The 230,686-nt window shown below is 53.8% G+C and carries 198 protein-coding genes, 8 tRNA genes, 3 rRNA genes, 5 pseudogenes and 1 riboswitch (2 of these 215 cut by a window edge); of the genes and pseudogenes, 85 read left to right on the top strand and 129 right to left on the bottom strand.

Features of this window, described 5'->3' with window-relative positions; genetic code table 11:
* The 3 genes in view from trkH to pepQ are tightly spaced (at most 38 nt apart) and all read right to left on the bottom strand, a layout consistent with a single transcriptional unit that may run on beyond the window.
* On the bottom strand, nt 1–1,067 hold the 5' portion of the coding sequence (gene trkH / locus P0H77_RS21660) for a Trk system potassium transporter TrkH (protein ID WP_276159202.1). The gene continues 385 nt to the left of window position 1, outside the view; only the first 1,067 of its 1,452 coding nucleotides appear in the window; the start codon lies at nt 1,065–1,067; its stop codon lies beyond the left edge, outside the window.
* 38 nt (nt 1,068–1,105) lie between these two features.
* Entirely contained in the window at nt 1,106–1,720 is a 615-nt protein-coding gene (locus P0H77_RS21665) for an IMPACT family protein (RefSeq protein ID WP_276159203.1), read from the bottom strand.
* Nucleotides 1,720–3,051, bottom strand: coding sequence for a Xaa-Pro dipeptidase (pepQ, locus tag P0H77_RS21670; protein WP_276159204.1), 1,332 nt, complete (start codon nt 3,049–3,051; stop codon nt 1,720–1,722). Before pepQ ends, P0H77_RS21665 begins: the two co-directional genes overlap by 1 nt.
* Before the next feature lie 188 nt (nt 3,052–3,239).
* On the opposite strand from pepQ, the gene fadB reads away from it, so the two are divergent.
* Both fadB and fadA read left to right on the top strand, forming a co-directional pair.
* Nucleotides 3,240–5,429: a fatty acid oxidation complex subunit alpha FadB gene (fadB, locus tag P0H77_RS21675; protein WP_276159205.1), complete on the top strand. Its 2,190-nt coding sequence runs from the start codon at nt 3,240–3,242 to the stop codon at nt 5,427–5,429.
* Nucleotides 5,430–5,438: 9 nt separating this feature from the next.
* Nucleotides 5,439–6,602, top strand: a complete 1,164-nt coding sequence (gene fadA, locus P0H77_RS21680; protein ID WP_194208611.1) for an acetyl-CoA C-acyltransferase FadA — start codon at nt 5,439–5,441, stop codon at nt 6,600–6,602.
* A gap of 97 nt (nt 6,603–6,699) precedes the next feature.
* Here fadA and P0H77_RS21685 read toward each other — a convergent pair.
* The 5 genes and pseudogenes from P0H77_RS21685 to ubiD form a co-directional block, all read right to left on the bottom strand.
* Nucleotides 6,700–7,215 (bottom strand): annotated as a pseudogene (locus tag P0H77_RS21685) (DUF1287 domain-containing protein); the annotation flags it as partial.
* 148 nt (nt 7,216–7,363) lie between these two features.
* Nucleotides 7,364–8,353: a LacI family DNA-binding transcriptional regulator gene (locus tag P0H77_RS21690; RefSeq protein ID WP_276159206.1), complete on the bottom strand. Its 990-nt coding sequence runs from the start codon at nt 8,351–8,353 to the stop codon at nt 7,364–7,366.
* A complete protein-coding gene (locus P0H77_RS21695; RefSeq protein ID WP_276159207.1) occupies nt 8,350–9,279 on the bottom strand; it encodes an ROK family protein in 930 nt (309 codons plus the stop codon). The genes P0H77_RS21690 and P0H77_RS21695 overlap by 4 nt, the downstream gene beginning before the upstream one ends.
* A gap of 214 nt (nt 9,280–9,493) precedes the next feature.
* Nucleotides 9,494–10,195 carry an NAD(P)H-flavin reductase gene (gene fre, locus P0H77_RS21700; RefSeq protein ID WP_276159208.1) on the bottom strand — a complete coding sequence of 234 codons (702 nt, stop codon included), beginning with the start codon at nt 10,193–10,195 and terminating at the stop codon, nt 9,494–9,496.
* Between the two features lie 83 nt (nt 10,196–10,278).
* On the bottom strand, nt 10,279–11,760 hold the full coding sequence (ubiD, locus tag P0H77_RS21705) for a 4-hydroxy-3-polyprenylbenzoate decarboxylase (RefSeq protein WP_276159209.1): 1,482 nt from the start codon (nt 11,758–11,760) through the stop codon (nt 10,279–10,281).
* A gap of 176 nt (nt 11,761–11,936) precedes the next feature.
* On the opposite strand from ubiD, the gene rfaH reads away from it, so the two are divergent.
* Nucleotides 11,937–12,425: a transcription/translation regulatory transformer protein RfaH gene (rfaH, locus tag P0H77_RS21710; protein WP_276159210.1), complete on the top strand. Its 489-nt coding sequence runs from the start codon at nt 11,937–11,939 to the stop codon at nt 12,423–12,425.
* Between the two features lie 3 nt (nt 12,426–12,428).
* On the opposite strand, the gene tatD is transcribed toward rfaH, so the two are convergent.
* From tatD to udp, 9 genes are all read right to left on the bottom strand, one after another.
* Nucleotides 12,429–13,211, bottom strand: a complete 783-nt coding sequence (tatD, locus tag P0H77_RS21715) for a 3'-5' ssDNA/RNA exonuclease TatD (RefSeq protein ID WP_276159211.1) — start codon at nt 13,209–13,211, stop codon at nt 12,429–12,431.
* A 237-nt stretch (nt 13,212–13,448) separates the two neighbouring features.
* The gene (gene tatC / locus P0H77_RS21720; RefSeq protein WP_276159212.1) at nt 13,449–14,216 is read right to left on the bottom strand and encodes a Sec-independent protein translocase subunit TatC; all 768 of its coding nucleotides are present in this window, start codon (nt 14,214–14,216) and stop codon (nt 13,449–13,451) included.
* A gap of 2 nt (nt 14,217–14,218) precedes the next feature.
* Nucleotides 14,219–14,749 (bottom strand): Sec-independent protein translocase protein TatB, encoded by a 531-nt coding sequence (tatB, locus tag P0H77_RS21725; RefSeq protein WP_276159213.1) that lies wholly within the window; start codon nt 14,747–14,749, stop codon nt 14,219–14,221.
* Nucleotides 14,750–14,752: 3 nt separating this feature from the next.
* Nucleotides 14,753–15,007: a Sec-independent protein translocase subunit TatA gene (gene tatA, locus P0H77_RS21730; RefSeq protein ID WP_276159214.1), complete on the bottom strand. Its 255-nt coding sequence runs from the start codon at nt 15,005–15,007 to the stop codon at nt 14,753–14,755.
* A 95-nt stretch (nt 15,008–15,102) separates the two neighbouring features.
* Nucleotides 15,103–16,743 carry a ubiquinone biosynthesis regulatory protein kinase UbiB gene (ubiB, locus tag P0H77_RS21735; RefSeq protein ID WP_276159215.1) on the bottom strand — a complete coding sequence of 547 codons (1,641 nt, stop codon included), beginning with the start codon at nt 16,741–16,743 and terminating at the stop codon, nt 15,103–15,105.
* Nucleotides 16,740–17,345: an SCP2 domain-containing protein gene (locus P0H77_RS21740; RefSeq protein WP_276159216.1), complete on the bottom strand. Its 606-nt coding sequence runs from the start codon at nt 17,343–17,345 to the stop codon at nt 16,740–16,742. Before P0H77_RS21740 ends, ubiB begins: the two co-directional genes overlap by 4 nt.
* Before the next feature lie 12 nt (nt 17,346–17,357).
* Nucleotides 17,358–18,113 (bottom strand): bifunctional demethylmenaquinone methyltransferase/2-methoxy-6-polyprenyl-1,4-benzoquinol methylase UbiE, encoded by a 756-nt coding sequence (gene ubiE, locus P0H77_RS21745; protein ID WP_276159217.1) that lies wholly within the window; start codon nt 18,111–18,113, stop codon nt 17,358–17,360.
* Between the two features lie 94 nt (nt 18,114–18,207).
* The gene (rmuC, locus tag P0H77_RS21750) at nt 18,208–19,614 is read right to left on the bottom strand and encodes a DNA recombination protein RmuC (RefSeq protein ID WP_276159218.1); all 1,407 of its coding nucleotides are present in this window, start codon (nt 19,612–19,614) and stop codon (nt 18,208–18,210) included.
* A 219-nt stretch (nt 19,615–19,833) separates the two neighbouring features.
* Nucleotides 19,834–20,595 (bottom strand): uridine phosphorylase, encoded by a 762-nt coding sequence (gene udp / locus P0H77_RS21755; RefSeq protein WP_176917609.1) that lies wholly within the window; start codon nt 20,593–20,595, stop codon nt 19,834–19,836.
* 255 nt (nt 20,596–20,850) lie between these two features.
* Between udp and P0H77_RS21760 the strand changes: the two genes are divergently transcribed.
* Nucleotides 20,851–21,666: a dienelactone hydrolase family protein gene (locus tag P0H77_RS21760; RefSeq protein WP_276159219.1), complete on the top strand. Its 816-nt coding sequence runs from the start codon at nt 20,851–20,853 to the stop codon at nt 21,664–21,666.
* A gap of 95 nt (nt 21,667–21,761) precedes the next feature.
* Here P0H77_RS21760 and P0H77_RS21765 read toward each other — a convergent pair whose 3' ends face one another.
* Both P0H77_RS21765 and metE read right to left on the bottom strand, forming a co-directional pair.
* Nucleotides 21,762–23,060 (bottom strand): anaerobic sulfatase maturase, encoded by a 1,299-nt coding sequence (locus P0H77_RS21765; protein ID WP_276159220.1) that lies wholly within the window; start codon nt 23,058–23,060, stop codon nt 21,762–21,764.
* A 135-nt stretch (nt 23,061–23,195) separates the two neighbouring features.
* Nucleotides 23,196–25,457: a 5-methyltetrahydropteroyltriglutamate--homocysteine S-methyltransferase gene (gene metE, locus P0H77_RS21770; RefSeq protein ID WP_276159221.1), complete on the bottom strand. Its 2,262-nt coding sequence runs from the start codon at nt 25,455–25,457 to the stop codon at nt 23,196–23,198.
* A 115-nt stretch (nt 25,458–25,572) separates the two neighbouring features.
* Between metE and metR the strand changes: the two genes are divergently transcribed.
* Nucleotides 25,573–26,526 (top strand): HTH-type transcriptional regulator MetR, encoded by a 954-nt coding sequence (metR, locus tag P0H77_RS21775; protein WP_276159222.1) that lies wholly within the window; start codon nt 25,573–25,575, stop codon nt 26,524–26,526.
* Here the strand turns inward: metR and P0H77_RS21780 are convergent.
* The 3 genes from P0H77_RS21780 to pldB all read right to left on the bottom strand — a co-directional run bounded on the left by P0H77_RS21780 (nt 26,414) and on the right by pldB (nt 29,212).
* Nucleotides 26,414–27,313, bottom strand: coding sequence for a carboxylate/amino acid/amine transporter (locus P0H77_RS21780; protein WP_276159223.1), 900 nt, complete (start codon nt 27,311–27,313; stop codon nt 26,414–26,416). The genes metR and P0H77_RS21780 overlap by 113 nt on opposite strands.
* Before the next feature lie 71 nt (nt 27,314–27,384).
* Complete coding sequence (yigL, locus tag P0H77_RS21785; protein ID WP_276159224.1) at nt 27,385–28,185, bottom strand: sugar/pyridoxal phosphate phosphatase YigL; 801 nt, start codon at nt 28,183–28,185, stop codon at nt 27,385–27,387.
* 34 nt (nt 28,186–28,219) lie between these two features.
* On the bottom strand, nt 28,220–29,212 hold the full coding sequence (pldB, locus tag P0H77_RS21790) for a lysophospholipase L2 (RefSeq protein WP_276159225.1): 993 nt from the start codon (nt 29,210–29,212) through the stop codon (nt 28,220–28,222).
* A gap of 109 nt (nt 29,213–29,321) precedes the next feature.
* On the opposite strand from pldB, the gene rhtB reads away from it, so the two are divergent.
* Together rhtB and P0H77_RS21800 are read left to right on the top strand one after the other, a co-directional pair.
* Nucleotides 29,322–29,942, top strand: a complete 621-nt coding sequence (gene rhtB, locus P0H77_RS21795; RefSeq protein WP_276159226.1) for a homoserine/homoserine lactone efflux protein — start codon at nt 29,322–29,324, stop codon at nt 29,940–29,942.
* A gap of 152 nt (nt 29,943–30,094) precedes the next feature.
* A pseudogene (locus P0H77_RS21800) lies at nt 30,095–30,472 on the top strand (Rpn family recombination-promoting nuclease/putative transposase); the annotation flags it as partial.
* A gap of 37 nt (nt 30,473–30,509) precedes the next feature.
* On the opposite strand, the gene rhtC reads toward P0H77_RS21800, so the two are convergent.
* The 3 genes from rhtC to pldA form a co-directional block, all read right to left on the bottom strand.
* Nucleotides 30,510–31,130, bottom strand: coding sequence for a threonine export protein RhtC (gene rhtC / locus P0H77_RS21805; RefSeq protein WP_276159227.1), 621 nt, complete (start codon nt 31,128–31,130; stop codon nt 30,510–30,512).
* A 61-nt stretch (nt 31,131–31,191) separates the two neighbouring features.
* Nucleotides 31,192–33,018, bottom strand: coding sequence for an ATP-dependent DNA helicase RecQ (gene recQ / locus P0H77_RS21810; RefSeq protein WP_276159228.1), 1,827 nt, complete (start codon nt 33,016–33,018; stop codon nt 31,192–31,194).
* A gap of 153 nt (nt 33,019–33,171) precedes the next feature.
* Nucleotides 33,172–34,032: a phospholipase A gene (gene pldA, locus P0H77_RS21815; RefSeq protein ID WP_276165198.1), complete on the bottom strand. Its 861-nt coding sequence runs from the start codon at nt 34,030–34,032 to the stop codon at nt 33,172–33,174.
* A gap of 177 nt (nt 34,033–34,209) precedes the next feature.
* Here pldA and yigI point away from each other — a divergent pair, with 177 nt between their 5' ends.
* Nucleotides 34,210–34,677 (top strand): acyl-CoA thioesterase YigI, encoded by a 468-nt coding sequence (gene yigI / locus P0H77_RS21820; protein ID WP_276159229.1) that lies wholly within the window; start codon nt 34,210–34,212, stop codon nt 34,675–34,677.
* 51 nt (nt 34,678–34,728) lie between these two features.
* Nucleotides 34,729–35,622: an EamA family transporter RarD gene (gene rarD / locus P0H77_RS21825; protein ID WP_276159230.1), complete on the top strand. Its 894-nt coding sequence runs from the start codon at nt 34,729–34,731 to the stop codon at nt 35,620–35,622.
* Nucleotides 35,623–35,665: 43 nt separating this feature from the next.
* Here the strand turns inward: rarD and corA are convergent, their stop codons facing one another.
* The 8 genes from corA to P0H77_RS21865 all read right to left on the bottom strand — a co-directional run bounded on the left by corA (nt 35,666) and on the right by P0H77_RS21865 (nt 42,620).
* Nucleotides 35,666–36,616, bottom strand: a complete 951-nt coding sequence (corA, locus tag P0H77_RS21830) for a magnesium/cobalt transporter CorA (protein WP_176917594.1) — start codon at nt 36,614–36,616, stop codon at nt 35,666–35,668.
* Between the two features lie 151 nt (nt 36,617–36,767).
* Nucleotides 36,768–36,824 (bottom strand): YsgD/CorL family protein, encoded by a 57-nt coding sequence (gene ysgD / locus P0H77_RS21835; protein ID WP_212723238.1) that lies wholly within the window; start codon nt 36,822–36,824, stop codon nt 36,768–36,770.
* A gap of 148 nt (nt 36,825–36,972) precedes the next feature.
* Nucleotides 36,973–39,135, bottom strand: a complete 2,163-nt coding sequence (uvrD, locus tag P0H77_RS21840; protein ID WP_276159231.1) for a DNA helicase II — start codon at nt 39,133–39,135, stop codon at nt 36,973–36,975.
* 101 nt (nt 39,136–39,236) lie between these two features.
* Nucleotides 39,237–39,953, bottom strand: coding sequence for a 5-amino-6-(5-phospho-D-ribitylamino)uracil phosphatase YigB (yigB, locus tag P0H77_RS21845; RefSeq protein WP_276159232.1), 717 nt, complete (start codon nt 39,951–39,953; stop codon nt 39,237–39,239).
* Nucleotides 39,953–40,855: a tyrosine recombinase XerC gene (gene xerC / locus P0H77_RS21850; RefSeq protein ID WP_276159233.1), complete on the bottom strand. Its 903-nt coding sequence runs from the start codon at nt 40,853–40,855 to the stop codon at nt 39,953–39,955. The genes yigB and xerC overlap by 1 nt, the downstream gene beginning before the upstream one ends.
* On the bottom strand, nt 40,852–41,559 hold the full coding sequence (locus P0H77_RS21855; protein WP_276159234.1) for a DUF484 domain-containing protein: 708 nt from the start codon (nt 41,557–41,559) through the stop codon (nt 40,852–40,854). Before P0H77_RS21855 ends, xerC begins: the two co-directional genes overlap by 4 nt.
* On the bottom strand, nt 41,556–42,380 hold the full coding sequence (gene dapF, locus P0H77_RS21860; protein ID WP_276159235.1) for a diaminopimelate epimerase: 825 nt from the start codon (nt 42,378–42,380) through the stop codon (nt 41,556–41,558). Before dapF ends, P0H77_RS21855 begins: the two co-directional genes overlap by 4 nt.
* Before the next feature lie 36 nt (nt 42,381–42,416).
* Entirely contained in the window at nt 42,417–42,620 is a 204-nt protein-coding gene (locus P0H77_RS21865) for a lipoprotein (protein WP_276159236.1), read from the bottom strand.
* A gap of 241 nt (nt 42,621–42,861) precedes the next feature.
* Here P0H77_RS21865 and cyaY point away from each other — a divergent pair, with 241 nt between their 5' ends.
* Nucleotides 42,862–43,182: an iron donor protein CyaY gene (gene cyaY, locus P0H77_RS21870; protein ID WP_276159237.1), complete on the top strand. Its 321-nt coding sequence runs from the start codon at nt 42,862–42,864 to the stop codon at nt 43,180–43,182.
* A gap of 185 nt (nt 43,183–43,367) precedes the next feature.
* On the opposite strand, the gene cyaA is transcribed toward cyaY, so the two are convergent.
* On the bottom strand, nt 43,368–45,911 hold the full coding sequence (gene cyaA, locus P0H77_RS21875) for a class I adenylate cyclase (protein WP_276159238.1): 2,544 nt from the start codon (nt 45,909–45,911) through the stop codon (nt 43,368–43,370).
* Between the two features lie 317 nt (nt 45,912–46,228).
* Here cyaA and hemC point away from each other — a divergent pair, with 317 nt between their 5' ends.
* The 4 genes from hemC to hemY are packed head-to-tail and all read left to right on the top strand — an operon-like array spanning nt 46,229 to nt 50,294.
* Complete coding sequence (gene hemC, locus P0H77_RS21880; RefSeq protein WP_276159239.1) at nt 46,229–47,170, top strand: hydroxymethylbilane synthase; 942 nt, start codon at nt 46,229–46,231, stop codon at nt 47,168–47,170.
* Entirely contained in the window at nt 47,167–47,907 is a 741-nt protein-coding gene (hemD, locus tag P0H77_RS21885) for a uroporphyrinogen-III synthase (protein WP_276159240.1), read from the top strand. Before hemC ends, hemD begins: the two co-directional genes overlap by 4 nt.
* Before the next feature lie 21 nt (nt 47,908–47,928).
* A complete protein-coding gene (gene hemX / locus P0H77_RS21890) occupies nt 47,929–49,095 on the top strand; it encodes a uroporphyrinogen-III C-methyltransferase (protein ID WP_276159241.1) in 1,167 nt (388 codons plus the stop codon).
* 2 nt (nt 49,096–49,097) lie between these two features.
* Nucleotides 49,098–50,294: a protoheme IX biogenesis protein HemY gene (gene hemY / locus P0H77_RS21895; protein ID WP_276165199.1), complete on the top strand. Its 1,197-nt coding sequence runs from the start codon at nt 49,098–49,100 to the stop codon at nt 50,292–50,294.
* A 439-nt stretch (nt 50,295–50,733) separates the two neighbouring features.
* Here hemY and P0H77_RS21900 read toward each other — a convergent pair.
* From P0H77_RS21900 to trxA, 18 genes and pseudogenes are all read right to left on the bottom strand, one after another.
* Nucleotides 50,734–50,810, bottom strand: a tRNA-Pro gene (locus P0H77_RS21900).
* Nucleotides 50,811–50,848: 38 nt separating this feature from the next.
* A tRNA-Leu gene (locus tag P0H77_RS21905) sits at nt 50,849–50,935 on the bottom strand.
* Nucleotides 50,936–50,959: 24 nt separating this feature from the next.
* Nucleotides 50,960–51,035: transfer RNA gene (locus tag P0H77_RS21910), tRNA-His, on the bottom strand.
* Nucleotides 51,036–51,090: 55 nt separating this feature from the next.
* Nucleotides 51,091–51,167 (bottom strand) — tRNA-Arg (locus P0H77_RS21915).
* 105 nt (nt 51,168–51,272) lie between these two features.
* Nucleotides 51,273–52,655, bottom strand: coding sequence for an amino acid permease (locus P0H77_RS21920; RefSeq protein ID WP_276159242.1), 1,383 nt, complete (start codon nt 52,653–52,655; stop codon nt 51,273–51,275).
* A gap of 325 nt (nt 52,656–52,980) precedes the next feature.
* The gene (gene wecG, locus P0H77_RS21925) at nt 52,981–53,721 is read right to left on the bottom strand and encodes a lipopolysaccharide N-acetylmannosaminouronosyltransferase (RefSeq protein WP_276159243.1); all 741 of its coding nucleotides are present in this window, start codon (nt 53,719–53,721) and stop codon (nt 52,981–52,983) included.
* An 11-nt stretch (nt 53,722–53,732) separates the two neighbouring features.
* A complete protein-coding gene (gene wzyE / locus P0H77_RS21930; protein ID WP_276159244.1) occupies nt 53,733–55,079 on the bottom strand; it encodes an ECA oligosaccharide polymerase in 1,347 nt (448 codons plus the stop codon).
* The gene (locus P0H77_RS21935) at nt 55,076–56,143 is read right to left on the bottom strand and encodes a TDP-N-acetylfucosamine:lipid II N-acetylfucosaminyltransferase (protein WP_276159245.1); all 1,068 of its coding nucleotides are present in this window, start codon (nt 56,141–56,143) and stop codon (nt 55,076–55,078) included. Before P0H77_RS21935 ends, wzyE begins: the two co-directional genes overlap by 4 nt.
* Nucleotides 56,140–57,390 (bottom strand): lipid III flippase WzxE, encoded by a 1,251-nt coding sequence (wzxE, locus tag P0H77_RS21940; protein WP_276159246.1) that lies wholly within the window; start codon nt 57,388–57,390, stop codon nt 56,140–56,142. The genes P0H77_RS21935 and wzxE overlap by 4 nt, the downstream gene beginning before the upstream one ends.
* Before the next feature lies 1 nt (nt 57,391).
* Nucleotides 57,392–58,522 carry a dTDP-4-amino-4,6-dideoxygalactose transaminase gene (gene rffA, locus P0H77_RS21945; RefSeq protein WP_276159247.1) on the bottom strand — a complete coding sequence of 377 codons (1,131 nt, stop codon included), beginning with the start codon at nt 58,520–58,522 and terminating at the stop codon, nt 57,392–57,394.
* Between the two features lie 4 nt (nt 58,523–58,526).
* The gene (gene rffC / locus P0H77_RS21950) at nt 58,527–59,201 is read right to left on the bottom strand and encodes a dTDP-4-amino-4,6-dideoxy-D-galactose acyltransferase (protein ID WP_276165200.1); all 675 of its coding nucleotides are present in this window, start codon (nt 59,199–59,201) and stop codon (nt 58,527–58,529) included.
* Nucleotides 59,198–60,460, bottom strand: a complete 1,263-nt coding sequence (gene wecC / locus P0H77_RS21955) for a UDP-N-acetyl-D-mannosamine dehydrogenase (protein ID WP_276159248.1) — start codon at nt 60,458–60,460, stop codon at nt 59,198–59,200. The genes rffC and wecC overlap by 4 nt, the downstream gene beginning before the upstream one ends.
* Entirely contained in the window at nt 60,457–61,587 is a 1,131-nt protein-coding gene (wecB, locus tag P0H77_RS21960; RefSeq protein ID WP_276159249.1) for a UDP-N-acetylglucosamine 2-epimerase (non-hydrolyzing), read from the bottom strand. The genes wecC and wecB overlap by 4 nt, the downstream gene beginning before the upstream one ends.
* A 57-nt stretch (nt 61,588–61,644) precedes the next feature.
* Nucleotides 61,645–62,691 carry an ECA polysaccharide chain length modulation protein gene (gene wzzE, locus P0H77_RS21965; protein ID WP_276159250.1) on the bottom strand — a complete coding sequence of 349 codons (1,047 nt, stop codon included), beginning with the start codon at nt 62,689–62,691 and terminating at the stop codon, nt 61,645–61,647.
* Between the two features lie 13 nt (nt 62,692–62,704).
* Nucleotides 62,705–63,808: a UDP-N-acetylglucosamine--undecaprenyl-phosphate N-acetylglucosaminephosphotransferase gene (gene wecA, locus P0H77_RS21970; protein ID WP_276159251.1), complete on the bottom strand. Its 1,104-nt coding sequence runs from the start codon at nt 63,806–63,808 to the stop codon at nt 62,705–62,707.
* A gap of 218 nt (nt 63,809–64,026) precedes the next feature.
* Nucleotides 64,027–65,286 (bottom strand): transcription termination factor Rho, encoded by a 1,260-nt coding sequence (rho, locus tag P0H77_RS21975; protein WP_049839510.1) that lies wholly within the window; start codon nt 65,284–65,286, stop codon nt 64,027–64,029.
* An 86-nt stretch (nt 65,287–65,372) separates the two neighbouring features.
* Nucleotides 65,373–65,471: pseudogene (locus P0H77_RS21980) on the bottom strand (hypothetical protein); the annotation flags it as partial.
* Between the two features lie 123 nt (nt 65,472–65,594).
* A complete protein-coding gene (gene trxA / locus P0H77_RS21985; protein WP_049839509.1) occupies nt 65,595–65,924 on the bottom strand; it encodes a thioredoxin TrxA in 330 nt (109 codons plus the stop codon).
* Nucleotides 65,925–66,067: 143 nt separating this feature from the next.
* Between trxA and rhlB the strand changes: the two genes are divergently transcribed.
* Nucleotides 66,068–67,333, top strand: coding sequence for an ATP-dependent RNA helicase RhlB (gene rhlB, locus P0H77_RS21990; RefSeq protein WP_276159252.1), 1,266 nt, complete (start codon nt 66,068–66,070; stop codon nt 67,331–67,333).
* A gap of 5 nt (nt 67,334–67,338) precedes the next feature.
* Nucleotides 67,339–68,835 carry a guanosine-5'-triphosphate,3'-diphosphate diphosphatase gene (gene gppA / locus P0H77_RS21995; RefSeq protein WP_276159253.1) on the top strand — a complete coding sequence of 499 codons (1,497 nt, stop codon included), beginning with the start codon at nt 67,339–67,341 and terminating at the stop codon, nt 68,833–68,835.
* On the opposite strand, the gene P0H77_RS22000 is transcribed toward gppA, so the two are convergent.
* Nucleotides 68,824–69,780 carry a hypothetical protein gene (locus P0H77_RS22000; RefSeq protein WP_276159254.1) on the bottom strand — a complete coding sequence of 319 codons (957 nt, stop codon included), beginning with the start codon at nt 69,778–69,780 and terminating at the stop codon, nt 68,824–68,826. The two genes, gppA and P0H77_RS22000, sit on opposite strands and share 12 nt — an antisense overlap.
* 27 nt (nt 69,781–69,807) lie before the next feature.
* Nucleotides 69,808–71,826 carry a DNA helicase Rep gene (gene rep, locus P0H77_RS22005; RefSeq protein ID WP_276159255.1) on the bottom strand — a complete coding sequence of 673 codons (2,019 nt, stop codon included), beginning with the start codon at nt 71,824–71,826 and terminating at the stop codon, nt 69,808–69,810.
* An 83-nt stretch (nt 71,827–71,909) separates the two neighbouring features.
* Between rep and ppiC the strand changes: the two genes are divergently transcribed.
* Nucleotides 71,910–72,191: a peptidylprolyl isomerase PpiC gene (ppiC, locus tag P0H77_RS22010; protein ID WP_024555327.1), complete on the top strand. Its 282-nt coding sequence runs from the start codon at nt 71,910–71,912 to the stop codon at nt 72,189–72,191.
* Between the two features lie 15 nt (nt 72,192–72,206).
* Here ppiC and P0H77_RS22015 read toward each other — a convergent pair whose 3' ends face one another.
* Nucleotides 72,207–72,647 (bottom strand): Rrf2 family transcriptional regulator, encoded by a 441-nt coding sequence (locus P0H77_RS22015; RefSeq protein WP_276159256.1) that lies wholly within the window; start codon nt 72,645–72,647, stop codon nt 72,207–72,209.
* Between the two features lie 123 nt (nt 72,648–72,770).
* On the opposite strand from P0H77_RS22015, the gene P0H77_RS22020 reads away from it, so the two are divergent.
* The gene (locus P0H77_RS22020; RefSeq protein ID WP_276159257.1) at nt 72,771–73,397 is read left to right on the top strand and encodes a class I SAM-dependent methyltransferase; all 627 of its coding nucleotides are present in this window, start codon (nt 72,771–72,773) and stop codon (nt 73,395–73,397) included.
* A 161-nt stretch (nt 73,398–73,558) separates the two neighbouring features.
* On the opposite strand, the gene P0H77_RS22025 is transcribed toward P0H77_RS22020, so the two are convergent.
* From P0H77_RS22025 to P0H77_RS22035, 3 genes are read right to left on the bottom strand one after another with little or no spacing between them, the layout of a single operon-like run.
* Nucleotides 73,559–74,344, bottom strand: coding sequence for a DeoR/GlpR family DNA-binding transcription regulator (locus P0H77_RS22025; protein ID WP_176920230.1), 786 nt, complete (start codon nt 74,342–74,344; stop codon nt 73,559–73,561).
* Between the two features lie 32 nt (nt 74,345–74,376).
* Nucleotides 74,377–75,414, bottom strand: a complete 1,038-nt coding sequence (locus P0H77_RS22030) for an alcohol dehydrogenase catalytic domain-containing protein (RefSeq protein WP_276159258.1) — start codon at nt 75,412–75,414, stop codon at nt 74,377–74,379.
* Nucleotides 75,415–75,424: 10 nt separating this feature from the next.
* Entirely contained in the window at nt 75,425–76,456 is a 1,032-nt protein-coding gene (locus tag P0H77_RS22035; RefSeq protein ID WP_276159259.1) for a Gfo/Idh/MocA family oxidoreductase, read from the bottom strand.
* Between the two features lie 186 nt (nt 76,457–76,642).
* On the opposite strand from P0H77_RS22035, the gene P0H77_RS22040 reads away from it, so the two are divergent.
* The 4 genes from P0H77_RS22040 to P0H77_RS22055 all read left to right on the top strand — a co-directional run bounded on the left by P0H77_RS22040 (nt 76,643) and on the right by P0H77_RS22055 (nt 80,308).
* Nucleotides 76,643–77,098 carry a PTS sugar transporter subunit IIA gene (locus P0H77_RS22040; RefSeq protein WP_276159260.1) on the top strand — a complete coding sequence of 152 codons (456 nt, stop codon included), beginning with the start codon at nt 76,643–76,645 and terminating at the stop codon, nt 77,096–77,098.
* Nucleotides 77,099–77,316: 218 nt separating this feature from the next.
* Nucleotides 77,317–78,762 (top strand): PTS fructose transporter subunit IIBC, encoded by a 1,446-nt coding sequence (locus P0H77_RS22045; RefSeq protein WP_276159261.1) that lies wholly within the window; start codon nt 77,317–77,319, stop codon nt 78,760–78,762.
* 44 nt (nt 78,763–78,806) lie between these two features.
* Complete coding sequence (locus P0H77_RS22050) at nt 78,807–79,070, top strand: HPr family phosphocarrier protein (RefSeq protein WP_276159262.1); 264 nt, start codon at nt 78,807–78,809, stop codon at nt 79,068–79,070.
* A gap of 29 nt (nt 79,071–79,099) precedes the next feature.
* On the top strand, nt 79,100–80,308 hold the full coding sequence (locus P0H77_RS22055) for an aldose 1-epimerase family protein (protein WP_276159263.1): 1,209 nt from the start codon (nt 79,100–79,102) through the stop codon (nt 80,306–80,308).
* A gap of 130 nt (nt 80,309–80,438) precedes the next feature.
* Here the strand turns inward: P0H77_RS22055 and deoC are convergent, their stop codons facing one another.
* Both deoC and ilvC read right to left on the bottom strand, forming a co-directional pair.
* Complete coding sequence (deoC, locus tag P0H77_RS22060; protein WP_276159264.1) at nt 80,439–81,110, bottom strand: deoxyribose-phosphate aldolase; 672 nt, start codon at nt 81,108–81,110, stop codon at nt 80,439–80,441.
* A gap of 220 nt (nt 81,111–81,330) precedes the next feature.
* Nucleotides 81,331–82,806, bottom strand: coding sequence for a ketol-acid reductoisomerase (ilvC, locus tag P0H77_RS22065; protein ID WP_276159265.1), 1,476 nt, complete (start codon nt 82,804–82,806; stop codon nt 81,331–81,333).
* Between the two features lie 155 nt (nt 82,807–82,961).
* Between ilvC and ilvY the strand changes: the two genes are divergently transcribed.
* Nucleotides 82,962–83,849: an HTH-type transcriptional activator IlvY gene (ilvY, locus tag P0H77_RS22070; RefSeq protein ID WP_176920238.1), complete on the top strand. Its 888-nt coding sequence runs from the start codon at nt 82,962–82,964 to the stop codon at nt 83,847–83,849.
* A gap of 12 nt (nt 83,850–83,861) precedes the next feature.
* Nucleotides 83,862–84,248, top strand: a complete 387-nt coding sequence (locus P0H77_RS22075) for a hypothetical protein (RefSeq protein WP_276159266.1) — start codon at nt 83,862–83,864, stop codon at nt 84,246–84,248.
* A gap of 30 nt (nt 84,249–84,278) precedes the next feature.
* On the opposite strand, the gene P0H77_RS22080 is transcribed toward P0H77_RS22075, so the two are convergent.
* From P0H77_RS22080 to ilvL, 7 genes are all read right to left on the bottom strand, one after another.
* Nucleotides 84,279–84,980 (bottom strand): DUF2461 domain-containing protein, encoded by a 702-nt coding sequence (locus P0H77_RS22080; RefSeq protein WP_276159267.1) that lies wholly within the window; start codon nt 84,978–84,980, stop codon nt 84,279–84,281.
* 119 nt (nt 84,981–85,099) lie between these two features.
* Nucleotides 85,100–86,644, bottom strand: coding sequence for a threonine ammonia-lyase, biosynthetic (ilvA, locus tag P0H77_RS22085; RefSeq protein ID WP_276165201.1), 1,545 nt, complete (start codon nt 86,642–86,644; stop codon nt 85,100–85,102).
* A 2-nt stretch (nt 86,645–86,646) separates the two neighbouring features.
* Nucleotides 86,647–88,497: a dihydroxy-acid dehydratase gene (gene ilvD, locus P0H77_RS22090; protein ID WP_276159268.1), complete on the bottom strand. Its 1,851-nt coding sequence runs from the start codon at nt 88,495–88,497 to the stop codon at nt 86,647–86,649.
* 63 nt (nt 88,498–88,560) lie between these two features.
* Nucleotides 88,561–89,490, bottom strand: coding sequence for a branched-chain amino acid transaminase (locus tag P0H77_RS22095; protein ID WP_176920244.1), 930 nt, complete (start codon nt 89,488–89,490; stop codon nt 88,561–88,563).
* Nucleotides 89,491–89,508: 18 nt separating this feature from the next.
* Nucleotides 89,509–89,772, bottom strand: coding sequence for an acetolactate synthase 2 small subunit (gene ilvM / locus P0H77_RS22100; RefSeq protein ID WP_276159269.1), 264 nt, complete (start codon nt 89,770–89,772; stop codon nt 89,509–89,511).
* The gene (ilvG, locus tag P0H77_RS22105; protein ID WP_276159270.1) at nt 89,769–91,415 is read right to left on the bottom strand and encodes an acetolactate synthase 2 catalytic subunit; all 1,647 of its coding nucleotides are present in this window, start codon (nt 91,413–91,415) and stop codon (nt 89,769–89,771) included. The genes ilvM and ilvG overlap by 4 nt, the downstream gene beginning before the upstream one ends.
* A gap of 139 nt (nt 91,416–91,554) precedes the next feature.
* Nucleotides 91,555–91,653 (bottom strand): ilv operon leader peptide, encoded by a 99-nt coding sequence (ilvL, locus tag P0H77_RS22110; RefSeq protein ID WP_001311244.1) that lies wholly within the window; start codon nt 91,651–91,653, stop codon nt 91,555–91,557.
* A gap of 338 nt (nt 91,654–91,991) precedes the next feature.
* Between ilvL and P0H77_RS22115 the strand changes: the two genes are divergently transcribed.
* Nucleotides 91,992–93,512 carry a YifB family Mg chelatase-like AAA ATPase gene (locus P0H77_RS22115; protein ID WP_276159588.1) on the top strand — a complete coding sequence of 507 codons (1,521 nt, stop codon included), beginning with the start codon at nt 91,992–91,994 and terminating at the stop codon, nt 93,510–93,512.
* A 27-nt stretch (nt 93,513–93,539) separates the two neighbouring features.
* Here the strand turns inward: P0H77_RS22115 and P0H77_RS22120 are convergent, their stop codons facing one another.
* Nucleotides 93,540–93,878: a DUF413 domain-containing protein gene (locus tag P0H77_RS22120; protein WP_103677628.1), complete on the bottom strand. Its 339-nt coding sequence runs from the start codon at nt 93,876–93,878 to the stop codon at nt 93,540–93,542.
* Between the two features lie 119 nt (nt 93,879–93,997).
* Between P0H77_RS22120 and hdfR the strand changes: the two genes are divergently transcribed.
* Nucleotides 93,998–94,819, top strand: coding sequence for an HTH-type transcriptional regulator HdfR (gene hdfR, locus P0H77_RS22125; protein WP_276159599.1), 822 nt, complete (start codon nt 93,998–94,000; stop codon nt 94,817–94,819).
* 90 nt (nt 94,820–94,909) lie between these two features.
* Here the strand turns inward: hdfR and P0H77_RS22130 are convergent.
* The 9 genes from P0H77_RS22130 to btuB all read right to left on the bottom strand — a co-directional run bounded on the left by P0H77_RS22130 (nt 94,910) and on the right by btuB (nt 103,310).
* Nucleotides 94,910–94,985 (bottom strand) — tRNA-Trp (locus tag P0H77_RS22130).
* An 8-nt stretch (nt 94,986–94,993) separates the two neighbouring features.
* A tRNA-Asp gene (locus P0H77_RS22135) sits at nt 94,994–95,070 on the bottom strand.
* A gap of 54 nt (nt 95,071–95,124) precedes the next feature.
* Nucleotides 95,125–95,240, bottom strand: a 5S ribosomal RNA gene (gene rrf / locus P0H77_RS22140).
* A gap of 93 nt (nt 95,241–95,333) precedes the next feature.
* Nucleotides 95,334–98,239, bottom strand: a 23S ribosomal RNA gene (locus tag P0H77_RS22145).
* 175 nt (nt 98,240–98,414) lie between these two features.
* A tRNA-Ala gene (locus P0H77_RS22150) sits at nt 98,415–98,490 on the bottom strand.
* A gap of 103 nt (nt 98,491–98,593) precedes the next feature.
* Nucleotides 98,594–98,670 (bottom strand) — tRNA-Ile (locus P0H77_RS22155).
* Nucleotides 98,671–98,740: 70 nt separating this feature from the next.
* Nucleotides 98,741–100,282: ribosomal RNA gene (locus P0H77_RS22160) — 16S ribosomal RNA — on the bottom strand.
* Together the 16S, 23S and 5S rRNA genes with 4 tRNA genes alongside form the textbook arrangement of a ribosomal RNA operon.
* Nucleotides 100,283–100,663: 381 nt before the next feature.
* A complete protein-coding gene (gene murI, locus P0H77_RS22165; protein WP_276159601.1) occupies nt 100,664–101,515 on the bottom strand; it encodes a glutamate racemase in 852 nt (283 codons plus the stop codon).
* Complete coding sequence (gene btuB, locus P0H77_RS22170; RefSeq protein ID WP_276159603.1) at nt 101,460–103,310, bottom strand: TonB-dependent vitamin B12 receptor BtuB; 1,851 nt, start codon at nt 103,308–103,310, stop codon at nt 101,460–101,462. The genes murI and btuB overlap by 56 nt, the downstream gene beginning before the upstream one ends.
* A gap of 65 nt (nt 103,311–103,375) precedes the next feature.
* Nucleotides 103,376–103,555: riboswitch (cobalamin riboswitch) on the bottom strand.
* Between the two features lie 104 nt (nt 103,556–103,659).
* Here btuB and trmA point away from each other — a divergent pair.
* The gene (gene trmA, locus P0H77_RS22175; protein WP_276159610.1) at nt 103,660–104,760 is read left to right on the top strand and encodes a tRNA (uridine(54)-C5)-methyltransferase TrmA; all 1,101 of its coding nucleotides are present in this window, start codon (nt 103,660–103,662) and stop codon (nt 104,758–104,760) included.
* 107 nt (nt 104,761–104,867) lie between these two features.
* On the opposite strand, the gene P0H77_RS22180 is transcribed toward trmA, so the two are convergent.
* Together P0H77_RS22180 and fabR are read right to left on the bottom strand one after the other, a co-directional pair.
* Nucleotides 104,868–105,227, bottom strand: a complete 360-nt coding sequence (locus P0H77_RS22180; RefSeq protein ID WP_176919672.1) for a YijD family membrane protein — start codon at nt 105,225–105,227, stop codon at nt 104,868–104,870.
* Nucleotides 105,224–105,874: an HTH-type transcriptional repressor FabR gene (gene fabR / locus P0H77_RS22185; protein ID WP_276159617.1), complete on the bottom strand. Its 651-nt coding sequence runs from the start codon at nt 105,872–105,874 to the stop codon at nt 105,224–105,226. Before fabR ends, P0H77_RS22180 begins: the two co-directional genes overlap by 4 nt.
* A 196-nt stretch (nt 105,875–106,070) precedes the next feature.
* Here fabR and sthA point away from each other — a divergent pair, with 196 nt between their 5' ends.
* Complete coding sequence (gene sthA / locus P0H77_RS22190; protein ID WP_194208595.1) at nt 106,071–107,471, top strand: Si-specific NAD(P)(+) transhydrogenase; 1,401 nt, start codon at nt 106,071–106,073, stop codon at nt 107,469–107,471.
* On the opposite strand, the gene oxyR is transcribed toward sthA, so the two are convergent.
* From oxyR to argC, 4 genes are all read right to left on the bottom strand, one after another.
* Nucleotides 107,454–108,371 (bottom strand): DNA-binding transcriptional regulator OxyR, encoded by a 918-nt coding sequence (gene oxyR, locus P0H77_RS22195; protein WP_276159625.1) that lies wholly within the window; start codon nt 108,369–108,371, stop codon nt 107,454–107,456. The two genes, sthA and oxyR, sit on opposite strands and share 18 nt — an antisense overlap.
* A gap of 249 nt (nt 108,372–108,620) precedes the next feature.
* Nucleotides 108,621–109,994, bottom strand: coding sequence for an argininosuccinate lyase (argH, locus tag P0H77_RS22200; RefSeq protein WP_276159631.1), 1,374 nt, complete (start codon nt 109,992–109,994; stop codon nt 108,621–108,623).
* A 125-nt stretch (nt 109,995–110,119) separates the two neighbouring features.
* Nucleotides 110,120–110,893, bottom strand: a complete 774-nt coding sequence (gene argB, locus P0H77_RS22205) for an acetylglutamate kinase (RefSeq protein ID WP_276159637.1) — start codon at nt 110,891–110,893, stop codon at nt 110,120–110,122.
* Between the two features lie 10 nt (nt 110,894–110,903).
* Nucleotides 110,904–111,908, bottom strand: coding sequence for an N-acetyl-gamma-glutamyl-phosphate reductase (gene argC / locus P0H77_RS22210; RefSeq protein WP_276159641.1), 1,005 nt, complete (start codon nt 111,906–111,908; stop codon nt 110,904–110,906).
* 177 nt (nt 111,909–112,085) lie between these two features.
* On the opposite strand from argC, the gene argE reads away from it, so the two are divergent.
* From argE to P0H77_RS22230, 4 genes are all read left to right on the top strand, one after another.
* Entirely contained in the window at nt 112,086–113,237 is a 1,152-nt protein-coding gene (argE, locus tag P0H77_RS22215) for an acetylornithine deacetylase (RefSeq protein WP_276159647.1), read from the top strand.
* Nucleotides 113,238–113,593: 356 nt separating this feature from the next.
* The gene (gene ppc, locus P0H77_RS22220) at nt 113,594–116,245 is read left to right on the top strand and encodes a phosphoenolpyruvate carboxylase (protein WP_276159654.1); all 2,652 of its coding nucleotides are present in this window, start codon (nt 113,594–113,596) and stop codon (nt 116,243–116,245) included.
* Nucleotides 116,246–116,400: 155 nt separating this feature from the next.
* A complete protein-coding gene (locus P0H77_RS22225) occupies nt 116,401–118,134 on the top strand; it encodes a phosphoethanolamine transferase CptA (protein WP_276159661.1) in 1,734 nt (577 codons plus the stop codon).
* Nucleotides 118,135–118,422: 288 nt separating this feature from the next.
* Nucleotides 118,423–119,283, top strand: a complete 861-nt coding sequence (locus tag P0H77_RS22230; RefSeq protein WP_276159664.1) for an AraC family transcriptional regulator — start codon at nt 118,423–118,425, stop codon at nt 119,281–119,283.
* On the opposite strand, the gene P0H77_RS22235 is transcribed toward P0H77_RS22230, so the two are convergent.
* The 5 genes from P0H77_RS22235 to P0H77_RS22255 all read right to left on the bottom strand — a co-directional run bounded on the left by P0H77_RS22235 (nt 119,270) and on the right by P0H77_RS22255 (nt 124,293).
* The gene (locus tag P0H77_RS22235) at nt 119,270–119,626 is read right to left on the bottom strand and encodes a PTS fructose-like transporter subunit IIB (protein WP_276159668.1); all 357 of its coding nucleotides are present in this window, start codon (nt 119,624–119,626) and stop codon (nt 119,270–119,272) included. The two genes, P0H77_RS22230 and P0H77_RS22235, sit on opposite strands and share 14 nt — an antisense overlap.
* Before the next feature lies 1 nt (nt 119,627).
* The gene (locus tag P0H77_RS22240; protein ID WP_276159673.1) at nt 119,628–120,506 is read right to left on the bottom strand and encodes a [formate-C-acetyltransferase]-activating enzyme; all 879 of its coding nucleotides are present in this window, start codon (nt 120,504–120,506) and stop codon (nt 119,628–119,630) included.
* Nucleotides 120,472–122,769: a formate C-acetyltransferase gene (locus tag P0H77_RS22245; RefSeq protein ID WP_276159679.1), complete on the bottom strand. Its 2,298-nt coding sequence runs from the start codon at nt 122,767–122,769 to the stop codon at nt 120,472–120,474. Before P0H77_RS22245 ends, P0H77_RS22240 begins: the two co-directional genes overlap by 35 nt.
* A gap of 109 nt (nt 122,770–122,878) precedes the next feature.
* Nucleotides 122,879–123,199: a PTS fructose-like transporter subunit IIB gene (locus P0H77_RS22250; protein WP_276159686.1), complete on the bottom strand. Its 321-nt coding sequence runs from the start codon at nt 123,197–123,199 to the stop codon at nt 122,879–122,881.
* A gap of 14 nt (nt 123,200–123,213) precedes the next feature.
* Nucleotides 123,214–124,293 (bottom strand): PTS fructose transporter subunit EIIC, encoded by a 1,080-nt coding sequence (locus P0H77_RS22255; RefSeq protein ID WP_276159692.1) that lies wholly within the window; start codon nt 124,291–124,293, stop codon nt 123,214–123,216.
* Between the two features lie 310 nt (nt 124,294–124,603).
* On the opposite strand from P0H77_RS22255, the gene ptsP (P0H77_RS22260) reads away from it, so the two are divergent.
* The 4 genes from ptsP (P0H77_RS22260) (at nt 124,604) to P0H77_RS22275 (ending at nt 130,730) form a co-directional block, all read left to right on the top strand.
* Complete coding sequence (gene ptsP / locus P0H77_RS22260) at nt 124,604–127,105, top strand: phosphoenolpyruvate--protein phosphotransferase (RefSeq protein WP_276159695.1); 2,502 nt, start codon at nt 124,604–124,606, stop codon at nt 127,103–127,105.
* A 10-nt stretch (nt 127,106–127,115) separates the two neighbouring features.
* Nucleotides 127,116–127,778, top strand: a complete 663-nt coding sequence (gene fsa, locus P0H77_RS22265; RefSeq protein WP_276159700.1) for a fructose-6-phosphate aldolase — start codon at nt 127,116–127,118, stop codon at nt 127,776–127,778.
* 286 nt (nt 127,779–128,064) lie between these two features.
* A complete protein-coding gene (locus tag P0H77_RS22270; protein WP_276159707.1) occupies nt 128,065–129,396 on the top strand; it encodes a hypothetical protein in 1,332 nt (443 codons plus the stop codon).
* Nucleotides 129,397–129,419: 23 nt separating this feature from the next.
* Entirely contained in the window at nt 129,420–130,730 is a 1,311-nt protein-coding gene (locus P0H77_RS22275) for a serine dehydratase subunit alpha family protein (protein ID WP_276159713.1), read from the top strand.
* 34 nt (nt 130,731–130,764) lie between these two features.
* Here P0H77_RS22275 and metF read toward each other — a convergent pair whose 3' ends face one another.
* From metF to metB, 3 genes are all read right to left on the bottom strand, one after another.
* On the bottom strand, nt 130,765–131,655 hold the full coding sequence (gene metF / locus P0H77_RS22280; protein ID WP_276159718.1) for a methylenetetrahydrofolate reductase: 891 nt from the start codon (nt 131,653–131,655) through the stop codon (nt 130,765–130,767).
* 211 nt (nt 131,656–131,866) lie between these two features.
* The gene (gene metL, locus P0H77_RS22285; protein WP_276159720.1) at nt 131,867–134,299 is read right to left on the bottom strand and encodes a bifunctional aspartate kinase/homoserine dehydrogenase II; all 2,433 of its coding nucleotides are present in this window, start codon (nt 134,297–134,299) and stop codon (nt 131,867–131,869) included.
* Nucleotides 134,300–134,301: 2 nt separating this feature from the next.
* Complete coding sequence (gene metB / locus P0H77_RS22290) at nt 134,302–135,462, bottom strand: cystathionine gamma-synthase (RefSeq protein WP_276159721.1); 1,161 nt, start codon at nt 135,460–135,462, stop codon at nt 134,302–134,304.
* Nucleotides 135,463–135,724: 262 nt separating this feature from the next.
* On the opposite strand from metB, the gene metJ reads away from it, so the two are divergent.
* Together metJ and P0H77_RS22300 are read left to right on the top strand one after the other, a co-directional pair.
* On the top strand, nt 135,725–136,042 hold the full coding sequence (metJ, locus tag P0H77_RS22295; protein WP_008457553.1) for a met regulon transcriptional regulator MetJ: 318 nt from the start codon (nt 135,725–135,727) through the stop codon (nt 136,040–136,042).
* 57 nt (nt 136,043–136,099) lie between these two features.
* A pseudogene (locus tag P0H77_RS22300) lies at nt 136,100–136,201 on the top strand (hypothetical protein); the annotation flags it as partial.
* A gap of 200 nt (nt 136,202–136,401) precedes the next feature.
* Here the strand turns inward: P0H77_RS22300 and P0H77_RS22305 are convergent.
* The 3 genes from P0H77_RS22305 to rpmE form a co-directional block, all read right to left on the bottom strand.
* On the bottom strand, nt 136,402–137,943 hold the full coding sequence (locus tag P0H77_RS22305; protein ID WP_276159722.1) for an MFS transporter: 1,542 nt from the start codon (nt 137,941–137,943) through the stop codon (nt 136,402–136,404).
* 83 nt (nt 137,944–138,026) lie between these two features.
* The gene (locus tag P0H77_RS22310) at nt 138,027–138,707 is read right to left on the bottom strand and encodes an oligogalacturonate-specific porin KdgM family protein (RefSeq protein WP_276159723.1); all 681 of its coding nucleotides are present in this window, start codon (nt 138,705–138,707) and stop codon (nt 138,027–138,029) included.
* Between the two features lie 369 nt (nt 138,708–139,076).
* Nucleotides 139,077–139,289 carry a 50S ribosomal protein L31 gene (gene rpmE / locus P0H77_RS22315; protein ID WP_276159724.1) on the bottom strand — a complete coding sequence of 71 codons (213 nt, stop codon included), beginning with the start codon at nt 139,287–139,289 and terminating at the stop codon, nt 139,077–139,079.
* Nucleotides 139,290–139,493: 204 nt separating this feature from the next.
* Between rpmE and priA the strand changes: the two genes are divergently transcribed.
* The 7 genes from priA to rraA all read left to right on the top strand — a co-directional run bounded on the left by priA (nt 139,494) and on the right by rraA (nt 147,588).
* Entirely contained in the window at nt 139,494–141,692 is a 2,199-nt protein-coding gene (gene priA, locus P0H77_RS22320; protein WP_276159725.1) for a primosomal protein N', read from the top strand.
* 156 nt (nt 141,693–141,848) lie between these two features.
* Complete coding sequence (gene cytR, locus P0H77_RS22325) at nt 141,849–142,877, top strand: DNA-binding transcriptional regulator CytR (RefSeq protein ID WP_276159726.1); 1,029 nt, start codon at nt 141,849–141,851, stop codon at nt 142,875–142,877.
* 93 nt (nt 142,878–142,970) lie between these two features.
* The gene (ftsN, locus tag P0H77_RS22330) at nt 142,971–143,930 is read left to right on the top strand and encodes a cell division protein FtsN (protein WP_276159727.1); all 960 of its coding nucleotides are present in this window, start codon (nt 142,971–142,973) and stop codon (nt 143,928–143,930) included.
* Between the two features lie 90 nt (nt 143,931–144,020).
* Nucleotides 144,021–144,551, top strand: a complete 531-nt coding sequence (gene hslV, locus P0H77_RS22335; protein ID WP_049839591.1) for an ATP-dependent protease subunit HslV — start codon at nt 144,021–144,023, stop codon at nt 144,549–144,551.
* A 9-nt stretch (nt 144,552–144,560) separates the two neighbouring features.
* On the top strand, nt 144,561–145,892 hold the full coding sequence (gene hslU / locus P0H77_RS22340) for an HslU--HslV peptidase ATPase subunit (RefSeq protein ID WP_276159732.1): 1,332 nt from the start codon (nt 144,561–144,563) through the stop codon (nt 145,890–145,892).
* Nucleotides 145,893–146,083: 191 nt separating this feature from the next.
* A complete protein-coding gene (menA, locus tag P0H77_RS22345) occupies nt 146,084–147,010 on the top strand; it encodes a 1,4-dihydroxy-2-naphthoate polyprenyltransferase (RefSeq protein WP_276159736.1) in 927 nt (308 codons plus the stop codon).
* Nucleotides 147,011–147,102: 92 nt separating this feature from the next.
* Nucleotides 147,103–147,588 (top strand): ribonuclease E activity regulator RraA, encoded by a 486-nt coding sequence (gene rraA / locus P0H77_RS22350; protein ID WP_176919644.1) that lies wholly within the window; start codon nt 147,103–147,105, stop codon nt 147,586–147,588.
* Between the two features lie 181 nt (nt 147,589–147,769).
* Here the strand turns inward: rraA and pfkA are convergent, their stop codons facing one another.
* The 4 genes from pfkA to cpxP form a co-directional block, all read right to left on the bottom strand.
* The gene (gene pfkA / locus P0H77_RS22355; RefSeq protein ID WP_276159752.1) at nt 147,770–148,732 is read right to left on the bottom strand and encodes a 6-phosphofructokinase; all 963 of its coding nucleotides are present in this window, start codon (nt 148,730–148,732) and stop codon (nt 147,770–147,772) included.
* 194 nt (nt 148,733–148,926) lie between these two features.
* Complete coding sequence (gene fieF, locus P0H77_RS22360) at nt 148,927–149,820, bottom strand: CDF family cation-efflux transporter FieF (RefSeq protein ID WP_276159765.1); 894 nt, start codon at nt 149,818–149,820, stop codon at nt 148,927–148,929.
* 86 nt (nt 149,821–149,906) lie between these two features.
* Nucleotides 149,907–150,203, bottom strand: coding sequence for a TM2 domain-containing protein (locus tag P0H77_RS22365; protein WP_276159767.1), 297 nt, complete (start codon nt 150,201–150,203; stop codon nt 149,907–149,909).
* 197 nt (nt 150,204–150,400) lie between these two features.
* A complete protein-coding gene (gene cpxP / locus P0H77_RS22370; protein ID WP_276159768.1) occupies nt 150,401–150,892 on the bottom strand; it encodes a cell-envelope stress modulator CpxP in 492 nt (163 codons plus the stop codon).
* 149 nt (nt 150,893–151,041) lie between these two features.
* On the opposite strand from cpxP, the gene cpxR reads away from it, so the two are divergent.
* Both cpxR and cpxA read left to right on the top strand, forming a co-directional pair.
* On the top strand, nt 151,042–151,740 hold the full coding sequence (cpxR, locus tag P0H77_RS22375) for an envelope stress response regulator transcription factor CpxR (protein ID WP_103676845.1): 699 nt from the start codon (nt 151,042–151,044) through the stop codon (nt 151,738–151,740).
* Nucleotides 151,737–153,110, top strand: coding sequence for an envelope stress sensor histidine kinase CpxA (gene cpxA / locus P0H77_RS22380; RefSeq protein WP_276159769.1), 1,374 nt, complete (start codon nt 151,737–151,739; stop codon nt 153,108–153,110). Before cpxR ends, cpxA begins: the two co-directional genes overlap by 4 nt.
* A 26-nt stretch (nt 153,111–153,136) precedes the next feature.
* Here the strand turns inward: cpxA and dsdC are convergent, their stop codons facing one another.
* A complete protein-coding gene (gene dsdC / locus P0H77_RS22385) occupies nt 153,137–154,075 on the bottom strand; it encodes a DNA-binding transcriptional regulator DsdC (protein ID WP_276159770.1) in 939 nt (312 codons plus the stop codon).
* Between the two features lie 227 nt (nt 154,076–154,302).
* On the opposite strand from dsdC, the gene dsdX reads away from it, so the two are divergent.
* Together dsdX and dsdA are read left to right on the top strand one after the other, a co-directional pair.
* Entirely contained in the window at nt 154,303–155,640 is a 1,338-nt protein-coding gene (gene dsdX, locus P0H77_RS22390) for a D-serine transporter DsdX (RefSeq protein ID WP_276159771.1), read from the top strand.
* A 17-nt stretch (nt 155,641–155,657) separates the two neighbouring features.
* The gene (gene dsdA / locus P0H77_RS22395; protein ID WP_276159772.1) at nt 155,658–156,980 is read left to right on the top strand and encodes a D-serine ammonia-lyase; all 1,323 of its coding nucleotides are present in this window, start codon (nt 155,658–155,660) and stop codon (nt 156,978–156,980) included.
* Nucleotides 156,981–157,085: 105 nt separating this feature from the next.
* Here dsdA and yiiM read toward each other — a convergent pair whose 3' ends face one another.
* Nucleotides 157,086–157,760 (bottom strand): 6-hydroxyaminopurine reductase, encoded by a 675-nt coding sequence (yiiM, locus tag P0H77_RS22400; protein WP_276159773.1) that lies wholly within the window; start codon nt 157,758–157,760, stop codon nt 157,086–157,088.
* A gap of 149 nt (nt 157,761–157,909) precedes the next feature.
* Between yiiM and P0H77_RS22405 the strand changes: the two genes are divergently transcribed.
* On the top strand, nt 157,910–158,806 hold the full coding sequence (locus P0H77_RS22405; protein WP_276159774.1) for a dihydrodipicolinate synthase family protein: 897 nt from the start codon (nt 157,910–157,912) through the stop codon (nt 158,804–158,806).
* Between the two features lie 52 nt (nt 158,807–158,858).
* Here the strand turns inward: P0H77_RS22405 and kdgT are convergent, their stop codons facing one another.
* Both kdgT and sodA read right to left on the bottom strand, forming a co-directional pair.
* Nucleotides 158,859–159,857: a 2-keto-3-deoxygluconate transporter gene (gene kdgT, locus P0H77_RS22410; RefSeq protein ID WP_276159776.1), complete on the bottom strand. Its 999-nt coding sequence runs from the start codon at nt 159,855–159,857 to the stop codon at nt 158,859–158,861.
* Between the two features lie 283 nt (nt 159,858–160,140).
* The gene (gene sodA, locus P0H77_RS22415; protein ID WP_176919637.1) at nt 160,141–160,761 is read right to left on the bottom strand and encodes a superoxide dismutase [Mn]; all 621 of its coding nucleotides are present in this window, start codon (nt 160,759–160,761) and stop codon (nt 160,141–160,143) included.
* A gap of 288 nt (nt 160,762–161,049) precedes the next feature.
* On the opposite strand from sodA, the gene rhaT reads away from it, so the two are divergent.
* Entirely contained in the window at nt 161,050–162,084 is a 1,035-nt protein-coding gene (gene rhaT, locus P0H77_RS22420; RefSeq protein ID WP_276159779.1) for an L-rhamnose/proton symporter RhaT, read from the top strand.
* 36 nt (nt 162,085–162,120) lie between these two features.
* Here rhaT and P0H77_RS22425 read toward each other — a convergent pair whose 3' ends face one another.
* The 8 genes from P0H77_RS22425 to rhaS all read right to left on the bottom strand — a co-directional run bounded on the left by P0H77_RS22425 (nt 162,121) and on the right by rhaS (nt 172,316).
* Entirely contained in the window at nt 162,121–163,299 is a 1,179-nt protein-coding gene (locus P0H77_RS22425) for an MFS transporter (protein WP_276159785.1), read from the bottom strand.
* 51 nt (nt 163,300–163,350) lie between these two features.
* Nucleotides 163,351–165,822, bottom strand: a complete 2,472-nt coding sequence (gene ptsP, locus P0H77_RS22430; RefSeq protein ID WP_276159793.1) for a phosphoenolpyruvate--protein phosphotransferase — start codon at nt 165,820–165,822, stop codon at nt 163,351–163,353.
* The gene (locus P0H77_RS22435) at nt 165,815–168,424 is read right to left on the bottom strand and encodes a glycoside hydrolase family 38 C-terminal domain-containing protein (protein ID WP_276159795.1); all 2,610 of its coding nucleotides are present in this window, start codon (nt 168,422–168,424) and stop codon (nt 165,815–165,817) included. Before P0H77_RS22435 ends, ptsP (P0H77_RS22430) begins: the two co-directional genes overlap by 8 nt.
* Before the next feature lie 97 nt (nt 168,425–168,521).
* Complete coding sequence (locus P0H77_RS22440) at nt 168,522–169,640, bottom strand: PTS fructose transporter subunit IIC (protein WP_276159802.1); 1,119 nt, start codon at nt 169,638–169,640, stop codon at nt 168,522–168,524.
* Nucleotides 169,633–169,947 carry a PTS fructose transporter subunit IIB gene (locus P0H77_RS22445; protein ID WP_276165202.1) on the bottom strand — a complete coding sequence of 105 codons (315 nt, stop codon included), beginning with the start codon at nt 169,945–169,947 and terminating at the stop codon, nt 169,633–169,635. Before P0H77_RS22445 ends, P0H77_RS22440 begins: the two co-directional genes overlap by 8 nt.
* Nucleotides 169,948–169,958: 11 nt before the next feature.
* A complete protein-coding gene (locus P0H77_RS22450; RefSeq protein WP_276159805.1) occupies nt 169,959–170,411 on the bottom strand; it encodes a hypothetical protein in 453 nt (150 codons plus the stop codon).
* Between the two features lie 120 nt (nt 170,412–170,531).
* Nucleotides 170,532–171,404: an HTH-type transcriptional activator RhaR gene (gene rhaR, locus P0H77_RS22455; protein ID WP_276159811.1), complete on the bottom strand. Its 873-nt coding sequence runs from the start codon at nt 171,402–171,404 to the stop codon at nt 170,532–170,534.
* A gap of 75 nt (nt 171,405–171,479) precedes the next feature.
* The gene (gene rhaS / locus P0H77_RS22460; protein ID WP_276159818.1) at nt 171,480–172,316 is read right to left on the bottom strand and encodes an HTH-type transcriptional activator RhaS; all 837 of its coding nucleotides are present in this window, start codon (nt 172,314–172,316) and stop codon (nt 171,480–171,482) included.
* A gap of 290 nt (nt 172,317–172,606) precedes the next feature.
* Here rhaS and rhaB point away from each other — a divergent pair, with 290 nt between their 5' ends.
* From rhaB to rhaM, 5 genes are all read left to right on the top strand, one after another.
* Nucleotides 172,607–174,076 carry a rhamnulokinase gene (rhaB, locus tag P0H77_RS22465; RefSeq protein ID WP_276159824.1) on the top strand — a complete coding sequence of 490 codons (1,470 nt, stop codon included), beginning with the start codon at nt 172,607–172,609 and terminating at the stop codon, nt 174,074–174,076.
* Entirely contained in the window at nt 174,073–175,332 is a 1,260-nt protein-coding gene (locus tag P0H77_RS22470) for an L-rhamnose isomerase (RefSeq protein ID WP_276159831.1), read from the top strand. The genes rhaB and P0H77_RS22470 overlap by 4 nt, the downstream gene beginning before the upstream one ends.
* Nucleotides 175,333–175,510: 178 nt before the next feature.
* Nucleotides 175,511–176,341: a rhamnulose-1-phosphate aldolase gene (gene rhaD, locus P0H77_RS22475; RefSeq protein ID WP_276159837.1), complete on the top strand. Its 831-nt coding sequence runs from the start codon at nt 175,511–175,513 to the stop codon at nt 176,339–176,341.
* Nucleotides 176,342–176,471: 130 nt separating this feature from the next.
* On the top strand, nt 176,472–177,620 hold the full coding sequence (fucO, locus tag P0H77_RS22480) for a lactaldehyde reductase (protein ID WP_276159844.1): 1,149 nt from the start codon (nt 176,472–176,474) through the stop codon (nt 177,618–177,620).
* Nucleotides 177,617–177,931: an L-rhamnose mutarotase gene (rhaM, locus tag P0H77_RS22485; RefSeq protein WP_276159862.1), complete on the top strand. Its 315-nt coding sequence runs from the start codon at nt 177,617–177,619 to the stop codon at nt 177,929–177,931. The genes fucO and rhaM overlap by 4 nt, the downstream gene beginning before the upstream one ends.
* 190 nt (nt 177,932–178,121) lie before the next feature.
* On the opposite strand, the gene P0H77_RS22490 is transcribed toward rhaM, so the two are convergent.
* Nucleotides 178,122–179,522, bottom strand: a complete 1,401-nt coding sequence (locus tag P0H77_RS22490; protein ID WP_276159867.1) for a carbohydrate porin — start codon at nt 179,520–179,522, stop codon at nt 178,122–178,124.
* A gap of 449 nt (nt 179,523–179,971) precedes the next feature.
* On the opposite strand from P0H77_RS22490, the gene P0H77_RS22495 reads away from it, so the two are divergent.
* The 3 genes from P0H77_RS22495 to P0H77_RS22505 all read left to right on the top strand — a co-directional run bounded on the left by P0H77_RS22495 (nt 179,972) and on the right by P0H77_RS22505 (nt 183,465).
* Nucleotides 179,972–181,282, top strand: coding sequence for a 6-phospho-beta-glucosidase (locus tag P0H77_RS22495; RefSeq protein WP_276159874.1), 1,311 nt, complete (start codon nt 179,972–179,974; stop codon nt 181,280–181,282).
* 37 nt (nt 181,283–181,319) lie between these two features.
* Nucleotides 181,320–182,573, top strand: a complete 1,254-nt coding sequence (locus P0H77_RS22500; protein WP_276159881.1) for a PTS transporter subunit EIIC — start codon at nt 181,320–181,322, stop codon at nt 182,571–182,573.
* A gap of 163 nt (nt 182,574–182,736) precedes the next feature.
* Complete coding sequence (locus P0H77_RS22505) at nt 182,737–183,465, top strand: GntR family transcriptional regulator (RefSeq protein WP_276159886.1); 729 nt, start codon at nt 182,737–182,739, stop codon at nt 183,463–183,465.
* Between the two features lie 6 nt (nt 183,466–183,471).
* Here P0H77_RS22505 and P0H77_RS22510 read toward each other — a convergent pair whose 3' ends face one another.
* From P0H77_RS22510 to P0H77_RS22525, 4 genes are all read right to left on the bottom strand, one after another.
* Nucleotides 183,472–184,734 (bottom strand): MFS transporter, encoded by a 1,263-nt coding sequence (locus P0H77_RS22510; protein ID WP_276159890.1) that lies wholly within the window; start codon nt 184,732–184,734, stop codon nt 183,472–183,474.
* 42 nt (nt 184,735–184,776) lie between these two features.
* Complete coding sequence (locus tag P0H77_RS22515; protein WP_276159896.1) at nt 184,777–186,900, bottom strand: alpha-galactosidase; 2,124 nt, start codon at nt 186,898–186,900, stop codon at nt 184,777–184,779.
* A gap of 113 nt (nt 186,901–187,013) precedes the next feature.
* A complete protein-coding gene (locus P0H77_RS22520) occupies nt 187,014–188,009 on the bottom strand; it encodes a substrate-binding domain-containing protein (protein ID WP_276159902.1) in 996 nt (331 codons plus the stop codon).
* A 51-nt stretch (nt 188,010–188,060) separates the two neighbouring features.
* Nucleotides 188,061–188,609, bottom strand: a complete 549-nt coding sequence (locus P0H77_RS22525) for an XRE family transcriptional regulator (RefSeq protein WP_276159908.1) — start codon at nt 188,607–188,609, stop codon at nt 188,061–188,063.
* 103 nt (nt 188,610–188,712) lie between these two features.
* On the opposite strand from P0H77_RS22525, the gene P0H77_RS22530 reads away from it, so the two are divergent.
* The 6 genes from P0H77_RS22530 (at nt 188,713) to P0H77_RS22555 (ending at nt 194,539) form a co-directional block, all read left to right on the top strand.
* Nucleotides 188,713–189,375, top strand: a complete 663-nt coding sequence (locus P0H77_RS22530) for an AzlC family ABC transporter permease (protein WP_276159915.1) — start codon at nt 188,713–188,715, stop codon at nt 189,373–189,375.
* Nucleotides 189,375–189,698: an AzlD domain-containing protein gene (locus tag P0H77_RS22535; RefSeq protein ID WP_276165203.1), complete on the top strand. Its 324-nt coding sequence runs from the start codon at nt 189,375–189,377 to the stop codon at nt 189,696–189,698. The genes P0H77_RS22530 and P0H77_RS22535 overlap by 1 nt, the downstream gene beginning before the upstream one ends.
* Nucleotides 189,699–189,833: 135 nt before the next feature.
* Nucleotides 189,834–190,280, top strand: a complete 447-nt coding sequence (locus tag P0H77_RS22540) for a PTS fructose transporter subunit IIA (protein WP_276159927.1) — start codon at nt 189,834–189,836, stop codon at nt 190,278–190,280.
* A 10-nt stretch (nt 190,281–190,290) separates the two neighbouring features.
* On the top strand, nt 190,291–191,733 hold the full coding sequence (locus tag P0H77_RS22545) for a PTS fructose-like transporter subunit IIBC (RefSeq protein ID WP_276159930.1): 1,443 nt from the start codon (nt 190,291–190,293) through the stop codon (nt 191,731–191,733).
* On the top strand, nt 191,723–192,784 hold the full coding sequence (locus P0H77_RS22550) for an aminopeptidase (protein ID WP_276159936.1): 1,062 nt from the start codon (nt 191,723–191,725) through the stop codon (nt 192,782–192,784). The genes P0H77_RS22545 and P0H77_RS22550 overlap by 11 nt, the downstream gene beginning before the upstream one ends.
* A gap of 9 nt (nt 192,785–192,793) precedes the next feature.
* Nucleotides 192,794–194,539, top strand: coding sequence for a putative frv operon regulatory protein (locus P0H77_RS22555; protein WP_276159942.1), 1,746 nt, complete (start codon nt 192,794–192,796; stop codon nt 194,537–194,539).
* A 3-nt stretch (nt 194,540–194,542) separates the two neighbouring features.
* Here P0H77_RS22555 and P0H77_RS22560 read toward each other — a convergent pair whose 3' ends face one another.
* The 4 genes from P0H77_RS22560 to P0H77_RS22575 all read right to left on the bottom strand — a co-directional run bounded on the left by P0H77_RS22560 (nt 194,543) and on the right by P0H77_RS22575 (nt 199,704).
* Nucleotides 194,543–195,724 carry a PatB family C-S lyase gene (locus P0H77_RS22560; RefSeq protein WP_276159956.1) on the bottom strand — a complete coding sequence of 394 codons (1,182 nt, stop codon included), beginning with the start codon at nt 195,722–195,724 and terminating at the stop codon, nt 194,543–194,545.
* A gap of 98 nt (nt 195,725–195,822) precedes the next feature.
* Nucleotides 195,823–197,202 carry a Na+/H+ antiporter NhaC gene (gene nhaC, locus P0H77_RS22565; RefSeq protein ID WP_276159962.1) on the bottom strand — a complete coding sequence of 460 codons (1,380 nt, stop codon included), beginning with the start codon at nt 197,200–197,202 and terminating at the stop codon, nt 195,823–195,825.
* A gap of 250 nt (nt 197,203–197,452) precedes the next feature.
* Nucleotides 197,453–198,379 (bottom strand): transcriptional regulator MelR, encoded by a 927-nt coding sequence (gene melR, locus P0H77_RS22570; RefSeq protein WP_276159968.1) that lies wholly within the window; start codon nt 198,377–198,379, stop codon nt 197,453–197,455.
* A 284-nt stretch (nt 198,380–198,663) separates the two neighbouring features.
* Entirely contained in the window at nt 198,664–199,704 is a 1,041-nt protein-coding gene (locus P0H77_RS22575; protein ID WP_276159975.1) for a YiiG family protein, read from the bottom strand.
* Between the two features lie 427 nt (nt 199,705–200,131).
* Between P0H77_RS22575 and P0H77_RS22580 the strand changes: the two genes are divergently transcribed.
* From P0H77_RS22580 to P0H77_RS22615, 8 genes are all read left to right on the top strand, one after another.
* The gene (locus P0H77_RS22580; RefSeq protein WP_276159990.1) at nt 200,132–202,735 is read left to right on the top strand and encodes a sigma 54-interacting transcriptional regulator; all 2,604 of its coding nucleotides are present in this window, start codon (nt 200,132–200,134) and stop codon (nt 202,733–202,735) included.
* Between the two features lie 179 nt (nt 202,736–202,914).
* Nucleotides 202,915–203,397 (top strand): PTS fructose transporter subunit IIA, encoded by a 483-nt coding sequence (locus P0H77_RS22585; protein ID WP_276159999.1) that lies wholly within the window; start codon nt 202,915–202,917, stop codon nt 203,395–203,397.
* A complete protein-coding gene (locus tag P0H77_RS22590; RefSeq protein WP_276160007.1) occupies nt 203,394–204,572 on the top strand; it encodes a glycoside hydrolase family 88 protein in 1,179 nt (392 codons plus the stop codon). Before P0H77_RS22585 ends, P0H77_RS22590 begins: the two co-directional genes overlap by 4 nt.
* Nucleotides 204,573–204,585: 13 nt before the next feature.
* Complete coding sequence (locus tag P0H77_RS22595; protein ID WP_276160014.1) at nt 204,586–205,083, top strand: PTS sugar transporter subunit IIB; 498 nt, start codon at nt 204,586–204,588, stop codon at nt 205,081–205,083.
* A gap of 11 nt (nt 205,084–205,094) precedes the next feature.
* On the top strand, nt 205,095–205,898 hold the full coding sequence (locus P0H77_RS22600; protein WP_276160021.1) for a PTS sugar transporter subunit IIC: 804 nt from the start codon (nt 205,095–205,097) through the stop codon (nt 205,896–205,898).
* Nucleotides 205,891–206,733 carry a PTS system mannose/fructose/sorbose family transporter subunit IID gene (locus P0H77_RS22605; RefSeq protein WP_276160028.1) on the top strand — a complete coding sequence of 281 codons (843 nt, stop codon included), beginning with the start codon at nt 205,891–205,893 and terminating at the stop codon, nt 206,731–206,733. Before P0H77_RS22600 ends, P0H77_RS22605 begins: the two co-directional genes overlap by 8 nt.
* A gap of 47 nt (nt 206,734–206,780) precedes the next feature.
* On the top strand, nt 206,781–207,746 hold the full coding sequence (locus P0H77_RS22610) for a hydroxyacid dehydrogenase (protein ID WP_276160036.1): 966 nt from the start codon (nt 206,781–206,783) through the stop codon (nt 207,744–207,746).
* 212 nt (nt 207,747–207,958) lie between these two features.
* Nucleotides 207,959–208,657, top strand: a complete 699-nt coding sequence (locus tag P0H77_RS22615) for an oligogalacturonate-specific porin KdgM family protein (RefSeq protein ID WP_346429454.1) — start codon at nt 207,959–207,961, stop codon at nt 208,655–208,657.
* A 37-nt stretch (nt 208,658–208,694) separates the two neighbouring features.
* Here the strand turns inward: P0H77_RS22615 and P0H77_RS22620 are convergent, their stop codons facing one another.
* Both P0H77_RS22620 and fdhD read right to left on the bottom strand, forming a co-directional pair.
* Nucleotides 208,695–210,206, bottom strand: a complete 1,512-nt coding sequence (locus tag P0H77_RS22620) for a glycoside hydrolase 43 family protein (protein WP_276160058.1) — start codon at nt 210,204–210,206, stop codon at nt 208,695–208,697.
* Nucleotides 210,207–210,399: 193 nt separating this feature from the next.
* Nucleotides 210,400–211,236, bottom strand: coding sequence for a formate dehydrogenase accessory sulfurtransferase FdhD (gene fdhD / locus P0H77_RS22625; RefSeq protein ID WP_276160072.1), 837 nt, complete (start codon nt 211,234–211,236; stop codon nt 210,400–210,402).
* A gap of 189 nt (nt 211,237–211,425) precedes the next feature.
* Between fdhD and fdnG the strand changes: the two genes are divergently transcribed.
* From fdnG to fdhE, 4 genes are read left to right on the top strand one after another with little or no spacing between them, the layout of a single operon-like run.
* Nucleotides 211,426–214,476, top strand: coding sequence for a formate dehydrogenase-N subunit alpha (gene fdnG / locus P0H77_RS22630; RefSeq protein WP_276160085.1), 3,051 nt, complete (start codon nt 211,426–211,428; stop codon nt 214,474–214,476).
* 12 nt (nt 214,477–214,488) lie between these two features.
* Nucleotides 214,489–215,391, top strand: coding sequence for a formate dehydrogenase subunit beta (fdxH, locus tag P0H77_RS22635; RefSeq protein ID WP_176919603.1), 903 nt, complete (start codon nt 214,489–214,491; stop codon nt 215,389–215,391).
* Nucleotides 215,388–216,023 (top strand): formate dehydrogenase cytochrome b556 subunit, encoded by a 636-nt coding sequence (gene fdoI / locus P0H77_RS22640; protein WP_276160093.1) that lies wholly within the window; start codon nt 215,388–215,390, stop codon nt 216,021–216,023. The genes fdxH and fdoI overlap by 4 nt, the downstream gene beginning before the upstream one ends.
* The gene (gene fdhE, locus P0H77_RS22645) at nt 216,020–216,949 is read left to right on the top strand and encodes a formate dehydrogenase accessory protein FdhE (RefSeq protein WP_276160096.1); all 930 of its coding nucleotides are present in this window, start codon (nt 216,020–216,022) and stop codon (nt 216,947–216,949) included. The genes fdoI and fdhE overlap by 4 nt, the downstream gene beginning before the upstream one ends.
* Nucleotides 216,950–216,992: 43 nt before the next feature.
* On the opposite strand, the gene P0H77_RS22650 is transcribed toward fdhE, so the two are convergent.
* The 3 genes from P0H77_RS22650 to P0H77_RS22660 all read right to left on the bottom strand — a co-directional run bounded on the left by P0H77_RS22650 (nt 216,993) and on the right by P0H77_RS22660 (nt 218,824).
* Entirely contained in the window at nt 216,993–217,364 is a 372-nt protein-coding gene (locus P0H77_RS22650) for a type II toxin-antitoxin system VapC family toxin (protein ID WP_276160102.1), read from the bottom strand.
* Nucleotides 217,361–217,615: a CopG family transcriptional regulator gene (locus tag P0H77_RS22655; protein ID WP_276160106.1), complete on the bottom strand. Its 255-nt coding sequence runs from the start codon at nt 217,613–217,615 to the stop codon at nt 217,361–217,363. Before P0H77_RS22655 ends, P0H77_RS22650 begins: the two co-directional genes overlap by 4 nt.
* 666 nt (nt 217,616–218,281) lie before the next feature.
* Nucleotides 218,282–218,824, bottom strand: coding sequence for a shikimate kinase (locus P0H77_RS22660; RefSeq protein ID WP_276160108.1), 543 nt, complete (start codon nt 218,822–218,824; stop codon nt 218,282–218,284).
* A 189-nt stretch (nt 218,825–219,013) separates the two neighbouring features.
* Here P0H77_RS22660 and P0H77_RS22665 point away from each other — a divergent pair, with 189 nt between their 5' ends.
* From P0H77_RS22665 to phoC, 5 genes are all read left to right on the top strand, one after another.
* Entirely contained in the window at nt 219,014–219,178 is a 165-nt protein-coding gene (locus P0H77_RS22665) for a hypothetical protein (protein ID WP_276160109.1), read from the top strand.
* Nucleotides 219,179–220,429: 1,251 nt separating this feature from the next.
* A complete protein-coding gene (locus P0H77_RS22670) occupies nt 220,430–221,791 on the top strand; it encodes a glycosyltransferase family 2 protein (RefSeq protein ID WP_276160110.1) in 1,362 nt (453 codons plus the stop codon).
* A complete protein-coding gene (locus tag P0H77_RS22675; RefSeq protein WP_276160116.1) occupies nt 221,784–222,767 on the top strand; it encodes a glycosyltransferase family A protein in 984 nt (327 codons plus the stop codon). Before P0H77_RS22670 ends, P0H77_RS22675 begins: the two co-directional genes overlap by 8 nt.
* Nucleotides 222,768–222,771: 4 nt before the next feature.
* Entirely contained in the window at nt 222,772–224,535 is a 1,764-nt protein-coding gene (locus P0H77_RS22680) for an ABC transporter ATP-binding protein (protein ID WP_276160123.1), read from the top strand.
* Between the two features lie 81 nt (nt 224,536–224,616).
* Entirely contained in the window at nt 224,617–225,363 is a 747-nt protein-coding gene (phoC, locus tag P0H77_RS22685; RefSeq protein ID WP_276160129.1) for an acid phosphatase PhoC, read from the top strand.
* A 453-nt stretch (nt 225,364–225,816) separates the two neighbouring features.
* On the opposite strand, the pseudogene P0H77_RS22690 reads toward phoC, so the two are convergent.
* Nucleotides 225,817–226,107 (bottom strand): annotated as a pseudogene (locus tag P0H77_RS22690) (helix-turn-helix domain-containing protein).
* Between the two features lie 255 nt (nt 226,108–226,362).
* Here P0H77_RS22690 and P0H77_RS22695 point away from each other — a divergent pair.
* The 3 genes from P0H77_RS22695 (at nt 226,363) to P0H77_RS22705 (ending at nt 228,124) form a co-directional block, all read left to right on the top strand.
* Complete coding sequence (locus P0H77_RS22695) at nt 226,363–227,271, top strand: alpha/beta hydrolase (protein WP_276160136.1); 909 nt, start codon at nt 226,363–226,365, stop codon at nt 227,269–227,271.
* Between the two features lie 92 nt (nt 227,272–227,363).
* Nucleotides 227,364–227,675, top strand: a complete 312-nt coding sequence (locus P0H77_RS22700; RefSeq protein WP_276160144.1) for a type II toxin-antitoxin system HigB family toxin — start codon at nt 227,364–227,366, stop codon at nt 227,673–227,675.
* Between the two features lie 20 nt (nt 227,676–227,695).
* Entirely contained in the window at nt 227,696–228,124 is a 429-nt protein-coding gene (locus P0H77_RS22705) for a helix-turn-helix domain-containing protein (RefSeq protein ID WP_276160149.1), read from the top strand.
* A 10-nt stretch (nt 228,125–228,134) separates the two neighbouring features.
* Here the strand turns inward: P0H77_RS22705 and fabY are convergent, their stop codons facing one another.
* The 4 genes in view from fabY to yihX are tightly spaced (at most 44 nt apart) and all read right to left on the bottom strand, a layout consistent with a single transcriptional unit that may run on beyond the window.
* Nucleotides 228,135–229,076, bottom strand: a complete 942-nt coding sequence (gene fabY / locus P0H77_RS22710) for a fatty acid biosynthesis protein FabY (RefSeq protein ID WP_276165204.1) — start codon at nt 229,074–229,076, stop codon at nt 228,135–228,137.
* 44 nt (nt 229,077–229,120) lie between these two features.
* Nucleotides 229,121–229,558 carry a D-aminoacyl-tRNA deacylase gene (gene dtd, locus P0H77_RS22715; RefSeq protein ID WP_276160162.1) on the bottom strand — a complete coding sequence of 146 codons (438 nt, stop codon included), beginning with the start codon at nt 229,556–229,558 and terminating at the stop codon, nt 229,121–229,123.
* On the bottom strand, nt 229,555–230,415 hold the full coding sequence (locus P0H77_RS22720; protein WP_276160163.1) for a virulence factor BrkB family protein: 861 nt from the start codon (nt 230,413–230,415) through the stop codon (nt 229,555–229,557). Before P0H77_RS22720 ends, dtd begins: the two co-directional genes overlap by 4 nt.
* Nucleotides 230,412–230,686, bottom strand: the 3' portion of a protein-coding gene (yihX, locus tag P0H77_RS22725) for a glucose-1-phosphatase (protein ID WP_276160164.1). The gene runs 322 nt beyond the window's last position; only the last 275 of its 597 coding nucleotides appear in the window; its start codon lies beyond the right edge, outside the window; its stop codon occupies nt 230,412–230,414. Before yihX ends, P0H77_RS22720 begins: the two co-directional genes overlap by 4 nt.

The raw sequence follows: 230,686 nt of genomic DNA on the forward strand, positions 1-230,686 counted from the left end.
ACTTTCAGGCCGCCGCCGGTAGAGCCCGCGCAGCCACCAATAAAAGCCGAGCACAGCAACAGCACTGGCAGAAACAGCGGCCAGCGGGCAATACTGTCTGTCGTGAAACCTGCCGTCGTTGCCATTGACACGACCTGGAAAAAAGCCTGGTTCAGCGTGGTCACCGCCGCGTTATATACATCGTGAAACCACAGCACCAGGGTACAAATCACCACCAGCGTCAGCTGGACGCCAATAAACATGCGAAATTCCGGATCGCGCCAGTAAACCTTCAAATTCCGCCCGCTTAGCAGGGAAAAGTGCAGACCGTAGTTACAGCCGGAGATCAGCAGGAAGATAGCAATAATGGTATTGATGGTGGGACTGTCAAAGTACCCTACGCTGGCATCATGGGTGGAGAAACCGCCGATGGCGATGGTAGAGAAGCTGTGTCCAATGGCGTCGAAAGCAGGCATCCCGGCAAACCACAGCGCCAGCGCGCACGCCACCGTCAGTAAAACGTAAATCAGCCATAGCGTTTTCGCCGTTTCAGCAATACGCGGGCGCATCTTATTGTCTTTTAGCGGTCCGGGCATTTCCGCGCGATAGAGCTGCATTCCCCCGACCCCAAGGATCGGCAGGATAGCCACCGCCAGCACGATGATCCCCATCCCGCCGAACCATTGCAGCATTTGCCGATAGAAAAGGATACCGTGAGGTAAGGAATCCAGTCCAACCAGCGTGGTTGCCCCCGTCGTGGTAAGGCCGGAGAAAGATTCAAAGAACGCATCGGTAACGGTCAGATTGGGCCGTTCCGAGAAGATAAAAGGCAAGGCACCGACGCTGCCCAGCACCGTCCAGAAAAGCACGACGATCAAAAACCCTTCCCGCGACTTTAGCTCGCCTTTTTGCCGACGGTTGGGCCACCACAGCAAGGAGCCGATGGCCAGCGCGACAAAAAAGGTCTGGGTAAATGCCCGACCGGCCCCATCGCGATAAATCAGCGCTACCAGTCCGGGGAGGATCATTGTCCCCGAAAACAAGATAACCAGTAGTCCAACGATTCGGGTAATGGCGCGAAAATGCATCTCTGCCGCTTCCTGTGATAGTAAAAATAAGGTGGGGATTATTCTTCAATCGCTAACAATTGCAATGAACCACGGCTAAAATCCGCCAGCCTTGCTGAAAATGCATCCACTTTCGCATAAGGAAGCGCCACTCGCAGCACCACAACGGCCTGATACTCGCTGCTGACGATGTTACCGGCAAATTGCCCTAACAAGGTTTCTATGCCGGCTAACTGACTATATTCACACTGCAAAGTATATTCGGTTAATGGCGTCTTGCGCTGCGTCGTTAACTGCCGCAATGCCTGGCTCACGCCGCCGCCATAGGCTTTTACCAGCCCACCCGTTCCGAGAAGAACGCCGCCATAGTAGCGCACCACCACGGCAGTAATCTCTCCAACGCCGCAGCCCATCAATTGCGCGAGCATCGGTTTCCCCGCCGTTCCCGCTGGTTCACCGTCGTCTGAAAAGCCAAGCTGCTGTGAATCATCCGGCGCACCGGCCACCCACGCTACGCAATGATGACGCGCATCCGGATGCGCGGCCCGCACGGACTCAACGAACGCTTTCGCCGCCTCAACGCCGTCCGTATGCGCGAGCAGGGTAATGAAGCGGCTTTTTTTGATCTCTTCAACGACGCTAACCGGTGCCGCCGGGATTAACCAACTGTCCATTACGCCAGTTTTAAATCCCGCGTCATATTTTCAACATGGTTTTCATGGATCACCACGTTGTCTTCGATACGAATGCCGCCGAACGGTTTAAGCGCTTCGATTTTCTGCCAGTTGAAATGCTTACTGAACTGCCCTTCACGCCACGGCGCTAACAGCGATTCGATGAAGTAAATCCCCGGCTCAATCGTCAGCACCATGCCTGGTTGCAGCACGCGTGTGCAGCGCAGATATGGATATTTCGACGGCGCAGCGAGATGGGTACCGGCATCATCCTGCATAAAACCGGCGACATCATGCACCTGCAACCCCAGCGGATGTCCAATCCCGTGCGGCATAAACGGTCCGGTCAGATCGTTTTCCACCAGCGCCTCTTCACTCATATCCACAAGGATTTGGTGTTTACGCAGAATTTTGGCGATGCGTTGGTGGAACTGAAGATGATAATCCACGTAGCTAACGCCCGCTTTCATGGTGGCAATCAGCGCCAGTTGTTCATCATTTACATCTTTAATCATCTGCGCGTAGTCGTTATCACTATTCGCCGCCCAGGTACGCGTAAGGTCAGCCGCATAACCGTTATATTCCGCGCCCGCATCCAGCAAGAAACTGCGCATTTCAGAGGGCGCATGGTGATCGAGTTTAGTGTAATGCAGCACGGACGCATGCTCATTTAACGCGACGATGTTGCTGTAAGGCACGTCAATATCGCGATGGCCCGTCGCCGTCAGATAGGCAATATTGATATCAAATTCGCTCATGCCCGAGCGGAAAGCCTCTTCCGCCGCGCGATGCCCGTTAACCGCCGTTTTTTGCGCTTCGCGCATACAGGCAAGTTCATAGTCGGTCTTATACGCGCGATGGTAATGCAGATAATCGATTACTCCTTTCGGGTTGATATTGCTGGCAGCAATATCCAACCCTAGCGCGCGTTCTGGAACCGGGCCGATATAACCCAGATTACCGCGCGCGGCAGGCAGCTGGCTGCCAATGCCGTCCGCTTTCGGGAGCGCAATAACGTCTATTTCTTCTGTCCAGAATGACGTCGGCAGCGGCTCCACGTTGTGCCAGTAATCGACCGGCAGGTAAAACCACAGCTTCGGTTTATTGACGCCATCCACCAGTAGCCAGCAGTTTGGCACCTGCGTGACCGGCACCCATGCTTTGAATTGCGGGTTGACCTTGAACGGATACGGGTGATCGTCAAGGAAGACATTAAACAGTTCACCGGAATGAATAAGTAGCGCATCAAGCTTAAAGCGTGCCAGCACGTCGCGAGTACGCTCCTGCAATGTAACGATATGATTTTTATAAAGTGTAGCCAGTGAATCCATCTCGTTATCCTTCAAAATTTAGCCCCTGATCTTTGCATCTTAACACACCTCACAAAGGCTGGGCGATTTCGCATGAGCGTGATCGCGCCAGCAATTTTTTAATGATTAATTTGCATTTTTTTAACATAAAATCCACACTCCGCTTCATCTGGTATGACCAGATCCCTTCGCGGATTCAGGAGACTGACATGCTTTACAAAGGCGACACCCTGTACCTTGACTGGCTGGAAGACGGCATCGCTGAACTGGTATTCGATGCGCCCGGCTCGGTAAACAAACTCGACACTGCGACCGTTGCCAGCCTTGGCAAGGCGCTGGACGTGCTGGAGCAACAAAAAGATTTAAAAGGGCTGCTGCTCAGTTCAAATAAAGCGGCTTTTATCGTGGGTGCTGATATCACCGAATTTCTCTCGCTGTTCCTCGTCCCGCAGGAGCAGTTAAGCCAGTGGCTACGTTTTGCGAACAGCGTCTTTTGCCGTCTGGAAGATCTCCCGGTTCCCACCCTTTCCGCCGTCAACGGTTATGCATTAGGCGGCGGCTGCGAATGTGTGCTGGCAACCGATTATCGCCTCGCCACGCCAGATCTGCGCATCGGCCTGCCGGAAACCAAACTGGGTATCATGCCAGGCTTTGGTGGTTCCGTACGTCTGCCTCGCCTGCTGGGAGCGGATAGCGCACTGGAAATTATCGCCGCCGGAAAAGATGTCAGCGCCGATCAGGCGCTTAAACTCGGGCTGGTCGACGGCGTAGTGAAAACCGAAAAACTGCGTGAGGGCGCCATTGCCATTCTGCGTCAGGCGATCAACGGCGATCTGGACTGGAAAGCCAAACGCCAGCCGAAGCTGGAGCCGCTGCATTTAAGTAAAATTGAAGCCACCATGAGCTTCACCATCGCCAAAGGCATGGTGATGCAGACGGCAGGGAAACATTATCCGGCTCCTATCACCGCCGTAAAAACGATCGAAGCGGCTTCCCGCCATGGTCGGGATGAAGCGCTGGAACTGGAGAACCAAAGCTTTGTCCCACTGGCCCACTCCACCGAGGCACGCGCGCTGGTCGGCATTTTCCTCAACGATCAATATGTGAAAGGTAAAGCGAAAAAGCTGACCAAAGATGTCGAGACGCCGAAGCAGGCAGCCGTGCTGGGCGCGGGCATCATGGGCGGCGGTATCGCATATCAGTCGGCCTGGAAAGGCGTGCCGGTCATCATGAAGGATATTAACGAGAAGTCGTTGACCCTTGGGATGAATGAAGCTGGCAAACTGCTGAACAAGCAGCTTGAGCGCGGCAAAATCAACGGCCTGAAGCTGGCCGGGATTATTTCCACTATCCAGCCAACGTTAAATTACGCCGATTTTGAACGTGCTGATGTCATCGTCGAAGCGGTGGTTGAAAATCCAAAAGTGAAAAAAGCGGTGCTGGCGGAAACGGAAGAGAAGGTTCTTCCGGATACCGTCCTGGCCTCTAACACCTCGACCATTCCGATTAGCGAACTGGCCAGCGTACTGAAGCGCCCGGAAAACTTCTGCGGTATGCACTTCTTTAACCCGGTGCACCGGATGCCGCTGGTCGAAGTGATTCGCGGTGAAAAAACCTCTGACCAGACGATTGCCAAAGTGGTCGCCTGGGCCAGCAAAATGGGTAAAACACCGATTGTGGTCAACGACTGCCCCGGCTTCTTTGTTAACCGCGTCCTGTTCCCCTACTTCGCCGGATTCAGCCAGCTGCTGCGCGACGGCGCGGACTTCCGCAAGGTTGATAAAGTGATGGAGAAACAGTTCGGCTGGCCGATGGGCCCGGCCTATCTGCTGGACGTGGTCGGCATTGATACTGCGCATCATGCCCAGGCTGTTATGGCCGCGGGTTTCCCGCAGCGGATGCAGAAAGATTACCGCGATGCCATCGACGCGCTGTTTGACGCTAATCGTTACGGGCAGAAAAACGGCCTCGGTTTCTGGCGTTATAAAGAAGACAGCAAAGGTAAACCGAAGAAAGAAGAAGATGACGCCGTCGATAGTCTGCTGGTCGACGTCAGCAAAGCGAAGCACGATTTTAGCGATGACGAGATTATTGCCCGCATGATGATCCCGATGGTCAACGAAGTGGTGCGCTGTCTGGAAGAAGGCATCATTGCCAGCCCGGCGGAAGCCGATATGGCGCTGGTTTACGGTCTCGGCTTCCCGCCGTTCCACGGCGGCGCATTCCGCTGGCTGGATACGCTTGGCAGCGCAAAATACCTTGATATGGCCCAGCAATATCAGCACCTCGGTTCGCTGTATGCCGTGCCTGAAGGTCTGCAACAGAAAGCGCGCCAGAACGAACCGTACTATCCCCCGGTTGAGCCTGCCCGTCCGGTTGGCGAGCTGAAAACGGCTTAAGGAGTCACAATGGAACAGGTTGTTATTGTAGATGCAATTCGTACCCCGATGGGGCGTTCCAAAGGGGGCGCGTTCCGCCACGTGCGTGCGGAAGATCTCTCGGCGCATTTAATGCGTAGCCTGCTGGCGCGCAATCCGGCTTTAGAGGCCAGCGCCTTAGATGATATTTACTGGGGCTGCGTGCAGCAAACGCTGGAGCAGGGTTTCAACATCGCCCGCAACGCCGCGCTGTTAGCGGAAATCCCCCATTCCGTTCCGGCGGTGACCGTTAACCGTCTGTGCGGCTCGTCGATGCAGGCATTACACGACGCGGCGCGAATGATTATGACTGGCGACGCGCAGGCCTGCCTGGTGGGTGGCGTGGAACATATGGGCCACGTGCCGATGAGCCACGGCGTCGATTTCCACCCGGGCTTAAGCCGCAACGTCGCTAAAGCGGCGGGAATGATGGGGCTGACGGCAGAGATGCTCTCCCGCATGCACGGCATCAGTCGTGAAATGCAGGACCAGTTCGCCGCGCGTTCCCATGCCCGCGCCTGGGCCGCCACGCAGTCTGGCGCGTTCAAAAAGGAAATCATCCCCACCGGCGGTCACGATGCCGATGGCGTGCTGAAGCAGTTCAACTACGACGAAGTGATCCGTCCGGAAACCACGGTTGATGCCCTTTCGGCGCTGAAACCGGCATTCGATCCGGTCAGCGGCACGGTCACCGCAGGCACTTCTTCTGCCCTTTCCGACGGTGCAGCGGCCATGCTGGTCATGAGCGAAAGCCGCGCTCGTGAGCTGGGCCTTACGCCTCGCGCCCGCATTCGCTCCATGGCGGTCGTCGGCTGCGATCCCTCTATCATGGGCTACGGCCCGGTTCCGGCCTCAAGGCTGGCGCTGAAAAAAGCGGGGCTCTCGACCAGCGATATCGGTCTGTTTGAGATGAACGAAGCCTTCGCGGCGCAGATCCTGCCATGCATTAAAGATCTGGGATTGATGGAGCAGATCGACGAGAAGATCAACCTCAACGGCGGCGCAATTGCCCTGGGCCATCCACTCGGCTGCTCCGGAGCACGTATCAGCACCACGCTGTTGAACCTGATGGAACGCCAGGACGTGCAGTTTGGTCTGGCAACGATGTGCATCGGGCTGGGTCAGGGGATCGCAACGGTGTTTGAGCGGGTTTAACGTCTGTTTCTGGCCGGATAATGACGCTTAAACGTCTTATCCGGCATAAAAGTTTAGTTGCCGTTTTTCCCGCCTGTCAGGGGCGGGCTTTTTCACGTTAAAAGTAGCGATAATGTCCCACAATGCGCCAGCTAAACAGCACATTCTCCAGCTGTGCACCTGACCCAATATTGTGAACCACCAGCGGCGTCCCGTCCCGCGCCCGTTCATCAGCAACGATACCAATATGGGCGAGGCCGTTATCAAGCCGCCATGAAACGATATCGCCGGGAAGATAATCCGCCAGGCTGTCGCTTACCGGCTGAGATTTATGATGCCGGGCAAACCAGGTTTCCAGATTGAATACTCGCCGATGGTCAATATTGGTATCGGGACGGGTCAGCTTCCACTTTTGCGGATAGGCAGAGAAGTGCGCCTTCATATCGTCATGTACCAACTGCTGTAAATCGACCTGCTGACTCCGCAAGGCGCGGATCACCACATCGGCACAAACGCCGCGCTCCAGCGGCACATCACCACCAGGATAGCTGATTCGGCTGTAAGCAGGATCGTAAAACAGCGTCTTTCCCACCTGCTGTCTGGCGCTGCTGGCAACCGCCACATTAGCGGATGATACCGACGACAACGCCACCGGGACACCCTCTACCTTTGGCGAGAGCAGTGTCTGGCTTGCCAGACCACCAACCAGAATTATCGCGACGATAAACACTTTATGCATCGTACTCCTCCCTGAACAATCTGCGTAATACTAACCCTGTACGTCAGAGTCCCGTTTTTTCTGTGCTGCCGCGCATCACCAGGCTGACGGGAAGCAGTTGATTATCTTCCAGTGTTCCTTCCAGCAGAAGCCGAACCGCTTCGCGCCCCAGTTGTTGTTTATCGACGGCGATAGTAGTTAACGGTGGCGACGCCCACGCGGCGGAATCAATGTCATCAAAACCGACCAGCGCTATATCTTCAGGAATACGTAATCCGCGTTCGGCACAGAGCTGCATCACCATCAGCGCCGCCGCGTCGTTATAGGCGAAAATCGCATCCGGCGGTTCAGGGAGATCGAGAAGCTCATTCACTGCCTGAATAAGCGACTGCCCGGTATCCAGCAGCGGCGGCGCGATGGCTTCATAGTCAGGTGGCATCAGCATTTGCGCATCGTACAACGCTTTCCGATAGCCTTTTTCGCGCTGGCGAATACTGTAGTGCGACAATGTGCTCGCCAGAAACGCAATACGCCGTCTTCCCTGCGCAATAAGATGGCGGGTGGCTAATTCACCTCCCAGCATATTATCGGGATTAACACACGGTAATCCCGGAGCCCATGAATCCGCCAGCACCAGCGGCAGCTTCATTTGCTGTAACAAGGCCAGAAGTTCCGGTTCGAAGAAGCCCGCGCAAATCAGCGCATCGGGCTGGTGCAGCATTACCTGTTCACTCATGGCATCGCCAGGGCCGATCGCCAGAAAGCTCAGGGCAATGCCTTTGTCGCGACAGCGATCTTCAATGCCCAGCAATAGCTGCGAATAGAACGGCAGCGCGCGGCTGATGTTATGCTGGCGGTGAAGTAAAAACAGGATGCGTTTTATTTTTTCGCTGCGCAGGCGGGAAAAATCATAGCCTTGCTGCTCCGCCACCGAAATAATGCGCTGGCGCGTCTCTTCACGTAAACCAGATTGTCCCTTCAGGGCGCGAGAAACCGCGCCCACCGACACCCCGCAGGCTTCCGCAATATCTCTGATCCGTACCGGCTTAGTCATTCATTACTCATTGTTGAGATTCTCGACGATGCCGCACCAAGCCAGGCCGCGCCGCGCACGCCGCTACTGTCGCCGTGGCTGGCACGTAAAATTGGCGTATTACACTGGCGGCCAAAAACGTACTTCGCCACCCGCTGCTGCAGCTCCCCGTAGAGCATATCAATGTTTGACACGCCGCCGCCCAGAACAATCACGTCAGGGTCAATCATATTGATGATGCTGGCCAGGGCACGGGCAAGCTGATCGCCATAGCGCTGCCATAAGCCGATTGCCTGGTCGTCACCTGCGCTAATCTGCTTCATGATCTCAGGTACCGCCGCGTGTTTATTAAACACGTTGTGGTACTGACGCTCCAGTCCGCTGCCGGAAATAAAGCTCTCAATGCAATTGTGATGGCCACAATAGCAGAGCGCCGATTCACCATCCGTTTGAGCATCATAGCGGGGAAGCGCGTTATGCCCCCACTCTCCCGCGCAGGCATTCGGCCCCGTAATTAAACGCTGATCCACACAAAGCCCGCCACCGCAGCCAGTACCAAGAATAACGCCGAATACCACGCCGTACCCTTGTCCACTTCCGTCCATCGCCTCCGACAACGTAAAGCAGTTGGCGTCGTTGGTAATGGTCACGGGGATCGCCAGGGTTTGTTCGAGATCGCTGGCGAAAGGTTGTTGGTTCAGCACCAGAATATTGGAGTTTTTAATCAGCCCGCTAGTGGGATCAACCGCACCCGGGACGCCAATACCGACCGTTAAAGGAACATGAAAAGCGGCCTGCGCATGGCGAATAATCTCGACGACCGCCTGAAAAAAGCTCGCATAGCTTTGTTTTTGCGTCGCGTAACGTTCCCGGTAGCAAATGGCTCCCCGGTCGTCCAGAACGACGGCTTCGATTTTTGTACCACCAATATCCAGTCCTAATTTCATCGCTAATCCTCAGCTTATGGCAAAGCAGCAGAATGAGGATTTTGTTTACTATACGCAATTAAGAAAGAGGAAACGGCGGGAGTTAAAAGTGTTATTTGCGTACAACCTCACAATTTTTAGTGAGATGAAAGTACGTGATACTGCCAGATGAGTGCTGAGAGGAGTTTACTATACAGGAAAAAACCGGGAAAACGCCGCCTTCCCGGTATCGCGATCAGATAAACGCGAAGGCATCACCAAACAGGCGGTCTTCACGCGCGCCGCGTTCATTACAGAACAGATCGCGGGCAATTTTGGCCATTTCGAAACGACCGGCAATGTAGATATCGTGCGCGGCCAGCGAGCCATGATCCTGAAGCACGGCAGTCAACACCGTACCGGTACGCCCGCGCCAGTTTTCTTCCGGTTGCTCCACCACGGCTTCAATCCGCAGGTTCGGATGACTGGCGGAAAGCGCTTCCAGCTCGGACAGATCGTAAAGATGCTTCTCTTCACGCCCGCCCCAGTAAATAGTGATATGGCGATCCGGATTCTGTGCCAGCGCGGTAAGCAGGATAGAGCGCGCATAGGAGAAGCCCGTTCCGCCAGCAATCAGAATCAACGGACGATCTTCGTCCTCGCGTAGCCAGGCTTCGCCATGAGGAATATCGATAACGATATTTCGCTCTTTCAAAATGCGATCCATGACGGCCATCGCGTAGAGATTCAGTTCAGAGGCACCGATATGCAACTCGATAAACTCTTTTTCAGACGGGGTAGAAGCCATGGAGAAGGGACGTTTGTCACGCTCATCCATAACGACCATCAGGTACTGGCCTGCGCGAAAAGAAAACGCGGTTTCCGGCACCAGACGGACGCGATACACAGTGTCGGTGATAGCTTCCACCGAGGTCACTTTACAGCTTAAGGTTGTCATGGTTTCCCTCTGTCGGGTCTATACTCGTCACATTTCAGGTTGCAGGTGAATGGCGATATGCCACTCTGATTTACCGTCCGGGGTTAGCTTTTGCTTTCAGTAAAAATAGCCAGTTCATCCCAGATGGCATCAATACGTGCCGTTACGTCCGGATCTTTTTTGATGGGTCTTCCCCATTCGCGCTGCGTCTCACCCGGCCATTTATTCGTCGCATCCAGGCCCATTTTTGAGCCGAGACCAGAAACCGGCGAGGCAAAATCCAGATAATCAATTGGCGTGTTTTCTACCAGTACCGTATCACGTGCAGGGTCCATACGGGTAGTGATCGCCCAAATCACATCGTTCCAGTCGCGAGCGTTTACGTCATCATCGCAGACAATAACGAACTTGGTGTACATAAACTGGCGCAGGAAAGACCATACGCCCATCATCACGCGTTTCGCGTGACCGGGATACTGTTTCTTCATCGTTACCACCGCCAGCCGATAGGAGCATCCTTCCGGCGGCAGGTAGAAATCGACAATCTCCGGAAACTGCTTTTGCAGAATCGGTACAAAGACTTCGTTGAGCGCGACGCCCAGCACCGCCGGTTCATCTGGCGGACGTCCGGTATAAGTGGAATGATAAATCGCGTCTTCACGCTGGGTAATATGCGTCACGGTGAAAACCGGGAAGTTATCGACCTCGTTATAGTAGCCAGTATGATCGCCATAGGGACCTTCCGGTGCCATTTCGCCTGGCTCAATATATCCCTCAAGTACAATTTCCGCGCTGGCGGGCACTTCGAGATCGTTCGAGAGACACTTCACTACTTCCGTTTTGGTGCCGCGCAGCAGGCCGGCAAAGGCGTATTCGGAGAGCGTATCAGGCACTGGCGTGACAGCGCCGAGAATAGTCGCCGGATCGGCACCCAGCGCCACTGAAACCGGGAAGCGCTCGCCCGGATGGGCGGCACGCCACTCCTGATAATCCAGCGCGCCGCCGCGGTGCGACAGCCAGCGCATAATCAGCTTATTTTTGCCAATCAGCTGCTGGCGATAAATGCCTAAATTCTGCCGCTCTTTATGCGGCCCGCGGGTAACCGTCAGCCCCCAGGTAATCAGCGGCGCGGCATCTTCTGGCCAGCAGGTCATAATCGGAATACGTGATAAATCGACCTCGTCGCCCTTGAACACCTTTTGCTGACAGGGTGCGCCACGCAGACGTTTCGTCGGCATATTCAGCACTTGCTTAAACTGCGGCAGTTTATCGAACAGATCGCGAAACCCTTTCGGTGGTTCCGGCTCTTTCAAAAAGGCCAGCAGCTTGCCGACCTCGCGTAACGCTTTAACGTCCTGCTGGCCCATGCCCATCGCCACGCGCTCAGGCGTGCCGAAGAGATTGCACAGCACCGGCATCGTATAACCTTTTGGGTTCTCAAACAGCAGCGCAGGCCCGCCCGCCCGCAGCGTGCGATCGGCAATTTCGGTGATTTCAAGATGAGGATCGACCGCAAGCGTAATGCGTTTAAGTTCACCCTGCTGTTCCAGCAGCGTCAGAAAATCGCGTAAGTCGTGGTATTTCATGGCGTCAGTATGGCCTCTTTGTCAGCGGTTTATTATACGGCCTAAGGCAGGGGGATGCTGTATTTTTGTTAAATCAGGGTGAATTCTGATCTTGCTAACAATCAGCGGGGATTATAATTAACTTAAGGGCGTCCTTTTGTTATGCTTGCGCCCCGGATTAGTGGAATAGAGCCATTATGCAAGCCTGGTATTTACTGTACTGCAAACGCGGACAACTTCAGCGCGCACAGGAGCATCTCGAACGCCAGGCGGTAAACTGCCTGACGCCCATGATCACCCTGGAGAAAATGGTGCGTGGCAAACGTACTCCAGTCAGCGAGCCTTTATTCCCCAACTATATGTTCGTTGAGTTCGATCCGGAAGTTATTCATACCACCACCATTAACGCCACGCGCGGCGTCAGCCATTTTGTCCGTTTCGGCGCAAAAGCGGCGACCGTTCCCTCAGCGGTAATCCATCAGCTTTCCATCGCTAAGCCTGAAGGGATCACCGATCCCGGCACGCCATACCCTGGCGACAGCGTGCTCATCACCGAAGGGGCATTTGAAGGGCTGGAAGCGATTTTCACCGAGCCTGACGGCGAAGCCCGCTCTATGCTGCTGCTAAATCTGTTAAATAAACAGGTCATGCACAGCGTGAAAAATACCGAATTCCGCAAGGTCTGACGCTTAAAACTGTATTCCGAATAAAGCCCGGACATTGGCGTCAGTGATGCTTTCCAGCGTGTCTGAGGTTTCCCCCCGCCAGTGCGCCACGCGTTCAAGAATGTGCTTCAGCAGCGCAGGTTCATTACGCCGGGAGGCGGGTTTTGGCCGGATATCGCGCGGCAGTAGCCAGGGCGCATCGGTCTCAATCATCAGCCTTTCTGCGGGAATAAAAGGCAATAATTCCCGCAGTTCCAGTCCGCGCCGTTCATCGCATACCCAACCGGTGATGCCAATATACAGCCCCCGATCGATACACTGCTGCATTTCCTCGCGCGTACCGGTAAAACAGTGAACGACTGCACCCGGCAGCTTATCCAGCCAGGGTTCCAGCAAAGTCATAAAACGCGAATGCGCATCGCGGCAGTGGAGAAATACAGGCATTGAAAGTTCAGCGGCCATCGCCAGCTGCGCGCTGAACGCCGCTTCCTGCGCCTGCGACGTGGAGTAATTACGGTTAAAATCCAGCCCGCATTCCCCAATCGCCACCACTTCCGGCTGCGATGCCAGCGCGTAGATAGCGTCGGCAACTTCCGCACTCCAGCTACTGCTGTCATGAGGGTGTACGCCCGCGGTTGACCAGCAATTGGCCAGTTCCCGCGTCATTCGCTGCGCCTGCTCGCTTTCATGCTGATTGGTACCGGTTAATAGCATCCCGCTGACGCCTGCGTCCCGCGCGCGGGCCACAACGTCTGCGTAGTCTTTTGCAAACTGCGAGCTGGTAAGATTCACACCGATATCAAACATCGTTTTCCCCAAAAACAAACCGCCCTGAACGGGCGGTCAGACTGCTGACAAACGTTATACCGTGGACTGATGCCTGGCGGCGCTTCGCTTGCACAGGCCTACGGATTGCGAATAACTTACTGATATTGATGATTTTCGTAGGCCGGGTAAGGCAAAGCCGCCACCCGGCAAAACGGCGCATACAATATACAAAACAGTTTTGCCATCTAACTTCAGCCGCCCTTCACGTACAATTAACTATTCTTCGCTTTCAGCTTCCTGCGCGGCATCTTCATCGCGGTTACGTCGTTTGCCGACGTAAAAACGCGAGAAGAACAGGCCCACTTCAAACAGGCAATACATCGGGATCGCCAGCAGCGTCTGTGAGAACACATCCGGCGGCGTCAGCAGCATGCCGACCACAAATGCGCCGACCAGCACGTAAGGTCGCTTGCCGCGCAAATCATCAGGCGTCGTCACCCCCATCCAGCAGATCAGGATAATAGCGACCGGCACCTCGAAGGCAACGCCAAAGGCCATAAACAGCGCCATAACAAAGCTCAGGTAGCTACTGATATCCGTCGAGACCTGAACCCCTTCCGGTGCGGTATGCGTCAGAAAACCAAACGCCAGTGGGAATACGACAAAGTAGGCAAACGCCATCCCGATGTAAAAGAGTAGTGTGCTGGAAACCAGCAGCGGCATCACCAGACGGCGTTCATGTTTATACAGCGCTGGCGCGACAAAGGCCCAAACCTGATAAAGAATGACGGGTGCAGATAAGATTATCGAGACCATAAAGGTCAGTTTAATCGGGGTGAAAAACGGCGACGCCACATCGGTGGCAATCATCGTAGCACCCAGCGGCATTTGCTTAATCAGCGGCGCGGATACCAGGTAGTAAATGTCATTGGCAAAATAAACCAGCGCCAGAAAAATGACGATAACAGCAATAATGCTGTTAAGCAGGCGCTTGCGCAGTTCAATCAGATGCGCAATAAGGGGTTGAGTATCTTCTACGGCCATTTTTACGCTTTATCACTTGAAGAAGAGGATGAGTCAGAAACGGGTGCGGCAAGCGTTTTTTTCGCCAGCGTCACAGGAACCTCAGTGGTTTCCGCCTCGGGCGTCCGGGGAGAGTGTTCCTGGGCGCTGGCCTGATTTTCGGCCGTCGCGGGAGTCACGCCTTCGTGCTGCGCTTCGTTGCCTTTCACCAGCGGATTATGGATGGTATGGGCTTCGTCACTCTCTTTTTCGGGATCGTGAGCGCTGTAAGAGCGTTTCATGGATTCCGCGGCTTCACGCAGTTCATCCATGGAGGCTTTCAATTCAGGCGTTAAGTTGTTGAGACTGGCCTTTTCCACTTTCTTCAGACTGTCCTGAAGCTCCTGGACTTTTAACTCCTGCGCCAGCTCATTTTGCACTGTCGACGCCAGAGAACGCATAGCGCGTATCCAGCCGACAACCGTTTTAACAGCCACTGGTAGACGTTTTGGCCCAAGAACGATCAGGCCAATAACGAACACCAGCAACAGTTCACTAAAACCAATGTCAAACACGAATTACACCTGCTTGTCGTCGTGGCGTTTGATCTCTTCCTTCCTGGCCTCTTCCTGTTTTTCCGCGAGCGTTTTAGTCGAGAAATCTGCATCCTGAGTCGGTGGCGTTTTCTTCTCATCTTCATCGCTCATGGCTTTCTTAAAGCCTTTGATCGAAGACCCCAAATCAGAACCCAGCGAGCTGAGTTTCTTGGTACCAAACAGCAGCACCACAATAACGACGATAATCAATAACTGCCAGATGCTAATACCACCCATACAAAACCCTCAATGACAAACTCGCAAGGTGACGAGTGTGAATAAATAAGCGATCGTATTTTACGCCGGGCGTTTTTGCGATCGCGATGCGAAATCTAGCGCGTTTTGCGCCAGCCGATAAGCCATACCACAAGGCCACCAGCGATGAGCCAGGCGGGCATCATTTCCCAGTCAGGTCGATTAATCAACAGTAGTGTTCCACTGAGAATCAACGTGGCCCCCATTCCAAACAAATAGCGGGATTGTCCCTGTCGCACGTGATTAACCTGAAGTTCCACAGCGATTTTATCAACACTATGTTGCAATTGCTTGTGCTGACGCAGGCTGTTGTAAATCAGTTCAGGTATTTCCGGCATTTTTTCAATCCAGAACGGTGTTTTCTCCTTGCACGCCCGGATCAGCGAAGGAATACCCACCTGATCTTTGATCCACGTTTCCAGGAAAGGTTTCGCAGTTTTCCATAAATCGAGCTGTGGATAAAGCTGTCTGCCCACGCCTTCGATATACAGTAATGTCTTCTGCAGAAGAACAAGCTGCGGCTGTACTTCCATATTAAAACGGCGCGCCGTGTTGAACAGGTTCAACAGCACATGACCAAACGAGATTTCTGCCAGCGGCTTCTCGAAGATTGGCTCGCAAACGGTACGGATCGCAAATTCAAACTCTTCCACGTTGGTGTCTGGCGGTACCCAGCCGGAATCAACGTGAAGCTCCGCCACCTTACGATAATCTCGATTAAAGAAGGCGATAAAGTTCTCGGCCAGATAGCGTTTGTCTTCCTTGTTAAGCGAACCAACGATACCGCAGTCAATGCCAATATACTGCGGATCTTCAGGATGGTCATAACTCACAAAAATGTTGCCAGGATGCATATCCGCATGGAAAAAACTGTCGCGAAAGACCTGGGTAAAGAAAACCTGCACTCCGCGTTCGGCCAGCAGTTTCATGTTGGTGCCGTGCTGCTCAAGTTGGGCAGTGTCAGAAATAGGGATACCGTAAATACGCTCCATTACCAGCATATTCTGGCTACAGTAGTCGGAATAGACTTCCGGCACGTACAGCATGGGGCTATCTTCAAAGTTGCGGCGTAGCTGAATGGCATTCGCGGCTTCACGCAGCAAATCCAGCTCATCTATCAGCGTTTTTTCATACTCGCGCACCACTTCCATTGGGCGCAGGCGGCGACCGTCTGGCAGCAGACGTGGAACCCAGCGCGCGAGCCGGTGGATTAGCTTCATGTCAGCTTTGATGACCGGCAGGATATCCGGGCGGATCACCTTGATGACCACCTCTTTGCCGTTATCTTTAAGCCGCGCCGTATGCACCTGAGCAATCGATGCCGAGGCCAGTGGATTGATATCGAAATCGTCAAACCACGTTTCTACCGGCAGATCGCCCATCGCTTTTTCAATCTGCTGTTTGGCCAGCACGCCGTCAAAAGGCGCGACCTTGTCCTGCAACATCGCCAGCTGATCGGCGATTTGCGGCGGGAAGAGGTCACGGCGGGTTGAGAGCATCTGCCCAAATTTAATCCATACCGGCCCCAGTTCCTGTAACGCCAGGCGCAGGCGTTCACCTAAAAGCCGGTCTTTGTGACGGTTGGGCATCCAGAACAGCGTGCGCCGCCAGAGTCTCAGCGGCAGCGTAAGGCGCATTCTTGGGATCAGCTCATCGAGCCCGTAGCTCAAAAATGTCTGGATGATAAAATACAGGCGGCGAACTTCACCTGGGGTCATTTGTCCTCCAGCTTTTCCAGCCGTGTCATCAGAGTAGTAGCCGAACGTTCGACGGCAGCGACTTCTTCAGCAAACCACGCCACTTCCAGCGCACCCGGTGCCAGACGCCACTCTTCCGTCAGCGCATCGGCCACATAACGCTGCTGGCGCTGCACGCTACGATTCAGAAAGGTCGCTCCACGGCGTAAAAAGCGGCTCACGCCTTCGGCAGCAATATCGCCTGTCCACGGAGCCAGCAGCTCCGCCAGGTCGAACTCCGCCAGATCGCTTAAGGCGACAAAATTTTGCACCACCTGAATATCGCCGTTCACTTCCAGCTCACCGCTGCGAATAAGCGCAGTAAGCTGCTGGCGGTCGCGCAGTTTTGGCAGCACGTTCAGGCGGGTAATCACCGTACAGTCCGCCTCACCTTCCCACTCACCCAGCACATCAATCTGACGTTCGCTGAAACTGAGGACCAACGGCGAGGAGAACTCTTGCAGCACAACGCGTAATACTTTTCCCTGGAGACGCTGGCGGGCAGGTTTCAAACCGCGTTCACGCCACAGGAACGCGTTGAGGACATTTTCGATACCCGCAGTGATTAAGGGTTTAAACGGCATTACGCTCTCCTGTTAAAACTTATAGCCACGATGCAGCGCGACGATACCTGCCGTCAGGTTGTAATAGCTCACGTTCTCCAGACCCGCGTCTTCCATCATCGCCTTCAGGGTTTCCTGATCGGGATGCATACGGATGGATTCAGCCAGATAACGGTAGCTTTCTGCATCATTCGCCACCATCTGCCCGATGCGCGGCAGGACGTGGAACGAATAGGCGTCGTAGGCTTTACTCAGCGGATCGATAATCGGTTTAGAAAACTCCAGTACCAGCAGACGTCCGCCCGGCTTCAGTACGCGATACATCGAGCGCAGCGCTTTTTCTTTATCCGTTACGTTACGCAGGCCGAAAGAGATGGTGATGCAGTCAAAGATGTTGTCCGGGAAAGGCAGCGCTTCGGCATTGGCCTGAACGTATTCAACGTTGCCCACGACACCAAGATTACGCAGCTTCTCACGTCCCATCTTCAGCATAGAATCGTTAATATCTGCCAGCACGACGCGACCGGTGTCGCCGACGAGACGAGAAAATTTTGCCGTCAGATCGCCGGTACCCCCCGCCAGATCCAGCACGGTTTGCCCGCGACGCACACCGCTACAATCGATGGTATAACGCTTCCATAGGCGATGAATGCCGAACGACATCAGATCGTTCATGACATCGTATTTTGCGGCAACGGAATGGAATACATGCGCCACCATGTCAGCTTTCTGCGCGCTGGCGACAGTCTGAAAACCAAAATGCGTCGTATCCTGAGAATTCTCGTCCATCTTAAGGCCTGCTTATCAAGAAATTGTTCGTAAAGTGTAACAGATCAAGAACGTTTACCCTATGACTCAACCGCCGCGAGAGAAGGAGTTTAGATCATGACCCCCCGGAGTTTTGCGCAGAGAATTCGCGCTCGTCATCGGCTTCCGCTCCTGAGCGTAGTCGAAATTCTTCATCCTGGGCGGTAGCCTGTTCGGCTAATTCCGGATTAATCTCGCGCTTGATCTCCACGCCAAGGCCGCGAAAAGCTTCCGCCTGCGACAATACATTACCACGCCCGGAGGTCAGTTTTTTCATCGCCTGCCGATAGTTGTCCTGCGCTTTATCGAGGCTTTGCCCCACCGACGACATATCGTCAACGAACAGGCGCATTTTGTCGTACAGGCGGCTGGCACGCTCGGCAATATGCTGTGCGTTGCGGCTTTGATGCTCGTAACGCCACAGATTGGAAATGGTGCGCAACGCCACCAGTAGCGTGGTCGGACTGACCAGCATGATATTGTTTTTCAGCGCTTCGGTAATCAGCTCCGGCTGGCGATCGAGTGCCAGCAAAAATGCCGGTTCAACGGGGATAAACATCAATACATAGTCGAGACTGCGCAGCCCCGGCAACTGCTGATAATCTTTACGCCCCAGCAGGCGGATATGATTGCGCACCGAGGCGATGTGTTCCTGAAGAGCGGCCTCGCGGGTGTACTCTTCTTCGGCATTGAAGTAACGCTCATAGGCCACCAGCGTCATTTTGGCATCAACCACCACGTCTTTGCCCTGCGGCAGGCGGACGATCACGTCCGGCTGCATCCGCGAACGGGTGTCGGTTTCGATACTTACCTGGGTTTCATATTCATGGCCTTCACGCAGCCCGGAGGCTTCCAGTACGCGGGTCAGTACCACTTCTCCCCAGTTGCCCTGCGCTTTGTTGTCGCCTTTCAGGGCGCGCGTGAGGTTGAGGGCTTCCTGCGCCATTTGCGCATTAAGCTGCTGGAGGTTACGGATTTCATGCGCCAGGGTGTGCCTTTCCCGCGCCTCCTGGCCAAAACTGTCCTGCACCTGGCGGCGAAAACCGTCAAGCTGCTCGCGCAACGGCGTCAGCAGGCCGTGCAGGCTCTGACGATTTTGCTCATCCACCCGGCGGTTGCTGTGCTCGAAAATGCGGTTGGCGAGATTTTCAAATTGCTCGTTAAGCCGCTGCTCGCTGTTGATCATCTGGCGGGTTTTGTCCTGAGACGCTTCAAGGCGAGTCGTTACTTCGCGCAGGTCGGCTTCCAGCGAGGTGTTGATTTCCCGCAGGCTACGCAGCTCGTTATTCAGCAGTTCGCACTCGTTGCGCCAGTGGCTGTGCTGAGCAAGCTGCTGCTTTGCGGCGCTCAGTTCGCCAAAAACCTCCCGCTGCTCCGCAAGAATCTCGGCCTGCTGCTGCGCGGCACGATAGCTTGCCGCCAGCCAACCGACGACGATCCCCGCCAGCATCAGCAGTACGCTGATAATGATTGCGCTGTCCATTCACCCTCCCGCATAACTCATTCACCCTGCAAAATACGGCTTTGCTGTATAAACGTCCAGTTTAAAAGGTTTTTCTGCGAGGCGTTACGCAAAAAGAAAGGACCGAACAGGTCGGCCCTTCAGATCGCTGGCAAAGAGGCTGGTCAGGAGAAACGCCGGGATTGGGTTCCCGGAGGGAGGCCCAACCCGGTGGTCGTCCCGATATCAACGGACGGTTTGTCAGAGAAGACGGCGGGCGGCTTCAACCACAATTTTCACGGCGTGGCTCTCGGTTTGTTTCATGGTTTCCGCATTCGGAATTTCCTGCTGGGTGCGGTTAACGATCACGCCAGCAACCATCCCGGCACGCAGACCCTGACTGGAGCACATGGTCAGCAGCGTCGCCGATTCCATTTCGTAGTTCATCACGCCCATGGACTGCCACTCTTCCATTGAACCTTTGAAACGGCTCACCACGCGCCCTGAATGCGTATCGTAACGCTCCTGGCCAGGGTAGAAGGTGTCGGAAGACGCGGTCACGCCAATGTGAGTGGTCGCGCCGACCGCTTTCGCCGCTTCCACCAGCGCGGTGGTACAGGCGAAATCAGCTACTGCCGGATATTCCATCGGCGCGAAGTGCAGGCTGGCACCGTCCAGACGCACGGAAGCCGTGGTCACCAGCACGTCGCCAACGTTGATATGGGACTGGATCGCGCCGGTGGTACCCACGCGCAGGAAAGTACGAATGCCGAGCTGTGCCAGTTCTTCGACGGCAATAGACGTAGAAGGTCCGCCGATACCGGTCGAACATACAATAACTGCTTTACCGTCGAGTTCAGCGCGCCAGGAGGTAAATTCACGATGAGATGCCAGCTTGACCGGCTTATCCATCAGCGCGGCGATCTTTTCCACACGTTCTGGATCGCCAGGGACGATAGCCAGCGTAGCCCCTTGTAGGTCGTTTTTGGTGAGGCCGAGATGAAAAACATCAGACTTGGACATAAAAAGACTCCTCTGTGGGTCGGTTTGTCAGAAGAAGCAAAAAGGTACTTTACAGAAGTGATCGAGACTATTTTGTGACCATAGTCACTTGCACAGAAACTTATTGCAGTTAATTTCCATAAAATAGTGACATGAATCACATAAATAAACCTAATGCTTTGGTCAGATGCCATCGCGAATCGGCATCCGACGCGGTGAATTGTTAACGTGGGGTCTATAGTTAACTCTGCGCTAATACTGGGTACGGAGAATGCCATGACGACTGATAATCAACCGGGTTTCGCACCCGCGGCCTCACCCCATGCTTCCACCATCGTTCGCACGCCTGAAGACGCGATTGCAACCGGTGAAACCACCATCCCGACACAGGGCGAGCATATGCCCGCTTATCACGCCAGGCCAAAAGACGCGGAAGGTGAGCTGCCTGTCATTATCGTAGTGCAGGAAATTTTCGGCGTACATGAGCACATTCGCGATTTATGTCGTCGGCTGGCGCTGGAAGGCTATCTGGCTGTCGCGCCGGAACTCTATTTCCGTCAGGGCGATCCTAATGCTTATGACGATGTCGGCACGCTGTTAAAAGAGCTGGTGGCTAACGTGCCGGACGCGCAGGTGCTGGCCGATCTCGACCATGTCGCGAACTGGGCTGCACGTAACGGCGGCGACGCCCATCGTCTTGCCATCACCGGTTTTTGCTGGGGCGGACGTATTGCCTGGCTGTATGCCGCGCATAATCCTCAGCTTAAAGCTGCGGTGGCGTGGTATGGCAAAGTGGTTGGCGATCGGACGTTAAAATCGCCGAAACATCCTGTGGATGTGGCAACCGAGCTAAGCGCGCCGGTGCTGGGGCTGTATGGCGCTCAGGACAACAGTATTCCTCAGGAAAGCCTGGAGAAAATGCGTCATGCGCTGCGGGATGCCACTGCGACGGCAGAAATTATTGTCTATCCGGAAGCCGGGCACGCGTTTAATGCGGATTATCGTCCGAGTTACCATGAGGCCTCGGCGAAAGATGGCTGGCAGAAAATGCTGGCATGGTTTGCCCGCTATGTGGGTAAGAAAGCGGAATAATGAGGGGAGTGGCAAACCTGTTTTGCTGTTTTGTTCGCCGTTTTGCCGGGTAGCGGCTTCGCCTTACCCGGCGATCCGCCGTCAACGCCGTACCGTCAGGCAGAGATCCCACAGCATTTTTTATATTTTTTGCCGCTGCCACAGGGACAGGGATCGTTACGATTCACCTTCCCCGCGTTGACCGTTTTCTCCTGCGCCAGCACGCGCATGATCGCCTGTGGCGGATAGCCGTTGGTGACCAGATCCTTCATGATGTTCATGTTGCGCGTAATATGGCGAAAAAAATGTTCATACCCTGCGCACAGGTAGTTATGGCCAGGATGCCCGGAAGGCGAGACGGCAAAGCGATGTTTAGGACAGCCACCGTGGCAAACAAAGCGATAGTCGCACTTTCGACAGTCGGCGGTCAGCGTCTCCCGCTTTGCCCGACCAAAAGTAATGGCCTGCTCGCTGTTATTCATCTCTTTAATGCTTTTCTGATGAATATTGCCCAGCATATGCTCAGGGTAGACATAGTGGTCGCAGTTATAGAGATCGCCGTTAGATTCCAGGGCGAAAGCATGGCCGCAGTTTTCAGAAAACACGCACAGCACCGGCGGCTGGCCGCACCAGGCCGAGAGCGCCACATCAAACATCTGCACGTAGACATTCCCGACATCGCGCCGCACCCAGATATCAAAGATCTGGTTAAGGAATTCGCCGTACTGCCACGAGGGCACGGTCCACGGTGCCAGCGTTGCCGCGCTCTCGCCGGGCATCACCAGATTAAGTACCGATGAGGCTTCAGTACTCATTCGCTCCACCAGCGGGATAAACTGGATATAGCGGGAGCCGGCTGCCAGCAGAAACTCGTACACCTCACGCGCATGACCGACGTTATGCGCGCCCACCACGGTCAGGGTATTAAACTCAACGTGGTATTCTTTAAGCAGCGCCATGCCCGCCATCACCTGCGCGTGGGTGCCTTTGCCTGAACGCGTTACGCGATATTTATCATGCAGATGCGCAGGGCCATCGACGGACAAACCAATCAGAAAATGATGTTCGGCAAAAAACTGCGCCCATTCCGGATTGAGCAAAATGCCGTTGGTTTGCAGGGCATGACTGATTTTTTTGCCGTTAGCGTGCTTCTCGCACAGTTCGACTACCCGGCGGAAAAAGGGCAGCCCGATCATTGTCGGCTCGCCGCCCTGCCAGGCAAAGATCGCCTCGTTACCGCCTTGCGCCTCAATATGCTGACGAATATAGGTTTCCAGCGTCCCGTCTGACATCCGCCAGTTTTTGTTGCGCTCCGGATAAAGCGCCTCTTTTTCAAGATAGAAACAGTACTGGCAATCGATGTTGCATACTGAGCCTGTAGGCTTTGCCATGACGTGGCAACCGCTGATAGACATGCTCACTCATATCCTTATCGTTTAATTAAACGCTTTTGTGAACTGTATAACCTCGCGCCAGCCGCTTCCAGCATTACCTGTAACAGGCTCCTCGATCCAGAAGGGAGAACGCTGTCTCCCGTGGGATCGTATTACTTACCCCTGACGCAACTGCTGCGCCGCTTTGACCATGTTCGCCAGCGCGGCGCGGGTTTCCGGCCAGCCGCGGGTTTTCAGACCGCAGTCCGGGTTTACCCACAGGCGCTCTGCCGGAATACGCTGCGCCGCTTTTTTCAGCAGAGCTTCGATCCACTCCACGCTCGGGACGTTCGGCGAGTGAATGTCATAAACGCCCGGTCCGATTTCGTTCGGGTAGTCGAACTCTTCGAACGATTCCAGCAGTTCCATATCGGAGCGCGAGGTTTCGATGGTGATCACATCGGCATCCAGCGCAGCGATAGAATCCATAATATCGTTAAACTCGCAGTAGCACATATGTGTGTGGATCTGGGTATCGTCCTTCGCCACCGCCGCGTTGATGCGGAAGGCTTCCACGCCCCATTGCAGGTAAGCATCCCAGTCGCTGCGCTTCAACGGCAGACCTTCGCGCAGCGCCGGTTCGTCAATCTGAATAATGCCGATCCCGGCCGCTTCCAGGTCCGCCACTTCGTCACGCAGCGCCAGCGCAATCTGCTTAGCAATGGTTTCACGGCTCACGTCTTCACGCGGGAAAGACCAGCAGAGAATAGTTACCGGGCCGGTCAGCATGCCTTTTACCGGTTTGTCGGTCAGTGACTGCGCGTATTTCGCCCACTCCACGGTGATCGGTTCCGGCCGACTGATGTCACCAATCACGACCGGCGGCTTCACGCAGCGGGAACCGTAGCTCTGCACCCAGCCATTCTGGGTAAAAATGAAACCGTCCAGGTGCTCGCCGAAGTATTCCACCATGTCATTACGCTCGGCTTCACCGTGGACCAGCACGTCGAGACCCAGGCGCTCCTGCTCCACAATCGCCTGCCTGATGTGGCCTGCAATACCGGTGCGGTAGTTGTTCGCATCAAGATTGCCCTTTTTAAAGTCCAGACGCAGGCCGCGGATTTCAGTCGTCTGCGGGAAAGAACCAATGGTGGTGGTCGGCCAGGCGGGTAGATTAAAGCGTGCACGCTGGGCTTCTGCACGGACCGGATAAGCATTCGCGCGCTGGCTGTCCTGGGCGGTAATGGCCGCCAGACGTTTTGCCACCGCCGCGTTATGCACGCGGGTGGAGTGGCGACGGGCCTGAATCGGCGCGCTCCACCAGGCAATGGCAGCGGTATCGCCGCTGTTCAGGGCATCGCGCAGCAGGGCCAGCTCCTCACATTTTTGCAGGGCGAAGGCAAACCAGCTTTTCACTTCCGCATCAAGACGGCTTTCCACGCTCAGGTCAATGGGGCTGTGCAACAGCGAGCAGGACGACGCCACCCACAGTTCACGTTTGCCAACGATCTCTTTAACTTGCGCGTATTTCTCCGTCAGATCGGCGCGCCAGACGTTACGACCGTTAATCAGACCGGCGGACAGTAGCCAGTCAGCAGGCAGACGCTTATGCAGCTCTGCCACCTCGTCCTTGCCGTGGACCAGATCCACATGCAGGCCCTGGACCGGCAGCGCGGTGAGCGTGTCAAGATTGGCGGTAATGCCTTCAAAGTAAGTGGTCAGCAGCAGTTTCACCTGGCCCGCAAGCGTGTTATAGGCCGGTTTAAACGCGTTCAGCCATTCCTGAGGCAGTTCCAGCACCAGCGCCGGTTCGTCAATTTGTACCCACTCAACGCCACGTTTCGCCAGTTCAGCCAGCACCTGCTGGTAGACAGGCAGAATGTCGTTAAGCAGGCTCAGACGGTCGAACGCCTCGCCTTTGACTTTACCCAGCCACAGGTAAGTCACCGGCCCCAGCAGTACCGGCTTCACCTTGTGGCCGAGCGCCAGCGCTTCGTCCACTTCATCCAGCAACTGTGTCCAGGTCAGGGTAAACCGCTGGCCTTTGACGAACTCCGGCACCATGTAGTGATAGTTGGTATTGAACCATTTGGTCATTTCCGCTGCCGCCGCAGGTTCGCCGGTCGGCGCGCGACCGCGACCAATGCGGAACAGGGTATCGATATCGACCGAGCCGTCGTTGTTCTGATGACGAGCCGGCACGTTGCCAAGCAACAGGCTGGTGGTCAGAACATGGTCGTACCAGGCGAAATCGCCCACTGGCAGCAGGTCAATGCCCGCCTGCTTCTGCTGATCCCAGTGACGGGCGCGCAGTTCACGGCCTGACGCCAGCAAATCGTCGCGGGAGGAGTGTCCTGCCCAGTAACTTTCCTGCGCTTTTTTTAGCTCGCGGCGCAGGCCGATGCGGGGAAAACCGAGGGTGTGATTCAAAATTGTCATTATATGCCCCTTGAGAAATGTGTTATTTAGCCATCCAGATGTTTACACATCCATAATGGAAAGGTACTGTATGATCCTCAAGCGCAATTTGTTCATGCCGAAGTGAAGGACTTTCATGATCGAGATTAAACATCTGAAAACGCTCCAGGCGTTGCGGAACAGTGGTTCGCTGGCAGCGGCCGCAGCGACGCTGCACCAGACCCAATCCGCCCTCTCTCACCAGTTCAGCGATCTGGAACAGCGTCTTGGCTTTCGGCTATTTGTTCGCAAGAGTCAGCCGCTGCGCTTTACGCCGCAGGGCGAAGTACTGCTCCAGCTGGCAAACCAGGTACTGCCGCAGATTAGCCAGGCGTTGCAGGCCTGTAATGAACCGCAGCAGACCACGCTGCGCATTGCGATTGAATGCCACAGTTGCATTCAGTGGCTGACCCCGGCGCTTGAGAATTTCCGGGCGAAATGGCCGCAGGTTGAGATGGATTTTAAATCTGGCGTGACCTTCGATCCGCAGCCCGCGCTTCAGCAAAGCGAGCTGGATCTGGTGATGACGTCGGATATTCTGCCGCGTAGCGGTCTGCACTACTCGCCAATGTTTGATTTTGAGGTGCGGCTGGTACTGGCTCCGGATCATCCGCTGGCGGCGAAAGCGCGCATTACGCCAGACGATCTGGCCAGCGAAACGCTGCTGATTTATCCGGTACAGCGCAGCCGACTGGACGTCTGGCGTCACTTTCTACAACCGGCGGGCATCAATCCGCAGTTCAAAAGCGTGGACAACACCCTGCTGCTGATTCAGATGGTAGCGGCCCGGATGGGCATTGCCGCGCTGCCGCACTGGGTGGTGGAGAGTTTTGAACGTCAGGGCCTGGTGGTAACCAAAACCCTGGGTGAAGGACTATGGAGCCGACTGTACGCCGCCGTGCGCGACGGTGAACAGCGTCAGCCGGTTGTGGAGGCCTTTATTCGCTCGGCGCGGAATCACGCCTGCGATCATCTGCCGTTTGTACGGAGCGCGGAGCGACCCACTGGCGATGGACCCACAGCGACGCCAGGATCACAGCCGCACCCGTGATGAATGTCGGCCAGTGAGGTTGTTGGTGCCAGATCGCCAGATTCACCAGCAGCCCCGCAGGCACGTGCATATTATTCATGATACCGAGCGTGCCGGCATCCACCTGGGTTGCGCCAACGTTCCACATAAAGTAGCCAATCCCTGAAGCCGCCACACCCAGAAATACCAGGATGCTCCACTGAAGCGGGGTTTCCGGCATTTTCTGCGCATTCCCCAGTATGGACCAGCCTACTACCGCCACTAAAAACGCCCCGATGTAAAACCAGGCAAACGCATTGTGCTGCGGCATCGGCCGGGTTTCCATCAGACGCTTGTAGCCCACCATGCCAATCGCAAAGCTTATATTGGAAAGTTGTACCAGCACCAGCCCGGTCCAGAAATGATCGGTGACCTGATTATAACGAATAATACCCGCGCCAATGACCGCCAGCAGCGCGCTGAATGCGTATCCCCATCGCAACGGACGTTTACTCATCAGATCGTAAATCAACGTGATATACAGCGGCGTCAGGACGGTAAACAGCAGCAGTTCAGAGACGGTGAGATAAAGATAAGCGCGGAAACTCAGCATATACATGATGCCAAGCTGCATGGCCCCGACCAGCATATACAAGCCGAGGGTTTTCAGACTGTGTCCGCGAGTGCGTAAAAACGGCAGGAAAACCAGCGCCGCCAGCCCGACGCGCACCAGCACCGCAAAATAGCTGTCTACGTGTCCGGCAAGGTATTCGCCAAACAGGCTGAAGGCGAAAGCCCACAGGATAGTGGTGATGATAAGAAGCGCCACAATGAATGTCTCTTAAGGTAAAGAGCACTCATTGTAGCGGAGAGCACGGTTGACATCTGGTCAATAAAACATCACTCAAGATACAGCTTGCGCAGATACTTTGGTACGGCGTTATCAGCATTGGTGCCAATAACCTCCAGCGCCGGATACATATCTTTCAGACGCTGATGCGCATTCGCCATAATGCAGCCTTTGCCTGCCATCGACAGCATTTCCGCATCGTTCATGCCGTCGCCGAAAGCGATGCAATCCTGTAAACCGTAGCCCATCGCCGTAGACACCGCTTCCAGTGCATGACCTTTTGACACGCCGCCCGCCATTACTTCCAGACAGGTCAGCGTGGAGAAACTGACGTTGACGCGATCGCCCCAGCGGGCGTTGATCGCCTGTTCAAGCGGCAGCAATTTTTCATGATTGGGACTGGTGAAAAACACCTTGCTGATGCCCTGCGGATCAAGCAGTCCCGGCTCATACAGCGAGTAGTTAAACACGGCCTCTTTGAAGAAACGCATCTCTTCGGGACGATGGCGGTTCATAAACCACTCATCGTCGCGATAGACGTTGGTAATAATATCCGGGCTGGTATGCACCACACCAAACAGATCGGCGGCGATATCGCTGTCCAGATTATGCGTAAACACCAGATTGCCGTCGGTATCGTGCACCCGGGCACCGTTCGAGGTGATCATGTAGGCTTTGATTTCAAGGGCATCGCGGATTTGCCCGACGTCGATATGATGACGACCGGTCGCAAAGACGAAGTTAATACCGCGTGCGGTCAGCAGTTTAAGCGTCTCTTTAGCAAACGGCGATAAACGGTGGTCAGGAGAGAGTAGCGTACCATCCAGATCGGATGCAACAACCTGATACATAAGAAAATTCAACCTCTGGTCAATAAAGCAATAATCAATTATGTCGATCGAAAAAGTCGACGATGGCATTGAGCGCGACTGAGCGCATGGCGTCCTTTTCAAAAAGGATCTCATGATAGGCGCCTTTGATGACGAGCGGCTTACTCCCTTCGCAGGGATGACCCGCCGCGGCGCGAATTTCACAGTAGCGGTCGTGGACGCGGTTATCGACAACGCGCTCCTCTTCCGCCTGAAGCAGCAACATGGGCGTGGCGTCGTCGCCTGCGCCTGCCAGCACCTGCTCACCGGCCAGAATACCTTCCCGCACCCAGTGATGGGTGGGTCCGCCCACGCGCAGTTTTGGTTCATCGGCATAAAAGCGCAGATTACGACGGTAGCGCGCACGGCTGTGGGTCAGGACGTTGACGCTAAACGGCAGCGCGTGCCAGCGCCCCGTGCCCAACGCGTAGCTCTCCCGAAAACGCTGATGGCCCTCAGCCCAGTCGAGGATCTGCCGCACCATCCAGTCCGGTAAATGAATAATAATGCCGAACATCGGCGCACAGAGCGCGATGGCGTCGCAGGCACCGGGGGTACGCTGTAAAAACAACGTGGCGATCGTGCCGCCCATTGAGTGCGCCAGTATATAGCGCTTACGCCACGGGCCCGGCTGCACTTCCTGTTCCCAGAACGCGGCGAAATCATCCACGTAGTCGCTAAAGTTAACCACGTGGCCACGATGCGTATCGGACAAAAGACGTCCCGAGCGTCCCTGTCCACGATGGTCGATGATCAGTACATCAAAGCCCATATGGAACAGGTCATACGCCAGTTCGGCATATTTTACATAGCTTTCAATGCGACCCGGACAGACGACGATGACGCGATCGTTTTCCGGCGCGTGAAAACGCACAAAACGGACCGGAACGTTATCGACGCCCGTAAACTCCGCCTCTTCCCGCTGACGCCAGAAATCGGTTAGTGGCCCCATAGAAAAAGCCGCAAACGCGTTTTCTCTCGTTTCCCAGGTCCTTTTTTGCCGAAACATCGGGTTTCCGCCCCCGTTCACCGTGTAAAATCGTTTTTTTGTGACTTATCGCACAAGGCTACAACACCAGGGTATTGTGGCATAAAAATAAACAATCAGGGAATTTCTCATGACATTCGAGTGGTGGTTCGCTTATCTGCTGACATCCATTATCCTCAGCCTCTCGCCCGGCTCAGGCGCTATCAATACGATGACCACGTCTATTAGCCACGGCTATCGCGGCGCGGCTGCCTCCATTGCCGGTCTGCAAACCGGGCTGGGAATGCATATCGTGCTGGTCGGCGTGGGGCTGGGCACGTTATTTTCCCGCTCGCTGCTGGCGTTTGAAATCCTGAAATGGGCGGGCGCGGCCTATCTTATCTGGCTTGGCATTCAACAGTGGCGCGCCGCCGGGGCGCTGGATCTCAATACTCTGGCGCAAACGCAATCACGCGGACGGCTGTTTAAACGCGCGGTGTTCGTTAATCTGACCAACCCCAAGAGCATTGTTTTTCTCGCCGCGCTGTTTCCACAGTTTATCCTGCCCACGCAGCCGCAAATCGCGCAGTACGTCATCCTTGGCGTGACGACCATCGTGGTCGATATCATCGTGATGATCGGCTACGCCACGCTGGCGCAGCGAATTGCCGCCTGGATTAAAGCGCCGAAACAGATGAAAGCGTTAAACCGGGTATTTGGCTCGCTGTTTATGCTGGTGGGAGCACTGCTGGCGTCGGCAAGGCATGCCTGAAGGTAGCTCGCATTTTTACGTCACCCGTTGCAGGGAATCATTTTGCTTTCCGGGGCGCTACGCAAAGGGTGAAATTGGTTTTTTAACAGCGTGGTAAGCCCGTAGCGCCGGTGCCAGAATGCCGTCCAGGATTTTTCAACCAGGGACGGCACAGCATGGCAGCATTGACGCTGGTGCAAAAGCATATTCGTCAGCGTGATATGGCCCGACTGCTGGACCAGCTTACAGCCCTGTTAATGATGGAGCAGATGAGCAGACAACAAATAGTGGGGCTGGTAAACTATATGATACGCGCAGGAGACGCGCAGAGTATCGAGCCATTATTATATGAACTGGCACAGCGGGTGCCAAAACATGGAGAGACACTGATGACGATGGCAGAGGAGTTGCTTCAGAGAGGCATTCAGAGAGGTAAACTTACCGCCTTACTGGAAATCGCGCAAAAAATGTTACAGCGTGGTTTCGATAGTCAGGCAATTATGGAAATCACCGGCCTGTCAAAAGACGAGTTACAACAGCTCGAACAGTAATAATGACCCACCCGATGTACGCCGGGTGGGCCGGCTCTCAGCGTGAAATAATCAGGTGGATACCGAAGCCTGCAAACAGCACGCCCGCAAAACCATCAATCCATTTCGCCAGACGCTGATAGCCGCGACGCATCGCTGGCAGCGCAAACAAGCTGGCAACCAGCGTAAACCACGCCAGGGTTTCAACAGCAATCAGCACAAAAATGCCCCAGCGCTCCGGCGTTCCGACGCTGTCACTGACAAACAGTGAGAAAACAGATCCAAAATAAATAATCGCTTTTGGATTGGCGAGGTTGGTCATTAACCCCTTCAGAAAACTGCGCCCGCCTGCCGCCAGTTCGACTTTCGGCGCAGGGGCGTCGGCAGCCTCTTTTTTCAGCGCACCGCGCAGCATCTGGTAGCCCATCCAGCACAGATAGAGGCCACCACCAACCATAATAATATTGTGCAGCCAGGCCATTTTTTCGAGGATCAGGTGCAGACCCAGCAGCGCAACGCCTGCCCAGACCATGACGCCGCAGGTAATACCAAGCACGCCCATCATGGCTTCTTTACGTGAACGGCTAACAGCAGTCTGAGAAACAAAGAAAAAATCCGGGCCAGGGCTCATCAGGGCAATAAAATGCACAAAAGCCACGGTGAGAAAGAGCATCAACATGGTTAACTCGCGGGAAAATAGTTCAGTGAGCCATCATCCTGGCACTTTTTGGCCCGTCTGACTACTCATCATCGTCGCCATCCACGTGCGAGCGAATTAACGCCATAAATTCTTTACCAAACCGTTCCAGCTTACGCACGCCAACGCCGTTAACGCTCAGCATCTCGCTGGCTGAAACCGGCATCTGTTCAGCCATTTCAATAAGCGTGGCATCGTTAAAGACAACGTACGGCGGAATATTGCTTTCGTCAGCAATCGCTTTACGCAGCTTGCGCAGTTTGGCAAACAGCTTGCGATCGTAATTCCCGACCGCGGCTTTTTGCATTACGCGCGGCTTAAGGGCTATAACGCGTGGCACAGCCAGCATTAACGGCTCACCGCGCAGGATGGGGCGCGCAGCATCCGTCAACTGGAGCGCGGAGTGCTGGGCAATATTTTGCGTCACCATGCCGAGGTGGATAAGCTGGCGGATCACGCTCACCCAGTGCTCATGGCTTTTGTCCCGCCCCATGCCATAAACTTTCAGTTTATCGTGGCCAAATTCGCGAATACGCTGGTTGTTTGCGCCACGGATAACCTCCACCACGTAGCCCATCCCGAAGCGCTGGTTGACGCGACCAATGGTCGACAGGGCGATTTGCGCGTCATTAGAGCCGTCGTACTGTTTTGGCGGGTCGAGACAAATATCACAGTTGCCGCAGGACGCCTGCCGCCCTTCGCCAAAATAGTTGAGCAGCACCAGGCGGCGGCAGGTTTGCGCTTCAGCAAAAGCGCCCATCGCATTAAGCTTGTGGCGCTCAATATCCTGAAGCTGTCCGGCCGGTTTCTCTTCCAGGCAGCGGCGCAGCCAGGCCATATCCGCCGGATCGTAAAACAGCATCGCTTCCGCAGGTAACCCGTCACGCCCGGCACGCCCCGTTTCCTGATAGTAGGATTCGATATTGCGTGGAATGTCGAAATGCACCACGAACCGCACGTTAGGCTTGTTAATGCCCATGCCGAACGCTACCGTCGCCACGACGATTTGTAGATCGTCACGCTGGAATTTTTCCTGTACCTCAGCGCGCACGGTATTTTCCAGCCCGGCGTGATACGCAGCGGCGCTGAAGCCGCGGCTTTGCAGACGCGCGGCGGTGTCTTCAACTTTCGCGCGGCTGTTACAGTAAATAATGCCGCATTTACCGCGCTGCTCCTGCACGTAACGCAGCAGCTGATCCAGAGGCTTAAACTTTTCCATCAGCATATAGCGGATATTGGGACGGTCGAAGCTGCTGATCTGGATCAGCGGATTGTTAAGCCCGAGTAGCCTGACGATATCCAGCCGGGTGGTATCGTCCGCCGTGGCGGTCAGCGCCATAAACGGCAGCGCAGGAAAACGCTGGCGCAGATGACCGAGCAGAGCGTATTCCGGACGGAAGTCGTGACCCCACTGAGAAATACAGTGTGCTTCATCCACCGCCAGCAGCACCGGATTCCAGTGCGCAAGATGATCGAGGAAGTTGTCCAGCATCAGTCGTTCTGGCGCGATATAGAGTAGGCGGATTTCGCCGTTGCGACAGCCAGCCATGACCTGCTGCTGCTGTTCCCGCGTCTGCGTTGAGTTCAGACAGGCCGCCGCCACGCCGTTTGCCAGTAGCTGATCGACCTGGTCTTTCATCAGCGAGATCAGCGGAGAAACCACCACGGTCAGACCATCGAGTAACAGCGCAGGTATTTGATAACACAACGATTTACCGCCGCCAGTGGGCATCACGACCAGACAGTCGCGTCCCTCCAGCGCCGTATGAATAATATCTTCCTGGCCGGGGCGAAACTGCTGATAGCCGAAGGTTTCCCGCAAAACCTGTTTAGCCAGCGACTCCTGATTCAATACTTCCGCCTGCGCCACATTGACTCCAACCGCCCAAAATAAAAACAGGCGCTATTTTCAGCGCCTGAGAAGGAAACTGCAATGCCTGACATGAAATCATTCGAGGCTGCTTCCAGTTTTATGCAAATTCGCAGGCAAAATCAATGCTGCGCCGGCAATGACGTCGGTTGATTAAAACAGATCGTTCAGCATCACGCCCACGCCAACGCGGGTTTGATTAAAGTTATAATCAATAAGCGACTCACCATAACCGCTATATACCTGGGTATAAAGACGCACATGCTTCGACACCGGATAACTCACCCCCAGCTCCGCGCCGCCGTAGCCCGTGTTCCAGTTATATTGTCCTTTCGCGCTCAGAACGGCCTCACCCAACTGATAACCGAGCTTAAGCTGGTAATAACCCATATATTTGGTGATATCCGGGTTGTCATCCGTACTGCCCAGCACGTACCACGGTTTCACTTCAACCAGCCAGTTGCCGTTTTGCGCCATTAAACGCGTGTAGGCGCGGTTCCAGCTACGTGATGTCGGATCGGAACGACCATTGGAGTCATGGTTGAAACCTACTTCGATATCGCGTAGTGACCAGTCCCCCAGACGATAATCGGTCGCAAAACCGAGAAAAAGCTGAGGCTCATAGTTCGTCTCGCGGAACGGTGACGATTCACCGCTATTCGATAACTGCCACCATGACTTTTGCGTATAGGAAGCGCCCAGCACCGAATTCGGTCCAAGGATGCCACGCCAGAACGGAAACGCGAGGCTAAGCTGGAATTTCACTTCATCTTTACGCGCATTGTCCGCCCAGTTGTAGGTGTTGATCGCCTCTTTATTGAGATCGCTGGTCCAGGTATAAAGCACATAGTTTGAATCATACGGATACAGCGTGAACGGATTATCATGTTCCTGCAGAAGGTTAGCGATGATACTGCCCTTTACCGCCGGCGCATCGTGTACCTCTTTAACTGTGGCCTCCTGCGCGCAGACTAAAAAGGGCAATAGCGCCGCCAGCGCGGTCAACCCGGCCAAAGACTTACGCTTCAATTGAGTGCTCCTGAAAAATTATTATGTTTGTATATAACTGGCTAACAAGCATTCTACATATTTCTCATTTTGATGCCTATCAAAGGTGATTCGGAACTGGCATTCAACAAATCACAAGCATAAAATCAACATATAATTAACAATCAGCATGATGAGCCCTTTATGTCAGCCGTACTCACCGCCGAAGACACCCTCCGCATGGTAGGCGAAATTTTTGTCTACCACATGCCTTTTAACCGCGCGCTTGGACTGGAGCTGGACCGCTACGAGAAAGCGTTTGCCCAGTTGAGTTTTAATAACCAGCCGATGATGGTCGGTAACTGGGCGCAAAGCATTCTTCACGGCGGCGTGATCGCCTCGGCGCTGGACGTTGCCGCAGGACTGGTCTGCGTAGGCAGTACGCTCACCCGCCACGATACCATCAGCGAAGAGGAACTGCGGCAGCGTCTTTCAAGGATGGGCACCATCGATTTGCGCGTCGATTATCTGCGTCCGGGACGCGGCAACCGCTTCACGGCCACCAGCAGTTTGCTGCGTGCCGGGAATAAAGTCGCCGTGGCGCGCGTGGAATTACACAACGAAGAACAGGTTTACATCGCCAGCGCAACCGCCACTTATATGGTGGGTTGAGCCAGTAAATTCGGGTAGACTGGAGTTACTTTTTTGTAACGAGTTTTTCCGATGGATGCTAAACAAACGCGGCAGGGAGTGTTGCTCGCCCTTGCTGCCTATTTTATCTGGGGCATCGCTCCCGCCTACTTCAAGCTGATTTATTACGTTCCGGCCAATGAAATCCTGACTCACCGCGTGATCTGGTCCTTCTTTTTTATGCTGGCGCTGATCAGCATTAGCCGCCAGTGGACGCAGGTCAAAAAACTGCTGGCAACGCCGAAAAAAATCTTTCTGCTGGCGCTTTCCGCCGTGCTGATCGGCGGCAACTGGCTGCTGTTTATCTGGGCGGTGAATAATCATCACATGCTCGAAGCGAGCCTCGGCTACTTTATTAATCCGCTGGTGAATATCGTGCTGGGAATGATTTTTCTCGGCGAGCGTTTTCGCCGGATGCAGTGGCTGGCAGTGATCCTCGCCGCCTGCGGCGTACTGGTGCAGCTCTGGACCTTTGGTTCTCTGCCATTGATTGCCCTGGGACTGGCCTTCAGTTTCGCCTTTTACGGTCTGGTACGTAAAAAAATCGCCGTGGATGCACAGACTGGCATGCTGGTTGAAACACTGTGGCTGCTGCCGGTAGCGGCAATCTGGCTGTTTGGTATTGCCGACAGCGCGACCAGCCATATGGGGCAAAATTCGTGGTCGCTAAACCTGCTGCTGATCGCCGCAGGTATTGTCACCACTATTCCGCTGCTGTGCTTTACCGGCGCGGCAACCCGCCTGCGTCTCTCCACGCTGGGCTTTTTCCAGTATATCGGCCCAACGCTGATGTTTTTGCTGGCCGTGGTATTTTATGACGAGCATCCGGGCGCGGATAAGATGGTGACGTTCGCCTTTATCTGGGTCGCGCTGGCGGTGTTTGTGATGGATGCGATTTATACGCAGCGACGGGGGCGTCGTGGATAGCTGACAAATTGCCGGATAAGCGAAGCGCCATCCGGCAGAAAACCTACAGCCAGTTTTTGCGCTTAAAATACAGATACGGAGCCAGCCCTGCGAGGATCATAAAGATAATCGCTCCCGGATAGCCAAAGCTCCATTTCAGCTCGGGCATAAACTCAAAGTTCATCCCATAGCTGGAGGCTACCAGCGTTGGCGGCAGGAAGACCACGGAGACCACCGAGAAGATCTTGATGATGCGGTTCTGCTCGATATTGATAAAGCCCATCGCCGCCTGCATCAGGAAGTTCACCTTCTGGAACAGGGATTCGTTGTGCGGCAACAGAGATTCGATATCGCGCAGGATCTCACGCGCCTGCTCCAGTTGTCCGCCCGGTAAACGCGCTTTGCGCACCAGGAAGTTCAGCGCGCGTTGGGTATCCATCAGACACAGGCGGACTTTCCAGCCGATATCTTCCAGTTCTGCCAGCGTGGAGAGCGCTTCATCGTATTCGTCACCCTGATGGCCTTCCATAATCACCCGGCTGAGTTTTTCCAGATCGCTGTAGATGTTTTCGATTTCATCCGCCAGCTGTTCGATTTTGGTTTCAAACAGATCCAGCAGCAGCTCGTAAGCGTTGCCATCCACCATTTCCTGACTGCGGGCGCGCATACGGTATAAACGAAACGCGGGCAGCTCACGCTCACGCAGGGTAAACAGGCGGCCTTCACGGATGGTGAATGCCACGGTGGAGTTACCGGCGTGATCTTCCGCATCTTCGAAGAAGAAAAAGGAGTGAATATGCAGGCCGTCTTCGTCTTCAAAAAAACGCGCCGATGCCTCGATGTCTTCCAGTTCGGGGCGGGTGGCCAGATTCTGGCCCAAATCCATTTGCACACGGTGTCGTTCTTCATCATCCGGCTCGACTAAATCGACCCATACCGAGCTGGCAAGGTGATTGATTTCATCGGCTTCAAGACGAATCAGACGATTATTTTCCAGTTGAAATGCGCTCAGCATGACCGGGACTCCCAATGCAAAAATTATCGGACAGTTCGGTGGGCACACAGAAACAATTGGGTTTCAGACCATTAAACAGCCTGACTCAGCGCGACGGGAAAAAAGAGAAGTCGCTGACAACCGCTAAGGCTATCAGCAAAAAGGGATAGCCTTAGGAGTTGATCCTGGATGACAGGATAATGAGCCAGTATCTACTGGGTGTGTCCAAGGCGAATGTCCTCTTAGCGTAATCGTGCGCGCATGTTACGCCAGCAGAAATTTGCCGTCAACACGCAACGGGACGCCATTGAGCAATAATTGCCCCTTCATTATTAAGGCTAGCAGAATATTGCAAAATAATGATATTTTTCTTAAGGTTAGACCGTTTCCAGTTTCGCATAGGCTGCAACCAGCCATTTGATCCCCTGCCCCTGGAACGCGACCTGCAAACGGCTGTGCTCGCCGCTGCCTTCGAGGTTCACAATCGTCCCTTCGCCGAATTTTGCATGGCGCACGCGCTGGCCCAGCTTGTAGCCGGTATCGTTTTCGGAAACAGGCGTGCCCATTCGCTGATGGTTGACCGGGCGGCTGATGCTGGCGCGCAGGCGTACTTCTTCCACACACTCTTCAGGCAGCTCGCCGATGAAGCGCGACGGGCGATGGTATACCTCTTTACCGTACAAACGGCGCGTTTCGGCGTATGTGAGCGTCAGTTTCTGCATAGCACGCGTAACGCCGACGTAAGCCAGACGACGTTCCTCTTCCAGACGCCCGCCTTCGTCCAGCGACATCTGGCTGGGGAACATGCCTTCTTCCACGCCGACGATAAATACCTGCGGGAACTCCAGTCCTTTGGCGGAGTGCAGGGTCATCAGCTGGACGGCATCCTGCCAGGTATCCGCCTGCCCTTCGCCTGCTTCCAGCGCGGCGTGGGAAAGGAACGCCTGCAGCGGCATCAGATCTTCGTCTTCGTCGTTGTAGCTGAACTGGCGCGTTGCCGTTACCAGTTCCTCTAAGTTTTCGATACGCGTCTGGCCCTTTTCGCCTTTCTCCTGTTCGTACATTATCCGCAGGCCGGAGTCTTTGATTACCCGGTCAGTCTGGACGTGAAGCGGCATATCGGCGGTTTCCTGCGCCAGCGCGTCGATCAGTTCCATAAAGCGCTGTAATGCGCTGGCGGCACGCCCTGCCAGCGCCTTTTCCTGAAGCAGTTCGCGACAAGCCTGCCATAGCGTAAGCTGACGCTCGCGTGACGCCTGGCGCACCACGTCCAGCGTGCGGTCACCAATCCCACGCGTCGGCGTGTTAACCACACGCTCGAATGCCGCATCGTCGTTACGGTTAGCAATCAGGCGCAGGTAAGAGAGCGCGTCTTTGATTTCCTGACGCTCGAAGAATCGCATACCGCCGTAAATCCGGTACGGCATGCCAATCTGCAATAATGCCTCTTCCAGCACGCGCGACTGGGCGTTGCTGCGATAGAGAATGGCGCAGTGCTCCAGCGCGCCGCCGTTTTCCTGCCAGGTTTTGATGCGATTCACTACAAAGCGCGCTTCATCCAGCTCGTTAAAGGCGCAGTAAAGTGAAATCGGCTCGCCGTCACTACCGTCGGTCCATAGTTTTTTGCCCAGCCGACCGTTGTTGTTTTCGATCAGGGCGTTAGCTGCACTGAGAATGTTGCTGGTAGAACGGTAGTTTTGCTCCAGACGAATAGTCTGCGCGCCGGGGAAATCGTTAAGGAAGCGCTGGATATTTTCTACCTGCGCGCCACGCCAGCCGTAGATCGACTGGTCGTCGTCGCCGACGATCATCACCTTGCCGGTGTCGCCCGCCAGCAGGCGGATCCACGCGTACTGAATGTTGTTGGTATCCTGGAATTCATCCACCAGGATATTGGTAAAACGCTCGCGGTAGTGCTGAAGAATGTGCGGCTTATTGAGCCACAGCTCGTGGGCGCGCAGCAGCAGTTCGGCGAAGTCCACCAGCCCGGCGCGATCGCAGGCTTCCTGATAGGCCTGATAGACCTTCTGCCAGGTCTGTTCGACTGGATTGCCGTAGCTCTGGATATGGTGCGGCCGCAGCCCTTCGTCTTTCTGGCCGTTGATATACCACATGGCCTGGCGCGGCGGCCACTGCTTCTCATCCAGATTCATCGCTTTGATAAGACGCTTAAGCAGACGCAGCTGGTCTTCGCTGTCGAGGATCTGGAAATCCTGCGGCAATCCGGCATCCAGATGGTGCGCCCGCAGCAGGCGGTGCGCCAGCCCGTGAAACGTTCCCACCCACATCCCGCCCTGGCTGGTGCCCATCAGTTGACCAATACGGTGGCGCATCTCAGCCGCCGCTTTATTGGTAAAGGTCACGGCCATAATGGAATAGGGCGAGCAATTTTCGACGCTCAACAGCCAGGCGATGCGGTGCACCAGCACACGCGTCTTACCGCTTCCCGCGCCCGCCAGCACCAGCATGTTGCTGCGCGTCGCCGCTACGGCATCGCGCTGTTTGTCATTAAGGCTATCGAGCAGGTAAGAAACGTCCATTGGCACCGCCGCGTTGAAAACAGGAAAACAACGAAACGCGCCGGGGCGTTTCGCTTAGTCGACCAGGAAAACCCTGGTGATTTATACAATACTGCTGGTGATTATATCAGCGTCGAGAGGGATGCCAACCGGGAAATTTCGATATGCGGTAACAGGCGGCTGTCGGTGGCCTGCATCAGATCGGCGTTTTCCGGCTTGATCCAGCAGGCCTGCATGCCGCAACGGATGGCTCCGGCGACATCGGTGGTCAAATCGTCTCCAACGTGCAGAATATTCCCGAGCGGAAGATCCAGCCGCTCCGCCGCCAGATGGTACATATCGTGGTAAGGCTTAGAGCGTCCGTCCGGCCCGGCGCGCAGTACAAATTTAAAATAATCGTTGAGGCCGAACCGTTCCGGCTGGGCATTACCGTTGGTGATCGCCACCAGCGGCCATTTTTCAGCCAGCGCGGCCAGCGTGTCGTGCGTGGCCTGCGGCACGTCGATACGGCTGCGCCAGGTCGCAAAATTGACCATCGCCGCCTCCGCGCCCGCCGCGGCTTCCTCCCGGCTTAACCCGGCGTCCAGCATCGCCTGTTCGACGGCGCGACGCCGCCATTCGGTAACGTCATGGTAAATTTCCGGTTCCGCCTTACGCAGCGCCTGGCGCAACCGCTGAAAATCACTGTTTTCCAGCGCCACCAGCGACGGATGGTAGTTGCGTAAAAATTTCAGCGTCTCTTCCTCGGTGCGCAGGATCACCGGGCGGTTGTCGTAAAGCGTGTCGTCGAGATCAAAGGTCAGCGCTGAGATAGAACCCAGCGGTCGGTAAAAGCGCATTATTTCCCCCGTTTGGCGCGCGGATGCGCCGCGTCATACACTGAGGCAAGATGTTGAAAATCAAGATGGGTATAGATTTGGGTCGTTGAGAGGTTCGCGTGGCCGAGCAATTCCTGGACGCCGCGCAGATCGCCGCTCGACTCCAGCATATGCGTGGCGAAGGAGTGGCGCAATTTATGCGGATGAACGTGGCTGTTCAGACCCTGTTTAATCCCCCACTCAGCGAAACGCTTCTGCACATTTCGCGCCGAAATACGCTTGCCGAGCTTCGATAAAAACAGTGCGTCCTCGTCACTGCCAAACAATCCGCGCAAATCGAGCCAGTGTTCAATCCAGGCCTTTGCGTTGCGCCCGATGGGCAGGCGGCGCTCTTTGCTGCCTTTACCCATGACCCACACTTCGCCGCTATCAAGATCCAGATGTTTAAGATCCAGACCCACCAGTTCGGAGAGACGCAGCCCTGCGCCGTACATCACTTCCAGCATCGCCCGATCGCGTACCGCCAGCGGATCGTTCAAATCGATATCCAGCAGGCGATTCACATCGTCGACGTCAATATTTTTCGGCAGATGGCGCGGCGCTTTTGGCGTGGAGATACCTTTTGCCGGATTCGCTTTCAGCTCTCCCTGGCTAATCTGCCAGTCGAAAAAGCTACGCAGCGCGGAAAGGCGCAGCGCGAGGCTCGTGGGGCCAAGACCCTTGCGGCGGCTACGGACCGCCAGATTACGCACCATCGCGGCGTCGCACTGCGACCACTGCTTCAGGCCGGCGTCGTTGGCGAGCGCGATGATAGCGTCAAGCTGACGTTGATAATTAAGCAGCGTGACGGGGCTTAGCTGGCGCTCAACGCTGAGGTAGCGCAGAAAACGCGCCACCGCCTCGTATAGCGGGGAATCGCTCATACGCGTTCGATCCAGCGTTCCAGCAGGCCGGGGAGCATTAGCGCAATTTCCTGAAGCAGTTGCGTGCCCTGCCCCGGTTCATAATGATGCGGATCGCGGCTGCTAAAAATCATCACGCCCAGATCGCCTTCGCGGCCCAGCAGGGACAGCGCCACTGATCCGATGGCTTTCGCCTCAGGCAATGCCACCAGCAGCTCGGGTCCGTTCAGCGGTCCGAGGTAGTGATTTCCCTGTCCCAGACGCTGAATGCGCAGCGGCTCAAACGCCTGACGGCTGAGCGCCAGATGGGTAAAACGCGACGGTGCGCCAATGCGCCAGCGATCCGGGAACAGGCGGATAGTCGCCCCCGCCAGACCCAGCTCGCGCGCCCAGCGGTGGAGACGATTTAACATCTCTTCCAGACTGTCGGCCGCCGCCAGACGATTTTGTAAATTCAGCAAACGATGGAACAGGCTTTCGTTGGCGCTGGCCTGCTCCATCAGCAGCGTCATATCATCTTCCATCTGATTGATATAATTACGCGCGCGCACCATATGCCACTCGACCAGCGATACAGCACCGCGCACCGGGTGCGGCACCTGCATCTGCTCTACAAGACGGGCATTGCGAATGAAAAATTCAGGATGTTGCAGCAGATAGTCCGCTACGATGCTGTCATCCAGCACGGCTGGCATATCCAGTTGCTCTTCCCCAATCTGTTTCATAAATGGATAAATCCGTCGTAAACATGTGTCGCCGGGCCGGTCATAAACAGCGGATGACCCGAACCTTTCCAGCCGATATCAAGACGCCCGCCGGGTAATTCAACGCGGACCTCTTCTGCCAGTAACCCCTGTAAAATCCCGACGGCAACCGCGCCACAGGCGCCGCTGCCGCAGGCTCGCGTCTCGCCCGCACCGCGTTCATAAACGCGCAGGCGAATGTGCTCACGACTCACCACCTGCATAAAACCGACGTTTGCCCGTTCCGGGAAGCGTTCATGATTTTCCATGATCGGCCCCAGCGTTTCCACCGCAGCGGTGGCGACATCATCGACCTGAATCACACAATGGGGATTACCCATTGAGACCACGCCGCAGAGTATGGTTTGCTCCGACGCGCGCATAATATAGGTTTTTTCCGCTTTGTTGGCGCGGAACGGCACCTGCGACGGCTCGAAATTCGGCTCACCCATATTCACCCGCACCAGCTCATCTTCGGTGACGCTCAGCACCATTCTGCCATTAGCCGTGCTGACGCGAATATCGCGCTTATTCGTCAGTCCCTTCAGGCGTACAAAACGGGCAAAGCAGCGCGCGCCGTTGCCGCACTGCGCCACTTCGCTACCGTCGGCGTTGAAGATGCGATAGTGGAAATCAAGATCGGGATCGTAAGGCGGTTCCACTACCAGCAGTTGATCAAAACCGACCCCCAGATGCCTGTCCGCCAGCCGGCGGATCAGCTCTGGTGAGAAAAAGAGATTCTGCGTCACCGCGTCGACGACCATAAAATCGTTGCCAAGGCCGTGCATTTTTGAGAACTGCATTATCTGCTCCATGTGCGCGGGTACAGAAAGAAACGATCAGTAATCAACCTGTGAAGGGCCTTCGTCCGTCGCGCGATCGTTACGATCTGGCGTGACGCTTTGCGTTTGTGGTTCGACCTTCTTCGTCGGCGGCGGCGCTTTTTCATCAGCTGGCGGAAAATAGAGCGGCCCTTTCAGACCACAGCCCGTCAGGCTGAAGAGTGTGATAAGAACGGCCAGCGAACAGAAAACGTTTTTCATTGAGGATTGCCTGTAAGTTCATGCTTTCTGTTGTCTATCATCGCAGGAGAAGAGGTAAAAGCAAGCGTTTAGCAGGGATCTTTATAAAATCCGAAAAGCGGCTTTCCGGCGCAGTTATACGCAGCGCTGGGCGGCTTATGAGGTTTATGGCTGGCTGATGTAAGCCACGCCGTATAGCGCGCCGTTAACCTCAGCGATTTTCCTGTATACTCTCGCCATCATTTACCAACGGGATGTCACCATGAACGACAGTGAATTTCATCGCCTTGCCGACGCGCTATGGCAAACCATCGAAGAACGTCTGGATGACTGGGATGGCGACAGCGATATCGACTGTGAAATTAACGGCGGTGTGTTGACCATCAGCTTTGAAAACGGCAGCAAAATCATCATCAATCGTCAGGAGCCTCTGCATCAGGTGTGGCTGGCAACGAAGCAGGGCGGCTATCATTTTGACTTAAAAGGCGATGAGTGGATTTGCGATCGCAGCGGCGAAACGTTCTGGGATTTACTGGAGCAGGCGGCGAGCCAACAGGCCGGTGAAACGGTTAGCTTTCGTTAAAAGTTAAACGAGCGCAGGCCGGGTAAGGCGAAACCGTCACCCGGCGAGATTACGCTGAAGCACCCGCTGTGATCCTGCCCGGTGGCGCTGCGCTTACCGGGCCTACAGGTTGCGAGCAACGCGTTGATATAGCAGATTTTTGTAGGCCGGGTAAGGCGAAGCCGCCACCCGGCAAAACAGCGCCATCAGGAGAAATACTGCTGCAACAACGGCGTGTCGTTATCCTGATTCGCAGGTGGAATAGTAAGCGGCTGGTTACGGAACGGGATCACCTGTGCACGTCCGTCAACCTTCACAATCTGGTAGAACTGCGGCAGGTTGAAGTTGATGAAGCTGGAGCCGTAGGTGAAGCGGTCATGTGACGACGAGTAGAAGCGGCTGACGTCGCGCACCAGTTCCTCTTTACTGCCTTCGCAGTGGTGATAGACCTCGGCGCGGTTACTCTCATCGAGAATATAGATATTGAAGCCGTTGTCGTCGTTCGTTCCTTCGAAGAAGAACTGAATAATCCCTTCGCTGGCAAAACCATCGACCACCGCCGGAAGTTCGACCTGATTAGTCTCCACCTGTACCGACAAACCATGCAGTTTGTTATGGGAAATCGCGCCGTAGAACTCAATGGCGTTTTCCAGCTTCTGTACAGAGACATTCAAACGTTCAAAGAACAGTCCCCACGTCTGGCCTGCCACGCGCAGCGCCTTAAAGCGCCCGGTTTCTTGGCGGGTGCTGGAGAGCCGCAGTTCAATACATTCGGAGACCAGTTGCTGCACGCGGGTGCGGATCAAGCCGCGCAGGTGCTGGCTGTAGCAGAAGACGTCAACGCTATCCGGCGGCGCGGCATCCTGATGCATTTTGCCAAGGATAGTTTTCAACGCTTCGATCATCGCCTGTTCGCCGTTGAAGTGCAGAGTACGCACCTCATTCCACGAGTTGCGGTAGAGGAGATCGACGCTGCCCACCAGACAGTTTTGCTGCTCGCCAAAGCTAAAGACGTCCAGCTTGCGGAAGTCAAAGTGAACCACCTGATTGCGGAAGGCCGCCGTCGGATCATATTCAAGGTTAACGATAATCGCCAGATGACGAATTTCGCACGGGCTATAGAGCGCTTTCGGCGTCGGGGCAGGCAGACGCAGCGGGAAGTGATGGGAAACCTCCGCCACCATCTCTTGCAATTTCGCTAAATCGACAACTTCATTGCCTTTGACGAACAAATGGGTACGTGAGGTCAAAAGACCGTTAAACCACGCCCAGGCCACCAGTTTGTTCAGGTAGCGGTTATATTCCAGCGGCTGATGGCTGACGATAGATTCCATGTTTGGCGCACGGTTATACAGATACCAGCCGGTACGGTTGGCACGGCCCGGCGGCACGTGGATAAAGGTCAGGTTCGGCTCGGAGAGATCTGGCGAGATTTGCGGGTTAACCAGCGTCACTTTCCCCGGCAACGCTTCAAAAGCAGCGTACAGTTTACGCGTCAGCACGCCGATGTCCTGCGGGCTGGCGGAAACGCTGAGATTGTTACGGCGGGCAAAACGGATAAGGTTGCGGTAGCTCTGCATCATGGCATCGAGCAGTTCGTTATGCGCTTCGCGCACCTGATCGATTTTCCAGTTGGCCCGGTTATCCAGCATGGCGAGACGGCTTTCGTCCCATCCCCATTCGCTCACTAAATGACTGATGACTTCACGACGCCAGCCGACGCAGGCGCGTTCCCGGCTAAGCTTCTCACAGACTTTTAAATAAAAACATCGCCGCACGAGGTCGAGTCGCGTGGTATCTTCAATGGCCGTGAGGTACGCGGTCACTCGTTCGAGCATCATGCAATAGGGATCGAGACCAAAAGAGACGATCTCCCCGTCGTGCAGACGCTGTTTAATGTCTTTTGCCAGCAGGCGCGTGTCGGGGTACTCCCACGAATACGCTTCCAGCAGCAGGGTTTTCAGCACCGCTTTATAGGGCGAATCAATACTCTTATAAAGCTGCCACAGGCTGGCACCGAAATACTCTTCGGCAGAAAGCGAGCTTAATCCGCCGAGATCCAGCCATTCGTTCGGGGTCAGCACGCCCTGCGCGTAGAGCGTCATCACGTAATCGTCGTAATGCTCTTCTTCGTCGCCGGGCACCATATTCCACAGAATACGCTTGCCCGCGAGGCGCACGGCGGTACGGTAAAATTCATCAAGCAGAAGGATGTGCTGAGTGGAACCGCAGTCCTCGCCGCCCAGGCTGCCGCTTTCGTTATGGCGGAAGCGGTTCTCATCAATCAGGAAGAAACTGACCTCAACGCCTAACGAGGCAGCCCATGACTCAAGCAGGCTGCATTTACGCTGCAGCAACTGGCGCTCATCGTTGTCGAGCCAGGCCTGATGGCACACCCAGATATCGAGATCGGAGGAACAGCTCTGCCCGACCGATGAAGTGCTGCCCATCGAGTAGATGCCGGTGATCGGCAGTTCGCCTTTCGGCATTTCCTGCGGCGGCATGCCCCGGTACAGTTCGAGTTCATCAAGGTAGTGGCGTTGGGTTTCATCAGGCGTGTAAAAGCAGATGCCCTGGGGAACGTTACCGTCAAGGTAACCTGGCATCAGCGGATGGTGATAATGCAACAATGTCGGCAGTAGACTGTAAACCTGCTGAAAAGCGGGCCCCATAGCAGCCAGCGCGCGATCGACACGCAGTTGGTTTATGGCATCCAGTCTCTGTTTTAACGTCTCAATATAGAGGTACAAGACATATCGCCTGATGTGTGAAACCTGAGTCCCTGAGCAGCGACGGCGGCTCAAAGCAGGAGGTTTCAGTAATTCAAATAAACGTCCCCGCTTGTCGTCCCTCTGATTTGGTGTTGCAGACGAACAAATGGCTTAAAACGTGATCAATCTAACACCTTGCGCATTGACCGTAAAGAAAGAAGCACTACATACCATTGTAGCATCGTTTGCCGGGTGTAAATCCTGGGCTACGCTTCCCTCCGTTCCTCCCGCGAAAACTGACATCCCGCTGGCAAGAGTGTTAGGATGGGACGTAGATGATAATGACGGTAACAAGCATGTTAGACAATGTTTTAAGAATTGCCACGCGCCAAAGCCCGCTTGCGCTGTGGCAGGCACATTATGTTAAAGATCGCCTGATGGCCTGCCATCCGGGGCTGAGCGTTGAGCTGGTTCCGATGGTGACAAAAGGCGACGTGATCCTCGATACGCCGCTGGCAAAAGTGGGCGGCAAAGGGCTGTTCGTTAAAGAACTGGAACTGGCGCTGCTGGATAAGCGCGCCGATATCGCCGTCCATTCCATGAAAGATGTCCCGGTCGAATTTCCGCTGGGGCTGGGGCTGGTGACCATTTGCGAGCGCGACGATCCGCGCGACGCCTTTGTCTCGAATCACTACGATTCTCTGGATGCGCTGCCCGCAGGCAGCGTGGTCGGGACGTCAAGTTTACGCCGCCAGTGCCAGATAGCCGCGCTGCACCCGGATCTCATCATCCGTTCCCTGCGCGGTAACGTGGGCACGCGTCTGAGCAAGCTGGATAACGGCGAGTATGATGCCATTATTCTTGCCGTGGCAGGCCTGAAGCGTCTCGGGCTGGCGTCACGCGTGCGCGTGGCGCTGCCACCGGAACGCTCTCTGCCCGCGGTCGGCCAGGGTGCCGTCGGGATTGAATGCCGGATGGATGACGATCGCACCCTCGAACTGCTTGCGCCGTTAAACCATGTCGAAACCGCGATCCGGGTCAAGGCGGAGCGCGCGATGAATACCCGCCTCGAAGGAGGATGTCAGGTGCCGATTGGCAGCTATGCTGAAATAGTGGATGGTGAAATCTGGTTACGGGCGCTGGTCGGCGCGCCGGATGGTTCGCAGGTAATACGCGGCGAACGTCGCGGCAAACCGGAAGACGCAGAGCAGATGGGCGTTTCCCTGGCGGATGAGCTGCTGGCGAACGGTGCAAGGGAGATCCTCGACGAGGTCTATAAAGGAGAATCACCGGTATGAGCATTCTGGTCACCCGCCCCGCGCCGCAAGGAGAAGAATTAGTGAGCCGACTGTGCGCACTTGGGCAGGTGGCCTGGAGCTTTCCGCTGATTGAATTTATGCCGGGACGCGAGCTGCCGATGCTCAGTTCCCTGCTGTCCAGCCTGACCGCAAACGATCTGGTGTTTGCCCTCTCCCGACACGCGGTGGAGTTCGCCCACGCGCAGCTTCAACGTCAGGGCGCGTCATGGCCCTCCGCGCCGCGTTATTTTTCTATTGGCCGTACCACCGCGCTGGCGCTGCATACCGTGAGCGGATACGACATTCGTTATCCACAAGATCGGGAAATTAGCGAAGTATTGCTACAATTACCTGAATTACAGAACGTTGCGGGCAGGCGTGCGCTGATCCTGCGTGGCAACGGTGGCCGTGAGTTACTGGGGGAAACCCTGACCGCACGCGGCGCTGAAGTCACATTTTGTGAATGTTATCAACGTAGTGCAAAACATTACGCGGGTGCGGAAGAAGCGATGCGCTGGCAAACCCGAGGCGTCACCACCCTGGTGATAACCAGCGGGGAGATGTTGCAACAGCTCTGGAGCCTGATCCCGCAATGGTATCGTGAGCACTGGTTACTCCGCTGTCGGCTACTGGTCGTCAGTGAGCGTCTGGCGCACCTCGCCCGGGAACTGGGCTGGCAAGATATTCAGGTCGCTGATAACGCTGACAACGATGCGCTGCTGCGCGCATTACAATAAATCTCATAATGGGAAGCCATAATGACGGAACAACAAAACTCCTCTGCCGTGGTTGAAGAGACCAGGGAGGCCGTGGACACCTCGCCACAGCCACAAGAAGCTGAGAAGAAAGGCAGAAACAACACTGCACTGGTGCTTAGCGTTGTCGCCATCGCCATTGCACTGGCTTCTGGCGTCGGTCTGTACAGCTGGGGCAAACAGCAGTCTGCTAAGCAAACGGCGAACAACGATGCGCTGGTAAATCAGATCGCCGCGCTGCAAAAAACGCAGGAGACGCAAAAAACCGAGCTGGAAGGCATTATCAAGAAACAGGCGACCCAGCTTGATGACGCGGGACGTCAGCAGACGGCAATGGCGAAAGAGCTTAATGAGGTTCAGCAAAAAGTAGCCACTATTTCCGGCAGCGACGCTAAAACCTGGCTCCTGGCGCAGTCTGACTTCCTGGTGAAACTGGCCGGGCGTAAGCTGTGGAGCGATCAGGATGTCACCACGGCAGCCGCGCTGCTGAAAAGTGCCGACGCGAGCCTGGCGGATATGAACGATCCGAGCCTGATTACCGCTCGCCGGGCCATTACCGACGATATCGCCAGCCTCTCCGCCGTCTCGCAGGTGGATTACGACGGCATTATCCTCAAGCTGAATCAGCTCTCCAACCAAATCGATAACCTGCGTCTGGCAGACAACAACGATGACGACTCCCCCATGGACTCGGACAGCAATGAGCTTTCCAGTTCCCTTAGCGAATGGCGCGTCAATCTGAAAAAAAGCTGGCAGAGCTTCATGGACAGCTTTATTACCGTGCGTCGCCGCGATGAGACCGCCGTACCGTTGCTGGCCCCGAATCAGGACGTCTATCTGCGGGAAAACATTCGCTCCCGCCTGCTGGTAGCGGCGCAGGCGGTACCGCGTCATCAGGACGAAGTGTACAAACAGGCGCTGGATAACGTTTCCACCTGGGTGCGTGCTTATTACGATACCGATGATGCGACCACCAAAGGGTTCCTTGATGAGCTGGATCAACTCAGTCAGCAAAGCATCACCATGGACGTACCGGAAACGCTGCAAAGCCAGCCGATTCTGGAAAAACTGATGCAAACGCGGGTGCGCAACCTGCTGGCGCAGCCTGCCGCCGGTGAATCTGCCCCTGCTGCCGGGCCAGCGCCAGCCGCTGCGCCACAAGGAGAGTAATGATGATAAAAGTCTTATTACTCTTCGCACTGTTGCTGGCGGGTATTGTGCTCGGTCCGATTGTCGCCGGGCACCAGGGCTACGTGCTGATCCAGACGGATAACTACAATATTGAAACCAGCGTCACAGGGCTGGTGATCATTCTTGTGCTCGCGATGGTCGTGCTGTTTGCCGTGGAGTGGCTGCTGCGCCGCATCATGCGTACCGGCGCGCATACCCGCGGCTGGTTTACCGGCCGTAAACGCCGTCGCGCGCGCAAACAAACCGAACAGGCGCTGCTGAAACTGGCGGAAGGCGATTATCAGCAGGTTGAAAAGCTGATGTCAAAAAATGCCGATCATGCCGAGCAGCCGGTGGTGAACTATTTGCTGGCAGCGGAAGCGGCACAGCAACGTGGCGACGAAGCCCGAGCGAATCAACACCTTGAACGTGCCGCCGAGCTGGCGGGCAATGATGTGATCCCGGTCGATATCACCCGCACCCGTCTGCATCTGGCGCGTAATGAAAATCATGCGGCACGCCGTGAGGTTGACCGTCTGCTGGAAGTTGCGCCGCGTCACCCGGAAGTGCTTCGGCTGGCTGAACAGGCCTATATCCGTACCGGCGCGTGGGGTTCGTTGCTGGAGATTATTCCATCCATGGCAAAAGCCAACGTCGGCGATGAAGAACACCGTGCCGCGCTGGAGCAGCAGGCATGGATTGGTCTGATGGATCAGGCGCGTGCCGATCAGGGCAGCGAAGGTCTGAAAGACTGGTGGAAAAATCAGAGCCGTAAGACACGACGCCAGATCCCGCTTCAGGTCGCCATGGCCGATCACTTAATCGAGTGTAACGATCATGACACCGCGCAGCAGATCATTATTGACGGCTTAAAACGCCAGTATGACGATCGCCTGACGTTGCTCATCCCGCGTCTGAAGACCAATAATCCTGAGCAGCTGGAGAAAATTCTCCGCCAGCAGATCAAAACGGCGGGCGACCGTCCGCTGTTATGGAGTACGCTGGGCCAGTCACTAATGAAACATGGCGAGTGGCAGGAAGCCAGCCTGGCCTTCCGCGCCGCGCTGAAACAGCGTCCTGATGCGTTTGACTATGCGTGGCTTGCCGATACGCTCGACCGGCAACACAAGCCGGAAGAGGCGGCTGCAATGCGTCGTGACGGCCTGTTGCTGACGTTGCAAAACAATCCGCAGCCGTAAATCCTCCCCTGCCCGGCGGCGCACCGTTGCCGGGCCATGCTCCTGACGCCCGCCCATAAAAAAACGCCTGCTCTGAAACCAGAGTAGGCGTTAAAACAGGTCTGTTTGACAACATAAATGGGTGCTTCACTCAACGTTATGTCCATGATGTTTGATGAGGCCGAAACGACATCTGGCAGGTGGACGATAAGCACCGTAAACGGCTCTGCATCATTCCTGGGTTTATGAGGCCAAACGGCGAACATAAGAGATGGAATGAGCATCTACATACAGGATTATTACATACTGCTCATCCGCCTGTCATCCCGCTGCGTTAAATCCAGAGCATTCTGGATCGCCCGTTACAGCGAAAGGCGTTAGAAGAGAAGTGAAGGATATCAATGCAGAAGCGGAGGACGCTGCGGAAAACAAAAAACCCCGCCGAAGCGGGGTTCAAAATTGGTCGGCGAGAGAGGATTCGAACCTCCGACCCACTGGTCCCAAACCAGTTGCGCTACCAAGCTGCGCTACTCGCCGATGTACTGCTTTTTGACTTTTTAGTTCAATTTAAGTAGTGGTGCGAGGGGGGGGACTTGAACCCCCACGTCCGTAAGGACACTAACACCTGAAGCTAGCGCGTCTACCAATTCCGCCACCTTCGCATTCCACAAAACCCTTAAATCTAATGGGGTGGCTGATGGGGCTCGAACCCACGACAACCGGAATCACAATCCGGGACTCTACCAACTGAGCTACAGCCACCACTGAAATCTTTTTACGCGGTATTGAAACCACCGCAGCTCCAGCACCGGGTTAATGGTGCGCCCGACAGGATTCGAACCTGAGACCTCTGCCTCCGGAGGGCAGCGCTCTATCCAGCTGAGCTACGGGCGCTTAGCGCCGTTGCGGGGGTGGATAATACGGACTTCCCACCCCTCTGTCTAGTGCCTTTTTAAATAAAATGCGCGTTTGGTTATGCTTTGTGCACTTTGTCGCTTATTACTTCACTTTCTGCACAGAACTGAAGCGATTGAGACCAAATACCTTATAAATAAGCGTCACAGCGGCCATAAAAATCATGCCGACAAAAAGCGACATTCGCGTGTCGTCGTTAAAACCCATCCCGATTAGTACGCAAATCAGGAACGCCATCGTCAGATAGTTAGCCCACGGGAACAGTATTGAGCGAAACGGATGACTGGCAATCGCGGCTTTGTGCGCACGACGAAAACGCAGCTGGCTAATCAGGATCACAAACCACGGCACCATGCCGGGCAGCACGCTGGCGCTATAGACATAGACAAACACGCGCTGAGGATTCGGAATGAGGTAATTCAGGCACGATCCAATAAGCAGGATGACGATAGAAACGGCTACGCCCGCAACCGGCACGCCGTTACGCGATACTTTCGCCATCGCAGCAGGCAACTGACGGTTTTTTGCCAGCGCATAGAGCATACGCCCGCAGCTGTACATGCCGCTGTTGCAGCCGGAAAGCGCAGCGGTCAATACGACAAAGTTGATGATACCCGCCGCTGCGGTAATGCCAATCTTCGCGAAGGTCAGCACAAACGGGCTGCCGTTCGAGCCGATCTCATTCCACGGGAAGATGGTGACAATCACGAAGATTGCGCCGACGTAGAAAATCAGGATACGCCAAAGCACCTTGCCCACCGCACTGCGCAGCGTAACCTGCGGGTTTTTCGCTTCGCCTGCGGTGATGCCGATCAGTTCCACGCCCTGGTAGGAGGCGACGACAATACATAGCGCCGTCAGGAAGCCTTTCCAGCCGCCGGCAAAGAAGCCGCCGTGCTGGGTAAGATTGCCGAAGCCGATGCTATGGCCGCCGTTACCGAAACCAAAGAAAATAACGCCAAGCCCCACGACGATCATCACAATAATGGTGGTGACCTTGATCATCGCGAACCAGAACTCAATTTCGCCATATAATCGCACGGCGGCAAGATTCGCCAGCGCCACCAGCGCGACGGCAATCAGCGCGGGTATCCACTGCGCCATCTCCGGAAACCAGAACTGGACGTAAACCCCAATCGCGGTAATTTCCGAGATACCTACCGCCATCCACATAAACCAGTACGACCAGGCGGTGAGATAGCCAAAGAACGGGCTCATATAGCGATGCGCGTACACCGCGAAGGAGCCGGTGACCGGCTCCAGAAAGAGCATTTCGCCCATCGATCGCATGATAAAGAAGACGAACACGCCCGCAATGATATAGGCCAGCAGAACGGACGGCCCGGCCCATTTAAGGGTGCTTGCCGCGCCCATAAACAGGCCCACGCCGATGGTACCTCCCAGGGCGATAAGTTCGATATGTCGGGCTTCCAGTCCTCGCTGGAGCTCCGGTTGTTTCTCAGCCATAAATCCTCTGTGCTTGCAAATTTCCGGGCTGTGCCGGTTCTTTTTATGAGTAAAAACGTTGCTTATGCGCATGAACGCGCACGAATGGTTTAACAATTTTCGTTAAATGGCAAACAAAGGATTAAAGAAGTGAACGTATTGCGCAATAAACAGGCGGAAGGCGGGTTGGGGAAGCGAAGCCGTTACCCGGCATTAACGTGACGTTAGCCGAAATGGGTTACATGCCCGGTGGCGCTGCGCTTACCGGGCCTACAGGGATACGATTACGGGCACCTACCGTAGGCCGGGTAAGGCGAAGCCGCCACCCGGCAAAGGGCCACCAGCGTTACATCTTGCCGGTATAGTGCCAGCCGAGATAACGCAGCAGGCGGATCTGGCGGCTGATACGACTGGGCTGAGACAACAGCCGATACAGCCATTCCAGCCCGAGATTCTGCCACACCTTCGGCGCGCGTTTGATGTGCCCGGTGAAAACGTCATACGTACCACCGACCCCCATATACAGCGCATCAGGATGGATCAGACGGCAATCGCGCATCAGGATCTCCTGCTTCGGCGATCCCATGGCAACGGTCACGATTTTGGCCCCGCTATCGCGGATACGCTCAAATAACGCCTGCCGCTGTTCGGGCGCAAAATAACCGTCCTGACTGCCGACGATATTCACGTTCCACTGTCCGCGCAGTTTCGCTTCCGTCTGCGCCAGCACTTCAGGTTTACCGCCCAGCAAAAATACCGGCGTACCTTCCGCCCCTGCCCGCGCCATCAGCGCTTCCCACAAATCCGCCCCGGCTACGCGTGACACCTGCGCATCAGGATATTTTTTACGTACCGACCGCACTACGCTGATGCCATCGGCATACTTAAACTCCGCCGCTTCAATCAGGCCGCGCACCTCGGCATTGTCTTCCACCGCCAGCATTTTTTCTGCGTTGATGGCGACCAGCGTTCCCTTGCGCAACGCGCCATCAGCGTAAAGATAATCCAGCGCATGCTGCATATCGCGCCAGCCAATCAGCTTCAGGCCACGCAGAGTATAAGACGGAGCGGACGTTGTATTCGTCATGAGTATCCTTATCAGACTTGAGGTTGCGGCAGCGGCCGGAAACGCCTGCGGATCAGGCCCGCGCTTTCAAACAGCCAGTACAACAGTTTGGCCGCCAGCAAACAGAGGCCGAAAATCGCCAGGAAAAAGACCACGCGCGAAACAAATGAGTCCAGACCTTCACGCGCCAGCACGATCATGTTGAAGATAGCGCCAAAACAGAAGCTGTGCAGGATCGCCGATTTATAGCGATTCGTCTCCCGGTTACCCAGGGTATAAAGCCAGTCGAACCATTTGATAATCAGCCCTACGGTGACCGCGCCGAGCGGTATAAACCAGGCTCCGCCCATCACCACCAGCGAGCCAATCAGCGTCGGCGAGATCGCCAGTCCGGAATGGTTGTTAAGCACTTCCCAGGTAAAATAGTTGGCCGTATTCAGGACAATCCCCGGCCGGTCAGGCCACAGCCAGGTGGGGATAAACACGTAGAAGTCGCGCACGATAGGCGCCAGCCCCTGAAACTCGATTTTGTCGTAGTTTTGCAGCAGCAGCGCCAGGTTTTCCCACGGCGAGAAGGTATCGCGCGTCAGATACAGGAAGGTGTAAAACGCCTCGTCGCCGCTGACGTTCAGTCCGTAGCGCTTGAGCGCCAGCCAGAACATGCCAACAATGCCGAACGCCCCCGCCGCCGCCAGCATCCACAGTGAAATCCAGCCGCGAATAATCCCGATAAACAGGAAAATGGCAAAGGCAATGATGATATTGGCACGCGTGCCGCCGACGATCATATAGGTCAGCATGCCGAAGGCCACGGTGCTGACGAGGAAAAACAGCCATGCCTGCGCATCCTGACGCAGGAAATAGAGCACCAGCATCGCCGGAATAAAGAAGTAGAAGAAGCGCTTCAGGGCCACGCCGGACACTTCGCTGGAGAAGATTTCGCTGTAGGAGTGCAGCCGGAACAGCAGGAAGCCGTTATGCATAAAGAAGATGCCGACGCTCAGCAGCGCAATGCCCATCAGCAGGATCCAGGTGAGATGCGTCTCGACCCGGTTCATGGTAAACAGCGGTCGCCGTGGCGTCAGGCGTTCGGCAGAGCGTAGCCGCGTTTTATACGTCACATAATAGACCGCATAGAAACAGGCCGCGGCCAGCAGCGCCTGGAGCAGGATTTCCGGAGGCGCCACGCCAACATCGAAGCGAAACACCAGAATACAGGTCAGTGGAAAGCCAAAGAAAAAAGTCAGCAAAAACAGCAGTGAAAAGAAGACGTTAAAGTTAAAACGCACCCGCCGAAACTCGAAGTACGTCAGCGTGGCGATAAACAGCGTAGAGAGCAGCCAGACCACCAGCAGGCCGCAGAACTGCATCTGACTCATGCTTCCTCCCCTGCCGCAATTCGCAGCGCCCGGAGCCATGGTTTCAGGTAGTTAGGCCGGAAGAACGTGATGCTGTTTTTATCGACCAAGGATAGCTGGCGCTGAGCTTCGCGGACGACGGCTTCATTCAGCGTGTCGGTGGTAAACAGCACCGGAATATGCTGCTCCGTCATATCCTGCCAGAACGGATTTTCCCGGTTCAGTACGCAGGGCACGCCCGCCTGGATCAGCAAGCATAGCGTGCCAATTCCCTGCTGGCGGGCAAAAATAAAGTAGCCCAGGTCACAGCGCTTCAGCAGCGCCAGATAGTCATCAAATTCCAGCTTCTCGCTGAGGATCTGCAGATTCTCCTCGCTGAACAGCGCCAGCCCGGCCTGACGTACTTCCGCAATATACGTCTCATTATTGGGCGGATAGCCCATAGGCACAATCGCATTCACCGTGTCGCCAAATTGCTGATGCACGGCTTTTAACGCGGCAATGTGATCGTTACTGCGATCGCCGGAATTGCCAATTAAGACCGTCAGCTTGCCGTCACGGTGAAGGGTGTCGGCCATAGTATTGAGCGAAGGCTCCATCCGGGTCGGGAAGTAAAGCAGTTCGCCGCGCACCTCTGGATGACGTTCGGCAAAATAGCTCAGGTCGCCGCGCGTGGCAAACACGCAGCCTACCCGGCCCTGCGCCAGACGACGCAACGGATAAAACAGGCGGAATTTTAGCCCGTGCGAGATCTCATACAGATCCGCTCCCCAGATATGCCAGCTCACCTGTTGCGGCTTGATGCCACCGCTCAGCAGCGCCAGCCACAGTCCGGTATTAAACTGGCCGTGGAAGAAAAAGCGCTGCGTCCGGTCGGCTTTCGCCCTGGCGATCACGGCCTGCGCCAGCGTTTTTTTATCCGGGTAAAAGGTCAATGACAGCGCCGGAAACACCGCACCGCTTCCCACGACCATAAACTCGCGCGCGTGCTCGCCCGTGGCGGCAAGTTCATCATTGAAGAACCGCAGGACGGTCTGGTTGTGATGTGGGACGTCCGATCCCAGTACATGTATCAGTGCTGTCATGCCCGTCTACGCCAAAGTAAAAATACGCCGCTACAGAGCGTGAAATAAATAATATACGTCGCCATATAGGCCTGGGCTGCTCCCAGCGCGCCATGCGCCGGGATCAACCAATGCGAAAAGGCCATCAGCAGAACAAACTGGCTGATTTCGGCCAGAATGTAGAATCGCAGTGAGGCTTTGGCGATCACCAGATAGCCATAGACGTAAGCGCCCACTTTCAGTACGTCGCCGACCAGCTGCCAGGCAAAGAGATCGCGCATCGCCGCAAACTTTGTCGAAAACAGCAGCCAGATGGCAAAGTCGCGCAGCAGCCAGACGGTAAAACTGGCCGCCGCCACCGCAGGCAGCACGAACGTCAGCGATCGGACAATCTCCCGGCTAATTTCCTGCTTCGTCGTCAGCCTGGAGAGCGTCGGCAGCAGGTAAACGCTAAACGAGGCGGTGATAAATTGCAGGTAGGCATCAGAGATGCTGCTTACGCCCTGCCAGATCCCCACATCGTCCCAGCTATAATGCGCCGCCAGCAGGTTTCGCATCATCACATAGGCCACCGGCAGCGTCACCGAGGTGATGAGCGCCATCAGGGTAAATTTGCCTAACTGACCCGCCAGCCATTTGTCCCACCGCGGTTTGAGATAGTGCAACGGGATGGTACGGCGTTTCATCAGCACCAGCGCCGCCGGGATCGCTACCAGCGCAGGCACCAGTGCCAGCCCCAGCAGCGCGCCTTCGTAGCCGCCGAAGCGATAACAGCCGTAATAGGCCACAACGCCAATAACGCTGCCCGCAATCAGCGCCAGCGCATTGCCCGCCGCATCGCGAAAACCCTTAATAAACGCCAGCAGCAGGTTGGCCCAGGCAATACCCATCTGTACCAGCGCGACTAAACGTACCAGCCCCTGATAGTGGGTATGCCCGAACAGCCCCTGGCTGATGGGCGCGGCGGCCAGTAGAAAGACCAGCGCCAGCAGCGTGGAGAAAACCAGCACCATCGCCGACGAGGTGCCGACCACCGTGCGTAGCTGCGCCGGATCGTCATGCGCCTGGGCGACAAATTTCGTCACTCCGTTAAAAATGCCAGCCCCGGCGAGCACGCCGAGGACGGTGACTAACTGGCGGAAGTTACCCGCCTGACCCACGCCTGACGGGCCGTAGGAGACCGCCAGCAGTTTGACCACCAGCAGTCCCGCGCCGATTTTCACCAGTGTGGACGCGGCAGTCCACACTGAAGCCTTCGCCAGCGACATCTCAGGCGAAGTAACTTAATAACGAGTTGATCACCGTGCGCTGATTAACAGGAGCCAGGTTAAAGAACAGCGGCAGGCGAAGCAAACGCTCACTTTCACGCGTGGTATACCGATCTTCACCAAAAAACTCGCCGAATTTCTCGCCTGCCGGACAATCATGCAGCGGGATGTAGTGGAATACCGCGAGGATTTCCGCTTCTTTCAGCCACGCAATCAGGCGGCTGCGATCGTCCATATCGCGCAGCTTGATATAGAACATATGCGCGTTGTGAGCACAGTCTGACGGGCAGGACGGCAGCTCAATACGCCCGGCTTTCGCCAGCGGCGACAGCGCATCGTAATAAGTTTGCCACAGCGCCAGACGCTGCTGATTAATGCGATCGGCCGCTTCCAGCTGCGCCCACAGGTAGGCTGCCTGCAAATCGGCCATCAGATAGCTGGAACCAATATCGCGCCACGTGTATTTATCCACCTGGCCACGGAAGAACTGGCTGCGGTTGGTGCCCTTTTCGCGGATGATTTCCGCCCGCTCGATCAGCTTGCGGTCGTTAATCAGCGTCGCGCCGCCTTCGCCGCCGGCGGTGTAGTTTTTGGTTTCGTGAAAGCTAAAGCAGCCGATATGACCGATAGTGCCCAGCGCGCGGCCTTTGTAGGTAGACATTACGCCCTGCGCGGCATCTTCGACCACAAACAGGTCGTGCTTTTTGGCGATTGCCATGATGGTGTCCATCTCGCAGGCTACGCCCGCGTAATGCACCGGGACAATCGCACGGGTTTTATCGGTGATGGCCGCTTCAATCAGCGTTTCGTCGATGTTCATGGTATCCGGACGGATATCAACGAAGATGATTTTCGCGCCGCGCAGCACGAAGGCGTTGGCGGTGGAGACGAAGGTGTAGCTCGGCATGATGACTTCATCGCCAGGACCGATGTCCAGCAGCAGCGCTGCCATCTCCAGCGACGCGGTGCAGGACGGCGTCAGCAGCACTTTCGCGCTGCCAAAACGCTGCTCCATCCACTGCTGACAGCGGCGGGTATAGCCGCCGTCGCCGCAGAGCTTGCCGCTGCCCATTGCCGATTGCATATACTCGATTTCGGTTCCCACCACGGGAGGCGCATTAAATGGGATCATCTTGTCACCTGTATAGCCAGAACGCGGTGCTTTCTACGTTCGCACCGCTCTGAATGTAACGTTTAAGCGCGGCGGTGTTGCCCACCTGGGTCGCCACCCGCACTGTTTTTTTGCCGCGGGCCTGCGCCCAGTTCAGCGCCGCCTGCATCAGTTCCGCACCCGCACCGCGTCCGGCCAGCAGGCCGATACGCGCGTCGGTTTCATTAAGCTCACGCAGCGAGACATACCCGCGGATATCGCCGCTTTCCGCCCGTAATAGCAGGCACTGGTGATCAAAGGTGCCGCGCACCGCGTTTTCAATCCAGCGGGCATAAAAGCGCCCGCTGTCCTGCGGCGGATACCACGGCGCACGAAAACGGCTCAGCGCAAAGTCCTGCGCGGCCATGTCACGCAGCGCCGGGATATCCGACTCTGTCGCCACTTCAGCGGCAACAGAGATGCCGGGTTTCACCGTGAGCCCCAGATCGACTTCACCTTCCACCAGCCGAAAACCTAACTGTTGTAGCGCATCCAGCCAGTCTGCACGGTCTGCCGGTATTTTTGCCTGCACTCGTGACCAGCCGGAAAGCGCGTTAGTGGTTAATTCTGCCGCGCTGTCGTCAATACGCACAATGGCGCTTTGCAGCCCAAAGAACGCGCTTTCCCAGTCGAGCGGCTCAACGCGGGCGCAAAGCATCAGTGCCAGACACCTTTAGTGTCGACCACGTATTGCTGGGTCAGGCTGTCACCACTAATCGCTTTAAATTCATTATGATCGACCAGCATCACCAGCACATCGGCGTCGTTCAACGCCTGCTGCGTATCCACCAGCGTACAGCAACCGGCCAGTTTTTTCGGCAGTTCATGGATATTCGGCTCTACCACCAGCGTTTCACCGCTGTGCCATCCGGCGATCAGTTTGGCGATTTCCATCGCCGGGCTTTCACGCAGATCGTCGATGTTTGGCTTAAAGGCCAGACCGAAGCAGGCAATTTTAATCTCGCTGGCTCGCTTGCCGCTGGCGGTCAGGCAGTCGGCAACCGCCGCTTTCACCTGATCAATTACCCAGTGCGGCTTATGATCGTTAACTTCACGCGCGGTGCGGATGAGGCGCGCCTGCTCGGGGTTTTGCGCCACGATAAACCACGGGTCAACCGCGATACAGTGACCGCCCACGCCCGGACCGGGCTGGAGGATATTCACGCGTGGGTGGCGATTCGCCAGACGAATCAGCTCCCAGACGTTAATCCCCTGATCGGCGCAGATAAGGGAAAGTTCGTTCGCAAAGGCGATGTTCACGTCGCGGAAGCTGTTTTCCGTCAGCTTGCACATCTCCGCCGTGCGCGAGTTGGTGACGACACACTCACCTTCCAGAAAGATGTTATACAGCTCGCTGGCGCGCGCGGAGCACACCGGCGTCATGCCGCCAATCACGCGGTCATTTTTGATCAGCTCAACCATGACTTGCCCCGGCAGCACGCGCTCCGGGCAGTAGGCGATATTGACATCTGCCTGCTCGCCCGCCTGCTGCGGGAAGCTCAGGTCCGGGCGCATTTCCGCCAGCCACTCGGCCATTTGTTCGGTGGCACCCACCGGCGAGGTGGATTCGAGGATCACCAGCGCGCCTTTTTTCAGCACCGGGGCAATGGATTTCGCCGCCGCCTCAACGTAGACCATGTCCGGCTCATGATCGCCTTTGAAGGGCGTTGGCACGGCAATCAGCCAGGCATCCGCTTCCACCGGCGTTGTGCTGGCACGCAGATAGCCACCCTCAACCGCCGCTTTAACGACGTTATCCAGGTCTGGTTCAACAATATGGATCTGGCCGCGATTAATGGTATCAACCGCGTGCTGATTAATGTCTACACCAACAACCTGCTTTTGCCGGGAAGCAAAGGCCGCAGCGGTAGGCAGGCCGATGTAACCAAGGCCAATAACGGAAATCGTATTAAAACTCATAGCGTTACCTGATTGTTTTTCAGTGCATCCAGAATGCGTTCACAGGCTTTGCCGTCGCCGTAAGGATTGTGCGCGCGGCTCATCGCCTGATACTCATCGTCGTCGTACAGCAGGCGCGTGACCTGCTTAACAATATCTTCGCGATCCGTGCCCACCAGCCTTACTGTCCCCGCCTCAACGGCTTCAGGACGCTCGGTGGTATCGCGCATCACCAGTACCGGTTTGCCCAGCGAAGGCGCTTCTTCCTGAATACCGCCGGAATCAGTCAGGATCAGCCACGCGTGATTCATCAGCCAGACGAATGGCAGGTAGTCCTGCGGCTCAATCAGGATCACGTTGTCGACGTGGCCAAGGATGCGGTTTACCGGCTCGCTGACGTTAGGATTCAGGTGAACCGGATAGACAATCTGTACGTCGCGATTTTGCGCGGCGATGTCTGCCAGCGCGTGACAAATTTGTTCAAAGCCTTTGCCGAAGCTTTCGCGACGGTGGCCGGTGACCAGAATCATCTTCTTGCCATTGTTGAGAAACGGGTAACGCGCGGTCAGTTCAGCGCGCAGCGCTTCATCCGCCATCACCCGATCGCGCACCCAGAACAGGGCGTCAATCACGGTATTGCCGGTAACGAAAATCTGTTCGTCGAGGGTATTTTCATCGCGCAGATTCTGGCGCGAATTTTCCGTCGGCGCAAAATGCCATGTGGCCAGGCGGCCGGTTAACATGCGGTTGCCTTCTTCCGGCCACGGCGAATTGAGATCGCCGGTACGCAGGCCCGCCTCAACGTGCCCCACAGGAATGCGCTGATAAAACGCCGCCAGGCTGGTGGCGATGGTCGTGGTGGTATCGCCGTGAACCAGCACGACGTCCGGCTTAAACGACTCAAGAATAGGTTTCAGCCCCTGCAAAATACGGCAGGTAATTTCGGTCAGTCCCTGTCCCGGACTCATGATGTTGAGATCGTAATCCGGGATAATAGAAAAAAGGTGCAGCACCTGATCGAGCATCTCCCGATGCTGCGCAGTGACGCATACTTTTGCCTCAAAATGAGGATCCTTTGCCAGCGCATGAACCAGAGGAGCCATTTTGATGGCTTCTGGTCGAGTGCCGAATACAGTCAGTACTTTCACATCGATTCTCTTCGATTGGATAATGAAGGCCAACGGCCTTCATTACAGATGCGGCGTTTAGCGAACACGGCGGCGCACTAGTGCAACCCCGGAGCCTATTAACGCACCCACAATACCCCACATGATCATCAGGAAGGCACGACGAGGGCTGTCACGTTTTACAGGTTCTTCCGGCGTACGCAAATACCGATAGGTCTGAAAACGCGGGTCCAGTATGGGGCCAACATTCAGCGTCGTCAGCATTGCCCGGTTCTGATCGTAATCCAGATCAAACTCCGGTCCCACCGCCTGCAAATTTTCCAGCCTCGCCTGAAGCATTGGGCGACCCAGCAAGAACAGTTCTGAATCGGGTAATTCCTCTGCCGGGACATCGGTTTCACTGCGGGAAATGTTGTGCTGCTGGGCGACGGTTAACGCCTGTTCGATGTTTTTTACCCGGCGGTCGTAAATAGCTTTTGCCACCGCTTCCTGGCGCTTTACCTGCGCTTTCATCTGGATAGTGCGCGCAGACCACGCCCCTTTCAGCTCGTCATTCAAATGACCCGCCGCGCGCTGGCTGGCGAAAGCCACATACTGACGCAGCAAGTTATTGGCGTCCTGCGCGGTTTCCGCCGTCAGTTTAACGCTGTCGCTGATGCTTTTAAGCGCATCGCCCGGCATAAACTGGATATCGTTAATCAGATCGTCCAGTAGCGCCGCGTCGGCTCTGGAGTTGCCAACCATCCGCTGTTTGTAATAATCGGTTTGTGACCAGAAATCCCGGCGGGTATCCCAGGACGCCAGTTGCACAATGAACTCTTTGTAGGAATCGTCCATTACCGATGGCTGCTCGACCGGCACCTGATTCGCCCTGGCATCGAGATTGCGTAAAAACTGCTGCTGAGAATAGAAGCCCCCCAGCATATTTACGGTAGGCCGGTCGGTGATTGCCGTCGCGCCCCATTCCTGGCGTGCAAAGAAAGTGTAAAGCAGAGCAACCAGAGCAAACAGCAGCGCCATTCCCACTATCCACAGTTTTCCTGCCCACAATGTACGAAACAGCCCGCGAATATCCAGTTCATTCTCAGCGCTCACTGCCTGTGCTCCTGATAATGGTTGAGTCATCACTTCCTCAGATTTATTTGGTTAATTTTGGGTTACGACTACCAGGCCGACGCGCTCTACGCTTCATGCGTTTAATAAAACGCGCCACTTTCCAGGCCCGCTTGATACAGTAGCCATACAGGAAAAAGGCGACCAAAAAGAGTATCAGCATGACCCATTCTGGAACAATATGCGTCGCTTCAGCAATCACCCCAATGGCGGCCAGCAGCGCAGCGGCAAGCGTAATAAGAACAAAAGCCTGACGAGAAGTAAAACCGGCACGCATAATAAGATGGTGGATGTGCTGACGGTCAGGTGAGAAAGGGCTCATACCTTTACGCAGGCGGCGGTACATAATTGCCACCATATCCATCAGGGGAATAGCGATGATCCACAGTGCAGTCACCGGGCTGATAGGATGCGTTTTGCCCTGGGTGGTTTCCAATAGTATCCAGATAATCGTAAAGCCAATCAGCGTGCTTCCCGCATCGCCCATAAAGACTTTATAACGGCGGCCCAGCGCCCCCAGATTCAGCAGGATGTAAGGCAGGATGGCGGCAATCATAGCAAAACACCACATCGCCAGGCTGGTTTGCCCATCAAACCACAGGATCAGGCCAATGGCCCCGAACGAGACGCTGGACAACCCGCCCAGCAGTCCGTCGATGCCATCAACCATGTTAAAGGCATTAATTGCCGCCCAGACGGCAAACAGCGTAAGAAGAAAACCAAAGGGACCGAGAACCAGCTCCCACGGGCCGAAAATATAACCCAGGCTACTCAGATGAAGATTAGCCACGCTTATCATTACGATACCGACGATGGCCTGTACCGTTGCACGAAATTTAACACTGATATCGAATCTGTCATCCAGCGCACCGACGAAAACCAGTACGCCAGCACACAACAGATAAAGCGAGGCATGCGGAATATAGTAATTAATAATTTCGAAGGTGAAACAGATACCGGCAAAAACAGAGATGCCCCCCACTAACGGGATCAACCCCTGATGCCGCTTGCGGAAGTTGGGTTTATCCACCAACCCGACTCTTATAGCTACCTTACGCGCAAAAAAAAGAAATAAGGTAGTGAACAGAAATATACTGATCAGATCAGCTGCTGCAGCCAGTAAATTCACAATTCACACTCTCAAATAATTGTTGTGTCAGAAGTATAACCACGAAGCAACCTATCCAGAAGGAAAACTCTGATCTGACTTCAGGAAAATCTGACAAATATCAGTCAGACAGCAACTTCTGCAGGCTCCATGCCCTTTTAATATTGTTAATTAAAGCGTAGGCAACAGAAAACAAAAACGCCACGCGATAGCGTGGCGTTTTTTTGACAAATCTTTACTTACGAGCGTTTCATCATGTCGAAGAAGTCGTCGTTGGTTTTGGTCATTGCCAGTTTATTGATGAGGAATTCCATTGCGTCGATTTCGCCCATCGGGTGAATGATTTTGCGCAGGATCCACATTTTCTGCAGCTCTTCCTGAGTGGTGAGCAGCTCTTCTTTACGGGTACCGGAACGGTTGTAATCGATAGCCGGGAAGACGCGTTTTTCAGCGATCTTACGGGCCAGATGCAGTTCCATGTTACCGGTGCCTTTAAACTCTTCGTAGATGACCTCATCCATTTTAGAGCCGGTATCGACCAGCGCCGTTGCGATGATGGTCAGGCTGCCGCCCTCTTCCACGTTACGCGCCGCGCCGAAGAAGCGCTTCGGACGGTGCAGGGCGTTAGCGTCCACACCACCGGTCAGGACTTTACCTGATGCCGGCACTACGGTGTTATAGGCACGCGCCAGACGGGTGATGGAGTCGAGCAGAATGATCACGTCTTTCTTATGCTCAACCAGGCGCTTGGCCTTCTCGATCACCATTTCTGCAACCTGAACGTGGCGGGATGCCGGTTCGTCAAAGGTAGAAGCCACAACTTCACCTTTTACCAGACGCTGCATCTCGGTCACTTCTTCCGGACGTTCGTCAATCAGCAGTACCATCAGCACGCAGTCAGGATGGTTATACGCGATGCTCTGCGCGATATTTTGCAGCAGCATGGTTTTACCGGCTTTCGGCGGTGCCACAATCAGGCCACGCTGACCGCGACCGATCGGCGAAGCCAGATCCAGTACGCGAGCCGTTAAGTCTTCGGTAGAGCCGTTACCACGTTCCATACGCAGGCGAGAGTTCGCATGCAGCGGCGTTAAGTTCTCGAAGAGGATCTTATTACGCGCGTTTTCTGGTTTGTCGTAGTTAACTTCATTGACTTTCAACAGCGCAAAGTAACGTTCGCCTTCTTTCGGCGGGCGAATCTTACCAGAGATGGTATCACCAGTGCGGAGGTTGAAACGGCGGATTTGGCTAGGGGAAACGTAGATGTCATCAGGACCGGCGAGGTAGGAGCTGTCTGCGGAGCGGAGGAAACCAAATCCGTCCTGCAATATCTCCAGTACACCGTCACCAAAGATATCTTCGCCACTCTTAGCATGCTGCTTCAGGATGGCAAAAATAATGTCCTGCTTGCGCATACGAGCCTGGTTTTCCAGTCCCATATTTTCGCCGAGAGTAATCAGCTCAGAAACCGGCGTATTCTTTAATTCGGTAAGATTCATAGTGGTGTGGGTTCTTAAACTCGGGGTAAATCTCGAACTTAATGTGTGAATGGTATGGCAGGGTCATCCATGCCTGTTAACGGCCATCGGCTCATGTCTGTTCGCTGTCTGGTCACAGGAGAGTACGCAGAACTGAAACGACAAGACGGATTGAGCGACAAGCCCGGATTCTTTCTGCTTCTTATGGGAAGCAGTGGGTACAACAAGATATGTTTAAAACGAAGTCAAAACTAACTTAGCACGACTCAGGCCGGGCGTCCAGAGATCCTGTCAATTTAAGGATAACGGACGCCGCGAAAAGAAATGCCTTACGCTAAGTTAGCGTCCAGGAACTCTTTCAACTGGCCTTTGGACAGCGCGCCCACTTTGGTCGCCGCCACTTCACCGTTTTTGAACAGCAGCAGCGTCGGGATGCCGCGGATGCCGTATTTCGGCGCAGTGCCTGGATTCTGGTCGATGTTCAGCTTGGCAATCGTCAGTTTGCCCTGATATTCATCAGCGATTTCATCCAGAATCGGAGCAATCATTTTACACGGACCGCACCACTCTGCCCAGAAATCAACGAGAACCAATCCTTCTGCTTTGAGTACATCCGTGTCAAAACTGTCGTCAGTCAGGTGAATAATTTTATCGCTCATATTTAACTCCACAGGAATAAGCCTGGCATGCTGGTGTAGCATTAAACAACAACTGTTGATGTTGCATTAACCAACTAAAGGTTGACTTTATTTCACCGGATACGCTTTCGTAAAGCAATAGTAAGCTGATATTCTACCACACTATGAGCAAAACACATTTAACAGAACAGAAGTTTTCCGACTTCGCCCTGCACCCTAAGGTGATTGAAGCCCTTGAAACTAAAGGGTTTCATAACTGCACGCCCATTCAGGCACTCGCCCTCCCGCTAACGCTGGCAGGTCGTGATGTTGCAGGGCAGGCGCAAACCGGTACCGGGAAAACGATGGCGTTTCTGACGTCAACGTTTCATTATCTCCTTTCTCATCCGGCGATCGACGGTCGTCAGGTGAACCAACCGCGCGCATTAATTATGGCTCCGACCCGCGAACTGGCGGTGCAGATCCATGCTGATGCAGAGCCGCTGGCGCAAACGACCGGCCTGAAATTGGGTCTGGCTTACGGCGGCGACGGCTACGACAAACAGCTTAAAGTGCTGGAAAGCGGCGTTGATATTCTGATCGGCACCACCGGTCGCCTGATCGACTACGCCAAACAAAACCATATTAACCTGGGCGCGATTCAGGTCGTTGTACTGGACGAAGCCGATCGTATGTACGATCTGGGCTTCATTAAAGATATCCGTTGGCTGTTCCGCCGTATGCCGGCCACCAACCAGCGCCTGAATATGCTGTTCTCCGCCACCCTGTCTTATCGCGTACGCGAACTGGCGTTTGAGCAGATGAACAACGCCGAATACGTTGAGGTCGAACCGGAACAAAAAACCGGCCACCGTATTAAAGAAGAGCTGTTCTACCCGTCCAACGACGAAAAAATGCGCCTGCTGCAAACGCTCATTGAAGAAGAGTGGCCGGACCGCGCGATTGTTTTCGCTAACACCAAACATCGCTGTGAAGATATCTGGGGCCATCTGGCCGCTGATGGGCACCGTGTTGGGCTGCTTACCGGCGACGTGGCGCAGAAAAAACGCCTGCGTATTCTTGATGAGTTCACCCGTGGCGATCTCGACATTCTGGTCGCCACTGACGTTGCTGCGCGTGGCCTGCACATTCCTGCCGTCACTCATGTCTTCAACTATGACATGCCGGATGACTGCGAAGACTACGTACACCGCATTGGTCGTACTGGTCGCGCAGGCGCAAGCGGTCACTCTATCAGCCTGGCCTGTGAAGAGTACGCCCTGAACGTGCCGGCGATTGAAACCTACATCGGGCATTCCATTCCGGTAAGCAAATACAATCCGGATGCATTAATGACCGATCTGCCAAGACCGCTGCGCCTGACGCGCCCGCGTCCTGGCAACGGACCGCGTCGTAATGGCGCACCGCGTAACCGTCGTCGTCCGGGTTAACGAAAATGCCGTCTGCCGCTTCGCTCTACGCCGCCATCGATCTGGGATCCAATAGCTTTCATATGCTGGTCGTGCGCGAGGTGGCGGGAAGTATCCAGACCGTCGCCCGTATCAAGCGCAAAGTCAGGCTGGCGGCCGGTCTGAGCAGTAATAATGTCCTCTCCCCCGACGCCATGGAGCGCGGATGGCAGTGTCTGCGCCTGTTTGCCGAGCGACTACAGGATATTCCCCAGCCACAAATTCGCGTCGTCGCCACGGCAACGCTGCGTCTTGCGGTTAATGCGGGCGAGTTTATTGCCCGTGCGCAGGAAATTCTTGGTTGTCCCGTGCAGGTCATTAAGGGCGAAGAAGAAGCGCGTCTGATCTACCAGGGCGTTGCGCATACTACCGGCGGTGCCGATCAGCGTCTGGTGGTTGATATTGGCGGTGCCAGTACCGAACTGGTTACCGGCACCGGTGCGCAAACCACTTCTTTATTCAGTCTTTCCATGGGTTGCGTCACCTGGCTTGAACGCTATTTTTCCAATCGTAATCTGGGCAAAAGCAACTTTGAAGAGGCGGAGAACGCCGCCCGTGAGGTGCTGCGTCCGATCGCCGATGAGCTGCGCTATCACGGCTGGAAAATCTGCGTGGGTGCCTCGGGTACGGTGCAGGCGTTGCAGGAAATCATGATGGCCCAGGGGATGGATGAACGCATCACCCTCGCTAAGCTTGAGCAGCTTAAACAGCGGGCTATCCAGTGCGGCCGTCTTGAAGAGTTAGAGATTGAAGGTCTGACGCTGGAGCGCGCGCTGGTTTTCCCGAGCGGCCTTGCCATTCTGATCGCCATTTTCACCGAATTAAATATTCAGTGTATGACGCTGGCTGGCGGCGCACTGCGTGAAGGGCTGGTCTACGGGATGCTGCATCTCACCGTAGAGGAAGATATTCGCAGCCGCACAATGCGTAATATTCAGCGTCGTTTTATGGTTGATACCGACCAGGCTCAACGTGTCGCGAAACTGGCATCACGTTTTGCAAGCCAGCTGGAAAAATCGTGGGATCTGGAGCTAATCAGCCGCGAACTGCTGGTAAATGCCTGCTTATTACATGAAATTGGTTTGAGCGTCGATTTTAAATCAGCGCCGCAACATGCCGCTTACCTGGTTAAAAATCTCGATCTTCCCGGTTTCACGCCAGCGCAGAAAAAATTGCTGGCCACCCTGTTGCTGAATCAGACCAGTACCGTCGATCTCTCTTCGCTACATCAGCAAAATGCGGTCCCGCCACGGGTCGCTGAGCATCTGTGCCGCTTATTGCGCCTGGCCATCCTGTTCGCCAGCCGCCGACGCGATGATTTGGTGCCGGATATCACTCTGGATGCCACGGATGAAAAGCTGACGCTGATCCTTCCTGCGGGCTGGTTAAGCCATCACCCGCTCGGCACGGAGCTGATCGAGCAGGAAAGCCAGTGGCAAAGTTACGTTCACTGGCCGCTGGAAGTCTTGTCTTCAGGGCAGTGATAGTCCTTCGGATGAGACCCATCCTTCGGTCATTTTCTGGCTTGCCGGATGGGTATAACGAATAAACCGATATCCGGCGAATGCGGGCTTATTCAGCATCTGGACGCGATCGCCATCCACAACAAAGGCTTTCTCTTCACGAAGGCACGCTTTATTGGGCGCATCGTAGAAGTATAAGCGCTGGCGGTTGTTGGCGACCGTTCGGGTGATGAAATCATCCTCAGCGGGAGTGGTCATACCCGCTTTTTCGCGGGCATCGTCACAAACCTCATCCACACTCTCAAGATTATCAGCCTCTACCCATCCATGAACATTGTTAAATCCCGCCAGTAAATAATCGTGCGGATCGTTGCCGCGTAAGGCCTGATAGCGTTGTTGGGTGTCGTCATCACGCGCGACTACGAATCCGACGCGAGAGACACTATCGCCGGGGACAATAAAAACAGATTCACTACGGCACTGAGGCACGGGAGCGGCATAAAACCAGGCCCGTGATGTCCCCGTAACCACATAGCGCGGAGACGCAATGGTGGCCTCCAGCGCTAATTGCTGATTAATGTCAGCACACCTTTGCATGCGGGATAAACAGTGTTGATAGCGTTTGCCTTTCTGCTGGTCGAACCGGAGCGCGGTGTCATTGCCATCCGTCAGGGTATTGCTCGCGGGATGGTATGTCAGCCAACCGAGCATCCCGGCACCGGGGGAATCTGGCGTGCTTTTTTTCCGCTTGTCGAATAGCTGAAACATCACGTTATCGTCATGCGCTTCAGCTTCGACGTCCAAATCCTGAAGACTGACGTGTTCGGCCACCATTAACGACTGATTGCTGCTGGCTACCATGTTTTTCATCGACACCGCACAGTAGTCGAGATACGCCCATTTATCCTGCGCATTGGCGGCTGCCGAATACAGCAGGGTGATAACAATAAGCGCCTTCAATTTCATGAGGCCATTCTCCTTCCCTGAGTAAGATTATTTTTTTGCCGCGGCCATCATCGCCCGAATATTAGCGATACTCGCCTGCCCTTTTTGCATCCGTTCTTCCGCCGTCACCACTTTGCGCTCCTGCTCCCAGACTAAATCGTCCTGCGGCAGCTCCAGCAGAAAACGGCTCGGCTCCGGGCGCACCAGTTCACCATACTGACGACGCTCTTTGCACAGGGTGAAGATCAGCTCTTTCTGTGCGCGGGTGATCCCCACATAGGCCAGACGACGCTCTTCATCCACGTTGTCTTCATCAATGCTGCTCTGGTGCGGCAATAACCCCTCTTCCATGCCGACCAGAAAGACATAAGGGAACTCCAGACCTTTTGAAGCGTGGAGCGTCATCAGTTGAACCTGATCCAGCTCCTCTTCACTCTCACCGCGCTCCATCATATCGCGCAGGGTAAAACGCGTTACCACCTGGGTGAGGGTCATCGGCTCGTCGATTTCACTGCCTTCCAGCATTTCGGTCATCCAGGTGAACAGCTGGTTGACGTTTTTCATGCGCATTTCCGCCGCTTTCGGGCTGGGCGAGGTTTCAAACAGCCAGGATTCGTAATCAATCCCGTGGATCAAATCGAGCACGGCGGCAATCGGTTCGCGCTCGGCCAGACGCTGAACGTCGCCCAGCCAGTGCGTAAAGCGGGTCAACGATTCATAGCCGCGTCCGCTGAGCGTCTGCGTCAGACCCATATCAAAACTGGCGCTGAACAGGCTCTTGTTACGGCTATTCGCCCACTCACCCAGTTTTTGCAGCGTGGCCGGGCCGATTTCCCGCTTTGGCGTATTCACAATGCGCAAAAATGCGCTGTCGTCGTCCGCGTTGGTTAACACGCGCAGATAAGCCAGCAGGTCTTTAATTTCCGGACGCGAGAAAAATGAGGTGCCGCCGGAGATTTTGTACGGGATGCGGTTTTGCATCAGAAACTTTTCAAATACCCGCGACTGATGGTTGCCACGATACAAAATCGCATAGTCTTTGTACTGCGTTTTGTTGATAAAGTGATGGGCAATCAGCTCACCGGTCACACGCTCGGCTTCGTGCTCTTCATGGTTGGCACTGAGCACTTTCAATTCGGCACCGTAGCCCAGCTCGGAAAACAGCCGTTTTTCAAACACGTGCGGATTGTTGGCGATAAGGATATTCGCCGCCTTCAGAATGCGTCCTGAGGAACGGTAGTTCTGCTCCAGTTTGACCACCTGCAACGCCGGAAAATCCTGGCTTAGCAGCACCAGATTCTGCGGGCGTGCACCGCGCCAGGAGTAGATCGACTGATCGTCATCACCCACCACGGTAAAACGCGCGCGATTACCGACCAGCAGCTTTACCAGTTCATACTGGCTGGTGTTGGTATCCTGGTACTCATCCACCAGCAGATAGCGAATTTTGTTCTGCCAGCGTTCACGAACCTCTTCATTACGCTGGAGCAGCAACGTTGGCAGCAGGATCAGGTCGTCAAAGTCCAGCACGTTGCAGGCTTTCATATGGGCGTCGTACAGGCTGTAGCAGTGGGCAAAGATCCGATCCCGCTCGCCCTTCGCCTGTGCCGCCGCCTGCGCCGGGGTCAGCAGATCGTTTTTCCAGTTGGAGATCGTCGAGATCAGCTGTTGCAGCACCGCTTTGTCATCTTCAATCAGCCCTTCACTCAATTCCTTAAGCAGCGCAACCTGATCGGTATCGTCGAACAACGAAAAGTTAGATTTCATCCCCAGCGCGGCGTACTCACGCTTAATCACTTCCAGCCCTAACGTATGGAAGGTGGAAATCATCAGTCCACGCGCCTCTTTGCGCCCCAGCGTCTGCGCCACGCGTTCTTTCATCTCGCGCGCCGCTTTATTGGTAAAGGTCACCGCCGCGATGTGCCGTGCCTGATAGCCACAGCCGCGGATCAAATGGGCGATTTTGTTAGTGATGACGCGGGTTTTGCCGGAGCCAGCACCCGCCAGCACCAGGCAGGGTCCGGTGACAAATTCGACGGCTTGTTGTTGTCCGGGGTTTAAACGCATAGAGTCACTCAATGAAAGTCGGGAGGGAAGAAAAAGTGCGTGGTAGTATAGCGACTGAAATCTTTATGACTCAAGGCACAATCATGGCAAAAACAGCGGCAGCAATGCATATCCTTGTAAAGGAAGAAAAACTGGCTTTAGATCTGCTGGAGCAGATTAAAAACGGCGGCGATTTTGAAAAGCTGGCGAAAAAACACTCTACCTGCCCGTCAGGCAAAAAAGGCGGCCACTTAGGCGAGTTCCGCCAGGGCCAGATGGTGCCGGCGTTTGATAAAGTCGTATTCTCCTGCCCGGTGCTGGAACCTACCGGCCCGCTGCATACTCAGTTCGGTTATCACATCATCAAGGTGCTGTACCGCAACTAAAGTAGAGGGCAGAGGCTATTCGCCCTGCCCTTTATCATTGAAGTAATCAATAAACTCCCGCCCGACTTCCGCCAGCGTCAGTCGTTTAAACCGTTCCAGTATCAATGATTCAGCATCGGTAAAGGTCTCTGACATTACCCGGTTGACCCCTTTTTCCACCAGGCACTGCGGGTTCTCGTTACGGTTACCCAGCGCAAACAGCGTCGGAGAGCCAAGCGCGATATAGATATCGTACAGCGTCACATCGCCTGCCGGACGCGCCAGCGTCCAGCCACCGTGATGGCCTTTACTGGAAGTCACGATATGCCGCTCGCGTAGTCCCGCCAGCAGCTTGCGGATAAATGCCGGATTACCATCGATAAACGCGGCCATCTGCTCTGAGGTGAGCGGTCGGTCCATCTGCTCAAGGTGCAGCAGAATGTGCAGCGTGGCAGAGAAAGAATTATTTATTTTCATGTAATTTACACTATTACATAGACTTAGCTGGCGCAAGCCAAATCCTGATTATAGCGCCTGTTGACCACGGACAAACTTATGATACTTTGTTTATTACATGAGTTGGTCGTACAGGAGAACAGTATGTCTGAGACTGAACAATCACCCCTCGTTTTCTGGGAAGATCATTATGCGGCAATGTCGCCGATTTCTAATGGTATTCCGGGGAAAATTCTGGTGCGCTTCGCCGATCCGCTTACGCCAGGCCGTGCGCTTGAATTAGGCTGCGGGCGCGGAGACGATGCCGTCTGGCTAGCCAAAAAAGGCTGGGAAGTGACGGCGGTCGACCTGTCATCTACGGCGCTGGAGTATGCCTCTGCCAATGCTGAGCGATCCGGTGTCCGGACACGTATTACGTTTGCGCGGCACGATCTGACCGGGCATTTTCCCCAGGGCCATTATGATCTGATCGTCGCCTCATTTCTCGAATCACCGCTTACCTTCGATCGCTTTACGATCTTTCGCGCTGCCCTCGATCATATCCTGCCCGGCGGCATGCTGCTGATCACCTCCCACGCCAAAGTACCCGAGTGGTCAAAACACGCCGATCGTCCTTTCCAGTCAGCGAAGGAAGCATTAGCGCAGCTGGGTACATTGACTGAGGCATGGGAAGTTCTCTTTTGCGACGACGTGGAACGGGTAATGAAAGGGCCGGAAGGACAGGAATGCCAGGTCTCGGATTCAGTCGTGGCATTACGCCGGAAGAAATAAACCCGGCGGACCGGTTTAAGGTTGATGGCACTTTTTGCCGGGTGGCGGCTCCGCCTTACCCGGCCTACAAAATGCATCAATATCAAAAAGTTGATTGCTACCCGTAGGCCTGTGCAAGCGCAGCGCCGCCAGGCAGATTATCTGAAGCCCGGCATCGTATTCTACTCGCTAACAACCATCACTCCTCGCGCCTCAATACCGGCGCGATCTTCCTCACTGATATTGTCCGTGATCAGGATGCTGATATCGCTAACCTCGGCAAATTTGGCGAAAGTGTCATGGCCGACTTTATGCGAATCTATTAGCAGAATGACGTTTGACGCGCAGGCGATCATCTCTTTCTTCAGATTCGCCTGGCGAACGTCCGGCGTGGTCGCGCCATTTTTGAGCGTAAAACCATTTGCGCCCATAAAGGCCTTGTCGATGATCAGATTCGACAGGCCGCTGTCGCGATTGAACGGGATAACACAGTGCAATTTTTGCCGTACCGCGCCGCCGATGATAAAGAGATTCACCACCCCTGGGATCTCTTCCAGGATAATGGCAATCTGCAAATCGTTGGTGATGACCGACAGCCCTTTACGTTCACCCAACAGCTTCGCCAGTTCGAGCGTGGTGGAGCCGGTATCCAGCAGCAGCGTATCGCCGTCTTCAATTTGTTCCAGCGCCCGGCGGGCAACCACGACTTTGGCGTCGTGGTTACGCACTTCCTTTTCGGTCGCCATCATTTCGAGACCGGTTTTGCTGCGGATAAGCACGCCGCCGTGGGTACGTGTGACCAGCTTCAGTTTTTCCATCTCGCGAAGATCGTTGCGAATCGTCCCGGTTGATACTTTAAAGAGCTGGCACAGTTCGGCAACCGTCGCTTTTTTATGTGCTTCAACATAAGCCAGAATCGCCTGCTGCCGTTCCTGCGTAAAAAGTTTATCTTCCGAATGGTCGCTCATTATCTTTCCCGAAATGGATAGCCAGAGCAGGACTATAAAACAAAGCCTGCCTTCAGCGCATTACCCGATTTAGCACAGGTAAAAGCCTGCTGATATTGTTCAAGCGAGAAAGTATGCGTCAAGATCTTTTTCAGATTAATTTGCCCGTTGGCGACCATTCTCAGGCTGGTGCGGTACTGCCGCAGGTTCTGCCCGCTCATGCCGGTGACGCTAATCTGACGATAGTGAATGATGTTGGTATTCAGACTCACCATTTCTTTGCCCGCTGGCAGACCGCCGAAAAACAGCACCCGGCCATTCAGCGCCGTTAGTTCAAACGACAACGTCTGGATTTCCGGCGTGGAGGCAGCGGTGATCACCACGTCACAGCCGCGATCCTGAGTGATGCGCATGACGTCAGCTTTGGTGTCGGTGCCGCTCACCGGAATAAACGTCGGGTCAAACTCGCATGCCAGCGCCAGACGCTCAGGATTAATATCGCTGATCAGCACTTTCCCTGCGCCCGCAGCCTTGTGCAAAAGCGCATGCATCAGGCCAATCGGCCCCGCACCAATGACCAGTACCGTATCGCCTGGCTGGGTATGACAGCGTTCAAAAGCGTTATAAACGCAGGAGAAGGGTTCAATCATTGCCCCCTCTTCAAAGGAGACGTGATCGGGAAGTTCGACGATATTCCCCTGCCGCACCGCTCTGGCCGGGATCACTACATACTCGGCAAACGCGCCGTGTTTTTGGATCCCCAGCGCCTGAAAATCTTTACAGCTCTGGGTGTTGCCGCTGATACAGCTGTCGCATACGCCACAACCATAGTTTGGCGCGACGGCAACGCGCATCCCTTTAAAGTAGGTGCCGGTAACCTCGCTGCCGATCTCTTCGATAACACCGGAAAGCTCATGACCCAGCGTCAGGGCATGGGGAGAGTTGCGGTGGCCGTTGGCATACATTCGCAGATCCGTACCACAAATGGCTCCGGCTTTGCAGGCCAGCAGGATCTCATCCGGCTGAATCTCAGGCTTCGGCAGCTCAACCAGTTTGAGTTCGTTTTTACCAAATAACTGAATCGCTTTCATCGACCACCTCTTATCTTTCGTTCAGGGTAACAACGCGTTTTTCGGTAATAGAAAGATTGCCAGCGTTCACCACTTTGACGACTTCCAGGCCATCATTGCCGGAGGCTTTGACGGGCGAGCCGCTACAAATTGACGCGATAAAGGCGGTATCTTCTTCTTCGTAGGCTTTGATAAAGAGCGTCTGCCAGCTATTAACCGTTTTGGTGATCAGCTGCTTTTGCTCCCGGTTGGCATAACGTGCCGAACTTTCCTGGAGATCGCCGACGAAGAGAATGCCGTCGGTGCCGAGAATTTCGACGCGAGAGTCATAGCCATAACCCACGGAAACCGCGCCTTCGACAATGCACTGCGTGCCGTTGGTCATGCGTCCACTCAGGGTAACGGTGTCGTAATAATCCGGGAATTTATCCTTCGCATCCGGGCAGCGATAATTACCGGCCAGCGCGTATACCTCGGCAAAATCTGCCCCCGAGAACCAGCGGACGGCATCAATATCATGGCTGGACACTTCCGCCAGCGGACCGCCGCTGATGGAGATATCGTACATCCATGCTTTCGGGATGCTGGGACCGTGGGTCAGCGCCTTCACCAGCACCACATCACCAATCACGCCCGCGTCAATCGCCGCCTTTGCTTCCATAAAGTTGCGGTCGAACCGGCGCATAAACCCAAGCTGCAGCTGTACGCCGTGCTGTTGCGTCACCTCAATCATCTGCTGGCACTCTTCCGGCGTCATCGCCATCGGCTTCTCGCAAAAAATGTGTTTTCCGGCACGGGCAGCGGCGCAGACGATTTCGCAGTGATATTTGGTCGGCGTGACCACCACAATGGCGTCCACCTCACTATCAGCGATGGCTTCGTGATAATCGGTGTAGAACTTATTGAGATGTAATTCCCTGGCGGCGGCCTCGGCGACCGATCCGACGGGATCGACTACAGCAACCAGGCGGGCTCCGGCGATCCCTCTGGCATAGTTGCGCGCGTGGATCATCCCGGCCCGGCCCGCACCAATAACGGCAATCCCAATCTCCTGCTTGTCCATGCATCCTCCTGGCATTCGTTGATATGAATTTCGGCTTATTTCTGTTCTTGCGAGTGTAGTCATGAAAAAAACAGTGTCAATCGTTTATTGTCATTTGATATCGATTAATAAATTTATTACGTGATATCGATAGCATAAGTCAAAACACATCAATCAAGACGGTACTTTTAAACAGCGAGGTCAACCATGTCGATTTTTTCTACCGAAACAATTGTTCTGCAAATGGCAGCGAAGGATAAGCAGGATGCACTGACACAACTGGCGAAGCGCATTGAAGCCGCGGGGAAACTTCAGCCTGGAGAGTTCGATAACTATATGTTATCGCTATTAAAAAGAGAGGAAGAGTTTTCGACTGCGGTCGGCTATAACTATGCAATCCCGCATGGCAAAAGTCCGGCGGTCGCGATGCCAGCGGTGGCATTTGCCCGTCTGACGCAGCCAATTTTATGGGACGAGGAAGAAGATGATTGGGTAGAAAATCTGTTTATGATCGCCGTTCCGGTGGCCAGCGCGGGTGACGAGCACATCAAAATTTTAACCAAACTCGCTGCTGCAATCATGGACGACGACTTCAGAGAGCATATCGATCAGGCAAAAGATGCAAGTGAAGTGTTTGATATTATGCATAAATTCACCGCGTAAGCCTATTTCCTGCATGCGCCCTTCCGGGGGCGCTCTTTTTTGCCCTCCGCAATCATATCCCCGAAACCAGGATCGTTATCACAACAACAAACAAAACCAATTGACATAAAAACGCGCACAAAACAATCATAAACGAAAACAGAGACCAGCAAATCACAATGTTATATGGCAGGTGATGAGGCTGTTCACCATTAAATGTTGATCCAGGAGCGAAAAACATGCCGAACAAGGAAAAATTTTTTGTTGCTGTTACCGGTTGCCCTACCGGTATCGCCCATACCTTTATGGCCGAAGCCGCATTAAAAAAGGCAGCCCAGCAGGCAGGAGTAGCTATTCGAGTCGAAACGAACGGCGCAGCGGGTATTGAAAACGCGTTGACGGATGAGGAAATCGCCCGCGCCGATGCGGTGATTATCGCCTCGGATAAAGCCGTCGAGATGGCGCGTTTTCACGACAAGCAGCTGGTTCGCGCCTCGGTAGGCCACGGCGTGAAAAAGGCCAATGAACTGGTTGCCCGGGCGATGAGCGGTAACGAAGCGGTTTATCACCATGAGGGGAGTGCAGAAGTCGGAGAGCGTAAAACGGAGAACAGCGATGGCGAAAGCCTGGGGCGTCTGCTGTATAAAGCCCTGATGAACGGCGTCTCGAACATGCTGCCTTTCGTGGTGGCCGGCGGTGTGTTGATTGCCGTCTCATTCTTCTGGGGCATCTACTCCTTCGACCCGACCAATGCCCAGTATAACCCGTTCGCCGCCAGCATTTTTAACCTCGGTAAATTGTCCTTTTCAATGATGGTGCCGGTGTTTACCGCCTTTATCGCTTACTCCATTTCGAACAGACCGGGCTTTGTTGCAGGTTTCGTCGGCGGACTGATAGCCGCCAACGTTGGCGCAGGTTTCCTCGGCGGCATCATCGCTGGCTTTGCCGCCGGTTATTTTATGAAGTGGGTTCTGCACGTTACCCGCTCCTTTCCCCGCTCGCTGGAGGGCTTTAAATCTATCTTCCTGCTGCCACTGGTTGGTGTACTGGTCATTGGTCTGGTGATGACGCATATGGGCGATTCTATTGCGGCGATTAACAAAGGCATGATGGCCTGGGTTGCCGGGCTGGAGCACGCTAACCCGCTGATTCTGGGTATCGTGGTCGGCTGTATGAGCGCCTTCGACCTCGGCGGACCGGTAAATAAAGCGGCCTATGTCACCGGCACGATGCTGCTGGCTGAGCAGGGAAATGCGCTGTTTATGGCAGGTGTTATGACCGCGAGCATGGTGCCGCCGCTGGTGATTGCCTTCGCGACCGTCCTGTTTAAAACGTATTTCGAAAAGGAAGAGCAGGCGGCTGGTCTGGTCAACTTTATTCTCAGCGCCACCTTTATTGCTGAAGGGGCCATTCCTTTTGCCGCAAAAGATCCGCTGCGGGTGATCCCGATTCTGATGCTCAGTTCTTCTATCGGTGCCACCCTGACCTACTGGTTTCACGTCGCGGTTCCCGCCCCGCATGGCGGCCTGATTATCCTGCCGTTAGTCACGCACGGCATATTGTGGATCGCCTCCATCGTCTGCGGAGGCCTGGTCGGTGGCGTTATCTACGGTTTTTATCGCAAGCGCAAATATCTGACGCAGGCCGCTTCTGGCGCCGCACCGCTGGATAATTCCTTAGCATAAGTTATTGGCAGGCCTGCCTTAGTCATGAATGAAAGGACATTGTCATGATAAATAAAGATATTTTGATTATTAACCCGATGGGGCTACACAGCCGTCCCTGCGCCATGCTGGCAAAAATGGCGAAAAAGTATGACTGCCAGATCCGGCTGTCTTATCAGGATAAAAATGCCGATGGCAGAAGCATGCTCGGGCTGATGAAGCTGGGCGTGGTAAATGGCAGCATCATTAGCCTGCAATGCGAAGGAACACAGGAGCAACAAGCCAGCGCCGCTCTGGGGCAGTTTTTGGCAACGCTGGTTGAAGAATAACGGCATCAATATCAAAAGAGGGATTTTGCATGAAAAAGGTATTTGTTTTAACCACGCTGGCACTGCTTATCTCCACGCCGACGCTGGCGAAAACGTGGGTGCTTACCGATGCGGAAAGCAATACGGAGCAGGGAAACTGGCACATCAGCAGCGATAAGCTGAAGGTAAAAGACAGCCATTTCAGTATTGAACAAAAAGTTCTGCACGGCGGCAAACAGGAAGGCAGCAAGGTGCTGACCATCACCAGTAAAAACGGTCTGACCATTGCGCTTAGCCCTACCCGCGGCATGGACCTGCTACATGTCGAGGGCTTTGGCGTGCGCATGGGCTGGGATTCACCGGTGAAAGAGGTGGTAAACCCGGCCAATATTAATCTGGAAAGTCGTAACGGGCTGGGCTGGCTGGAAGGGTTCAATGAAATGATGGTGCGCTGCGGCTATGAATGGACTGGTCACCCGGTCACCGCCAACGGCCAGATCTACACGCTTCACGGTAAGGCGGGCAATACGCCAGCTTCGCGCGTTGAAGTGGACGTCAGCGATACCGCGCCTTATGAAATCCGCGTTCGTGGTCTGATTAAAGAGAGCACGTTCAAAAACGCTGACCTGCAGACCATGACCGAACTGCGCTACGTACCCGGCAGCAATAGCTTCAGCCTGCATGACGTTCTCACCAACCACGCCGACTATGCGCACGATTATCAAATTATCTACCACAGCAACTTTGGCAAACCAATTCTCGAAGAGGGTGCGCGCTTCCTCGCACCGGTAGAAAGTATTGGCCCCTTCAATGACTATGCGAAAGGCGGCGTAAAAACGTGGCAGACCTACCGGGGACAGACGAAAGGTTTTGATGAAATGGTATTTAACATCAAACCGTTATCTGATGGCGATCATCATTCGCTGGCGGCAGTAGTGAATAAAGCTGGCGATAAGGGCGCGGCTATCCAGTTTGATACCCGACAGCTTCCGGTGCTGACATTATGGAAAAATACCGATACCGATAAATACGGCTACGTGACCGGTATCGAGCCGGGCACCAGTTACGCCTACCCGGTTACCATCGAGCGGGAGCAGAAACGCGTGATGCAGCTTCAGCCGGGAGCAAGTACCCAGTTTGATCTCACTTATACGCTGTTGCATAACAGCAGTCAGGTGGCCGAAGTGGAAAAAACCGTTAAGGGAATTCAGGGCAGCACGCCGGTGAAAGTCGAAGAGACGCCGATGGCGCAGGAGTAGTAAATACCCGCGATATGGCTTTTCTGTAAGCCAATCGCAGACAATAAAAAACCCTGCTGGTGGGCAGGGTTTTTTATTAATAAACACTAATAATTGCCCGAACTTCTATAAACGATCTTCTGCCTGAACCTTACCCGGCCAGCGCATCGACAATTTCTACGCCGCAACTGGTGCCGATACGTTCTACGCCAGCATCAATCAGCTCCTGAGCAAATTTCAAATCGCGAATGCCGCCGGAAGCCTTCACTTTAATCCGATCTTTAACCACGCTTTTCATCAACTTAACGTCTTCCAGCGTCGCCCCGCCGGTGCCAAAGCCGGTAGAGGTTTTGATAAAATCGGGACGCACTTCAAGGGCGATTTCACATAGTTTCACTTTCTCTTCATCAGTCAGATAGCAGTTTTCGAAGATGACTTTCGATGTCACCTGATGCCTCTTACAAATACCGACGATCGTTTCCATCTCTTTTTTGATGTAGGCGTAATTTTTGTTTTTCAGTTCGCCGATGTTGATCACGTAATCAATTTCACCGGAACCGTTGGCGATAGCGTCTTCCGTTTCAAATGCTTTGGTTTCAATCGTGTTCTGGCCCAGCGGGAAGCCGATTGCCGCCCCGGCCAGAACCTCGCTTCCTTCAAGATACTTCAGGCAGGTTTTTACGACCGCCGGATTGATCGCCACCATTTTAAAGCCGTACTGTTTGCTCTTTTCACACAGTTGCTTAAAGTCCTGCTCACAGGCAAAAGGCTTCAGCAGCGTCTGGTCGATCATCTTTGCCAGTGACTGTTTGGTTAATTGCATTTCTCTCTCCCGTTATGATGTTTAGCAGCCTTGCTATCGGGCTGTCAGAGGATAAATCACAGTCACATATTATCGTTTTATGTTGATTAGTAAATATTGATAGCGATCTCATGTGATAAGGATCATAAAACAACAAAAAATAACAATTCAGGCGTTCAGGCAATAAAAAACCTGAACTGCCGGATGAGCAGTTCAGGTTCAGGAAGAAGGAAGGGAAGTGTTAGCCAGCGACAGCGATACGTTTCATGTCTGTCATATAGCCACGCAGTTTTTTACCCACTTCTTCAATCGGATGGTTACGCACGGCTTCGTTAACATCACGTAACTGGGCGTTGTCGACCGCAGTGCCTTCGGCGGCTTTACCCAGGTCGCCTGGCTGCAGTGTGGTCATGAACTCTTTCAGCAGCGGTACGCAGGCATAAGAGAACAGGTAGTTGCCGTACTCGGCGGTGTCGGAGATCACCACGTTCATTTCATACAGACGCTTACGTGCAATAGTGTTGGCGATCAGCGGCAGTTCGTGCAGTGATTCATAGTAAGCAGACTCTTCAATGATGCCGGAATCCACCATGGTTTCGAACGCCAGTTCAACGCCCGCTTTCACCATCGCGATCATCAGGACGCCTTTATCGAAGTACTCCTGCTCGCTGATTTTGCCTTCAAACTGCGGCGCGGTTTCGAACGCGGTTTTACCGGTCTCTTCGCGCCAGGTCAGCAGCTTTTTATCATCGTTGGCCCAGTCGGCCATCATGCCGGAAGAGAACTCGCCGGAGATGATGTCGTCCATGTGTTTCTGGAACAGCGGTGCCATGATCGCTTTTAACTGCTCGGACAGCGCATAAGCACGGACTTTTGCCGGGTTGGACAGGCGGTCCATCATCAGGGTGATACCGCCCTGCTTCAGCGCTTCGGTGACGGTTTCCCAGCCGAACTGGATCAGTTTTTCAGCGTAGGCCGGGTCAGTGCCTTCTGCCACCAGCTTGTCGAAGCACAGCAGCGAACCGGCCTGCAGCATACCGCAAAGAATGGTCTGCTCGCCCATCAGGTCGGATTTCACTTCCGCAACGAAAGAAGACTCCAGCACGCCCGCGCGGTGACCGCCGGTCGCGGCGGCCCAGGCTTTAGCAATCGCCATGCCTTCGCCTTTCGGATCGTTTTCCGGGTGAACGGCAATCAGCGTCGGCACGCCAAAGCCGCGTTTGTACTCTTCACGGACTTCAGTACCTGGACATTTCGGTGCCACCATTACTACCGTGATGTCTTTACGGATCTGCTCACCGACTTCAACGATGTTAAAACCGTGAGAGTAGCCCAGCGCTGCACCGTCTTTCATCATCGGCTGAACGGTACGCACCACGTCGGAGTGCTGTTTGTCCGGCGTCAGGTTAACCACCAGGTCCGCCTGCGGGATCAGCTCTTCATAAGTTCCCACTTTGAAGCCGTTTTCGGTCGCTTTACGCCAGGAGGCGCGCTTCTCGGCAATCGCTTCTTTACGCAGGGCGTAGGAGATATCCAGCCCGGAGTCACGCATGTTCAGGCCCTGGTTCAGACCCTGCGCGCCGCAGCCGACGATGACCACTTTTTTACCCTGAAGGTAGCTCGCGCCATCGGCAAATTCGTCGCGGCCCATAAAGCGGCATTTGCCCAGCTGTGCCAGCTGCTGACGCAGGTTCAGTGTATTAAAGTAGTTCGCCATGGTGATACCTCGTGATGTTGTGTTGTCGTGCTTATTATTCAGTTCGCTTTTGCGATAATGAACTTACTATATGACAGGAAATTTGTTGCGGAAATTGATATATTCACAACGTCACATTGCAATTTTTGCAACATAAGAAACCGGGGGCAACGCCTGTGGATTTACGCGATCTGAAAACCTTCCTGCATCTGGCGGATAGCCGTCATTTTGGCCGTAGCGCCCGGGCGATGCACGTCAGCCCCTCCACGCTCTCCCGACAAATTCAGCGTCTGGAAGAAGACCTCGGCCAGCCGCTGTTTATCCGTGATAACCGCACCGTTACCCTGACCGAAGCGGGTGAGGAATTGCGCGTTTTTGCCCAGCAGACGCTGTTGCAGTACCAGCAGCTACGTCACACCATGGATCAGAAGGGACCGTCACTTTCCGGCGAACTGCATCTGTTCTGTTCCGTCACCGCTGCCTACAGTCACCTGCCGCCGATCCTCGACCGTTTTCGTGCCGAGCATCCTTCCGTTGAGATCAAACTCACGACCGGCGATGCGGCCGATGCAATGGAGAAAGTGGTGACCGGCGAAGCGGATCTGGCAATTGCCGGGAAGCCCGAGACCTTACCCGGTGCGGTGGCCTTTACTATTCTGGAAAATCTGGCGGTAGTACTGATCGCCCCGGCGCTGCCGTGCCCGGTGCGCAATCAAATCTCCGTCGATGCGCCCGACTGGTCAACGGTACCGTTTATCATGGCTGACCAGGGGCCGGTGCGTCGGCGTATTGAGCTGTGGTTCCGCCGTCATAAAATCAGTAACCCTTTAATTTATGCGACCGTCGGCGGGCACGAAGCGATGGTTTCCATGGTCGCGCTCGGCTGTGGGGTGGCGTTACTACCAGAAGTGGTACTGGAAAACAGTCCGGAACCAGTGCGTAATCGGGTAATGATTTTAGAGCGTAATGACGAGGAGTCACCGTTTGAGCTGGGCGTGTGCGTGCAGAAAAAACGGCTGCACGAACCGTTAATTGATGCGTTCTGGAAAATTGTTCAGGGCTGATAAGGAAATAAAATGCGCACAAAAATAATGCTGTTATCCGTGCTGGTAGCGATGTGCTTCAGCGTACAGGCTAAACCGAAGGGCATTACCGCGCAGGATGTAAAGCATCTGGCGCTGAAGCAATGCCTGGTTGATAACTATCGCGATCTTACCCCGGCAGATGCAAAGTCTGCGCCGTCTCACGATGCTTCATTTATGGTGGAGAGTTATGCGCTGGACAATGCGGGTGTCTGGGACGCGTTTCTGAAATTCGTCGCCAAAGAAACGAAAGATTATGACAAGCTGACGATGTCGCTGCATCCCGACCATGCTCAAACCGCTAATAACGTGCTGGCGCAGTGCATGGCGTTTTATGAATCGGACAAGCTGGATAACTATGTGCAGGGCTTATTCAAATAATATTCCAGAAGCAGCGTAAGCCCGGCGGCATTATAAATCCGCCGGGTCCACCTGCTTCATGGTTTCCACCGTCATCAGCCACTGGTACAGCGGTTCAAGCTGTTGAAAGCCCTGCGTCAGCGTCTCAACCAAATCCGCATGAAACAGTTTTCCCACCTCGTTATCCGTCACCATCACGGCAAAGGTTTTACGGTGATACCAGTCGGAAATGGTCGGATCGAGGTCGTTAACCTTTAGCCGCTTATAGCTTTCGCCCACCAGTTCAAACGGTGTCCGGCAGCATTCCGCCACTTCCAGAAATTGCGCCGGGCGCTGTTTTAACGTATGGCGGAACAGATCCATCGTGGATTTGCTGGCGCTGTAATAACCGAGGCCGTAGCGCAGCGTGTCCGGGCTGATTTCAAAAAAGTACACCGGCGCGTCGGTCCAGTTTTTAGCCGAGCGTTTAAAGGTCAGCCACATGCGGCTCCGGTAGCGCGATTTATCGTGTGAGAAGCGGGTATCACGATGAATGCGCGACAGCGTTTTGCCAATGGCGGGACGAGTTTCTAACAGCGGGTCGATCTCCAGCATCGCGGGCGCTAAGTCTTCCACCAGCGCGCGAAATGGCGTAAGCAGGCTACGGTCGTAGATAAAACGGTGTTCATCGAACCAGGCTTTATCGTTTTCAATACGGACCTGCTGGAGAAAATCGAGGCCTTCCTGTGCAAATCCGTGGAAGCGTCCTGCCATCTGTTTGCCCTTTTTGCGAGGAATTATCAGCGCATTATCGCACCAGGCTCTGTGCTGTCTACGTCATTTTGATAAATGACCGGAGAGCCGCATATCGCTCTTTCCGGTCATCATTACGGCTAACCCGCCAGGAAGAACCGAAACGCCGGGTTATTCGTCTCATCATGACACTCATAGCCCAGTTCTTTCAGCCGCGTTTCGAAATCCGGCTCGTGCTCGCCCAGCTCAAACGCCGCCAGAACGCGGCCATAGTCGGTGCCGTGGCTGCGGTAGTGGAACAGGGAGATGTTCCAGTGGGTTCCTAACGTATGCAAAAACTTCAGCAATGCGCCGGGAGATTCCGGGAACTCAAAGCTGAATAGCCGCTCCTGAAGCGGTTTTGACGGGCGACCACCGACCATATAGCGCACGTGCAGCTTCGCCATCTCGTCATCAGAAAGATCGACCACACCGTAGCCACCTTCATGCAGCAGTTGCAGGATTTCCTGACGCTCCTCCAGCCCGCGGCTTAAGCGCACGCCAACAAAAATGCAGGCGTCTTTGGCATCGGCAAAGCGGTAATTAAATTCGGTCACCGAACGCCCGCCGAGAAGCTGGCAGAATTTCAGGAAGCTGCCCTTCTCTTCCGGAATCGTCACCGCCAGCAGCGCTTCACGCTGCTCCCCCAGTTCACACCGCTCGGACACATAGCGCAGACCGTGGAAGTTAACATTGGCGCCGGAGAGCACATGTGCCAGTCGCTCGCCGTGAATGTTGTGCTGAGCGATGTACTTTTTCATGCCTGCCAGCGCCAGCGCGCCGGAAGGTTCCGCTACCGCACGTACATCTTCGAACAGATCCTTCATCGCCGCGCAAATCGCATCGCTGTCGACGGTGATGATGTCGTCAAGGTATTCCTGACACAAACGGAACGTCTCATCGCCGATGCGCTTCACCGCCACGCCTTCGGCAAACAGCCCGACGCGCGGCAGATCGATCGGATGGCCTGCCTCCAGCGCTGCTTTGAGGCAGGCGGAGTCTTCGGCCTCAACCGCGATCACTTTGATCTGCGGCATCAGTTGTTTGATCAGCACCGCGACACCCGCCGCCAGGCCACCGCCGCCTACCGGAACAAAAACGCGATCGAGATGCGCATCCTGCTGGAGCAGCTCCAGCGCCAGCGTGCCCTGCCCGGCAATCACCATCGGATGATCAAACGGCGGCACCCAGGTAAAACCCTGCTGCTGTGAAAGCTCAATCGCTTTGGCTTTCGCTTCATCAAAGTTCGCGCCGTGAAGCAGCACTTCGCCGCCAAAGTTACGTACGGCGTCGACTTTGATATCGGCCGTCGCCACGGGCATGACGATCAGCGCTTTCAGTCCTAAACGGGCGGAGGAAAAAGCAACGCCCTGAGCATGATTACCCGCCGAGGCAGTAATGACGCCACGCGCTTTTTGCTCTTCGGTCAGGCCAGACATCATGGCGTAAGCACCGCGCAGCTTAAAACTATGTACCGGCTGCCGATCCTCGCGTTTGACCAGAATGACGTTATCCAGCCGCGCGGAGATTTTTTCCATTTTTTGCAGCGGCGTGACCTGCACCGCTTCATAGACCGGCGCGCGGAGCACCGCTCTGAGATACTCCGCCCCTTCGGGGGCGGAGGAGAGAGGTTGTGTGTCGGCCATCATCAGCCTCCCAGTTTGGATTTATCGCGCACCGCGCCTTTATCCGCGCTGGTGGCGAGGCTGGCGTAAGCGCGCAGCGCGAAGGAGACCTGACGTTCACGCGCTTTCGGCGTCCACGCCTCTGCGCCACGCGCATCCTGCGCTTCACGACGCGCCGCAATTTCCTGATCGCTTAACTGCAACTGAATGCCGCGATTCGGGATATCAATCGCGATCATGTCGCCATCTTCAATCAGCGCGATATTGCCGCCACTGGCCGCCTCAGGTGAAACGTGACCGATAGAGAGACCAGAGGTACCGCCGGAGAACCGTCCGTCGGTGATCAGCGCACAGGCTTTGCCGAGGCCCATCGATTTCAGGAAGGTCGTCGGGTAGAGCATTTCCTGCATCCCCGGACCGCCTTTCGGCCCTTCATAGCGGATCACAACCACATCGCCCGCGACGACCTTGCCGCCGAGGATCGCTTCTACCGCATCGTCCTGACTTTCATAGACTTTCGCCGGGCCGGTGAATTTCAGGATACTGTCATCCACGCCTGCGGTTTTTACGATGCAGCCGTTTTCGGCAAAATTACCGTACAGCACCGCCAGACCACCGTCCTGGCTGTAGGCGTGCTCCAGAGAGCGAATGCAGCCTTCAGCGCGGTCGTCATCCAGTGAATCCCAGCGGCACTCCTGCGAGAACGCCTTCGTGGTACGGATGCCTGCCGGTCCGGCGCGGTACATATTTTTTACCGCCTCGTCCTGGGTGATTACCACATCATATTGTTCGATGGTTTGCGGCAGCGTCAGGCCAAGAATATTTTTTACGTCGCGGTTCAGCAGCCCGGCACGATCCAGTTCACCCAGAATGCCGATGACGCCGCCCGCACGATGGACGTCTTCCATATGGTATTTCTGCGTGCTTGGCGCGACTTTGCACAACTGCGGCACCTTGCGGGAAAGCTTGTCGATATCGCTCATGGTGAAGTCGATTTCCGCTTCCTGCGCCGCCGCCAGCAGATGCAGCACGGTGTTGGTTGAGCCCCCCATCGCGATATCCAGCGTCATGGCGTTCTCAAACGCGGCTTTGCTGGCGATATTGCGCGGCAGCGCGCTGGCATCTTCCTGCTCGTAATAACGTTTGGTCAGTTCAACAATGCGTTTACCGGCGTTGAGGAACAGCTGTTTACGGTCGGCGTGCGTCGCCAGCAGGGAGCCGTTACCCGGCTGCGACAGGCCCAGCGCTTCGGTCAGGCAGTTCATGGAATTGGCGGTGAACATCCCGGAACAGGATCCACAGGTCGGACAGGCGGAACGTTCGACCTGCTCGCTCTGATCGTCAGACACTTTCGGGTCTGCACCCTGAATCATCGCATCCACCAGGTCGAGCTTGATGATCTTATCGGAGAGTTTGGTTTTACCGGCTTCCATCGGGCCGCCGGAAACAAAGATCACCGGAATGTTCAGGCGCAGCGAGGCCATCAGCATGCCGGGGGTGATTTTGTCGCAGTTAGAGATACAGACCATCGCGTCGGCGCAGTGGGCATTCACCATATATTCAACGGAGTCGGCGATCAGCTCGCGCGACGGCAGTGAATAAAGCATGCCCCCGTGGCCCATTGCGATACCGTCATCCACCGCAATGGTATTGAATTCCTTCGCCACGCCGCCTGACGCTTCGATTTGCTCAGCCACCAGCTTGCCCAGATCGCGCAGGTGTACGTGCCCCGGTACGAACTGGGTGAAGGAGTTGACGACCGCGATAATCGGCTTGCCGAAATCGGAGTCGGTCATTCCGGTGGCGCGCCACAGCGCACGAGCTCCGGCCATATTACGACCGTGGGTGGTAGTGGCGGAACGATATTTAGGCATGCTTTAGTTACTCCCAGTGTCTGTCTGTTTAATGGGACGGTGCGTGCCGTCCCATTTTTTTAATTAGTTATTAACCTGATCCAACCAGCCCCATTTATCTTCGGTTTCACCGGTGAAGAGGCCAAAGAAGGCTTGCTGAATACGTTTGGTGACCGGGCCGCAGCGGCCTTCGCCCACCTGAATACCGTCAACGCTGCGCACCGGGGTGATTTCAGCGGCGGTGCCGGACATAAAGACTTCATCCGCCAGGTAGAGTGATTCGCGGGACAGTACCTGCTCACGCACTTCGATATCCAGATCTTTCGCCAGTTTGATGATGGCATCGCGGGTGATACCCGGCAGCGCGGAAGAGGTGAACGGCGGAGTAAACAGGATGCCATCTTTTACTTCAAACAGGTTCTCGCCTGCGCCTTCAGAAATATAACCGTTCACGTCCAGCGCGATCCCTTCCTGATAACCGTGACGGCGTGCTTCGCTGCCTACCAGCAGAGAGGAAAGATAGTTGCCGCCCGCTTTCGCCGCGGTTGGGATCGTATTTGGCGCTACGCGGTTCCAGGAGGAGACCATCGCATCAATCCCCTGATCCAGCGCTTCCGCGCCGAGGTATGCCCCCCAGGGGAATGCCGCGATGATCACGTCAGTGGTGTAGCCTTCCGGTGGGTTCACGCCCATCCCGACATCACCTACAAAGACCAGCGGACGAATGTAAGCGCTGGTCAGGTTATTTTTACGAATGACCGCACGGCAGGCTTCCATCAGCTCATCAACGCTCTGAGAAACCGGGAAACGATAGATTTTGGCTGAATCACGCAGGCGCTGCATGTGTTCGCGATGGCGGAACACCACTGGCCCTTTATGAGAGTCGTAGCAGCGGATCCCTTCAAAGACGGAAGTACCATAGTGCAGCGCGTGAGACATCACGTGAACTTTCGCGTCTTCCCAACGAACCATCTCGCCATTGGACCAAATGTAATCAGCTTTCTTCGTCGTCATTTTTCTTTCCTATTGCGCTCAGGCGCGGATTTGTTGTGATGTAGTTGTTCGTTGCTGTATCTCGACACGAGCGACGTCGACCAGTTTATTCAACTGACTAAACAGTAATTCGACGGGCCGGGGGCTGGCAACGGTCAATTCAATATTTATGTTCTGTGCATCGGTAGCGGTTTCCATATTCATGGCGCAAATATGAAAACCACGATGGCGAACGACGCGTAAAACACGTTCTAACGTTTCTGGGTTGAAGCGAGCCTCTACGGCGACCTGATGTTGCATCATGATAATTTCTCCAGCATTTGTGCGTTACTGGCACCAGGCGGTACCAGCGGCCAGACGTTCTCAAGTTCGTCGATTGAGACATGAAGCAGGTATGGCCCTTCGCTGTTCAGCATGGCGTCGAGGGCCGCTTCAACCTGGTCTTTTCGGGTGATGTGCTGGCCAGGGATGCCAAAGGCGCTGGCCAGCATGAGGAAATCGGGGTTATCGGTAAGCGTGGTTTCGCTATAGCGTTCCTGAAAAAACAGCTGCTGCCATTGTCGAACCATGCCTAAACGTTGATTGTCGAGCAAGACGATTTTTAACGGCAGCTGCTTGCGTTTTACGGTGCCCAGCTCCTGCACATTCATCATAAAGGAGCCGTCACCGGAGATACAGATAACCGTATCGTCCGGGCGCGCCACCTGCGCACCGACCGCCGCGGGCAAACCAAAACCCATCGTCCCCAGACCGCTGGAGGTGATGAAGTTCTCCGGGCGGGTGTAGGTCATGTGCTGCGCCGACCACATCTGGTGCTGGCCGACATCCGTCGTCACCACGCTGTCCGCCGGTTTACGATCGGAAAGTTGTTTGAGCAGCAACGGCGCATAGATAGCTTCACCGGGATGATCGTAACGCCACGCATGTTCACGGCGCAGGTCCTCGCTGTATTGACGCCAGGCGTCAATCGCTAATGGCTGTTGCAGAGCGGGCAGCAGCGCGTTCAGATCCCCCTGTAAACCAACGTGCACCTGACGCAGTTTATTCATTTCCGCCGGATCGATATCCATATGGATGACGTTGGCGTGCGGGGCAAAGGTGTTCAGCTTACCGGTGACGCGATCGTCAAAGCGCGCGCCAACGGCAATCAACAAATCGCACTCCTGTACCGCAAAGTTGGCCGCTTTGGTGCCGTGCATCCCCAACATGCCGAGATAGTGCGGATCGGTAGCCTCAACCGCGCCCAGTCCTTTCAGCGTGCAGGTGGAAGGCATTTGCGTGACGGCAATAAACTCACGCAGCGCTGGCACCGCCTGCGCCATGCCAACGCCACCACCAACGTAGAGCATCGGTTTCTGCGCCTGCGCCAGCATCTGACGTGCCTGCTCCATTTCTGCCTGCGGGAACGTAATATCGTTTTCTACGGTAGAAAAATGCGGCTCCAGCTCGCCGACGGCTAACTGAATATCCTTCGGGATATCAACCAGCACCGGGCCGGGACGGCCTGAGTTTGCCACCTGAAAGGCTTCTGCCATCACGCGCGGCAGCTCTTCCAGCGACTGCACCAGAAAACTGTGTTTAGTGCAGGCCAGCGACAAACCGAGGACGTCCACTTCCTGAAACGCGTCCGTACCAATGAACGGTGCGGCGACCTGACCGGTGATAGCAACGACGGGCACGGAGTCTAACAGCGCATCGGCAAGACCGGTGATAAGGTTGGTCGCACCGGGACCGGAGGTGGCGATACACACGCCGGTTTTGCCGGTTGAACGTGCATAGCCGATAGCCGCCATGGCCGCACCCTGTTCATGGCGACACAACAGGTGTTCCAGGCCGCCGTCATACAGAGCATCGTAAACCGGCATAATTGCACCGCCAGGGTAACCGAACACGGTGTTAACACCCTGCGCTCGCAACGCATGTACTACCCATTGTGCTCCATTCATAGTGACTTCCCCGCCGTAGATCGTGTGGAACAGAATTTTATGCTGTTAGTCATGCTCTGTTCCTTGTTGCTGTTTTTAAGGTCAAAAAAAACCCCCGGACCTTTCGGTGCGGGGGTCTTAGTTCGTTAAGGCTTGATTTTTAAGCCTTTCCTCGTCCAAGTGCAGCCCCGCACGGTGGGATAATAATCACCACCACGCTAATCACGACCAGGCTAATCACTCGTAGAAGGGCTGTCATTTTCTGTACTTTCTGGCTTCTTGTTCGAAGGAATACCTAAAGAGTTATCACAGATTGCGGAGCTAACACAATATTTTTTTATGACCTTTTTTCTGAGCACGCTAACGGTTTAGCAAAATATCTTTGTTTTTTATAAGAAAAAAATTAAATGAAAATATTTCACTTTTTGGGTGATGGCCCGTCGTTTTTACCGTTTATGTCCTTTTTGCAAAGGCGATCCAGAAAAATTTGCAATGTTGCAGGCAGGCATAAAAAGCCGGGAAGCAGGCTCGCAAATGCATGATTTCACCATTACCAGCGTATCGCCCGGCGGCTATTCTCCCGCAACAGGAGGAGCTATGTCGCTATCAATTGTCTTCACACGCGCCGCACTTGGGGTTTCGGCCCCGCTGATTACGGTAGAAGTGCATATCAGCAATGGTCTGCCGGGTCTGACGATGGTCGGTCTGCCGGAAACGACCGTCAAAGAGGCACGAGATCGCGTTCGTAGCGCGATCATAAACAGCGGTTATACCTTCCCGGCAAAAAAGATCACCATCAACCTCGCCCCCGCTGATTTGCCTAAAGAGGGCGGTCGATATGATTTACCTATCGCCATTGCGCTTCTGGCTGCCTCTGAGCAACTCAATGCGTCACAACTGGGCCGATATGAGTTTGTGGGCGAACTGGCGCTTACAGGCGCGCTACGTGGGGTTCCCGGTGCGATATCCAGCGCCATGGAGGCATTAAAAACCGGGCGGCAAATTATCGTCTCGCAAGAAAATGCGGCGGAAATCGCGTTAATCGGTGGGGAAGACTGTTTTATCGCCACACACCTTCAGGAAGTGTGTGCGTTTCTTGAAGGCAAGCAGGCGTTACCGTTTCCACCTTCTGAGGATATCGCTGTGCCAACCGCTGCGCAGGATATTGCGGACGTGATTGGCCAGGGGCAGGGAAAGCGAGCGTTAGAGATCACCGCCGCCGGAGGACATAATCTGCTGTTTATCGGACCGCCAGGTACCGGAAAAACCATGCTGGCCAGCCGCCTGAACGGGCTTTTGCCGCCGCTCAGTAATCAGGAGGCGCTGGAGAGTGCCGCGATTGTCAGTCTGGTCAATGCCAGCAGCGTCCGTCAACAGTGGCGGTGTCGGCCCTTTCGCTCACCGCATCACAGTGCGTCACTGACCGCGATGGTCGGCGGAGGGTCGATTCCCGCGCCGGGTGAGATCTCGCTGGCGCATAACGGCATTCTGTTTCTCGATGAGCTACCTGAATTTGAACGCCGCGTGCTCGACGCCTTACGCGAGCCGATTGAATCCGGAAAAATTCATATTTCTCGTACCCGGGCAAAAATCGCCTACCCGGCACGCTTTCAACTGATTGCCGCCATGAATCCCAGCCCTACCGGACATTATCAGGGCAATCATAACCGCTGCTCGCCGGAACAGACGCTGCGCTATCTTGGTCGTTTATCCGGTCCTTTTCTCGATCGTTTTGATCTGTCGCTGGAGATCCCGCTCCCGCCACCGGGCTTGCTTAGTCAGCCGGTAAAGCGCGGCGAGAGCAGTGAAACGGTCCGGCAACGTGTTATTGAAGCGCATGAGCGCCAGTACGCCCGGCAGAATACCCTGAATGCCCGCCTTGAAAGCAGTGCGCTGCGCCAGCACTGTCGGTTAAACGATGACGATGCATTCTGGCTGGAGCAGACGTTAACCCATCTTGGACTGTCTGTCCGGGCCTGGCAGCGCTTACTGAAGGTTGCACGGACGATCGCCGATATTGAACATTGCGATCGGCTGGAACGGCAGCATTTGCAGGAGGCACTAAGCTATCGGGGAATCGACAGGCTGCTTATCCATCTGCAAAAAATGATGACGTAAAAAAGGGGGCTTACGCCCCCTGAATACTTAATCTTCGGATTCGGTGTAGTCTTCCGCACCTTCCATCTGCGGTTTACCGCCAGACAGGGTGTGGAAACGCTTAGGACGCTTGATACGCGTCATGTACTTGGACCACACACGCTCTGCTTCTGTGACCGGCTCGCGCTGACCACGGCATACCGCGACAAATTGAACTTCTTCTTCGGTTGCAGGCTCACGTTTACCCAGATCCAGCTCGTTGAAGGCATAACCATGACGCTCAAGCAGTTGTGCCTCTTTAATGGTGAAATCACCATGACGAGAGAACCCACGTGGGTAGTATTTATTGTCGAAATATCGATTAGTCGTCGTAAAGCTTTCCGCCATCCTACACGCTCCTAATTCTTCTGGCCGAGCTATTTATGGCGCGGAGTATTAGTTACGCTTGACAGAGTGTAAAACAAAACATTTAAATCATAACGACAAAAAATTTTGCGGAGAAAGATGTGGATACGGAATTGCTAAAAACTTTCCTTGAGGTGAGCAGAACACGCCACTTCGGGCGTGCCGCTGAAGCGCTATACCTGACGCAGTCTGCGGTCAGTTTTCGTATTCGCCAGCTGGAAAATCAACTCGGCGTAAATCTTTTTACCCGCCATCGTAATAACATCCGCTTAACGGCTGCGGGTGAAAAACTTTTGCCCTACGCAGAAACGTTGATGAACACCTGGCAGGCCGCGCGTAAGGAGGTGGCGAATACATCGCGCCACAACGAGTTTTCAATAGGTGCCAGCGCCTCGCTATGGGAGTGTCTGCTTACGGACTGGCTAAGCCGATTATATCAGGCGCAGGACGGTTTACAGTTTGAAGCGAGGATAGCCCAGCGACAGTCGCTGGTGAAACAACTTCATGAACGGCAACTGGACTTACTGATAACTACAGAAGCGCCTAAAATGGACGAGTTCAGCAGCCAACTGTTAGGACATTTCACACTGGCGCTGTTTTGCGCCTCGGCATCGCGTCTGAAAGCTGAACTTAACTATTTACGGCTGGAATGGGGTGCGGATTTTCAGCAGCATGAGCAGGGGCTGATTGCCAGCGATGATATTCCCCTTCTGACAACCAGCTCGGCTGAGTTAGCCCGTCAGCAGCTGGCTGCATTAAATGGCTGTACGTGGCTGCCTGTGAGCTGGGCCAGAGAAAAAGGGGGGCTGCATACGGTGACTGACAGTATGACGCTGACACGGCCTTTATATGCCATCTGGTTGCAGAACAGCGATAAGCAGTCACAAATCCGTGAGATCCTTAAGGCAGCCGCTATTGACTGATGTTCCCGCCGGAAGGCGGGTTCTCTGAAAAGAGGGTTATGCCAAATTTTGGGCAAAAAAAATCCTTTGCCGAAGCAAAGGATAATTTTCTGGCAGGGGCGGAGAGACTCGAACTCCCAACACCCGGTTTTGGAGACCGGTGCTCTACCAATTGAACTACGCCCCTAATTAGGGTGGCGGAACGGACGGGACTCGAACCCGCGACCCCCTGCGTGACAGGCAGGTATTCTAACCGACTGAACTACCGCTCCACCGAATTTCTTTGTCACTGACCGGATGTCACTCCGGTTTACTGCTAATTTGATGCCTGGCAGTTCCCTACTCTCGCATGGGGAGACCCCACACTACCATCGGCGCTACGGCGTTTCACTTCTGAGTTCGGCATGGGGTCAGGTGGGACCACCGCGCTGTTGCCGCCAGGCAAATTCTGTTTATCAGGGTGCATTCCGCACACTGATTAATCTGGTTCAGGCTGAAAATCTCTCTCAAATCGCCAAAACAGCTTCGGCGTTGTAAGGTTAAGCCTCACGGTTCATTAGTACCGGTTAGCTCAACGCATCGCTGCGCTTACACACCCGGCCTATCAACGTCGTCGTCTTCAACGTTCCTTCAGGAGACTTAAAGTCTCAGGGAGAACTCATCTCGGGGCAAGTTTCGTGCTTAGATGCTTTCAGCACTTATCTCTTCCGCATTTAGCTACCGGGCAGTGCCATTGGCATGACAACCCGAACACCAGTGATGCGTCCACTCCGGTCCTCTCGTACTAGGAGCAGCCCCCCTCAGTTCTCCAGCGCCCACGGCAGATAGGGACCGAACTGTCTCACGACGTTCTAAACCCAGCTCGCGTACCACTTTAAATGGCGAACAGCCATACCCTTGGGACCTACTTCAGCCCCAGGATGTGATGAGCCGACATCGAGGTGCCAAACACCGCCGTCGATATGAACTCTTGGGCGGTATCAGCCTGTTATCCCCGGAGTACCTTTTATCCGTTGAGCGATGGCCCTTCCATTCAGAACCACCGGATCACTATGACCTGCTTTCGCACCTGCTCGCGCCGTCACGCTCGCAGTCAAGCCAGCTTATGCCATTGCACTAACCTCCTGATGTCCGACCAGGATTAGCTGACCTTCGTGCTCCTCCGTTACGCTTTAGGAGGAGACCGCCCCAGTCAAACTACCCACCAGACACTGTCCGCAACCCGGATTACGGGTCTACGTTAGAACACCAGCCATTAAAGGGTGGTATTTCAAGGATGGCTCCATGCAGACTGGCGTCCACACTTCAAAGCCTCCCACCTATCCTACACATCAAGGACCAGTGTTCAGTGTCAAGCTATAGTAAAGGTTCACGGGGTCTTTCCGTCTTGCCGCGGGTACACTGCATCTTCACAGCGAGTTCAATTTCACTGAGTCCCGGGTGGAGACAGCCTGGCCATCATTACGCCATTCGTGCAGGTCGGAACTTACCCGACAAGGAATTTCGCTACCTTAGGACCGTTATAGTTACGGCCGCCGTTTACCGGGGCTTCGATCAGGAGCTTCTCTTGCGATAACCCCATCAATTAACCTTCCGGCACCGGGCAGGCGTCACACCGTATACGTCCACTTTCGTGTTTGCACAGTGCTGTGTTTTTAATAAACAGTTGCAGCCAGCTGGTATCTTCGACTGGTTTCAGCTCCGTGAGCAAGTCACTTCACCTACGCACCAGCGTGCCTTCTCCCGAAGTTACGGCACCATTTTGCCTAGTTCCTTCACCCGGGTTCTCTCAAGCGCCTTGGTATTCTCTACCTGACCACCTGTGTCGGTTTGGGGTACGATTTCGTGTTACCTGATGCTTAGAGGCTTTTCCTGGAAGCAGGGCATTTGTCACTTCAGCACCGTAGTGCCTCGTCATCACGCCTCAGTGTTAATGCGCAACCGGATTTACCTGGTCGCACCACCTTCACGCTTAAACCGGGACAACCGTCGCCCGGCCGACATAGCCTTCTCCGTCCCCCCTTCGCAGTAACACCAAGTACGGGAATATTAACCCGTTTCCCATCGACTACGCCTTTCGGCCTCGCCTTAGGGGTCGACTCACCCTGCCCCGATTAACGTTGGACAGGAACCCTTGGTCTTCCGGCGTGCGGGTTTTTCACCCGCATTATCGTTACTTATGTCAGCATTCGCACTTCTGATACCTCCAGCAGCCCTCACAGGCCACCTTCAACGGCTTACAGAACGCTCCCCTACCCAACAACGCATAAGCGTCGCTGCCGCAGCTTCGGTGCATGGTTTAGCCCCGTTACATCTTCCGCGCAGGCCGACTCGACCAGTGAGCTATTACGCTTTCTTTAAATGATGGCTGCTTCTAAGCCAACATCCTGGCTGTCTGGGCCTTCCCACATCGTTTCCCACTTAACCATGACTTTGGGACCTTAGCTGGCGGTCTGGGTTGTTTCCCTCTTCACGACGGACGTTAGCACCCGCCGTGTGTCTCCCGTGATAACATTCTTCGGTATTCGCAGTTTGCATCGGATCGGTAAGTCGGGATGACCCCCTGGCCGAAACAGTGCTCTACCCCCGAAGATGAGTTCACGAGGCGCTACCTAAATAGCTTTCGGGGAGAACCAGCTATCTCCCGGTTTGATTGGCCTTTCACCCCCAGCCACAGGTCATCCGCTAATTTTTCAACATTAGTCGGTTCGGTCCTCCAGTTAGTGTTACCCAACCTTCAACCTGCCCATGGCTAGATCACCGGGTTTCGGGTCTATACCCTGCAACTTAACGCCCAATTAAGACTCGGTTTCCCTCCGGCTCCCCTATACGGTTAACCTTGCTACAGAATATAAGTCGCTGACCCATTATACAAAAGGTACGCAGTCACCCCACAAGGAGGCTCCCACTGCTTGTACGTACACGGTTTCAGGTTCTTTTTCACTCCCCTCGCCGGGGTTCTTTTCGCCTTTCCCTCACGGTACTGGTTCACTATCGGTCAGTCAGGAGTATTTAGCCTTGGAGGATGGTCCCCCCATATTCAGACAGGATACCACGTGTCCCGCCCTACTCTTCGAGTTCACAGTATGTGTGATTTTGTGTACGGGACTATCACCCTGTACCGCCGGACTTTCCAGACCGTTCCACTACCACACACGCTGATTCAGACTCCGGGCTCCTCCCCGTTCGCTCGCCGCTACTGGGGGAATCTCGGTTGATTTCTTTTCCTCGGGGTACTTAGATGTTTCAGTTCCCCCGGTTCGCCTCGTTAAGCTATGTATTCACTTAACGATAGTGCAACGGATTGCACTGGGTTTCCCCATTCGGGTATCGCCGGGTATAACGGTTCATATCACCTTACCGGCGCTTATCGCAGATTAGCACGCCCTTCATCGCCTCTGACTGCCAGGGCATCCACCGTGTACGCTTAGTCGCTTAACCTCACAACCCGAAGCTGTTTCACTTCAGTGTTGCGAAAATTTGAGAGACCCACGAACAACTCGCGTTGTTCAGTGTTTTTCAATTTTCAGCTTGATCCAGATTTTTAAAGAGCAAAACTTCGCAGCATACCTTCTCAGGTACACTCTGAAGTTTTCATGTTCCGGACAGTAAAGGATGGTGGAGCTATGCGGGATCGAACCGCAGACCTCCTGCGTGCAAAGCAGGCGCTCTCCCAGCTGAGCTATAGCCCCATCGTAAATCTCGCTCACCGCAATTTTTCCTGAGGCAAGGCGTGGAACGGCGAAGCATACTCAGGTATGCGAGTCGTTTCACAACGCAGTATCAGGACGAATTTGGTAGGCCTGAGTGGACTTGAACCACCGACCTCACCCTTATCAGGGGTGCGCTCTAACCACCTGAGCTACAAGCCTGCAGAGATTTTTTACTGCCCGTTTTCATCAGACAATCTGTGTGAGCACTACAAAGAACGTTTCTTTAAGGTAAGGAGGTGATCCAACCGCAGGTTCCCCTACGGTTACCTTGTTACGACTTCACCCCAGTCATGAATCACAAAGTGGTAAGCGCCCTCCCGAAGGTTAAGCTACCTACTTCTTTTGCAACCCACTCCCATGGTGTGACGGGCGGTGTGTACAAGGCCCGGGAACGTATTCACCGTGGCATTCTGATCCACGATTACTAGCGATTCCGACTTCACGGAGTCGAGTTGCAGACTCCGATCCGGACTACGACATACTTTATGAGGTCCGCTTGCTCTCGCGAGGTCGCTTCTCTTTGTATATGCCATTGTAGCACGTGTGTAGCCCTGGTCGTAAGGGCCATGATGACTTGACGTCATCCCCACCTTCCTCCAGTTTATCACTGGCAGTCTCCTTTGAGTTCCCGGCCGGACCGCTGGCAACAAAGGATAAGGGTTGCGCTCGTTGCGGGACTTAACCCAACATTTCACAACACGAGCTGACGACAGCCATGCAGCACCTGTCTCACGGTTCCCGAAGGCACAAATCCATCTCTGGATTCTTCCGTGGATGTCAAGACCAGGTAAGGTTCTTCGCGTTGCATCGAATTAAACCACATGCTCCACCGCTTGTGCGGGCCCCCGTCAATTCATTTGAGTTTTAACCTTGCGGCCGTACTCCCCAGGCGGTCGACTTAACGCGTTAGCTCCGGAAGCCACGCCTCAAGGGCACAACCTCCAAGTCGACATCGTTTACGGCGTGGACTACCAGGGTATCTAATCCTGTTTGCTCCCCACGCTTTCGCACCTGAGCGTCAGTCTTTGTCCAGGGGGCCGCCTTCGCCACCGGTATTCCTCCAGATCTCTACGCATTTCACCGCTACACCTGGAATTCTACCCCCCTCTACAAGACTCCAGTCTGACAGTTTCGAATGCAGTTCCCGGGTTGAGCCCGGGGATTTCACATCCGACTTGTCAGACCGCCTGCGTGCGCTTTACGCCCAGTAATTCCGATTAACGCTTGCACCCTCCGTATTACCGCGGCTGCTGGCACGGAGTTAGCCGGTGCTTCTTCTGCGGGTAACGTCAATCAACGTGGTTATTAACCACATCGCCTTCCTCCCCGCTGAAAGTACTTTACAACCCGAAGGCCTTCTTCATACACGCGGCATGGCTGCATCAGGCTTGCGCCCATTGTGCAATATTCCCCACTGCTGCCTCCCGTAGGAGTCTGGACCGTGTCTCAGTTCCAGTGTGGCTGGTCATCCTCTCAGACCAGCTAGGGATCGTCGCCTTGGTGAGCCGTTACCCCACCAACCAGCTAATCCCATCTGGGCACATCCGATGGCAAGAGGCCCGAAGGTCCCCCTCTTTGGTCCGAAGACGTTATGCGGTATTAGCTACCGTTTCCAGTAGTTATCCCCCTCCATCAGGCAGTTTCCCAGACATTACTCACCCGTCCGCCACTCGTCAGCGAAGCAGCAAGCTGCTTCCTGTTACCGTTCGACTTGCATGTGTTAGGCCTGCCGCCAGCGTTCAATCTGAGCCATGATCAAACTCTTCAATTTAAGTTTGATGCTCAAAGAATTAAACTTCGTAATGAATTACGTGTTCACTCTGAGACTTGGTATTTCTTTTTTGCCTTTCGGCATTTAAGAATCCGTATCTTCGAGTGCCCACACAGATTGTCTGATAAATTGTTAAAGAGCAGTTGCGACGCGGCTTACAGCTCACCGTCGCGAGGTGACGTATAATACGTTTTCCTCATTCAGAGTCAAGCGTTTATTTTCGCTTTTCTCTGTCGGCGTTCTCAGTTGAACCCCGCTGACCCGGCGGCTTGCGTGCCGTTGTTCCGTGTCAGTGGAGGCGCATTATAGGGAGTTCTCTGACGTTGACAAGCCCTCTTTTCAAAAAACTTTTCAACCGTCTCTTTTTTATGCAAAACGCCCTTAAACTGCCAGTTTTTCGAGCGTTTCAAAGCCGTAGCGCTGCAAGACAGGCAATAATTGTTCTGACGCTGGCGTCAGCGCCATGCAAAATGCCACGTTCGCGCCGGTAGATTTCGCTTCGGGCGCTTCATGTTCCAGCAGCCAGGCCGTGCGTCGGGCAATTGCCGCGCCGGAATCAATCAGACGCGTACCTTCCGGTAGCACCTGCGCCAATTCCTCTTGTAGTAAAGGGAAGTGCGTACAGCCCAGTACAACGGTATCGGGCGGTTCAGCCATTCGCAGCCACGGACGTAAAATGCGTCGCAGTTCTTCTAAAGGTACCGGTTTGCCGTGAAGTTTGGCCTCTGCCATCTCCACCAGCTCCGCAGAACCCAGCATTTCAATTTTGCATTCGTTGGCGAAGCGAGCGATAAGCTCATGCGTATAAGGACGTTTCACCGTGCCGCGCGTCGCCAGCAAGCCCACGACACCGTTTGCTGTTAAACGTGCCGCCGGTTTAATTGCCGGAACCACGCCAACCACCGGGAAGGTAAACTTGTCACGCAGGGCGGGTAATGAAACGGTACTGGCTGAGTTACAGGCAATCACCGCCAGCGCCAGGGGATAGCGCTTCTGCACTGCCGTCACGATTTCAACCACACGCTCAACAATAAAGGCTTCGCTCTTCTCGCCATACGGGAAAGCGACATTATCAAAAACGTAGATATAGTGAAGATCCGGCAGGAGATGCCGGATCTCGTCATAGACCGATAACCCACCGACGCCGGAATCAAACACCAGCACGGTGGATCGGGGATCAAAAGGTGTAGCTGCCAGACAAGTTGTATTCCCGTCCTGCAGTTTGGTAGCCATAAACTGTCTCGTAATCTTTATCGAACAGGTTAGCTATTTTACCACGAACTGTCAGGTGTGAGGTGACTGGATATGAAACTGCGGCATCCCATAAGCTGACTCCGCCCATTTTGACCGTCCGGGTCGGATAAGCATTGTAGTCAGCGTCATACCGCGTGCCGAGATAGTGATACGTCAGACTCCAGTCAAAATCATAGACTTGCGTGTCGAGCTGATAGTTAACCTTCTGCTTCGCCCGGCGCGCCAGCGGTCGATCGGTTATGGCATTACGGGCATCAACGTAGTCATAGCCAATATTGTGCGTTACCGGACCCGTATCAAACGTCGCTGTGGCCTCGATGCCTTTAATGCGCGCTTTGCCGACGTTGTAATACTTCATCAGTTGATCGTTGTAATCGATGAGGTTATCAACGTCATTACGATAACCAGAGACGCGCCAGTTCACGCCAGCCGTCAACCCTTCAAACGCCCCTTCCCACTGTTTGCTCTCTTCCGGGTCAAGGTTTTTACTCCCGTAGTAGCCGTACAGTTGGCCGAGGTTCGGAGCCTTAAACGCCGTGCCATAAGAGGCAATAAAACGGTAGCCTTCAATAAACTCCCACGCCGCGCTGCCCTGCCAGGTGCCATGTCGGCCAAACTGCGAGTTGTCATCGCTGCGTGCTGCACCTTCAAAGGTGAAGTCGGCCACCTGCTGCAATCCGGTCAGGTAGATCCCGGTATTACGCAGATCGTAACCATTGGTCACATAGTTAGTGCCCGGCTCGGTGCTTTGCTTCTGCCAGTCAACGCCTGCGCCTACATTACCCTGCCCGACATCAACAGAGTTGGTCCACTGCACGTTGTACTGCTTGATCTCATCCAGCGTAGCGGACGAGTCATAGCGCCCCAGATGAGGATCGTAGTTGTAATCCTTGCTGTGGCTGTAGCCAGAATAAAGCTGAGAATGGAAAATATCCTGATTAAAGCGCAGGCCGGCATTCCACGTCTGGCTATACAGCTGGCGGGTATCCACCAGCACATCAGGCGTAAATGAGCTGTAATAGCCGTCATAGGCGGTGCGGTTATCGTAACCGTAACCGCGGACAAAGCCGGTCCACTGTTCGGAAAAATCATGTTCAAGCGCGCCGTACAGCGTTTTGTTCATGTAACCGTCGCCATCGGTCTGCGCTAATCCGCCGTTGTTGCCATCGGCGACCACGTCAAAACCTTTGGTATAGGTATAGTCGCCTGCCAGGGTGACGCGCGTATTGTCGCCCAGCGTTTGCTGAGTACTACCGCCGTAGTTCTGATAGCCGTGCGAACCGACGCCCGCGTTTAAGGTTGTACCGTCCTTTTCACGCGTAGTAATGATATTCACTACGCCACCAATCGCATCCGAGCCATAAATCGCTGAGCGCGGCCCGCGAACATACTCAATACGCTGCACCAGCGCCACCGGGAACTGACTTAAGTCTGACGATCCGCTAACGCCCGCCTGATTAAGGCGAATGCCGTCGACCAGGATCAGCACATGGCTGGAATTAGTGCCGCGAATGAAAAGAGAAGAGAGCTGACCGATACCGCCGTTTTGCGCCACATCTACGCCCGGTAAACGACGCATCACATCAATCACCGAGGTTGACTGCCAGCGATCGATATCCTCACGCGTTACTATACTTACCGGTGCCAGAACGGTATTTACTGGCTGTTCAAATCGACTTGCTGTGACCACCAGAGTGTCCGGGTTGCTATCCTGCGCCCAGCCAGAAAATGCCGTGACGGAACACGCCGTCAGCAGCGAAGCTTTTTTAATCATTGTAAAAGCATCCACAATATCAGAAGGATGCCGCAGGCCTCATCCATAGCACGCGATGATGAAACCAAATGCGACGTGATCCCGGCAGGTCTTCGGGCTAGGTGGCGTTTGCGGATAAAGACTTCCCACGTTATTACGCAGTGTCTACAACATTCATCCCGCCAGTCGTTACCGCTGCGCGTCAGCTCCAGATTTACACTGGATTCCCTTTTCACTCACAGGAGACCGGAAACAGAATGCTACAATTAGACACGTATAGATGTCCATACTGCTATGACTGATTAAGGCTGGACATCCCTGGCGCAATCCCTACAATCCCCGCGTAATTCTTTATCATCCAGGATGCATTATGACCCCCGAACATCTCCCGACAGAACAGTACGACGCGCAACTGGCAGAAAAGGTCGTCCGCCTGCAAAGTATGATGACGCCTTTCGCCGCGCCGGTTCCGGAGGTGTTCCGTTCTCCGGTCAGCCACTACCGCATGCGCGCGGAATTCCGCATCTGGCACGATGGTGACGACCTGTATCACATCATGTTCGATCAGCAGACCAAAAGCCGCCTTCGCGTCGACAGCTTTCCGGCGGCCAGCGAATTAATTAATCAGTTGATGACCGCCATGATGGAAGGCGTGCGCAATAACCGCGTGTTGCGTCATAAGCTTTTTCAGATCGACTACCTGACAACCCTCAGTAATCAGGCGGTGGTCAGTCTCCTCTATCATAAAAAGCTGGATGAAGAGTGGCGCCAGGAGGCGGAGGCGCTGCGTGATGCCCTGCGGGCGCAGAATGTGAATGTGCATATCATTGGCCGGGCAACCAAAACCAAAATTGCCCTGGACCAGGATTATATTGATGAACGTCTGCCGGTTGGCGGTCGTGAAATGATCTATCGGCAGGTCGAGAACAGCTTTACCCAGCCGAACGCGGCGATGAATATTCAGATGCTGGAATGGGCGCTGAATGCGACGAAAGGTTCGACCGGCGATTTGCTGGAGCTGTACTGCGGAAACGGCAATTTTTCGCTGGCGCTGGCGCGTAATTTCGACCGCGTATTAGCCACCGAAATCGCCAAACCGTCCGTCGCGGCGGCGCAGTACAACATCAGCGCCAACCACATTGATAACGTACAGATTATTCGCATGGCGGCGGAAGAGTTCACCCAGGCGATGAACGGCGTGCGTGAGTTTAACCGTTTGCAGGGCATCGACCTGAAAAGTTACCGCTGTGAGACGATTTTCGTCGATCCGCCGCGCAGCGGACTGGATAGTGAAACCGAGAAGATGGTGCAGGCGTACCCGCAAATCTTGTACATCTCCTGTAACCCGGAGACGCTGTGTAAGAACCTCGAAACGTTGAGCCAGACGCACAAGGTAGAGCGGCTGGCCCTGTTCGATCAGTTCCCCTACACCCATCATATGGAATGCGGCGTGCTGCTGACGCGAAAATAAGCCCTTATATGCCCGGCGGCGCTTCGCTTGCGCGGGCCTACAACGACGTCAATGCCGGGCAAGCGAAGCGCCTCCCGGCAAAAATTACGATAGCGTGGCTGGCGGGATTACTCCGACAGCTCCTGCTTACGATTACGCATCCGGAACCCTACCCAGAACACCAGGATCACCGACAGCACCGCCGGCAGGAAGTTAGAGCCAATCGCCGGATACTCTGCGCGCACCACTGTGCTATAGAGCAAAATACCCAGAATAAAACAGCCAGCAGCCAGGCCTGGCAACCCCACAGGCATGGTGCGATTCTGGTAGCGCTGATGCAAACAGTAAACCGTCAGCACCAGCGAAATAATGGGGAACACAGAAAATGGCACGATGGAGCTGAACAGCGCGGCAAATGTGCCATTGATGGATAAGCCAGCGATCAGCGCCAGCAGCAACGTACCTCGATCCTGAACGGTCTGTTTCATAACCTTTCTTTTTCCTCAGCATGTTGAGTCGGTTTCTCCTGCTCCCGACGATACCAGTAATACGCGCCTTTAGAGATCATCCGCAGCTGTAATACCAGCCGCTCCTCCAGTTGTCTGCGCTGCTCTGCACTTACGTCCAGCGCCTCGGCACCTGCGCTAAATACGATGGTGACCATCGCTTCCGCCTGTGCTTCCGTAAAGGCCCGCGGCATGTGGCTTTCCAGTTCCAGATAATCCGCAAGCTCGGCAATAAAGTGCTGGATTTCACGCGCTACCGCAGCGCGGAACGCGCTCGATGTGCCAGAACGCTCACGCAAAAGCAGGCGAAAAGCGTTTGGATTATTGCCGATGAACTCCATAAACGTGGAGACCGATGTGCGGATCACGCTACCGCCTTTGGCAATGCGCTGGCGCGCCTGACGCATCAGCTGGCGCAGCATCAGGCCGCTCTCATCGACCATCGTCAGACCAAGCTCATCCACATCGCGGAAATGGCGATAAAATGACGTCGGGGCAATTCCCGCTTCGCGCGCAACCTCACGTAAACTGAGGCTGGCGAAACTACGCTCTGCGCTCAGTTGACTGAATGCCGCTTCCACCAGCGAACGCCGGGTTTTTTCTTTTTGTTGCGCTCTAACGCCCATCACGATGTCTGAATCCTTCCAAAGGCCCAGAAGGCACTATACCAGAGATCAAAACAGATCGGTTTGCACAGGTTGTGAATGATTGTTTACGAGCTGTTTCTGCTTTATTGCAGGAAAAAAGCACAACGATAATTGGGTTAAACTGCGGCAAATGTTATCATCATGTTTATTTTGTGTATAAAAACAGGTGAGTCATACCATGCCACATTCCTGGGATTATGATGCAATTGTCATCGGGTCCGGCCCTGGCGGCGAAGGCGCTGCGATGGGACTGGTCAAGCAGGGAGCGCGCGTCGCTGTTATTGAGCGCTATCATAATGTCGGCGGCGGCTGTACCCACTGGGGCACGATCCCCTCGAAAGCCCTCCGCCACGCCGTTAGCCGTATTATCGAATTTAACCAGAACCCTCTCTACAGCGACCACTCCCGTCTTTTACGCTCCTCCTTTGCCGACATCCTCAATCACGCGGATAATGTAATTAATCAGCAAACGCGCATGCGCCAGGGGTTTTACGAGCGTAATCACTGTGAGATCCTGCAGGGCGATGCCAGTTTTGTTGACGATCACACGCTGGCGCTGACTTTTCCGGATGGCTCGGTAGAAACGCTGACCGCAGAAAAGTTTGTCATTGCCTGCGGCTCCCGGCCCTACCGCCCGGCTAACGTCGATTTTTCTCATCCGCGTATTTACGACAGCGATTCTATCCTCAGCCTGCACCATGAGCCGCGCCACGTAATCATTTACGGTGCGGGGGTAATTGGCTGCGAATATGCGTCGATCTTCCGGGGAATGGACGTTAAAGTCGATTTGATTAATACCCGCGATCGTCTGCTGGCGTTTCTCGATCAGGAGATGTCGGATTCACTCTCGTATCACTTCTGGAACAGCGGCGTGGTCATTCGCCATAACGAAGAGTACGAGAAAATCGAAGGTATGGACGACGGTGTGATTATGCATCTGCAATCCGGCAAAAAGCTGAAGGCGGACTGCCTGCTGTACGCCAACGGGCGCACCGGCAACACCGATTCGCTGGCGCTGGAAAACATCGGGCTGGAAGCGGATGGCCGCGGGCTGTTAAAAGTGAACAGCATGTACCAGACCGCGCTGCCGCACATCTATGCGGTCGGCGATGTGATTGGCTATCCGAGTCTGGCGTCTGCCGCCTACGATCAGGGACGTATCGCCGCCCAGGCAATGAGCAAAGGCGAAGCCACGGCGCACCTGATTGAAGATATTCCTACCGGCATTTATACCATCCCGGAAATCAGTTCCGTCGGTAAAACCGAGCAACAGCTGACGGCAATGAAAGTGCCTTACGAAGTGGGCCGGGCGCAGTTTAAGCACCTGGCGCGGGCGCAGATTGTCGGCATGAACGTTGGCACGCTGAAAATCCTGTTCCATCGGGAAACGAAAGAAATCCTGGGTATTCACTGCTTTGGCGAGCGCGCGGCGGAAATCATTCATATCGGCCAGGCGATTATGGAGCAGAAAGGTGGCGGTAACACGATTGAATACTTTGTTAACACCACCTTCAACTACCCGACCATGGCCGAAGCCTATCGGGTAGCGGCGCTGAACGGTTTAAACCGCCTGTTTTAACGCCTGATCGAAGTGGCCATCCATTTTCTCGCGGATGGCCTCCGCCAGCTGTTCATAACGGCCACGCAGCGGCGAGCCTGGACGATACACCAGGCCAACGGTACGGCGCGGCTCCGGCTTGATACACGGCAGGTAAACCACACCATCGCGCTGACGTTCCTGCGGCACTGAAAGCGCAGGCAGCAGCGTAATTCCGCTTCCCGCTGCGACCATGTTACGCAACGTTTCCAGGCTGGTGGCACGGAAGTGGGCATCTTCATCTGCGCCCGCTTCAAAACAAAAGCCCATCGCCTGATCGCGCAGGCAATGACCGTCTTCCAGCATCAGTAATTTTTCACCTGCCAGATCGGACATCGGTACGCGATCGCGTCCGGCCCACGGGTGATCGTCGTAGATCGCCAGCTTCATCGGTTCGTCAAAGAGCGGTACTTCAATAAAAGACTCACTCTCTTTCACCAGCGCCAGGATCGCACAGTCAAGTTTACCGCTGTCGAGCTGCGCTAACAGTTGATGCGTTTGCGCTTCATGCAGGTACATTTCCAGTTTAGGAAATGCCTGGTGCAACATGGGAATAATATGCGGCAGCAGATAAGGACCGACCGTGGGGATCAGACCGATATGCAGCGGCCCGGACATGGTCTCGCCCTGCTGGCTCGCCATCTCCTTGAGTACTTTAACCTCGCGCAGCACGGTGCGCGCCTGGTCCACCAGCAACAATCCTGCCTGCGTGAACAGCACCTTACGACTGGTGCGCTCCAGCAGCATCACGCCCAGTTCATCTTCCAGCTTACGGATTTGCCCGCTCAGCGTAGGCTGACTGACGTGACAGGAATCGGCAGCACGGCGGAAATGGCGGTGCTCGGCCAGCGCGACAAGGTATTCAAGATCGCGAATATTCATTCTTCATCCTCCATCGCCACGATAGTTCATGGCGATAGATAGAATAGCAACGAACGATTATCCCTATCAAGCACTCTGTACAATAATTGTCACCAGAAGCGAGACGGTACTTTGTTTAACCCTCGAAGCCACTGCTCCTTCAGAGAGTTTCTCTCGAACCTAAAGCCAACGTGAATTTTTTGCGGACCGGATGGTCCGCTTTTTTTTTGCGTAAAAAAGCCCGGTTTGAAACCGGGCTGTGCCTGTACGTTATACCAGCCTTGCCTGCGCGTCCGCAATCGCCTGTGCTACCTGCTGTGGCGACACGCCGCCTTTGGCCGCGCGTTTATCGAGGCAGGATTGCAGCGCGAGGATCGGGTAGACATCCTCGCCAATAACTGGACTGAATTTTTGCAGATCGGCCAGCGGCAGATCTTCCAGCGGTTTCCCCTGACGAATCGCCTCCACGACCGCTTCACCGACAATATGGTGCGCTTCACGGAACGGCACGCCTTTGGCGACCAGGTAATCTGCCAGCTCCGTTGCGTTCGCATAGCCCTGCTGCGCCGCTTCCTGGCAGCGTGGGCGTTTCACCTGGATGCCGTCAAGCACCAGCGCCGCCATATGCAGACAATCCAGCCAGGTATCGAGCGCGTCAAACAGCCCTTCTTTGTCTTCCTGCATATCTTTGTTATACGCCAGCGGCAGACCTTTCAGGGTCATCATCATGCCGGTCAACGCGCCCTGCACGCGGCCGCATTTACCGCGGATAAGCTCCAGCGCATCCGGATTTTTCTTCTGCGGCATCAGGGACGAACCGGAGGTCACGCGATCGGAAAGCTCGACAAACCCGGCCTCGCCGGTGTTGAAGAAAATCAAATCTTCTGCAAAGCGGGAAAGATGCACCATGCCAATGGAAGCGTCAGAAAGCAGTTCCAGCACGTGATCGCGGTCAGATACGCTGTCCAGGCTGTTGCGGGTTGCCGAGGCAAAGCCCAGCCAGCCCGCGAGCTGCTCGCGGTCGATTTCATAGGCGGTGCCGGCCAGCGCACCGCAGCCTAACGGGCTGACGTCCAGACGTTTAAGCGCATCCTGAAGACGGCTTTCATCCCGCGCCAGCATTTCAACGTAGGCCAGACACCAGTGAGCAAACGTCACCGGCTGCGCGCGCTGCAGGTGGGTATAGCCTGGCATCACCGCATCCTGATTGTTCTGTGCGGTTTCCACCAGCGCGCTCTGGAGCTGGCGGCTGGCGGTCAGTAATTCAGAGACCGTCTCTTTGCACCACAATTTCAGATCGGTGGCGACCTGATCGTTACGGCTGCGTCCGGTGTGGAGCTTTTTACCCAACTGGCCGACTTTGTCGATCAGCTTGCCTTCGACCCAGCTGTGAATATCTTCCGCATCGCTTTCGAGGATCTGCTCAGGATTAGCGCGGACCTCTTCCAGCAGCACGTTCAATGCAGCTTCCAGCTGTCGTTGCTCGTCAGCGGTGAGTACGCCCACGGTTACCAGCGCTTTTGACCAGGCCACAGAGCCAACGATATCCTGCTCGGCCAGGCGATAATCAAAGCGTAAAGAGTCATTGAACTGTTTGAACCGTTGATCCGCTGCCTGGGTAAAACGCCCGCCCCAAAGTGCCATAACATGCTTCCTTTATTCGTTAATGTTGCCGGGTTGCCCGGCCTGTATTCTTCGCGTTTAATAGCGGATGGCGCTGCGCTTATCCGGCCTGCATAAAGTCCCGCTAAGGCGCAGCCGCTATTGGGTTACGCCGTAATTCGCGTGCCGATCGACGTACCGTTAAACAGTGCTGGCAACTGCTCAGCATGCCGCCAGGAGGCGATATCCACCGGACGGCCCAGCGTGCGTGCCGCGTCCAGCGCCGCGTTCACTTTCACAATCATGCCGTCGGTGATAATGCCCTGCGCGATAAGCTGTTCCGCTTTCTCAGCGGTCATCTCGGCAATACGCTGCCCTTTACCGTCCAGAATGCCGCTCACGTCAGAAAGCAGGATCAGGTCGGCCCCCAGCGTTGCCGCCAGCGCGGTCGCAGCCTGATCGGCATTGACGTTCATCAACTGCCCCTCATCGGTGACGCCGATAGAACTCACTACCGGGAGAAAACCGCCTTCCAGCAGCGTATTAATCAGCTTCGGCGATCCCGGCTGCGCCAGCCCGACGTGGCCCAGCGCATCATCAAGCTGGGTTACCTTAACGCTGTCGCCGTCGCCCAGAAACAGCCCTACTGAAGCAATATGATGTTTCTTCGCCCACGCCAGCAGCGTTTTATTAGCCGTACCCGCCAGCGCGCCGGTGATAATGTCGATTTGATCGGCAGGCGTGACGCGCAGACCATTTTTCTTTTGCACCGGCAGGTTGAGCTGCTTCATCAGCTCATCCACCACGCAGCCGCCGCCGTGCACGATAATCAGCGGACGCTGATGCGACTCACGATAGTTCACCAGCGCGGTAAACAGACGCGCCAGCGCCTCTTCGCTATCCAGCAGTACGCCACCAAGTTTGATAATTAATGGATTCATAACCGCACCCTTAAATAAGAGACTGAGTTTCAGCAAAGCCGAAACGAATATTTGCGCACTGCATCGCCTGCGCCGCCGCGCCTTTCAGCAGATTGTCTTCCGCCGCCACGACAATCAGATGTTCGCCCTGGACCGCAAAGCCGATATCGCAGAACGGCAGCCCCACCACGTTCTTCAGCGCCGGGACACCTTTTTCATACAGGCGCACCAGTGGTTTATCACCATACGCTTGCTGGAAAGCTGCGACCACCTGCGGCTGCGTCACGCCGGGCTTCAGGCGGCAGGTAATGGTTTCCAGAATGCCGCGTGGAAAGCTCCCCAGATGCGGGGTAAAAATCACATCCGTACCAAGATGGGTACTGATTTCCGGGTGATGGCGATGATTAAAGATGCCGTAAGGTTGCAGACTAACTTCGCAAAAGCTGTTGGAAAGTGCCGCCTTGCGCCCCGCCCCGCTTACGCCGCTGGTGGCGTTGATGACCGGCCACTGGTTCAGCTCCAGCAGTTCCTTATCAATTAACGGCTTCAGCGACAGCTGCGCCGCCGTCGGATAACATCCTGGAACAGCTACCAGGTTAGCATCTTTTAAGCGATCGGCACTCCATTCCGCCAGCCCGTAAACCGCCTGTTCAAGCAGCTCAGGATGTTGATGGGTAAAGCCATAATACTTTTCATAAAACGCCAGATCGTTAACCCGGAACGCGCCGGAAAGATCGAACACGACACAGCCCGCCGCCAGAAACTGCGGGGCCAGGTCGTGGCTGACCTCGTGGGCGGTGGCGAGAAACACCACGTCGACACCTGCGCTAAACTCGCTGATATCAGACATCGCCTGCAGGGGCAGATCCACGATGCCTTTTAGTTGTGGATGCAAATCTGAGATTAACTTTCCTGCATCATTGCTTTGCGCTGAGACGGTCAAAGCGGTTATGGTCATATCAGGATGGCGATTTACATAGGTCACGAGCTCTGCGCCAGCATAACCACTGGCGCCCACAATCAGCGTATTTAACATCGGGGCGGTTCACCTTCTTCGTCTGTTTGCCTGGGAAGACCGGAATCTCCCTAACCCTGTTCAGCGTATTAACATCACCTTACAGCCGGTGGGTTTTCTTACGCTCAACGATAATGTATTTTTATTCATAAATACTGCATGAATATTGATACTATCATGACCCGAGGCGTGTCAACAATGAAAAAGAACTTACCCCCATTTATCGAGATTTACCGCGCCCTGATTGCCACACCGTCCATCAGCGCGACGGAAGAAGCGCTTGATCAGAGTAATGCGTCTTTAATCAATCTGCTGGCAGGCTGGTTTGGCGATTTGGGATTTAACGTTGAAGTGCAGCCGGTACCGGATACGCGCAACAAATTCAATATGCTGGCCAGCATTGGGCACGGCGCGGGCGGACTGTTGCTCGCCGGGCATACCGATACGGTGCCGTTTGACGACGGCCGCTGGACGCGCGACCCGTTCACCCTGACCGAGCATGAAGGCAAACTCTACGGTCTTGGCACGGCGGATATGAAAGGCTTCTTTGCTTTTATCCTCGATGCCTTGCGCGATGTAGACGTAACGCAGTTGAAAAAGCCACTCTATATTCTGGCGACCGCCGATGAAGAGACCAGCATGGCGGGTGCGCGTTACTTCTCAGAGACCACGGCGTTGCGTCCGGACTGCGCCATCATCGGCGAGCCTACCTCCTTGCAGCCGGTACGCGCGCATAAAGGGCATATTTCCAGTGCGATCCGCGTGCTCGGGCAGTCCGGCCACTCCAGCGATCCGGCGCGCGGCGTCAATGCGATTGAACTGATGCACGACGCCATTGGGCGGATCATGCACCTGCGCGACGACTTAAAAGAGCGCTATCACTATGAGGCGTTTACCGTTCCGTACCCGACGCTGAATCTGGGCGCGATCCACGGCGGCGATGCCTCTAACCGTATCTGCGCCTGCTGCGAACTGCATATGGATATCCGGCCGCTGCCTGGCATGACGCTCGACGATTTGAACGGCCTGCTGAATGAAGCGCTGGCTCCCGTCAGCGAACGCTGGCCGGGCCGTCTGAACGTGGCAGAGCTGCATCCGCCGATCCCCGGCTACGAATGCCCGCCGGATCATCAACTGGTGCAGGTGGTCGAGAAGCTACTCGGCGCGCAGACTGAGGTGGTGAACTACTGTACCGAAGCGCCGTTCATTCAGACGCTGTGTCCGACGCTGGTGCTGGGCCCGGGCTCCATTAACCAGGCGCACCAGCCGGATGAGTATCTGGAAACCCGCTTTATCAAGCCAACGCGTGAGTTGATTACTCAGGTCGTGCACCACTTTTGCTGGCACTGATCCCGGCAAAAAAAGGAGAAAATCAGGCGATTTATATAAGCGCAACTTATCTGTTCGCCAGTGAGTTAACTTTCGTAAATTGCGGCGATTTATTCGTTTGCTGAAGCGATTTCGCAGCAATTGACGTCAGGGGTTTTACGTGGCTTTATAAAAGACGATGTCATATACCCGATGCGTTAGTTTGTGGAGCATGGGTATATACACAAAATCATTCAAGTTGCATCAAGGCGGCAAGAGAATGAATCCCCGGGAGCGTACATGAGTACGTGACTGGGGTGAATGAACGCAGCCAACGCAGAGGCAGCTTGAAGGATGACGTGTATAACAAAATAAAATGAATGGGGTGTCTGGGTAACATGAACGAACAATATTCCGCATTGCGTAGTAATGTCAGTATGCTCGGCAAGCTGCTGGGAGAGACCATTAAAGATGCGCTGGGAGAGAACATTCTCGACCGCGTAGAGACCATCCGTAAGCTGTCTAAATCCTCCCGCGCAGGTAATGAGGCTAACCGTCAGGAGTTGCTCACTACCCTGCAAAACTTGTCGAATGACGAACTGCTGCCGGTAGCCCGCGCCTTTAGCCAGTTTTTAAACCTGGCGAATACCGCCGAGCAGTACCACAGCATCTCACCGAAAGGCGAAGGTGCCAGCAATCCGGAAATCATTGCCCGCACCCTGAAGAAACTGAAAAACCAGCCTGAACTGAACGAGGCAATCATTAAGAAAGCCGTTGAGTCCCTGTCGCTGGAAATGGTGTTGACCGCGCACCCGACGGAAATCACCCGCCGCACGCTGATTCATAAGATGGGCGAGGTAAACGCCTGCCTTAAGCAGCTTGATAATAACGATCTGGTGGATTACGAGCGCAACCAGCTGATGCGCCGTCTGCGTCAGCTGATCGCCCAGTCATGGCATACCGATGAAATCCGCAAACATCGCCCGACGCCGGTGGATGAAGCAAAATGGGGCTTCGCGGTCGTTGAAAACAGTCTGTGGGAAGGTGTTCCGAACTACCTGCGCGAGCTGAACGAACAGCTGGAAGAACATCTGGGCTATCGCCTGCCCGTGGATTTTGTTCCGATACGCTTCACCTCCTGGATGGGCGGCGACCGCGACGGCAACCCAAACGTAACCGCTGATATTTCTCGCCACGTCCTGTTGCTGAGCCGCTGGAAAGCGACCGATCTGTTCCTGAAAGACATTCAGCTGCTGATCTCCGAACTGTCAATGGTCGAGTGTAGCGACGAGCTGCGCGAGCGGGTCGGCGAAGCGGGCGCGCAGGAGCCGTACCGCTACCTGCTGAAAAACCTGCGCGGTCAGTTGATGGCGACGCAGACCTGGCTGGAAGCGCGTCTTAAAGGCCAGCGTCTGCCAAAACCGACCGGGCTGCTGACGCAGAATGAACAATTGTGGGAGCCGCTCTACGCCTGCTATCAATCGCTTCAGGCCTGTGGCCTTGGCATTATCGCCAACGGCGAACTGCTCGATACACTGAGACGCGTGAAGTGCTTCGGCGTGCCGCTGGTACGCATTGATATCCGCCAGGAGAGCACACGCCATACCGAAGCGCTGGGCGAACTGACCCGCTATCTCGGCATTGGCGACTACGAAAGCTGGTCGGAAGCCGACAAGCAGGCGTTCCTGATCCGCGAGCTGAACTCCAAACGTCCTCTGCTGCCGCGCCAGTGGGAGCCAAGCGAAGAAACCCGTGAAGTGCTCGACACCTGCAAAGTGATTGCCGAAGCGCCGTACGGCTCTGTGGCGGCCTACGTTATCTCGATGGCAAAAACTCCGTCTGACGTTCTGGCCGTTCATCTGCTGCTGAAAGAAGCGGGCATCGGCTTCGCGCTGCCGGTCGCGCCGCTGTTTGAAACGCTGGACGACCTGAATAACGCCAACGATGTAATGAGCCAGTTGCTGAATATCGACTGGTATCGCGGCTTTATCCAGGGCAAGCAGATGGTCATGATCGGCTACTCTGACTCGGCAAAAGATGCGGGCGTCATGGCCGCCTCCTGGGCGCAATATCAGGCGCAGGATGCACTGATTAAAACCTGTGAAAAAGCCGGTATTGAACTGACCCTGTTCCACGGTCGCGGCGGCTCAATTGGCCGCGGCGGCGCGCCGGCCCACGCGGCGCTGCTCTCACAACCGCCGGGTAGCCTGAAAGGCGGGCTGCGCGTAACCGAGCAGGGCGAAATGATCCGCTTTAAATATGGCCTGCCAGAGATCACCATCAGCAGCCTGTCGCTCTATACCGGGGCGATTCTCGAAGCTAACCTGCTGCCGCCGCCGGAGCCGAAAGAAACATGGCGGCACATCATGGATGAGCTTTCTGACATCTCCTGCGATATGTATCGCGGCTTTGTCCGTGAAAACGAAGATTTTGTTCCTTACTTCCGTTCCGCAACGCCGGAGCAGGAGCTGGGCAAATTGCCGCTCGGTTCGCGCCCGGCGAAACGTCGCCCGACCGGCGGCGTGGAATCGCTGCGCGCTATTCCGTGGATTTTCGCCTGGACACAGAACCGCCTGATGCTGCCCGCCTGGCTGGGTGCTGGCGCGGCGCTGCAAAAAGTGGTGGAAGACGGCAAGCAGAGCGAACTGGAAGCGATGTGCCGCGACTGGCCGTTCTTCTCAACCCGCCTGGGGATGCTGGAAATGGTCTATTCCAAAGCCGACCTGTGGCTGGCGGAATACTACGATCAGCGGCTGGTGAAAAAGGAGCTCTGGCCGCTGGGCGTCGAGCTGCGTGAACTGCTGGAAGATGATATTAAAGTGGTGCTGGCTATCGCCAACGACTCGCATCTGATGGCGGATCTGCCGTGGATAGCCGAGTCGATTCAGTTGCGTAACGTCTATACCGATCCCCTGAACGTCCTGCAAGCCGAGCTGCTGCACCGTTCGCGCCGCGCCGAGGAAGAAGGCAAAGAGCCGGATCCGCGCGTCGAGCAGGCGCTGATGGTCACCATCGCGGGCGTGGCCGCCGGTATGCGTAATACGGGCTAATTTCCCACAACACCTCTTGCGCCCGCCGGGCGTGAGAGGTGAAAACCGTCCCTCTCAACCTCCGTTTTTTACTTCCCTTATGGCACACAAAATTTAAGGTTGGCTTAATGTTCGGCCGCTACGCTTGCCGGTAACTTTTTTTACGGGTCAAACGTATGGTTACCGCACATTCGCAGCCTGCACAGGCATTCAGCTGGAAAGCCCTCGGCTGGGCTTTACTCTACTTTTGTTTTTTCTCCACGGCATTACAGGCTGTGATCACCTTCAGCGGTTTTAGCGGCACTAACGGCCTGCGCGACTCGTTGCTGTTCAGTTCACTATGGCTTATTCCGCTTTTTCTATTTCCGCAACGCACCCGCCTTATTGCCGCCGTTATCGGCGTCGTGCTGTGGGCATCGTCCATCGCGGTGCTGAGTTACTACGTGATTTATGGGCAGGAATTCTCGCAAAGCGTGCTGTTCGTGATGTTCGAAACTAACGCCAGTGAAGCCAGTGAATACGTAAGCCAGTATTTCAGTCTGAAGCTGGTGCTGGTGGCCATTGCCTATACGGTGGTAACTATCCTGCTGTGGTCGCGCCTGCGCCCGGTTTATATCCCTAAACCCTGGCGCTGGGTAGTGTCTTTCGCCCTGCTCTATGGGCTTATCCTGAATCCCGTCGCCAGCAATATGCTGATGAAAGATAAGTCATTCGGGCGATCGGTGGCCTCGCTCTCGACGCGTCTGGAGCCTGCGGCACCGTGGCAATTTGTCACCGGCTACTATCAATACCGCCGACAGCTGGACAGCCTGAACCGGCTGCTGGATAAAAACAGCGCGCTTCCTCCGCTGGAAAACCTGCGCGACAGCTCAGGCAATATGCCGCGCACGCTGGTGCTGGTGATCGGCGAATCTACCCAGCGTGGACGTATGAGCCTGTACGGTTATCCGCGTGAAACCACGCCGGAACTGGACGCGCTGCACAAAACCGATAAACACCTGACCGTATTCAATAACGTGGTGACCTCGCGCCCTTACACCATTGAGATCCTGCAACAGGCGCTGACCTTCGCCGACGAGAAGCATCCCGATCTGTATCTGACGCAGCCGTCGCTGATGAACATGATGAAGCAGGCGGGCTATAAAACGTTCTGGATCACCAATCAACAGACGTTGACCGCGCGTAACACCATGCTGACGGTATTCTCGAAGCAGACCGATAAGCAGTTCTATATGAACCAGGAGCGGATGCAGAGCGCCCGCGAGTATGACACTAACGTACTGGCGCCGTTTAAAGAAGTGCTGGCCGATCCTGCGCCGAAGAAATTCATTATCGTGCATTTGCTGGGAACGCATATTAAGTACAAGTACCGTTATCCGGCAAATGAAGGGACTTTCGACGGCAAAACGGATGGCCTGCCTGCCGGATTAAACGCTGAGGAGCAGGAAGCGTATAACGACTATGACAACGCAAACCGCTATAACGACCATGTCGTTGCCAGCCTGATAAAGGATTATAAAGCGACCGATCCTGACGGTTTCCTGCTCTACTTCTCCGATCACGGGGAAGAAGTGTACGATACGCCGCCGCATCATACGCAGGGGCGCAACGAAGAAGCGCCGACACGCCATATGTACACGATCCCCTTCCTGCTGTGGACGTCAGAAAAATGGCAGACGGCGCATCCGCGCGATGTCTCTGCGGATATCAACCGTAAGTACAGCAGCGCTGAGCTTATCCATACCTGGTCGGATTTGGCGGGTTTAACCTACGACGGCTATGACCCGGCGCGTTCCATTACCAACCCGCAGTTTAAAGAGGTCACGCGCTGGATTGGCAACCCATACAAGAAAAACGCCCTGATCGATTACGATACCCTGCCTTACGGCGATCGAAACGGTAATCATTAATTACGTCACAGGTTCAGGCCACTCTTTTAGGGTGGCCTGAGGTTGATGACAAACCTGTTTGGCTATGGTGCACGCCGTTTTGCCGGGTGGCGGCTTCGCCTTACCCGGCCTAAGAAAACCTACAATATCAGCAATTTACACTATAAACGTAGGCCCGGTAAGCGTAGCGCCACCGGGCAAAATTCCACGGGATAACGTTTGTCAGCAGTCTGAGGCCACTCTTTTAGGGTGGCCTTTTTTTACGTTCAACGTTACTGTTTTGCTGTCTGCGTTCTATAAGGGATTAACATGTATCACGACGTCAGCCATTTACTCTCCCGTCTTATCAGCGGTGCTGTCCCGCTGCGCCAGGTTTACTTTGCCAACACCAACGGCCCGACGCCGCAACTGGCTTACCAGGTCGATTTTCCTCGGCTGGAAATAGTGCTGGAAGGCGAGTTTTCCGATAGCGGCATTGTTGGAACCTCTGCAACCCTGAACACTGGCGATGTCCTGTACGTTCCGGCTGGCTGTTGGAACTTCCCACAATGGCAAACGCCAGTGACGACGCTTAGTATCCTGTTCGGCAAACAACAACTGGGTTTCAGCGTTGTGCTGTGGGATGGAAAACAGCATCAGAACCTTACGAAACAGCATGTTGCGCGCCGGGGGCCGCGTATTGGCTCTTTCCTGCTACAGACGCTTAATGAGATGCAGATGCAGCCTCAGGAGCAGCAAACCGCCAGGTTGATTGTCGCCAGTCTGTTGAGCCATTGCTGTGACCTGCTGGGCAGCCAGATCCAGACTGCATCACGCAGTCAGGCGCTATTTGAAGCCATTCGCAACTATATCGACGAACATTACCCCTCGCCGCTTACCCGGGAATCGGTCGCGCAGGCGTTTTATATTTCACCCAATTACCTCTCGCACCTGTTTCAGAAAGCAGGATCCATCGGCTTCAACGAATACCTGAACTATACACGTCTGGAGCACGCCAGGGCGCTGCTGAAGGGTTATGATCTGAAGGTTAAAGAGGTAGCGCACAGCTGTGGGTTTGTCGACAGCAACTACTTTTGTCGTCTGTTTCGCAAAAATACAGAGCGTTCACCGTCAGAGTATCGTCGGCAGTATCATAGCCAGTTGACGGAAAAGAAGGTCACGCCAGAATAAGATGGGTATGCTGCGGCGCAGAAAGGAGTTTACGCACGGCGCTCATCACCCGTTGAGGTTCCCGTAAAAAAGCGCTAATACCTGACTGGACATAGCGGCTCTGAGTAAAACGCTCCGCGCCCGCCAGCTCGATATCGGTGATCAACAGCACCACATCTGCACGGCTGATCTCCTCTTGCGTTAAACGATTCTCAATGCCAAGCGCCCCCTGAGTTTCAATCTTTATACTCCACTTCTCCTGTTGGCAGAGCTTTTCCAGACGTTCGGCAGCCATATAGGTATGCGCCACGCCGCTCACACACGCGGTCACTGCCACCAGATATCGTACAGGTGCGACTGCCATGTTAACCTCCTGTCGTTACCTGAAAACCTGCGCGTTCCGCTATCTCACGCAATGCCGCCACCTCTTGCGCTGACGGAGCAGGAACATCCTTCATCGACCACTCCCGGCCCAGTAGTCGATATTTCGGTTCGCCATACCGATGGAAAGGTAACAGATGTATCTGCTTTATGCCTAAGGATGTCAGCAACGTCAACGCTTGTCGCAGGTTCTCCGCATTCAATGTATACCGGGGAACTAACGGCAAGCGAGGGATCACATTGATTCCCTTGTTTGCCAGCAGCTGCAAATTTTTCAGCACGCGCGGCAGATTCATATTGACTACGTCGCGCGCCTGAGTCACGTCCATAATTTTGAGATCAAACAGCACCTCATCGCACATTTTTGCCAGCGGTAGCAGGCGGCTGGCCGGGGCGTCACCAGCGGTTTCAATGGCGCATTGGATCCCCGACCGCTTCAGGCGCTGTAAAAGACGGTTAGCGAAAGGCGCCTGCATCAGCACTTCACCACCGGAAAGGGTAACTCCTCCGCCGGAGGAACGAAAAAAGAGTTCGTCTTTCAACACCTCACGTTCCAGTTCATCCAGTGTGATATCGCGGCCAATACGCTCAAACGCGCCGGACGGGCATTCATCGGCATCACGCAGGCACGGCGCACAGTGCAAACATTTGCTCTCACGTCGCACCGTCTCAATGCGTGGAGAGATGGATTCAGGATTAGCACACCACGGGCAAGTGTGTGGGCAGCCTTTAAAAAAGACGACCGTGCGAATGCCTTGCCCATCATTAAGCGAATAACGCTGAATGTTGAAGATGCGTGCGATCTCATCGCCGTACGGCTCCTCAACCTCACAGCTGATGCGCGGTGCGGCGAATGATGTCATCCTGAATCTCCTTCGACAACTCGACAAAGAAGGCGCTGTAACCCGCCACGCGCACCACCAGCCCGGCGAAATCTTGCGGACGATGCTGCGCCTCCCGCAATGTTTCGGCATTCACTACGTTAAACTGGATATGTTGCAGCTTGAGCTGGGTAAACGCACGCAGGAAATCCGCCAACTTGCGTAATCCCGCCTCTCCTTCAAGGGTCGCAGGGGTAAACTTCACATTCAGCAAAGTGCCGTTTGAAAGCAATGCGTTATCCAGCTTACTGACCGATTTCAGCACCGCCGTCGGCCCCTGCATATCCTGACCCAGCATTGGCGACAGGCCGCCATCCGCCAGTTGCTCACCTGCAAAACGGCCATCCGGCGTCGCTCCCACTACCGAACCCAGCGGCACGTGAGCAGAAACGGTGTATGAACCTGGCGTAAATTGCCCACCGCGCGGGTTCTGGTATTTCTCCACTTCTTTACAGTAATGACGCAGCAGTTCAGCGCTGATGTTATCCACATCATCAATATCATTACCGTATTTTTCGAAACGGTTGATCAACCTGGCGCGCACCTTTTCACCTTCCGGTGTGGAAAAGTTGTCTTTTAATACCGACAGCAGTTCGTCAAAACTTAAGCGCTGCTGTTCGAACACCAGCCCGTTTAACGCATGCAAAGAATCACTCAGGTTGGCGATACCAATGCCCTGCACGCCGGAGAAGTTATAGCGCGCGCCGCCATCGGTAATATCGCGACCTTTATCCAGGCAGTCGCTGATAAACGAAGAGAGCAGCGGCACCGGCGCCCAGTCACGATGGCCGATATCGCAGATATTGCTGCCTTCCACCATTAGCGTGATGTAGTGGCTAATTTTGGCGCGAATATGCGCCAGCAGACCTTCGTACTTCAGCGCGCTGTTGCCTTCATTCTCATAGAGACTGATTTCCATCACTTTCAACAGGTTGAACATGGCAATGTCGTGCAGACCGTAAGTTCTGCCCGGGATCGACAGCTCCACACAACCAACTACCGCGTAATCACGGGCATCTTCCAGCGACACGCCTCGATTCAAAAATGCAGGCACCACTACCTCATCATTAAAGATCTGCGGAATACCCGTACCAAGACGAATAGTTTCCGCCGTTTTCATCAGGAACGGCGTGTCGATCAGCGCGTTAGTGCGCACGCCGAGGTTTGGCTGCGGCAATTGCACGCTCTGGTACGCCTCCAGACAGAGGAACGAAAGCACGTTTACCGCGCTGCGTCCGTTCTCCGTCAACCCACCGAGCAGTGCGGTATATCCTGTCGGGAATCCGGCGAAATAACGAGCGCTGCTGGTAGAACGCAACAGCACGATATCATTGCACTTCACCCACAATGATTCGAGGATCTCTTGTAAGAAAGCCGGATCTTCCCCCTGAGTCAGCGAGGTCTGGTAGAACGGCAGCATATACTGGTCGAAACGCCCCAGCGAAAGCGAGCTGGCGTTAGATTCATATTGCAAAATGATGTTCATGTACCAGAACAGCTGGCACGCTTGCCAGAAGGTCTGTGGCTTGTGCTGCATATTGTGGCGAGAATTTGCCGCAATGGTGAGCAGTTCCTGACGACGCTGCGCATCCGGGCAGGTTTCCGCCATTTTTTCTGCCAGCAGAGCGTAACGCAGAATATGGCTTTGCGAAGCTTCAAGCAGCAATAGCGCAGCCTGATAAAAGTGGTTATCTGGCTGCTGCTCGCAGTGTTGCCGCATCTGCAATACCAGTTCTCCCAGTCCATAATTCAGCAGGCGTGGATAATCAATAATGATATGCCCCTGTCCTTTGTCCGTCTGGTTAACGCTAAAGATCTGGGTACTGACGGCGGCCTTCACTTCATCGGTCATCTGGCCGTTGATGAAATCCTTCATCGACCGTTCTTCCCAGTACGGGTACAGTACATCACGATAGAGGCGTTTATCCTCTTCACTGATATCAAAACGGTCCTGCGGACGTGTCGAGAACTGGTCCAGCTCTTTCAACAACCAGTATGGATCCATCTCCGGCGACATAATGCCCGCCCGCGGCTTAACAGTACGGTTGCCTGCAATCAGTTCTTCATCACGAATCGAAATCTCAACATGCTCAAGGATATACGCGGTCGCTTTCGCCCGACGCAGAATGACCGGCTCACCCTCTGTCTGTTGATGGCTGGCGGTATACAACTGTGCGCGCTCAAGTGAAATTTCACGATTATTTTGAAATAGAGCGACTTTGAGGCGTTGAATGCGATTGGTCATGAGGAACTCCTGTAAGCAAGCGTGTTGCCGGATGGCGGCTTCGCCTTATCCGGCCTACGGCTATTAACATCGTAGGCCCGATAAGCTTGCGCCATTGGGCATTTTAACGTTACGCGGTTTGCGAAAGATGCGCGTCAATTTTGTTCATAATGGCGTCAGCGCGTTTTACCGCATCACTGATGTTGACGCGCACGATGGTTTTACCCGCAAAACGCTCCTCAAATTTGATGCCGATATCTTTGGTCAGAATTACCATATCGGCATCCGCCACGTCGGCCGCGGTCAGTTCGTTTTCCAGACCAATCGAGCCCTGAGTCTCAACTTTTACTTCCCAGCCTTTGGCTTTGGCTGCGCTTTCCAGCGCTTCGGCCGCCATGTAGGTGTGTGCAACACCAGAAGGACATGCTGTTACTGCAATAATTTTCGTCATGGCTTATTCCTCACTTAATTCATTTCAAAATCTAAATCCAGGTCGTCTTCTTTCTCATCAACCTGAGATACTTTCTTACGCGCCAGACTTTTCAGCACGTTCACGCAGATCGCCGTCACCACAGCGCCAATAGCGACTGCCGCGATATAACCCAGCTTACCTTCCACTACCGGCAGAACGATTAAGCCTCCCCACCCGGCATAACACTGTGCGCCAAACAGCGCGGCCGTTACCGCGCCACAGGCTGAACCGATCATAATGGACGGGATCACCCGCAGCGGATCGGCAGCGGCGAACGGAATCGCCCCTTCGGTGACGCCAACACAGCCCATGACCAGCGCGGCTTTACCGGCTTCACGCTCTTCTGAAGAGAAATTCTTGCGACCAAGCAGCGTCGCCAGCCCTAATCCCAGCGGTGGAACGCAAATCCCCACAGCGGCAATAGCTACCACGGTATAAACACCCTGCGACACGCAAATCAGCATGAAGGCATAGGCAACTTTGTTAACGGGACCGCCCATATCAAAGGCCAGCATGAGTCCTAAAATGACTGCCAGCACGACAATACTGCCCTGTTGCATCCCTTGCAGCCATGCGGTCAGGCTGGTGGTCAACGCGCCAACTGGCTCGCCCAGTCCCCACATCATGATGCCTGCGGTAATAAAAGTGCCGACGATGGGAATAACGAAGATAGGCATCACCGAGCGCAACACCTTATGCACAGGGATTTTCTTCAGATAATGCACCACAATCCCACCGATAATCCCGGCAATCAGCGCACCGAAGAATCCGGCGCCGAAGCTGTTACCTATCCATGCGCCAATCGCACAAGGCGCCAGCGCAGAGCGCTCAGCAATGGAATAACCGATATACGCAGCGAGGAAAGGAACCATCAGCGTCAGTCCCGCGACACCAATATCAAAAAGCTTTTTGAGATTAGGATCCGTTGCGGCATCGGGTACCGCTCCCTTGCCATACAGCATGACGGAGACCGCCAGCAAAATTCCGCCTGCCACCACGAAGGGGATCATATGCGAAACACCGGTCATCAGGTGCTGACGCGTGTTTTTCAGGATCTGCACCAACTCTTTCATAAGTCGCTCCCGGGCCGGTTTTAGCCCATGTCCATAATGTTGTTGCGGAAAACAATAGGCAATCCACTGTTGCGCATACAGTGGACAAAAAGGCCATTTACTGGATTTTTGTAATATCAGTAAAAAAATGCGATCCGCCTCATAACTTGCGGTATATCGGGACTCAGATAGTAGGGTTCAATTTGTGAGGGAGCTCTCACTTCAGTAGTCACATTACATTTGTCCAGTTTTTGGCAGATTTGTCACATGGCACGCTCTGGCAATGCCCTTTTATTCTGTAGTAAGAAAACTATTATGGGAGAGAGAGGCGATGGCCCTGATTGTGGAATTTACCTGTGAGCTGCCCAATGGCGTACATGCGCGCCCGGCAAGCCACGTTGAGGCACTGTGCAATACGTTTACCTCGCACATTGAGTGGCATAACTTGCGCACCGACCGTAAAGGTAATGCCAAAAGCGCGCTCGCACTAATTGGCACCGACACGCTGGCAGGCGATAAGTGTCAGTTATTCATTTCAGGTGCCGACGAACAGGCTGCCTACCAGCGCCTGAGTCAATGGTTGCGTGATGAATTCCCTCTCTGCGATGCGCCGCTGGCTGAAATTAAAAACTGCGAACTGGAGCCGCTTCCCGCATCGTTGACCAACCTGAATCCGCAGCTGTTTCGCGCCCGCAGCGTCTGTTTCGGCAGCGCGGGTGGTGTTCTGACGCAGCTCTCCGCGCTGGATCTCAACGCGCTGGGCTCTCTCCCTTCTGCTAACGATGTGGAGACCGAACAGTCCGCACTGGATAACGGTTTGACGCTGCTAATGAAGAATATTGAGTTCCGCTTACTCGACAGCGATGGCGCGACCAGTGCAATTCTGGAAGCCCATCGTTCGCTGGCAGGCGACACCTCATTGCGTCAGCACTTGCTGGCTGGCGTTTCACGCGGATTAAGTTGCGCCCAGGCGATTGTTGAAAGCGCCGGGCACTTCTGCGATGAATTCACACGTTCAAGTAGCGGCTATCTACAGGAGCGCGCGCTGGACATTCGCGACGTCTGCCTCCAGCTCCTGCAACAAATTTATGGCGAACACCGTTTTCCGGCGCCGGGTAAACTCACCCAGCCTGCTATCTGTATGGCTGATGAGCTCACCCCCAGCCAGTTTCTTGAACTGGACAAAACCTTCCTCAAAGGCCTGCTGTTAAAAAGTGGTGGAACCACTTCGCACACCGTCATTCTCGCCCGCTCATTCAATATTCCAACGCTGGTTGGCGTGGACATTGAAACCTTAACACCCTGGTTGCAGCAGACAGTTTACATCGACGGCAACGCGGGTGCGATCGTGGTTGCGCCTGATGAACCGGTCGCCCGCTACTATCAACAGGAAGCGCGCGTACAGGCGGCGTTGCAGGAGCAGCAGCGGATCTGGCTGACTCAGGAAGCGCGCACCGCCGACGGTATCCGCATGGAAGTCGCCGCCAACATTGCCCATTCCGTAGAGGCGCAGGCGGCGTTTGGCAACGGCGCGGAAGCGGTGGGTTTGTTCCGCACGGAAATGCTCTATATGGACAGAACCAGCGCGCCCGGCGAGAACGAACTGTATAACATTTTTTGTCAGGCGCTGGAGCCAGCGAGCGGGCGCAGCATTATTGTGCGCACCATGGACATCGGCGGCGATAAACCCGTTGATTACCTGAATATTCCCGCCGAAGCCAACCCGTTCCTCGGCTATCGCGCGGTGCGTATTTATGAAGAGTACGCGTCGCTGTTCACTACCCAACTGCGGGCGATCCTGCGTGCATCAGCGCACGGCAGCCTGAAGATCATGATCCCGATGATCTCCTCCATGGAAGAGATCCTGTGGGTAAAAGAGAAGCTGGCTGATGCTAAACAGCAACTGCGCAACGAACATGTCCCGTTTGATGAGAAGATCCAGCTCGGCATTATGCTGGAAGTCCCGTCGGTGATGTTCATTATCGATCAATGTTGTGAAGAGATTGATTTCTTTAGCATTGGCAGTAATGACCTGACGCAGTACCTGCTGGCGGTCGATCGCGACAACGCTAAAGTGACCCGCCACTACAACAGTCTGAACCCGGCCTTTTTACGCGCGCTGGATTACGCGGTGCAGGCAGTGCATCGTCAGGGCAAATGGATTGGTCTGTGCGGGGAGTTGGGGGCGAAAGGCTCTGTGCTGCCGCTGCTGGTTGGTCTGGGGCTGGACGAGATCAGCATGAGCGCCCCGTCAATTCCCGCGGCGAAAGCGCGGATGGCGCAACTCGACAGCCGCGCCTGCCGCCAGTTGCTGAATCAGGCGATGGCCTGTCGCACCTCGCTCGAAGTAGAGCATCTGTTAGCTCAGTTCCGCATGGCGCAACAGGACGCCCCGCTGGTCACCGCCCAATGCATAACTCTGGACAGCGACTGGCGCAGTAAGGAAGAGGTGATCAAAGGAATGACTGACAACCTGCTGCTGGCAAGTCGCTGCCGCTACCCGCGTAAGCTGGAGGCGGATCTGTGGGCGCGCGAGGCGGTCTTCTCTACCGGATTAGGTTTCAGTTTTGCCATTCCACACAGCAAATCTGAACATATTGAGCAGTCGACCATCAGCATGGCGCGCCTGAAAGCGCCGGTAAGCTGGGGCGATGACGATGTGCAGTTCATCATCATGCTGACGCTCAATAAGCACGCCGCAGGCGATCAGCATATGCGCATTTTTTCGCGCCTGGCCCGTCGCATTATGCACGAAGAATTCCGCAACGTGCTGGTTAACGCCGCGTCTGCCGACGCTATCGCCAGCCTGCTGCAACAAGAACTGGAACTGTAAAGGAAAAGCTATGGAACTGTATCTTGATACCGCCCACGTGGCGGAAGTCGAACGTCTGGCACGCATCTTCCCTATTGCTGGCGTCACCACTAACCCAAGCATCGTGGCAGCCAGCAAAGAGTCCATCTGGGATGTCTTGCCGAGATTGCAAAAAGCCATTGGTGAAAAAGGCATTCTGTTCGCCCAGACCATGAGCCGCGACGCACAGGGGATGGTGGATGAAGCCAGACGCCTGAAAGATGCGATCCCCGGCATCGTGATAAAAATCCCGGTTACCGCCGAAGGGCTGGTAGCGATTAAGCAGTTGAAAAAAGAAGGTATTGTCACACTGGGCACGGCGGTGTATAGCGCCGCTCAGGGCATGCTGGCCGCGCTGGCCGGGGCAAAATATATCGCGCCTTACGTTAATCGTGTAGACGCTCAGGGCGGCGACGGGCTCCGCATGGTACAGGAGCTGCAAACGCTGCTGAAATTGCACGCACCGCAAAGTAAGATCCTGGCCGCCAGCTTTAAAACCCCTCGCCAGGCGCTCGACTGCCTGCTGATCGGCTGTGAAGCCATCACCCTGCCGCTGGATGTCGCGCAGCAACTGCTCGGCAGTCCGGCGGTTGACGCAGCCATTGAGAAATTTGAGCTGGACTGGCAACAGGCGTTTGGGCAATTGACGTTGTAATGGTTATCACAGACCTTCTGATAAGAGGGTCTGGCTATTTTCATGAAGTGTGATCTGCCTCCCACATACATAAGTGTTAGAATACTTTTCTTAAAAATAGCTTACTCAAAGCTTAATTTTCCAAAAATAAGCACTTCCCCTTTGTGATTGGCGAAAATTTTCTCCCTCTGCCCGCGTATGATCCCTCCATTATAAGAAAAGTACCTGCACATACTCTGCCGCGCATCGCTCGCTATTTTCACGGCAATAAAAACATAAACTTCTTATCCTATTGAGCGAAAACGTTATGGAAACCGTTAATAAAAACAGCGTAGTTATTGAGACGCCCGCTTCTCGTCGGCGGAGTGATATGACCGAGAGTGAATGGCGCGAAGCAACAAAATTCGACAGTACCGACACCGGCTGGGTCATCATGAGTATTGGCATGGCCATTGGTGCGGGCATTGTCTTTTTACCCGTTCAGGTCGGGCTGATGGGGTTGTGGGTATTCCTGCTGTCCTCGATTATTGGCTATCCGGCGATGTACCTTTTTCAGCGTCTTTTTATCAACACCCTCGCAGAATCGCCGGAGTGTAAAGATTACCCGAGCGTTATTAGCGGCTATCTGGGTAAAAACTGGGGCATATTATTAGGTGCGCTCTATTTTGTGATGCTGGTGATCTGGATGTTTGTTTATTCCACTGCCATCACTAACGACAGCGCCTCCTATTTGCATACCTTTGGCGTAACAGACACGCTGCTCTCCGAAAACCCGTTTTATGGTCTGGTACTAATTTGTATTCTGGTCGCCATTTCATCGCGCGGGGAAAAGCTGCTGTTTAAGATTTCAACCGGCATGGTGCTCACTAAATTACTGGTGGTCGCCGCGCTCGGCATCGCGATGGTCGGCATGTGGCATCTGTATAACGTTGGCGCACTTCCGCCGCTGGGGCTGTTAATCAAAAATGCCATTATCACCCTGCCCTTTACGCTAACCTCGATTCTGTTTATTCAGACGTTAAGCCCGATGGTCATTTCCTACCGCTCGCGGGAGAAATCCATTGAGGTTGCGCGCTATAAAGCGTTACGGGCCATGAATATTGCTTTCGGTATTCTCTTCGTGACCGTCTTCTTCTACGCCGTTTCGTTTACGCTGGCGATGGGCCACGAAGAAGCGGTAAAAGCCCAGGCGCAAAATATTTCCGCGCTGGCAATTGCGGCACAATTTATCAGCGGCGCGGGTGCGGGTTGGGTAAAAATCGTCAGCGTGATCCTGAATATTTTCGCCGTCATGACCGCTTTTTTTGGCGTCTATCTGGGATTTCGCGAAGCCACGCAGGGCATCGTCATGAACCTGCTACGCCGCAAATATCCGGCAGATCGCATCAGCGAAAACTGGGTGCAGCGCGGCATTATGCTTTTCGCTATTTTGCTGGCGTGGAGCGCCATCGTACTTAATGCGCCCGTTCTGAGCTTTACCTCTATTTGCAGCCCGATATTTGGTCTGGTGGGCTGTTTAATTCCGGCGTGGCTGGTCTGCCAGGTTCCCGCCTTACATAAATATAAAGGTATCTCGCTGGTCATTATCATCATTACTGGCCTGCTGCTGTGTATCTCCCCGTTTCTGGCATTCTCCTGATGTGTTCGTAAAAGGTTATGGTTATGTTTGAGTCTGAAATAAACCCGCTATGGGACTGTTTTATTGATGCGGTACGGGAAGAGGTGAAGCCCGCGCTGGGCTGCACCGAGCCCATTTCTCTGGCGCTGGCCGCCGCGGTAGCGACCGCCAAACTTGAGGGTAAACCCGAACGCATTGAAGCGTGGGTGTCGCCGAATCTGATGAAAAACGGCATGGGCGTCACCGTGCCGGGAACGGGGATGGTGGGTCTGCCCATTGCCGCCGCGCTCGGTGCGCTGGGGGGCGATGCGCAAGCCGGGCTGGAAGTATTAAAATCCGCGCCGCCTGAGGCAGTGGCCGATGCCAAAGCGCTGCTGGCGGCTGATAATGTCTGCGTAATGATTCAGCAGCCCTGCGACGATATTCTCTACTCACGCGCTAAAGTCTGGCGCGGCGATAAGTGGGCCAGCGCCACGATCGTTGGCGGACATACGCGCATCGTCGAAATTGCCAATCAGGACGGACTGCTGTTTAGCCTGGAGGAGCAACCAGAGAAGAACGAGTCAGAGACCTCGCTTGCGGCGTTATCAGACGCCTCGCTGGCGGAAATTTTGCACTTCATCAATGTCGTTCCGCTGGAACGTATCCGGTTTATCCTCGAGGCCGCCCGCTTAAACGGCGCGCTTTCACAGGAAGGATTACGCGGCCAGTGGGGGCTGCATATCGGCGCAACGCTGGAAAAACAGTGCGCGCGTGGCCTGCTCGCTGATGATATCTCCACCGCAATTTTAATTCGTACCAGCGCCGCTTCCGACGCGCGAATGGGAGGCGCAACGCTACCCGCGATGAGTAACTCCGGCTCCGGCAATCAGGGGATCGCCGCCACCCTGCCGGTAATGGTCCTCGCAGAACACTTCAATGCTGATGAGGAAAAACTGGCGCGCGCGCTGATGCTCTCTCACCTGAGCGCGATTTATATTCATCACCAGTTGCCGAAACTATCAGCACTCTGCGCGGCGACAACGGCGTCAATGGGCGCGGCGGCAGGCATGACCTGGCTGGCGGGCGGAGATTACCAGACTATCGCCATGGCAATCAGCAACATGATTGGTGATGTCAGCGGGATGATCTGCGACGGTGCCTCGAATAGCTGTGCGATGAAGGTGTCTACCAGCGCGTCGGCGGCATGGAAAGCGGTACTGATGGCGCTGGACAACACTGCCGTGACCGGCAACGAGGGGATAGTAGCGCACGACGTTGAGCAATCCATCGCCAATCTGTGCGCGCTTGCCTGTCAGTCAATGCAACAAACCGACCGGCAGATTATTGAAATTATGGCCAATAAAGCACACTAATCTTACCCGGGCGGTGCAAACTGCCCGGTATTTATTACTCCGCCGGCCGTACGCCCAGCGTATGACAGATGGCGTAACTCATCTCCGCGCGGTTCAGGGTATAGAAGTGGAAATCCTTAACGCCCTCGCGGCTTAAAATTTTCACCATATCCATCGCAATATTCGCGCCGACCAGCTTGCGGGTTTCGGCGTCGTTATCCAGCCCGTTAAACATCTGCGACATCCATGCCGGGATACGCACATTCGTCATATCGGCAAATTTTTTCGCCTGCTTAAAGTTGGACACCGGCAGAATGCCCGGCACGATTTCTACATCAATGCCGGTCGACACGCAGCGATCGCGAAAGCGTAAGTAGCTTTCAACATCAAAAAAGAACTGGGTGATCGCGCGGTTAGCCCCGGCATCAATTTTACGCTTCAGGTTGAGCAGATCCGCCTGGGCACTTTTTGCTTCCGGATGCACTTCCGGATAGGCAGCCACGGAGATATCGAAATCCGCGACCTCTTTCAGCAGCCCCACCAGATCGGCAGCATACATCTCCGGCCTGCCGCCATCCGGCGGTAAATCGCCACGGAGCGCGACAATCTGGCGGATACCGTTATTCCAGTAATCCTGCGCGATAGCGCGCAGTTCATTACACGAGGCGTCAATGCAGGTCAGGTGCGGCGCAGCAACCAGCCCGGTACGCTCTTTAATATCTTTAATAATGCTGTGCGTGCGATCGCGTTCCCCCGAGTTGGCTCCGTAGGTTACGGAAACAAACTTCGGTTTCAGGCTGCTCAGGCGAGCGATAGAGGCCCACAGGGTTTGCTCCATTTCACTGGTGCGCGGCGGGAAAAACTCAAACGAAACATTAATCCGACCCTGAACTTCGGCCAGACTCTGATTCAGCGCTTCCCGCTGGTTGGCGTGAAAAAAGCTCATACCTTACCTCATCAATCGCATGTCATTATTATGGGCGTTTCGAACATCTATCCGTTTAGACGTCCAGATGTAAAAATGACGGAAAAGTGGGATGCCGTCAACAGGAAAATGCGGTTGGGGGGTGAGAATTGCTCAGGGAAGGTGAAAAAGATTCAGGATGAGAAAAGGAAGCGGGAAACCCGGCAGCGCTGAGCCTGCCGGGCAACAAAAACTACAACAGCTGCGCCAGCCGATTGATATCCGACTGAATCGCCCCGGCCGTCACATCACGACCTGCGCCCGGTCCGCGGATCACCAGCGGGTTATCGCGATACCAGCGGCTTTCGATGGCGAACACGTTATCGCACGGCAGCAGCGCTGCCAGCGGATGTTCCGGACGCACCGCTTCCACGCCGACGCGCGCCTTGCCGTTGGCGTCGAAACGAGCGACGTAGCGCAGCACCAGGCCCATTTCGCGGGCGGCTTCCAGCCGCTGCACCATCTGCTCATTCAACTCATCACCGTTCTCAAAGAAGTGGTCGACCGACCCTTCTTCGCAATGCGACGGCACCAGAGATTCAACGCGCACCTGGCCCGGTTCGATATTATAGCCAGCCTCGCGGGCCAGAATCACCAGCTTGCGCATCACATCCTTACCAGAGAGATCGACCCGCGGATCGGGTTCCGTCAGACCCTGCTGCCACGCCTGATCCACCAGATCGGTAAACGGCACGGTACCGTCAAATTGCAGGAACAGCCAGGATAGCGTGCCGGAGAAAATCCCGCTGATAGATAAAATAGTATCGCCGCTGTCGATCAGATCGCGCACCGTATGGTTGATTGGCAGGCCCGCACCTACGGTAGCGTTGTACAGCCAGTGGCGTCCGGTTTTCTCAAACGCATCATGGATTTGACGGTATTTATCGCTGCTGCTGGCACCCGCCAGTTTATTGGCGCTAATGACGTGGAAGCCGTGGCTGGCAAAATCCAGATACTGATCGGCCAGCTGCTCGCTGGCGGTCACATCCAGCACCACTAAATCATCATACGGGTGGGCGCGCATCCACAGGAACAGCGACTCTTCATCCTGCTCTACAGCTTCGTCGTTGAAGAACGCCAGCGCGCGGCTGGCATCCAGCCCGTCATAATTAAGCAGGCTGCGACGGCTGTCCACCACGCCCGCCAGGATAAATTCAAAGCCAGTGCGCGCCGAGAGCGTGCTTTGCTCGCGAGCAAACAGTTCCAGCCAGCGCGACCCGATATTGCCTTTGCCAAACAGCATTAAACCAATGCGTTTTTCCGCGCGGAAAATAGACTGGTGCAGCCCCTGGATTAAACTCTCGGTCGGACCGGTGCGCAGCACGGCCACCAGGCTGATGCCCTCTTCCGACTGCCAGGTAAATTCGACCGGCTGCCCTTTCAGTTGCTGCCAGAAACGGTGGCAGTGCAGCGCATTACGGCTCACGCCTGCACCAACCATTGCTACCAGCACCAGCCCCTGACGCAGCCGCAGTTCGCCCGGCAGACCCGCTTCGTCGAGAATTTTCAGCGCGCTATCGGCAACTTCAGAGGTATAGCAGAACTGTAACAGATGGCGATCGTTGTGCACGCCGACCGCCAGCGGGCGCACCTGCGCACGCTTCAGCAGTTGGTCGATCTCTTTATGCGCCAGTTTGAAGTCCTGACTGGCAGGCACCTGGAATTCGATCAGACAAACATCATCATGACTGGTCACGATGCGCGCGCCGGTTCCGGACGCCAGCACGCGTTCAATACGCGTTGAGCCCTGATCCGGCGTGTAGCTACAGCGCAGCTGTAAATCGATATCGCTGCCGGACACCGGCTGCAAGGTACGGGTGTGCAGGACGGGAGCCGCCAGACGCGCCAGTTCACTGGCTTCATCCAGGCGCAGCAGCGGCAGCAGGCACGCATCTTTGACTTTACGCGGGTCGGCGCTGTAAACACCGGCCACATCACTCCAGATGGTGACGCGGGAAACGCCCGCCAGCGCGCCGATTTGCGTGGCGGAATAGTCAGAACCGTTACGCCCCAGCAGCACCGTTTCACCCGCGTTGTTGCGGCTGATAAAGCCGGTGACCACCAGACGCTTATTAGGATGCTGTACCAGTAGCTCTTGCAGCAGCGGCCAGGAGAGACCTTCATCGACCTGCGGCTGTGCCGCGCGTTCGGCACGCAGGAACTCGCGCGCGTCCAGCCAGGCGGCGTCCAGTCCCTGGTGGTTAAGTACCGCCGACATCAAACGTGCTGACCAAATCTCACCGTGGCCCACCACTTCCGCATACACGGCATCATTAATACCGCTATCCAGCAATCCCGCCAGGCGCTCAAGATCGTGAATAAAGGCGCTGATTAATCCGTCAGCGATATCCGCCGGCAATAATCCTGCGATCAATTCGCTCTGATAACGACGCAGCGACTGTTGAACCTGATGCGCAGAGAGGCGATCGGTCTGGCTGAGTTTCAGCCAGCTAATCAACTGGTTGGTGGTGCTGCCTGCCGCAGAGACAACCATCATATCGCCGGGCTGCGAATACTCCGCCATAATGCCCGCGACACGCAGATAACACTTCACATCTGCCAGACTACTGCCACCAAATTTATGCAGTTGACGACCCTTCGTCCCTGCCTGCGCTATCACACTCATGTTTACCCCTTCGATGCGATCCGGAAGCCATTTTCCAGATCGGCAATTAAATCTTCACCATCTTCAATGCCGGTCGAAATACGCAGCAGCGTTTCGGAGATCCCGGCGGCGGCACGTGCTTCCGGTGCCATACCCGCGTGCGTCATGGTGGCAGCGTGGGAGATCAAACTTTCAACCCCACCTAAAGACTCCGCCAGCGTAAACAGTGACAGCCCGCTTAAGAAGCGACGCAACGTTTGCTCATCGCCATCCAGTTCAAAACTCAGCATCGCACCGAATCCTTTCTGCTGGCGTGCCGCAATCTCATGCCCCTGATTTTCCGGCAGCGACGGGTGATACAGCTTTTTCACCAGCGGCTGCGTTTTCAGGTAATCAACGATCCCCTGCGCATTACGCTGAGCCACTTCCATGCGCGGTGAAAGCGTGCGCAGGCCGCGCAGCAGCAGATAGCTGTCAAACGCCCCGCCGGTCACGCCGATATTATTCGCCCACCATGCCAGTTCGGTGACAAGCTCAGGATCTTTAGCGATAACCACACCCGCGACCACATCCGAATGGCCGTTCAGGTATTTAGTACATGAATGCAATACCAGATCGGCTCCCAGCGCCAGCGGATTTTGCAGCGCCGGGCTCAGAAAGGTGTTATCTACCACGCTCACCGCGCCCGCTTCACGCGCCAGCTGACAGATTTTCGCAATATCCACGACGCGTAACAATGGATTACTGGGGCTTTCGACTAATACCAGCTTCGGTTTTTCCGCCAGCGCCGCCTGTAACGCCTTTTCATCGCCCTGATCGACAAACAGAACCCGGTAACATCCGCGTTTTGCCAGACTGTCGAACAGACGGTAGCTGCCGCCATAACAGTCGTGTGGTGCCATCAGTAAATCACCAGGCTTCAGAAACACCGTCGTCACCAGAAGAATGGCCGACATGCCGGTATTGGTCAGCACCGCACCCGCTCCCCCTTCCAGCTCGGCCAGCGCGCGCTGTACCACATCACGGGTAGGATTACCGCGACGTGAATAGTCGTGAGCGCGCGGCTCATTAAAACCGGTGAAGTTATAGGTGCTGGAAAGATGGATCGGGGGAACAACGCAGCCGTACTGCTCGTCGTCATTTAACCCGCTACGCACTGCGATGGTGGCCTGTTTACGCGTCATAGTGAATCATCCTGGCAAAGTCGATGAAAAGTCAGGCACCAGAGTAATCATTGTTATAATAGACGTCAATACATCTGGACATCTAAACTTCTTTGCGTATAGATTGAGCAAACGACAAATAGCCGTTAAAATTATATGCATTAGCGCACATCTGAGAATGCTTACCTCGTGTCAGAGCGTTCTCACTAAGGTAAACTACGCGCAATTACGGCCTGAACCTATGTTCGGCCCTTTATTAATAGTGAGAGGATCAAGGTAACTCATGGCTGAATGGAGCGGCGAATATATCAGCCCATACGCTGAGCACGGTAAGAAGAGTGAGCAAGTAAAAAAAATTACGGTTTCCATTCCTCTGAAGGTGTTAAAAATCCTCACCGATGAACGCACGCGTCGTCAGGTGAATAACCTGCGTCATGCCACCAACAGTGAACTGCTTTGCGAAGCGTTCCTGCACGCCTTTACCGGTCAACCGTTACCGAACGATGCCGATCTGCGCAAAGAGCGCAGCGACGAAATTCCGGAAGACGCGAAAGTGATCATGCGCGAGCTGGGTATTGACCCGGATACGTGGGAGTACTGATGCTTTAACGGCGGTTCATGGATGTCGAACCGCCTTGTTCGTTTACAGGGAAAACGTATGAAAAAATATCTTCTGGCCCTCGGGCTGGCTGTCTGTTATCCCGCGCTGGCCTATGAGCCGCAGACGGGCGACCTTATATTTCAGATCTCCCGATTATCTTAAAGCAAAGCCATCCAGACATTTTGCCAGTGTATGTGCCGTTTTGCCGGGTGGCGGCTTCGCCTTACCCGGCCTACAAAAATCAGTCCTATCAACAGGTTATTCGCAATCCGTAGGCCTGTGCAAGCGAAGCGCCGCCAGGCATTATTCCACGGTATCACGTTTATCCCCCGTCTAAGGCAAACCTTTTTCTGACGATATTATGGGTGTGAAACACTCTGCCCATGCAACGCCTTCCGCTGATTAAGATAGCCAATCGTATTGTTACCCCACAGCTTCTCGTAAGGCATACCGGCCAGCATTTCAACCGTCTGGCGCGCTTCTGGCGTGATCGCTTCCGGCGTTAGTCGACCCGCCTCGCGCATTTTCAGCGTCTCTTCGCGCAGCACGCTGTGCGTTTTGAGGTTCAGACGGAACTTCAGCGAAATCAGGAAGCCAATCAGCAATACGCAGACGGTACCAACGCTCAGTATCATCAGGATGGTGTGACTTACGCCGGGCACCTGCGTCGACTGCCCGGACACAAATCCGGAAAGCTGCATCAGAACGCCAACCAGCATGACTGCGCCTGCCTGTGAAGCCTTACGCGTCAGCGTCATGATCCCGGCGAAAATGCCTTCGCGACGCTGACCGGTAATCACTTCATCCACATCGGCAATGTAGGTATAGATATTCCACGGGATATAGTTAATGCCGCCACGTCCCAGTCCGGCAATCGCGGAGATAAGCAGCAGCAGGGAGTAACTGTCGCTCATTCCGCTGTAATACAGCGCGGCATAAGATAGTGCGCTTAAGCCAAACAGCGTCACCACCACCCGATAGGACGGCGCCTGACCAAAACGAATACAGAGCGGGATCATCGCCATGACCGCAATAAATTGCAGAATCGCCATCGTCCCCATCAGATCCGATGCCAGCGTCGGGCTTTGCATTAGCACAAACACGACGTAATAAGTGAATACGGCATTAAAAACGTCCTGAGCAATATAACCGCCAAGGTACATCCCAAGGTGCTGACGGAAAATACGAATGCGGAACGTTGAACTCAGTTCGATGATCAAACGATGCAGGCTTTGTCCGAGGGTGAGCTTATGCGCCTGCGCGGCCAGTTCTTCCTCACTACGTTCGCGTTCCCAGGTGAAGCACCATACCAGGGTCAGCACGACGGCACACATGATGGAGAACACCAGGCTGGCGTAGAAGAAGGAGATAGCATTGTCTTTACCAAAGTGATTAAGCAGCACACCAGGCAGAAATGCGGCAAGGATCGCTGACAGTTGTGCCATACCGATACGTGCGCCGGAGAATTTGGTTTTTTGTTTGAAGTCATCGGTCATCTCCGGGACCAGCGTTTCATAAGGCACCAGGATCATGGTATAGACCACATCAAACAGCAAATACGTGACCAGATAATACCAATAGCTCATGTCGCCCATCCACATTAAGCTATAGGAAAAGACACAGGGAATTCCCAGTAAAATAAAGAACTTGCGGCGTCCAAAACGTTTTCCCAACCACGTACCGCCGAAGTTGTCAGTGAGATACCCCATTAGTGGACTGACGACGGCATCCAGGATTCTCGCCATCGCGAAAATAAAGGTCGCTTCAATCGGCGTTAATCCACAAAATGTGGTGTAGAAATAAAGCAACCATGCTGCGGTAAGTGCTGTCGTACCTGCCCCAAGGCAATCGCCCGAGCCATACGCCAGATAATTTACGATACCAACTTTGCGCTTATTCATCTATATATCCTGATATTTACGCATTGGAAATATATACGGCAGAATAGCCGCATATAAATAGTTATGAGCAATTACATGAACGGTCAGAAGTTATAGCCAATACCTACGCGATAACGGGTTTGACGGTCATCCGTGGTAGTGGTGTTATAGCCTGAAGAGACATTACCAATTTCAGCAAAGGGCACCCATGAACCAAATTTATGGGCCACGCGGAAGTTAAGTTCATAATCTTCTTTTTTGTTATTATATAAATCTTCGCTATCGGCGATTTTATAAATACCGTTCAGCTCAAACATCCAGTCAGCCACGTTATAGCCGAGCCAGGCTTCAGGGCGGTAAACCATACGGTCATCTTTACCATCCGCATTTCTGCGCGCGTACTCCTGACGATAGCGGAAGGCGGTCCACCATTGGTCATTGATGTTGTACTGAACGCGGATATAAGGCTTATAAATCGTGATGTTATCGCCTGTTTCAACCGCGATACCAGGCTGCCAGACCAGATCCTGCCGGGTAACCTGGTAGCTTGCCGTATACTCGTTGCCGTTACTTTCCATATTGTTCCATGCGCTATTGGATTGCGCATCATCGGAACGAGAAATGGCTTCTACGGCAACCCCGAAACCTGTCGCAAAACGGTGCGACATATAAACACGGTCATAGTTACGCCCGTCATCATAATATTCATGGCGGTAATCGACGTATCCAGCATGAGCGGCACAGGATAATAATGGAATAAGTAATAAGGCATATTTTGACTTCATGACAAACCCTCTCAAAAATGAGATCCCAGCAATAGAATGAACCTGTGAGTTTCATCAATATGAAAACCGCAGCGAAACTTTTAGGTTTGATAATTGGTTTAAGGAGCGTCAGGAAGTCTAGGGCAGAGTAATGATGAAAACCTTTTCAATTTTGCCAAAAAATGAAATTGATGGCAGAAAATGAAAGATTGAAAAGACGTAGATCAACAATAAAAACAATTTATCATTAAATGAGGAACAGTGTTTCATTTGTATAAATTAATACTTTTTTTATAACACTTATTATACACCAAAGGATAAATCGTCGGCGGACAGGGAAATGCAGAGACAAAAAAAGCGCCTTGCGGCGCTTTTTTCTGACAGCAAAACTTACTTGCTGGTCGGCAGGCTGAAACGCTTGTTGAAGCGGTCAACACGGCCACCGGTAGCAACGTCACGCTGCTTGCCAGTGAAGAACGGGTGGCATTTGCTGCACACGTCCAGGTTCAGATCGTGGCCCACGGTAGAGCGGGTTTTGATCACATTACCGCAAGAGCAGTTTGCAGTAATTTCTACGTAATTCGGGTGAATATCTTTTTTCATGGAAAACCTCAGTTTAAGGCCGCGTCGCTCTTCCAGCCCTAACGCCAGACACCACGCGATGTTAATGGTAGTTGTTTTGATACACAATTAGCGCATCAAAGGGGGCGAATCATACAGAATTTAACCAGCGTATGCAAACTGATCCGCTCGCCGCCTCATACAATGTGTATACTATCCCGCCAGTTTTCAAGTCAGGATGATGTTATGCCCGTTGCTCACGTTGCGCTGCCCGTTCCGCTGCCCCGCACTTTTGACTATCTTCTGCCGGAAGAGATGTCGGTAAAGGCGGGCTGTCGCGTGCGCGTGCCGTTTGGCAAGCAGCAGGAGCGCGTCGGGATTGTGGTATCGGTCAGTGAGAAAAGCGAACTGCCGCTTAACGACCTAAAGGCGGTGGTCGAGGTGCTGGATAGCGAGCCGGTGTTTTCCACCTCCGTCTGGCGTTTGTTACTTTGGGCGGCAGATTATTATCATCATCCCGTTGGCGACGTGCTTTTTCACGCTCTGCCCATTCTCCTGCGCCAGGGGAAACCCGCCAGCGCCGCGCCGCTATGGTACTGGTTTGCCACCGAGCAGGGACAGGCGGTCGATATTAATAGCCTGAAACGCTCGCCAAAACAGCAGCAGGCGCTGGCAGCGCTGCGCCAGGGGAAAATCTGGCGGCATCAGGTTGCCGGGCTGGAATTTAACGATGCAACCTTGCAGGCGCTGCGCACGAAAGGGCTGAGCGAACTGAGCAGCGAAGCGCCCGCCCTGAGCGACTGGCGTACTGGTTACGCGGTGACAGGCGAGCGTCTGCGGCTCAATACCGAGCAGGCTACCGCCGTCGGCGCAATCCACAGCGCGTCGGACAGCTTCTCCGCCTGGCTGCTGGCGGGCGTTACCGGCTCCGGTAAAACAGAAGTGTATCTGAGCGTACTGGAGAACGTGCTGGCCCAGGGTAAGCAGGCGCTGGTGATGGTGCCGGAGATTGGCCTCACGCCGCAGACTATCGCCCGCTTTCGCGAGCGCTTTAACGCCCCGGTTGAAGTGCTGCACTCGGCGCTTAACGACAGCGAGCGCCTGTCCGCCTGGCTGAAAGCAAAAAACGGCGAGGCGGCGATTGTCATCGGCACCCGCTCGTCGCTGTTTACGCCGTTTAAAAACCTCGGCGTGATTGTCATTGATGAAGAGCATGACAGCTCCTATAAACAGCAGGAAGGCTGGCGCTACCATGCGCGCGATTTGGCCGTGTATCGGGCGCACAGCGAGCAAATCCCGATTATCCTCGGCTCCGCGACGCCTGCGCTGGAGACATTGCACAACGTGCGGCAGAAAAAGTACCGCCAGCTCCAGCTAACGCGCCGCGCCGGTAACGCGCGACCCGCCAGTCAGCACGTGCTCGACTTAAAAGGCCAGCAGCTTCAGGCAGGACTATCTCCGGCGCTTATCGCCCGTATGCGCCAGCATCTGCAGGCCGATAACCAGGTGATCCTGTTTCTCAATCGTCGGGGATTTGCCCCGGCGCTGCTGTGCCACGACTGCGGATGGATCGCCGAATGTCCGCGTTGCGATCATTACTACACTCTGCATCAGGCGCAGCATCATTTACGCTGCCACCATTGTGACAGCCAGCGGCCCATCCCGCGCCAGTGTCCTTCCTGCGGCTCGACGCATCTGGTGCCGGTAGGAATGGGCACTGAGCAGCTTGAACAGGCGCTGACACCGCTATTTGACGGCGTGCCTATTTCGCGTATCGATCGCGACACCACCAGCCGCAAAGGCGCGCTGGAGCAATATCTGGCCGAGGTGCATCGCGGCGGCGCACGCATTTTGATTGGCACGCAGATGCTGGCGAAAGGGCATCACTTCCCCGACGTCACGCTGGTGGCGCTGCTGGACGTCGATGGCGCGCTGTTCTCGGCGGATTTCCGCTCCGCAGAACGCTTCGCCCAGCTTTATACGCAAGTGTCAGGGCGCGCGGGACGTGCCGGGAAACAGGGTGAAGTGATCCTGCAAACCCACCATCCGGAGCATCCTTTATTACAGACGCTGCTGCATCAGGGTTATGACGCCTTTGCACAGCAGGCGCTGGCGGAACGTCAGACAATGCAATTGCCGCCGTGGACCAGTCACGTCCTGATCCGTGCAGAGGACCACAATAACCAGCAGGCTCCCGTTTTCCTGCAGCAGTTGCGCAATTTGTTACAGGCCAGTCCGCTGGCCGACGATAAGCTATGGATCCTTGGCCCAGTCCCGGCGCTCGCCCCTAAACGCGGCGGGCGCTATCGCTGGCAAATTCTGCTGCAACATCCGTCGCGCGTGCGCCTGCAACAGGTGGTCAGTGGGACACTGGCGTTGATCAACACGCTGCCAGAATCACGACGGGTAAAATGGGTGCTTGATGTCGATCCGATTGAGGGGTAATCCACAACGATGCGAGGCGGATCGAGAAATTTAATGTTCATCACACTTTTCATGAAATTTCTGTAACTCTTCAGATAACTATCTGATAAAAATGTGGGTGATGTCAGAGACAGAGGACGTCTCTGTGCCTGCGCGGCGTCTGCGAGGAGAGAAGAGGTGAAGACCAGGAAAGCGGTTGCTTCGGCGACGATGAAGGATGTGGCTCTAAAAGCAAAAGTGTCGACGGCGACAGTGTCGCGGGCGTTGATGAACCCGGAAAAAGTGTCTCAGTCTACCCGTAACCGGGTCGAGCAGGCGGCGATTGACGTGGGCTATTACCCTCAGGCGGTTGGCCGCAATACCCGGCGTAATGAGTCACGTACCCTGCTGGTCATTGTTCCGGATATTTGCGATCCGTTTTTTAGCGAGATCATCCGCGGTATTGAAATCACCGCCGCCGAACAGGGTTATCTGGTGCTGATTGGCGATTGCGCGCACCAGAACCAGCAGGAAAAAACCTTTATCGATCTGATTATCACTAAACAGATCGACGGCATGCTATTGCTCGGGTCAAAGCTGCCGTTCGACGCCAGTATTGAAGAGCAGCGCAATCTGCCGCCGATGGTGATGGCGAATGAATTCGCTCCTGAACTGGAACTGCCAACGGTACATATTGATAATCTGACCGCTGCCTTTGACGCCGTAAACTATCTTCACGATCTGGGTCATCAGCGCATCGGCTGCATTGCCGGGCCGGAAGAGATGCCGCTGTGCCATTATCGGTTACAGGGCTATGTTCAGGCGCTGCGCCGCAGCGGAATTACCGTTGACCCGCATTACATCGCTCGCGGCAATTTTACCTATGAAGCCGGAGCCAGGGCGCTGGAGCAGCTTCTGGCCCTGCCAAAACCGCCAACTGCCGTCTTCTGCCATAGTGATGTGATGGCGCTGGGTGCGCTATCCTGGGCCAAACGTCAGGGATTACGTGTTCCGCAGGATCTGTCGATTATCGGTTTTGATAATATCTCGCTGTCTGAGTTCTGCGATCCCCCGCTGACCACCGTTTCGCAGCCGCGTTTTGAGATTGGGCGGGAAGCCATGTTGCTTCTGCTCGATCAATTACACGGACAAAATGTCAGCAGTGGTTCGCGCTTACTGGATTGTGAACTGATTATACGTGGCAGTACGGGTAATATATTGTCTTAAAGTAAACCTGCTTTAAGACTCCCCTGTCTGGTCAAAGGGCCGCCGCTTAAGTAACATGGCGGACTGATAACAAATAAATACAGCGAAACGATAGTGGCACAACGAGATTATGTACGCCGCAGCCAACCGGCTTCTTCGCGGCGCAAAAAGAGCACATCACGGAAAAAGCAACGGAATCTGCCTGCAGTTTCGCCAGCAATGGTCGCCATTGCGGCGGCGGTACTGGTTGCCTTTATCGGTGGACTGTACTTTATTACCCATCATAAAAAAGAAGAATCAGAAGCGCTTCAGGGGCATCAGGTGACTGGTAACGGCCTGCCGCCTAAGCCTGAGGAACGCTGGAAATACATTAAAGAGCTGGAGAGTCGTCAGCCCGGCATCCGCACGCCTACTGAACCCTCAGCAGGCGGTGAGGTAAAAAATCCAGACCAGCTGACGGACGAACAACGCCAGCTGCTGGAGCAGATGCAGGCCGATATGCGCCAGCAGCCGACACAGCTTAATGAAGCCCCATGGAACGAACAGACGCCGGCTCAGCGTCAGCAAACGCTTGAGCGTCAGCGGCAGGTACAGGCTCAACAGCAGCAACAGCAATGGTCGAACACGCAGCCTGCACAGCAGACGCGCACGCAGCCTCGTGTCACCGAGCAGCCGGTTCAGCAACCACGTCAAAGCCAGCCGCCGAAGCAAACGACATCGCAGCAGCCGTATCAGGATCTGATCCAGACGCCAGCGCATACCAATTCTACGCAGCCTAAAACTCAGCCAGCTACCCCGGCGACCCGCGAAGCGGAAGCGCCTGCGCAGACGGCGGAGAAAAAAGACGATCGTCGCTGGTTGATGCAGTGCGGCGCGTTTAAAGGTGCTGAGCAAGCAGAGACCGTACGTGCGCAACTGGCGTTTGAAGGTTTTGACTCTCACATTACCAACAGTAACGGCATTAATCGGGTCGTGATTGGCCCGGTGAAAGGCAAAGACAACGCAGACGGTATGCTTAATCGTCTGAAGATGGCCGGTCACGCAAACTGTATTCGCGTCGCCGTCAGGGGTTGAAACCCCCAAAATCCCCCCCATCTATAATTCCATTCAGCCCCGCGAACCTGCGGGGCGCATATTCCGCTTTTGCACCCAGGGGGGCATCTCGTGACAACAATAGTAAGCGTACGCCGTAACGGCCATGTGGTCATTGCTGGTGATGGCCAGGCCACGCTCGGCAACACCGTAATGAAAGGCAATGTCAAAAAAGTACGTCGTCTTTACAACGACAAAGTCATCGCGGGCTTTGCCGGCGGCACCGCCGATGCCTTCACGCTCTTTGAACTCTTTGAACGTAAGCTGGAAATGCATCAGGGTCATCTGGTCAAGGCAGCCGTTGAGCTGGCGAAAGACTGGCGTACCGACCGTATGCTGCGCAAACTTGAAGCGCTGCTGGCGGTCGCCGATGAAAACGCCTCCCTGATCATCACCGGTAATGGCGACGTCGTTCAGCCAGAAAATGATTTGATTGCGATTGGCTCTGGTGGCCCTTATGCGCAGGCTGCGGCTCGCGCTCTGCTGGAAAATACCGAGCTTGGCGCACGTGACATTGCGGAGAAAGCGTTGGGGATTGCAGGCGACATATGCATCTACACCAACCACTTCCACACTATTGAAGAATTGCCGTCTAAGGCGTAAGGATCACCCATGTCTGAAATGACCCCACGCGAAATTGTCAGCGAACTGAACAAACATATCATTGGACAGGACGCGGCCAAGCGTTCAGTGGCTATCGCATTACGTAACCGCTGGCGTCGTATGCAGCTTGATGAAGATCTGCGTCACGAAGTCACCCCGAAAAATATTCTGATGATCGGCCCGACCGGCGTGGGTAAAACCGAAATCGCCCGCCGTCTGGCTAAGCTGGCCAATGCGCCGTTCATCAAGGTGGAAGCGACTAAATTCACAGAAGTTGGCTATGTTGGTAAAGAAGTGGATTCGATTATCCGCGATTTGACCGATTCGGCGATCAAAATGGTCCGCGTTCAATCCATCGAGAAAAACCGTTTTCGCGCTGAAGAGATGGCGGAAGAGCGTATTCTCGACGTGCTGATCCCACCGGCGAAAAACAACTGGGGACAGGCAGAACAACAGGCTGAGCCATCCGCCGCGCGTCAGGCATTTCGCAAAAAACTGCGTGAAGGCCAGCTCGACGATAAAGAAATCGAGATCGATCTCGCTGCCGCACCGATGGGCGTTGAAATTATGGCACCTCCGGGAATGGAAGAGATGACCAGCCAGCTGCAGTCGATGTTCCAGAACCTCGGCGGCCAGAAGCAAAAAGCGCGGAAGCTGAAAATCAAAGAAGCAATGAAGCTGCTGATTGAAGAAGAAGCGGCGAAGCTGGTTAACCCGGAAGAGCTGAAACAGGAAGCCATTGACGCCGTTGAACAGCACGGCATTGTGTTTATCGACGAAATCGACAAAATCTGTAAGCGCGGCGAGTCCAACGGTCCGGATGTTTCCCGTGAAGGCGTTCAGCGTGACCTGCTGCCGCTGGTGGAAGGTTGCACCGTATCCACGAAGCACGGGATGGTTAAAACTGACCATATCCTGTTTATCGCTTCCGGCGCATTCCAGGTGGCTAAACCATCCGATCTGATCCCGGAATTGCAGGGGCGTCTGCCAATCCGCGTTGAGCTGCAGGCGCTGACCACCGGCGATTTCGAGCGCATTCTGACCGAGCCAAATGCCTCCGTCACCGTGCAGTACAAAGCGCTGATGGCAACTGAAGGCGTCAACATTGAGTTTACCGACGACGGCATCAAGCGTATCGCTCAGGCGGCCTGGCAGGTGAACGAAACCACCGAAAACATCGGCGCACGTCGTCTGCATACCGTTCTGGAGCGTTTAATGGAAGATATTTCCTATGACGCCAGCGATCTGAACGGTGAAACGATCGCTATCGATGCAGACTATGTAAGTAAACATCTCGATGCTTTAGTGGCAGATGAAGATCTGAGCCGTTTTATCTTATAATCGTGCTCAATACGTTTTCATCACTTCAGATGGGGCTACGATACCCAAAATAATTCGGGTTGCAGGAAGGCGGCAAGAGAGCGAATCTCCAGGAGCATAGATAACTATGTGACTAGAGTGAGCGAACGTAGCCAACGCACCTGCGACCTGAAGTATGACGGGTATAAGCCCCATTTTTATTAGCCGGAATTATGACTGAACAACCTTTGAGTCCGACCCAGGCATGGCTGGAAAGCCTGCGACCTAAAACGCTCCCGCTGGCCTTTAGCGCTATCGTGGTAGGGACTGCGCTGGCCTGGTGGCAGGGCCATTTTGATCCGCTGGTTGCCATCATGGCGCTGGTCACCGCCGGACTACTGCAAATTCTCTCCAATCTGGCGAATGATTATGGCGACGCGGTCAAAGGCAGCGACAAGCCCGATCGCATTGGTCCGCTGCGCGGTATGCAAAAAGGCGCCATTACTCAGCAACAGATGAAGCGCGCGCTGGTTATCACTATTGTGCTTACCTGTGTATCCGGGCTGGCACTGGTCGCGATGGCTTATCAGACGATGGCCGATTTTATCGGCTTCCTGGTGCTGGGCTGCCTCTCTATTATCGCCGCCATCACCTATACCATGGGCAATCGCCCTTATGGCTATATCGGTCTGGGTGATATCTCGGTGCTGATTTTCTTTGGCTGGCTGAGCGTGATGGGCAGCTGGTATCTTCAGGCGCACAGTCTGATCCCGGCTATTATCCTGCCTGCTACCGCCTGCGGTCTGCTGGCGACGGCGGTCCTGAATATCAACAATCTGCGCGACATTACCAGCGATCGGGAGAATGGTAAAAACACGCTGGTAGTACGTCTGGGGCCCGTCAATGCGCGGCGCTACCATAGCGTGCTGCTGTTTGGCGCACTGATTTGCCTCGCCCTGTTCAACCTGATTTCACTGCACAGCCTGTGGGGCTGGCTGTTTATTCTGGCGGCACCCATGCTGTTCAGGCAGGCTCGCTACGTCATGCGCGAGCGCGATCCTCTGGCGATGCGCCCGATGCTGGAACGTACCGTAAAAGGCGCGCTGCTGACTAACCTGCTGTTTGTGGTTGGGATTATCCTGAGCCAGACGATGAATTAACTGACAAATATCAATTAACAATTGTTGATTTTGCCAACAGCGCATCTGGCGCGATATACTGAAGGTTCTCGCAGCAACGGAACGTTAAGCCTATGAAATACGATACTTCCGAACTTTGTGACATCTACCAGGAAGATGTCAACGTCGTGGAACCGCTCTTCTCCAACTTTGGGGGTCGCCCGTCGTTTGGTGGTCAAATCACCACGGTGAAATGTTTCGAGGATAACGGGTTGCTGTACGATCTGCTCGAACAGAATGGTCGTGGCCGGGTACTGCTGGTCGACGGCGGTGGTTCTGTGCGTCGCGCGTTAATCGATGCGGATCTTGCCCGTACCGCTGCGCAAAATGAATGGGAAGGCATTGTGGTGTACGGTTCGGTACGTCAGGTCGACGATCTCGAAGAACTGGACATCGGCATTCAGGCTATCGCCGCCATTCCGGCAGGTGCGACGGGTGAAGGCATTGGCGAAAGCGACGTGCGCGTCAATTTTGGCGGCGTCACCTTCTTCTCCGGCGACCATCTTTACGCCGACAATACCGGTATTATCCTGTCGGAAGACGCGCTGGATATCGAGTAGTTCTCCTGCCAAAGAAAAAGGGAAGGTTTCCCTTCCCTTCTGACTTCTCTCTACGTAGCGCGGTGGAACCCTTGCCTGGCGGCGCTTCGCTTGCACAGGCCTACGGGAAATACATAACCTGCTGATATAGCAAGCATGGTAGGCCGGGTAAGGCGCAGCCGCCACCCGGCATTCAACCCACTTAGTACAGCTTCTTCGCCGTATCCAGCCAGTCGCCTTTGAACGGGCGCTTCATGTTCTCAATAGCGTCGATAATGTCATGGTGAACCAGTTTTTCGTTCTGGATACCAACACAACGTCCGCCGTGGCCCTGAAGCAGCAGGTCGATAGCATACGCGCCCATGCGGGACGCCAGGATACGGTCATAAGGTACCGGAGAACCGCCGCGCTGAATGTGGCCCAGAACGGTCGCACGGGTTTCACGGTGGGTTTCTTTCTCAATGTAATCCGCCAGCTCGTGGATATCACACATATGCTCGGTGATGGCGACGATAGCGTGTTTTTTACCTTTCGCGATGCCCGCTTTAATTTCGGCGACCAGGTCATCGCGGCTGAATTCCACTTCCGGCACCATCACAAACTCACAGCCACCGGCGATGGCAGCAGCCAGCGTCAGGTCGCCGCAATAACGGCCCATCACTTCAACGATGGAAATACGCTGGTGAGAAGAGGAGGTATCGCGCAGGCGGTCAATCGCCTCAACAACGGTGCCCAGCGCGGTAAAGTAACCGATAGTGTAGTCGGTGCCTTTGATGTCATTGTCGATGGTACCCGGCAGGCCGATGCACGGAAAGCCCATTTCAGTCAGGCGTTTTGCCCCCATGTACGAACCGTCACCGCCGATAACCACCAGCGCATCAATGCCACGCTTTTTCATGTTCTCGATAGCCACAGCACGGATGTGTTCTTCACGAAATTCCGGGAAACGCGCGGAGCCCAGGAAAGTACCGCCGCGGTTGATCATGTCGGAAACGCTATAGCGGTCGAGCTGGATCATACGATCTTCGTATAGCCCCAGATAACCATCATAAACGCCCATGACTTCCAGACCTTCCGTTAATGCTGCACGGACCACGCCACGAATCGCAGCGTTCATGCCCGGCGCATCGCCGCCACTTGTCAACACACCGATTTTCTTAATCATGACTACCTCTGAACTTAGAATGCAAAATGAAATCTGATGCCGGAAACGAACTTAGGCTCACCCGAAGTACGTAACGAATACTGCCGATAGTATATCAATCCTCTGTTGCTGAATTGATTCAGGTCAGACCAAACGGCGCTAATTTATACAAAAAATGCCGATCCAGCCCACACTTTTACAAGAAAGAAAAAAGCTCAAAGCCGTTGTTCTTCCTGCGGTACTACCGAACAAGGATCCTGGTGAATGATGACGTCCGATCCCGGAAAACGAAGTAAAAGCGCCTGCTCAATCTGTTCGGCCACAAGATGCGCCTCAAACAGCGGCAGATTGTCGTCCATTTCTAAATGAATCTGAATAAAGCGGGTCGGCCCTGACTGCCGCGTTCGTAGGTCATGCGCGCCACGTACGCCTGGCCAGGCGGTGACGGTCTCAATAATTTCCTGTCGCTCTGCATCAGGAAGTGCGCGATCCAGCAGAGCCTGTACGGCTTCATACCCCATACGTAACGCGCTATACAGGATATAAACCCCAATCCCCAGCGCAAACAGCGCGTCCGCCCGGTGCCAGCCATACCATGACAGACCGAGGGCGATGAGAATGGTTCCGTTCATCATAACATCAGACTGATAATGAAGCATATCGGCACGCACTGCCTGACTGTGGGTTTTTCGCACCACCCAGCGCTGAAAAGTGACTAAAATCAGCGTGCTAATCAGCGCGATAATGGTCACTACCACCCCCACACCGGGCGCATTCATTGGTTCCGGACTTGCCAGATGCTGAATGCCGGTGAGGAAAAGAAACAGCGCGGAGCCGGAAATAAACATACTTTGTGCCAGTGCCGCCAGAGATTCGGCCTTGCCGTGACCAAACGTGTGTTCATCGTCGGCTGGCTGCAACGAGTAGCGGACCACCCACAGATTAGTGAGCGACGCTGCGATATCGACCAGTGAATCCACCAGGGCAGCCAGAATGCTGACCGAGCCGGTATGCCACCATGCGAAAATTTTGATAATTAACAAACAGGATGCCATTACCGTGGCGGCAACGGCTGCGCGGCTGACCAGTTGGCCGTAAGAATGGTTCATAGATTCTCCTGCTTAACCCTCGGGTAGTATAACGCACGTCGAGGCCAGGAAGAAAAAGGCGGTAAACCGCCTTTACGGAGAATGAATTAAGGATACTTGCGGGCGAATTCGTCGTCAGACATACAGATCAATATGATAAGTTCGACAAAAGCTACAATACTCGGGATAAGCGTCCAGAAGAACAGCAGGTACACAATCCCCAGGCCTACTTTGCCCAGATAGAATTTATGCCCACCGAAAGCGCCCAAAAAGAATGCCAATAAAATCGCCGTGGTACGATTTTTTGAACTCTTAGCGACCTGAGATGCGCCACAGTGTGGACACGCATTAGCCGTTTCATGTATTTCTTTTCCACAGCCCCGACAAAAAACCATACCAGCCATCAATAAATCCCTTTAACATATATTAAATAATTATAACTCATTGATTTAACTTATTATTTTGACTTATTTTCACCATGCTATGCAACGTTCATTTTACGTTTTCGCGTAAATAACAGGCAAAAAAAACCCCCTCATCATGAGGGGGAAGACAGGGATGGTGTCTATGGCAAGGAAAAACAGGGTATGTCACTGGGATGCTACTTACTGCTACTAAACTGCTTTAACGGAGGACTTTGCTGAAGTTGCGCAATCTCGCGCATCTGCGCCATCCGTTGTTGATGCTTTTCATTTAAAACCGCTTGCTGCTCTGGCGTTAACAGAAGGAACATCTGGTTGCGCACGCGGGCCATTTCGACCTGCCGGGCTACCTGCTCCTGCGCCATTTTCTCTGCCTGAGCGCGCACAGCGTTTTCATCAAAATTTTCTGCGGTAATAAGGCGGTGCATTGCCTCAATTTCGCTAACATTAACAGGCGGCTGCTCGTGCCTTGCCTGTTGCATCAGATCGCGCATTTGTTGGCGCTGACGCTCGGTTAGACTTATGCCGTCAAACATGTGACTCTGCTGGCTGTTACGCTGCGTAAGTCCTTCGGTCTGGTGCCAGTTATCGCCTGCGATGGCTTCACCTGCCTGGCTGAACGCACTAAATGCCAGCGTAGAGGCCATGACGGCAGCGGTAACTTTGCGCATCACTTGCTCCCACAAACTTTGTTTCGCGATTCCACGAGAGACAGTCTACGATTCAGGCTGAAAACTAGCGTCAGGCGGTGTAAAACAACGTAAAGTCATGGATTAGCGCGCTTCGATGACGTAATTTCTGCCTCGGAGGTATTTAAAAAATGAATAAAATCCTGTTGGTTGATGATGATCGGGAGCTCACGTCATTACTTAAAGAGCTGCTCGACATGGAAGGTTTTAACGTTTTAGTGGCTCACGACGGTGAACAGGCGCTGACGTTGATTGATGACAGCATAGACCTGCTTTTACTGGACGTGATGATGCCGAAGAAAAACGGTATCGACACGCTTAAAGAACTACGCCAGACACACCAGACGCCCGTCATTATGTTAACCGCGCGCGGTAGCGAGCTGGATCGCGTGCTTGGCCTTGAACTGGGCGCGGATGACTATCTGCCCAAACCGTTTAACGATCGTGAACTGGTCGCGCGTATCCGCGCTATCCTGCGCCGTTCGCACTGGAGCGAGCAGCAGCAAAATAGCGATAACGGTTCGCCGACGGTTGAAGTCGATGGCCTGAGCCTGAATCCGGGGCGTCAGGAAGCCAGCTTTGACGGTGAAACGCTGGAGCTGACCGGCACCGAGTTTACCCTGCTCTATCTGCTGGCCCAGCATTTAGGCCAGGTGGTCTCCCGCGAGCATTTGAGTCAGGAAGTGCTCGGTAAACGCCTGACGCCGTTCGATCGCGCTATCGATATGCACATCTCCAACCTGCGGCGTAAGCTGCCGGAGCGGAAAGACGGGCATCCGTGGTTTAAAACGCTGCGCGGCCGTGGGTATCTGATGGTCTCCGCTTCATGATTGGAAGCCTGACCGCCCGCATCTTTGCTATTTTCTGGCTCACGCTGGCGCTGGTATTGATGCTGGTACTGATGTTACCCAAGCTGGATTCGCGCCAGATGACCGAGCTGCTGGAGAGCGAACAGCGTCAGGGTGTGATGATTGAGCAGCATGTTGAAGCTGAACTGGCCAACGATCCGCCCAATGATTTGATGTGGTGGCGTCGGCTGTTTCGTGCGATAGACAAATGGGCCCCGCCGGGGCAGCGTCTGGTCCTTGTGACCAGCGAAGGCCGGGTGATTGGTGCTGAACGCAATGAAATGCAGATCATCCGCAACTTTATTGGTCAGTCGGATGATGCCGATCAGCCGCAGAAGAAAAAGTATGGCCGGGTCGAACTGGTCGGGCCGTTCTCCATTCGTGACGGCGAAGATAATTACCAGCTGTACCTGATCCGCCCCGCCAGCAGTTCGCAGTCCGATTTTATCAACCTGCTGTTTGACCGTCCGCTGCTGCTGTTAATTGTCACGATGCTGGTCAGCGCACCGCTGTTACTGTGGCTGGCATGGAGTCTGGCAAGACCTGCGCGTAAGCTGAAAAATGCGGCGGATGAAGTCGCGCAGGGCAATTTGCGCCAGCATCCGGAACTGGAAGCCGGGCCGCAGGAGTTTCAGGCAGCCGGGGCCAGTTTTAACCAGATGGTGACCGCGCTGGAACGTATGATGACGACCCAGCAGCGCCTGCTGTCGGATATCTCCCACGAGCTGCGCACGCCTCTTACGCGTCTTCAGCTTGGCACCGCCCTGCTGCGTCGCCGTAGCGGAGAGAGTAAAGAACTGGAGCGTATTGAGACCGAAGCGCACCGGCTGGACAGCATGATCAACGATCTGCTGGTCATGTCGCGCAACCAGCAAAAAAATGCGCTGGTCAGCCAGACGATGAAAGCCAACCAGTTGTGGGGCGAGGTACTGGATAACGCGGCCTTTGAAGCCGAGCAAATGGGTAAATCCTTTACTATCGAATACCCGCCGGGTCCGTGGCCGTTATACGGTAACCCGAGCGCGCTGGAAAGCGCGCTGGAGAATATTGTGCGTAATGCCCTGCGCTACTCGCATACCACCATTTCCGTCGGTTTTGCGGTAGATAAAGACGGTATCACCATCACCGTTGATGATGATGGCCCAGGCGTCAGTCCGGAAGACCGGGAGCAGATTTTCCGTCCGTTCTATCGTACCGATGAAGCACGCGACCGTGAATCAGGCGGCACCGGGCTGGGACTGGCAATTGTTGAAACCGCCATCCAGCAGCATCGCGGCTGGGTTAAAGCGGAAGACAGCCCGCTCGGCGGTTTGCGTCTGATGATTTGGCTGCCGCTGTATAAGCGGGCGTGACGGCGATATGGCCTGAAAAAAGGCCATTACGCTTTGCTACGTTTCGCCTGCTCCCGCAGCCAGCCAACAAACGCCTCGATTTTTGGCCACTGCCTTCCGGGTAGCGTGGTGATGTAATAATGCTGGTGGCATTTCAGCGCCATATCGCCAAAAGGCGCGATAAGCTCCCCGCTGTCGAGGCGTTTTTGCACCAGCCGCTTACGCCCCATCGCCACACCGATGTGGTTCATTGCGGCAATCACCGCTAAATCAGAACGATCGAAACCAATACCTGATGATGTCGGCAGGTTTACCGCAAAATGCTGTGCCCAACTGTGCCACTCATCGGTGCCCGAATCGTTACTCCACGCCTGTCGGTCATGGAGTAAGGTGCAGTGTTCTAAATTGAGCAGTAAACCCGCTAAGTCAAAGCGGCGGGCATACTCGGGACTGCATACCGGCAGAATCTCTTCGTCCATCAGAAAGTGGTGCGTCAGCTGCGCCGACGGCGCATCGTCAAAATAGATGGCTAAATCGATCCCGGCACGTTGCAGATTGACATTATCGTTACCGGTCAGCATGGTGAGCGAAATGGAGGGATAACGACGCGTGAAATCGCCCAATGCCGGTACCAGCCAGCATTGAGCAATAGAGGGCCGCGAGTAGACCGTCAGCGTGCCGGACAACTCCTGATTTTTAATATCAAGGATTTCCTGATTCAAGGTATCCAGCGACGATTTCAGCGCCCAGAATACCCGCTTGCCTTCATGGGTAAGTTCCACTTTACGATGGGAGCGAACAAACAGCTGGATGCCCAGCTCCTCTTCAAGCTGATTGATGCGATGACTAATGGCACTGGGACTTAATGACAGCTCATCAGCCGCCAGCGCAAAGGACTGGTGTCTGGCCGCCACCTCAAATGTATAGAGTTTTGATAACTGCCAGCCGTTAAGCAGGCGATTTCTGACATCGCGAAGGGGATCCATAATCACCTCTGTCACCCTGATACTTTATCCGAATTGTAAAAAAAGACGCGGTAAAAATCAGCTTAAAGATGAACCAGAATGAACCACATCGCAAATTATCACCATTATTCGACGTAAATCACCTATTTGATTCAATCTGACGCATGTGAACGGAGATTTATATCGTTTGTCAGACTGGCCGGGACTTTGTCCAATAGGAGCAGGTTAATCACAGGGCAAGGTGAGATATGCACACTCAAATCTGGGTAGTGAGCACGCTGTTAATAAGCATCGTGTTAATCGTTCTGACCATCGTGAAGTTCAAATTCCACCCGTTTCTGGCACTACTGCTCGCCAGTTTCTTCGTGGGCGCGATGATGGGCATGGGGCCGCTGGAGATGGTCAATGCGATTGAAAACGGGATCGGCGGAACGTTAGGTTTCCTCGCCGCCGTTATTGGTCTCGGAACTATTCTCGGCAAAATGATGGAAATTTCCGGCGCGGCGGAGCGCATTGGTCTGACACTTCAGCGCTGCCGCTGGCTTTCCGCCGATGTCATTATGGTGCTGGTGGGGCTGATTTGCGGGATCACGCTGTTCGTTGAGGTCGGGGTGGTTCTGCTGATCCCGCTGGCGTTCTCCATCGCTAAAAAAACCAACACTTCGCTGCTGAAGCTGGCAATTCCGCTGTGTACCGCCCTGATGGCCGTGCACTGCGTGGTACCACCGCATCCGGCTGCGCTGTTCGTGGCGAATAAGCTGGGGGCGGATATCGGTTCCGTTATCGTTTACGGCGTGCTGGTTGGCCTGATGGCCTCGCTGATCGGCGGCCCACTGTTTCTGAAATGCCTCGGCAACCGTCTGCCGTTCAAACCGGTACCGGCAGAGTTTGCCGCGCTGAAAGTGCGTGATGAACAGACGCTTCCATCGCTGAGCGCCGCATTGTTCACCGTCCTGCTCCCCATCACTCTGATGCTGGTGAAAACCGTCGCTGAATTGAATATGGCTAAAGACGGCGCGCTGTATACGCTGCTGGAGTTTATCGGCAACCCAATTACCGCGATGTTTATTGCCGTCTTCTTTGCTTATTACATTCTCGGCGTGCGCCAGCATATGGGTATGAGCATATTGTTGACTCATACTGAAAACGGCTTTGGCTCTATTGCTAACATTCTGCTGATTATCGGCGCAGGAGGGGCATTCAATGCGATCCTGAAGAGCAGCGGACTGGCGGACACTCTGGCGGTGATCCTCTCTAATATGGATATGCACCCCATTCTGCTGGCCTGGCTGGTAGCGCTGATTTTGCACGCAGCGGTTGGTTCCGCAACGGTGGCGATGATGGGCGCAACGGCGATTGTCGCGCCAATGCTGCCGCTCTATCCCAACGTTAGCCCGGAGATCATCGCCATTGCCATCGGTTCTGGTGCCATTGGCTGCACTATCGTCACCGATTCTCTCTTCTGGCTGGTGAAGCAGTATTGCGGGGCAACCCTTAATGAGACATTTAAATACTATACAACCGCAACATTGATTGCGTCGGTCGTTGCACTGGCCGCCACATTCCTGCTTTCCTTTATTATCTAAACGCAAAGAGACGTCCTATGGAAAACATGCAAAAACTCCTCGCCCGGTATCCTTTAGTGGAGGATCTGGTCGCCCTGAAAGAAACAACCTGGTTTAATCCGGGAACCACCTCTCTTGCGGAAGGTTTACCGTATGTTGGCCTGACGGCTCAGGACGTAAAAGCCGCTCATGCCCGCCTGACCCGTTTTGCGCCATACCTGGCAAAAGCATTTCCGGAAACGGCCGCCACCGGTGGAATTATCGAATCCGATGTAGTGGCCATACCGGCCATGCAAAAACGGCTGGAACAAGAGTATGGGCAAAACATCAGTGGCGAAATGCTGCTGAAAAAAGACAGCCATCTGCCGATTTCCGGTTCCATCAAAGCCCGTGGCGGTATCTATGAAGTACTGACCCACGCAGAAAAACTGGCGCTGGAAGCGGGGCTGATAACGACTGAAGATGACTACAGCGTGCTGCTTTCGCCAGCGTTAAAACGGTTCTTTAGCCAGTACAGTATCGCCGTCGGCTCAACCGGTAACCTCGGACTGTCAATTGGTATAATGAGCGCCTGCATTGGCTTTAAGGTCACGGTACATATGTCTGCTGATGCCCGGGCATGGAAAAAAGCCAAACTGCGCAGTCACGGTGTAACGGTCGTGGAATACGAAGAAGATTACGGCGTGGCAGTGGAGCAAGGCCGCAAAGCGGCAGAGTCCGATGCAAACTGCTTTTTCATCGACGATGAAAACTCGCGCACGCTATTTTTAGGTTATGCGGTAGCCGGACAGCGCCTGAAGGATCAGTTCGCACAACAAGGACGCGTGGTGGATGCCGGACACCCGCTGTTTGTCTATCTGCCCTGCGGTGTTGGCGGTGGCCCTGGCGGTGTGGCCTTTGGCCTGAAGCTGGCATTTGGCGATAACGTCCACTGCTTCTTTGCTGAGCCAACTCACTCGCCATGTATGCTGCTGGGGGTATATACCGGCTTACACGATGAAATCTCCGTGCAGGATATAGGTATTGATAACCTGACGGCCGCTGACGGTCTGGCGGTGGGGCGCGCCTCTGGTTTTGTAGGACGTGCAATGGAGCGGCTGCTCGATGGCCTGTATACGCTTGACGATCAGGCAATGTACGACATGCTGGGCTGGCTGGCGCAGGAAGAAGAGATTCATCTGGAACCGTCGGCACTGGCGGGAATGGCTGGTCCGCAGCGCATCTGCAGCTCAGCGGCGTATCAGCAGGTGCACGCTTTCAGCACAGAGCAGTTCAACAACGCCACTCACCTGGTCTGGGCCACCGGTGGCGGCATGGTCCCGGAAGCCGAGATGGCGCAATACCTGGCAAAAGGGCGTTAACGTTACCGAGCAGTGGTCAGGTATCTGGCAGCGCGAGCCATCATGGTGATGCTTACGCTGCCAGGACATTAACACCGTAGTCATAATACCAGTCAGCGAAAACGATTATTTCCCCCACAACCGTCGCGAATTATCCTCGATCTTGCCGCTGGTGCGCCGCTTCTGCATGGTGCGCGTCCAGCTGGCCGATAGCCCTGCCGCCGACAGCAAACGATGATACTGCTCATCATCAAACGGCATTGACCAGGCAATCACCCCGGCTTCATGTACCGTCACATCACTCACCCGCGACGCCAGCACCAGCGGCGCTTCAGCGGAAACGTTGCCACCAGCAATCACCCGGTACAGCCAGCCGGTTTTGCCGCTCGCCTGCATGATGGAGGCCATGTCGCTGATACCGAAGTGAAAATTAAGCTTAAAGCAAGGCGAGCGCGGCTGAGTAACCTGAATGAAAGTCTCGCCCCACCGGAAGATATCGCCGATAAACACGTTCTGCTCGTTCAGCCCCTCGGTTGACAGATTCTCACCAAACGCGGGGGCCACAAACAGATCCTCCTGCTCAGGAAACTCACGCGCCCAGTGGCGATAATGCTCCCGAGGGTAGTGGCACAGCGCGCGGTCGGGTCCGCCGTGGATTTTGCTTTCTGCCTGCTCATCACCGACCAGCCCCAGCTCCGTCAGCGTCAGTTCGCCCGCCACCTGCACTTTCGCAATGGCGCTGGGACGGCTTCCTTCATAGTCCTGAACCCTGCCAGTAAATACCTCAACCGGATATCGCATCTGCTTCTCTCTTACCGACAAATTTGCTCCATTAAACCATATTTTTTACCCGTACCTTCCAAAATGCGAACCACGTTCACATGGCGCGTTGCCAGACATGCTATTTATTAAAATGATTTTGAAACGGCATTTCATAATAAGGAGTCAACGTGACGGTACAATCGCAATTTGCTGGCGTCTGGTGCCCTGCCATTACGCCACTGGATGATGATGGAAAGCTCGACCTGAACGGCCTGAAGCAGCATCTTCAACGCCTGACCAGAGCAAACATTGACGTGATTCTGCTGATGGGCAGCATCGGTGAGTTTGCGTCTTTCACGCTGGAAGAGCGATTAACCTTAATTCGCGAGGCCAGGGCGATGAGTTCGCTTAAGATGGTTGCCAACGTGTCATCGACCTGTATGAACGATATTCAGCGCATGGCAGAGGAGGCGTACCGCGTAGGCTACGATGCCGTGATGGTCTTACCCCCCTACTATTACGGACAAACGCCAAAACAGCTTCTCAGTTACTTCCGTCAGCTTGGCAATACTCTCGGCGGCAACTGGTTTGCCTATAACTTTCCGGCACGCACCGGCTGCGATTTGACGCCGGATCTGATTGCCACCCTCGCCGCTGAATTCCCGCACTTTGCCGGAATTAAAGATACCGTCGACTGCCAGTCTCATACCCGCAGTATGATCCAGGCGACCCGCGCCGTGCGTGAGGATTTTGCCGTACTTTCCGGTTATGACGAATATTACATCCCCAACCTGCTGGCGGGCGGCGCGGGCGTGATCTCCGGCTTAAACAATGTGATGCCGGAGCTATTTGTCAGTGCCCGCGAGGCGTTTAAGCAAGGCGATTTACAGACGTTGCGTGAGATACAGCAGAGCATCGGCACTTATATGTCCATCTATGCAATTGGTGATGATTTTGTCTCAACGATTAAGACCGTGGTATCGCGTAAATTCGGCTATTGCACCGGCGTATCGCGGAATGCGGGAGGCGCATTAAACGAGCATGAATGCCGCACGATTGATAAAGTGTTTGATATCAGGGGGTAAAAGAAAAAGCCCGGCAGCAGCGCTGACCGGGCTTTTTCAGAAAGGCTACGTATTATTCCACCGCTCCCAGCACATGCGCTTTTGCGGCTTCGGCTTTTGCCGCTCTGGCTTTCACCTTCCGCGACCAGATGGAGGTCAGGATCGGCACCAGAATGGAGGTCACAATCACCGATGTGGCGACCAGCGAGGTAGCCGCAGGGGCCATCGGTTTAAATTCCGGGATCATTTCAGCGATCAGGACCGGCGTTGCCACCGCAGCACCCGCCGAACTGGATGCGGCAATTCCCGCCGTACCGTCACCGCCGCCAATCAGTTTATCAGCAATAATCAGCGGAATACCGGTCACAACAATCACCGCCACGCCCAGCAGAATACCCAGCAGTCCGGTTTGCGCAATCACGCTTAAATCAATGGTGTTACCCAGTGCGAAGGCGAAGAAAGGGATCAGCGTTTGGACCGCTTTGCTGAAAAATTCCCGTAATTCCGGGTCGAGATTACCCAGCGTAAAACCTACCAGGAAAGGTAAGACCGCACCGACAAAAACGTGTGGTTCAAACGACGCAATACCTGCGGTACCCAGAATAATCATGGTCATCAGCGGACCGGATTCCAGCGACATCAGGACAAATGCGCCCGCTTCTTCTTTGGTGCCGTACTGCTGCATAATGGAGGCGTAGAGTCCGCCGTTGGTCATGTCCATCGCGGCCACCAGCGCCAGCGTGGAAAGTCCGGCGAAGAACCCTACCTCCACACCGTGCTCCGGAATGATGCGCGAGGCAATCGCCGCCACCAGCCAGGCCACTGCAATCTTGGTCACTACCAGCGTGCCGGATTTACGCAGCACCGTCCCCGTTGCGCTCAGCTTGATTGATGCGCCCATACAGAAAAACCAGACCGCCAGAATTGGCACCGTCCCGGTAATCATACCGTTGGTGAACGATCCGAAGTATTTTCCTGCCCCCGGCGCAAAGGTATGGCACAGCGCGCCCAGGAACAGCGGGACGAGCATCATGCCGCCCGGAATTTTTTCAATCTTGCGTTTAATCTGCATCTTCTTCACCTGTAAACATAAAAATGGGGCGATTTTTATGGGCGAGAACACTTCAGCCAGACCGTGCTCCCGTATCGATGAAAGGAAGATAATCATTCAGGGAAACTATAAAAGTGATCCTGAACACACAAATTGAAACGCAGTTTCTATTTTAATGGATCATTGTTTTTTATTTGATGCAGATCACCATAGCACCCTGAAACACGGCATAAAAAAAGCCCCCGCGGCAGCGCCTGCGGAGGCTTATGCTCTACACCTCAGTGCAGAGTATCAGTCGGAAGACTTATTTCTTCGCTGCAAAACGCGCTGCAGCTTCATCCCAGTTGACCACGTTCCAGAACTCTTTGATGTAGTCCGGGCGACGGTTCTGGAATTTCAGGTAGTAAGCATGTTCCCACACGTCCAGACCGACGATCGGGAAGCCAGAAACGCCGGCGACGGCTTCACCCATCAGCGGAGAGTCCTGGTTAGCGGTAGAAACCACAGCCAGTTTGTCGTCTTTCAGCACCAGCCATGCCCAGCCAGAACCAAAGCGGGTAGCGGCCGCTTTCTCAAACTCTTCTTTGAATTTTTCCACGGAACCGAAATCGCGCTCGATAGCCGATTTCAGATCGCCCTGCAGGGTAGTGCCTTTTTTCAGACCTTTCCAGAACAGGCTGTGGTTAGCGTGGCCGCCAGCGTTGTTGCGCAGCACGGTTTTCTTGTCTGCCGGGACCTGATCCAGTTTGGCGATCAGCTCTTCTACCGGCAGGTTAGCCAGTTCCGGCAGGCTTTCCAGCGCGGCATTGGCGTTATTGACATAGGTCTGGTGATGTTTGGTGTGATGGATCTCCATCGTCTGCTTATCGAAATGCGGTTCAAGGGCATCGTAGGCATACGGCAGGGATGGCAGTGTATAGCTCATAATCATCTCCATTATTGTCGGGCGGCAGATGTGTTAACGCCGCGTAAGCAGTTGGTTCATTATAGTTAATTAAATGATATTGAAAATGTTTATCAATGCCGTAGTTTTAATAAGGTTATAACTTTCAGTTATGAAGCAAAAATTGTGAGCTTGCTCATTCGATTACTCGGTTCATTGCCAGTGTGCGACGCAACGCGGCAATCCGCTGAAGGTTACTTCAGCGCGCAATTTTTACACTCATCGGGTCGGGGAGGTTTTACCGGCCATAAAAAAGATGAGGATAAATGCATGAGTAACATGATTACGATGGGTATTCTTTGGCATTTGATAGGCGCAGCCAGTGCCGCCTGTTTCTATGCCCCGTTTAAAAAAGTCAAAGGCTGGTCGTGGGAAACCATGTGGTCGGTCGGCGGTACCGTTTCCTGGCTGATTTTACCCTGGACGATTAGCGCCATCCTCCTGCCTGACTTCTGGGCGTATTACGGTTCTTTTAGTGCCTCCACGCTGCTGCCCGTGTTTCTCTTTGGCGCGATGTGGGGCATTGGTAACATCAACTATGGCCTGACCATGCGCTACCTCGGCATGTCGATGGGCATTGGTATTGCGATTGGCATCACGCTGATTGTCGGCACGCTGATGACGCCTATTCTGAACGGCAATTTCGACATTCTGATCCACACTCGCGGTGGCCGAATGACGCTGCTGGGCGTGCTGGTTGCGCTGGTGGGCGTGGGGATTGTTACCCACGCGGGTCGGCTTAAAGAACGCCAGATGGGTATTGAAGCGGAAGAATTCAATCTGAAAAAAGGGCTCCTGCTGGCGGTAATGTGCGGGATTTTTTCCGCTGGCATGTCGTTTGCGATGAATGCCGCGAAGCCAATGCATGACGCGGCGGCGGCACTGGGCGTCGATTCCCTGTACGTCGCACTGCCAAGCTACGTGGTAATTATGGGTGGCGGCGCGCTGATCAACCTTGGCTTCTGCTTTATTCGTCTGGCAAAAGTGAAGAGTTTGTCGGTAAAAGCGGACTTCTCGCTGGCGAAACCGCTGATCGTCAGCAACATCCTGCTATCAGCACTCGGCGGGTTAATGTGGTATTTGCAGTTCTTCTTCTATGCCTGGGGCCACGCGCGTATTCCGGCGCAGTACGATTATGTCAGCTGGATGCTGCATATGAGTTTCTACGTGCTGTGCGGTGGGATTGTGGGTCTGGTCCTGAAAGAGTGGAACAACGCCGGGCGTCGTCCGGTCAGCGTGCTGAGCCTCGGCTGCGTGGTGATTATCGTCGCGGCGAATATTGTCGGGCTGGGCATGGCGGGGTAATGGATGCCCCCTGCTGGCACGGCAGGGGGACATCGGTTACGACGAGTGGCGGGCACCATTGAACAGCAGAAACAGGTAACAGCATTCCGGCACCAGAAAGCTCATCTTCAGGCCGGCGATATCAATGACCGTTCCCTGAATAAACGGGATCGCCCCGCCACCAATGCCAGCCATAATTAAACAGGCCGAGATCCGCGCAGCCTCATCCTGCAACCCGCTTAAGGTGCGGGAAAAAATAATCGGGTATAGCACCGAGTTCATCACGCCGACCATCAGCAGGCAGTAGCCCCCCGCGCGGCTGGCCAGTACGATCGCCGCAAGCGTCAGCACGATAGCGCCCGTCACGCAGCCGCAATACATCCGCCGGGGATGACAATAGCGGGCGCACAGCCCGTACAGCAGTCTGCCGATTAACGCACCGCCCCAATAAAAAGCCACCAGCGACGTGGCCGTTGCCCGAGAAAAACCGCCCAGTGACGCCTCGTTGAGGTAGCTCAGAAGAGTGGTGCCCAGGCTAACCTCAACGCCAACATAGACAAAAATCCCGGCCACCCCGGAACGGAACTGCGGCTGTTGCCACAGATAGCGCCAGCGGCCCGGTTGCGCGATCGTTACATTGCGAAAGTCGTGCATCTGGCTGGTATGCAGCAAAAAAAACAGCAGCAGGCCGGTCAGCATCATTCCGATATACAGACCCGCAATTGCCGTTGTTGAAGCTGAAACCGTCAGCGCCAGTACCGCGGCCAGCAGTACCGGCGCAAGCGTCGCGCCGCAGGAGTTGATCGATGACGCCAGGCTCAGCCTGCCGGGCGCGTTTTCAGGCGCTCCCAGCCGGGTGACGTAAGGATTTGCCACCACCTGCATGGCGGCCACGCCCATCGCAAGGATGAAAATACCCGCCAGACACAGTGCGAAAAGCGTCGTCCACAGCGAAAAAACAATGACCAGCGCGCCGCCGAAAGCGAGGCACAGGGCAAAAGTCAGCGCCCGACGATAGCCAACGCGGTTCATCCACGCCGAAGCCGGAAAACAGATCGCAAACGGGGCCAGATAAAAAGCAACGTTCACCAGCATGGCGTCACGCCATGAGAGCGAGAACGTGGTTCTGAAAAAGGGAATTAGCGCACTGTTAATGGAGGTCAGCAATCCCCAGTAAAAAAAGACGGCAGAGAGCAGCGCAAAAGCGCCGGAAGTGTTTTTTTGATGATGCGGCATAACGAATCCATCCTTAACTGCCCGATAGCCACGCTACCGGGCAAACGTGCCTCAGAGTGTCAGTTCGCGCTCAAGTAGTGCGGTCATGTCACCGGCATCTCTGCCCTGCAATAGCTGCTGGCGGAAATCGTCATGCATCAGCTTGCGGGCCAGCCGCGAGAAGATTTTCATGTGATCGCCCTTCTCCTGCTCGCTCACCGTCAGCATGATCACCAGCGAGACGTCTACCCCCTCTCCCCACGATAACGGCGTCTTCAGGCGCATTAACGACACGCTGCTGTTCAGTACCGCTGCGGATTTACAGTGCGGGATGGCGACCGCAAAGCCGAGCGCGGTGGAAAAAACCGCTTCCCGCTGCCAGATGGCAGTCTCGACGTCCACGCCCGAGCGCACCCGCTGTTCAACCTCAAGATTATCCGTGAGCAGCTTGATGGCTTCCGCCTTGCTGGTGACGTCCCGATCCAGCAATAACAGGGCCGGATCGAAAACGGGTTGTACGCTGGCCGCCGATGCTTCATGCAGTAGTGCGGTCACTTCCGCCGCACTTTCACAGGCCAATGCCCGCTGCAATGTCTTCCGGCAGTCATCCATCTCCAGCGAAGCCAGCTGCTTTTTCGCCCCGGCAATTCGCCCGGCGGACATGCTGATCTGCCGCAGTCCTGCCCCCAGCAGCAGCGGCATCACCGCCGGATCGCCGCCCATTTCGCCACACAGGCAGAGTTCCACGTTTGTCCGCCTCGCCATCTCGTTAAGCAGCATCAGGAAAGCCGGATCGCAGTAGTTGTACAGATGACGAACGTGCGGATTGCCCCGGTCGCAGGCGAGGAAATACTGCACCAGGTCGTTGCTGCCAATGGAGGCAAAATCAATCCATTTCGCCGCTCTTTCCAGCAGGTACAGCGCAGACGGCACCTCCGCCATAATGCCTAAGCGCCATTCGCCGACGGCGACGCCTTCCGCGTGGAGCTGTTCCGCTACATGATGAAAGCGGGCGTGCAGCCATTTAATTTCTTCAAGCGTTGCCACCATCGGCACCATGATATCCAGCGGCCCTGCCGCGCTGGCACGCAGCAACGCCCGTACCTGACCGGTGAAAATGGCCGCAAACGCCGGATAAAGGCGGACTGCCCGCCAGCCGAGGAACGGGTTATCTTCCTGCGGAAGCTTTAAATAGTCGCAGGGTTTATCGCCGCCGATATCCAGCGTGCGGATCACGACTTTCTTGCCCTGCGCCAGCGTCAGTACATGCCGGTACGCCTGATATTGTTCTTCTTCATCCGGCGGCGCGCTTCGCTCACAAAACAACATTTCGGTGCGAAACAGGCCAATCCCTTCCGCACCCGCCGCGAACGCATTTTCCGCTTCGTCAGCCAGGGCGATATTCGCCAGCAGTTTCACGCGTTCTCCGTCGCGGCTGACGCCTGCCGTTCGGGTGAGCGGTTCCAGTCGCCGGGCAATGCGTGCGATTTTGTCCTCTTCCAGGTCGCGCCACTGCTCAGCACAGGCATCCGGCGCGACGATCAGCACGTCATAACGCGCGTCAATCAGCAGCGGGGCACCCGCAGGCACAGACGCGTTCGGCATGCATAAGAGCGGGATGCCGAAGGAACGGGCGAGGATCACCGTGTGGGAGGTTTCGCCGCCCTCACCCATCACAATGCCTTTCAGATGAGGACCGCGCAGGGCAAGAAATTGACCTGGCGTAATCAGTCCGGCGCTGATGATGATGGAATCCTGCTGTAAATCCGGCAGGGTAAACAGCGGGCGTTCGGTCAGATTCGCGGCCAGGCGCAGACCGAGATCCTGTAAATCCAGCGCCCGCTGCTGCAAATACTGGCTCTGACTTTTGCGTAATGGCTGGCATAGCCCGTCAATGGCGCACGCCAGCGCCGCCAGCGCGTTGCGTGCGGCAGGGGGCGAGAGCAGCACTTTTTCCAGCATCGCATCCTGCAGCAAGGTGATATGCGCCCCGAGCACCGATGCGGCCTCGCCCTGCGCCTGGCGGCACTCCTCTTTTAGCTGCGTGCGGGTGACCGCCAGCGTATGCGCCAGCCGCTGCTGCTGGAAGCCAGCGTCTTCCGGCGCTTCCTGCTCAGCAAGCTGCGGCAAATCCACCGCGCCCAGAGGCACCGCCCCCCCGCTTGCCAGGCCCGGACTGATGCCGTTACCCCGCAGGCAGATGGACGTGGTGGCGGCCAGAAACACGGGCAACGGCCGTTCCTGATGGCTCGTCACAGAGACGAGCGGCCCGTCGCATTCCGCCAGTTCGCGCGTAATAAATGCGCTCAGCGTCTGCCAGGCGTCCTGCTCATCCTCACCGTCAATATGCAGTTCGCACGCATCGTGGTGAAGCACATCTGCGCCGATGAGCGCCAGTACGCTTCCGGCATCGACCTGCCGCTGGTTACGCAGATTATGCAGCGTGACGCGGGAATGACATTGCGCCACGCGCTGTTGCAATTCGGCCGCAGGCCGGGCATGAAGTCCGTTTTCGAGGGGGCACACAAACGCTATTTTACGCATCGGATTTTCCTTTTTCCGCAGGAGTCATTCGCCAGGTGACTGGCGAACAGGGCTGAACAGGGTGATGGCTTCCCGGACGCGGCGTTTCCGCCAGCGTTACGTATGTCAGGTCGCCAGAGAGTACGGGTTTGCCACCGTCGAGTGGCGCGGTACCCGGATTCCAGCCGCGCAGGATCAGCGCCTCCTCATTCTGCGCTTTCTTCAGCGTGCTGAAATGCAGCGGGGTATCCCAGCGCAGCAGGCTGTACGTTGCCGGGAAGCGCATGCCGTGAGGATTGGTTTTAAAGCGTGACCAGCCGGATTCCAGCCAGCCGGAAGCGGGTGTACGCCAGCGCTCGACGTCACGCCAGAACGCCGCGTCCGGCCCCTGATGCAGCGGCACCAGCGCCAGGTGACACTCAAAACGGCCAGGCAACTGCGAGTCCGGCGAAGGGAGCACCATGCCGGAGGCGCGCCCCGGACGCCACGGCATATTTGGCTGCCCCAGCCAGCCGACGCTGCGCAGCAGGGTAATCGCCAGCGTATCGGAACGGTCGGCGGGGATTTCATACTCGCGCAGCCCGTCGGTGACCACGCACATGCCGTGCTGTTCGTCATGCATCATCGCCAGGCTTTGCATCGGCCACAGCGACGCGGGCGCTTCCGTCCACTGCTCCTGCTGCCAGATATCCAGCGCCTGCGGACGGTTTTCCCGGCGGATCAGGCCAAAGGGCTGATCGGCAAAATGGAACATCCCGCTGATGCCGGTGGGGATCTCCAGCTGGAGCCGATGATCGCGCAGGGTGTTGTCGATCCGCACCTGCACATCCAGCAGCGGGCGATCGCGATCGAGGACGATCGTCATGCTGACGTCAAGTTGTCCGTTACGCTGGTGCTGCTGGCGGGCAGACAGATCCTGCGGCGCAGCGATGCGCCAGCTCAGATTAAGCGTATCGGCCAGCGCATCCCGCTGCCAGGTAGCGGATACCATTGCGCCGTCGCTGGTGACCCGCCAGTCATCTTCCGGCGGGGAGTAGTTATAGTTGTCCCCCGCATCGCCGCCATCAACCAGCCGCAGAACAGAGTTCCACTGTTTGCCGCTGCGTTTGTCGAGCAGCGAGATGTTTCCGTCCGCCAGCGTCAGGCGCAGCCACGGGTTATCGAGGGCAGCAATCGTTTCTTGCGGCACGGTAAACCCGGCAGGCACATTCTCCTGAAGATAAAAGGTTTGATAACCGCAGGCAGGCAGGGCTTTTGCTTCGAGGATAATGTCGCATTTGCGATACCACACCGTGGTGGTACTGTTGGAAAGCTCCTGCACAATTATCGACATATCCTGCTGTTCTTCCTGCACAATTTGCCAGCGGCACGGCTGCCCCGCGTCATCGACGATGGCAAAATCGGTGCCAGGGACGTAAATCGTCAGCGCCACTCGCCCGTCGCGCGCGTAAGGCAGCGGGTTAAAGACGATGATTTTTTTGCCCTGCTGCCGCGCGGCGATCCCTTCCGCCAGCATTTTCATGTTGAGCCCGAAAAGCTGATCGGCGGATTCCTGGCCGGAGGTCAGACGCGCTTTCACCATCGCATTGACGCGATCGGCATTACAGCCGCCAATGCTGTCATGGGCGTGGGATTTCATTGCCTCACGCCAGATATTCTCCACCGCCGTTTGCGGATAGGGCAGCCCCAGCTGCCAGACCACGCTCAATAACGGTTCAAGCTGCTGGCTAAGAAAGTTCTCCAGCCGGGCATTAGCCTGTTTGATATCCATACGCGTTGAGAAAATGCCGCGATGAATACGCATATATTTCGGACTGAGTAACTCACCCTCGAACGTCACCAGTTCGGCTCCCGTCCGTTCCAGCGCCGCAAAATAGCGGCTAAAATCGCTGCGCACGAAATGGTAGTCGGACTGCTGCGTATTAAGCGCATCGAGCATCGCCGGAACGCCATACTCAAAGGGGGACTGATCGTTACCGTTGGGGAGCAAAATGTGCCCGGAGGTACTGAATTTCGCCTGTTTTTGTACAATATCGGGTAGCACCTGCGAGGCCTTTTGCGCGTCGGTGGGCAGCCATTTCGCGCAGCCATACCCCCACGGCAGCACGGCGGTGGTGACGCAACTGCCGTCAGCGCTTTGCCAGCGAAACTCGCTGGCGGCCACGTCGTGCTCGCACCAGCCGCGCCAGATCACCGCGCGATCCATCGCAAACTGCGCCAGGAACATCGGCAACTGGGCGCTCTGGCCGAAGGAGTCGGGTACGTAACCCACGGACATCCGGCTTCCCGGTGCGTCGCAGTCCGCCATGCCCAGCAGCAAATTGCGGGTAATGGATTCTGCGCCGACCACTAAGAAATCAGTTTGTGTATACCACGGACCGATAAGCAGCCTTCCCCCGGCGATCAGTTTTTGCACCCGCGCACGGTTTTCAGGCGCGACAGTAAAATAATCTTCCAGCACCACGGTCTGCCCATCAAGTATAAATGGACCTAATGATTCATCGGCTTCCAGGCGTTGCAGTAAATCGGCCATAAAATAATAAAGTACGGCGCGAGAATCGTTTTCAGTGAAATACCACTCGCGATCCCAGTGCGTATGTTGGATCAAATGAACTGTTTTCATCTTTATTCCTGCCTTTTTTAGGGGCGAGAAAATACCACGGATAATTACCCGTTAATTTTCATGATTAGTGACGAACCGCCGTTAATATATCGTTATATTAACGACTGGCTTTAAATTTAGGTGCCGTCATTTCTGTTTTAATGGCTTCGCCCGGTGCATTGCGAAATACCAGCAGCGATCCACAGGCGATAATCGCGGAGCCGCAGGCGATGGAGAGAACATATATCGGCCAGTTCTCCACCGCCAGCCAGCCGTAAAACCCGGAAATAGGCGCCTGGTTCACCGCACCCAGTCCTACCGCCATTGACGCGCCGATCGCAGAGCCGATCATGTTCACCACAATGATTTTAGGATTGGACAGCGCGAAAGGAATGGCCCCTTCCGAGACGCCAATCAGCCCCATCAGCGTGGACGCCTTGCCCGCTTCACGCAGCGATTCCGGGAAGCGTTTTGCCCACAGCAGCGTGGCAACGCCCAGGCCGATAGGCGGTACGATAATAGCAACCTGCGCAGCGGTATTGGGATCGTAAATTCCGGAAGCCAGGAGCGCCATCGCGGTGGTGACCGCCGCCTTGTTCACCGGACCGCCGAGGTCAAAGCCCACCATGCCGCCAATTACCGCGGCCAGCAGCACTTTATTGGTACCGGACATCGACAGCAGCCAATGCTCCATACCGTGATTAAGCGCCGCCAGCGGCGTGCCAATAACAAACGCCATCACAATGCAGGTCAGCAACGTCCCGCCGACCGGCAGGATAAAAATTGGCCCGGCAGAGGCCAGTGCTTTAGGTAATTTGATATATGTGGTGAGCGCCCGGACGATATATCCCGCAACGAACCCGGCGGCCAGCGCTCCCAGAAAGCCAGTACCCAGACTGCTCGCCAGTAACCCGCCCACCATCCCCGGCGCGATGCCCGGCTTATTGGCAAGAGCAAAACTGATATAACCTGCCACTACCGGCAGCATTAACGACAGCGCCAGCCCGCCGAAACCATCGAAGCGATGCAGTACCTGTACGACCAGGCTGGCAGCCTGTTCATGGCTGGCATCCCAGATATTATCAATGCCGTACATCGATGCGCCAATACGCGCGATCCCCATAATGACCGCCCCGGCAATGACAAAAGGAAGCATCCACGACACGCCGGTCATAATGGCATTTTTCACTTCCGCGCCCGCTGAAAGCTTGCCGCCTCCTCCCTGAAACTTAGCCATGCGCAACCTCCTGTTCAACGGCCTCAAAGACCGCATCCCCAAATTTAATCGGATCGGAGACGCTGCACTCCAGCTTAACCAGCCCTGCAAAACGTTCTTTACCGCTGATGGCGACATCGGCGGCAATAATCACCGCATCGGCCCGCGCCAGATCCTCGTCAAGGATCTCATTCTCCGCTCCCATGCTGCCCTGGGTTTCAACTTTAACCTCGTGACCCCGCTTTTTCCCCGTTATTTCAAGCGCTTCCGCAGCCATGTAAGTATGGGCAACACCGGTCGGACAAGCAGCAACACAAACAATAAACATCATTCAGCCTCTCAGGTTTGTTCAGACAAAAAAAAGCACAATGGCGAAAACGCGCATTGTGCTTTGTGGATGAAACCAGGTTGGCCTGCGTGATGGCAATCGGCACCGCTGGCATGGCGGCAAGCGATTAGCTGGCGCAGGCTGGATATACGGAAACTAAAACGCAGTTCATCGCGTTTACGGCAACATAACACGCGCTGACAAGGCGACGGCAAAAACGCCGCGAGATAGTGTTTGTGCCGGTGGAAGCGGGCGCGTAATGCCTGCCCGGTACAATCCCATAAACGGGACCATTCCTGCGACATTTGATAATGCGGACAGTCGGCGGAAAACAGGTCAACGTCGGAAAGATCGTCAGGTGAATTTAGCCAACAAATATCATCAAGCGCGACGTTACCTTTGTTATCTCGCGATAACAAAAAAGCAGCGGAGAATATAAATAGCAAAATGATAATGGCTAACATTCTACCTCCAGGAGTGAATAGCTCATTATAAAACGAAATTTCCGCAAACAAATGTGATTTATAGCACAGAGATTTATTTTAATTTTCGCCCGCGATATTGCGAATGTTATTTACCCTCCGTTAATCATTCATCATATTTATATTTACCGCCGTTCCGTCGCGGCTGCGATGACGCCATTGTCCTGGCGTCATCCCTATTTCCCGGTTAAATACGACCGAAAAATAATTGCTGTCTTCAAAACCGCACTGCATGGCGATGTCGCCAATCAGTATTTCAGTATGCTGAAGGAGATATTGCGCGTGGCAAATACGCAGCTGACGCAGATACTGGCTGATGGTCATCCCCGTCTGGCTGCGAAACTGCTGGCGCAGGGGGCGCTCGCTGCACTGCTCCTGTTCGCAAAAGGTGTCGAGTACGAAAGGCGTATCCAGACTTCCTGCCAGCGCGGTGATCAGCTTATCCAGTAGCGGCTCGCGCGAGGTCGCCGATAAATTATCGGTGGTATAGCGGTGTCTTTTCAGCAGCACCACCAGCTGCGCAAAGAGCAGTTCAGCCATGTCATTGGCCTGCGCGTCATGGTGGATACTTTCATGTTCGAGCTGGGCGATGACCTGGCGGGCCTGCGTCATTCCGCTACTGCTAAGCCGCCAGTGCGCGCGCCTTTCAGGTCCACTAAAATCGGGAATATGCGCGCCCCAGTCGACATTAAGTTTTAACCGATCGGGGCAGTAGATAATATTTTGCAATACCAGGTCGTTGACCGACGCATAAGAGTGTTTGTCTTCGGCGCGGATATAAAACAGATCGCCGCGCGTGATGCGGTACGGACGGTCATTGAGGACGTGCAGGCCATTGCCGCGCCATACCAGCACCAGTTCGCAAAACTCGTGAGTATGTTCAGCAAAGACGTTTTGCGGATAGCGATCCGCAACGGCGACGGCCTGTCCGACGCTGGTGAAAAAGTCGGCTTTACGAAGAATTAACTGGCCCACAGCAGGATCACCTCCGCGACGAATGGCCGGTCATTATCGTCTGCCGGGTGGCTAAAAACGTTGATTGTCTTCGCGTTACTGAAGAATTTCGTCGCGCCCCTGACGAATATCGCGCGGAGACCACGAGAACTCGCGGCGAAACAGGGTCGAAAAGTGATTACTGTCGCCGAACCCGCAGCGATAAGCGATATCCGTCACGCTTTCGTCACTGTGACGCAGCAGATGGCGCGCTTTAATCAAACGTAGCCGGTTCAGGTAACGTTGTGGAGTCAGGCCGGTGGATTGCTTGAGCTGACGGTGCAGTGTCCGTAGCGACAGCGAGAAACGATCTGCCAGATCGTCCCAGCACACCTCGTCGGCAAAATGATCGTCAAGCCAGGCGATCAGCTGGTTCAGACGGGCGTCATTATCCTCTGCCCCTTCCGCCAGGCTGCTTTTACGCAGCAGCACCAGCAGTTGCATAAACAGCAGTTCGCGATTCGCCCGTTCCGGCGCATCCGCCGCGTCGTCTTTCGGTTCAAGCTGGCTGACAAGCTGCCGCACCTGCGTCAGCACCGTCTGATTAACGCGCCAGTGTGAAGGGTATTGACCATTCTGCTCCTGCGGCAGCAGCAAATGCAGGCCGCTTAAAAACTGAAAAGCATCCGGGGAACGGTACAGCACGTTGGTCAGGCACAGATTGTCGGTGTGCTCATACAGATGACGATCATGATCGCGGACAAAACAGATCGTCCCGCCGCTGATGGTATACGGCTGGCCGTTAAAAACATGAATGCCGGTACCGTGTTCGACAATCACTATTTCATGAAAGTCATGATGATGCTCCGGGAAGGCCGACTGCGGAAGACGCGGCTCGATCGCCACTGGCGAACTACCCGAAGGAAAGAAATCCACGCTGTGAAGTACGGTCATAAGCGTTGCCACCAGTGAGAAGAATTCTCATCATAGTAATTAAGCGCTCGCATTCTCATCTTGAAATTTTGACGACAAAGCATGCAAACACTGCCGATTTTTCAAGAAATGAACGGAAAGCGTCAGAAATGCGGCGGCGGTCACATCCCCCCTTTCGCAGCAAAATGTGAGCTTCCTCACGTTCATCTTTGCTTTCTTGCCAGCGGCCAATTTCCCCTGTCAGTAACAAGAAGGTAGAACCAGGCGTCCTTTTTTAGACTGTGGGCATTGACTCTCAGAAGGACCCTATCATGACTTTTCGCCATTGCGTCGCTGTCGATTTAGGCGCATCCAGCGGGCGAGTAATGCTTGCACGCTATGACCGTGAACAACGCACCCTCGCACTGCGTGAAATGCACCGCTTCGTCAATCGTCTGCAAAAAGTGGACGGTTATGACTGCTGGGATATCGACAGTCTGGAGGCTGAGATCCGCCGTGGGCTGGAGAACGTGTGCGAGGCAGGCATCGTTATTGACAGTATTGGCGTGGATACCTGGGGCGTGGATTACGTGCTGCTTAACCGCCAGGGCGAACGCGTCGGCCTGCCCATCGCCTATCGGGACAATCGCACTGACGGCGTGATGGCGCAGGCGCTTACTCAACTCGGCAAGGCGGAAATTTACCGCCGCAGCGGCATTCAGTTCCTGCCGTTTAATACGCTTTATCAGCTTCACGCGCTGGTCCGCCAGCAACCGGAGGTGGCGCGCGAGGTTGCTCATGCGCTGCTTATTCCGGATTACTTCAGTTACCGCCTTACCGGGCAAATGAACTGGGAATATACCAACGCCACCACCACCCAACTGGTCAATATTAATACCGATAGCTGGGATGAAACGCTGCTGGACTGGACGGGAGTGAACGCTGCCTGGTTCGGCAAACCCACGCATCCCGGCAATGTGATAGGCCACTGGACCTGTCCGCAGGGGAATGCCATTCCGGTAGTGGCGGTCGCCAGTCACGATACCGCCAGCGCGGTGATTGCCGTTCCGCTGGAAGGGAAAGACGCGGCGTGGATCTCCTCCGGCACCTGGTCGCTGATGGGCTTTGAAAGCAAAACGCCGTATACCAGCGACAGCGCGCTGGCCGCCAATATCACCAACGAAGGCGGCGCGGAAGGGCGTTATCGGGTGCTGAAAAATATCATGGGCCTGTGGCTGCTCCAGCGGGTGCTGGCGGAACAGCAGGTTACCGATTTGCCGGAGCTGATTGCCCGTACCGCCGCGCTGCCCGCCTGCCGCTTTGTCATCAATCCCAATGACGATCGTTTTATTAACCCAGGCAACATGAGCGCGGAGATCCGGGCCGCCTGCCGAGAGGCCGGACAACCAGAGCCGATCAGCGATGCCGAACTGGCACGCTGCATTTTCGACAGCCTCGCGATCCTGTATGCCGACGTGCTGGGCGAGCTGGCCGCTCTGCGCGGCAAACCGTTCAGCCAGCTACATATTGTCGGCGGTGGCTGCCAGAACCAGCTGCTCAATCAGCTTTGCGCCGACGCCTGCGGCATTACGGTGATCGCCGGACCGATTGAAGCTTCCACGCTCGGCAATATCGGCATCCAGCTTATGACGCTGGATGAACTGAGCGACGTCACAGATTTTCGCAAGGTGGTGGTTGCTAACCACGACCTGACCACTTTCACCCCTCATCCTGATAATGAGATCGCTCGCTACGTCGCGGCCTCTCAGTCAACACGACAGACAAAGGAGCTTTGCGCATGACCACTCCATTAGAACACGCCTGGGAACTCGCGAAACAGCGGTTCGCCGCTGTAGGGATTAATGTCGAGGAGGCGCTGCGCCAGCTCGATCGCCTGCCCGTTTCCATGCACTGCTGGCAGGGCGATGACGTTGCCGGATTTGAAAATCCGGAAGGCAGCCTTACCGGCGGTATTCAGGCTACGGGGAATTATCCGGGCAAAGCGCGTAATGCTGCTGAACTGCGCGCCGATCTGGAACTGGCGTTTAGCCTGATCCCCGGACCGAAGCGTCTTAATCTGCATGCGATTTATCATGAAGCCGAAACGCCGGTCGCGCGTGACCAGATCAAGCCGGAACACTTTAAAAACTGGGTGGAGTGGGCCAAAGCCAACAAGCTGGGGCTGGATTTTAACCCGTCCTGCTTCTCCCATCCGCTGAGCGCCGATGGCTTTACGCTTTCGCATGCTAATCCTGAGATTCGCCAGTTCTGGATCGATCACTGTAAGGCCAGCCGCCGCGTCTCCGCTTACTTTGGCGAACAGTTGGGTACGCCGTCGGTGATGAATATCTGGGTTCCTGACGGGATGAAAGACGTCACCGTTGATCGCCTCGCCCCGCGTCAGCGCCTGCTGGACGCGCTGGATGAGGTGATCAGCGAGAAGCTGGACCCGGCGCATCATATTGATGCCGTAGAGAGCAAGCTGTTCGGTATCGGCGCAGAAAGCTATACCGTCGGCTCCAACGAGTTCTATATGGGGTACGCCACCAGCCGTCAGACCGCGCTGTGTCTGGATGCTGGCCACTTCCATCCGACGGAGGTGATCTCCGACAAAATCTCCGCCGCCATGCTGTATGTGCCGCGCCTGCTGCTGCACGTCAGCCGTCCGGTCCGCTGGGACAGCGATCACGTGGTGCTGCTGGATGACGAAACCCAGGCCATCGCCAGCGAAATTATTCGTCATGACCTGTTTGACCGCGTGCATATCGGTCTCGACTTCTTTGATGCGTCCATTAACCGCATCGCCGCATGGGTGATCGGTACCCGCAATATGAAAAAAGCCCTGCTGCGCGCCCTGCTGGAGCCGACCGATCAGCTGCGTCAGCTTGAAGAAGCGGGTGATTACACCGCGCGTCTGGCGCTGCTGGAAGAACAAAAATCCCTGCCGTGGCAGGCGGTATGGGAGATGTATTGCCAGCGTCACGATACGCCAGCCGGCAGTCAGTGGCTGGATAACGTGCGCGGGTATGAGAAAGAGATTTTACGCCAGCGCGGGTGAACCCATGCCGGATGGCGCTGCGCTTATCCGGCCTACAAATTCGCCCGACGTAACGGACAGGCTACCAGGCAAAACCGCAGGCCCGGTAAGCAAAACGCCACCGGGCATGACAGCTCAACAGATAACCCATGCCCGGTAAGCAAAACGCGACCTGGCATTTTGAAGGAAAGTGAAGACGATGCAGACCATTACCCATTCCTGGTTCGTCCAGGGCATGATCAAAGCCACCTCCGATGCCTGGCTGAAAGGCTGGGACGAGCGCAACGGCGGCAACCTGACGCTGCGTCTTGATGAGGCCGACGTTGCGCCTTATCAGGCGGATTTCCACGCGCAACCGCGCTACATTGCGCTAAGCCAGCCGATGCCTTTGCTCGCCAATACCGCATTTATCGTGACCGGCTCCGGCAAATTCTTCCGCAACGTTCAGCTCGATCCAGCCGCCAGCCTTGGCGTGGTAAAAGTGGACAGCGACGGCGCGGGTTACCACATTCTCTGGGGACTTACCGACGACGCGGTGCCGACATCAGAATTACCGGCGCACTTCCTTTCCCACTGCGAGCGCATCAAGGCAACCAACGGTAAAGACCGGGTGATCATGCACTGCCATGCCACCAACCTGATCGCCCTCACCTATGTGCTGGAAAATGACAGCGCGCTGATCACCCGCAAGCTGTGGGAAGGCAGCACCGAATGTCTGGTGGTCTTCCCGGACGGCGTTGGCATTCTGCCGTGGATGGTGCCGGGCACCGATGAGATCGGCCAGGCGACGGCGCGGGATATGCAGCAGCATTCGCTGGTGCTGTGGCCTTTCCACGGCGTGTTCGGCAGCGGCCCGACGCTGGATGAAACCTTCGGCCTGATCGATACCGCTGAAAAATCCGCCGAGGTGCTGGTGAAAGTGATTTCCATGGGCGGCATGAAACAGACTATCACCCGTGAAGAGTTAATCGCCCTCGGCAAACGCTTTGGCGTTACCCCGATGGCAAGCGCATTAGAACTGTACGCTTAATCGCACTGCGCCCCGTTTATTCAGACGGGGCCATTACTACACACATAACATCATTCAAGCTGCATTAAGGCATAAGTTCGTGATGAGGGTGAACCCGGCAGCCTGAAGGATGTCATTAAGGAGAATGATCATGAGCTTTATGTTGGCACTTCCGAAAATCAGCCTGCACGGCGCAGGTGCCATTAGCAGTATGGTAAACCTGGTTGCGGACAAACAGTGGGGCAAGGCGCTGATCGTCACCGATGGTCAGCTGGTCAAACTCGGCCTGCTGGACAGCCTGTTTACCGCGCTGGACGCGCATCAGATGTCGTACCATCTGTTTGATGAAGTTTTCCCCAATCCCACCGAAGCGCTGGTACAAAAGGGCTACGCTGCGTATCAGGATGCGCAATGCGATTACCTGATTGCCTTCGGCGGCGGTAGCCCGATTGATACCGCAAAAGCGATAAAAATTCTGACCGCCAACCCTGCGCCATCGACCGCTTACTCCGGCGTCGGTAAAGTCAAAAACGCGGGCGTGCCGCTGGTGGCGATCAATACCACCGCCGGGACCGCCGCTGAGATGACCAGCAACGCGGTGATCATCAACAGCGAGCGTCAGGTAAAAGAGGTCATTATCGATCCGAATATTATTCCGGATATTGCGGTCGATGACGCCAGCGTGATGCTGGAAATTCCGGCCTCCGTCACGGCGGCCACCGGCATGGATGCGCTGACGCACGCGGTAGAAGCCTATGTTTCGGTCGGTGCGCACCCGCTGACCGATGCCAACGCGCTGGAATCGATCCGTCTGATTACGCAGTGGCTGCCGAAAGCGGTCGACAACGGCCACGATCTGGAGGCCCGCGAGCAGATGGCGTTCGGTCAGTATCTCGCTGGCATGGCCTTTAACAGCGCGGGTCTCGGCCTGGTTCATGCCCTGGCACATCAGCCGGGTGCAACGCATAACCTGCCGCACGGCGTCTGTAATGCCATTCTTTTACCGATTATCGAAAACTTTAACCGCCCGAACGCCGTGGCCCGCTTTGCCCGCGTCGCACAGGCCATGGGCGTGGACACGCGCGATATGAGTGAGGAGGCCGCCAGCAAGGAAGCGATCAACGCTATTCGCGCTCTGAGCGCTCGCGTCGGTATTCCGTCCGGCTTCAGCAAACTCGGGGTCACCAAAGCGGATATCGAAGGCTGGCTGGACAAAGCCCTCGCCGATCCGTGCGCGCCCTGCAACCCGCGCAGTGCCACCCGCGACGAGGTCCGCGAGCTGTATCTGGAGGCATTATGATCCGCAAAGCCTTTGTGATGCAGGTCAATGCTGACGCGCATGAAGAGTACCAGCGCCGTCACAACCCCATCTGGCCCGAGCTGGAAGCGACACTGAAGGCGCACGGCGCACACCACTATGCCATCTGGCTCGATAAAGAACGCAACCTGCTGTTTGCGACGGTCGACATTGAGTCGGAAGAGCGCTGGGATGCGGTTGCCGAAACGGAAATCTGCCAGCGCTGGTGGAAGCATATGCGTGACGTGATGCCCGCCAACGCGGACAACAGCCCGGTGAGTAGCGAGTTGAGAAACGTGTTTTATCTGGCTTGATCTCGCTGTACATGTGCCGGGTGGCGGCTTCGCCTTACCCGGCCTACGAAAACCATCAACATCAATAAGTTATACGTAACCACAGGCCCGTGCAAGCGAAGCGCTGCCGGGCAACGCCATCAGCACATTCGTTGCCAGACACCCATAAAAAAACGCCTGACATTCAGGCGTTTTTTCTGCTTTAACCAACTCAGAAGTAGTATTTGAAGCGGACGCGCGCGCCGTAGCGATCGTCGTCGGTGGAAATCTCTTCGCTGCTCTGGATTTTAGAGTAGTACGCGCCCAGATAGATATTGAAGTTCTGCATATCCATCACGTTCGGGATCAGGTACGACGCATGAACGGTGTGAATATCATAGGTGCCTTCATCGGTGATCCAGCAGTCGTTGTCACACACAACGCCGCTGAAGTCGTCGATTTTGTTATGCGCGTAGATATAACCCAGCTCGAAGTTTCTCCACGTAACGTTGGTGGCGGCAGTGAAGTCCTGCTCGCTGTCGGCATCCATATACGCGGTGTTCACGTTCCAGAGAACGCCATCAAACGGATCGGCTTTCTGGCCGTTCCAGGTCATCGTAAAGCCGTAACCGGTACGGTCGGACTGATCGACAAGATCGCCTCTGTTGTTGTAATAACCATAGGCGTTATTAACAACGTTCGACTCCATAGCGGCAGATAACGTCAGTTTATCCGTGGCTGACCAGGAAACGACCGGACGCAGGTAGACGACGTTTTTCTCTTTCGTCATTTCGCGGCCATGATAGCTACTTCCATCGACGCCCTGGACGTTACCGCTGTCGGCATACAGCGTTGAACCATCTTCAATCAGGGAGTTCAGCTCGAAATACCAGTCATCGATCTGTTTGCTCAGCAGGAAGTTACCACCGGCATCCGAACGACCACGGCCTTCTTTCATCATGTAGATGTAGCCCTGACCATCGGAGTACAGATCGTTCGCGGTATTACCGGAATGCTCAACAAAGGTATCATTGTTAAGCGGGAACATATCGAAAGCTTCGAAGCGACCAACTTTAACTCTCCAGTCGTTTTCCTGACCGAAGTGGAAATAGGCATCATCAAGGTTCATGGAACCATACATATCAGCCAGCGGCTGAATGGAGAACCCCGCGAAACGACCGTCATCCAGTTTACGCATACCGTCGAAGCCGATCAGGATACGACCGTCCATATCCCACTGTTCAGTGGTATGATCTTCATTGAGTTTCGTCAGCGTGCCGCGGCGGCTTTCGCCGTCCATATTAAATTCGACGTCGCCATAAATTTTAAGATCGCCATAACCCGTCAACAACAGATTAGGCGTAGAAGCATTCTTTTTGGTTTCTGCCGCAGGCGTTTGACCATTCACCGGGGTATTTCCCTGCGCAGCTTTAATTTCTTTGATTTCAGCGGCTTGCTTTACTTGCAGTTCCTGGACTTTATTCTCGGCCTGCGCAGCGCGGTTCTCTGCCGCTTCCAGCCGTGCTTCCATCTGTTCTAAACGCTGTTCCAGAGTCATACGTTGGGTTTTGGCAAACCCGGTATTCGCAACCATCAATAGTCCTATTGTGATTGCAAGCGTTGTTTTCTTCATTATTACCATTCCTTTTCAATGATCTATTAATTCTTAAAATCCATATTTGTGCGTCGATATATATTTTTGGCGAATAGTATTTTTATAATTTACCTAATTAATTGAAAGCGTATAAAGGGTTTCTGGAAGAAACCAAACCCATCAAATAATAGGTGCAACCCAACGCAGGCCACGGCAGAGTATTATCAAGATCACTTCAAGTAAATATTCTAAAATACGAGAACGTGAGCAAGCTAACATTATTTAGCGAAATAAAATTGAACTATAAACACAGAGTATATATTAGTAAAAATTAGTCATTTGATGAATGTATTGTTATTTAACCCCTCGTATTCACTGCATTTTTATGTCTCTTAAAATTTGTGAGCTACCTCGCTATTTGCCTGCTAATGGATTGGTATATTTTTGCCAAATCTGGCATATGCCAGTTTAAATAAATACGAGGGCACATGAAAAAGTTAAAAGTAGTCACGATTGGTGGTGGTTCAGGCTATACCCCGGAACTGATTGATGGTTTTATCCGGCGGCATGCCGATCTTCCCGTCACGGAATACTGGCTGGTCGATGTTGACGCCGGTCGGGAAAAACTGGAGATTGTGGGCCAGCTGGCGCAACGGATGGTGAAAAAAGCGGGCATTCCAATGACGGTTCACCTGACCACCGACCGCCGGGAAGCGCTCAAAGAGGCAGATTTTGTCACGACGCAAATCCGCGTAGGCCAGTTAGCGGCTCGCATCAACGATGAAAAAATCCCGCTGAAATATGGCGTATTGGGCCAGGAAACCACCGGACCGGGCGGCTTTATGAAAGCCCAGCGTACCATTCCGGTTTTGCTGGATATTTGTAAGGACATGGAGGAACTGTGCCCTGACGCCTGGATGATCAACTTTACGAATCCGGCAGGCATTGTGACCGAAGCCATCGCCAAATACAGCCCTATCAAATCGCTGGGGATTTGTAGCGGTGCCAATAACATGATGATGGACATCGCCAAAGCTTACGGCGTTGAGCGCAGCGCGGTTACCGCCCGCGTAATGGGCCTGAACCATCTTATTTTTGCCGATCGCATTCTCCTGAACGGCAACGATACGACCGCCGATTTTATTGAAAAACTAGCCCAGGGTACGGGCACCAATAAGCTCAAAAATGTGCCGGATGTTGGCCTGCCGCCCGAGTTTATCCGTGCGCTGAATCTCTATCCGCTCTCTTACCTGAAGTATTTTTACCTGAACCGGGAAATGGTAGAGCACGAACTGGACGATCAGAAAAACGGCGGCACGCGCGGCGAGCGCTCGCTGGAAATTGAGCACTCCCTGCTGGAACTGTACAAAAATCCCGAGCTGTGCGAAAAACCGGCCGAACTCTCCAGCCGTGGCGGTGCGTTGTACTCCGATACCGCGTGCTCAATCATCAGTTCAATCTATAACAACAAACACGAAGTGCATGTCGTTAACGTACCGAACCAGGGAACCACACCCGACTTGCCTGACGATGCAGTGATTGAAACCAGCGCGGTTATTAATAAACTGGGCGCTCACCCGCTGGCTTATGGTCGTCTGCCCGTGCGTATTCGTGGATTGATTCAGAGCGTAAAAGCGTTTGAGGAGCTGACGGTCGAGGCGGCAATAACCGGCGACACCCGCATCGCGCTACTGGCACTGGTTAATCACCCCCTCGTACCGTCAGTTGACGTCGCACAGCAAATTCTTAACGACTATCTGGCGGCAAACCGTGATTTTCTGCCGCAGTACGCTTTCTGAGCCGGCCGCAGAATATCTCATAAAAGGGATTTTTTTTATGCAAAAGTTTCTGGAAAACAAACTGTTACCCATTTTGATGCGGGTGGGTAATAACGTCATTATGGTCGCGATACGTGACGGGATCTCGTTTACCCTGCCCTTTATTATTGCAGGCAGCGTGTTCCTGATTATTGCCAACTTGCCCATCCCCGGATGGAGCGAGTTTCTCGGGCCGTATGCCGAAATGCTTAGCGTGCCGGTACAGGCCACCTTTGGCGCGATTGGTCTGATTGCGGCGATTGGCATCAGTTACAATCTGGCGAAATATTACAAGCTGGACTGCCTGAGCTGCTGCTGTATTACGGTGGCGGTTTTCCTGCTCGCCCAGCTTGATGATACCCATAAAATCAACGTCAATAACTTCGGTGCTGCCGGGTTATTTTCGGCGATTATTTTATCGGTCATCACGGTCTATATCGTCCGCTTTTTCGTGGAAAAGAAGATTTATATCCGCCTGCCGGACAGCGTTCCGCCAGCGGTGCTTCAGTCTTTTATCAGTCTGGCACCGGCAATGGCCTGCCTGACGTTAATATGGCTGGTGCGGGTGGTATTTAATTTTGATATCAACGCCTTTTTCACGCTGATCTTAAGCCCGCTGGTTATGGGCCTGGATACGCTGCCGGGAATACTCATTCTGGTGGCACTGATCTCACTGCTGTGGAGCTGCGGTATTCACGGAACTAACGTTCTCTCCGGCATTACCAGCCCGATATTCCTCAAGTTTATTGCTGAAAACACCGAGGCTTATCTGCAACATCAGCCGGTGCCGCACATTACTGCTGAAGGGTTTTATAACTTCTTCATCTGCTCCGGAGGATCTGGCGCAACGATGGGACTGGTGCTGGCGATGCTTTTATCCAAAAGCCGCTATTACAAATCGCTGGGACGCATCTCCATTGGCCCGGCCATCTTTTGTATTAATGAACCGGTGATGTTTGGCGTGCCGATGGTCTTCAACCCGATCATGATGCTGCCATTGATCCTGACGCCAATGGTCATTTGCACCTGCTCATATCTGCTGATGCAGTTTGGCATTATTGGTCGCCCGGTATTCCAGATCCCCTGGACTATGCCACCGATCCTTAATGGCTACTTTGCCACCGGCGGGAATATTCCGGCCGCCATCTGGTCTGGCTGTATGGTGATTATCTCAACGGTCATGTACTACCCCTTCTTCCGTATCCTCGAGCGTAAGCAACTGGTTACTGAGAAAGAAGAAGAAGCGGCCGCTTTAGCCAGCGCCGGGGCGTAATTTTTCTCTGTTCTATTCTGCCGGGTGGCGCTTCGCTTACCCGGCCTACCTTTAATTTCAATTAGTTAACCATTAACTCACCTCAGATGTGATGCGCTTTTGATTTCCGGCCACAACGTTAATGTTACACTAGCTCTCTTTTTCTTTATCAAGATTCGGCACGATGACTGCTCGCTATATTCAGATAAAAAACGCGATAAAAAAACAGATCCTGAGCAATACATGGCAGGTCGGCGAGAAAATCCCGTCAGAACGCGAACTGGCCGTCACGTATGGTGTTACGCGGGTTACGCTGCAAAAAGCGATGCATATGCTTGAGCAGGAAGGGTTTATCGAGCGCATCCACGGTAAAGGAATGTTTGTTACCCGCAGTATTGAAGACGATGTTTTCATGCTCAACGACGGTACCAGCGATTCCGTGCAGGGGTTTTCCAGGGAATTTCGTGAGCAGGCGAAAATCTCCAGCCGTCTGATTTGTCACCAGCTTCTTCCCGCCGACAGAATCATTGCCCGCAATCTTGAGATCAACGAAGGCGAACCGGTGCATTTTATCCGCCGGGTACGCCTGATTGATGACGAGCCGGTGCTGGTAGAAGACTCATGGATTAATCGCGGCGTTATCCCCGTTATTCCCTCGCGGATCCTCGAGGAAGGTTCGCTATACGAATATATTGAGCACACCACCGGCAAGAAAATAAAGTTCTATAGCTCGGTCATTGAGGGCGATTTATTTGGCGAGGAGCTGGCGGCGCTGCTCTCAATCCCGCCGGGCCGTCCGATGCTCAAAGTCTCCGGCGTAACCAAACTTGAAGATGGCACGGCGTTTAACTACTCGTTCAGTTATAACCGTGCCGATAAATTTAAAATCAAAAATAACTGGGTGGGGAAATAGCGGCCATTACTGGGCAACCCGGTTTTTCAGAGGATTAATCAGCGGCGTACCGGATAAGGTAAACGCTGACAGCACCGTCATCGCCAGCACAAAGCAGCCGAGGATCAGGTAGGTATCCTGAAAACCAATGCGGTCATACATATTTCCCGCGAAAGCGGAAAGGAAAATCGCGGCCAGCTGCTTGGCAAACTGAAATCCAATCAGATAAATCGTCGCAGAAAGGCGCGTGTCGAACACCCCGGTAATATATTTAAATACGCCCACCAGCAGGAACGGCACTTCCAGCGCATGTAGCATCTTCAGCGCAACGACCTCCATTGCCGTGGCCGCGAATGACGAGCCGACAATACGTACCGTCATAATCAGCCCGGCAATCAGCAGCGTATTTTTTGCCCCGATACGGTTAATGATCCACGGCGAGCAGAACATGATCGCAGCATTACAAAGTTCTCCGGCGGTGGTGGCAAAGCCAAAGGCGCGGGTACCCGCTTCAGGAGTAGTGAAAAAGGATTTAAAAAACGTCGCAAACTGCTGGTCGAAAACGTCGTAAATACACGCAACGCCAATAACATACAGCACCAGCATCCACATTTTGCGCTGACGGAATAAGTTGAAGACCATTCTGGCGTTGATTTGCGGCTGGTTAGCGCCGAGGGCATCCATAACCTGCGCGGTCTGATTGTGCCGGGGTTTCGCCACCAGTAATAACACCATCAGCAGAATAGCCGCCGCCGATCCCATCCAGAACACCCATTCCGGGTTAACGCTGAACAGTATCCCCGCCGTTGAGGCGCACAGCCCCCAGCCCAGGCAGCCAAACATCCGTGCCTTGCCATACTCAAAGTGGCTGTTGCGGCTTATGCGCTCTACGTAGGCTTCCATCGCGCCCGATCCCGCCGAGAACACAAAGCCGATATAAACCCCTCCGGCCAGCGCGCCGAGCCAGATATTGGTTTTCAGCAGCGGCGCGAAGACGTAGAGAAAAAAGGGCGCAAACAGGAAAAGGGCAATCGCGATGACCCACAGCAGGTTCTTTTTCAGTCCCAGCCGGTCGGAAATCACCCCCAGTACCGGCTGGAAGCTAATCGCAAACAGGGAGACGCAGGAGAACACAATCCCGGTGTCGGTTTTGTTCAGGCCGATAATGTCGGACAGCCAGATCGGCAGAAAGGGAAAGCAGGTGGCCATAATAAAAAAGTAGAGAAAAACAAATAGCCCAAAAATCCAGAAATTCGGATTGTTTTTGTGGGTACAAATCGTGGTATTCATTTTTATTCCTCAGATAAGGGTCGCCTGCGCGACCCCACACCCTTACACGCGTTCGAAGCCAATCAGGATGGCACTTTCGGGATCCAGAATCGGTAACGACAGCCCTGCCTGCATCAACCATTCACCGCTGACGGTTTGCGGCGTCAGCATCCACGCCGGCAGCTTACGCATGGTGTGCCCGCCTTCACCGGTGATGCTGATATCCGGATGATCGAGCAGCGTAATGCGGTACTGTGCACTGGCGTCCAGCCCCGCCATCCGCAGCGGTGACATCAGGGTGTAGTCCGGCATCGCCAGTTGACTCACCAGCAGCAGCGCCTGACGCCGATCCTGCGCGACTATCGCCTGCGCCATGGTGGTGGTATCCGGCATATCAAGCCGCCACTGAGTCCCGCTATGGATAAGGCCGCGCCACTGTTTATAAAGCGCGGCATAATGCCGGTAGCCTTCGCGCTCCTGCGCATCAGCGCTGACCGGATCCAGCTCCAGACCCATGTGCCCAAACAGCGCGGTCAGGCCGCGAAACGCAGTGCTGTGCTGGCGGAAAGTGGCATGACAGTGGCGGTTGCCAATATGCGCGCCCATGACCTCCGGCGGAAAGAAGTAGCTCATGCCGCGTTGAATGGTATTACGCTCCAGCGCATCGTTATTGTCCGAGGGCCAGAAGCGATGGCAGCGGGTCAGCACCTCATAGTCGATACGGCCCCCGCCGGAGGAGCAGGATTCAAATTCAATATGCGGGAAGCGGGCACGCAGAGTATCGAGCAGACGATAATACTGGCGGGTTTGCGCATCGGCCGCCGCTTTGCCTTCATGCGCAGGCTGAACGATTTCCCGGTTCATATCCCACTTCACGTAGTCAATTTCGTGCTCGCCGAACAGCCAGCTCATGCGCTCAAGCAGGTAAGCAAATACCTGGGGAATATTCAGATTCAGCACCAGTTGATGACGGCCCGGTAGCTGAGGATACCCCGGCATCGCCAGCACCCAGTCCGGATGCGCACGGTACAAATCTGAGTCCGGGTTAACCATTTCTGGTTCGACCCAGATGCCAAATTCCATGCCCTGCGCCTTAACGTGGTCGATAACGGGTTTCAGCCCCTGCGGGTATTTTTGCTCATCCAGATACCAGTCGCCTAACGCCGCGTAATCATCATTACGCCCCCGGAACCAGCCATCATCAATGATGAAACGTTCCACGCCCAGCGCTGCGGCCTCGTCCGCCATCTTCATGATGTACGCCGGATCGTGGTTGAAATAGATACCCTCCCAGGTATTGAGATGCACCGGGCGCGGCTTGTTATCCGGGAAGTGAATGAGGTTCTCGCGCAGATAGCGGTGGAACTGTTGACTCATGCCGTTAAGACCCTGCGCGGAATAGCTGGCATACAGCCGTGGCGTCCACAGCGTTTCCCCCTCTTCCAGCGCCATTTCGCCCGGCAGGTACAGCGCTTCGGCCTGAATATAACGGCGGCCGTCAGTTTTTACCTCTGCCCGCAGGCGGTGGTTGCCGCTCCAGCCGAGATGAACGCCCCAGACGTCGCCGTGCATTTCACTGAAGGCGGGCGTGCCGGTCATCAGCGCCGGGAAATGTTCATGCGAACTGCGTCCGCGGCGGCTTTCCAGCACGACGCTGTCATGTTCAAGGGTCAGGCGATGCGGCTGAAATTCGCGGATCCAGCGACCGTGAAAGGCCATCACGTCGCGGGCGCGCCCGGCGACCGGCAGCGTGACTGCCAGCCTGTCCACCTGCCACGCTTGCGTCCGCAGGTTAGTCACCCCGTGACGCACCGTCAGGACCCCACTGGCATCAAGATTAATTTCACTGACCAGACGCAGCCCCGCCAGCACATCCTCGGCGAAGATCGTCAGCGCCTGCCCCTGCCGCTCCACGTTCACCGTTTTAAACATCGGCGAGCCATCCAGCCCCTGGCGATGGCCTTCGATACCCGGCGTGCCGAACAGACCGTGCCCCGGCTCAGCCATCAGGGTTAACGGAATATCCACGTCCAGCCTGCCGTTCGCTACCGGACGAAACAGACTGGCGGCATCCTGCGGCGAAAAGTGGTTAATATGCGCACCCCAGTAAAGAATTTCGGCGAACGGGTGGGTTTTTATCACTACATCTACGGTGGCGCTTTCAAGGCGTAAAATAGAATCTTGCATCAGACATCTCCTGTCGTCGGGATGTCTTACTGTTGATCCGAAACGTTTCGGACAACAACCAAAACGTTTCGGATCTGTGATCGGGATATAATTTTACGCGTACAGAGGAAAGATCAGGCGGTAACGCCAGGGGTAAATTCTGGCTGCCAGAGTACCTGAAGGCGGGAGGCGTCTTCTCCGGCAATAAGCTGGCGGACCATGGCCGCAATCTGCTTGCCCACGCCCTGGCGCGTCGACTGGATCACCGCGGCGACGTCGGTTTCCACGATGCTGTCCTGTGGCAGGCCATCATAGACGATAAGCGCCACGCGGTTGTCACCCTCCAGCCTTCCCATAGCTGACAGCGCCATGGCGGCACCATCGCCGTGCGTGTTGCAATCAGTGACGATGGCGGTAGGCGGTTCGGGCAGTGCGAGCAGTGCCTGCGTCTCGTTATAGCCCGCGCGGCGGGAAGGAGGCACAACGCGCAGCCATGCCTCAGAAAGGCCCGCTTCGCGCAATGCGTCCAGGTATCCGTTGCGCCGCTGGGTAATAAAAGCCTGATTGTTATTCTCGCTCAGCAGCGCAATGCGCTGATGGCCCTGCGCAATCAGGTGGCGCGTAGCCTGATACGTTCCGGCGTAGTTATCGAAGTCAAACCAGGCGTAGGGCCGGGGAAGCTGGCTGCGGCCCAGGGCGAGAAACGGGAATCCGGCACGCTGTAATTGTTCAAGCCGTGGATCGTGGTCAAGCGTATGCGCGACGATCAACGTGTCCACGCGCCGACTCTGCACCATCCGCATGAAGCCGTGCTTATCGGCCTCATCGTCATCGGCCATCAGCAGCAGGTCGATTTCATAACGTGCCAGCTCGTGACTGATTTCGCCAACCATCTCCATAAAAACGCTGTTACTCAGCGGCGCGGGACGAACGGGAAACACCAGCCCTACCGCGTCAATCTTGCCCATCTTCAGACGACGGGCAAACGTGTTCGGTCGATAACCACGCCGCTGCGCTTCTGCTTCAACGCGGGCACGCGTCTCCTGTGAAACGTCGTCATATCCGTTCAGCGCGCGACTGACGGTGGTAACGGAGAGCTTTAATTCTTTCGCAATAGCTTTCAGTGACATAGATACCTGCACAGGCTGATTGACTTGATGATTTCCCGCCGGGACTCACCGTCAGTTTTGTTCGGCCACCAGAATAGCCTGCGTGTCCGGCTCCAGCGCTTTAAATACGTGTGGCTGGTCACCCGGATAGCAGATGTAATCGCCTTCGTTTAACTCTTCCGGGGCTTCGGTTAAGCCAACCAGCGCGCGTCCCTGGGTGACGATAATATGCTCAACCGAGCCGGAAGGATGCGGATGAGAAATACGATCGGCACCGGGCTGGGTCAGCAACAGATAGATATCACGACGCGCGCCCGGCGGGCAGGTTGCCAGCAACACCGCCTGATAATGCGCCTGCTCCGCCACCACTTTGGTGCCCTCGCCTCGCCGGATAACCTGCGTTTTATGCGGCTGCGGTTCAAGCAGGCGGGCAAAAGGAATATCCAGCGCCACACACAGTGACCAGAGCGTTTCCAGGCTCGGATTACCGTTACCCGATTCCAGTTGTGACAGCGTTGATTTGGCGATCCCGGCACGACGCGCGATTTCCGCCAGCGATAGTCCGGTTCTCAGGCGCTCACGGACCAGGCTTTTGGCAATGGTGCTGATTGGCTGCGTCATAATACCGCTCCACTGTTTTATTTATCGAACGAAACGTTCGACTTGAAAAACGACATTGATGTGTTCATTATAATGGATACCTGTTCGTTATGGCGATAATAGTATGTCTCTCTCGTTCTTCTCCAGCCTGAAAAGCGACACCATAAAAGCCATTTTTCTGGTTTGTCTGGCTGTCGGCGTGGTCGGTGCCTCCTACGGTTCACTGGCAATGGCCTACGGCTTCCCGCTGTGGCTACCGCTGCTGCTTTCTGTCGTCGTGCTGGCCGGGGCCTCGGAATTTATGTTTATCGGCATTATTGCCAGCGGCGGTAATCCGCTGGCGGCAGCGGTGGCGGGGCTACTGGTGAATGCCCGACATTTTCCGTTCGGCGTTACCGTGCGCGATCTGGTCGGCAAAGGCGTGGTAAGCCTGATTGGTTGCCACATTATGAATGACGAGAGCGTGGTCTTCGGCCTGTCGCAATCCACGCCAGAACAGCGTAAAGCGGCATTCTGGCTGTGCGGCACTGGCGTCGCGCTGTTCTGGCCGGTCGGCACGCTGCTGGGCGCGGCGGTGGGTAAACTCCTGCCCGCGCCGGAAACCATCGGCCTGGACGCGGTATTTCCCGCCATTCTGCTGGCGCTGGTTCTGCCGGCGCTGAAGAAAAAAACCACCCTGATCCGTGCCACCAGCGGAGCGGCGATTTCCCTTGCCGCCGTACCCTTTGCCCCGGTGGGCCTGCCGGTGCTGCTCTCCCTGCTGGGCTTAGCGACGAGGAAAAAATGATGGCTGACTACACGCTAATCCTTACCGGTGTGGCAATCCTGTCGATTGGCACGTACCTGATGCGGCTGGGCGGGGCAAAACTGGGAAACCGGCTGACGCTCTCCGAACGCTCGCAGGCGCTGCTCTCTGATGCGGCCACGACGCTGCTCTTCTCCGTCGCCCTGGCGACCGCCCTGTATGAAGGCGGTCATTTCGCCGGGATGGCACGGGTGCTGGGCGTGGCGTTCGCGGTATTCCTCGCCTGGCGCAAAATGCCGCTGATTGTGGTGATTGTCGCGGCGGCAGTGGCTACCGCGCTGCTGCGACTGGCGGGAATGCCGTAGTAAAATGTGTTCTCCTCCACAAATTTAGCACGCCACTCTGCCGGGTATTGTCACCCGGCTTTGACATATTGCCCCTCATCTCCACGCCGCTATCTCATTAGAATCAAATAATGATTTGTGCAACGGAGTTCGTTCATGGCAACGCTTACCCTTAGCTGTATTGACCTTAATATTCCCGGAAACAGTGCTTATTCCATTCTCAAACAACTGACGGAAATGGCCTGGCAGAACGGCTACATCACCGATCGCGGCGCGTTTCTGCAAACGCTGCTGCTGCGTGAAAAACTCCACTCCACCGGTTTTGGCTCAGGCGTTGCCGTCCCGCACGGCAAAAATGCCTGCGTCAAACAGCCGTTTGTGTTGTTCGCCCGAAGCAATCAGGGCGTGGCGTGGAAGGCCAGCGATGACGAGGCGGTGACCTGCTGGATTTGCCTCGGCGTTCCGCAGGAAGGCGAGGAAGATCAAGTCAAAATGATCGGCACCCTGTGCCGCAAAATTATTCATGCCGATTTTATCGACCAGCTCAAGCAGGGCGATGCATCGCAGCTCCTCTCTCTGTTAACCCACACCTTAAGCCAATAAGGAGAACCGGATGGGATCCTTACAGTTAGTTGCCATCACCAATTGTCCGGCAGGCATCGCGCATACCTATATGGTGGCGGAAGCGCTGGAGCAAAAAGCCCGCGCCCTCGGCCATACCATCAAAGTGGAAACGCAGGGGTCGAGCGGCGTGGAAAATCGCCTGACCAGCACTGAGATCGCCGCAGCGGATTACGTTATTCTGGCAACCGGACGCGGATTGAGCGGAGAAGATCGCGCGCGTTTCGCCGGTAAAAAAGTCTATGAAATTCCTATTTCTCAGGCGCTGAAAAACATCGACCAGATTTTTACCCAGTTGCCGACGCATTCCCAGCTTTTTGCAGCCGAGAGCGGGGTTAAGCTGGGAAATCAGGAAGTGCAACAGGGCAGCGTGATGAGTCACCTGATGGCGGGGGTTTCTGCTGCGCTGCCGTTTGTGATCGGCGGCGGTATCCTGGTGGCGATTGCTAATATGCTGGTGCAGTTCGGATTGCCTTATACCGATATGGCAAAAGGTACGCCGTCATTTACCTGGATAGTGGAGTCCATCGGTTATCTCGGCTTTACGTTTATGATCCCGATTATGGGCGCGTATATCGCCTCCTCCATCGCTGATAAACCTGCGTTTGCGCCTGCGTTTCTGGTCTGTTATCTGGCAAACGATAAAGCGATGCTCGGCACTCAGTCCGGCGCGGGTTTCCTTGGCGCGGTAGTCCTGGGGCTGGCAGTTGGCTACTTCGTGCTCTATTTCCGCAAAGTCCGTCTCGGCAAGGCCCTGCAACCACTACTGGGGTCCATGCTGATCCCATTTGTCACTCTGTTGCTGTTCGGGGTGCTGACCTATTACGTGGTCGGTCCGGTCATGTCCGATATCATGGGCGCGTTGCTGCATTTCCTGAATACCATTCCGCCGTCAATGAAGCTCGGCGCGGCGTTTCTGGTTGGTGCGATGCTGGCATTTGATATGGGCGGCCCCATTAACAAAACGGCGTGGTTCTTCTGCTTTTCGCTGCTGGAGAAACATATTTACGACTGGTATGGCATCGTCGGCGTTGTCACGCTCTTGCCTCCCGTTGCCGCAGGTATTGCTACCTACATTGCCCCCAAACTGTTTACGGCGCAGGAAAAAGGCGCAGCCAGTAGCGCCATTATTGTCGGCGCCACCGTCGCCACTGAACCCGCCATTCCTTATGCACTGGCCGCACCGCTGCCGATGATCACCGCCAACACCCTCTCTGGCGGTATTACCGGTATGCTGGTTATCGCTTTTGGTATCAAACGCCTGGCGCCAGGATTGGGTATATTCGATCCGCTGATTGGCCTGATGTCGCCAGCCGGGTCGTTTTATCTGGTGCTGGCCATCGGTCTGGCGCTGAATATTTCTCTTATCATCCTACTTAAAGGGTTGTGGCTGAAACGTAAGGCCGCGCAACAGGAGGTTGCCCGTGAACACTGATTTACTCCGAAAGCTCTGCGATGCCAGCGCCGTAAGCGGCGATGAGCATGAGGTACGTCAGGTCCTGATCGGGACGCTGGAAAACGATGCCGATGAGATTACGTTTGACGGTCTGGGCAGTTTTATCGCCCGCAAAGGCACGCGCGGCCCTAAAGTCGCCATCGTCGGCCATATGGACGAAGTGGGCTTTATGGTGACGCATATTTGCGAGAAAGGATTTATCCGCTTCACCACCGTGGGTGGCTGGTGGAGCCAGTCCATGCTCAACCATCGCGTGACCATACGCACCCGCGACGGGCAGAAAATCCCCGGCATTATTGGCTCGGTTGCACCGCACGCGCTTACCGAAAAACAAAAGCAGCAGCCGCTGACGTTCGATGAAATGTTTATTGATATCGGCGCGGAAAGCCGCAAAGAGGCAGAGTATCGCGGCGTTGCCGTGGGTGATTTCATCAGCCCGGAAGCCAACTTTGCCCGCTGGGGCGATGATAAGATCGTCGCCAAGGCGCTGGATAATCGCGTTGGCTGCGCCCTGATGGCAGAGCTATTCCAGACGGTGAATAACCCGGACATTACGCTCTATGGCGTAGGCAGCGTAGAGGAAGAGGTGGGACTTCGCGGCGCACAAACCTCCGCCGAGTCGATTAAGCCCGATGTGGTGATCGTGCTGGATACCGCCGTCGCTGGCGATGTTCCGGGCATTGACGGGATTAAATATCCGCTGCAACTGGGTGAAGGTCCGGGCGTCATGCTGTTTGATAAGCGCTACTTCCCGAACCAGAAACTGCTGGCCCTGCTCAAACAAAGCGCCACCCGCAGCCATGCCCCGCTTCAGTTTGCCACCATGAAGACCGGCGCGACCGATGGCGGACGCTATAACGTGATGGGTGGCGGTCGCCCTGTGGTCGCGCTGTGCCTGCCTACACGCTATCTCCACGCCAATAGCGGCATGATTTCCGCCAGAGATTATGAAGCCTCATTGACGATGATACGTGACCTGTTGCTGTCGCTGAATGAGCAGCGCATCCAGGACATGAAGGATTTCCGCTAAGGGCACATTATGCTTAACGAACGCCAGCTTACCCTGCTCGACCTTCTTGAACAGCAGCCCGTTTCTCTTATCGAGCTGGCGCGGTTAACAGAGGTTTCCGGGCGTACCGTTCTGCGTGATATTGATTATCTTAACTTTACCCTTAGCGGAACGGCCCATATTCAGGGAACCGGTAGTTCAGGCTACCGGTTAGAGATTTTCGACCGCCGCCGCTATTTCCAGCTTCTGCAACGGCATGATAATGATGACCGGTTGCTGGCGCATTTGCTGATCAATGCGTTTACCACACGGACTCAGCTTGCGGAGGCGCTCAATTTACCGGAGGCGTGGGTGGTCGACCGACTGTCGAGGCTCAGGCTCCGCTATGAACGCGCCTTTACCCTGCAAAGCCGTCCCGGCATGGGATATTTTATTGATGAGCCGGAAGAAAAACGCATTATTCTGCTGGCCAACCTGCTGAAAAAAGATCCGTTTATCATCGCCTTGCCTGGCGTCACGCCGGAGGTTGTTGGGGTACTCCCGGACGTGGACAACGAGGATTTACAGCTGTCGTTTATTCCCGGTGACTATATCGCCAGTGTGATCCTCGCCGTCTATGCGCTCCGTCATCGCCTGAACCGCCGCTGGCCTGAGACCCATAACGCGGGACTGCGGACAGCCATCGAACGGGCAGGCCTGTATTTAGGCACCGACGCCATAAATACGTTAACTGGCTTATTAATGCGCCATCAACAACGTGCCGGCGAGGTCTCTGCCGCCAGCATTGAAGCATTATTACAGTCCCTGCCGGATATCGCCCGGCTGAATATTATCGACACGCCGCTGGTGGAGGATTTAACGGGCCATATTCTGCGCTGTACTGCCGCTCCTGTCTGGCTGTCAGAAAACCGTCAGGGTAGCCTGAATAACCTGAAGGCCGCCTGGCCCGCCGCATTCGACCTGAGCCTGCGCTTTATTAATCAGTTAAGTCAACAGTACGATATCCCGGTATTCGACAGCGATCTGGTGGGGCTTTATTTCGCCTGCGCGCTGGAACGTCACCAGAACGAACGCCAGCCAGTGATCCTGCTGTGCGAGCAAAATGCGATTGCCACCATCAATAAGCAGGCTATTGAGCGGGAAATTGTTAACTGCCGGGTGATTATTGCGCACTCCCTGGCGGAGTTAGGCAATATCAGCACTGAGATTGAGCCAATGCTGATTATTAATAACAGCCATTTTTTCCCGGATGAATCCCGCCACAAGGTACTGGTAATTAAAAATATTATTACCGCAGCCGGGATCGGTCAGATAAAGGATTTTCTGGCGTCGGCGTTTATCCGTCAGCAGCCTGAGCGTTTCTTTCTGGCGGAGGGAAGTTTTCATTACGATAACGCGCCGGACGAATCCTGGCAGGCGATGATGGCGCGCATCTGCGAGCAGCTGGTGGCGAGTCATCACCTCACTCCCGATGAGGCCGGGCGTATCTGCCTGCGTGAACAGGAAGGTGAAAACCTGATCGTGAACCGGATTGCCATTCCCCACTGCTGGAGCGAACAGCAGACGCGGTTTCGCGGATTTTTTATTACGCTGACGTCAGCTATTCAGGTGAATGGAGAACCGGTTAATCATGTGCTGATTGCCTGTGCCAGCTCCAGCGCCCGCCATGAGCTTAAAATCTTTAGCTATCTGGCGAGCGTACTGTACCGTTATTCAGCCGAGGATATTATCGCGCTAACCGGCCATGAGGCGTTTGTGGCGCTATTGCGGGAATAGCGTTTATTTGTGGAGAAGAAATCCGCACGATTCATACGCCGCCTTTAGCCTTTTCATCGACTCCTCCAGCTGCGAACGCGGGCAGGCAATGTTTAGTCTCATATGACCCTCGCCGCCGGGGCCATACTGTATCCCCGGCGAAAGACCAAGCCTGGCGTTATGAACAAAAAATGACATTAACTGCGCGTCACTCAGGCCCATTTTTTGCGCATTCAGGAAAACTAAATAAGAGGCACCGCCATAAATCACAGATATCAGAGGACAGTTCTTTTCAACTTCTTGTTTAACGTATGCCACATTTGCAGCTAAATAGCTTAATAATTTTTCAATCCAGCTGTCGCAATGCGTATAGGCAGAATAAATCGCCGCCTGTTGTATCGAATTCGTCTCGGCAAGGTAACAGTTATCGAGAAAATGATAAAAGGTATTCCGCAAGGCATCATTTTTGATGAGTGCGATGCCTCCCTGGATCGCAGGCGTATTAAACGCCTTGCTGATGGACGTAAAGACAATGGATTTACAGTTTGATGACGCACTCAGGGTAAAAAAAGGAATATGCTGCTGAGGTGGCAATGTTAAATCGCAATGCACTTCATCGGATACAACAATTACGTCAGCCTGATGGCAACATCGGTTAATTTCTTCAAGCGTCGCCCGATCCCAAACGATTCCCCCCGGATTATGGGGTGAGGAAAACAAAAACATTTTGCACGTTTTTACTTTTTCGCGGAAGTCATGCCAGTCGAGTTCGTAAATGCCATTTTTTTCAACTAAACGTGTCTGAACCAGGTTCCTGCCACTGGTTTTTATCAGGTTAGGGTAAGGATCATAGACTGGCGTGCATGTTAATATAGTATCGCCCTTTTCCGTCAATGCCATGATGGATAAGACTATCGTTTTTATTACGCCCGGAACAAAATGCAACCATGCTTCATCAATGCTGATATCATAGCGTTTTTTATACCATCCACATACGGACTGCCGCCATTGAGGATGCTCCATATTATAACCCTGCACAGGTTGCGATACGACCTCGCGCAGCGTATGCAGGACAGGCTCTGGCGTCGTGAATTCCATATCTGCAATCCACATGGGTAATACATCTTCAGTACCAAACATTGTTTTCAATTGCCCATACTTGCGGCTACGCCTGTCTCGTGTAATAACGCGATCAAAATCAGACATCACAATCTCCTGTATTAAAAATCATAAAGGCATCATGCTGTTAAATTCTGCTGAGCCTTTATATTCCTTAGGGTGCGTAATAAAAAATAAACCTGTCGTTAATTCTCAACCAGACGTTCTGGGTCATCACTCGGTTGATACTTTGCAATACCAATACCTGTCGCCGCCCACAAAAGGGCAAAGATAACACCGCTGTAGCAGAGAATGGCCCACGGTAAATAATCGAGGGTCGCAACTCCCAGCATGGTTGCACAATAGACGCCAGATGCAGACCAGGGAATGATAGGCTCGACAACCGTTCCGGCATCTTCCGTTGTGCGGGAGAGGTTTTTGGTGGCCAGCCCTCTTCTTTTGTATTCCTCTTTAAAAGCATCACCGCAAAGTAATAAGGGTAACGTGCCGTTTGCGGTACATGCACAGATGGTAAAGGTACTGATAATGGTGGTTAAGACCAGACGGAATGTCGATTTAATGCCTCTGGTCAGCGCGCTAATCACCGTATGTAAAGAGCCGGTGGCACTCATTGCGCCAGCAAAGCTAAAGGCGCTAAACACCGTTACGAAACTACTGAACATCGATATCGCTCCGCCACGCTCCAGCAAGCGAGAGACGTCGGAGGGAAAAGCAGCGGCATTACCGCCTTCAGTCATCGTAAGTTTAAAACCGCTGACGACCGACTCGCCCACTGAAGATGCTGAAAAATCCTGAAAGACTAATGCGAGGATCATTGAGACGAGCGTTGACAGGAACAGCATGGGAATCGGGGGTTTTTTAGTGATTGAGCCGTACAGGACAATAATCGGCGGTAACAATAAGAACAGATTGAAATGATAAATATGACCGATGGCGTTCATCAATACAGAGATGTTTTCTGGCGTATCTGGCGAGATATCAATTCCCCTCCCCATATAAATATATACGGCGCAGCAGATAATAAATCCTGGCCCGGTTGTCCACAGCAGATGCGCTATATGAGAATAAAGGTTCACCCCCGCCGCAAGCGCCGCCATGTTTGTTGAGTCAGATACCGGAGATAATTTGTCGCCGAACCAGCAGCCAGAGACAATTGCTCCAGCGGCAATCGCAAGCGGTACATTAAGGCCAATGGCAACACCAATCATGGCAATGCCAACGGTACCAATGGAGCCCCACGAGGTGCCGGTACACACTGAGATAAGCGCGCCTAAGAGGAAAGCGGAAATATAAAAATATTGTGGATTAATAAACGTTAACCCGTAGTAGATCATCATAGGTATCGTTCCAGATACCATCCATGCACCAATAAGAAAGCCTATGCTTGCAACAATGAGGATGACGGGGAGTGCTTCAGATATTTTAGCACAAATTGATTTTAGAATATCATCCCAGGTATAACCATGCGCCAGTGCAATAAGAGAAGCAGTGGCTGTCCCCATCAGGATCATAGGCTCGGCACGAATATTAAAGACAAAATAACCTATGCTAATTGCGCCCAGCATTACTACCATAGGGATTATCGACCAAAAAAAGACAATTGCCTTCTGTTTTTCAAAGCGTTACTCTTCAATTCCATAATTCCATCCAAACAGTTAAAAGTTGAATATCTATTACAGACAGCCTTACCCTAAGTAATAGTAATGTATGAAGTTAAATAATTTGATATAGGTTCCCTGCGGGAATGAAGCTTGTTGTTTTTAGCGCTATATGCTTTTTCATGGCTATAACACTTACTGATATTTATACCTCCTGCTACGGCAAATGTTGTCTTCGTTGTTGGCTCAGCTTACGGTACTGCTGCGGTGGCATGCCGACGTATTTATTAAACGTACTGTAAAAGCGGCTACTGGAACGAAATCCTGCAATCATTGCTATATCAAGAATGGTTTTATCCGTATCGCTAAGCAGAGCACGCACGTGGTTGATACGCATAGACGTAATATATTGTTTCATGGTCAGTTGCATAACACGCTGAAAAATACCCATCGCGTAATTAGGATTTAGCTTCACGTGTTCAGCGATAGCATTGACCGTCAATATTTTGTCGCAATGGGTAGCAATAAACTCCAGCATCTGACTCACATAAAATTGGGCATGTCGCGAAAGGCTGTCTTTCTGCGTGCGCGAGGTTTTATGAATTAACGCAGGTTGCCAGCCAGAAAGGCTAAAGCGCTTTAACATTAGCGCAATTTCATCGATCGCCAACTGGCGAACCTGTTCATTATCGCTGGTAAGCTCATGCTGCCAGCGCTGAACTTCAAAAATACTGAGCTGCTGCGCGGCGATAGATTCAATGACCATGCCATGCGTAACATGATTAATCAGTTCACGATCCAGTGGCCAGGTTAAAAACAAATGCATAGGCAAATTGAATATCGCCATCTGCTTACAGCGGCCCGGGCTGGTGAGCTGATGAGGGGTACAGGCCCAAAACAAGGTGATATGCCCCTGCTTGATCTGCACAACTTCATCGTTAAACAGGTATTCCACATCGCCATCAAAAGGAACGTTGACTTCAACCTGACCATGCCAGTGGCTATAGGTCATTGCCAGCGGTGCCCGCAACTCAACGTCCATACGCTGATACTCTGAGTAGAGTGCCAGAGGGCTACGCGTCGTTTTTTCATAACTGCGACACATATGCGGTTCAGGTGGCAGTTGCGGAATACCATTTTTCATGATGAGTAGCGTTCCCGGAACATGAGTCAGACATACTGTGATGGCAAAGCCTGAATACAGCTTAACCGAAAAAAATCTCCTTTTTACTCTTCTTTTTCGTGAAATCATTCCCAAAAACTCAGATTTAATACGTTCCGGGGCAAGATCTGAGATAACGGGAAGGTCAACTATAGGTTGCTACTCAGTAAAAACTGAGGCCGTTCCGGTTAAGAAACGGCCTCCAGTACGCATAACACTAAACGAAGGGAAGTAATTGAGGTGCCCTCTGGTTTTCCCCGCTGTGATTAGTGCAAGCGATTATAGTTGTCCACCATCTGGTTATAGCTTCTTAGCGCACGTGGATAAGAAGCTTCAACCATCCAGCCGCCATTTGCATCTGAGAGAAGCCGGTTTTCACTTTCGGAATAAGGCGTTTTATCTCTCACACGGCGGATATATTTTTTAGCATCAAGTTGGTATTCATCAGCCGAAGAAATAAACATGCTAAAATTATGCGAATCGTCCGATTGTGCTTTCAGTTTTTCTTTAAATTCAGCCGTCGTTTTTTCCAGTTCCGTCAATTGTTTCATTGCGCTATCGGCATCAAAATTTTCAGTGCTAATAACATCATTAACATTGCCGGAATGTATCATAATAGCCAGTGAATAATAACTGGCAGACTTTCCTTCACTTTGCTCAATCGCTTTCAGCTGCGCAATCTGACGTTCTGCTTCTACCTGTTTGATCGCATCATTATAAGCTTTAGCGGCAGGTTCAAACGTCTCCCACTGTTTCATCAGGGTTTGGTGCAGCGTTTTACCTTGTGCAAAGGCATCATCCTTGTAATTTTCCTGCTCGTAGTATTTATCGATTTCATTGATGGTATTGGCGACATCTACTGCACTGGTAATAAAGGTGGAGGCTGCACCATCCATCGGTTCCAGCGCAGGTTTCAGCTTAACAACTTCAGGAACGGCTTTCTGGCATTTTTCAATCGTGGAATCAGATACAGCGTAGGTGCCGTAAACAATACGTTCTTTTCCGGTAGGGCCCGTTTTGAGATCTTTCAGCCAGCTCGCGTAGCGATCCATACTGTGATAAATCGAAAGCTGCAGGGTATTATAGCAATCAATATAGGTGTTCATTTTCTCATCATGAACCATCTGCCGATCGGCCTGCGCGTCATTAGCGGATGCCGCTTGTTCTTGCGTTTTATCAGGTGCAGCATTAGATGGCGCTGGCGCACTGCTGGAAGGCGCTGCCTGAGAAGGTTCTGTTGAATTCTTATCGTCACAACCGGTAATCAGGGTTAAAACAATGGCTGTTGCTAATAGACTCCGCTTCATATATTTCCTGCCCGAGGTATTAAAAGAATACTTATCATTAACCAGCTTTTTAGTAAAAGCAATTTTAGATGTGACATCAACTGGTAATAATAAATCAAGAAAACATAGCTCATCATTTTGGATGAAAAAATGTTTCCTGTAATTCTAATTGTTATTACTTAATTGAAACACCCCCCTATATTGGGGAGGTATGAGGTAGTATGTGCCTCTCATATCAAAATTAGCGCAGTGAAACTTACGGCACTTCTGCACCATCTCCTTCGCAAAGGAAGGATAAAACTATTGAGAAACACGTCACATAATTATCAAAACATCATTTCATTTTTCATAGCAAGAGCGGAGAGTACTCAGTGTCTAATGAACTTATTAGTGTCTAGTGTCTAATTTTTTCTAGACGCTAATTTCTACTCTATCAGGATGTTACGTTATGGCGCTGTCGGCTAAAGAAAAATTGTTCCATAAAATTATCACTCACTATGCCGAAAGCCCTTCAGGATTCACGGCTCAGGACTGTGCGGACTTTATCAAGGTCAACCGCAGCGTTATCAGCCATTATCTGAACCGATTATGTGATGACGGGCGTTTACATAAGGAGAATACGCGCCCGGTCCGCTTTTTTGTCCGGCAGTCTGGTGCCGATGCGCCGTCGCAATCCCGCACAGTGTCGAAAAACCAGGATGCCTTTCAACATTTCATTGGCGCACAGGGAAGCCTGGCTGAAGCAGTAGCATTATGTCGTTCAGCGGTGGATTACCCGGGCGACGGATTGCCGATCCTGCTGTCCGGCGAAAGCGGCGTGGGTAAAAGTCACCTCGCGCTGCTGATTTATCAGTATGCCGTAGAGCGCGGTGTTATTGCCGCTGATAAACCGTTCATTGAACTCAACTGTGCAGACTACGCCAATAACCCGGAATTGCTCTCTGCTACGTTATTTGGCTATACACGCGGTGCCTTTACCGGGGCCGATCGCGAAAAACGCGGCGCGTTTGACGATGCCGACGGCGGATTTCTGTTTCTTGATGAAGTACACCGTCTGTCAGCGGAGAATCAGGAGAAATTATTTCTGTTTATGGATAAGGGGTATTTCTATCGACTGGGAGATAACCGTACACGCCATCCGGTCTCGCTGCGCTTTATTTTTGCCACCACTGAAAATATCGACACGGTACTCCTTAACACTTTTCGCCGACGCATCCCGGTGCGTGTCACCTTACCCAACTATATCTCCCGTCCGCTTACCGAACGCATCGCGCACATCACTCACTTTATGCGGCAGGAAGCGCTGAGCCTGCGCCGGGATATCCATCTGGATAATCAGCTGATGCATCAACTGGTAACGTCGCCGGTACGCGGTAATATCGGTGAATTAAAAAACCAGATTAAAGTGATGTGCGCCAGCGCATGGAGCAATAACCACGATGCGGGCGTTATCACGCTTCATGGCACGCATGCCGGAGGGGAAACGCTGGTTGTTTCCGCTCGCGCCCGCGATGTGGTGCCGGATGCCAGCGCGCTGCTGCCAAAAGCGATGCGGGACGAGGTGATTTTTCGCGATTTTTGTCATAGCGGTAATGTGCTGTTGCTGAACCGGAAAATGGAGCAGTTGCTGACCACCATCGGCGGTATGATGGCTGCCGAATCGCTGTACAGCGGGTATGTCTGGCAAAATACCATGCATGCCATTAACGAACTGGAGAATTTGACCGGTATCTCGTGCGGGCAGGAAATCCGTAAAGCAGTATGGCTATGCCTGAGTTACGCGTTGCATACTTCTCAGGAGACGGCGACGATTACCGAACTGCAAAGCATATCCGATTACGTTTCCGGTAAGGCGCGTTTACTGGCGGAAGAGTGCGTCACGCTGCTGGCAAAACACGTAGTTGATCAGCCCTTTCCCCTACTGCTGCCGCTGTTAAGCTGCGCCTTTCATACGCTGGCAGGTGAAGACGATCATATTCAGGGCATCATTGTTTCGCACGGACGCTCTACCGCCTCCAGCATTGCTGGCATCGCCAATCAGCTTACCGGCGGCTACTACTTTAAAGCCTTCGATATGCCCAACGCGACGTCCACACGCGAGATCATTGATTTGCTGATTGCCCATTTGTCCCACCTTACCCAGGGCGCAGGGCTTATTATCCTGGTGGATATGGGGTCGCTGAAAGCAATCTACGAGGAGATTAAGCTCCATCTGCATGGTGAATTGCTGGTGATTAACAATGTTACTACGGCCATGGCGCTGGATATCGCTTCGAAAATCCAGGATAAACTCCCGATGGAGGCGATTATCGAAAGCGCGAAAGGCGCGTATGAAGTCGAAACCCGATATTACGCAGGTATGCTGCCAGGCAATAAAATCATTATTTCCTGCATTTCCGGCGAGGGGATTTCCCGCAAACTAAAAGACATTGTTCAGCGCTATCTGGCGCAGGACGAGATCGACATTATTACAATGGAATATGACGATCTGAAATGGAAGATCGCCCATGCGGACCCGGCGCTGAACGGCACACGGTTAATCATCACCACCACCGATTTGGAAGCGGGCTATATTCCGCTGATTAGCGTTGAACAGCTGATTAAAGAAAAAACACAGATCCTGAAGCGCGATTATTTCAGCGGCCTGCTGATGGAAGGCGGGCTGGAACCGATGATTGATGAGGTTGTGAAGCTGTTTACCGTGGAAGGCGTTGCCAGTCGCCTGAATTTCCTGAACCCGGTAGTGATCATTGATGAAGTGGACGCAGTGATTAAGCAGTATGAAGCATTCTACAAAATCCACTTTGAAAGTTATCTGCGTATTAACCTCTTTATGCATATCGCGCTGATGATTGAACGCGTGATGGTTAACAACGGCGTACGCCACCGCGAGGAAGCAGAGCTGACGCTGGATCAGCAGGCGTTTGTCGCCGTGCACGATACTTTTTTCCAGGCGCTGAATCGCAAATATCATATTACCCTGCCGCTGACCGAAGTACTGATGATTTATGAAATTATGGAGCCCTGGATTGCCGCTGATGCAACCTGGTAATTACCCCTGCCAGCGCAAGGCTGGCAACCTCCTTCGACACTACCCATGCCGCCTCTTTTCAACACTAAAACCAGCGTCCATAAATGATATTTTAATCATATAAATCAATGAACTAAAAACATGGCACAGCGATTGCTATTCCTCTGGAAGACAACTGAAAAATGATTAAGGAACGCAAAATGCGAGAGATGTATATCGCAACGCATGGCCACTACGCCGAGGGGATTATCTCCGCTCTGAACCTTCTGATTGGGGACGATCATGGCGTCGAGCCAGTCTGCGCATATTGCGGCGAAATCGGTTCTACAGCGGAACTGGCAGTTTATTTTGATGACATTGCCCGCCAGGCGGCAAGCCGCGGCAGCGAACTGGTGCTGTTTACCGATATGCCCGGCGGCAGCGTCAATAATACTGCCGTACAGATGATGGTCAAATATCCGCATGCGCATGTTATCAGCGGAGCCAACCTGATTATGCTGATGGAATTTTGCATGTCTGAGCATGACGAAACGGCGATGCGATTACAGGATGCGATGGCCGCGGCCAGCGGCGCAATGCAGTACATGAATGACTTGCCGGAAATTATCGCAGCACGTCATGCGGTACAGCCAGGGCCACAGAACGATGTCGACGATTTCTTTACCCAGGAGGACGGACGATGACAATCGCGCCTGAAATGCTTGATGCCCGCTATAGCGCCCCACAGCCTGACCTGAGCCAGTCCTGGCTGCGAGAGGCTATTGCCGGCGTCCTGACCCAGCTTGACACCATGCTGCCGCGCTTTACCACCACCTTTCCCGCTGCCAGCGCCAGTGCGGGACGCTATCCGGCAGTGGAAAAAGTCGACTGGACCGAGGGTTTCTGGACCGGCATGTTATGGCTGGCATGGGAAGTCACTGGCGATGATAAATATCGCGCCGTCGCAGAAGGGCTGCTCGACAGCTTTGAGGAGAGGCTTGATAAACAGATTAAAGTCGATACTCATGACCTGGGCTTCCTCTATCTGCTCTCCTGCGTTAACGCGTGGAAACTGACCGGCAATATTCGTGCTCGTGACCTGGCGCTACGTGCCGCCGAACTGCTTTACCGACGCTTCAACGCCACGGCGGGCGTCATCCAGGCATGGGGAGATCTTAATGACCCTGCGCGCCAGGGACGAATGATCATCGACTGTAATCTTAACGTGCCGCTGCTGTTCTGGGCTGCCGATGAAACAGGCAACAGCGCATATCGTGAAGCCGCCGTTCGCCATCTGTCGCAGGCGGCACGCTATCTGGTTCGTGAAGATGCATCAACCTTTCACACCTTTTATATGGATATCCATAACGGCCAGCCGTTACGTGGAGATACCCATCAGGGATTCAGCGACAGCTCATGCTGGGCTCGCGGTCAGGCGTGGGGTATCTATGGTTTTGCGCTGGGCTTTCACCACACCGGAGACACCACACAGCCGGAACTGGCGCGCCGGTTAACCCATTACTTCCTTAACCGGCTGCCTGAGGACTATGTCTGTTACTGGGATCTGGTTTTTACCGCGCGGGATAACGCCTGTCGCGATACGTCAGCGGCGGCTATTGCCGTCTGCGGGCTGGCGGAGCTATTAAAGATCCTGCCGCTGACCGATCCGCTGCGCCCGGCCTACGTCAATGCTATTGCCTTGATAATCCGGAATTTATCCACTCATTATTTCGCGCCTCCGCAGGACGGCCTGCTGCGTGAAGGTGTTTACAACTTTGGCCGCAACATGGGAATTAACGAACCTAATTTGTGGGGCGATTATTTTTACTTTGAAGCCCTCGTTCGTCTTTCCCGCGTCTGGACACCCTACTTTTGCTAACTGGAGCTACACCATGATTTCTTTAGTTCGTATTGATGATCGTCTAATTCATGGCCAGGTTGCCGTGGTCTGGACCAAGCATCTTGACGTGAATCGTATCCTGGTCGCCAACGATCAGATTGTGAATAACGAGGTACAAAAGATGTCGCTGCGCATGGCGGCACCCGATACTGCGAAATGCGCGATTATGGCGGTAAAAGATGCAGGCGACGTCCTCAACGATCCGCGTTCAGAAAGCATGAAAATAATGGTTATCGTCAATAATGCCGCTGACGCCCGCCGTCTGGTAGAACAGGTTCCGGGTATAAAAACCCTGAACGTCGCTAACTTCGGGCGCATTACCGATAATCTGGCGGCCAAAAAACGTATCAGCGATACCGTCTACGTCACGCCGGAAGATGTGGTGGATTTTCACGCCATCGCCGATCGTGGCGTCCATGTTGAATACCAGGTCCTGCCTTCTCATCCGGTGAAAAACCTGATTGAGATGCTGGATAATGCCGCCAGCTAAGCGAGGTCGTCATGTTAACTTCCGCACTTCTTATTGCCCTGGTGATGTTTTTGGTGAAAACCGCCGATCATACGCTTGGCCAGCCGCTAATAGAACGTCCGCTCATTTGCGGCGCGCTGGTAGGACTGGTATTAGGCGATGTACAGCAGGGCATTATCATCGGTGCCACGCTGGAGCTGATTTTCCTTGGCACGATTACCATTGGCGGCTCGGTCCCTGCCGATCTCGCCGTGGGTTCTGTTCTGGCGACCGCATTTACCATCCTGACGCATGCCGCGCCGCCGGTCGCCGTCGCGCTGGCATTGCCAATCAGCCTGCTGGCGGTCTTTGTCTATCAGGTCCTGAAACTGGTTTATACCGCACTGGTCGAAAAATATGACGCGCTACTGGAACAAGGACATGATCGCGCTGCGCTGGGTCTGACGCTGGGCATGACTTTCTTTTATGGCGTCCCGTTCGCGCTGATCGCCTTTTTCGGCGTGCTGTTCGGTACGGATGTCATTCGCAGCCTGGTAGAAAGCATTCCGGATACGGTGATGCGCGGCATGACGGCGGTAGGCGGCATACTTCCTGCACTCGGCTTCGCTATTCTGCTGAAAGCGCTTTGGAACCGTAACATTGCTGCATTTTTCTTTATTGGCTTTGCGATGGCGGCTTACCTGCAATTGCCGATTATGGGCATCGCGATTATCGCGGCCTCCGTTGCGGTCTACCTCTGCTTCAATGAATTCAATCAGCTTAAAGCGAATGAACACACGGCGACGGCAGCAGCTCCGGCGTCGGTAGATGATAAGGACGGGTTCTTCAATGACTGATATCCAGATGAAAGACGTCAGCGCCTGGAGCGATGGCAAAAGTGAGAAAAAGCTTTTTCGTCAACTTTTTATCCGGCAGTTCCCCCTGCTGGGATCAATGAACTTCACCCGAATGGAAGGACTGAGCTACGGCTGGGCGCTGGCACCGATGTTGAAAAAAATCTACGCTGGCGATCCACATCGTTATCTTGATGCACTAAAGCGTAACAGCCAGTTTTTTAATACCAACCAGCATCTCGCGCCTTTTATTATGGGCCTGACGCTATCGATGGAAAAGGAAAACGCCGCCAATCCGAATTTTGACACATCCAGCATTAACGGGATTAAAGTCGCCCTGATGGGACCGTTCGCCGGGGTAGGCGATTCGTTCTTTTACGGCGTGCTGCGTATTATCGCTACCGGTATTGCTATTGGCCTGGCGTCGCAAGGCAATCCGCTTGGCCCGCTGTTATTTCTGCTGATTTACAACATTCCCAGCTACCTCCTGCGCTACTACGGCGGCGTGATGGGCTATCGCCTGGGGTCGAAGTATATCGCGGAAGCTACCCAGTCCGGCCTGCTAGGTTGTATCACCAAAGCATCGTCGATCATGGGATTAATGATGGTGGGTGCGATGAGCGCCAGCATGGTGAAATTTACCACCACCTTTAAGACGACCATTGCCGGACAACCATTTGTGCTGCAGGAGATCCTCGACAAAATCTGCGTTGGATTGATCCCGCTAATACTGGTGCTCGGCTGCCTGAAACTGCTGAATAAGAAAGTCAGTCCCAATAAAGTATTAATTCTGCTGATCGTTCTTGGTTTCGCCGCGGCAGGAGTGGGAATTATTTAAACCTTCAGACTCCCTTCTCCGCAGGGGAGTCTCTTTCCGGAGCATACATGAGCTGGCACGCTGCTTTATTTACCTGCCGACCTGAAAAACTTTATCAGGTCTATCAACCGTCCCATATCAATGAAATTACCGCACGTTGTAATCTGTATCTCGAAGCCATTACACCCGAAAATATTGAAGCACTATTACCCGCCTTAAAAAATCTTGAGGTGATATTTTCAACATGGGGGATGTTTACGCTTACCGAAGAACAACTTGACCGGTTACCTAATTTGAAAGTCGTGTTTTACGCTGCTGGCAAGACGGATTATTTCGCCACGCCCTTACTGGCCCGAAAAATAAAGGTGGTTAGTGCCTGGCAAGCGAATGCTGTGCCAGTGGCAGAGTTTTGCCTGGCACAAATACTGCTTGGTTGTAAAGGATACTTTCGTAATCAGCGCGACTATATCCACCCCGCATGCTTTTCCATGCTGGCGAACCACCATCCCGCACCGGGAAATTATCAGGAGAGCGTGGCGTTAATTGGTGCCGGGGCAATATCAACGACATTACAGCGTCTACTCGAACCTTTTGATTTGAACGTTATGGTTATTCCTTCACGACAGGAAAAACGCACGATTTCACTGGCGCAGGCTTTTTCCCGCGCTTATGTTGTCAGTAACCATCTGCCTCACCGTACGGATAATATTGGTATACTTAATGGCGACTTATTTCACCGGATGCGGCCGGGAGCCGTATTTATTAATACCGGCAGAGGACAACAGGTTAATGAAGATGAGCTTATTACCGTTCTGCAGGAGCGCCCGGATCTGACGGCGTTGCTGGATGTAACCCGGCCAGAACCGCCAGCAGCGGGGTCGCTACTTTATACCTTACCTAACGTGCATCTCAGCAGCCATATTGCCGGAGCATTGAATAATGAAACCCGCCGCCTTGCTAACTGCGTGCTGGATGAATTTCAACGTTGGTTAACAGGAAAGCCGTTACTGTATGATATTTCTAATACAGTGTGATAACTATCGCAATTAGTGTTTATGTTTTTATTGCAATGAGATAAACACTACCAAAAAACGCTCAGTGTCTAATAATCCTGATCTGCATTATTTTTAACACTATGTAATTAAAGAATTTTATTTTCTGGCACAGCTTTTGCAATTTTAAAAAACCTCCTGTCTCCTTGCGAGGATTACGGCAAGGAAACTCATTGCATCTTATGGGAATAAAAATGAAAAAATTACATGCAGTACTTATCGGATTACCGCTGACCTGTTTTGCACTTAATACCATGGCAGCCGCAACCTGGGTAGATAATCGATACGCGCACACTACGGCCTCTGAAAAAAATCAGTATAAAATTGGCCTTGGTCATATATTTGATAACGGTGCAGGCGTTCTCGCTTCCGCGATGTATGATTTGGGGCAGGATTTCGATCAAATGAAAAGCTCCTTCCAGGAGTTTGAAGGCTGGTATCCGGTGCCGCTGGATGAAAAATGGACGCTCACTCCTGGTGGCTTAACTGATATTGACAGCAATGGCACCAAACTGGCACCTTACCTCACCCTGGATTATAAAATTAATAAAGATTTAAGTTTTAGTGGCCGTTACCGTTACAACCACATGACGCATAAAGAATACGACTATAATGGCTATATGGATTATAACGACAGCCATCAATTTGATCTGTATTTGAATTATCAGGCGACTGAGAAATTGTGGCTGCAGCTTAATCCGGAATTTTTTGTCAATACGAACGATTTTAATGCGTCTAACGGACAAAAAACCCACTGGGAACCGAGTATTGTCGCCCGGTACCGCGTCGATAAACACTGGCTGCCCTACGCGGAAGTCGCATGGCTGGACCAGGATCAAAATCACGACGACCAGGTGCGCTTTCGTCTGGGTATTCGTTACTATCTTGATTGATATAATGACAGAGAGGGGCAGCCAGGCTGCCCCTACACTAGAGAAAAGTGACGGCAAAAGCAGAAAATGTGATTTTTCCCTCCTGGCTTTCATCCTCTCCCCGTGCATATATTCCCATCCGCGCTCCGATCCATTTTCCTGCGCCAGCCGAGAATTGCGGTTCAACGTCCTGCCATTTTCCATCAGCCAGACGGTAGTTAAACTTAACCAGACCATCGTAACTGACGCGATAACCCAGTTCGATTTGCGTTATACCGTTGAGATCCGCAACCGGCAAGACGACATCATTAAGTTCTCCCCGATCGTCTATCCATCCGTGACGGAAAAGCAGCGTCATTCCGTCGGCGGTATGGGCCACGCTTAAGGCAGCAAAACGCTGGCCATAAATGACTATTCCCCCTTCATCGCCATGCTGATGAAACGCCGGGTGCATAACCACAGTCGCGGTAAAACGTTCGGCAGGGAATTTTTGCAGCAGCAACTGGGGTAAGTGATAGAGACTGACATCAACGGGCGTTGGCGCGCAGCACAAAGAAAGACCCTGAGTCCCGAAAGTAAGCCAATTATCTTGCGGATTCGCCTGCCACTGCCACTGCAGGCCCGGTCTGCCGTTGGCGAAATCATCACTGATTTGCAGCGCGCAAGGCGAATACGGTAAGGCGGGGCGTGAATACCTTAATACTGGCTGACCTTTACCTTTTTCATCCAGCGCTTCGCCAATATGCGGCCAGCCATCGTTCATCCAGCGCAACGGCTGGAGATGCACAATACGGCCATACACGCCTTTATCCTGAAAATGGAAGAACCAGCTTTCACCGTTTGACAGTTCAACCCACGCTCCCTGGTGTGGGCCATTGATTGGCGTTGAACCCTGGTGCAGAACGTCACGGTACTCCCAGGGGCCGCCCAGTGTCGCCGCGCGTAATACCGCTTGCCAACCGCGTTTAACACCACCCGCCGGGGCGAATATCCAGTATTCGCCATTTCGCTTATAGAGCTTGGGGCCTTCCAGCGTTGGGTGCGAAGGCGTACCGTCGAAAATGATGCGTCCATTATCCAGCAAGCAGGAAGCATCGGGTGCCATTTCAAACAGTTGCAGCTTGTTTTTGATTCCACTACGGCTGAAGGCAAAGGCGTGTATCAGCCATGCCCGGCCATCGTCATCCCAGAACGGACAGGGATCTATCCATCCTGGTTTCGCCTTCAAACAACGCGGCTCGCTCCACTCGCCAAGCGGATCGCGGGCATGGGTGACAAAAATGCCCTCATCCGGCAGGCTGTAAAAAACCCAGAACTGGCCGTCGTGAAATCGAATTGATGGGGCCCAGATGCCTTTTCCTGGCTGAACGGTATCATATTCCGGCGAGGGAAGACGTTTGATGACATGGTTAACGAGCCGCCAGTGGATGAGATCGCGGGAGTGGAGTAGCGGTAAACCCGGAAGTTGATGAAAACTGGAGGCGACCATCCAGAAATCATCACCGGTACGGATCACATCGGGATCGGCATAATCTGCGTGAATGACAGGATTCTGATAGAGCAACGGCATTGTACAGGACCTTTAGTTATCGACTGTACAAACGGCTGCAATATTCAGACCATCAAATAAAAAATCTTTATTAACAATACAATAGAGGAATAAACAGACACAAAAGACGACCGCAACCGCACTTTCGACACCAGGCTTCGCCAGTCCGCCTGGCGGACAAATGCATCTGGCCCTTTCCAGAACCAAAGAAACGTTAACTCGTCACCAGCCGTTGCGGATGCGTATAAATCGTTGCCCTCCCCGGCTTACAGAATCCCACCAGCGTCAGGTTACAGCGTTCCGCCACTTCTACCGCCAGCGTCGTGGCTGCCGACACGGCAAACAAAATCTCCACCCCGCACATCGCCGATTTTTGCACCATTTCATAGCTGGCACGGCTGGAAACCAGTACCGCACCCGACTGCCAGCGATTGCCTTCCTGCGCACGACGTCCCAGCAGCTTATCCAGCGCCACGTGGCGACCGACGTCTTCATGTCCGCCCGCCAGTTCGCCGGAAGGCAGCATCCAGGCGGCAGCATGGGTACAGCCGGTCAGCTGGCCGATGGGCTGAAAATCACGCAGCTGGCCCAGCCCGCGATCGAGATCGGCCAGGGCGAAAGTTTGCGTAAACGGCAGCGGCGCAATGGGCTTACCGATATCGTTAAGCTGTTCAACACCGCAGACCCCGCAGCCGGTGCGTCCGGCCAGTGCGCGGCGGCGTTCTTTCAGCCCCATGAAACGGCGGCTGGAAAGCTCAATTTGCACCTCCAGACCGTTGCACGCCTGAACCACATCCATCCCGTAGATCTCGTTTTGGTTTTCTATAATCCCTTCGGATAAGGAAAAACCGACCGCAAAATGCTCCAGATCTTTCGGAGATGCCATCATCACCACATGAGAGATGCCGTTGTAAACCAGGGCGACAGGCACCTCTTCTGCAAGCGCATCGGGCTGAGAATGTTGCAAATTATCGCGTTTCCAGAGGCTAACCTGGCGGCAACCTGTGATGTTCGTCACATTTTTATCCCTTTTGGGGTAAATTTCATTCACTTTTTTTTAACCGTGTCAAAACAGGCATACCAACGTTGTGGTATTCTAGGGCAAAACCCTTCCAGGAGGGAGGGATAACAATTCTGAACCTTTGCGGGGTTCACCGCAAAGTAAAACAAAAAAACCTCAACGCCTTTCGTTCTGGCGAAAGCAGTGAGGAAGAGACAATGTCGAAACAAGGAGCAAACCATGCAGGTCAGCAGAAGGCAGTTCTTTAAGATCTGCGCTGGCGGTATGGCAGGCACGACGGCAGCGGCGCTGGGTTTTGCCCCAGGCGTAGCGCTGGCGGAAACGCGGCAATATAAACTGTTGCGTACCCGCGAAACCCGTAATACCTGTACGTACTGCTCCGTTGGCTGTGGGCTATTAATGTATAGCCTCGGCGACGGAGCCAAAAACGCCAAGTCATCCATTTTCCACATCGAAGGGGACCCGGACCATCCGGTAAACCGCGGTGCGCTTTGCCCGAAAGGCGCGGGACTCATAGACTTTATCCACTCTGACAGCCGCCTGAAGTATCCGGAATATCGCGCGCCAGGGTCGGATAAATGGCAGCGAATCAGTTGGGAAGAGGCGTTCGATCGCATCGCTAAACTGATGAAAGAAGATCGCGATGCCAATTTCATCGCGCAGAATGACGAAGGCACCACCGTTAACCGCTGGCTTTCCACCGGTATGCTGTGCGCTTCCGCATCCAGTAACGAAACCGGCTATTTAACGCAGAAATTTACCCGCGCACTCGGCATGTTAGCCGTCGACAACCAGGCGCGTGTCTGACACGGACCAACGGTAGCAAGTCTTGCTCCAACATTTGGTCGCGGTGCGATGACCAACCACTGGGTCGACATGAAGAACGCCAACCTCATCGTCGTGATGGGTGGGAACGCGGCAGAAGCGCATCCGGTAGGATTCCGCTGGGCGATGGAAGCCAAGATCCACAATGGCGCGAAGCTGATTGTGATCGATCCGCGCTTTACGCGTACTGCCTCGGTGGCCGATTTCTATGCGCCGATTCGTTCAGGTACTGACATTGCTTTCCTGTCAGGCGTCATGCTGTACCTGCTAAACAACGAAAAATACAACCGCGAATACACCGAAGCCTATACCAACGCCAGCCTGATCGTGCGTGAAGATTTTGGCTTTGATGACGGTCTGTTTACCGGCTATGACCCGGAAAAACGCAAATACGACAAAGAAAGCTGGAACTATGAGCTGGACGAACGCGGCTTTGCGAAACGGGACACCACGCTGCAACACCCGCGCTGCGTGTGGAATCTGCTGAAAAAGCATATTTCCCGCTACACGCCGGACGTGGTCGAAAACATCTGCGGTACGCCTCAGGCGGACTTCCTGAAGGTCTGCGAGTATATCGCAGAAACCAGCGCGCACGATAAAACCGCGTCATTCCTGTATGCGCTCGGCTGGACCCAGCACTCGGTGGGTGCGCAAAACATCCGCACGATGGCGATGATCCAGCTGCTGCTTGGCAACATGGGAATGGCAGGCGGCGGCGTTAACGCCCTGCGCGGTCACTCCAACATTCAGGGTCTGACCGACCTCGGCCTGCTGTCGCAAAGCCTGCCGGGCTACATGACGCTGCCGAATGACAAGCAGGACACGCTTGAAACCTACTTTGCCGGTAACACCACTAAGCCGTTACAGGAAAATCAGGTTAACTACTGGAGCAATTACCCGAAATTCTTCGTCTCCATGATGAAGGCGTTTTACGGCGATAAAGCGACGGCTGAAAACGACTGGGGCTTTGAGTGGCTGCCGAAGTGGGACAAAGCCTACGACGTACTGCAGTATTTCGACATGATGGCCAAAGGCCAGGTGAACGGTTATCTCTGCCAGGGCTTCAACCCGGTGGCGTCGTTCCCGAACAAAAATAAAGTGGTCTCTTCACTGTCGAAGCTGAAGTTCCTCGTAACTATCGATCCGCTCAACACCGAAACCTCGACCTTCTGGCAGAACCACGGTGAGTCGAACGATGTCGATCCGTCGAAAATTCAGACCGAAGTGTTCCGTCTGCCGTCCACCTGCTTTGCCGAAGAAAACGGTTCTATCGTCAACTCCGGACGCTGGTTGCAGTGGCACTGGAAAGGTCAGGACGGACCGGGCGAAGCGCTGAACGACGGCGAAATCCTCGCGGGCATCTTCCTGCGCCTGCGTAAGATGTATGCTGCCGACGGTGGCGCGCTGCCGGAACCGGTGCTGAACATGACCTGGAACTACCTGACGCCGGAGAATCCGTCGCCGGAAGAAGTCGCGATGGAGAGCAACGGTAAGGCGCTGGAAGATATTACCGATCCGACGACCGGGCTGTTACTGGCGAAAAAAGGCAATCAGCTGGCCTCGTTTGCGCATCTGCGCGATGACGGTACGACGTCCAGCGGCTGCTGGATCTTCGCCGGAAGCTGGACGCCGGACGGTAACCAGATGGCTCGCCGCGATAACGCCGACCCGTCAGGGCTGGGGAATACGCTGGGCTGGGCCTGGGCATGGCCGCTGAACCGCCGCATCCTGTATAACCGCGCCTCTGCCGATCCGCAGGGTAAACCGTGGGATCCGAAGCGTCAGCTGCTCTCATACGGCAATGGCAAATGGGCTGGCGCGGATATTCCGGATTACAACACCGCGCCTCCGGGCAGCGATGTTGGACCGTTTATCATGCTGCAGGAAGGCGTAGGCCGCCTGTTCGCTACCGATAAGATGGCGGAAGGGCCGTTCCCGGAACACTACGAACCGTTTGAAACGCCGCTGGGCACCAACCCGCTACACCCGAACGTGATTTCCAACCCGGCAGCCCGCGTCTTTAAAGACGACATGGATGCCATGGGGAAAGCCGATAAGTTCCCGTATGTGGGCACTACTTATCGTCTGACGGAGCACTTCCACTACTGGACCAAGCATGCGCTGTTGAACTCCATCGCGCAGCCGGAGCAGTTTGTGGAAATCGGCGAGAAGCTGGCGAATAAGCTCGGCATCGCGCAGGGCGATACGGTAAAAGTCTCCTCTAACCGCGGCTATATCAAGGCCAAAGCAGTGGTGACCAAACGTATCCGCACGCTGAAGGTGAATAATCAGGATGTCGATACTATCGGTATTCCGATTCACTGGGGTTATGAGGGCGTGGCGAAGAAAGGCTTTATTGCCAACACGCTGACGCCGGTCGTTGGCGATGCGAACACCCAGACGCCGGAGTTTAAGGCGTTCCTGGTGAACGTGGAAAAGGTGTAACGGAGACGACTTATGGCTTATCAATCGCAAGACATTATCCGTCGTTCCGCGACTAACGGTTTCACCCCCGCGCCACAGGCGCGGGATCACCAGCAAGAGGTGGCGAAGCTTATCGACGTCACCACCTGTATCGGCTGTAAAGCCTGTCAGGTGGCGTGTTCAGAGTGGAACGACATTCGTGATGACGTGGGTCACAACGTCGGGGTCTATGACAATCCGGCAGACTTGACCGCTAAATCCTGGACGGTGATGCGCTTCTCGGAAGTCGAGCAGAACGACAAACTGGAGTGGCTGATCCGCAAGGATGGCTGTATGCACTGCGCCGATCCGGGCTGCCTGAAGGCGTGCCCGTCGGAAGGGGCTATCATTCAGTATGCCAACGGGATTGTCGACTTCCAGTCCGAACAGTGCATCGGCTGCGGCTACTGCATCGCGGGCTGCCCGTTCGACGTGCCGCGCCTGAATCCGGAAGATAACCGCGTCTACAAATGCACCCTGTGCGTGGACCGCGTTGTCGTCGGCCAGGAGCCAGCCTGCGTGAAAACCTGCCCGACCGGCGCTATCCACTTTGGCTCCAAAGAGGATATGAAGGTGCTGGCTGGTGAGCGCGTTAACGAGCTGAAAACCCGTGGTTATGATAACGCGGGCCTGTACGATCCGGCGGGCGTTGGCGGTACACACGTCATGTACGTGCTGCATCATGCCGACAAGCCGAATCTGTATCACGGCCTGCCGGAGAATCCGGAAATCAGCCAGACCGTGAAGTTCTGGAAAGGCATCTGGAAACCGCTTGCGGCGGTCGGCTTTGCCGCGACCTTCGCAGCCAGTATCTTCCACTACGTTGGTGTCGGCCCGAACCGCGCAGAAGAAGATGAAGACAATCTGCACGAAGAGAAAGACGAGGTGCGCAAATGAAAAGACGTGACACCATCGTGCGCTACACGGCACCGGAACGTATCAACCACTGGGTCACCGCCTTCTGCTTCGTGCTGGCGGCGGTGAGCGGACTGGGATTTTTCTTCCCGTCCTTCAACTGGCTGATGCACATTCTGGGCACGCCGCAGCTGGCGCGCATTCTGCATCCGTTCGTCGGGGTGGTGATGTTTGCTTCTTTCATCATCATGTTTTTCCGTTACTGGCATCACAACCTAATCAATCGGGATGATATCTTTTGGGCGAAGAATATTCGTAAGATCGTCGTCAACGAGGAAGTGGGCGATACCGGACGCTATAACTTCGGTCAGAAATGCGTGTTCTGGGCGGCCATCATTCTGCTGGTGCTGTTGCTGGCGAGCGGCGTGGTCATCTGGCGTCCGTACTTTGCGCCTGTTTTCTCAATCCCGGTGATCCGATTTGCGCTGATGCTGCATTCATTTGCCGCAGTAGGGTTAATTGTGGTTATCATGGTGCATATTTACGCCGCCCTGTGGGTGAAAGGCACCATTACCGCGATGGTGGAAGGCTGGGTAACCAAAACGTGGGCGAGAAAGCATCACCCGCGCTGGTACAGTGAAGTCCGCCAGAAAGAGGAAAAGTCATCTGAATGAGTATTCGCATAATCCCGCAAGATGAGCTGGGTTCGGGCGAAAAACGCACGGCGGATATGATTCCGCCGTTATTGTTCCCCAGACTCAAAAACGTGTACAACCGCCGTGCTGAACGCCTGCGCGAGCTGGCCGAAAATAACCCGCTGGGCGACTACCTGCGCTTTGCCGCGCTGATCGCCCACGCTCAGGAAGTGGTGCTGTACGATCATCCGCTGGAGATGGATCTGACAGCTCGCATCAAAGAAGCTGCTGCACAGGGCAAGCCGCCGCTGGATATTCACATCCTGCCGCGCGACAAGCACTGGCATAAGCTGCTGCATTCGCTGATTGCCGAGCTGAAGCCGGAAATGAGCGGCCCGGCGCTGGCGGTGATCGAGAATCTCGAAAAGGCGTCTGAGCAGGAGCTGGAGTTAATGGCGAGCGCGCTATTCGCCGCCAACTTCGCCTCCGTCAGCAGCGATAAAGCCCCGTTTATCTGGGCCGCGCTGTCGCTGTACTGGGCACAAATGGCGAGCCTGATCCCCGGCAAAGCCCGCGCCGAATACGGCGAGCAGCGCCAGTTCTGCCCGGTCTGCGGTTCAATGCCGGTCTCCAGTATCGTGCAAATCGGTACCACCCAGGGGCTGCGTTACCTGCACTGCAACCTGTGCGAAACCGAGTGGCACGTGGTGCGCATCAAGTGCAGCAACTGTGAGCAGACCCGCGATTTGCACTACTGGTCGCTGGATAACGAGCAGGCTTCGGTAAAAGCCGAAAGCTGCGGCGACTGCGGCACTTATCTGAAGATTCTGTATCAGGAAAAAGACCCGAACGTGGAGCCAGTCGCTGACGATCTGGCCTCGCTGGTGCTTGACGCCCGCATGGAGCAGGAAGGTTTTGCGCGCAGCTCCATTAACCCGTTTTTGTTCCCGGGTGAAGGGGAGTAGATAATACGTCGGGTAGCGCCTGCGCCTGCCCGGCATTTTTCTGTCAAAATTGATAAGGCGTTACGACCCCGGGTATGCCTGCGAAATCCTTTGTATTCCGCGTAACCATCGTATAGCGATGATGCTGAGCCGTGGCGAGAATGATAGCGTCCGGCAGTTTTAAGCCGAACTCTTGCCTGAGATTTACGCTCCGTTCCGCAATATCCTGCGATATACCAATAATATTAAAAGCGCTCAACGCCATACGCGTTTGATGTTCCCGGTGATATTTTTTCGCCCCGACCATCACTTCCATCCAGGTAACGAGACTAATAGCATGCTGTGGAGGATAAGCCTCAAGTGCTGACATCGCCTCACGATGGCCATTAAACAGATCGATCAGGATATTGGTATCAAAGAGCGCCTTTCCTTTCATCGCTCCCACTCCTCGCGCAGCGCTCTTTCAAACTCAACACCATCTTCTTCAAAACCCTGCCACAGCCCAAGCGCATTAGCGATGGCTGCTTTAGCCTGATTCTGCCTTTCAAGGTATTCTTCAACCGCTTCACGCAGCAACTCAGCCCGCGGAAGGCCGCGCTGGTGCTTAAGATCGTCAAGCCGCTTGATAACGTCATCAGACAAATCAAGAAGTATTCTGCCCATATCGATGCCTGCCACCATGCTCATATATACCTCCAGTATATCATTAATGGTTAATAAGGAGACAAAGTACTCTTACATCTTGTGTGATTAAAGAGAGGATTTGCGATAGTTTTCGCTTCTGCGAGCACTTTCCAGAATATCGTACGGCCCATGTAACCGTTGCAGATTGGAAAGGTATAAAAGCCCGCTGGTGTCTTTCACTATCGGGCAATAGAGTTGTGTCAGGAGCGGCATCACTTTTCAATCCGAGTAACATGCTCTGGCACGGATTTCCTGCATTTGAGGGCCTTAATTGAAGCGGATTATTAATCCAGTTCCACCCGGCTAAATGGTTTATTTCACAAGTAGTGCACAAATTTATTCAAATGGTCACCAGCGTTCACGGCTCGGACGCAGTGATATCAGGTCTTCAGCGACATATAGAGTAACTAGCGCTCGACGGATAAACGGGTACAGTACAGCATTCTGGCAATGTCGCTGATACTGACTCTCCGATGCAGCTTCAACTTAGATATAAGCCTAAGGGTATTGTTTTTATCGGACTTTTTATGGATTGCTTACTGCTTCAGGCGTCTTTCATCACGAGGTATTGGTACTATGATCAGCATTGCTCAGTCCGGTTGGTTATTTGGGGTATTCAGCGATTGATCAGATCGCACAATTCGGACTGAGTTCCCTTTAAATCATCTACTATTCCGAGCGGCTATTCAGTGCACTTGCTATTTTCAACGCTATACACTCTGGTTTTTCCATTGAGAATATTTTTAGATCCCCCATCCTGACATACTCATGAAAACGCTGATTGAATTTTTCTTCTTCTTTTTCTCGGACCAGAGAAAAGCCACGGTTAAGTTGTCGGTCGATAATGCATTCCAGAGCTTCGTTATAGTTAGGCGAGGGCATTAGTAAAACAGAAAAACCATTTTCCCTCACCATTCTTTTATTCTTTTCGACTATATCCGCACGAATGTCTGTCGACAAAAAACCTGAAGAAAGAATAAATAAAGTATTATGTTGACTATTCTCAACAAGCATTTTTTTCAGCAACGCTGAATTCTGCTCAAGATAAGACTCGTACCCATGAATTTTTATATACTCCCTGATGTTGATTATTCTATCACAAAACTCATTATCAAGATCTATCAAAATATAGCCGAGTATACCAGACAAAAGTTTGCCAACAGTACTTTTACCTGCGCCTCCAGGTCCTATCAGAAAAATAGAATCTGTCATTTACCTCTCCTTATCATGATAACTGACCATTTAAAACCATCCTTCGGATTAAATACTCTGTTAATTTAGGTTCAATAACATCAGTTATGATGTGGAATCGTGAAATAGATCACATATTTTTACCATTAACACGTTATTAAATAAGCTTATGGATTTATCAGTCATACTGAACCATGAAAGGAGAGGGACATGCAGAAGGATTTGTTAACAGTGGCTCTGGAAGGCCCCAGCTTCTCAGGTAAAACAATGTTGATCAATCGCAGTAAACAGAATGCTGCGCTTATCGCGATACCCGAGTATTATGAGCTTAACAATGGCGAGGCATTGGCAGGTTCTAACCCTAAAAAGGGATGAACTTGGGCAAATGGAGATTTTTTTTAAATTAATGACGATAGAATGTCGGAGACAGAGAATACTGACAGAAGCGATATCAGAGCACAAAAAAGTCTTACTAGACAGATCTTTTTTTAGTTTAATCTGTTATGAATATGCAAGGTATGGATCTCGTGAAACGTGGAAGAAACTAGAAAAAATAACGTGTCAATGTGCATTTGTTATACCTCAACTCATATTGTATATAGACACACCGGCAGATGAGGTTAAAAATCGGGGAATTAATAACGGAATAAAAAAAGACCATATCATGTTGAATAAGACATTCATAAAAAACAATAAAACATTTTTTTTCAAACATGTCTCAGAGGTTACAGAGGTTAAATCATGTACATATAACGAAGCTGAGATATTTATCAGGAGTTGGGCTGAACAAGGACTTTAAAATGACAGTTCAGTGTTTACATATATGGCAGTTAAAAAATAATGGTAATGTTTTTTTTGGCTATCGAAATGTCACTTTTATATTTTATGCAACCGAGGATTCCAATTTAGATAAATATGATAGTTGGTCCTCAGGGCTGCCGATAACTGTTACGAGTTTAATACGCGAAAATTCTTTATCAAGAACAAATAATGTTTCCGGTGTCATTATTGTAACCCGTACATGCATTTTACTATTATTACTGAACGATTCTCATATAATGATGCTCGCAGGGGCATTGAAATCGCTCGATCCGGTTATTAATTCGGATCGAGCACCTAATAGATTGTAAAATAAAATTTTTAATGATAGCCAGTATGATCCTGCTATCATATGGGAATGGTTTTATCCTCCCGCATTAAGTTATGCTGCACATAGTATTCAGGCCATGGCCTTAAAAATACTAGACAAATTAATTGACATTTCAAATAATAACCGAATACTATATCTGATATATAGTGAACTTCATTACAGGAATATTATTGTACTGGACGTTAAATTAAATTTTCTGAGTGGTCAAACACCCGTAGAGACATGTCATTAATTTATTCAGCTAACTTTGTGAGTTCTGAAAAATTAAACAGAAAAGGGCTCAGGTTTTTTTATCGTACTACGAACCTTATATAAATATCGAGAAGTTGTATGTTTCTATACTCTTCTCTATTTTTATGGACTAAATTATACATGGAAGATAATAAAATATATAGAGAGAAATCATTACGCTGGTACAGTCAATTGAATCTGTTTAAAATCTAACTTTTTCACTTGCATAAAGAGTGAGGGAAACCATGATTACGTTAGGATATTTCATTTTATATTTAGGTATTTTATTACTTTTAACTGTATCATTCCTGAATTTTATTAGATTTAGGCAATCAATTTTTTTCCTTAAACAAAGAAAATTTAAGACTGGGACGATGCCAACAATAACATCATCCAGACATATCATTTTAATTCCAGCTCTAAGAGAACAGGAACGTATCATCCCCACTATTGAATATTTTCTGGATATTATTCCTTCCGGCATGGATATCAGTATAACTATCTGTACCACTGATAAAGAAATTACAGATAATCAACACAGATACACAACGCAGGAGGTAGTGGAAAAATTTATTATTGATCACCCAGGAATTCCAGTTTTTGTATGTAACTATCCAGACATTAATGGAAGCATGGCACATCAGCTTAATTATACCATAAAAAAATATGCTGAAGCAGGACGGTTAGATAAAAAAGACTACATATCCATTTATAATGCAGACTCTCGTCCACATAAAGATACTTTTACATGGGTTTTATCACAGCTAAACGGATCTAATGAAAAATATGTATTTCAGCAGTCCGCCGTTTTCCTACGTAATTATTCAGGCCTATCGGATTTATCGGCAAAAGCAGTTGCTTTATATCAAAGTTGCTGGACACTCACTCACGAAATTCCAAGACTACGAAGACAAGCCGAGAAAAATAGTATGCTCAGTAAATTGTCAAATGTTCACTGTGTTGGACATGGATTATTCATTCGATTTGACATACTGCATAAAATGGGGCTATTTCCGGTAGAAACACTAACCGAAGATACATATCTTGGGTATAAATTACGCTGTGCTGGAATAGTTATATATCCGGTTCCTTATATCGAAATAGGTGATTCCCCATTGAGTATGAGATCAGCATTGAAGCAAAAATATGTCTGGTATTGGGGGCCCATGCTTTATCCTTATTATTTTTTTAAAAATCTTCAGGAAGAACATAATATATACCTCAAATTAAGAAGTATAATTTTGGCATGCCAAGGTATATTAAATGCAGTAAGATGGATAATTGTCGGCCCTGTTATCTTTTCTGTACTGATTCTACCATGGTTACTGAGTGCTAATATATTGGATTATATCTTATCATTTATATCAATAATTCTTTATACCTCATTACCTGTGTTAGGCCTACCTTATTTCATTGATGTCCTTGAAGCCGCGTCAGGTCAGGATATTAGTCCAGTCAGGGAACCATGGTATAGGGTTATCTTAAATCTGATATACGCGGTTTTTCATTCGTTACTACATAGTATCCCACCCTTCTTTTCATTAACCAGTGCTCTCATCATGATCTTTACCGGTCGCACACCAAAGAAGCCTAAAACAGATGAATAAATCCCGGGAATACCTACTCAGACGTCATAATAATGACTATTTAAAATTATGTATTATCAATGAAGCAAATGAAACATCTGATCAATCAACTATAATTAATGTTAACATTGTCATCCCTCTGTTTAATGGAGGAGACATATTTGATATAACACTGGAGTATACAAATTTTGCCATTAAGAAAGCAAAAGAGCTAATTCCCATGTTACATGTTTCAGTTACGGTGGTGGACGATGGTTCAGAAAAACCCTATGCTTTCCCTTCAGATAAATCCCATCCTGACTGGAATATCGTAAGACTCGATAAAAATAGAGGAAGGGCATTTTCAAGAAATACGGGATTGCAGTACCGAACAGCCAGCAAATACACCATTTTTATGGATGCTGATATTATACTTTATCCTAATGCAATTTCAGACTTTATACGTGAAATGGAAAGATTTAGTACACAAAACCGGAGCTGTATTACCTGTGGTCTTTTTCATTTCATCTATTTAAATACGCTTAATAAAAATAAAATCTCTTTTGATATATCTAATGATTTTAGGCTTAACTGTAATTATCAGGAAAACTGGATTGGATGTGAAAATGACAGGGAATTTATTGGGGCTGAATTCAATATAATCAAAGATACGGCGGGTTGGTCAAAATGGCCCGCCAGTGGTAAATTTGGGCCATGGACATTGCCTAATATGGTATTGGGCGGGCTTTTTTGTGTAAATACACACCATGCATTATCAGTCGGTGGGTTTGACGATAGATTTTCTGCTTATGGTTTTGAAGAGACCACACTGGCTACCAAATTGATTATTATGAAAGGTTCATTTGTCGTTCCCATTCTTGGTGGATTCTCAAAGCATATTGAAGAAGAGAATGGTGAGTCCAAGCGTAATGAAAAGGACCGGCTTTTCCGCAGGGCTTATGATCGCTACTTTCATGAGTTTATGAAAGAACCAGCGATAGATATTCATGAGGAATAACTAAGTGAAAAACTATATTTTGAAAGTATTTTCTTCTTTGAGCTATGTCAGGCGACTGGCCAACATTATTAGTAACATAAAGTTAATGCTGGCTCTTGCTTTTATTGCGGGTGTTATAAAATTTTCCGCCCCCTTACTTATAACCATTATCACATCCCGGGTAATTGATAATATCATCATGGATGAAAGCCTGACATCATCACAAAGGATAATTTTACTTGTGAAATATGTTATGATAGTTATCATCGTTTTTGTGCTTATCTGGGCACCTTCAACTTATTACAGACAATATTTAACTGAATTAATCACAGTAAAGATAACATCCAGGCTTAGAGAGAAAGTAACGAATCATATATTTTCATTACCTTTTTCATTTTTCCAAGAAAAACAAAGTGGCGAAATAAATTCCAGAATCATTTCTGATGTGAATTTAGTAGCAACACTGGTTAGTGGCGGACTCGTTTATGTATGGATAGATTTAGCTTCAATTGCTGTGGTTGCCTTTCTTGTATTTTATGAGGATCCCTTTGTAGGTGGCATTTCATTGCTTTTCATTCCACTTTATGTCTACCTTATGAAATATTTCAGGGATCTTATTAAAGTTTCATCATATAAGATACAGAGTATGCAAGGTGATTTTTCAGCGTACATCCAAGACCGCTTGTCAAATATCGAAACCATTCGTAACTATAATTCACATGATGTTGAGGCCGAAAATACCCGAAAACTCGTTAACGGCTATGAACATGCTTTTCTAAAGCGCTCACGAATTAAAAGTTTTAATCTTTTAATTATGGGGCAACTTTCACAATTACCCTCGGTCATCATACTGGCTCTAGGTGGGTATGAAGTAATCACTGGTGGATTGACGATCGGTGCATTTATAGCGCTCACAATGTATATTCGACAGATATTCTGGCCCCTAGATAGAGTGGCTGAATTTAATGTCAATTTTGCAGCGGCGACAGCGTCATTGGACAGGATATATCAAATACTGGACGTTGAATCTGAAAGATGTCAATCTCACCTCGCGATTGGTTTTCCTGTTGATTTCAGCACAATCACATTTAATAACGTTTTTGCATCTTATAATTTGACCGATAAATTTGCATTGTATGATATTTCATTTTCAATAAAAAAAGGAGAAATAATTGCTATTGCTGGCCCTAGCGGATCGGGTAAAACAACACTGGCACGCCTTCTTGAGAGAACCATAGCCTGTAGAACAGGTGAAATATTTATTGATAATATTAACATAAATCATATAGATCTTGTTCACTATAGGAAAAACATAAAAGTTGTTCCACAAAACCCATTACTCTTCTCTGATACAATTAAGATGAATATCTCATATCAGGAAAAAAACATACCAGTCAGTCAATTATACCAAGCTTGCAGTCGGGCAGGTGCATTAGATTTTATATTGAGCTTTCCGCTAGCTTTCAATTACCACGTTGGTGAACGAGGAGATCTCTTATCTGGAGGTCAGAGACAGCGAGTAGCCATATCCCGAGCCTTGGCTTCTCGTAGCGAAATATATATTTTCGATGAATCAACAGCCAATCTTGATACTGAAACAGAGAGATCTTTTTATGAAATGCTCAGAAAATTACGAGGAAAGTATACTATTATTATCATTGCCCATCGACCCGCTGTTTTTGATTATGTAGATAGAGCTATCCTGATTAATGAAGGCCGGTTAGAACACGAAGGTACTCCGGAATATCTGCGGAACTGCTCACCTCTGTTCCGCAAGCTGGCTGGATAGTGGAGTGGGACACCGTAAAAAACAACAGAATAATATGCTCTTTATACCGAAAGATGCTCAAAATAAATAAAGGAAATCTGAATGAAAATGCCTCTTATTACCTTTTGCCTTGCCAATGTATTCTCTATTAATGTCTTTGCTCTGGTTCCGCCAGGTGATGATACCACCACGAAGCCCGATCTCTACTATCTTACAAATGCTCAGGCCATTGATAGCTTAGTACTGTTGCCGCCACCACCGGAAGTAGGAAGTCTTGCCTTTTTAAATGATCAGGCAATATACGAAAAAGGGCGACTTCAGCGCGGTACCAGGCGGGGAAAAGAGGCCATGTATGACGCAAATCTGGGCGGGGGTGGAGTGGCTAGCGCTTTCTCTAGTGCTTTCGGCTCGCCAATTACAGCAAAAGTTACTCCCGAGCTTTATAAATTGCTGACCAATATGATTGAAGATGCAGGCGATCTAGCAACCCGCAGTGCAAAAGAAAAATATATGCGCATTCGTCCATTTGCTTTCTACGGCACCAACACCTGTAATACCAACCAGCAAAATGAGTTGACGAGAAACGGCTCCTATCCTTCCGGTCATTCCTCTATCGGTTGGGCAACAGCGCTGGTACTAGCTGAAATTAACCCAGAACGCCAAAATGAAATCTTACGGCGAGGCTTTGAACTAGGTCAAAGCAGAGTCATTTGTGGTTACCACTGGCAGAGCGATGTTGATGCGGCACGGATTGTTGGTTCTGCCGTTGTAGCCACGTTACATACCAGTCCCGCCTTCCAGCAGCAATTGCAGAAAGCCAAATCAGAATTTGCAAGATCGCATAATTAGTTTATGAACATAATCGGCTAACATGGTTACGACAGAAACGAGTACTGAATATATTTATTACAAGATTATATTCTTTTGATTTAGTGTATTAATGCCTGAAGCATGTGCTTTCTGGCTTACCCATTATTTAGGAGCAGCCCGTGAATAAACCCGCCATGCCTCCCGAAGTTGTCCACCGCATACAATTTCTTTATTTAATATTGTTATGATTTGCTGGGGGAATATATGGATTAATTTTTAGTGAACATAGCTCTAAAGCCACGATTTATGGCCTTCTGCCTTGGCGTGACTTGCAGGTGAGTAAAGTGATATACAACGGGAGCTCCGGATTGTTATTCAACCCAACGAAATGGCTTGATGGTCTCATTGATATTCATTACATGTATCCTTATGCTGGGCGCAAACGCCTTATCTGAAACAAGATCAGGATCATAACTGGAGAGTAGAGAGCCGTTATTGCGCTAGCGCAGGAATGACATGTCGCGGATCGTTCTCTATCGCCCTTAGCAACGCTTTTGCTGGCCCGGTGGGTGAGCGTTACCCCTGCTCCCGGTTACGCAAAGTATCACCATTTACCGATATTAAATCCGCGAATTTAGACTGCGATAATCCCGTAGCCTGACGAATTTCTTTAATTTTCATCGCATCAATGTGAAATGTTCGGGAAGGATGCCGTGTTCCCACCATAAATTCATTCATTTGATGAATGCTTTGGGTTAATTGTTCGAATAATATCTTATCCATATTAGCTTCCCCCTTCCCTGGTAACTCGGTTTCTCTGATGTGGGATTCATTTGTCTTACGATAATCTAAATAAATTGTACGTCAATGGCGTACTGTGCCACTTTGCAAACTTACCGCCTTATACTCCGTTTACATGTCTTTGCTTCCACTTTTGCGAGGCGCTTTCCAGAATCAGATCCCCACCAAAATTTGCGTTTTCATTTGCCAGCAGCCAGGTTATAAAACTGGATATCCATACAGGCAGAGAGCGTATTCATGGCACTGGAAAAAGGTATCGCGGCGCTAGTTAACGATTTTATCGCCGCCGGACGTCCGTCAGAACGACATCAAAGCGTTGAACAACGTCGGGAGGGCTATATAGCCAGCACCGTTCTCGCGGGCGAGAAGGAAACGCGCGTGACAGTGAAAGATATGGAGCTTGAAGGGTTGAGCTTCCGGGTTGTCTCGCCGCTTAACGCTAAGGGCGTTCTGCCGACGGTAATTTATTACCACGGCGGCTGTTTCGTCAGCGGCGGTTTTGCCACGCACGATCATCAGTTGCGGCAACTGGCGTTTTACAGCAGCTGCCGGGTGATTGCCGTTCAGTACCGATGCGCGCCGGAGCAAACTTACCCTGCGGCGCATGACGATGCAGAAAAAGGCGCGGATATCATCTGGCAGCATGCCGACACGCTCGGCGTCGATCGCACGCGCATAACACTCGCTGGCGACAGCGCGGGCGGGCATCTGGCGCTGGTCACGGCGCTGCGTCTGAAAGCGGCAGGCCAGTGGCAACCTGCACGGCTCATTCTCATCTATCCGATGCTCGATGCCACCGCCCATTTCGAAAGCTATACCCGTAACGGCCTCGACTACATCATTACCCGCGACACGTTGCTTTCCGGTTACGAGATGTATTTGCCTCATACAGAACGCCAGCATCCGGAGGCCAGCCCGCTGTGGCGGGATGACTTCAACGGTCTGCCTCCCGTGCATATCATTACTGCTGAATACGATCCGCTTTGCGACGAAGGCGAAGCGCTGTACCAACGGCTGAGTGAACAGGGCGTGGAGAGTACCTGCCAGCGCTATCTCGGCGTCATTCACGGCTTTTTTCAACTGGGTGGAGTAAGCCTGGCGGCAAAGAACGTGATGCGGGATATTGCCTGGCGGGCTGGTATATAGATGACTATTTCTCTGTTGTTTTCATATTGAAAACAACAGGTCCATCCACTATAGTGTTTTCAGGCTGAAAACACCGGTACAAGGACAGAGCCGTGCATGTTATTAGCCGTAAGCCTTTTAACGAGGCGATAGCCAGCTTTCCCGGTTGTGCCATCGCGCTCGTCGACTTGCTGAATGTCCTGGAGAAAAAGACTTTCAGCGATCCACAAGAGATGAAAAGCTATCTTCCTTCTCTGGACAACTTTAAATACAGGAAAAAATGGTGGGTAGTTGATGTTGCAGGTAACAGCTTACGGCTCATCGCTTTTATGGATTTCAGGCTGCAAAAAGTTTTTGTGAAGCATATTGTTTCCCATGCCGAATACGACAGGCTAACAAAATACTACCGGAGCCATACAGAATGAGCAGGCCCAATATACACCTTATGGATACCGCTAGCGCAGAAAAGATGGTTAACGCTTTCTCAAAAGCAGTGAAGCCTATTCCTCTGATGAACGGAGAACGTAACGAAACGGAGTATCGCAGAGCACTGGCGCTGATTGAATTCTTAATCGACAGGGACGATCTGGATAACCCGCTTTTTGAACTTCTCGCCAGACAAATCAGCGATTATGAAGACCAATCTCCTGAATTTGCAGAGTTTAATCGCCGCCTGGAAAGCACGCCTCCGGGCGTCGCTATGCTGCGAACGCTGATGGATCAGTACGGCTTAAAAGCAGCCGATTTAGCACAGGAGCTTGGGTCAAAAGCCAACGTCAGCAATATTCTCAATGGCCGCAGGGCGCTGACGGTAAAGCACATCAAAGCGCTCTCCGAACGTTTTAACCTTCCGGCACAGGCATTTATCGAATAAAGAGGAGCCATCACTCCTCCTCATTCCCCCCTTCTTCCAGCGGCCCAAATGGCTTCGCGGGGAGCACGATATAGATACCTTCAAACACCGCGCCGGAGGTTTCATTGCCGAACAGTTCGACCTGTAATTGCACGCGCGCCTTACGCCCGCGCGCCAGACGGTCGAGATCGCCGCTGAGCGAGCCAAGATCGGCAATGGCGGTTGGACGCCCACTAATTGGGCGACTGTAGCGAATATGCGCGTCGGCCAGGATAATCGTCCCGCCCAGATGACGCTCGCGCAGCATCAACCAGATCAGCCCCCAGCCGGTCAGCGTCGCCAGTGAAAACAGGCTGCCGGCAAACAGGGTATGGTGCGGATTTTGATTGCCGGTTTCGGGCATGGTGGTAATAAATTTTTGCCCGGTATACTGCTGGATGCGCACGCCCATCTTTTCACTGAGCGGAATGTGCTCGTACCACGCCTGCTGGAGTTGTCCGCACCAGTCGCCACGGTGCAGGATGTCATCCAGCGACGCGATAGGTTTAATCATCAGAAAGTGGCGCAGCGGCGTGGTTTGCGGGGCAGTAATTTCCCCCTGGTTCACAAATCCCAGCTTCGCGAAGAACTCGACTGCATCTTCACGTGCGCTACAGGTCACGCGCTTTACCCCTTCCTGCCGCGCGACGGACTCAAGAGTCATCGCCATCAGCGTTCCCAGTCCCTTCTCCTGCACACCAGGATCGACCGCCATAAAGCGAATAGACGCCTCGTTATCGGCATTAATATAAAGCCGTCCGACGGCCACCAGTTTGCCCTCTTCATCCACCACCATCTGGTGATGCGCCAGCGCATCCCAGGCATCGCGTTCGGATCCTTTCGGCTGATGCAGCGGTTTACGCAGCATCTCCCAGCGAAACTGATAGTAGGCGTCTAACTCTTCTGCTGTTTGCGGTACGCGAAGGTGATACATAGCGGCACTCTCTTTTGTTACTCGCGGCCACGCCGGGAGCTGGCTCATACCTGAAGCCAGAACGTAACCGGCCCATCATTAACCAGTGAAACCTGCATATCGGCGGCAAATCGCCCGGTCTGCGTCTCTATCTGCTGCTGACGGCAGCGGTCGGCAAAATATTCATACAGTTCTTCAGCGCGATCCGGCGCGGCACCTTTCGAGAAGCCGGGACGCATTCCACGTTCGGTATCTGCCGCCAGCGTAAACTGCGACACCACCAGCACGCTCCCGCCTGCCTGCTGAACGTTAAGGTTCATCTTGCCGTCGGCATCGCTAAAAATTCGGTAGCCAAGCACGCGCTCGCACAGGCGATTCGCTTTCTGTTCGTCATCCTCTTTTTCGACACCCAACAGGACCAAAAGTCCCTGGCCGATTTCACCCGTCACCTCACCCTCCACGGTGACGCTGGCACGGGTTACGCGCTGAATTAATGCAATCATGGCTGGTCTTCTTTTTCTTCTTTGAGTTTTCGGTACTCTCCGAGAGTGACAGTTATTTCCGCGCCAAGCAAGACGATGCACCACGTCCAGTAGACCCAGACAAACAAAATAGGGATCACCGACAGCACGCCGTAAATGAGCTGATAGGAGGGAAAGGTGGTGATGTAGAGCGCAAATCCTTTCTTACCCGCCTCGAACAGCAGCGCGGCGACAAATGCCCCGATCACCGCATCCCGGTTTGGCACCTGCGTCGTTGGCACCACGCTGTATAGCAGCCAAAAAGAGAGCCACGAGAGGATCAGAGGGAAGATACGCAGCACGTCATCAATCACGCTATTTAACTCACTGGCCCAGCGCAACGAGAGCAGATACGAACTGATCACCAGGCTGGCACCTGCGAGCACCGGCCCCAGGGTCAGGATCATCCAGTAGACTGCAAAGGAGTAGACTTTAGGTCGGATGCGTTTGCTGCGCCAGATAGCGTTTAACGCGCTGTCGATGGCATACATCAGCAGGAGCGAGGTTACGATCAGGCCGCACGCTCCGACCGCCGTCATTTTGCTGGAATTCGCCACGAACTGTTCAATATAGCGCTGGATCACATCCCCGGTCGCGGGCATGAAATTAGCGAAAACGAAATGGCGGAGTTGAACGCTCACATCCGAAAACATCGGGAACGCCGCAAACAGCGCAAAGATCACGGCGACCAGCGGCACCAGGGAGAGCAGCGAGACATAGGCAAGGTTACCCGCCAGCGTCGTCATGTTATCTTCATCGATACGCTGCCAGAGTAGTTTCAGCCACGCCACCAGCGGGCGCGTCGAGTAACTGATTTTTTGCCGTAAAGAGGTCATCATAACTGCTTCGAGAAGTAGTCCGGGATGGTTTCTTTCCCCGTTACCAGGATACTGGTGATCCCCAGCAATTTGGCACCTTCTATATTATCGGCGTTATCGTCGAAAAAGACCGTATCCTCAGCTGAAAATCCTTCTGCCTGTAACACCTGCTGATAAATACGGGCTTCTGGTTTACGCATGCCTAAATCCTGCGACAGATAGATCCGATCGGCGGCACTGCGGATTTCCGGGTATTCCTCCGGCCAGAAAGTGGTATGCAAACGGTTGGTGT

The organism is Superficieibacter sp. HKU1, from assembly GCF_029319185.1.
Lineage (GTDB): Bacteria > Pseudomonadota > Gammaproteobacteria > Enterobacterales > Enterobacteriaceae > Superficieibacter.

Bases quoted from the DNA above. Each gene is read 5' to 3' on its own strand.
- P0H77_RS21665 (WP_276159203.1), bottom strand. From the start codon at position 1,720: ATGGACAGTTGGTTAATCCCGGCGGCACCGGTTAGCGTCGTTGAAGAG.
- pepQ (WP_276159204.1), bottom strand. From the start codon at position 3,051: ATGGATTCACTGGCTACACTTTATAAAAATCATATCGTTACATTGCAG.
- fadB (WP_276159205.1), top strand. From the start codon at position 3,240: ATGCTTTACAAAGGCGACACCCTGTACCTTGACTGGCTGGAAGACGGC.
- fadA (WP_194208611.1), top strand. From the start codon at position 5,439: ATGGAACAGGTTGTTATTGTAGATGCAATTCGTACCCCGATGGGGCGT.
- P0H77_RS21690 (WP_276159206.1), bottom strand. From the start codon at position 8,353: ATGACTAAGCCGGTACGGATCAGAGATATTGCGGAAGCCTGCGGGGTG.
- P0H77_RS21695 (WP_276159207.1), bottom strand. From the start codon at position 9,279: ATGAAATTAGGACTGGATATTGGTGGTACAAAAATCGAAGCCGTCGTT.
- fre (WP_276159208.1), bottom strand. From the start codon at position 10,195: ATGACAACCTTAAGCTGTAAAGTGACCTCGGTGGAAGCTATCACCGAC.
- ubiD (WP_276159209.1), bottom strand. From the start codon at position 11,760: ATGAAATACCACGACTTACGCGATTTTCTGACGCTGCTGGAACAGCAG.
- rfaH (WP_276159210.1), top strand. From the start codon at position 11,937: ATGCAAGCCTGGTATTTACTGTACTGCAAACGCGGACAACTTCAGCGC.
- tatD (WP_276159211.1), bottom strand. From the start codon at position 13,211: ATGTTTGATATCGGTGTGAATCTTACCAGCTCGCAGTTTGCAAAAGAC.
- tatC (WP_276159212.1), bottom strand. From the start codon at position 14,216: ATGGCCGTAGAAGATACTCAACCCCTTATTGCGCATCTGATTGAACTG.
- tatA (WP_276159214.1), bottom strand. From the start codon at position 15,007: ATGGGTGGTATTAGCATCTGGCAGTTATTGATTATCGTCGTTATTGTG.
- ubiB (WP_276159215.1), bottom strand. From the start codon at position 16,743: ATGACCCCAGGTGAAGTTCGCCGCCTGTATTTTATCATCCAGACATTT.
- P0H77_RS21740 (WP_276159216.1), bottom strand. From the start codon at position 17,345: ATGCCGTTTAAACCCTTAATCACTGCGGGTATCGAAAATGTCCTCAAC.
- ubiE (WP_276159217.1), bottom strand. From the start codon at position 18,113: ATGGACGAGAATTCTCAGGATACGACGCATTTTGGTTTTCAGACTGTC.
- rmuC (WP_276159218.1), bottom strand. From the start codon at position 19,614: ATGGACAGCGCAATCATTATCAGCGTACTGCTGATGCTGGCGGGGATC.
- udp (WP_176917609.1), bottom strand. From the start codon at position 20,595: ATGTCCAAGTCTGATGTTTTTCATCTCGGCCTCACCAAAAACGACCTA.
- P0H77_RS21760 (WP_276159219.1), top strand. From the start codon at position 20,851: ATGACGACTGATAATCAACCGGGTTTCGCACCCGCGGCCTCACCCCAT.
- P0H77_RS21765 (WP_276159220.1), bottom strand. From the start codon at position 23,060: ATGTCTATCAGCGGTTGCCACGTCATGGCAAAGCCTACAGGCTCAGTA.
- metE (WP_276159221.1), bottom strand. From the start codon at position 25,457: ATGACAATTTTGAATCACACCCTCGGTTTTCCCCGCATCGGCCTGCGC.
- metR (WP_276159222.1), top strand. From the start codon at position 25,573: ATGATCGAGATTAAACATCTGAAAACGCTCCAGGCGTTGCGGAACAGT.
- yigL (WP_276159224.1), bottom strand. From the start codon at position 28,185: ATGTATCAGGTTGTTGCATCCGATCTGGATGGTACGCTACTCTCTCCT.
- pldB (WP_276159225.1), bottom strand. From the start codon at position 29,212: ATGTTTCGGCAAAAAAGGACCTGGGAAACGAGAGAAAACGCGTTTGCG.
- rhtB (WP_276159226.1), top strand. From the start codon at position 29,322: ATGACATTCGAGTGGTGGTTCGCTTATCTGCTGACATCCATTATCCTC.
- rhtC (WP_276159227.1), bottom strand. From the start codon at position 31,130: ATGTTGATGCTCTTTCTCACCGTGGCTTTTGTGCATTTTATTGCCCTG.
- yigI (WP_276159229.1), top strand. From the start codon at position 34,210: ATGTCAGCCGTACTCACCGCCGAAGACACCCTCCGCATGGTAGGCGAA.
- rarD (WP_276159230.1), top strand. From the start codon at position 34,729: ATGGATGCTAAACAAACGCGGCAGGGAGTGTTGCTCGCCCTTGCTGCC.
- corA (WP_176917594.1), bottom strand. From the start codon at position 36,616: ATGCTGAGCGCATTTCAACTGGAAAATAATCGTCTGATTCGTCTTGAA.
- uvrD (WP_276159231.1), bottom strand. From the start codon at position 39,135: ATGGACGTTTCTTACCTGCTCGATAGCCTTAATGACAAACAGCGCGAT.
- yigB (WP_276159232.1), bottom strand. From the start codon at position 39,953: ATGCGCTTTTACCGACCGCTGGGTTCTATCTCAGCGCTGACCTTTGAT.
- xerC (WP_276159233.1), bottom strand. From the start codon at position 40,855: ATGAGCGATTCCCCGCTATACGAGGCGGTGGCGCGTTTTCTGCGCTAC.
- P0H77_RS21855 (WP_276159234.1), bottom strand. From the start codon at position 41,559: ATGAAACAGATTGGGGAAGAGCAACTGGATATGCCAGCCGTGCTGGAT.
- dapF (WP_276159235.1), bottom strand. From the start codon at position 42,380: ATGCAGTTCTCAAAAATGCACGGCCTTGGCAACGATTTTATGGTCGTC.
- P0H77_RS21865 (WP_276159236.1), bottom strand. From the start codon at position 42,620: ATGAAAAACGTTTTCTGTTCGCTGGCCGTTCTTATCACACTCTTCAGC.
- cyaY (WP_276159237.1), top strand. From the start codon at position 42,862: ATGAACGACAGTGAATTTCATCGCCTTGCCGACGCGCTATGGCAAACC.
- hemC (WP_276159239.1), top strand. From the start codon at position 46,229: ATGTTAGACAATGTTTTAAGAATTGCCACGCGCCAAAGCCCGCTTGCG.
- hemD (WP_276159240.1), top strand. From the start codon at position 47,167: ATGAGCATTCTGGTCACCCGCCCCGCGCCGCAAGGAGAAGAATTAGTG.
- hemX (WP_276159241.1), top strand. From the start codon at position 47,929: ATGACGGAACAACAAAACTCCTCTGCCGTGGTTGAAGAGACCAGGGAG.
- hemY (WP_276165199.1), top strand. From the start codon at position 49,098: ATGATAAAAGTCTTATTACTCTTCGCACTGTTGCTGGCGGGTATTGTG.
- P0H77_RS21920 (WP_276159242.1), bottom strand. From the start codon at position 52,655: ATGGCTGAGAAACAACCGGAGCTCCAGCGAGGACTGGAAGCCCGACAT.
- wecG (WP_276159243.1), bottom strand. From the start codon at position 53,721: ATGACGAATACAACGTCCGCTCCGTCTTATACTCTGCGTGGCCTGAAG.
- wzyE (WP_276159244.1), bottom strand. From the start codon at position 55,079: ATGAGTCAGATGCAGTTCTGCGGCCTGCTGGTGGTCTGGCTGCTCTCT.
- P0H77_RS21935 (WP_276159245.1), bottom strand. From the start codon at position 56,143: ATGACAGCACTGATACATGTACTGGGATCGGACGTCCCACATCACAAC.
- wzxE (WP_276159246.1), bottom strand. From the start codon at position 57,390: ATGTCGCTGGCGAAGGCTTCAGTGTGGACTGCCGCGTCCACACTGGTG.
- rffA (WP_276159247.1), bottom strand. From the start codon at position 58,522: ATGATCCCATTTAATGCGCCTCCCGTGGTGGGAACCGAAATCGAGTAT.
- wecC (WP_276159248.1), bottom strand. From the start codon at position 60,460: ATGAGTTTTAATACGATTTCCGTTATTGGCCTTGGTTACATCGGCCTG.
- wzzE (WP_276159250.1), bottom strand. From the start codon at position 62,691: ATGACTCAACCATTATCAGGAGCACAGGCAGTGAGCGCTGAGAATGAA.
- rho (WP_049839510.1), bottom strand. From the start codon at position 65,286: ATGAATCTTACCGAATTAAAGAATACGCCGGTTTCTGAGCTGATTACT.
- trxA (WP_049839509.1), bottom strand. From the start codon at position 65,924: ATGAGCGATAAAATTATTCACCTGACTGACGACAGTTTTGACACGGAT.
- rhlB (WP_276159252.1), top strand. From the start codon at position 66,068: ATGAGCAAAACACATTTAACAGAACAGAAGTTTTCCGACTTCGCCCTG.
- gppA (WP_276159253.1), top strand. From the start codon at position 67,339: ATGCCGTCTGCCGCTTCGCTCTACGCCGCCATCGATCTGGGATCCAAT.
- P0H77_RS22000 (WP_276159254.1), bottom strand. From the start codon at position 69,780: ATGAAATTGAAGGCGCTTATTGTTATCACCCTGCTGTATTCGGCAGCC.
- rep (WP_276159255.1), bottom strand. From the start codon at position 71,826: ATGCGTTTAAACCCCGGACAACAACAAGCCGTCGAATTTGTCACCGGA.
- ppiC (WP_024555327.1), top strand. From the start codon at position 71,910: ATGGCAAAAACAGCGGCAGCAATGCATATCCTTGTAAAGGAAGAAAAA.
- P0H77_RS22015 (WP_276159256.1), bottom strand. From the start codon at position 72,647: ATGAAAATAAATAATTCTTTCTCTGCCACGCTGCACATTCTGCTGCAC.
- P0H77_RS22020 (WP_276159257.1), top strand. From the start codon at position 72,771: ATGTCTGAGACTGAACAATCACCCCTCGTTTTCTGGGAAGATCATTAT.
- P0H77_RS22025 (WP_176920230.1), bottom strand. From the start codon at position 74,344: ATGAGCGACCATTCGGAAGATAAACTTTTTACGCAGGAACGGCAGCAG.
- P0H77_RS22030 (WP_276159258.1), bottom strand. From the start codon at position 75,414: ATGAAAGCGATTCAGTTATTTGGTAAAAACGAACTCAAACTGGTTGAG.
- P0H77_RS22035 (WP_276159259.1), bottom strand. From the start codon at position 76,456: ATGGACAAGCAGGAGATTGGGATTGCCGTTATTGGTGCGGGCCGGGCC.
- P0H77_RS22040 (WP_276159260.1), top strand. From the start codon at position 76,643: ATGTCGATTTTTTCTACCGAAACAATTGTTCTGCAAATGGCAGCGAAG.
- P0H77_RS22045 (WP_276159261.1), top strand. From the start codon at position 77,317: ATGCCGAACAAGGAAAAATTTTTTGTTGCTGTTACCGGTTGCCCTACC.
- P0H77_RS22050 (WP_276159262.1), top strand. From the start codon at position 78,807: ATGATAAATAAAGATATTTTGATTATTAACCCGATGGGGCTACACAGC.
- P0H77_RS22055 (WP_276159263.1), top strand. From the start codon at position 79,100: ATGAAAAAGGTATTTGTTTTAACCACGCTGGCACTGCTTATCTCCACG.
- deoC (WP_276159264.1), bottom strand. From the start codon at position 81,110: ATGCAATTAACCAAACAGTCACTGGCAAAGATGATCGACCAGACGCTG.
- ilvC (WP_276159265.1), bottom strand. From the start codon at position 82,806: ATGGCGAACTACTTTAATACACTGAACCTGCGTCAGCAGCTGGCACAG.
- P0H77_RS22075 (WP_276159266.1), top strand. From the start codon at position 83,862: ATGCGCACAAAAATAATGCTGTTATCCGTGCTGGTAGCGATGTGCTTC.
- P0H77_RS22080 (WP_276159267.1), bottom strand. From the start codon at position 84,980: ATGGCAGGACGCTTCCACGGATTTGCACAGGAAGGCCTCGATTTTCTC.
- ilvA (WP_276165201.1), bottom strand. From the start codon at position 86,644: ATGGCCGACACACAACCTCTCTCCTCCGCCCCCGAAGGGGCGGAGTAT.
- ilvD (WP_276159268.1), bottom strand. From the start codon at position 88,497: ATGCCTAAATATCGTTCCGCCACTACCACCCACGGTCGTAATATGGCC.
- P0H77_RS22095 (WP_176920244.1), bottom strand. From the start codon at position 89,490: ATGACGACGAAGAAAGCTGATTACATTTGGTCCAATGGCGAGATGGTT.
- ilvM (WP_276159269.1), bottom strand. From the start codon at position 89,772: ATGATGCAACATCAGGTCGCCGTAGAGGCTCGCTTCAACCCAGAAACG.
- ilvG (WP_276159270.1), bottom strand. From the start codon at position 91,415: ATGAATGGAGCACAATGGGTAGTACATGCGTTGCGAGCGCAGGGTGTT.
- ilvL (WP_001311244.1), bottom strand. From the start codon at position 91,653: ATGACAGCCCTTCTACGAGTGATTAGCCTGGTCGTGATTAGCGTGGTG.
- P0H77_RS22115 (WP_276159588.1), top strand. From the start codon at position 91,992: ATGTCGCTATCAATTGTCTTCACACGCGCCGCACTTGGGGTTTCGGCC.
- P0H77_RS22120 (WP_103677628.1), bottom strand. From the start codon at position 93,878: ATGGCGGAAAGCTTTACGACGACTAATCGATATTTCGACAATAAATAC.
- murI (WP_276159601.1), bottom strand. From the start codon at position 101,515: ATGGCTACCAAACTGCAGGACGGGAATACAACTTGTCTGGCAGCTACA.
- btuB (WP_276159603.1), bottom strand. From the start codon at position 103,310: ATGATTAAAAAAGCTTCGCTGCTGACGGCGTGTTCCGTCACGGCATTT.
- trmA (WP_276159610.1), top strand. From the start codon at position 103,660: ATGACCCCCGAACATCTCCCGACAGAACAGTACGACGCGCAACTGGCA.
- P0H77_RS22180 (WP_176919672.1), bottom strand. From the start codon at position 105,227: ATGAAACAGACCGTTCAGGATCGAGGTACGTTGCTGCTGGCGCTGATC.
- sthA (WP_194208595.1), top strand. From the start codon at position 106,071: ATGCCACATTCCTGGGATTATGATGCAATTGTCATCGGGTCCGGCCCT.
- oxyR (WP_276159625.1), bottom strand. From the start codon at position 108,371: ATGAATATTCGCGATCTTGAATACCTTGTCGCGCTGGCCGAGCACCGC.
- argH (WP_276159631.1), bottom strand. From the start codon at position 109,994: ATGGCACTTTGGGGCGGGCGTTTTACCCAGGCAGCGGATCAACGGTTC.
- argB (WP_276159637.1), bottom strand. From the start codon at position 110,893: ATGAATCCATTAATTATCAAACTTGGTGGCGTACTGCTGGATAGCGAA.
- argC (WP_276159641.1), bottom strand. From the start codon at position 111,908: ATGTTAAATACGCTGATTGTGGGCGCCAGTGGTTATGCTGGCGCAGAG.
- argE (WP_276159647.1), top strand. From the start codon at position 112,086: ATGAAAAAGAACTTACCCCCATTTATCGAGATTTACCGCGCCCTGATT.
- ppc (WP_276159654.1), top strand. From the start codon at position 113,594: ATGAACGAACAATATTCCGCATTGCGTAGTAATGTCAGTATGCTCGGC.
- P0H77_RS22225 (WP_276159661.1), top strand. From the start codon at position 116,401: ATGGTTACCGCACATTCGCAGCCTGCACAGGCATTCAGCTGGAAAGCC.
- P0H77_RS22230 (WP_276159664.1), top strand. From the start codon at position 118,423: ATGTATCACGACGTCAGCCATTTACTCTCCCGTCTTATCAGCGGTGCT.
- P0H77_RS22235 (WP_276159668.1), bottom strand. From the start codon at position 119,626: ATGGCAGTCGCACCTGTACGATATCTGGTGGCAGTGACCGCGTGTGTG.
- P0H77_RS22240 (WP_276159673.1), bottom strand. From the start codon at position 120,506: ATGACATCATTCGCCGCACCGCGCATCAGCTGTGAGGTTGAGGAGCCG.
- P0H77_RS22245 (WP_276159679.1), bottom strand. From the start codon at position 122,769: ATGACCAATCGCATTCAACGCCTCAAAGTCGCTCTATTTCAAAATAAT.
- P0H77_RS22250 (WP_276159686.1), bottom strand. From the start codon at position 123,199: ATGACGAAAATTATTGCAGTAACAGCATGTCCTTCTGGTGTTGCACAC.
- P0H77_RS22255 (WP_276159692.1), bottom strand. From the start codon at position 124,293: ATGAAAGAGTTGGTGCAGATCCTGAAAAACACGCGTCAGCACCTGATG.
- ptsP (WP_276159695.1), top strand. From the start codon at position 124,604: ATGGCCCTGATTGTGGAATTTACCTGTGAGCTGCCCAATGGCGTACAT.
- fsa (WP_276159700.1), top strand. From the start codon at position 127,116: ATGGAACTGTATCTTGATACCGCCCACGTGGCGGAAGTCGAACGTCTG.
- P0H77_RS22270 (WP_276159707.1), top strand. From the start codon at position 128,065: ATGGAAACCGTTAATAAAAACAGCGTAGTTATTGAGACGCCCGCTTCT.
- P0H77_RS22275 (WP_276159713.1), top strand. From the start codon at position 129,420: ATGTTTGAGTCTGAAATAAACCCGCTATGGGACTGTTTTATTGATGCG.
- metF (WP_276159718.1), bottom strand. From the start codon at position 131,655: ATGAGCTTTTTTCACGCCAACCAGCGGGAAGCGCTGAATCAGAGTCTG.
- metL (WP_276159720.1), bottom strand. From the start codon at position 134,299: ATGAGTGTGATAGCGCAGGCAGGGACGAAGGGTCGTCAACTGCATAAA.
- metB (WP_276159721.1), bottom strand. From the start codon at position 135,462: ATGACGCGTAAACAGGCCACCATCGCAGTGCGTAGCGGGTTAAATGAC.
- metJ (WP_008457553.1), top strand. From the start codon at position 135,725: ATGGCTGAATGGAGCGGCGAATATATCAGCCCATACGCTGAGCACGGT.
- P0H77_RS22305 (WP_276159722.1), bottom strand. From the start codon at position 137,943: ATGAATAAGCGCAAAGTTGGTATCGTAAATTATCTGGCGTATGGCTCG.
- P0H77_RS22310 (WP_276159723.1), bottom strand. From the start codon at position 138,707: ATGAAGTCAAAATATGCCTTATTACTTATTCCATTATTATCCTGTGCC.
- rpmE (WP_276159724.1), bottom strand. From the start codon at position 139,289: ATGAAAAAAGATATTCACCCGAATTACGTAGAAATTACTGCAAACTGC.
- priA (WP_276159725.1), top strand. From the start codon at position 139,494: ATGCCCGTTGCTCACGTTGCGCTGCCCGTTCCGCTGCCCCGCACTTTT.
- hslU (WP_276159732.1), top strand. From the start codon at position 144,561: ATGTCTGAAATGACCCCACGCGAAATTGTCAGCGAACTGAACAAACAT.
- menA (WP_276159736.1), top strand. From the start codon at position 146,084: ATGACTGAACAACCTTTGAGTCCGACCCAGGCATGGCTGGAAAGCCTG.
- rraA (WP_176919644.1), top strand. From the start codon at position 147,103: ATGAAATACGATACTTCCGAACTTTGTGACATCTACCAGGAAGATGTC.
- pfkA (WP_276159752.1), bottom strand. From the start codon at position 148,732: ATGATTAAGAAAATCGGTGTGTTGACAAGTGGCGGCGATGCGCCGGGC.
- fieF (WP_276159765.1), bottom strand. From the start codon at position 149,820: ATGAACCATTCTTACGGCCAACTGGTCAGCCGCGCAGCCGTTGCCGCC.
- P0H77_RS22365 (WP_276159767.1), bottom strand. From the start codon at position 150,203: ATGGCTGGTATGGTTTTTTGTCGGGGCTGTGGAAAAGAAATACATGAA.
- cpxP (WP_276159768.1), bottom strand. From the start codon at position 150,892: ATGCGCAAAGTTACCGCTGCCGTCATGGCCTCTACGCTGGCATTTAGT.
- cpxR (WP_103676845.1), top strand. From the start codon at position 151,042: ATGAATAAAATCCTGTTGGTTGATGATGATCGGGAGCTCACGTCATTA.
- cpxA (WP_276159769.1), top strand. From the start codon at position 151,737: ATGATTGGAAGCCTGACCGCCCGCATCTTTGCTATTTTCTGGCTCACG.
- dsdC (WP_276159770.1), bottom strand. From the start codon at position 154,075: ATGGATCCCCTTCGCGATGTCAGAAATCGCCTGCTTAACGGCTGGCAG.
- dsdX (WP_276159771.1), top strand. From the start codon at position 154,303: ATGCACACTCAAATCTGGGTAGTGAGCACGCTGTTAATAAGCATCGTG.
- dsdA (WP_276159772.1), top strand. From the start codon at position 155,658: ATGGAAAACATGCAAAAACTCCTCGCCCGGTATCCTTTAGTGGAGGAT.
- yiiM (WP_276159773.1), bottom strand. From the start codon at position 157,760: ATGCGATATCCGGTTGAGGTATTTACTGGCAGGGTTCAGGACTATGAA.
- kdgT (WP_276159776.1), bottom strand. From the start codon at position 159,857: ATGCAGATTAAACGCAAGATTGAAAAAATTCCGGGCGGCATGATGCTC.
- sodA (WP_176919637.1), bottom strand. From the start codon at position 160,761: ATGAGCTATACACTGCCATCCCTGCCGTATGCCTACGATGCCCTTGAA.
- rhaT (WP_276159779.1), top strand. From the start codon at position 161,050: ATGAGTAACATGATTACGATGGGTATTCTTTGGCATTTGATAGGCGCA.
- P0H77_RS22425 (WP_276159785.1), bottom strand. From the start codon at position 163,299: ATGCCGCATCATCAAAAAAACACTTCCGGCGCTTTTGCGCTGCTCTCT.
- ptsP (WP_276159793.1), bottom strand. From the start codon at position 165,822: ATGCGTAAAATAGCGTTTGTGTGCCCCCTCGAAAACGGACTTCATGCC.
- P0H77_RS22435 (WP_276159795.1), bottom strand. From the start codon at position 168,424: ATGAAAACAGTTCATTTGATCCAACATACGCACTGGGATCGCGAGTGG.
- P0H77_RS22440 (WP_276159802.1), bottom strand. From the start codon at position 169,640: ATGGCTAAGTTTCAGGGAGGAGGCGGCAAGCTTTCAGCGGGCGCGGAA.
- P0H77_RS22445 (WP_276165202.1), bottom strand. From the start codon at position 169,947: ATGTTTATTGTTTGTGTTGCTGCTTGTCCGACCGGTGTTGCCCATACT.
- P0H77_RS22450 (WP_276159805.1), bottom strand. From the start codon at position 170,411: ATGTTAGCCATTATCATTTTGCTATTTATATTCTCCGCTGCTTTTTTG.
- rhaS (WP_276159818.1), bottom strand. From the start codon at position 172,316: ATGACCGTACTTCACAGCGTGGATTTCTTTCCTTCGGGTAGTTCGCCA.
- rhaB (WP_276159824.1), top strand. From the start codon at position 172,607: ATGACTTTTCGCCATTGCGTCGCTGTCGATTTAGGCGCATCCAGCGGG.
- P0H77_RS22470 (WP_276159831.1), top strand. From the start codon at position 174,073: ATGACCACTCCATTAGAACACGCCTGGGAACTCGCGAAACAGCGGTTC.
- rhaD (WP_276159837.1), top strand. From the start codon at position 175,511: ATGCAGACCATTACCCATTCCTGGTTCGTCCAGGGCATGATCAAAGCC.
- fucO (WP_276159844.1), top strand. From the start codon at position 176,472: ATGAGCTTTATGTTGGCACTTCCGAAAATCAGCCTGCACGGCGCAGGT.
- rhaM (WP_276159862.1), top strand. From the start codon at position 177,617: ATGATCCGCAAAGCCTTTGTGATGCAGGTCAATGCTGACGCGCATGAA.
- P0H77_RS22490 (WP_276159867.1), bottom strand. From the start codon at position 179,522: ATGAAGAAAACAACGCTTGCAATCACAATAGGACTATTGATGGTTGCG.
- P0H77_RS22495 (WP_276159874.1), top strand. From the start codon at position 179,972: ATGAAAAAGTTAAAAGTAGTCACGATTGGTGGTGGTTCAGGCTATACC.
- P0H77_RS22500 (WP_276159881.1), top strand. From the start codon at position 181,320: ATGCAAAAGTTTCTGGAAAACAAACTGTTACCCATTTTGATGCGGGTG.
- P0H77_RS22505 (WP_276159886.1), top strand. From the start codon at position 182,737: ATGACTGCTCGCTATATTCAGATAAAAAACGCGATAAAAAAACAGATC.
- P0H77_RS22510 (WP_276159890.1), bottom strand. From the start codon at position 184,734: ATGAATACCACGATTTGTACCCACAAAAACAATCCGAATTTCTGGATT.
- P0H77_RS22515 (WP_276159896.1), bottom strand. From the start codon at position 186,900: ATGCAAGATTCTATTTTACGCCTTGAAAGCGCCACCGTAGATGTAGTG.
- P0H77_RS22520 (WP_276159902.1), bottom strand. From the start codon at position 188,009: ATGTCACTGAAAGCTATTGCGAAAGAATTAAAGCTCTCCGTTACCACC.
- P0H77_RS22525 (WP_276159908.1), bottom strand. From the start codon at position 188,609: ATGACGCAGCCAATCAGCACCATTGCCAAAAGCCTGGTCCGTGAGCGC.
- P0H77_RS22530 (WP_276159915.1), top strand. From the start codon at position 188,713: ATGTCTCTCTCGTTCTTCTCCAGCCTGAAAAGCGACACCATAAAAGCC.
- P0H77_RS22535 (WP_276165203.1), top strand. From the start codon at position 189,375: ATGGCTGACTACACGCTAATCCTTACCGGTGTGGCAATCCTGTCGATT.
- P0H77_RS22540 (WP_276159927.1), top strand. From the start codon at position 189,834: ATGGCAACGCTTACCCTTAGCTGTATTGACCTTAATATTCCCGGAAAC.
- P0H77_RS22545 (WP_276159930.1), top strand. From the start codon at position 190,291: ATGGGATCCTTACAGTTAGTTGCCATCACCAATTGTCCGGCAGGCATC.
- P0H77_RS22555 (WP_276159942.1), top strand. From the start codon at position 192,794: ATGCTTAACGAACGCCAGCTTACCCTGCTCGACCTTCTTGAACAGCAG.
- P0H77_RS22560 (WP_276159956.1), bottom strand. From the start codon at position 195,724: ATGTCTGATTTTGATCGCGTTATTACACGAGACAGGCGTAGCCGCAAG.
- nhaC (WP_276159962.1), bottom strand. From the start codon at position 197,202: ATGCTGGGCGCAATTAGCATAGGTTATTTTGTCTTTAATATTCGTGCC.
- melR (WP_276159968.1), bottom strand. From the start codon at position 198,379: ATGAAAAATGGTATTCCGCAACTGCCACCTGAACCGCATATGTGTCGC.
- P0H77_RS22575 (WP_276159975.1), bottom strand. From the start codon at position 199,704: ATGAAGCGGAGTCTATTAGCAACAGCCATTGTTTTAACCCTGATTACC.
- P0H77_RS22580 (WP_276159990.1), top strand. From the start codon at position 200,132: ATGGCGCTGTCGGCTAAAGAAAAATTGTTCCATAAAATTATCACTCAC.
- P0H77_RS22585 (WP_276159999.1), top strand. From the start codon at position 202,915: ATGCGAGAGATGTATATCGCAACGCATGGCCACTACGCCGAGGGGATT.
- P0H77_RS22590 (WP_276160007.1), top strand. From the start codon at position 203,394: ATGACAATCGCGCCTGAAATGCTTGATGCCCGCTATAGCGCCCCACAG.
- P0H77_RS22595 (WP_276160014.1), top strand. From the start codon at position 204,586: ATGATTTCTTTAGTTCGTATTGATGATCGTCTAATTCATGGCCAGGTT.
- P0H77_RS22600 (WP_276160021.1), top strand. From the start codon at position 205,095: ATGTTAACTTCCGCACTTCTTATTGCCCTGGTGATGTTTTTGGTGAAA.
- P0H77_RS22605 (WP_276160028.1), top strand. From the start codon at position 205,891: ATGACTGATATCCAGATGAAAGACGTCAGCGCCTGGAGCGATGGCAAA.
- P0H77_RS22610 (WP_276160036.1), top strand. From the start codon at position 206,781: ATGAGCTGGCACGCTGCTTTATTTACCTGCCGACCTGAAAAACTTTAT.
- P0H77_RS22615 (WP_346429454.1), top strand. From the start codon at position 207,959: ATGAAAAAATTACATGCAGTACTTATCGGATTACCGCTGACCTGTTTT.
- P0H77_RS22620 (WP_276160058.1), bottom strand. From the start codon at position 210,206: ATGCCGTTGCTCTATCAGAATCCTGTCATTCACGCAGATTATGCCGAT.
- fdxH (WP_176919603.1), top strand. From the start codon at position 214,489: ATGGCTTATCAATCGCAAGACATTATCCGTCGTTCCGCGACTAACGGT.
- fdoI (WP_276160093.1), top strand. From the start codon at position 215,388: ATGAAAAGACGTGACACCATCGTGCGCTACACGGCACCGGAACGTATC.
- fdhE (WP_276160096.1), top strand. From the start codon at position 216,020: ATGAGTATTCGCATAATCCCGCAAGATGAGCTGGGTTCGGGCGAAAAA.
- P0H77_RS22650 (WP_276160102.1), bottom strand. From the start codon at position 217,364: ATGAAAGGAAAGGCGCTCTTTGATACCAATATCCTGATCGATCTGTTT.
- P0H77_RS22655 (WP_276160106.1), bottom strand. From the start codon at position 217,615: ATGAGCATGGTGGCAGGCATCGATATGGGCAGAATACTTCTTGATTTG.
- P0H77_RS22660 (WP_276160108.1), bottom strand. From the start codon at position 218,824: ATGACAGATTCTATTTTTCTGATAGGACCTGGAGGCGCAGGTAAAAGT.
- P0H77_RS22665 (WP_276160109.1), top strand. From the start codon at position 219,014: ATGCAGAAGGATTTGTTAACAGTGGCTCTGGAAGGCCCCAGCTTCTCA.
- P0H77_RS22670 (WP_276160110.1), top strand. From the start codon at position 220,430: ATGATTACGTTAGGATATTTCATTTTATATTTAGGTATTTTATTACTT.
- P0H77_RS22675 (WP_276160116.1), top strand. From the start codon at position 221,784: ATGAATAAATCCCGGGAATACCTACTCAGACGTCATAATAATGACTAT.
- phoC (WP_276160129.1), top strand. From the start codon at position 224,617: ATGAAAATGCCTCTTATTACCTTTTGCCTTGCCAATGTATTCTCTATT.
- P0H77_RS22695 (WP_276160136.1), top strand. From the start codon at position 226,363: ATGGCACTGGAAAAAGGTATCGCGGCGCTAGTTAACGATTTTATCGCC.
- P0H77_RS22705 (WP_276160149.1), top strand. From the start codon at position 227,696: ATGGATACCGCTAGCGCAGAAAAGATGGTTAACGCTTTCTCAAAAGCA.
- fabY (WP_276165204.1), bottom strand. From the start codon at position 229,076: ATGTATCACCTTCGCGTACCGCAAACAGCAGAAGAGTTAGACGCCTAC.
- dtd (WP_276160162.1), bottom strand. From the start codon at position 229,558: ATGATTGCATTAATTCAGCGCGTAACCCGTGCCAGCGTCACCGTGGAG.
- P0H77_RS22720 (WP_276160163.1), bottom strand. From the start codon at position 230,415: ATGATGACCTCTTTACGGCAAAAAATCAGTTACTCGACGCGCCCGCTG.